Genomic DNA, 230,686 nt, shown 5'->3' on the forward strand with positions numbered 1-230,686 from the left:
TACGTAGCGACTAGACTTGCGCCTGAATATGCAGCGTAGCCTTGAAGCATCACGTAATACTTGCCGGCCGCTGGAGTATTAAACTCACAGCTTTCATTATTGCCGTTTTTATAAGGACGACAATCATAGTTACCTGTTGTGGCAGCTGAGCCTTGTTTCACATAGAGATCTGCATCACCCTGACCACCAGAAAGTGAAATAGATAAACTCGATTGTCCCGCTGGCACGTCAACAAAATAGCTGGTTTCACTGCCCGCAGCACCTGCAGCCGATACGGCTTGATCTTTAATCAATTCTGTCACAACAGGCGGCTCTGGGTCGACTGTGCCTTCAAGCGCATATAACAACTCGTTAGGTGAGCCCGATTTAGCATCCGATACTTTGTTTTTGCTAGCACCAGCTGAGAGTTTACTGTCGATTTGCGCTGGCGTTAAGCTATTGTCTTCATCAAGATAAAGTGCCACTACACCCGCAACATGCGGTGATGCCATTGATGTACCACTGATTGTATTTTCAGATGAGTCTGAGTTATACCAAGCTGATTTGATACTCGAACCCGGCGCATAAATATCTAAGCATGTGCCATAATTTGAGAAACTTGAACGACTATCACTCGACGTAGTCGAGCCAACAGTAATCGCCGTTGTTGCACGTGCAGGCGAGTAGTTACAGGCATTGCTGTTATCATTACCCGCTGCAACCACAAAGCTTACGCCCGAAGCCACCGCCGCCTCAACCGCTTGGTCAATTGCCGATGATGCCCCGCCACCTAGGCTCATATTCGCAACCGACGGGCCGCTAGCGTTGTTTTTCACCCAGTTAATACCATCAATAACACCCGACGTACTACCTGAACCGTTACAGCCTAATACGCGAACACCTACAATGTTAACGTTCTTAGCAACACCATAGTTTTGCCCACCAATAGTGCCAGCTACGTGCGTGCCATGACCATTACAGTCAGATGCATCCGAGTCATTATCTACAAAATCCCAACCACTGCTTGCACGGTTACCAAATTCGTTATGAGTATTACGAACACCAGTGTCAATTACGTAAGCAGTCACACCTGAGCCATCAAAGTTGTATGAATAATTGCTATCCAATGGTAAATCACGCTGATCAATGCGATCTAAACCCCAAATCGCATTTGATTGGTTTGCATTGCTAGATACGATTGGGTCAACCGAGATGATTTGCTCAGGTTCGATAAATTGAACGAGATCTTCTTTTAATAACTGTTTTAGCTGACCTTTCGACAGCGTATACTGTGCGCCGTTTAGGGTATTACCAAACAATTTATTGGCATTAACGCCATATTTGCCACGAATTTTGTCGACATTTTCTTTAGCTTGTTCAGCGATACCGCCACTCGCGAGACTTTTTGGTACTGAGTTAAATACTACAACATACTTGTTTGGTACTTGTTTACTGGCATTTACTTGAATCAACTTATCGCTATTTGCATGGGCAAAATTAGCAGAACACACCGTTGCTATGAGTAACATTGTTTTTGAATATTTAAACATGACGTTTCCTTGTTGCTTTGGGGTTAAGTACTGCTAAAAAACCTAGCTCAAAAAATAAACACATCAAAGTTTCATTTTCATTTTATTAACATTTGTACCGATAAAGGGGTGTTGAATGATGAATTATTTATACTTAAATAAGATTACTAATCACAAATATTAGATACAAAAATCTAAATGGTAATTATTTCTAAATAGTTTATGCTTTGTAAAAGTTTGTAACCGAGAAAACAAAATAATAAAAAAGAATGAGTAAAAAAACTTAAAAAAACAATACCTTTTGCTTTATAAATTTACGATGCATTAAGGTTAACTAAAAACCCCGATTTTGCCTTACATTGCTGATCAAGTTGAAAACCACATTTATATTGCGATATGCAGCTCCCATTTTTTGCAAATCAATTAAAACCCAGATGTAAACAAAATGTAAATTATCATTTCATATGCGTATTTATATACTCAAGCAAGTAAACATGAGCTTTAGTTTATAACCCCTTATATTCACTCACGCATTATTCAAATCACAAAAAGTAGGTAACTGTAGGTCTTGTTAATTTTGGCTGATCCATGCCTGTTGTTTTTGCTTGTAATAAAAGCGAAAGCGGCTGCTCTAAACAGCGTAGCTAAATGATGTGGTTAACTGAATTTATTGATGTATCAACACAAAAAAGGCGCCTAAGCGCCTTTTATCTTTACTTTTTACGTAACCTCAGGTTTGGGTTAGAAATACTTTTCACAATGCGCTGTTACCAAGTTTACGTTACAGCGTAAGCACAACCAATATTTCTAACCAAAAGGTTAATCACGTAATAATTAGAATGTCATTGAGTAACGTACACCAAATTCGCTTGCGTCATTACTCTTAATTACTAATACGTAATCGCCAGTATTTAAACGTGCATCATCGTAACGTTCGTCAAAGATGTTACGACCATATAGGTCAACGCGCCAGTTTGCATTTGCCGGAGAGTAACCCACGGTAAAGTTAACTAGGCTGCGCGCTTCAACTTCAGTTAAACGATTTGGATCTGAGCTCGGCTCACCATACATGTCGCTGCGGTAAGAGTAATCAATACGTGTATTGATAATTGACCCATCTGACAGCGCAAACTCATAGCTTGGGCTAATTGACGCCGTTAAATCAGGTGTAAGTGGTGCAACAGGTTTCACACCGTCTTGTTCATCTACATCAACATCCATATAACCTAAGCTAGTGTGTACGCTAAAGTTATCAGTGATATAAGCGGTACCTTCCCACTCGATACCGCGTGACGTTTGTGAAACCACTAAGTTTCGCGTATCAAAACCACCTTCTGATGTCGTGCTAACTTGGTAAGGTAAGTCATCGTAGTTAGTGTTAAATAACGCAACACTCATGCTAAAGTTGCTTGTAACTTGACCTTTTAAACCCACTTCGTAGTTAACCGCAGTAATATTGTCAGTCGCAACAAAGCAGCTTGCATCACCGAATAAACAGTAAGGACGCGCTGGGAACTGACCACCTTGGTAACCACTTTGAATGCTACCGTACACATTTAAGCCATTTTCAAGGGTGTAATTAGCCGATAAATCGTAGCTTACTTGGCTCCAATCATCTTCCGCATACGTTGGACCAATACCTACGTTTGCCGTTGCTTCTTTTTCATCTTGGGTGTAGCGCAAACCGCCCGATACACGTAAATCGTCTGTCATGTCGTAGCCAACATTCACAAATACCGCTTTACTTGTTGTTGTTTGGTCTAGCTCAAGTAAGTTTGCACCGCCATTGAAGCGCGAATCAGCACCTTGACGGTTGCTACCTTCTTCTTCAAACCAATATAAGCCTGATACAAAATCAAAGTCACCTAAATAGCCATTTAGCTGCAGTTCAACAGATGTTTGGTCAGCTTCACCGCGCTCTGGGTAATGATCAAGTGCATAAATTGTACTGTCATCATCAAGGCCCGCTTTATATTCAGACGAGCGTTTGCTTAAAATAAATTTCGCACCAAGGTCGTTTGAAATGTCGTAATTAGTGGTAAGCGACACGCCGTTTGCTTTATTGGTTACTTCCGTTACTTCAATCGAGCCTGTTGCGTTGTCGTATGGGTCTGCTGCTACATCAGAGTTACGTAATGGACCCGTTGGTGTTGGGCTGCCAAAACGCATGCCTGTGTAATATGCGCCATTTGGCATTTCATCAATTAATGTCGTGTATGGACGAAGGCCGCCCTCTGCATCATTTGCGTCAGCCGTTACCACAAAGCTTAAATCATCGGTTGCATCGTACTTAACCGATACACGTCCGTGGAACTCGCGGTTTTCACCGACATCGTATTTTGCTTCTGGTAAATTAATAAACTCACCTAAGCCACCACGTTGGTTGTAGCCTGCGTTAAAATTAAAGGCTAAGTTGTCAGTAAGACCACGGTTAATAAATACATCACCTTTAACACGTTCGCGCGTGCCCACTTCGGCCGATAGTTTAGTAACCGACTCGCTGTTTGCTTGTTTGGTAATGATGTTAATCGCACCGCCAATTGAGTTACGACCATAAAGCGTACCCTGCGGGCCGCGTAATACTTCAATACGTTCAATGTTTGCTAGGTTCCAGTTTTGACCTACTTGGCGACCTAAATAAACACCATCTACATAAACACTTACGCCAGGATCCGTTGTGATCAGGTGATCTTGCAAACCAATACCACGAATAAACGGGTTAGCCGATGAGTTATGACCTGCTGAAAAACCAGTGATGTTTAGGTTAGGAACAAATTTACCTACATCAGTAATTTCAGAGATACCTTGTTCAGCCAGTTTATCGCCACTAAACGCACTCATCGCGATAGGCACTTCATAAATAACCTGCGAGCGCTTGGTAGCTGTTACTGTAATCGCTTCGATATCTTTTTTAGCTGCTTGCGTTTCATCTGCTTCATTCGCCACAGTGGCAAAGCTTGAAGCTGCAATCAAAGAAAGGGTGATTGAATTTAACTTGCTAAAACGCAAGAAAGAATTGGATGTTGTCATTAAGTAGCGCCTTTTTGCTCATACCGGGTAATTGCTAATAATGGATTAGCACGACAGTTAATCGGTAATTTATAATCGTTTCGCTTCAATTTTGCGCAACAACAAGGGGTTGTATTTTAACCACATCATTATTTTGCAATATCGAATTAATATGTAATCTTGGTAAATCAACTAGTTAACAGCTGCGTTACCAAACGATTAATACACAAAAAGCAATATTAGCATTTATTTCATAAAAATATCGCAAAAGTTAAATAAATTTCGTGATTATTTCTCGCCATTAGGATGGGTTATCTATAAAACGGATGCTTTTTTGTGTAACAAATGGCGCAAAAACGATTATGAAAAATAAGTTAATTGGCGCCACAGCAATTAATTTAAAGCAGATCAAGACGCGTCATTTTTAGGCCATCGCCATGCAAACCACGAACTTTATGATGACACCCACTTCAAAATTTCACCAGTTTTATGATGACACCCACTTTAATATCTTAAACTCCGGAGCACTGTCCCCCATAATCTTATTTTTGCAACGCATTTTATTTATACCCACTTTTCATACATCCGGAATGGTAAGAATTGAAATTCATTTAGCCCATTACAAAAGCATGTATCAACTAAAAATCACCCATTTTTACAAACACATAGAGAAACTATTTCTCCTTCAACCCTGTTTTTTTACATAATTAAATAGTATGCTACTGCGCGAAATTTTTGGAAAACGCTCCATCATTTCTCAAAGACAGACGGACCGTTAACAATACAAAGGAATTAACGTGAAAAAAACATTGTCATTGTGGCTTTTTACAGCAGTTTTAACTGGTTGTGGAGGCTCAAGTTCTGATAAATCCAACACAAATATTGTTGCAGAAAACAACCTTCCCAAAGCTACTATTACCGGAATTTATAACGCCAAAGCTGGTGTTTCATCATCTGCCACAATTGATATGCATGACGAAGACGGTGATAGCCTGACCGCAACAATACTCAATACACCTGAATGGATTACATATACGGTAACCAACAATCAACTAACCGTAACATCTGAACCAGATCTTTTAGCTATTGGTTCTCATGAATTTGATCTAAAAATCTCTGATGGAAAGTCAACATCTGATTACAAAATCAACTTTGAGGTTGCGGATAATAAAACAATATGGGGCAGCTATCACCTAAGCAAAGAAGAAATTTTTGGTATTTGGGAATCAAAAAGTAGTGACCTTTCAATTACTTTTTCAAGCGGTGATACCGGAGTTTGGATTAAAGATAAAAAAGCACACGGTTTTAACTTCAAGCTGTATCAAGAAATACTAGATCTAAAGCTTGGTAAAGAGCATTGTTATAACGGAGAAGTGTGTGGTTATGATGACCAGTTAACCATAAGAACAGTTGCTAAAGATGATACAAGAATGCGTTTAGTCATTACCGACTTTTCTGGTGATGAAACTGCATATACATTCGTTAAAAATAATGAGAACGCGTTTTCTACCCATAGCTACGTAGGCGCAACTGACAATTTTGAAGGTATGTTTTTCACACTAAATGAATTAAAAATTAGTGATAACACCCCATCGCACTTAGCATTATTTGCAACCTCTAAACTTGGTGACAATGCCACAGAAAATACCCGTTTTATTGCCAATCCAATAATTACGTCGGATGGTAACGGTAAGTTAAATAACCCAGTTCTTATTGAAGAGTTTGAATCAGTAAGATTTGGCAAATATTCTGGAGGTCACGATTATCTAAAGATAAATTTAACCTTAGATAAAATTAGCCTAATTGGACAAACCGATGATTTTCTTTTTGTTGAATTTGATGTTTCAGCGGCCGTCGTCGATGGTTTAGACTCAAGTATCGAAGACTATCGTTTGCTTGCAGATGCATTAAAGCCAAAAACCAATATAAACGCACTTAGACGAATTGAAAAAACTGATGTGCCAGAACTTGAAATGGGTAAACCGTATTTAACACGGTTAATGTCAAAGATTGGACAAGAGCATCTTGGATCATCAAAATTTGAGTTATCCAGTGCGACAAAAGGGAAACTGTTTGTAACGTCTCCAGACGATTATTCTGAATCGTTTATGCCTTTCTCATATACAATTGAGAACGATCAATTAACGGTCGAAATCGATGGTAAAAAAGAAGTAAAAGACTTTTACACGCTTCCTAACGGAGATCTTGGTATTACAGTTAGCTTCGATGATTCAGATGTAAAAAGCATATACGTAATTGTTCCTGCAAGCTACCAACCTACAAGGAAAGACTATATTGGAAAGTTCTATCATGGTGGTAGTTCGGAATATTATGTTATGAGTATAAATGAGAATGAACGGGGTGGATACTACGCTCAGGAAGACTATACCGAGATTGACCCAATAAAGTTTAATGAAAACGGTAGCGTGTCGTTTTTCCATCACTATTATTGCGAATACGAGGAACAGAGTTTTGATGATTGCCTCGCTTATGCAAAAGCTCAAACACGTGTAAATTTACACAACGTAAATTTTGTGTGGGTTGATGATAACTATTACTATGCGACCTATTACCGACACTCTGGTACTACATTTTTTGAGTCAATTAGACGCTATAAAAAAATAGTTGAATAGTAAAAAAACGCAATTTTTTACAAGCATAGTCGATACTAATCTGCTTTAGAGCTGGCCTTATAACGCCAGCTTTTTTTATAACTAGATACTACAAAATTTTATCGATACAAAGATATTTAACATGCGAAATGATGTAAAAACTTATAAAAGCGAAAATACATTTCACAATTAAGTAGGTTTATTCGTTATTTTTCCCTAAATCAAAATGAATAGACCTTACTTAGTTGTTTTACCGACAATTACTTAGGTAAACTTGCCAAAATACTCTTTAAGTGTTTTTGTGAGAACGCATTGTTGTTTTTATCGTGTTTTAAAAACTCATTGGCCAATAACCTAATTACAGTTTCATATCTTTTTTCATTGAGCAGTATTTGTGTATAACTATCGAAGATGGTCCAGTACTCATCAAAGGGAAGATAACTTGAAGCAATCAAAGAATTAAATAGCTCATCAACGCGAACCGACTGTTTATTCTCAACATAAAGTAACTGTACAAGAATAAAATTGTAGTAAGCGCGGTCCTGCTCGGCTAATTTGGGTTGCTCAACCAATTTGTCGAGTTCAGCTAAAGTACTCTCAACATCATTATTTTGATAAAATTTCAGCACATATGCTATATTGTCAGCTGCTTCTTGAGTTAACGATTTTTTAGGCTTATCTTTTTTGGGACGCATAAGCTGATATCGTGCCACGTATTCATTAAACAGTGCATAAGCAATTGAAGCCAGATTGTTTTTATTCATCTTTCCTGTAGCGAGGGACATATAGCCACTTTTTAAACAAGGTGTTTTTACACTCTCAAACTCACAATGGATGCCATATATTTCCGACAAACCGATAAGTCTTAAGCTTGGATTATAAAAAGTATAACGATGCAAACACCGTTCAAGATATCCCATGTAAAGTGTTGCTTTTTCCTCACCAATTAGTGTATCGGGCATGTCTTCAAATGGTTGCTCACACACAGGTAAGTACGTTTGATAGATGTTATCGAGCATTTCTAATTTTGACTTTACTACAGGGCTCCACACTTGATTCGGCTGCAAAATTGTCTTTGCCGTTTCGGGGAAATATCTTTGCAACAGCGCTTTATGGTTATCGAAAGTGGCATATGATACATAGCCTAAATCACCGTTACTTTCCAATAGCGCTAACAAACGAATCGCGGATATATTATTGTTTGCTGCTAGCTCTTTTAGAATTGGCAATGCTTTATGCCTAAGTTCGTCACTATAGCTTTTTATATATGCATCAATAAGCTTATTTTGCTGTTTAGAATGTGTGAAAGGAGCGAGTACATTTCGTTCTTGTTCAATGGCTTCTTTTTGAAATGCAGATCCGGGTACAGACTCGCGTACTTCAAAAGCAACTAGCTGACAAGCTGTCAGACATAATACGATTATGATTAACTTTAGTGATGACATTTATTCCCTTAAATGCATATTTTTAATTGATGTATTCTATATCAGAGTAACAAACAAAAGGATCGGACTTTATGATGACACCCATTTTAATATCACTACCTTATGTTGAACCGAAAATATTTATCTAACCTATTCTTGGGCTATCCATTTTGATTTCTTTCGTTTTGCAGACTTTATTGCGTTAAATTCGATTTTGGCGCACGCCGAATAGCAAAAATGTACCACTTTTGCTTATTTACAACTCATTCTTAAAATTACGCGAGTAAGGCTGTTGCATTAGCAATATTTGGTCGTCGTTTCTTTTTGAGATGTTCACAATATTCAGTCATATTGTCTGGTTTTCCAACAGCACCATGAAATGATTTGGTAAATTGCGTGGTGAGCTTAAGCCAATTTTCAGATGATATGCCTAAGCGAGTTAAAATTGGAAGTTCGTTCGCTGAAATAGCACCGCGCTTATCCTCGCGGATAATACGTCCTGTTAACTCAACGAGTTCAATATAGCTTTTGAGTTCGAACGGTAAGCCTTTTGGCATATGCTTGTGTGGATTACCTGAAAATTTAAGCAGTGCTTTGGGCTGAGTGCCTTTAACTGCTGCGTTGATGCGTTGTTGAATGCTGGTGTAATCTGATTTTTCTGGTGTGTTTGCTATTTTTGCTCTTATTGGGTTTAAGTCAACATACGCCATACAGGCTGCAAGTGCCGCTTCATCAAGGAGTGCTTGAGATTTAAACCGCCCTTCCCAGAAGCGGCCTGTGCAGTTATCTTCAAAGTTCGCCTTGCGAGCGATGTCTTCATTCAGTACACGCATAAACCAACTGATGTCTTTTAAACGATTTCGAAACACTTTGGTCATTTCCGCTAACGTGTTTTCTTCAGCTGGATTTAGGGGCTTACCGGATAGGTATTTTTGTGTGAGTAAATTGCCTTTAAACAACTTGTGCCAACGAATAATAACGGCCTTTTGTTTTAATCGTTTTGCTTTCTTCTCATCCACACATAAGACAAGATGAGTATGATTGCTCATTACTGCATAAGCGCACACATCTATACAAAATACCTTGCTCAGTGCGAGTAATTTGTCTTCGACCCAAGCTCTTCTATGCTCAAACGATTGCCCTGTGCTTTTATCTTCACCGCACAAAAAAGCACGGCGTACACAACGAGAAATACAATGGTAATAAGGTGTATCAACCAAACTCACCTGCTGTTTGCGTGGAACCGCCATAAATCACCTCAAACGAAGTAAAAGCACTCCCCTAAACATAGAAAAACACCCAAACTAAATCAAATTAGAGTGGGTGTCTTTGTTATATCCATCATAGAAAAACACTCAAACTAAATCAAATTAGAGTGGGTGTCTTTGTTATTACCGTCTTTGTTATTACCGTAAAAAGCTGTATGGCTCACTAGAAGAATTGCAAAAGGATCTGGACGAATGGATGGTTTATTACAATAATGACCGAACACATCAAGGAAAAATGTGCTGTGACAGAACACCACTTGAGACCTTGGAAGATGGAAAACGTATTTGGGCAGAAAAGAATTTAGCTCAAATCTAAGCTGACAGTCACCGATAAAAAAACGGGTAACTGTCAGATCAAGTCTGAGCTAGTACAGCTAGGACTAGTACATTTTAATCGTTCATATTTAACATTTCGTTTATCGTTTTAGTGTCTAAATCCGGAAAGATATTCTCTTTTACTTTATCACCTGCCTTTTCTTTCATCCATGTTCTGAAATTCCAAAGTTCAAACCTATCGCCCATTTTAAAGCTGTTGTTTCCCTTGGCAAAACTATATCCCAAAGAGCTATAATGGCTACCATCATTACTTAAAGGCAATTTAGTTAGTTCTTTACGCGCATAGTCCATTTGTTCTTTTGTGTAACTGCGAATCGTAGGACGCTTAAATTGCTGAAGACGCCATTTCATAACATTCCCCTCAGTACCATTCTTTTTAAATTTATTGGTACCTACACGGTCAAAGAAAAACTGTTTATGATAACTCGTAGGGCTTTTATCTTCGTCATCTGCATCACGATCAGACGTACCTTTCGACAAATTATGCGTCTTCCAAGCTAACTTAGAATAATCGCTATTTTTCCAATTCTGTTTTTGGCTTGCACGTGTTTGACCCGTTAATGATTTTAGTTCAAACCAAATATCTTCAGGCTCGCTGCCCTGAGGGCCTGACGGGCTTAACACAAGGTCTACTTCTCTTATTTTCTGAGCCAATTCTTTTACTTCCGCTCCTTTATTGCCATAAATTGTAATGATTTTTCGGCTTTCAATATCTCGAACATACGCATCACTAATTGCAGTTTCATATTCCAAGTGACGTGCAACAAGAGTCGCTAATTGAAACAACGCTCCTGAATGTCTTGGTTGCGCATACTGGTCTTTTAATGCACCAGTAATAAATATTCTGTTGTATACCTGTGAAACTATTTTGTCTCTCACAGCGTTACTAAACGGGACACACCCTTGTTCTTTTAACTTTTCACACCAAGTAACATCTCTTCGTGTTTCTGCATAAGCGACTAATGCCAGTACTAATGGCGTAGGTAAGCGTAAGTTTTTTGCATTTTTTACTAATTGATCAAAACCTTTTTGACCAATACGCATAGCTGATGCGAAACCTATCTGACTTTTAGATAACTTTTTAATGGCTGGAGTGTTTGAATTAACCATGGCCTTTGCCATTGTTGAGGCTGATTCTGATAGCTTGTTTTGGTACTTAACTGGGAACTTCTCTACAAAGCCCAAAACCTTTCTCATATCGTTAACTGCTTTCGTCGGATTCTTTATCTTCTTGCCGTTGTTAGCATACACATAACCTAAGAAAAGATTGCCAACATTATTCGGAGTAGACATAGAAACGGTAGGTTCTTCATCTTTTGTTTCTATTATTGCAGATACATAATCAATCCACGCGAGTATATCTTCACTACTCGTGATTGACTTAACCATAACCAATAGTCCTGCTCGCGCATCATCGTCAAATGCAAGTTGCCCTACAATTATAATAAAAGGACCTAGCGACAAAGCAGTATCCAATCGTCCACTTAAGAGTTCATCAACTATTTTACCTATAACCCCGCCAATGGATTTAATAAATCTAGGATTAGTCTTATTTATTGGCCGTAAAAAACGGCCTAATGTATTCTTAAGTGGTAATAAAACTGGCTTTAATACCGGTATCGCACTAATAACGCCTATTCCACTTAGTGTTAGTTCAAGCGGGTCGAACTCTTCTTTACCAGCCGATAAATAGTAAATCTGTTTGACCAACATAATTCCATCGTCGATTGGTAACATCACACCGACGGCCTCTCTTAAGATGTCAAACGCATTCTCAAATACCCAGTCAAGTAACCCTGCGTTAGCAACCCCAATAAGAGGCACTGACGGATAATCTTTATAAAAAGTTAGGTCAATTGGGGGGTAACCTGGAATTTCTCCGGTTTCACTGTACATCGCTGCAAGCTGTCCAAAATATTCCGCACTGATGGCACTTATAAAATACGTTGTTTCACCAGCTTGAATCCCTACTCTAAGCGCATTTGCTTGCCGGTTAGCAGTATTAAACTGACCTGTACTAATTAAACTTATTTCCTTGGTTTTCTCGGTATCGTTAAATTGAATAGTTTTTTCTGTTGTACCGTCCGAAAATGTAACTAAAGGCTCTGCATCATAATCGTATAATTTGAATCTACTTAAATTACCAGTGAATTTTTCTCCGATAGTCAAACCTCTTTTTGTTACGGAATACTTTAGGGTACCTTCAGTGCTAACAGTATGCTCTTGTCCATTAACAACTAATAGTAATAGACCATCTTTATATTTTCCCGATATGGTGCTCCATTGATTGAGCACCACACTATGAGATTTAACTGACACTTTGCCCGAATCGTTATGAACACTAAAAACCAGTTCACCTTTTGTATTTAATTCTAGTGATTGCGCTCCTCCCTCCAAGTCAAAAATCATGCCTCCATAAGCTTTAGGTTTGATATCTAGTCTAAACCCCGTGCTATTTGGCATTTTAAAAGAGCTTGCTTGAGGTATAGTTATTTTACTTGATAGCCAATCTCCATTGGGGTTTAGTTGTGCCTTTGCGTTAAAAGCAAAGCTTTTCCCACCCAAAATAGGATTATCGTCGACAACTTGAATAAACGAGGCAATACCATTGTGCAGTTGATTGTCATCCGCAATTGTATCGCCAGCAAGATAGTTCATTGTAAAGGATGCCACAGATTGAATATTCGGTTCAGGGGTTGTACCTATTCTTATGATTTGTTGACTATTCTCTTTTCCATGGACAATAACTTTTGAAGAAGTATCATATTTGATGCCAATATTTGCACCATCATAACGTTCGTATTCATAAGTACCGCTAGCGGATTTATCAATTACGAGCAGAGATTTTGATGTATCTAGGTAGTTTGTAGCCTTAGGCTTTATTTTTGTTGTAGCAAGGTCCCCCAAAACAAGTCCAACTCTAGCTGTAATTTGAATATCATCTATTGGATGAAAGCCACTAAACAAATTAACGCTTACCTTGCCCGCGCTATTAGTCATTACTCTATTACGAGCAAACCGACCGACATTAGAATTTAACACCACTGGTACATTTGAAACTTTGGTGCCGCTCGGCTCTGTAACAGTCACTTCAATAGGGTAGGTTTTTCGTTCTTCCATTTGAGTCGGATAATCGGTAATTTTTACAACCAAAGGGTGCACCACAAAATCAACCGCTGTTGACACATCATGTACTGAAAAGGTTATCTTTGCCTCATTTGAGGGCTTAGACTGCCCTTTAATAAAAACAGAAGCCCTACCATTTACTGTTTTACCGTGGTTATCATCAATTGCGATGAGTTTAGCTGGTCCATCTAACTTAAAGCTAATTGGCGTATCATCAGCTACCACATTTCCGTTTTTATCTCGTACGATAAGCGAAATTTCTTTGCCTTTATGCCCTTCAATAAAAACTTCGCCCTCGTTACTTACAACCTCTATACTAGCAGGCTCTCCTGGTATCACTTTTATCGTATTCATTGTCACATAATTTTCTTCATCACCTTCAATGTATACATACGGCATCGCGTACTTCCCCGTTACAGGTGGTAGCTCTATGTCTGTTTCAAATACTCCCCTATCAACATAATCTAAATTTTCATTTTTAAACGCACCGTGGCCTTTTTTACCCCATTTCAGGTTTATCGGTAACTTATTCTCACGATTTGCGTAGCCAATTATTAAACTTTGAAGAGGAACTACGGGATCATCGGCACTAACCAAAATTGACCCATCTTCAGAAAAATTATCTTTCCCAACCCAACGAGTATCAAGTAAAACTGCTTCAAACGCATAATCCCACAGTACATTAGTGGGGTCGGTGTTGTTGTAGAGACTTAGCGTCACAAAATCTTCAACATCGAGCGCTGCAATATGGTCAAGGCGTTCAAAACGTACTTGACCTGATTCGCCAATAGTGGCTTTGATTTCATCAGCCCCAAGTGAAAACACCAGTTCTTGGCCTTCACCTAAAAATTCTAGCGCGTCGCTGTTTGATGCCAATAAGTCGTACATCATGGTAACCATGTCGTCGCTTGAGCCAATTAATGGACGCTCTTTGGGGTAAAGCGATATCACATTATCACCGGCTGTTTGGCGCAGGATATCGTTTACTTTTAGCTCGTATGTACTGAACTGATACTCTGGGCGATAAACATAACGGTAAACAGGCTCTGGCTTTGCCAAGTCTCCTGCTTCTCCCGCCTCAACCGCTTTTTTATACTTAAAATTTAAATCTGTCGTTAACTCTTCATTAAACACAGGCACTTTAAACGGTACATAGTATTTTGGACGGTGCGCCAGCGGCCCATCACCCGCGCCTATTTCTTCAAAGCTTGGTGATTCTGAAATGGGTTCACCACTTACATTTACGTAAAAGTGTTCATTAGTTGACGCGCCACCTGGCAAATTAATTTGAACAATATTACGCCCAGGTTTTATCGCAAAGTTTGCAAGCTCTCCGCCAACGGTTACCAAACTATTGTTACCGGCAACTTTTGCTAAACGCCCTGTATAACCAAAGTCAGCTAACCCTGCAGGTAAAGGGGTACCATCGTTATCAAACCACTCCGTTGTCAGCACTAGCATTGAATCACTTGATAATGCTGAGCCTTCATAACTAATCACGTTTTTTTGCTGACCTGTTTTTATTGAATTTTTATTTGGCTCAAAAATGCGCTCTGCTGTTATTTTTAAGTTAGGTGGATGCATTTCAGTAATATCAGCAAAGTCATATAGTTCTTGCACAGAGGCATTTTGACGAGCGATATCGGAAAAAGACCGTAGCTTAGACCCTATATAACCCGTTTTTCGGTTAATTAGTATAATTCTAAGCATTTCATTTGGCTTTAAGTGGTCTGCCTCACGGCGATGCAACTCAGGGTTCATATGAGATTGACTTTGATACAGATTAAACCCTTCCTCTCCCCTATATTCTCGGAAGACATAATTAGACAATACTTGCGGACCACGCATGTGGAACTGATAAGAGAATTTGTTATTTATAACGTCATAAGTATCAAAAAAGCCTAAATAGTCTCGCATGTCTCTGCCTTTTCGCTGGGTCAGCAGCATGCCTGTTGACTCCCGAAATATAAACATGTCAGTGTCGCGCAAATCATCTTCGCTTAAACTTTCTAGCAACCCTTGCGGTTGTAAATCAGTAACAATATCAACAACGCGCATTAAGTCTGGTTGTTGTATTTCAGCTTTGTCATCATCACAGTTAGCTGATGGCTTCACTTCATTTGATGATAAGTAAACACCATAATATTTAGAATCATCAACACTCTCTTTGCAAACAAACTCCCCTTCATTATTTATATTTCCATAAAGAATATATTCTGCAAGGTCATCTCCATCAAAATAAAACATTGGTTTTTCATTAGCTTTTATTTCAGGCTCTCGGTAGGTGTATTTTGTTTCAGACCCAATTGGCACGGTTTTGTTTTGAAACGGGTCATAGATCTCTGCTTGACCACCAAGAATATTGGTATCAACAAAAAAGTTGTACTGATGGATAGATGGCTTCGAGATAGATGCTTGAAGACCCACAAGATACGCTTTAAACATAGCGTCTACTATATTTGACACTGATATTGCATCATAACCTATACAAGCGTCATATCCTGGAAGCACTTGATAATCAAAACCTGCCATTTTCGCTTTCGGGTTGAAGTTAGCGTAAAAATAATTCATGTATGCTGGCGTATTGTATTCAAAAAAGAACAGGGGGCATGGCACTAATCCATATGTACTTAACCACCTCCCGTCTTCGCCAGCGACCGCCATCCCACCATATGGCGCCATCACCTCAACAAACGCCTCTTTAAACGGCGCGTAGGCTTTCTTATTTTTTAGGTCTAGTAATGTTGAAGGGTTCTCACCATCGCCTTCATAAAAAGCCGATTTAAACGCAAAGTTATATTCTGATTGGGCAATGAGTTGGCCAGAGCGATTTAATAAAAGCGATCTTGTATTACCATTGGTGGGGCCAACAGAATTTAAGTCGAAACGTGCTCTCAATAAAATAATATGTTGCTTTGCCGAAACCAAAGTCTTAGGTTCTAAAAAAACAACACTTTTAATGGATTCAGTTAAACTAAACTTATCAACTTTATTTTTTAAGCCAGTTTTTAAAGTCGCGCTCTCGTATTGCTCCCTAGACATAATCACTAAGCGGTCACCGTACTCACTTTTTAGTTGTGATAGTACTTCAAGGGATGTGTTAACTGTATGAGCTGAAAGCGCGTAACTTCCTAAATTGCTAGCATATGGGTATTCTGCCCCAACAATTTTACCATTTTCGTTGTATTGTGCCCAAACTGGTAAATCGTTTTCTAAGACAAGGCCACGCGCTAAAACATAACCACTTCTTGCTCGATATATATCAAATGCAGTGTAAGCATACGCGGGAACCACCTCAAATATGAAAATGCAAGGTAACAGCAGCCAAAATAGTATTTGCTTAAATCGAGAGAATTTATTCAACAACATTTTTAATCCTTTAAACCTTTTAAGCCGCTAACCGTGAAAAGTTAACTTTATTATTTTTATTCACTATCAAAAGCCATACACTCATATCGAAAGGCTGAGTATCACTGTTTAAATCGTTTAAATATTCAATTTAGTACTCAACTAGAACCAGAATTAAAACGTTTTTTTAACCGTTCTAACAATGGGAGCTACTACTCGTGCTAAACGAAAAATTTACACTAGGTGTTAAGTCCACTTACGCTCGTTCAAATTCCTGAACACATTATTTCCATGTTTTCTTTGGCACTTTTTAGCCAATGTTTTTCTTCTGATTTCGTCATCATGCGTTTTTGCCCTGTCGCAACGTTGTAACCTAAAATCCCTTCACGTTTATAACGTTCATATTTTTCTTTGTAACGGTTACAGCGTGCTATGTCTTTTGCTTTTTCTTCAGAACTAACTTTTGGCTTATTTACGCGATTTACATTACTTTTGCTACCGCCAGAAAAATGTTTGTGTACATTAGGGTGAGACTTAGAGCCAGCCGCCAATTTGGCTGCTATTTTTATTTCTTTATGTGCATACTGCGCAGGAGGAATATCACTGAAATGGGTTTTTCCCTCTGCATCCGTCCATTGATAAATTTTCGCTACACTAGAGATCGGCACCATTAGTGCCAACGCAAAAACCAGCAATAACGTAAATGTGTTCATATTTGCTTCCTTTCTAAATATGAGGGTATATCAAATTTGTTTCTATTTATGCGTAGTTAGATTAACTGTCGAACTAGTCTAAGAGCGCATCGGTTCAATCACCTTAACTCTGCGAGCTAGGTAAACTTCTACAACCTAGTTTTCAAAGATTCTGACTAATTAGTAAACCCTATTGATGCCAAGCTAAATCAAATTAGCGTGGGTGTCTTTGTTATTTCTTTGATAATTATTGTAAATCCCCATTTTTTGGTTTACCAAATTTATCAAAATCTCTTTTATTAACCCATTTTTGACTACTCCAATCTGCCCAAACTAGCTGTTTCAATTTTTGCCATTCTTCCTTCCCTTGACCGCTATCCCAGTCTTTATGGGCTTTAGCAAAGATGGTAGTCACTCGTTCAGGCAAGTATTTCTCTATAGCTTTAACAAATTCAGTGAAGTCTTCTGCCACTTTTATTTTAATAGGTAAATATTGCTCTTTATTTTCCAATACATCTCTAAAACAATATATAGATGCGGTTAATGCCAAATCAGGATTATGTATTTCAATGACTTCAGCCGTCTCAATATACGAAGCAATGGAGCGCAAGTAACTGCTATACCCGTTATAATAATGTTTTGGACTCGGGTAGGGGCTAATTACTAGATAAAATGAGTTTACAAGAAAGTCATTTACAATATTTTGTACATACTTTTTTTTATCTTTACTTAGCTCAAATTGAATATCATTTTCTAATGCATTTCCATGTAAAAAGTTAAAAAGAAGCTGCTCTCTTCCAGCCAAAGGAAGCTCATCTTTGAACCTCGGTGTGAATGAGGAGTGATATCTTCCTGCGCATTTTAAGTAATACTCTCTAGCTTGTTTCAACTCCTTCTGCCATATTTCTTCTTTACGCTTTTTAACCTGCTCAATTATATACTTATACATCTCTTCAGTTTGAATAGGGCTAAATAGCATTAATAGAAATACTCTTCCGTGAATACCGCCCAAAGCACAATCAAACTCCGAACTAAGATTCCGAGATTCTTTGTAAGTTTTCGCTAAATATCCATTTGTATTATTAAAATCTAAGTTACCCGTCAAAAAGAAATCTTTTAATTTTGCACGCTCTTCTTTATCTCTTGGGCTATAACAATCAATAACTGGTTCGACGAGCTTCCACTCTTTTTTTCTCGCTTTAAACCATTGTTCATTTTCGTTTTGCCAACCAGCTAAATATTTATCCATTAAAATGCCACACTTTGTTCTATTAGTTCTGTGATTAATTCGTCATCGATTCCATCGAGCATTACATCTCGCCCAGTGGTTAAAATCAGGGTTTTTATATCACCATGAAGTATATCTTTAAAAGCGTCTTTTTCTGTATACTGAGATGTATTATCTTTCTTATCGCTATAACCTAAACTGGTGTAATAGGAATTAGTGCCATCTTTGAGTGGCAGTTTACGTGCAAATTTAGCTACTGTTTTTAAATCAGCTTCATCATAACCTTTAAGTTGTTTACTGCGGTTAAATTTCTGATAATACCATAGCATTTCGCCAGCGAGTTTACTTTGGTTAGCGCGCTCAGCGGTTAAAACTCGGTCTAAATAAAATTGCCTGTGCAACCCTTGTTTTGGTTTGCTTAAGTCAAATTTTTTCCAACGACTTCTAATAGAGCTGCTTTCACTCTTTTTGTAGGATTTAATTTCTACAATTGTACTGTTTGCAGGGTCATCGCCGTTTAAAGTAATGTCTGTAAACCTCTCAAAGCTTTGACCTCTTATTAATGTTCCCAATTGATCGCTTGAATAGAGCTGCACTTCAAAATTCTGCTCAATCGCAGTTACTCTGTCCTCTTCTCGTTTTGTGGTTTCATACACAAGGTGTTTAAATGCCAACATACCGACATGGAATAAGTGACCATTTTCAAATTTTCCAAATACTTTATTTGTGTTGTCATTAAGAGATGTAGTGAAAGCTTTTACGTATAATTTTTCAAGCTCTACATCAATACCACTCGCTAATGGCACACAATCGCCTATCGCCTCCGCATCACAAGCAGAAACATTACGCGATTCTAGATAGGTTAAAATGGCTAATATCGTAAGTGGCGACATTCTTAAATTATTGTTTTTGGTGATGTAGCGCCTCAAAGCGTTACCCCCTGCCAACATGCCCGTAAGCGACACTGGCGAAAAAGCGATTTTACGCTGCTTGCCTATCGCACCATCTTTAACATATTTTGAGACATTTTTAACGGCATCCACCATTTTTCCGTCATCCAGTTTGCCGCCTTTTCCATTAAGCTGCCTAGCCGCTCTTAACAAGTTTCTACCTAGAATGGCGGCTTTTACCTTACCTTTTTTGAGTGGTTTTTTCTTCGCATAAGCAACCCCCATCACCGAATTTAACGGCGAGAAATAAGGCTCGGCATCTTGCAACGAGTGATATGCCGTTAGGTCTACGTCTGGTGGCTCGCCAGCTCCCTCCCAACCATCAGCCGGTAAGCTCAGGTATTCCATCCACGCAAAAATGTCATCGCTGCTTGAAACAGATTTTATTAAGACCATTAAACCTTCCCTTGCTTCCGCATCAGCTGCCATCTCACCTGCAATTATTAAGAAAGGTAAAATGGTTAATGCCTTATCAAAGTCCCGTTTAAGAATATGGTCCATTGTTTTACCAATTACACCACCTAATGACTTTAGAAATTTAGGATTAAGTGCTTTGACAGATTTAAATACTGCTTTTACAGGCCTTATAATTGGGATCAACGGCTTTGCGAGCGGAACAATTGTTAGTACTTCTATGGCATTTAACGCCAACTCAAGTGGGTCAAATCGACTGTCACCTTTGGCTAAGAAAACCACTTGCTCAGCGACTACGCCAATTGCCTCATATGGAATAATGGCACCAGCAACGGCTTTAAAGCCTTCCCAAGCACCTTCCCAACTGAAATCAAACCATGCATGCGCCACTGGGATAAACGGGATTGGTGTATATTTTGTGCTATTAAAGGCAACGGGCGGATAACCGTCTGGCGGATTAAACGCCGCCATCATTCGCATCATTTGCAAATAGCCTTGTTCGCCTATCACACTGGCAAAATACTGTTTACCATCAACGTTAATACCAATGCGGTATACACCCGCCGATTCACCGTTTTTATTAAGCTGCCCCGTGCTTTTTATTGGTAATAACGTTTGTGATTGACCCGTATTAAAGTCAATTTGCTTTGCTTGTGTACCATCTGCAAAGCTTAATAATGGTTGACTCTCGTAGTCATAAAACTTAACGCTGCTTAAGTTACCATCAAGCCCTTTACCGATAGTAAGTCCGCGAGACGTAACCGAATAAACTAATGGTGTGTCGGGCACGTTAATCGTTGTTAGCTGGCCATTAACTTCTAATTGAAGCTCGCCGCCTTGGTATTTACCCGCAATTGTAACCCATTCAGACAAATTAACGGCATTGCTTGAAGTAACGGATATTTTGCCAGATTTGTTATGAAGGTAATAAGTCAGTGTGCCATCTTGGTTTAAGTTTAAGCCTTGTGCGCCGCCTTCAAAATCAAATACTGTCGAGTCAAATGCACTCGCTTTGAGGTCTAACCTAAAACCGACACTATTAACAGGCTTAAAGCGCTCATCTGCTGGCACCACGATTTGACTCGGTAGCCATTCTCCAACCGGGTTTTTCTCAGCGTGTTTTTTGAATTGGTAACTAAAACCTGTTTGCGTTGGGTGGTCATTAACTAACTTAACAAAACTTGCTTTACCATTATGAAGTTGGTTTGCATCAGTGACTAATTCCTCGACGAGTTCACTCATGAAATAGGCTGAAATAGGCTGTAAATTAGGTTCAGATAATGTGCCTAACGTGACAAACTGAGAGGTATTTTCTTGCCCATTTAGCTCTAAGTTTCCAGTTACGCTGTAAGGGAGCTTTATGACTGAATCGTCTTCACGGGTTAATCCAAGTGCACCATCGACATCTGCTTCACCAAACACTAACACGTCAATACTGTTTGCTGCGTTTTGCTGTGTAACAGGCGACGCCATAGAGGCTATTCGCGCATTTAATTGCGCCCCTTTACTAAACTGGCTTTTTTGGCCAAATTGTTTTGCCGTTTGCATGCGAAGTGCTGCTGATTGTATGGGTTTAGCGGTAATATCCCCCTCAACAACATCACCTTCTACTAAGCCAACTCTTGCAGATATTTGCACTTGCTCTAGGGCATGGAAACCTGTGTGGATTTTCGCAGTAACTAACCCATCAGCATTGGTTGTTAACGTGCCACGCTCCAACCGCCCACCATTAGTTTCAAACCATACACTCACGCCTTGTGCAGCACCACCACCTGGTTTAGTGACTTTTGCGCGGACTTCATATACTTGACCCGCTTCCATATTAAGTGGGTAATCTTCAATTACAACCGTAAGTGGTTGTATTACTAAGTCTAATTCTTGAGAAACATTTCCGGTCGTTACTTTTAACTTTAATTCATCGTCGGGTAAATAACCGCCCTTCACAATAAGTGACGCTTTACCGTTGGTGAAGCTATCTGAAGCCTCTGAAACGATGCCATGTCCGTCTAGTGAATAGATGAAAGAGGTACCATCAGCCACTAGGTTGCCGTTTTTATCTTTGGCTTCTAGTTCAATATTGATTTGACCTAACCCTTCCATGTAAGCATCCCCCTCCCCTGTGACACTTAAAGTAGCAGGCTCACCCGGCACAACTTCTATGGCATCCATAATAACGTAATTGTCTTTATCGCCAGCAAAGTACACAAAGGGGGTTGCACTTGTACCAGTGTACGGCGGTAGCTGAATATCTGCGGCAAAAACGCCGTTTTCGGCATTGTTATTATCTAAATTAATAAAGCTGCCTGAACCTTTGGCATCCCATTTAATTTCAACCGGAGTTTTATTCTGACGGTTTGCGTAACCGACGATAAGGCTTTGCAGTGGCACAACTGGGTCGTCTGCACTCACATAAATAGTGCCATCTTCGCCAATGTTGTCATAGCCTGCCCAACGCGTATCAAGTGCTACAGCTTCAAACGCATAATCCCACAGTACATTCGTGGGGTCGGTGTTGTTATAGAGACTTAACGTTACAAAATCTTCAACATCTAGCGCTGCAATGTGGTCAAGGCGTTCAAAGCGTACTTGACCTGATTCGCCAATGGTGGCTTTGATTTCATCAGCGCCAAGTGAAAACACCAGTTCTTGGCCTTCACCTAAAAATTCTAACGCGTCGCTGTTTGATGCCAATAAATCGTACATCATGGTAACCATGTCGTCGCTTGAGCCAATTAATGGGCGCTCTTTGGGGTAAAGCGATATCACATTATCATCGGCTGTTTGGCGCAGGATATCGTTTACTTTTAGCTCGTATGTACTGAACTGATACTCTGGGCGATAAACATAATGGTAAACAGGCTCTGGCTTTGCCAAGTCACCTGCTTCTCCCGCCTCAACCGCTTTTTTATATTTAAAATTTAAATCTGTCGTTAACTCTTCATTAAACACGGGCACTTTAAATGGTACATAATATTTTGGACGGTGTGCCAGTGGTCCATCACCTGCGCCTATTTCTTCAAAGCTTGGCGATTCTGAAATGGGTTCACCACTTACATTTACGTAAAAGTGTTCATTAGTTGACGCGCCACCTGGCAAATTAATTTGGACAATATTGCGCCCAGGTTTTATCGCAAAGTTTGCAAGCTCTCCGCCAACGGTTACTAAACTATTGTTACCGGCTACTTTTGCTAAACGCCCTGTATAACCAAAGTCAGCTAACCCTGCTGGTAAAGGGGTACCATCATTATCAAACCACTCAGTTGTCAGCACTAGCATTGAATCACTTGATAATGCTGAGCCTTCATAACTAATCAAGTTTTTTTGCTGACCTGTTTTTATTGAATTTTTATTTGGCTCAAAAATGCGCTCCGCTGTTACTTTTAAGTTAGGTGGATACATTCGAGTTTCATGTAAAATACTCATGTAATGACGATCGTCAGATATCCCCCAAAATGAACGTAATGCCGTTCCTATATAACCGGTTTTTCGATTAATAAGGACAATACGCAACATTTCGTTGGGTTTTAAATGATCCGCTTCACGGCGATGCAACTCAGGGTTCATATGAGATTTACTTTGATACTCAATAAAGCCGGCTTCTCCGCCTGTTCTCCTCATCGCATAGTTATAAAATGCGTCAGAAGCAGGGCCTCGCATAAAAATTTGGTAGGTAAATTTGTTATTATCAATGGCGTAGTGACTAGCCCCTTCCCTTAGATCTTTACCTTTGCGTTGCGTAATTAGCATTCCGGTTGATTCTCGGAAAACAAAAATATCTGTGTCTTGGAAATCATCTTCACTAATTTCAGCAAGCAGACCCTGAGGTGTTTGGTCCGTGGCGATGTCGACTACTCGTACTAAATCTGGTTGAGGTAGCTCTGGTTCTTCGTCTTTACAATCATACGCGGGTTTAACCCCGTTTGATGATAAGTAGACACCATAATAAGTTGCATCATCTGGCGATTCATTACATACAAATTGGCCTTCAGCGTTTAAGTTGCCATGTAAAGTAAATTCTTTCAGATCATCGCCATCAAAATAAAAACTAGGTGACGGGATCACTCGATTTTGGGGCTCGTTATAAACGTATTTTGTTTGACCAGTAATTGGTACTGGTGCACCTGAATTCAAATCGATGAGTGCGCCACGACCGTGTAATAGTGTTGTATCAACGAAATAGTTATTGATTCCGACAGGATCTTGAACAGATGCAAGTATTCCCATGATGGCAACTTTTGCCATCAAACCTGCAAGATCTGTTGGTTGGATCGCGTCATAACCAATACAAGTGCTATGCCCAGGTAACATTTGATATGAAAACCCTGCCCTGTACCCTCTATGGTTAAAGTTGCCAAAGTAATATTGTAAGATTGAAGGCGTTGTATAATGAAACTCAAACATTGGGCACGGTATTAACATGAAGGGCGCCCGCCACTTACCCTCTTCATCGGGTATCGCCCCGCCAGGATACGGTGCTACAACTTCAATATATGATTGGGTATACGGAGCATAAGGCGTTTTATCAAACAGCGATCGAATAGATGACGGGATTGCACTGTCACCTCGTTCACCATCATAAAAAGCCGCTTTGAATGCGATATTAAATTCAGATGATGCGATTAATGCACCTTTATAATCAAGTAATAATGATTTCACGCCCCCGTCAACCGCGCCAATACTGTTAAGGTCGAAACGAGCTAACAGCAAGACCATATCTTGATCACCTGACACTAACGTTTTAGGGTCCAGTATCGCTATGCTTTTATAATAATCGGGGATCGTAATTTTCTTAATTTCGGTTTTTATGCCTGTTTTAAATTCTGCACTGTTATATGCATCAACAGACATTATTTGGAGGCGGTCACCATGCTTTAGTTTTAATGAATCGAGTGTTTGATGAACTGAGTTCACATGCTCTGCTGAGAGCACATAACTTTTGGGATAACTAACAAGAGGAAACTCGGCTCCCACCGTCTTTCCTGAGTCATTATATTGAGCCCAAATCGGCAAATCACCTTCCAGTACAAGTCCGCGCGCCATTACCATACCGATGCGAACTCGTTGAATGTCTAAGTATCCGTACGCGTTTGCAGGTTTAATTTGTGTAACTGTGCTAAATAAAATTAAGTAAATAAATACAATGTACTTAAACAAAATCGAAAGTCTTAAGAACCGCATTTTAATTCCGTTTATTTATTAATGCAGAAAGCTGAACTAACCCAATTTCACCGTCAGCATAATTTTTCAAATGCTCCTGTAAATTAGGGTGTAAGCGACCAAAGCCAATGTAATCTAATGTTGAAAGTAGCACTGGTCCACGAGATATGACTTGCCTGTTTTGTAATTGGCCAACTCCAACTAATTCCATTTTATTGGAGTTGAGCTTTCGGCCATATAAAGGGACAAACTCACCATCGTCAGGCAAATAACTTGTATTTCCATACAAACTCGCTGCAGTCATAGTTAGACTCATTGCGCCTGTAACTTCTACACCTTGTGGTTGACCTGCCATTAAATAGAATATTGGTACGTCATTATTTAATTGCATTCCTGATGCAGTAAAGTTCTGAATACTAAACTGCATAGGTACACTGGATTTTCCTTTAAAATGTATATTCGCTTGTGACAAATCAAAGGTTAAATCGCCATTAGCAAGGTTTGTATTGGGAAGACCTGATGCCACTTTACCAAATGCAATGTTTTTACCTAAAAATGGCACCTGAACTACACCAAGGGAATGTCGCGTATTTGGTACATAATCCAGTGTCTTTATATAGTTACCAAAATCAGATGCAGGCGAAAACTCGTTAAATACGAGCGTTAAATAATTAGCTGATGTTTCTGGGAGTTTTTGATCTCCATAACCAAATGTAAAATTACCATTGTCGTCACTTTGAGTACTGATACCAAGCTCTTTGATAGTTACCCACATCTTTGGAATACTGACAAATAAATGGTCCTTTAAATTACCATCTATTAAGGTTGGCATTTTTTCAGTTTTAAAAGTAAATCGCGCTTTTTCTTCACTATTTACCAATATTTCGGCACGGATTGTTGCGCCATAGCCAAATTCACGGCTAGGATAAAAGGCATACGTATGATCACCAGGTAAACTTGCAATAGCACCGGGTACAGGTTCGCTATCGCGATCTACACGCTTTACTTCATAACCTCCCATAGTAAACGGTGAATCTTGGGGAGGTTTAGGCAGATAAGTGTCGCCGTGTAATGTTTCATACACATTTACTTGAATATCCGATTGTTCAACCGCTTTGTTAAAGTAAAATGCTATAAAACCGTTTGCGGCATGTCCTTCATCCTCATTTTTAGGAGTTGTCTTAATGATGCTTAAAGGTATCGCTTGTTTACTACTAACAGTGAAAAGTTGCGTAGACGTACCAACTAAGCTATTGCTCCCATCATAGACATTAACTGTTAACATTTGTTCTGTGGAACTGGAGTCTACTTCAGTTGTTACGTTTATGTATCCTGCAATCACATCAACCGCGATTGGCGAGGCATTATTAACTTGAATTTCAGCATGCATTTGTTCGGTACTATTTTCCACTGCTGCAACAACTTGCAGTGATAAATTAGCATCGTCAATTAAGAAGGTTTGCTGTTTTCGTGGTGCAATAATATTTACCGCAGTTTGTGACTGATTGGTTAAATTAAACGCATATTCACTTGTGTTACCGGCAAAATCGACCGCTTTGATTGTAACTGGTGTATCAACGCCTTTCGCCAAATCTAACTGCGAGGTAAAACGATATTCGTTTTCACTATTACCAGGTCGTAACTGTATAGGTAACTCATTAACGCTTAATGTTATTGATTGCGCATCGCTCACCGTACCGCTAATCGTAACTGGGTTTTGTACCAACACAGTAGACGAGTTTTTTGGCCAAGGCTGCTCCAGTATTATTATTGGTGCGCTATTATCAAATTGATAATTAAGGGTTTGAATTACATTACCAAACTTATTGGTAGCTTCCAGCGTCCATGTATTTTCAGATTTTTGAGCCAGGTATTCAAATTGATAACGCTCTATACCTGAAGATGTTACGCCAACGCCAATATTATTAATTGTTAGTTCTGGCAATACATTAGATACAACCACACCGCTGATTAAAAATTTATCACGATTAATCCAACTGCCATTAGTTGGGCTAGAAATTTCAATTATTGGCGCAATGCCTTGGTCCTCATCTATTCGTTTGATTATAAAACGTAACTCACCATATCCTTGTGCTGATTCGACCTTTACATTGAATAAGTTATCACCCATATCAAGCATTATTGGTTCAAAGGTCAAACGCCATCGATTATTTTCAAATGGACTAATGGTTCCGACAAATTGACCATTCATTGTTGCCACTAGTTCGGTTAGCGTAACTTCACTTGTCACAGCAAACTCAAGCTGAACATTTGCATGGGTCACCGTATCCCCATCTTTATGAGATACTAGTTCTATTGTCGGCTGTATTTGGGACACTCGTTTAATATTAACTATTTTGCTAACTTTTTGACCCAATGCATCTTCAGCCACAATAGTCAGTTCGTTATCACCCTGTTTTAGAGGGATCTGTCCCGTAAATTGACGCTGTTCATTAAACATCAAATGGAATGTACTGTCCTCGAATGCACCTGACTTCACCAATAACTCTTTTAAATTTGTTTGCGACTCAACTTGACCAGACAATGTTATGCTATCTTGCTCTGTCTCTGATTCTATTGGGTCGAGCACAATTTTTGGCGAGTCCGCTTGAGTAATTACTTTGATGACAAAATTTTCTTGCCAACCAGTTGCATCAACTGCGCTGAGCGTCCATTCATAGCCAAGTGTTAAATCAAGCGGTAAGTTAAATCGTTTATCATTTTTAACTGTATATTCTTGTTCTGAACTCAGTGTTTTGATGGTCAGCTTTGATGGATAGGAAACGTTTAGTAACCGCCCATTAATGACTAATTTTTCGGCTGATTTTGTAGCAAAATAATCAAAGTGATTACCTTCATGCTTTGCGTATTCGTACAACACCAACTCCGGAACACTGCGTGCCAATGCACTCGCACTTTCAGACCACGGACCTAAAACGATTACATTTTTTTGGATGATAGGATTATTAAAATAATTAAATGCCCGAACTCGGTAATCGTAAGTTAGCCCCGGAGTCACCGCAGAATCGATGTATGATGTGTCCTTAGTTTCAGCCAACTTTACCCAAGCACCATCAACTAAACGCTTTTCTATTTTATAGTTTTGACTAATGTTAGGTTGCCAAGTTAGTGATAGGCTTTTTCTTACTACCTCTGCTTTCAAGCCCTTAACTTGATCATACTTGCCAATATTGAAAATTGATGTCACTGCACTTTGACCTAATAACGAATCTATAGCACGCACTGTTAAAATATAGCGGTACGCTTGATTTGTTAAAACGGTAGAATCAATGTAGCTACGCACATTTGCATCGAAACTAGCTACCTGTTCAAACTCGCCTTGATAATCTGCGCGACTTAAAACAACCTGCGATACATTTTTAATATTAGAAATCTGCCAATCAAGCTTTACTTTAGAATCAGTGCTTTGTGCAAATAAAGAAACTGCGACCGAGTCAAACCAACGTGTAGGGTCGTCTGGAAAACTATCTATGTCGTTATTATAGCCATCACCATCTCGGTCCGGGTCACTATTATCACCAATGCCATCTCCGTCTAAATCAGACCACTCATTAGGATTATTTGGGAAAGTATCATTCTCATTCGCATAGCCATCTCCATCACGGTCAGGGTCACTATTATCACCAATACCATCACCATCCATGTCAGCCCATTCATCGGGATCATCTGGAAACGCATCTTGTTCATTGTTGTAAGAGTCGCCATCACGGTCAGGGTCACTATTGTCACCTAAACCATCCCCGTCTAAATCTGCCCATTCATTCGGATTATTAGGAAATGCATCTTGCTCATTAGAGTAACCGTCACCGTCGCGATCTGGGTCACTATTGTCACCGATGCCGTCACCATCCAAATCAGACCACTCATTAGGGTCATCAGGGAATGCATCTTGCTCATTGGGATACCCGTCACCATCACGGTCATCTAATTCAGGATTGTCACTCCAGCGCGTAGGATCATCTGGGTACGCGTCATATTGATTTAAAACACCGTCGCCATCTCTGTCTGGGTCACTATTATCACCAATGCCATCACCATCCAGATCAGACCATTCAGTTGGATCACTTGGAAATAGATCTTGCTCATTAACAACACCGTCACCATCTTTGTCTGGGTCTGAGTTATCGCCAATGCCATCATTATCTAAATCCGACCATTCAGTTGCATCATACGGAAATGCATCTAGCCCGTTAACAATTCCATCATTATCAATGTCTGGGTCAGTATTATCGCCAATACCATCATTATCAGTATCTGTTGTTTCGCTAGGATCGTTTGGAAATGCATCATCTTGGTTATTAACACCATCACCATCGCGATCTTCATCACTGTTATCACCAATGCCATCATTATCTAAATCTGACCATTCATTTGGGTCATCAGGAAACACATCTTTTTCATTTTCTATGCCATCACCGTCACGGTCTGTATCGCTGTTATCACCAATACCATCGCCGTCACTGTCTTTGCTTTCATTTGGGTCTTCTGGAAAAGCATCCTCATCATCAGGCACGCCATCACCGTCTAAATCTGCTTTACGAGACAGTTTTTCGGCTAAAAACTTAAGGAATTCAATTAAGCGTGCAATTTTATTTGGTAACGCTATTTTAATTACAGGTCGTACACTATTGCCCGTCACCACATAGTAATAAACTAAACGATGGCGCCCTTTTTTGAGGTAGAATGTACGATAGTGATATTTTCCTACTCTCCCCACGTGTTTATCTACAACAGTGGACCTATTAGTTGCTAATTCTTGTACATTTTGAGCACTTAAAACTTGCCCAGCAAACTCAATTTCAAGTTGGCTTTCAGCTGTATAGTAAAGTGTTACGTAACCGTCTTGCTCTACCTCTAACTCGGTATCAAATAAAACTGCATAAGGCTTAGGCCATTCGTTGTTAGGCAAGTTGTCTATCGATACGCCAACTAGATTAGGTAACAAGCTTTGGGCGTGCGCCATATTATTTGGCTGCTGGGTAGTAAAGACCCTAAAGTTAGTGCCTTCAACATATTCACCTGCGGGAGTGATTGGTGGAATTTCATTTTGTTCTATTTTTTCAGCGACAAATGACCAATTATCTAATGATAAATAACGCGCTGTGCTTCCTGGCGTATAAAGTGCAATATCAAGCATCGGATTTGCTTGTTTGGTGTGTTGTAGTTGCGTAAATTCGAACTCATGAACGCCAGGTTCTAAGGTTACAAACTGCTCAATTAAACCAAACTCACTTGCCACTTGAAAATTTTGATTGAGGCTTACTTTAATAGGACCACTCGATAACACTCTTACACTGTAGCTTGCTGCTTCTTCCAGTGTTAAAAAGCCTCGATAAGTCACAGCATAGCTTTGATCACTATGACGAACAAGTAAGCTTATGTCATCTCGATTCCCATGAACTATCGGAGTTATCTGTTTTAATGAATTAAAATCTAACGTTTCACCTTCAAAATATTTATATTCAAAGCCAGAGGTACTTCGCGCAGGAATTGTCGTGTTTACAGCGTCAACCTTTGTTAATGAACTCGTTGCTAGGTATAACTGCTGCTGTGCTAAATCTATTTCTTGGGTCTTTTCAGACGACATTAAAATTCGCGGCTGTGTTTGCAGTTCATCACTTTCGAATGACAATTGTATATGGTGGTACCCTTTGCCGAGCGCAAGCAATTCACCTTCAATATAGGCAGTACCGTTTATCTGTAACTCTGCGTCACCATTTGTAAACACTTCAAATTGATAAAGTTCATCATTTTCAGCGAAAAAGAAGCCACTAAATTGCGCGGCGCCAACAAACTCAGGATCCAATAACATTGCTGATATTGCGGGCATATTACCTGTTTGTATAGCTTGCGCTTTAGTAATATGTTGAATTTCACTGCCGGGTGCAAACAAGGCATATTCAACAGCCGCAATTGGGCCATCTAGCGGCGTGCTCGAATGATAATCTATTTCTGGCTTAGGCGGTTTTTTTACATCATCTGGATTTGAACATGCAGATAATAGACCTGCCAGCAATAATATCGATAAGTAATTTTTTAAACTGCTTAAGTTTTCGCTAATCCATAGCATAACGGGTTATTTTGGCCTGTTGTTTTAAACGAGCCGCTTCCTCTTTTATTGCACGTTTGATTTGAATTGGTGATAGTGTCTTTCTTATTTGTTCTTTAACTTCACTCAACGGTTTTGCATCACTTTTATGTTCAGCTATCACCTTAAAGCGAATTAACTTATTATCTAAACGGTACGTTTTTGAAACTTCCCCAAGCGCTACGTTTGCAATAATGTTGCGATAAAAAGGGCTTAATCCTTTATCACCTTGCGTACCCAGAGACAAAATCAGTGCGGTGCCCTTATCTTTTTGATCCTGCGCGTGCGCTCGCCAATCTATGTCTTTTATAAAACTGTCTAGTGCATTTTGGGTAGCCTTTGAATTTGGTAAAGTTATCATTTCAAATCTACGCTGCACTTTTTGCCCAAATTCACTTAAATTAGCGTTGTAGTACGCTTGAACTTGCTCTTCTGAAACGGGGGTTGCAGTTATGTTCTGTTGGATATAACGTTTGCTTAAATATTCATCGCGATATGCTTGTTGTGCGAGTTTAAATTCTATTAGTTCATACTCACTGAATTGTGCAAGTTGTTGCTCAGCCATTAGTTTTTTGATAATCATGCTTTCGAGCAACTTTTTTCGGCCTTCATCGCCAAGTTGCATGGCTGCATATTCACCAAACGTTTTGAGCATCACATGTTCTAGTTCTTGCGCTGTGATAGGCGTACCGTTAACATTCGCGATTACGTCACGTACACCCGAACCTGACTCTTGTTTAACGTCTTGTTCACCACAGCCAACTAGCAACAATGCTAGTAATACTAAACACTTTCGCATTGAAGTCCCTTATTAAAACGTAACTGATACTGTTGACTTTAAACGCGCTAACTCGGTATCTTTCGCTGCCTTCCTTAGCGTACGCTTGATGTTTCCTTTTACATGCTCGTATGGCTGACTCACCGTTTTTGGTGTGTGCTCAAGCTTTATGATGTGATAACCAAATGAAGTTAAGATCGGTTGAGAAATCTGCTTTTCTTTAAGTTGATTGAACACTGCATCCGAAAACGTTGGCGCTACAGCTCCTTCTTTGATCCAACCTAACTGTCCACCGTTTTTTGCAGATACTTTGTCTTCCGACATGGCTAGAGCAACATCGGCAAATGCTTGACCTGTAATTACTTTAGAATAGGCCTCTTGCGCCTTAGAATATTTGGCTTGACGTGTTGCTTGGTCATCTGTTTGTGCCACACGTATTAAAATATGCGATACTTTAGCCTGTTTTGACTGATACTTATCACTGTTTTGCGCGTAATAATTGCGCATTTCAACATCGGTTACAGCCGTTTCTAGAAACTGATTTAGATAACGACTAAGCAATAGGTCTTTTTTTATCTCATTTAGCTCTACCGCTAATTTTGACGTGTCGAACTCTGGTAGGGACTCAATAGCCTGCGATACCGCTAGAGATTCTAGGTAATGTTTTTTAGCTTTAGTAACGAGTTCTGCATTATCTTTGTCAATACGTTTGAACTCATAATACGCATTAAGCTCTTGTTGCGTTACCCCCTGGTCACCAACGGTTGCAACTGACTTAGGTTTGTCGGAGCAACCTCCAATCAAGGCTGCATTCACCAAAAATAATGTTAAAAATTTATTATGTTTTCTAATTTTCATCCCTAAAACCTAAACTACATTCGTGTAACTATATAATAAGTCGGGCATTATCCACTAAATGAAAGTTAATGCCAAATGATATTTGCGCCCGAACTGTTTAATTTTTCAACTAACTCTTGATTTGCACTACCAAGACTTATGCTTACGTCAGGTGTGAACACTGCTTCATTAATATCACTCACTTCAACTCGGTTGTTACCAAAATCGACGTTTGCACTATTAATAATTTTTAGTCCCCTCAATAAATGAATACCTTGTAATGTTGCACCAGCGTAATTACTTAAATCTTGTGTGGTTTTAACAACCAAACTATTTTTATCATTACTGATGATTTCAACAGCGTGATCAAGTGGGTTATATATATCTGGGTCAATCATGCGACCAATCAAACTACGCTTTTTATCTATGTTTGAATCGTTCCAATGTTCAGTATTGTTATCCGCTGAACAATCGGTATCTAAACGCCATAAATTGTCCCCCAAGTTTGTAACACAATCAATTTGGTGTTTACCCGCACCACGGATTGGGGTTTTAATTCTATTACGGTAAGAAGTGCTCCAATTGGAACGCGTATTATCTATGGTTAAAATACCATTTTTACCATTTTCATCAGCAACAAATACCGTACCAGCTTCACCTTGATCTGATTGATATCGTGAAATTGGTACAGACTTAATATCAAAGTTAGCGTTAGACACATCATCACTTAGCAACGCAATACGGCCACTGTTACCTTGCTTATAATAATATTCATTCACTGCTGGGTTTGCAGAAATAACGCCTGAACCTGAAATTGATGTAGTTGATTTTAGGTGAATAGAACCACCTGATGCACTTTGGTAAAAATTACCGCCATAATAAGAACTATTTGCTAATAGCTCCCCATCATGCACTATTTTTCCAGCAGCTACCTGTATAACTCCACCACCATAACCCGAAGCATTGCCAGAGTTATATCCCGACACACCATTTGTTAATGCATTAAAATAGGCACCAATTACACAGTCGCCTGTCGTATATTGGCTGATAGAGGTGAAACAACCAAAGGTCGTGTTTTTCTGATGTTTTATCGCTTTGCCAGAGACACTAATTCTTCCATTATCATAAATTGTGGCTGTATTTTTAACAGTAAATGCCAAGCCAAATTCGTCTTTAGCTTCCTTTATAATGCTGCCGAATACATTCATATTATTGCCAACTTGTGTATTACCACCTGTATTTAAATAAAGAGTATCCTTTGCATTAAAGTCCCCGCCTATAATGAAATCTTGATCAGTTATGATCTTATGATTTGAGTATGATGTGTTAATAGTAAAGTCTTTAACTATATTTATACTTTTCTTCGATAGCAAGAGAAGCTCTGCATCCTGAGTAAGTAAAACATCACCAAAATTGATACTATTAGCCTCTATATCTAGAATTCCGTAGTTAGAAATAATCACATCATTATCGACAGTCAAATTACCAATAGCAGATGTCACTTCCCTAAACGCATCATCAGATCTAATAACTAAATTGCCTTCAACTGTAATATCACTGTTGTGTAGATTTCCCGAAATTCCACTACCTATTTCAAAGGCCAAGTCTCCTTTAAATGCTATGTCTTTTGAAACATGAAGAGTTACATTGACATTTCTTGGTAATGACACGTTTCCACTAAACGTCAAACTTTCAGCTACATACACTTCATTGGAACCAAGTTGCTTATCTCCTTCGATTACAAGATTACTCGCATACTCTTGGGCTGGTGTAAATAAATTAGAAACGGCACCATTTGCAGGTGTAAACCGATAATATGACGTATCAGATACTTGACTAGATGAAATATCGTCAATAACAAGTATGTCGTCTCCGAGGTCAAAAATAATATCATCAGTTACCCAAATCGAATCAAAGGCATGTACACCTACTAACTCCCTTCCCAAATAACTGGTTAAATCATCTTCTGTAGTAACAAACACACTATTATAGGTATGACTATCTATCTGATAAAACTTAGTGATCCCATCATTTGCATCTAAGTCAATAAATTCACCACTAATATCAAAGCCAAACCTTTCTTGAGCTAAAGCCCACTGAGCGCTATTGGCTGTTACTTCCCATTTATTTTGAGAAACTTGTTTGATTGATGAAATTGTATGCTTTCCTATTTCAGGCAGTTTTACAATGTCATTTAAACAACTACTGCAAGAAGGCAGATTAAAGTTAATCTTTAAGTGCCCATATAAGTCATTATCATCTTTGGTAAATATCGTTCCTCTACCTGTTAACACTGTACTAGATGTATTGTCTTTAGCGTCGATAATTAAACGACCACCACCATTAATATTACCTGCGCCTTCAAACAATTGAGTTGTTATAACAAAGCTATCACGTATATTTTCATTAGTATTTTTCGCTACGAGTGTGAAGTCGCCTTGGTTTATAAATTGCTGAGCATTTACACTAAAAACTTTCTCGCTTAACTCTGGACAATCAAACCCTACACATTCAGGTAAGTTGGCAATAGTCGGTAATTTCTTATAGCCCAACAACTCTGATAGTCCACTTTGCTGTAAGCCATGTTGATTAGCGAACTCAATGGTCACATTTCCTTTGTTATCGATAGTATCATTAACATTAAGTGAAAGACTTGAACCTGAGTTGTCACCATTTTCAAATAAACTAAGACGTGTAACATCTCGAGTTCCTTGTTCTATTACTAAGCTACCACCTATATCAAGCACTCCTGCGTAATTAACCGAGGAATTACCATTTGAGAGAACAACTAAGTCTTTACCGATGGTAAACGAGTTCTTTATAGGGGCTTCAATTTCAGCTTCATTAATATACTGGCTTCCATTAACGCTAATATGATTATCAGCAAGCTTTAATCGCCCTCTATTAATTCGTAAATCTCCATTGATATAAAGATTACCTTGTCCTTCAAATCGCAATTGACCACTCGAATCTGCATTTAGATCTCGATCGCCAATTTCAACATTTCCAGCAAAGAATACGTCACTATTCGTTTCAAAAATAAGGCCTTGGTTAAAATAATAATCACTCTCGATATAGATACCATTGGAAGCTTCAACGTCAATACGATTGTAAGTTCCACTAGTTAAACCTAAGTGATGAAAACGTAATTCATTTTGCACGTTGCCTGAAATTGACATACTCCGATCAGCATTCGTTACACGAGACTCAAATAACAAACTGTTTGAATCGATTGATAATGAATCTATATCCGTCTCTTTTTCAAAGATAATATCCCCTTTTGCCAATAAGTTAATATTTTCCTCAATTCTCGCCGTCTCATGAAAAACAATATCCTGATTACTAAAGATATATAATAGGTTTTCATAATTACCCCTGATATCCATAGGCGTATTAAATTCAATATTCTCAGCCGTCAGCAAGAGTGAATTAACCCTTCCAGTTAACACTGGAATATCAAATGAAAGCGACTGATTAATATGTAAACCAAAATCCACCTTTGTGGACTGCAATAATGATTCTATTGCATTTTGATTTACCTTATTAGCCTTTACATCAGCTTTAACTAAGGATATTGCTTCTACTTCAACAATATCTTCACCGAAGTCAGCATCCGTCCATGCTAAGTCGATAGACGAAAATTTGTGTAGTCCTTGTAAACGCGTAACCATAAAGTTGTCGATAGGCTCATTTAAAACCAAAGTAAGTTCATTACTGGTATTTGCAGTTATAGTTGCATCAATAAACTCATTTTCAGAATTAAATAACCTTACACTTAATCCAGTTAAATGGCGGTCATATTCAGGTTTATTACTTTCCCATGGGTGCCCACTAACGGTCACTTTTACTATTAAGTTATCAACTGCCGTTAGCAATTCTACAATATGATTCCCTACACTTAAGTAAGGTACAATGTAGTTTGGTTTTATTAAACTCCCTTCTTCTAAATAATCAGGGCGTTCTCTCTCACAATCGCAGTTGTACGGCTCACCAGTTTGTAAAACTGCAAGGGATTTTTGCTGTTGCAGCTTATCAATTAAAATTACTGAGCCTGAGTTATAGCTATTTTTGTCAAAGTTTGCTGCTAATGGTGTTGAAAAGAGCGTCTTGAGGTTAGTCAAATCATCCGACTGTGTAGCTGAGGATTGCATGCCTAACGCCCAAGGTTCAATTTCATCAAAGTAGTTTTGAGCTTGAATATCGATAGTTGCATAACTCACAACATAACGTGACGGCGAATTATATTCCGGCCAGTCAAAAGTAGAGCCTCTGTTAATTTGCTCTGAGCTAATACCCTCACCCGCCATGGCATATTCACCCCAGCCTCCTGAATCTCTATGCGTACCAGCATCAATTAAGAATTTAACGTTTCTGACAACAAGCTCTTCAGTATCAATAAACACACTTTGACCATTAGTTGTTAAATCATCAATAAAGTAATTTTGTTTATCATTATTATAGGAAGCACCTTCTGGGATATAAGGTGGAGGCCCGTCATTGTCAAAACCGTCACCAACAAATAACCAACTATTACTCGTATCAATTTCAACGCGGTTCGCTTGAATATTGATATCATTTATATTTCCCGATAAATGATTGGTTACATTACATGTCGCTTTGCCATATTTACTAAAACAGTCAGGGGACAATCCATCTAAGTCACTTGGTAATATATTAAGTTGTCCATAGCCTGTTAGCTTCTGACCTACATTCAACGAACGGAGTGTCGTTTCTATTGGTCTATCTTGCCCGAAGTGTGTCATATCACCTCGCACATCAATAGTGTGAACATTGAGTTTTGTATCATTGCCCACAATTAAATCAGTTTGCACAGTTAAACTCTCCGCAAAGAGTGAGACTTCGTCACCAATACTCTCAATACTCACCGACCCATTCACCGTCACATTTCCAACTTTAAGGTATGATTGCAGTGTTAAGTCACCCGCAACCGCTATGTCACTATTAATACCTTTTTTGTAGTTTTTAGTTCTAACATGTTGGATTGAAGATCCGTATTCATCACTCATTGCCGATGCATAAACTCGAATTTGCGATTTTGACGGTACAGTACACTCAATCTCTGAACCTGAAAAATATCGATTTGGTTCTCGACAACTGTGCAACTCTCTCCCTGTACTTAGGTCTATCATTTTTACACTGTTCGGGACAATAGAATGCAGAATAAAGCTTTGAGGAACTGTTTCATTTTTCGCATCGATCACAAATTCGATTTCTTCATTTGTGTTTTCTAACGCTATATCTAATGAATTAGCAACACTGAAAAACAGTTTTTGACTATTGATATCACTAATCATCATAGAGCCGTTGAAATCAACGGGTCTATTTAGATCAAAGATATAGTCACCAATGCTAGTTAACGGGCAAGTTATTATAACAATTAGAAACTCACCTTCAGTATGATTATCAAATGCATCTTGATATGATTCAGAACATTGAATTTCCGCGTCATGGATTAAGCTATACTCTATGTCATGCTTTTTCGAGCTGTCATATGAAGGCACGTCAAACCGTACTTGTAAGAATTTATCACTCGCTAAGTCACTGATAGTAAATTTCGCCCCAAAACTATCTAGATCCAAGTCGTACACTTTGTGTGCTTCAACAATTTGAAGGCTAGGATCTTCGTCCGTTTTAACTGCTTTAAGCGCGCCTAAAATATTGGCATCGCCTTTGATTTCTAGTGCATTACTTACAATAAAGCTATAGGCGTCTTGCTCAACCGTGAAGTCGTTCTCGACAACTAGGTCTCCATTAATGAATGCATTAACTTGACCTCTAATCGTGATTGAGTTCGCAAATACCGGTCCATTGTATTCAATACTTTCATCCTGCCAAATAACATCGCCTAAACTAATGACTTCTACCACCTTCACTTTAGCGGTATCAGAATACGCACCGAAATGCACTCGAACCTCAGCTTCACCCAGAGCGATTGGTGTGAATCCGCGGTATGAAGGAATAACAATACTTTCATCCAACGACTCGAATACTAAGTCATAGAAATTAGCATCACTTACATCGATAGTGTAAGTACGATCATTAATTGAAACAGTGGCAATTATTGTGAATATTACATCGTCACCATTGCCAGCGAGGTTATGAGTTACAACATCTTGGGCTATATCAATACCGATAACTAGCTCTGGCTTAATAGCGCGGTCGTTAGCATCAGTTGGATCTGAGCCCGATGCAATTTCAATTGCATCATCAATACCATCTCCATCAGTGTCAGCGTTATTAATATCTGAGCCCCATTGATACTCAGTACCATCATTAACGCCGTCATCATCGCTATCGGCATTATCAATTTTGCCACCTAACTGAATTTCAAGCGCATTTGATAGTCCATCATTATCGTAGTCTTCATTTGCATCTGAAACACCATCACCATCACTATCTTGCTTCAGTGGGTGGTAGCCTAATTGATGTTCAAGATCATTATTGATGCCGTCCCCATCAAAGTCACCCGCTTGAGTTAATAGGGTGAATGTTCTTGCATTTGCAACAAATAATGATGTCTCTTGTATCATCGCACTCACACTTGCAACAATTTGCTTTCCTTCGTCTTGCTCAGCAATAACTGGTGCAGTTAATTCATGAGTTTGTGCATCTACCGCTAGACTGAGATCGTCTGATATGAAACTGAGTTCATTAATCTGATCCCATGTATAGTTATCAGCAAGTGCAAGCGTTAATGTGCTCGTTTGTTCTGATAATAAATATCCCAACGTTTGCTCTGGCAAGCTAAGGTCTGGTCCAGTAAATTCATAATGTGACGCAAATATTGTCTCTTGCGTTTCATTACTCACAATTGCTGTGCCATGAGTACTTAGTTCATAAACAGCACCAAGCGTAAGCGGCTGATTTGGGATAAAGCGCAGTGTGACGTCATCATCAAACGAGAATTCACCTTCAATAGTTACACCTTGTGTGCTCACAGTCGGCCACGCAAAACCGCTTGTTAATGAAACAGGTTCGTTAAATTTGACTTCAAGTGGAGTGATGTCTGAATCAACAACTTGAACAAGTTTCGTATCGACAACACGCGCGAGTAATCGGGCAAAGTTAAGAGTTAACTCGCTTTCAGCATCAATATTTAAATTATTTGCAATATTTGTTACTGATATAATTACTTCTTCAACGGTATTGTTAGTCACCGTAAATGTCGCTGCACCACTGTTTAGCGCTACAACGATTTGGTTAGTATCATTTGCAAACGTCGCATCACCACTTACAAATACGCTTACTTCTCCATTTGCTGGCTGACCGTCAATTTCGGTTATCTGATTACCAAATTCGTCGGTCAATTGTAATTGTAAGGTTGCAGTTTCAGTTTGCTCAAGCACGTCTTCACGACCTGAAATATCATTGCTCATAGCTGATAATGACATCACCAATCTCGCCGGTACGTTGGCAGTCACGTTAAGAGGGATATCTGCACTGATTTGATACGAGCCATCTTGTTCTGATTGATAGCTTAAACCAACATCTGCAAGATTGTCGGATAAACGTGCAAGCTTATATTCGCCCATCACTTCGGTGGCTTGGAACTCAATATTCGCTTTTCCGCCTACCAGCGTAATTAACGCTTTTTCACCAACATAATTTTCCCCCTGATAATAAGGCTCAACATGAACATTCGGATCAAACGCAAAATGGAAACCAGGGTGGTTAAATACAAGCGCTACGTTGGCATTAGGCACATTTGTTGCTTTATTACCTGCCGCATCAACAAGTTCAAGCATCAAGTTTGCGGTTTCGTTAGCACGAATTGGCGCGATGTGCTCAACGCGAATTGCACTTGGTTCACCTGGTAATACTTCGAAGCGAACAATCGCAGGTAAGATGTTTGGATAATCTCGAAGTGTCGCTTCAGCAACATATTCGCTAACCACCAGATCCGAAGTATCAACTGAGAAATACGCCACACCATTACTATCGGTTATAACCGAATTAGATATTTTTTGTGCGGAATCACGCTGCGAAATGACTAAATCTACATCTTGTAACGCTACGCTACGATTTGCTAAATCTTTGACCCTAAATGCAAATTCTGCTGGAACGCCGACTTTTGCAAGCGATAAGTTAGCACTGTCAAACTCATCAGTTAAAACAATCGCATTAGGTACTTGTGATAATTGAATGGCATGTTGATCACTTACCGTAACTTGACCTAGCTTATCGATAGCACGTAATGCAATGTGAATTTGATCATTAGCTACAGTGGTTGAAGGTATGTGAATACTCGCGTTCATTGTTTCACGACATACAATATTGCGGTTAATATCACAAATTGGCTTTGCAACCTTAAGTTCGCCACCTTGATAAATAAGTAGGTCAAGTGCTAATTCTCGTAATAAACCATCATCAACTAAATTTAAGTCGATAAGTTTACCATTGAGTTTAGAACCGTAAATTGCCGCATCAGCAAAGCTTATGTTACTTAGTTTTGGCTGTGGAGCCTTATCTTTCGTAACCGTAATCGATTTTTCGATGCGAGTTTGCTGCCCTTTCGAGTCGACGATGAGTAACGTTAGTGTCTCGATTTTGTCACTGTTAACACGTAGTGAGCGCGTATCTTGAATTGATAACGTTTTATTGGTTTGTCGATCGTTTACAGGGTAACGCTTAACAAAATTTGGCCACTGTACTTCAATATAAGCAACTTCAATATCATCCTGCACATTAATTGTAACCTCAAATGCACTCTGTTCCAGAACTGCATTTGGTACACTGATTTCATTAACGACTGGACGCTCATCTTCTACCACCTCAACATTAAGACTTGTGCTGTTGGTGTTATTTGCATTATCCGAAACTTCTAAACTATAGACATAAGTATCACCCGTGTTTTTCGCATGTTGTTCAATGCGAGACTGCGTATCTGTAAAGCCAGCCCAAATCACAGTGTTGTCACGTTTAAGCAGTGCCAAATTAATTGCACTTCCAGTATCACTAACATTAAATGCAATACCATAAGGGTATGTGGTAGTAACACGCTTAGCATCATTCAGTGGCGATTCTAAACTAAGCGAGACTTGAGGTACTTCATCATCCAAATGGCGCTCAATCACTGTTGGTTGTGATTCGGTCACGTTGCCATACACATCAATTGCACGTGCCTTTATAAACTGACCACTTTGCGCTAACGTGAAATTATTGCGAACAATAAACTCAGGGCCATAATGTTTGCGAATAAGCTTATACGGACCTGATTCATTATCTGACAGATAAAACTCAACTTGACGGATATCTTGTGTCGCATTCTTAACTAGGGCTTCAATTTTTAGCGGTGCCGGTACATAACTTGGGTTACGGTAAAGTAGCTCAACGTTAAAGTTATTCTGCGGCAAGTCTTGGCTATGAAGCAGCATTGTGCGCTTATGACCAATAACTGAGTTACCTATACGGTCTTTGGTTACAGCATGGACTGTAAACTCATTACCATTGCGTAACTCTCCTGGGATCGGGATCTGTACACTAAATGGGAAGTGTTCGCTACGCGCGACTAACGTATCATTAACATAATAATCGACGCTCACAAGATCAGCTGAATGTGCAACAGCGAGGTCAATTGCTTGACCATGCACAAAATGCGTTTTATTAGCTGGTTTATTCAGGTCTGCAACTAATTGACTTGGCTGTTCGCCACGCCATGCTAACTCGACACCATTAACACCTAATGCCACCGCTAACTGATCTTTTGAGATAGCAAAGCCTGCAATATCAGTTTTCGCCTGATACATTAATTTATCTGGAGTATTTGACGAAAGTTTATGTTCAAAGATCTCGTTATCTAGTGCATAAAGTACACTTTGTCCCTTTATTACAACATCTTGCACTTTATTTGAAAGAATCGTTTGGTAGATATTTTCGCTAAGGTTATAGCTGCTAAGCTCTGTTCGTGAGGTTAATACGAGTGTATCACCAAGTGTATTAATTTCCTCAATAACCGAGTTAGTCGCAAGCACACTATCAACACGCAGTGCAAATTCTTCCATAGGTAAACCTGGGTGACTTACGCGATAAATCGTACCATCTAACGTTGCAACATAGACCTCGGTCGGAGTCGCTTTTAACGCTGTAATCACTTCACCTGCGGCTACAGTAAAGGTATAGCGTTGTTCAGAATCTTTTTTACTTATGATGGTTAACTGATCACTCGATGCAGCATAAAGGTAATCTTCATCAGTACTAAACATGCTATTGCTAGCAAACTTACCAAGATGTTGACTGCCACTTAATTGGACTGAGTTAACTTGATACAGGTAACCTGACACTTTATCAAACGCATAGATTGCTGTGTTGTCGACTATCAACGCACTAAACTCGCTCGCATATTCACTAGGGAAAAAGCTACGTCTCGCATGATTTGGTAAGCCCGTATATTGCGTTAGTGCATATGTTTTTTCAGTTACTATTGCACTTCCATTATGCAACACAATGTGCTCACTGCTACCTTTGTGTTTACTGCTAGTAAACAGTTGACGATATGGCGCATTTTGATTTTGATTTAACGTCCAAACATCACCATTATTTGATGTAATGTCGCCATTTGATACAAACAAATCGCTAATGTCACTTTGAACATTTTCACGGTAAATAACGTAAGGTGTTGCTTCGTTTAAGCTAATAATCAGTAATTCATTGGCTAAACCATCATAAGCAAGTAGTTCATTACCAAGGCTCGACACGGCATTAATTGCCATGACAGTGAGCTGGTGTTGAGATAAGCGACCGTTGTCAATACGATATAGGCCACCTAGTTCATCAAATGCGATGAGGTGACCATTATGAACCACCAAGTGAGCTACTTCAGCAGACAGTTCAAAAGATAAATCAACCTCAAGTTCATGATTAAAACGAGTTAGCAAGCCTTGATAAGCCACCCAAATGCCATCGTTTGCTACCACAACCTGCTGTGCAAGTGTACCTGACGGAAGTTGCTGAGCAGACGGCTCTAAGCTATTTCCTTTAATATCAAATACAATAATATTACCAGCATCACTGATTGCAAAAACTTGTTGCTCATATATTGCCAGTGCTTTGAAATCTATCTGACTAGGGTAAATACCCAATATTGCGTAATCATCCTGCCAAGACATAAACGCAATACCTAAGCCTTCTAACGCAATAAGTAATCGGTCTTGCAACAATTTAGCATCGCGTACATTACCATCGAATTGACTAACTGGGAGGCCATCTTTATACAATTTACTATGGTTTATTGTGTACTGATTATTAGCAATACTAAATTGATACTCAAACGGCGAAACAGAACTACTTTTACTTAATTGATATGGTTGAGCAACAGCCACTTGTTTATCAACTTTAGTTTCGTTACCTAAGCCATCTTTCAACAGTGCTTCAATGGTGAAACTATCGATACCATTAGGTACAGCAAATGACACTGGCTCAACACCACTGGCGATAATCGTTCCATCTGAGGTCGATACCTTAAAGTCAGCATGTTGAGGAATATCTGTACTCAATGTAACGAGGCTATTCGAGTAAACTTTATTGCCAACACCTTGAATATTTGCATCTAAAGATTGACGTAATGGTACGACCTTAATACCAACCGATTTTTCGATATAGTTGTAACTTTGTTCGAAATACGCGCGAACTCGAATGGTATATGTGTCATACCGGTCGACTGCGGGTACTTTAAATGCTGTGTTGGTATTCACAGAGTTTGTAGTAAAAGATAACAAGTCAACTTTATTGAAATCTTGTAAGGTCACTTCAACATGCTTGAATTGAGACAAGTCAACTCCACTAGCTAACATCTCGAGACTAACCCAATCACCTTCTGTAAATTGGCTGTTGTTTTGTGGGTTTGCGATTAATAGCTGCCCTTGCGGAACTGTATTTTCAAGCACATCTAAAGTAAATGGTGCAAACGTTGTTGAACCATTAGATAGGTTAAGTACTTTATTTATGGTTACTTTAGTCCAGCCAGCTACACTATCTTCGGTTGCCATTGAACTCGTATTACCTTCAATAGTAAATGGTGCTAATGCCATGGTATTTTTAAATGTAGCGACAGTTGGCACAATCGCCGTATTGACTAACGATTGCTTCAGATTCCAATTCACTTGGTCACTTGTTAACCCTGCATCAGCTGGCACATCAATTTGATACCCATTCGTGGTCTCACCATCGATATAAATAGTTAATTGCGTACCATCTGTAAGTTCATTATTAGCAATAAACAAGGTGTTATCATCCGCCCAACTGCTAATCAAATGACCGCCTTGCGCATTGACAATCGTGAGCTCTGTAAACGACTCAAGAGATGTAAACCCACTAATGGCAACGCCACCAAGCTTGCGCTCTGCAACCAATGAGAATGCTGGAGTAAGCGCTTTATCAACACTGTATTCAGCAAGTTCACTCTGTGAATGTAACCATAACTTTTTGTTTGTGAAAGTTAGATCATATTGCCAGTCAAGTGCCCCTAACGATTTATCTTGCTTCAATACATACCATATTGGTGATTGAATTGGGTACTGAACTTTTAGCCAAACGCGACCTGCGTTATCCATGTCTATCGCATGAATAACACCGAGTTCTTCAAAGTCACTGAACTTAACGAGTTCTTGGTTCTGATTTAACTCAAACGTATGAACGGCGTTACGTTCTGTAATGTAAATTGTTTCTTGATTAGCAACTAAGCTTACAGGTGCAGTTACTGCATGTTGATAAGTCGCGACAGGTTGCCATGACAAACTTTCGTAATCGGCTGTTAGCTTGGTTAATTGACCATCAGTGAGTAGCCAAAGTTTTCCACGCACAAACATTGCATCTTGCAACGGTTGTGTAGTTTGATAACCGATAAAGTCTACGACTCCGTTTCTCGAGAAATGTTTTACAAGCAGCACATTGCCTTGTTGAATTGCAACCAAGTTCTGTTCAACTGACAAAACATCGCCATGAATTGCACTTCGCGTGATTTCCTTTTTAGCACTCGGGTCGAACATAGCTATATACAGCTGATTATTTTCACGATATTCAACAAAATAATGGCCACCAGAGTGATGTAATTTCGAAGCGACGGTATTTGGTCTTTGATATACCGTAGTGTCGTTTAGCTTAATCTCAAAACCGTGATTTGTACCTTGTTGCAATGTAATTGGCTGATTATTGAAACTCGCAACATCGACCAGATTTGATTCCGTGTCGTTGAAAGACGCCAATACATTGCGTGAACTGCTAACATAATCATGCTTTTGTATAGTGAGCTCTTCTTTTTTCTCATTACCAGAAACATCTTTTAGGGTACTGCTCACCTTAACTTGGCCGGGCTCAATACCGGTTTGCCAAAGTATAGATGTCGTGTCCATAGCAAGTGTTTCAGTCGTACTGTTACTGTCCGTTATTACAACGGTAGACTCGTCTGAATAATCAACCATACTTTGTGGACGTTGCCCTCGAACATGCATCGCCAAGCCAGAAAGTACGTCACCATTTGGCCACACTTTAACTGCAATATCTTCACCGAGAGAGTCATCTTTAATCACATTGACAAAGCTACGAGCAACATAGTCCTCGCCTTCTAACGCAAGTAATACAACAAGGTCTTCGTTTGTGTAAGGCATCTTGATTGTGACATTAAAACGCTCTACGTCGTCATTTGGTTTGATAATTTCAATTGGCTCAGGGTTACGCGGGTCATTTTGCTCAGCACCAACTAGTATTGCCAATGTCGCTTTTTCGATATGACGCATTAACACGGTAAGTTGAACTTGCTGTCCTTCTCTCACATACTCACCATTACTTGGCGAAATAATACGTAGCTCAGGCTCTCCTTTAGTTGGATCAAATGCTCGCACAGAGACAACGTCAGAGTATCCAATATTACCGTTTGGATCATTTGCTCTCGCTTGAATTGTCACTTGTGACTCTGTCTCAGGCGTAAATTGATACAAGTTTGCTGTTTCAACCGTTTCGAAAGCACCTTCATTAATTGACACTTCAACTTTTTCAACACCGTATTTATCGAATGATTGAATAACTACATCAGCAACTTCTCCAATTGGGAATTTATCATTCATTTTAGGTGTTACAATTGAAACTGTCGGCGGTGTCGCGTCTTTGTAAAGCCTATAGCTACTATTAAACGTGCGTGAACCTGCAAAATTAAGTTCCGCCTTAAGAACCACATCAACATTTTGTTCAGGTGCAATCTGAGCCAAGCTTGGGTTTACAAAATTTAAAGTGACTAAACCATGGTCAAGCATCTGATGGTATGTTGTTCTATACCACTTGTTATGCAGCATCATTGTTGTGCTATTAACCAGATCAAAATCACCAAACACTTTGAATTGAATACTCGACGCTGACAGTTCTTCTGCTTTCGTTGGTGTTAAAATTGGCTCTGACACGCTCACTTGAGGTTCGATTATCGCGGCACTAAATGGCGCAGTCGCGATATTGTCATTGCGATCGGAAACTTTGAGTCTAACGCCAAGTTGCTCAAAAGACTCATCAATAAATAAGCTAAATTTATTTTCACCACTAGGTTGTGCGTGATGTACAAAATTAACGCCATCTTTTGCATAAAGCAGCGTGTACGTTACGTCACTTGTTAAATTATCAATAGCGCTTGCTTCAAATTCATAAGTACGACCCCTTGTTAAGGTCATTGCAGGTGTCATTGGCAACTGGTCTGCAACTCGCTGCAAACTAATTGACCTTGGAGGCAAACTATCAAACGTAGTGTGACTCAATACTAATTGGCCGTCGATAATCGTAACATTTGTTTTCTTGTAATCTTCAACAGTATTTGCGTCGGTGTCACTAATGCCATTTATGACCACCGTATATACTGCGTTATCTTGTAAACGATAACCATTGACTGGAGAGAGTATTAAACGCTTATTTTCAACTGCAACAGTAAAATTATCTGATACATCGACATGCATTTGAGTATTGTAATCAAAGTTTTCTTTGCTTACCGAAAAGCTTCCCACAACCATGTCATCATTGAACGAAATAGCGATTCTATCTTGTGTGTTAAAAGCAATACTGGTCGACGTCACAATCGGCGATGTATCATCAATAGCGGTCAAACGTTGTGCAACTTTATAATGCTCTTGTGTGCTCGGTTTAACTATTTCAACATGATACACAGTGCCAGGTAAGGTATTAGGCGTATTGAATACTATGCCTCCCGTAATATTTCTGTACTCAACCATATGGGAATCTGAAATAGTATCGCCAAGCTCATCCGCTAAAAAGTAAACTTGTATATCACCAGTTAACCCTTTGCCTTTTAGCGTGATTTCATTTCTCTGCGTATCAGAAACTAAATCCGTGCCACGCGCATTATTACTTGTTAAATTATCGACAGAAATTGCATCTGTAACATTCAGCCCTGCTATTAATGATGCTGTTTCTGCCCCTTGATAAGCGGTAATACTATTTACCCCGGCATTGTCAAAATGACGAGTAAAGGTTAATTGAGTACCGCTATTATTCACTTCAAAGTCAGCAGGCAATAGAGTTTGACCGCCCACAACCAGACGTTCTAGTGCAAAAAGTTGATCACCAAATAAAGTAAAATGCGTTTCACGTCCAGTGATAGTCGTGTTCGGGGATAGGTAATCAAGCGATACCGGCTCATCAGTAAATAGCGGATGCATGGTAAAGGCATTTGGTAAATCAAATACAACCTGACCCCCGTCTATACTCTGTTGAGGATACACATGTAGTTCAATCTTCACAGCCGCATTTGCTATAAAACCAGGCAAGTGTGGCGTATAACCAATGAATCCATCAAACACCTCTGTTTGTCCGGCGACATCATTACCATCTTGTGTCACGCTCAAGCTGCTGTTTCGCCACTGAGACTCATCGCCCTTGATAGCGAAGTAAAGTGATTGATTCGCACGTGTAATCAAGTTAGTTTGCGCAGCAATTAAGTTACTAACAATGGTACTACCACATATTACCTCACGACGAATGAGTCCACATATTTGATCATCAAATAACATGACATGTGTTGCATTTAGGTCTAGGTCGACATTAGCAATTACGTTAGCGTTTAATGCTTGTTCATCTATATTAAGGTCCGCAAGCACAAACTGATCACCATTAAAGTAACTAACCAGTTCACCATTGATACTTAACTTATTATTTGATCCTAACGATGTAGTTGAAGCTAATTTACTAATCTGCCCGCGGATCACATGGCTTAAGTCATAAAGTGATAATTCTGACGGTGCCATCACATAGAGGCGATTACCCTCAATATGTAATTGCTCAGCATACTGAGGTATATCAGAAGTTGAGATAACCTCAGTTGTTAAATCACTTGCCCTCAAAGCAACCAGAGCGCCATCTTTAATGCTAATAACAAAATCGTCGTAGAAGGTTAATGCTTTATACGTCCCCTCCAGTTGTTGATAGCTCTGGCCAGAGATATCGGTTATTAATACTTCGCCATCGGCAAACATAGCGAGTGTATTTTGCTGCAGCACTAGCGCACTGATGGTTTTATCAGTTGGAAGTTGAATTCTGTTATAAAGTACATAAGCCGCATTGCCATTCGCTCGATATACCACAACGGAGTTATCATCCAACAGAACTGCTACTGTATCTTTTTGTATCGCCAGCAGTTTACCTTTACTTGGTAATGTATGCGTGAACAAGTTGACGTAGCTATTCCCAATGTGCTTATCAATTACCAATTCATCAACCTTCAGCTTAATAATTTGATCATCAAAGCTTTCCATTAATGTAACGCCATTATCGTGTTCACTTGTTGGTACAAAAACGCTTAGGCTATTATCAATTGCGACGACGTCTGGATTGTCTTGGTTATGTAATTTCACAGACAAACGTCCAAGTGTATTAGTTGGTAAATCAAATACGACTAGATTCGAACGAATAAACTCAACACCTGTGGCAGGTTGGTTATTGATCTCAATCAAGGTATGGCGGTTTATGCCTTCTGCTTGAATTGCTATTTGTTCAGCACTGTTCAATGCAAAAGTGGTTTCGAGCGTATTTACCAATACTTTTTCATGATTGAACTTACCAATAGCAAGTATTTCAGGGTCTGTGATGTAAGTGTAAGCACCATTTAATACATCGTGTTGGTGCATGTTACTTAGTTCAAGGCTGACAAGTTTGTTGCTTGCTGGTTTTTTATTAAGTGACGGTACAATCAGCGTAAGCTTTTCAGGACTATAATATTGAATATCTTCTTGTGGTACCTCTTTTCCTGCAAAGCGGATCTCGCTATCACGGCTGAAATTTTCACCAAATACTGTTACTTGATTACCACCATTCCAAACCCCAGAATTAGGCACTACGGCAGTTATAATTGGTGAATTAAATTCGCTTGCGATAAAGCTAAATTGATAAGGTGCTTCGAGCGTGTCGTTAGTGATTGCACGTAATCCCTTGGCAATATTCACGTTATAACGTTTACCATTTTTCCATGGTGCATCTGACACAAACCTTGCAACTACGCCATCCGTTAATACATCTAACTGCCATTGCCCTGAAACAGGCACTTTATTCAAAGTAACTGTGATTAAGCTGTCTATAAACTGCTCAAAATAGTGAGGTTCAATGTATTGATTAAAACGGATCTCGAGTGCTTGTTCTAAAGAAGTATACCCCTCAGTGTTTGGTGTATGGCCAATTACAGCAAAACCATCCGGTGCAAAGCTTTCAATGCCCCCGCCTGTTCTATGATACTTGCTACCAACAGGTAAAGGGCTTTCAATTCCTTGACCTTTACTATCTTGAAGATAAGCCGTTGTCGCAAATAGAGTAAGATTGTTCACCGCAATATCAGTAACAGATCCCATCACACTGTAGTAGTTGTAGAGTGCAGGGCTTCTATCAAATCTTCCGGCTAACCAATTACTTATATTAAACTGCTGAAGGTCACCATGACCTGCCGCCACATTCAAGATGCTGCCTTGAAGCAATAATTTATCTGCAGAGATATCGCCATTGCGTAACAGGTAAGCCAAGTTTAGATTATCTAATCCGTTACCAGTTGCTTTATCAATAGCTACTACGGTCGCATTATTGCCTGTAGCAACAAGGATAATTTCATCCAAAACGATAGCATCAGCAATTGGTAAACGTTTACCTAACTGGTCAGTAACTTTGATACGCTGTTCAATTGTGAAATCACCTGAAGCAATATCTACCGAGACAAGCTCTCGACTGGTTGATAACACTAACCACAGGTCAGCACCATCAACAATCGTTTTGCTTACGATACCTTTTAGCACTGCGCTGCTAATAAACCCAATTTCTTCCAGCTGTGCGTTATCGCCAATAGTATAAATAGCAAGACCAGCGTTAGTTGCAACAAACAATAAATTATTTTCGATAATTAAATCATTAATCGAACCTCTTTGTTGCATAACAGACATCAATTGTGGTTCTGCTGGTTGAGCAGTATCAAACCAAAATAATTGATTACCACCAGCAATAAATAATTGATTATTCTGAGATGTAATTAAACTAAAACCTGATGGCGGTAATTGACGTGAGAAGTGATATTTCTGAACATCATTGCCAAGCTTATTTTTCAGTATATTGATTACTACAGGGTCATTTACATCGGCAACTAACAATTGCGCTTGTTGCGTCTTTACGCTCGCCAGTTTGTTGCCGTCACTATCATAAGGTGCATACCCGCCACCTGAAATCGCATACAACAAGCTATCTCTTGCGAACAAACCTATTAACGGATTATTGTCATCTCCTTCGGTCGCATAAGTTGCTGTTGCTTGGTCTGCATAGAAATACTCTACTGGCGACACTGTTATGTAGTCTGTGAGTTGAGGATTAAATGCACTTACTGTTGCAGGGCCAAAGTTACCTGCTGGTACTAATCCTTCAGCAAAGTTTGCTGAATGAACTCGTACATTATTGAGCGGTGATCCATTTACTTCAAATTGTGTGCTTGGTGTAAAACCAAAACCACGAAGTTGCAATGTGTTACCGCCCTGTGGGGGACCGGTAGCCGGATTAATATCTTGCAGTACGAGTTTCGGTAATACAATTAATCCTGCAATAACTGTGTCTTGTCGGCCTAGCTTCGAAACGTTTATCGAATAAGCTGTTGCAACATCAATATTTGGGATTTTATCAAGCTTAAAAGTGACTTGATTATTATCAACACTTTCGATGTTATCCGCATCAATAAGCATATCACCAACATAAATTGCCAACTGTGCAGAGTCTCTTCCGAACCCCGAACCCGTTAACTTAACTAGCTCCGTACCGTCTGCATAGAAGTAATGATTAGATGTGTTTTCACTGATACTGACACGTTCAATTTTATCAATATCAATAGCAACTACATTACTATACTGATACGTGATCTCAGATGTCGTGCCTAGTTTTTCACCGTTTATGTTTAATAGCTCAGCATTAATAATCACCGTCACGGGCCCTGAACTATTAAACTCTGGCATTGCAAAGCGAACTTTAGCGCCGGTCATGGTATTAATACCTACCGGAGAAACCTCATAAGTAGTGTCTTCAAACTTTACATTTATTTGCGACTTTAAATGGGCTTCATCGGTGTTTATCAAATTATTAAAATAAAGTTCGATGTATTCTCCCGGCCCAATATCAGCATTTACCGTCGGTACGAAATCGCTTAGTGCGAGCCCTTTGGGTAAAATTTGTTCTAACCCTTGCTCTGTTGCTAAGTATTGTGAACCATGTGATTCTAGTAGCACGCTCTCAACACTATGTTGCTCAGCATAACTCACCACAAATACATTAGATTCTCGAGACAATTGGATGTATTGGTCACCTAATGTAATCGCCCCACCTTGCTCCGCCAACAACATACTGACTGGCCCCTGTTGGTATTCAAGGCCTTCTAATCCGTGTAACACGTACTCTGGTACAGCTCCTAGTGAAGTGAACTGAACCAATACAATATCCGCTTGGCGCTGCAATAATACATGCAAATTACCATTCACCCATTGAACTTGAAGAGGTTTACCAAGCAACTCTCCAGAATCAAAGCGCAATACAGGAAAACCTAAAGGCGCAGCATAAACAGGAGAAGTTAAGTCAACAAAGCGTATATATCCTTCAGCTAAGTCTGAATAGCTAGCAATTGCGAGTACGTTATTCGCTTTCGACAACGCTATATCACTCACATGATAATCTGAAACTGCTAACGTATTTAAAATAAATGGATTAGCTTTGTCTGAAATATCAATAACAACCACACCGGTGTTCTGTACCGATACAAATGCAACCTTATCAACAAGCTCGATTCCAGTGACAGGTCCTGATAATGGTAACTGGCTTAGCCTTATTGGTGACATTGGCAAGCTCATGTCATAGATTTCAAGTCCGTAATCTAACAAATAAGGATTGTTAATGGCTGCTTGCGCACCGCTGTGAACACCCACAAATAGGAAGTTTTCACTTTCAACCATTGCGCCAATAGACATAGGTGGATAGTTAGGCAAATCAATGCGCGTTCCGCGCTCTAACATATAGTTAAATTGGCCTAAAAGAAGTTCTTCATTACCGCTAATTAAAATCACATCATATTGCCCAGGCTGTACCACTTTTGGCAATCTGAAACGAATTAAGCTCTGTGAAACAACGTCATCTTCTAAGTTGAGATTGTATTCACCATCATCCATTTCTTCAGTGTATAACTCATTACCTAATTTATTACGTAATAAGATTTTATCTCCAGGTAAGAAAGTCGATCGATTGGACTCAATATTTAATATGTAGCCACCTTCAACCGGCCCTGACGTTTTAGAAAACTCGAATTCAGTCGCGTTATCTATATGGTCTGACACCACTACCGCACCAACTAGTTCGCTACTGAGGCCGTTGTTTTCTACTCTAACTGTGTATTGACCTGCTAGGTTTTCCCTAAATTGTAATCCCGTAATGTCGGTTATCAACATGTCAGAATCTAAATAGCTATCTAAAGGGACGTCATTTAGGAACACCTGTGACTCATTGGTAAATCCACTTCCGTAGATGCGTAATTCTCCAAGATCATTTGTACGGAATAAGTTTCGTGATAAGTGGGATATATCAGGTCGAGCGTCATCAATATAGCTAAATGATGCCTCAAAAGCTGCCAATAAGCCTGTTCCTCTGGCATTATTAGCCGATTTAATATTCAATGTATATCGTTGTTTATCAGATAGTGCAGCATTAATCAGAAGAGTGCGTGACGCTCCTGCTTCAGGGCTAACTCCAACCACTGTTACATCAAGAGATTCACCAGTGCTTTCATCAACTAGTGTCGCTACAACCGAATCAACTGCAATTGCTTCGTTAAACGTAATTGTAATTGCTTCGTCTTTCGCTAACTGCTGAGACTCAATATTACTCGACTTAACAAACGAACCAGGCAGTTCATATGCAGCAACGCCATTATCACCTTGTGCTGTTAGCACGCTGACATTATTGACAAGCCCATCATAGATTTGCGCATTAGTACCCGCAGACACAACAACCGGGTTATTTATATCTGTTACATCATAAATAACAATGCCACCTTGTTGCATTGAGACAAACAATAAGTTGCCATATACATTTACTTTGTGTGCACTGCTCTTTCCAGATTGTAATTCTTCAGGGATTACAATAAATTTCTCAACTTCAACTAATTGTTTATCAACAATAGCAAGACCGATTTCACCAAGAGCAAGTACTAACTTATTTTGGTACTCGGCAATATCAAATACATTTCCCGGTAGCAATAACTCTGTAACTTCTGATGGGCGGTATAAGTTAATAGCCTGAATCTTATTAGGGTATATACCATTTGAGGGTACATCCAAGCTGAATAAGTCTATTAATGGACATTTAACCGAGAGCGACCAAGCCCTGCTACCGCTATGACCGGCAACAAAAAGTCTGCCATTATCAGTTAACAACAATTTATTATCGCTTTCTATCGCAATACTATTTTGTATAACAATAGGGTCATTTTTTGCGAGCATATTAACCGAAAACATTTGGCGCGATGTGGTTCCACCTGGAACCCACGAGCACTCATCAGGAGTGTCTGTTGCTGACGAACTGATACCAGTTGCATAAATACTGAAATCGCTTGACGAAGTCGCAACCGTTAAATCACCCGCTCCAGTGTAAGCTGCATGTTCCCTAACAACAATTGGTATAATCGATGCATCATCTGTATTAACGACCCTAAGACCTATAGGGCCAAAGCCACCTGTAACAACGGTGTCACGTTTACTACTACCAATATTAGCTAGTTCAAACGATTCAATATTTGCACTATCAGCGCTCATACCAAGGGCTATCGCTTCATGGTAGCGCATGAAATTCTGTTCAGAAGGCGTTAAAGGAATTTCTTCACCTGTAAGAATGGACGCATTTTGTTTTCCAGAAATTAGCTTATGTGTAACAAACTCCTCAAACTCATATTGCTGGTACTCACCATTAGGTGTTGTAGCGGTAGTGCCCGCTACGACCAATTGATTCGGATTATTCGCATCGACTGAATAACCAATGTTAGGTAAAAACACTGGGACTTGTGCAATCGAAGCACTCGGAACTCCCAAATTAAAATAACCACTGCTTGTGTAAACCATATTCGCAGTGGATAGCGCTGCTAAGTCATAACTACTTGCGGCGAATAAATCAATAGCACTTTGTTTTTTAAGACCATAGCCAAGCTGTACGTCTGTCTCAACGCGGTGGGCATTATTTCTGCTTGAAACGGTTATTGGGTGCTTACCGGACATATTTGGTGGTGCTGTGAAGGTCAGTTTACCGCTACTAAGTACTCGTACATCTTGCGCGGTGACATTACCAACTTTGATACTCGTTCCATCAGACACGCTAGTACCTGGCTCAAAGCCGCTACCAGTTAATGTGATAGTCTCTCCGCCTTTGTAATCTGTCCACAGAGGTGACACAGAACTTGCACTCAACACGCCGTCAACAACAATAGCTCCTTTTAGGCTCAAGGTATACTGCGTGCCTTCGCCAGTTATTATCATAACCAAATCATAAATACCCGGTTTAGGCAATTTTGGCGTAACAAAGCTCAATGTATTTGCTGGGTTTTCTATCGAGGCATGATTAATTTTCAGGTCTGAAACTGGTTTCTCGCCAATAAAGATAGAGATATCTTTGCCTGTTAATAACCCTAACACTGATAGCGAATGCTGCCTTTGCTCACCTGTCAAGACTCGACGTGGCAACAAATCAAACAACGAGTAATTTTCAATTTCTTCGTTGATATACTTAAATCTCGTTACAACATCATTTTCGAGAGACGCTATTTTAAGGTAATTGTTATTAGGCAACGGTTTAACACTAGCTAAACCACTTTTAACGACAATATCAAACGTATCATTTACCGAAAGCTGTGATAAGTTTGGTGATATTGAGATGTCATTATTGGTAATTTCAATATCACTTGGGATAACCTCACCATTAATGTTTCTTGCAAACACAAAATCATTATTTTTGTCGTAAAGGTCTATCGCTTTATTGAAAGAGACAACTACGTTATCAAGCTTTTCGTTGATATAATGTGGTTCAGGCTGAACTCGAATGACTCGTAGTTCGCTATCGATATAGCGACCAATCATATAGCTCGACTTACTTTTGAAAGACTTACTTCCTGCCGTATACAAGGCATAATTAGAAGTTGTGAGCACGTAAACTGGATATTTAATCGCTAACTTACCAGCCGTTGGTTTGATGTTTTTATAGTCAGCAACATTTAAACTTACCACGCCAGACTCGCCAGTAGCTAAATGCAGAATATTGCCCTGTATAGCGACATCGTGTACCGGTCCATAATTCACAAGCCGAGCTATTATTTTGGGCTGATAAGGATTTTCAACATCAATTATTGCAGCACCTAAAGCCCCCATTGCCATATAAACTCGCGTTCCATTAACGGCTAAATGAGAACCAGGTAAATCAATCGAAGCAACGTGTTTCAGCCCCAATTCGGCATTGTGTTGAATAATGTCTAGCTGACCACTTTTAACACTTGATGTGTCAAGAGTTTGCGAAGCAAAATTGTATTTACCGGACGCAACAGCAAAAAACTTACCTTGCTGTAATTCTAATTCGGCTACATCTAACGCATCGAACTTGGTTTGATAAGATGCGGCAGAATACAGTTTAGTGTGTAAATGACTATCTAATATCTGTAACCCTGAGTCTCCAGCTGCAACATAAACTTGGTTATTTTCAGCTCGAATACCTTTCGCAAAATTAGCATTTAACGTAAGCGATTTAACCAATTGAGCTTTTGAAATATCAAAACTATTTACTGCAAATACAAAAATACGCGCTGAGCTCTCAATCGGCGTACCATCTTCATCTAATAATGCCGCAGTAACGAATAATCGATCGTTATTTCGTTCGAAAAAGCCATTAATACCAAGGGCCAAGTAATTTGATGGTAGCGCATAATTTGCGACTAAAGCATTTTCACCCTGTTCTGCTAATGATAAATCCTGAACAAGTACTCCTTTCGGCCCAGCAGCTAAGAACAAATAATTATTAGACGGATCAACCTCACTGTCATAAATTATTCCCTCACCCTCAATCTGCAACTCGCTAGGAGTTTGGTATTCAAACGCAGATTCAAGGGTAATATTGCGTCCATCTGAATACGAAACAGTTACATCATTAAGGCCCAGTTTACCTGCTGGTACTGTAACTACTAGTTTACTATTATCTACAACTATTATGTCTTTTTTCGGAACAGCAACATCACCAAACTTAATCTCTAGCCTTTGAGAGCTAGGTTCAAAGCCCTGACCTGCAATTGTTACTTCAGTACCACCATTTACCGAACCGTAATTCGGTACAACTTTGCTCAAAGACAAAGGAGCAACATAGTGAAGTGCGCCAATATAACGTTTGCGATATTCACCATTGATAACACTCAATGAACTGATGCCTGCGTCATTACTAGGCGCTTGTATCGTATACTGACCGTTTGTCTCATCAAACGCAGTAACTTTCGCCACTTTACCGCTCACTGAAAACTCAAGACCCGGAACTATTTGGTCTAATGTGATTGTAACTTCACTGCCGCGTGTTGAAACACTTGAAGGGAAAACTGAAACTAACTCGGGCTCTGCCGTGTCCTTTGAGTAAGTAGTGAAATTGACAACATAGTCAACTAAACCTTGGGCTCTATAACTATTCGCTTCACTTGAAAGTGTTAATCGATAGTCTTGGCCACTAACTAGGTTTTGTGTGGGCGTAACTGTCAGTGTTTTGCCTGAGATAGTATAATCAAAGGACACATCAATGCCATCAGCACTTCCTTGAACCTTCTCAAGATCAACGAATCTATTAACGAATACTTGTTCTGATAAACCATTTAAATTAATTGTTTTACTAAAGTTTAATATCAGCGAATCATCAACATTAAACATGCCCTTTGGACGCGGATAAGAGTCAATAATCTCGTTAATTTTAAGGTCGATTAAACTAAGCTTGCTACCGTCATCACTTTCACTATAAACGACCGCAATGCCATCTTTTGATACATCTAAACCTTCAGATTTGCACTCATTTTCACATATTGTAACGCCGTCTAAAAACTTAATGCCTTGATTACGAGACGCATCAAAAATTATCACTGAAGAAAGGTTCGTTTTTTCAGTTTCTTCTTTTTGCTCACGCAATAGCTCATCGAGCACCTCTTCAGCTTGGCTTTTCTTTGGAGGTACAAACAACTGATATGCTAAAGTTTCAGAAACAATATGTGTTTTTAATTTTTGGTTTTGATTAATCTGGAAACCTAAATCAATAAACTTAGCTACCAGTCTTGGTTGTAGATTAATTAACTCCCAGCGTGAAACGCGCGATTGAGTATCAATAACATCGCTCGATAGTGGGGTTTTTTCAAATAAACCACGGAAATTAACAGAATCAGCTAAAGCACTACTCGGTCCTATAATATCAAGGTAGTAGGTTGTGATTGGATTTTCTTCTATTGAAATTGCTAATTGAGTACCAATTGGTTCAACATGTTTTATAGGTTTTGGCCCATCAAAAACTCGACTGACAAATGGTTCATCTCCCTTCGATATATTGACAAAAACAATAGCACTGTCTGTGGCTACAAGAAGCAGTTGGTCAATCACTAAGAACTGTTTAATTTCTTGTTTAATATCTATTGGTAACTTAATGTTGGCAACGATGCCACGATCAACGCTATCATCTGATGCAAAATTCGCCTTATCGAAAGCAAGCAAATAAGTACCGTTTTCATACTCTAGATCAATAAATGGATAATCTTCCGCTCTTGCGACAGCATAAACATATGAGTTCGTAACTTGGAGCATTTCAGCATTAAGCGTTTGCGGCAAATCATAATAGCCCAAACCATGCATCGGCGCCGCATCATCTATTTTTGCTTCGTCATACTTAACTAAAGATAACCAACTCGGTGCATAGTAGTTCCTAACATAAGATTCATCGATTACTTCTGACGGCTTTAAGCTGAATTGTGGATTTATTCCATCACCCAAAACATAAATAAGATTCTGAGCCTCATCAAATCCTACGCCCTTAATCTTGCCTGGTGGTAGCTTGAGCGCATCAATTGGTTTATTACTTTCTCCGTTGTACTTTTTAATGTCGTCTAATGAAAACACCGGTGACGTAATTAAAGAACGAGTCTCAGATAAATCGCCATAGAATAATGCTTTTGCTAAATACGCAGTTTTTCCTTGAGAGTTTGTAACTTTTAGGTCAACAAAACCACGGAAAGATTCACCAAAGTTTGGAACAATTACACTTAGTTTCGTTGCGCTTTCGATGGTTGCATAATTACCGTCAATCTTAATCGATTTCTGTATATCGGGATCGTCGTGACGGATAAATGTCAGCGTCATATCTGGGCTAAAACCATAACCGATAACTTTTACATGGTCACCCTCACCTCGTTGACTTGCTTTAATAGTAGCTGGGCTGACGAAGGATATTGCAATTTTATCAGTATACGTAAAAGCACCTGGATACACTGTTTTTATACCTTGATCTTCGAGCTCGATCGCTGCAGGTCCAGATACATTTGGTAACGTAGTTATTTGTAATTTAACTTGTTCATCACCTAAGCGATCAAATGAAACCACTTTATGTTCTATTCCACCTAATTTCACCTTTACCGAATCAGTTACATTTTTGATGATCATGGTGAGCGAATCACCGCCAGAAGTGTGACCCCAAGATGGTGTTAACGACAATAATTCAGGCTTATCTCCATTGGTACTATTTCCAGTAAAAAAGTCAAATACATAATCACTACTCAACTCGAAGCCTGTTACTGCTTGCAAGCCCGCTTTGAGCGTTACATAGAAGCGAGTGTTTGGGTTTAATAACACACCTTCCTTACTGCTAAATGTAACTGTTGTGTAATCCGTTGCTTCGTCCAATTGTTTAAATGAGAGTTCAAACTGACTTGTTAAATCAACGCCAAGTGTCGGGTGGCCCTCTCGTACTTCTAAGAAACTACCAAGGTCAGTTTGCGGCATTAATGCCGTAGATAATCGGATATGGCCTGTAAGACCTTCTCGAGGATTATAAATAGAGCCGGATTTCGGTTCATGTTCAATCACAGTGAGAGATGGGAAACTAATTCGATTGAAGCCTTTTTTACCGGCGGCAACAAGCATTTTGTTGTCAACAAGCTTTATATCAGTTGCAGCAAAACCTGTACTTTGTGCCTCTTTATTAATCAACACAGGCTGCATTGAATCACTTCTCATCGCTAAAAGACGATTCAAGTCAACAATTTCAATAATAGTTTTAACCGGTACATGTTCTTGGTCTAGGTAGAAAGTAGATACGTAAGCTTTATTTCCTGAAACAGCAACATTAAACGCCCCTGCAGAAGTTAAGTTCTCTTGTGCTGCTTCGATTGCGTGCGACGCGATAAACTGAGGGTTTTTTGGATCTTCAAGCGATACCATATGAAGTGCCCCAGCCCCCTGCCAGGAACCCGAATCTGCAACATATAAAACGCTCCCCTCAATACTGAGGCCTGAAGCGGAACCTGCAGTGTCTAAGGTAGATACAATAGGTAAATCTGGGCGTGTAATGTCAACGATCACAACACCTTGGTACCCTGCGGCGATGACAGCATAATTCTGATAGATAGTTACATCTGAAACATATCCGTCTGGCTTTATAAAATCGACTCTGTACGGGTTTTCTATATCCGTAATATTGAATACTTGGACACCACCTAAGCCATTTGCAATAAAAGCCAAGTTGCCTGAAACTGCAACAGCATTTGCATCTTTGTAAGGTAAATCCGCATTGCCCGATAATAGATAAGGTACACCAAATTGATTATCACCGTTTTTCTTAGTAAACAGTAATAATTCACCAAACGCCGAGTAGTGATCCTGAATATGGGAATCTGGCGAGCGTTCAGAAGTTAATGCGCTAGTAAACCTATTACCTTCACAATCCGATACACATCCAACTCCGACTTTACTAGCCGCAATCAGACCATCTGCTGCGGCTAGACTTGAAATTGTGCCTGTTAATATTTCAACATTAGCATTGATCAGCGGCGAATAAACAAATCGTTCGCCATTTTCGGGGGCTTCATTCCAATTAATATAATCAGCGAGAAAAAGTCCCGTTTCATTTTTTATTTCTGGAGATTCGGCGTGCATGTATGGAGCAAATATTGGTAAATTCACCACAGGTGATACCGTCGACCAAGCACCGACTAGGCTTTGCTTTGCACCATCTTGTCTATATTGTGCAAGTGCGTTGTAATGTACAGTTTTAGCTAGAGCATTAGCTGTATTTTTTGGGCTAAAGTAGACTTTTTCACTAATTGGATGAGCAACTAAATGCGTTGTCTCCTGTGTTACTGTGTGCTGGCCTGTAATAATACTGGTTACAATCCTAACACGTTCATTCTTTAAGCTTTGAGATGTTAAAATATTGCCGTCACTGAATTCAGTCCAATAAACAAACTGATTATGTTTAGGTTCACTTACTTGGTAACCAAGATCGGCAAGCATTTGGTCATCTCGAATCAGTTCACGCTCAACCTGGTATAGTGTTATCCATTGGTTGTCATCGTTTTGATACTCTCTTAACCATGTTTGTTTTACTAATCGCTCACGACTGCTGCCATAGTCTTTAAACGTAACAAAACTAAGAGTCGCGTTTTCGGTATCAAGAATCTCGCCATCAAGTGGCGCCAGATTAACAACCTCCGGCTCAACAGTATCATCTAAAATCCCTACTTTAATGACTTCTGAAAGGCCTTGCTGATCCAATTTATCATATGCAACCGCCTGTATATTTATTCCTTTTGCATCAACAGGTGGGTATAAACGTACTTTAAATATGTTTGAATTTGGTTCAGGTTGGTAAATCACTGCGGCTGGTTTATCGTTCATTAAGAACCTTACGCGATCTATACCAAAAACACCTAGGTCATCTTTTACGCGCACAAATACATCAATTGGCTCGCCTGAAATTGCAAAACTTTGTTGCTGACTAGGCTGAACGATATATACTTCTGGCGGTTGATCTGCCATAACAGTAAATGCAAACGCCGAGCTAAAGTCACTTTCTTTGCCATACGTATCAATCGCTTTTGCACGAAAGTAAATAGTATCTCCAACGCTCAAATCGCGACTTGACTGCTCAAATGTAAAGGGGGCAGTACCCGATAACCCAACTTCCTCGTATGATTCGATAGTGTCATTATTCACCGAACGATACAAAGTAACTGATTCAACACCCGACTCTAAATCTGAAGCGTGAACATTTGCGATAAAGTCTCGACCAACCGTGACTGATTGTTGATTATCTAGCGCGATGCCGCGAGTATCGAGTAAAATAATGTCATTGATATCAGGTGACGAATTTGCGCGTAAAAGAATACCCGTGCTATCTGTTGCGGTATTTCCAGCACCATCAGAAGCAATGACGCGCACCTGAAGCTGGGCAGTTTCACTTTCATGTTGATTTAATTGTTGTAACTTCGGAAGCACAAATTCGCCATTATAAGGCGGTATCAGTGAGAAGTTTTGGCTTATTATATCGCCGTTTGCAATGACTCCATCGTTATTGAAATCATATACTAACTGTGTATTAACACTCGACACTTCAACATTATCAATTGCATCTACGGCATATTTTAATCTGCCTTGCTCTGTAACAGTAACACCCTGCTGCGGATTAATAATCGAAATAATAGGAGCTGTAGTATCTTTGCTGACATGTAATTTAGTTTCGTTGCTATAGCTAGTACGTGCATTTTCCTTTCTATGCTCCGTAACTGTCGCTAGCAACTCAATGTCTTTACCAGTTTGACCAAACGGGATTTTAAAAACAAATTCATATGGGTATTTACCATCTGATAATGTTAAATCACCACCAACTAAACCTTTTACCTGTAGTGATACATTGTCAATACCAACATCATCTGACGCAACAACTTGAGTCAGGACAGTTTGTCCTTCAATGTAATTTGCATTATTTTGTGGAAATGCGATTTCTACTACAGGCGCTTGGTCTGCCACGATTGGTAATGTGATTGACTCTTTAGCAAGATGATTATCAACATCATTATATTTTTGACCGTATGAATCTAATGCCTCAACATCAATTCGAATCGTGTCATTGTTCAGATCGGCTTGCGTAGGTGCATAAAATGAAAATGTATACGGGCCTTTTTCAAAACGTCGTGATTCAATTAATTTGTCTTTGTTAAATACGGATGCCCTTACATATTCAATTTTTACATCATCTTGCGCATGAATGTTAACCGAAACTGGTGCTCCTTCAACGATTTTTGACTGCAAATTAGGTGATACAATATCAACAACGGGTCGCTGATCGATATTCACTTTAAATGCATTTTCAACTTCATAATCATTGCCATTTGCATCCACAGCTCTAAGTTTTAGCCACACAAAGAAGGTAACATCTGTAAAGTCAGATATAGTTGGAAATTGAGATTGTATGTTCGCAAGTGTATCAATTTGAAAAATATGATCATAAACAGGTGTGTCTATATCATTGGTAGTAATTACATTGTGATCTTTAGCTGGAATATTGGAAATTGTTCGGATAGGCGCATCATATGATAACGCGGCTATCTCTTGCCCATTCTTAACTGCGGTTAACCTTTTAAATAGCTCAAATTCGCTAACTTTGACGTTATCATAACCGGTAAATTGTGTTTTTACGCTACTTGCTTCAACAACACCAAATTCTACTTTAGGATACAAAATTGCTGCAGATGGTTCGATGTTATCTGGTACAACATTCAATACAACTTCATCTTTGTTGAAGTCATTATCTAAATCGGTAACAACAGATGACAGCGCAATAGTTTGCTGGTCTTTAGTTACTTGCTCAGGCAGCTTGTAATAGAAATCGAATACTTCAAGGTATTCACTATCTTCGCTTGCATATATTTTTGCAATTTCTTCGCCGTATAATTTTTCATATTCATCATAAATTTCAGCAAGCTTCAGTTTATCTACTGAGCTAAGTGTTTTATCAGTATCGCCATTAAGGTAATTAATTTTTACGCCATTAAATTTGGTAACAATACTTGAATCTTCAATCTTTCGGTCATCTGTTACAATCACACGCGCTCGAAGATTGAATGCACCAGTTACAATAGATTGTGAAGGTGCAGGTGAAACAATACGAATTCCCGGCTTTACGTTACCCAAAGGATGAACAAAAAACTCAATGACAGCTTTTTGATTTAATACATCAAAAACCGTTGTTCGATATTGTTGGGTTTGTTCATGATTAAATACTAAATCAACACTAACATTTTCTTTGACTGTATGACTTTGATCACAGGCTGTTGCATAATCTTTTTCAAAAACTAACTCTGTGCTTCCATTAGGTAGTAATCGTTCAACTTGTAATCTTGACAAGCCTGTATCATCAAGAAGCGACAAATCATAGTTAAAGTTAGCCCCATTTCTTACCCAAAACTCACCGTAATTTAATCGACTTTTATCAGTAATAATGTTGTGCGCGCCAAACTTAATCAAATCGATTTCAGGTAAATCATTTTTTATAACTGGGTAATACTGCGAAATACTTGAAACAACTCCTTCAGAGTCTGTGAGGTTTACGGAGAGTAAAATATCATCGTTAACTTTTGAGCTTGTTGGCACATTACCCAATAAAGTAAAGTCTTCACTAAATAGTTCAGGGTATTTTGACGCTACGACCTGATCATTGATAAAGAATTCAATTTTTTGCAGCCTTTTCGCATCATCTGCAAAGCTAATATTCCAATCAAACTTTTCGCCTGCCTTAAGTCCGTTTAGCTGTGTTGGTGACATCTGTTCAGAAGTCAATGAAGTTGTGCTTTCAGTTATCAACATTGTGCCAATCTGAGGCATTGAGTGGAAAGCGTTGTCTTGCCTCAAATAATCTAAACCGACACCAAAGACCGCAATATCTTGACTATGTGCATAAGGTGGTAATACCAATAAATTAATTGCACTATTCAGTGCTTTTTTATCATCGCCAAATACATAGCTAGGGCTAAATGCAACCCAAGCGCGACCTTGTTCGGTATTAAAGATAAGGCTACTTTGGTAGTTAGAGTCTGTTAATCGAACTGGATTGTTTGGTAACGGATAGCGAGTGTAAGCTGGTTTTGTAATTGACAACTTATTGAAATAAGCAAATTCATTTACTTCACTTATAATTTCAAAATCTAGACTGTCAGCTTCAAAATCCAATAAGTTTATTTCTTCATTAAAGGCATACACTTGAGCTTGGTCAATCGCCATACACGAATCTGCACGTTTTGGTGATACTTTTACTTTAAACTCACCTGAAAGATTCGTTTTAAATACCAATTTTGCATTACTCTCTAATTCATTAGAAAGTGCTTTTAACTTGTTCCCTTCAAATTCCAACCACGGCTTATCACCAACAAATACGCTAAATTCACCGCTATCAGTTAGCATATCCATTTCATAAGTTAAACCACTGGCTATCTCGTTTTGTTTTTCAACTTGGTAAGAGAGTTTTGCTGAATCAACTAGGCCATCCGACATTAGTACCAAACCAGCAACCACAGGCTTAGATTTAGGTGCGTAATCATCACTTATTAATGCGTTAACAAATACATGTTCACCTATAAGCATTGGCTGTGGTGATGCAGCATCAAGCACTAGTTTTGCAGGCTTATCTTGTTCAATCTTAATTGTTTGTTTGACTTGTGATTGATTATTCAACCTATCATTTGCAACTATTGAAAGTTCAACTTCCTTACCTTCGCTAGGGATTGGGTTGAATTGACTAAAATCAACGTAGATTCCAAGGTCTTTTGATGTAAATGTGTCATCTATCTGTTGCGATTGATGTAAAATTTCATCTTGGAGTTTTACCTCAATAGTTGACAAACCTGAAGCATCCTCAACGTCGATGTGTAACGTTACTAACTCATTCTGAATTACGGTTGGTAAAGGTGAAATTACATTTATGTTAGGCCCTTGTGTATCAGGCAATAACGTCACTTTTACATTGTCGCTACTTCCTTGATTTGCACCACCATCAACTGCATGCAGAGTAAAATCATAGTCAACTGCCTCAAGTCCCCAAAAGCTGCCCGGAACAAACACGATACCATTCACTTCAGCTTTTACTTGCTCATGAACAATACTAGTGCCTATGGTGATCGGGTTTTCAATTTCGATACGTTCTATTGAATCTTTACGAACAAATGAAAACCATTCCAATGTATGCTTTTTACCTTGACTATCGATAAAAACAGGCGTGACGTCATCAATGTGAATATCATCAGTAACAACACCTGAAACCTCAAAAGATTGACCTGTTTCCAAGCTAAACGCGACATTTGGTTTTACTACACTCACAATTGGAGCATTACTGTCTTGTATTACTCGCAGTTTTATTTCTTCGGTAACAATCTGAACACCATCATTAACGGAAACAACTAGATTAAGCTCCTCTTCAAACACATTAGGCATGTTGAAAGAAGCTAAATATTGCGCAGAGCCAAGATCCGACGACATAGTACCATTGTCGACTTCTTTCCCATTCTCAAAAAGTTGCCACTTTGCGCTGAACGTGCTGTTATCTGTTATGTACGACAGTACCTCAACTAATTCACCTTCAATATAACTGCTACCCGTGACAGGATGCTCAATCACTAAATTTGGAATCGGGTCTTCATAAACGTTAAAATCCCAAACAACATTATTTACATTCCCAAATTTATCAACCGCTGAAATTTCTAGCTTGACCGGCGAGGTCTGTTTAGGTGTATGGTACAAACTCATCACTTGCTGCGCCGCCTTGGCGTCGTACTCAGCCGCTTTATCACCATCAATGTAAGCTGTCACTGATTCCACGGGCGCTTTATCAAATGCAGTAAACCTAAACGCTACACGCTTATCTACAAGTAATGCCTCTGAAGCAAGCGGATTAACTAGGTTTATGACTGGTCCTTCGCTATCACGTGTAATACTAATCAAGTTACTGTACACATCCGACTCTTGTCCCATCGTATCGGTTGCAATCACTTTTAAGTTTATCGATTGCATCTCATTTGCTAAAGACAAAGTTGCTAGGTCAATCGAAAACGTACCTTGAACACTGGTATTAGGTGTCACGGCTCTTTGATCCGATAATTTTTGACTAATCAGAACGTTATGCTTTTCATCAATTAAACTAACTTGAACGTTTTTCACGCCTACGTCATCTTTAGCGATAACATTCAATGTAAGCTCACTATTACTTGTATAATCTAACTGATCTAATTCAACTTCATATATACTAGGTCTTTGGTCGTTAATCACGGCAACCGTAAGGGAAATACTTGTTTGGTTTCCCGCTTCATCAGTAACGTAACCATTTAATGTATATGGCTGTTGCTCGACTTGTTTTGATTCATCAAAAATTGGGAATGATGCTAAGCCTGCAATTGAGAAGGAATTTGCTTCACCAGGTAAACGCTGAATTGGAATATCACTGTCAGTAATTGAATCGGTTGTAACCCCCGTTACTTTAAGCTTACTTCCTTGCTTTTTTACACCATTAATTTTAAACCCTGATACCCCTACGTTGTCGTAACCAGTTACTTTTATCAAATGCTCAGTACCAGTGACGATTTTTGCGACACTTGAATCTGCTAAAATACCATTGATGCTAGGCGAGACGAACTGAACAACGGGCTTTTCATTATCCACACCTACTGCAACGTTGATTACTTGGCTATTACTGCTTTGATATTTGCTATCAATTGCTTTCGCATAAACTGAGAAGTTTTGAACTTCTTTGTTTTGCACTGGTACATCAAAAACTGCGCTATAGGGGGTATTAGTATCGCTGCCAATTAACTGGTCATTAACGTAAAATTCAACCATTTTTACAGCTTCATCATCGCTGGCTGCAGCTCTTAACTCTACTGGTAAACCAGCAATCCAGTAATCTCCTTCGACTGGGTTTGAAAGCGAAACACTAGGCCCTTGGTCAGATTTTACATTAGTGCGAATTACCTCACTTTGGGTAATTTCACCATGAAAATCAGTAACTTTTACTTGAATATTAGCAATATCACCTAACAGCTCTGGGTCGATATCAATTTCACGTTTTATAATTGCTGTTGGCTTACTCAGTTCATTTTTCTCTTCGTAATCATTATCAAATATTGTATGACTATCTACGACACGACCATTTAACAGTATCTCAACGTCAGTACCTAAGAATAAAGTATCGTCCATAATTTGAAGTACAACCGTTGTCGTGCCACCAGCAATAACATCTGTTTCATGCTGAGGGTGCTGCAAATTTAATGATGCCGCTGTATTTCGTATTAAATTTAAAAACCGTGTAGGTGTTGCTTGCGTTTTAATCCCTCTCACAAACTCAGCATACACAGGGACTGATTTCTGTTTAATTGTCGTATTTTGTGTATTATATTTTAGTGACCAAGTTTCAAACAGGTATTCTTTTTCTTCTCCTAACGGAGTCTTAATTTTTCGTACTTCAAAGCCTGGGAAACTTGCTGTACCTACATTCTTTCCATCTACATAAAAATTTACGCGTTCAATACCAGTTGTTTTTTCAAAACTTTTTTCCGCTTCACCTAGGTTATGACTAAGCTTAAAATCAACTCTAGTTCCTGCAACAACCCGTTGATTTTGAATTGGCTTTTCAAATGTCATATCTGGAATAACTATCGAGTCTTCATCAATTACCATAATTGATTTTTGAGCCGAGTAACCAGTTTGACCCGCGCTATCGGTTACTCTCGCTTGTACTTTTACGTTCGGCGCTGTTTGAAATTCAGATATATTAATTAAAAATTCATATGGCGGCGAAGTAACGGTTGCAGCCAGTTTACCTTCAACTAGAAAATCTACTTTGAATACTGATACATCATCTACTGGTTTGGCGACTAATGTTGCTTGTTTCCCTTTAACAATTTCAATCGGTGCAGTTAGGTCAACATTCGGCAAAGCATCTATTGCTGAAACAGCGACTTCCCCCTTTATTGTAGGGTCATTTGCTAAATAAAATGTTAATAATACGGGCGTTGTCGATGAGATTGGTAAAAGCGACGTAATTTCATTATTTTCTATTTTTAAGTAATTGCTCGCAAATTCAGGGATTTCTATATCGACTGCATACTGTTGAGACACTCGGAATTTATCGCCATTCTCATATATAGCTTCAATTGGAGGAAGTGTAATTGCTTTATTTAAAGCCGGAATTGTAAGTGTCTCGCTACCAAAAGAAAGACCTTTCAATTTCTTTGAAAAATTTACTTCTATCGGAACATCGATACTATTTAAACTTGGGTAATTAACAGTTATTGTGGCATTTTTACTATCAGCATCTGGTGAAACATATACCGTTCCATCGCTACTCACCTTAACATGCTCTGGATCAGAGGATGTGTAAGTGACACCCAGCCCTTCTCCTGCGCTAACCGTTTCACCACGGAATTCAAAATTAATGTAAGGCAATAAAGTCACAGATTGAAACGGGTCATTTATCGAAACTCGTTCAGGAAATACTCGCCAGCCGAGCACTTTTTCTTCTAATGTTCCTCCCGTTTTTTCGATACTAGACGTAACAGCTTTGTTACCGTATGCGTCGATTACATATGCATTCAGAAGCAATAAACCATCAGCGTAAATTTGTTGTGCTGACAGTCTTCTGTCGAAAGGAACTTTTAACGAAAAGCTGGTTTGAGTATTTGTCTTTGGAATTATGACTTGGTAACCAGCAGAGTTTGCAAAAGCGCTAGCTAAAGCATTGTCAACGACACCACCTGCACCTCTTAACGCCGATGCAGTTATGCCCTTAAGATCAATGCCAACTTTTGCGATATCCGAGTTATCTGTAGCTCGATAAGTTATAACTAAAGATTGCTGCTCATTTTCTTCAATGACGTTGACACTTTCAAAATAGATCTCAGGGGAAATAGAATCTTGCGAGAATGACTCACTATAAGTGTCGGTTGTGCCATCCATATAGGTTATAGTTATCGCTGGCTGGTTGCCCTCAGCGAGACTAAACGAATATTCACATTGGTCAGTCAACTGTGAATCAGTTAATTCCCCTTCAGGGTTAGTATATTGCACCCTAACAATGCGGCTACAATCAGATGCGGAAAACACAAAGCTGTTCGATGTAGATACATCGAAGCGTCCTGTTGTGCTGATATTATATGCATTTGACCCAACAGCTACAAACGGCAAAATAACTGCAAAAAAGGCAACTAATCCTTTTACAAACGACATCTAAGTTCTTCCCTGAATAAAGTAAATATCTTTACGCGTAAAAATCGCAACCGGCATTATAAAAGATTAATTAGGATTCAGGCAAATTTTTTTCTTTTATTTACAGGAAGATAAGATTTTGAGATCAGAGGCCTACTAAGTTTCGGCATATGCACGCTTTTTTGGCTTGTAGAAAGGTAGTACTTGCTATTTTTACCCACTTGTCAGTTAGAGTTTGTGAAACACAAAACACATTTGTTAGTACTACTCGACGTAAATTTACCCATTTGTTGCTGACAGCTAATTTTTCACCACTTCCTTGTCAAAACGCGCTTTTAAGTACGTTTCAGTTAAGGTGTTGTGCCAAAGCTGTTTTGTTTGCCCTTTGTCTTTTGCAATTTCGCCAATGCGACCGGGGTTGTATTTCATAGTGCGCTCGGTTTGGTAGCTGGCAATTGGGTCTTGGTAGGCTTTTTCTGGCGAAATGACTTGCCACCCTTTTTCGCGAAAAGCATCGGCTAAATCGCCAACAAACAGGGCGGTAATATCCATTTCGTGTAGCAAAATAACGTGTTTTGGCGAGTGGTCAAGGTATTTTATTGCCAATTCATCGTAGTATTGTGCGCCTTGTATAATTACATCGATGTAAAACTCTTTTAGTTTATCAAAGTCGACTTCTTTGCCACTTTTAAGCGCATCTTGTAATAAGTTTTCAATGTACCAGTCGTAGTTATTAAGTGTAATGTATGCATTGCGGTAGTCATTTTTAGCTAAATAGGCACGCACGCCGTCGCGCTTTTGTTGGGTGTCGCCTTCTCGCAAATAGGGGAAGCGAAACCAAGGTTTAAAGTTTGGATACTCTTTAATCTGGTTATGGGCGGTTGTAATTTCCTGCAAATAATCTTCTAAGCTGGTTTTATTGATATCAGGATGAGTGTGAGTGTGGTTAGCAATAATATGCCCAGCATTAGCGTATGCTTTTAAGCGCGCTTTACCCTCTTCATTTAAATGGCTGGTGGTTGCAAAAAATGCCGCTTGTTTTATGCCATGATCATTTAATTCTTTAATCAGTGTCTTCGCGCGCGTTGGTCCATCAAAGTAACCCGTTGCTTTCCTAGGCGCGTCATCAAAGGTGAAAGCTATTTGCTTTGCGCTTATGGAGTTGGAAAATAACAAAGATAAAACAGTAGATGTGATTAATAAAAAAGGTTTCATAAATAAAAAGGGTGACTAACGTTAATTAGTCACCCTAACATTGGCATTAAAATTAAACAATGCAACTAACTGTTATTTATAACATTAGTTGTTATACAGTTTAGTTAAATACTGCTCGATGCTGCTTTGCCAACTAAAGCGGCTGGCTTTAGCGGTGTGTACCAGAGTTTGCCACTTTGCAGTGTCGTTCATATAACAATTTAGCGCCTCATTAAATACGCTTTGCAGCGAGTGTACTTGCTCACTAATGGTATTGCCCTCAAACACAAAACCATTTTCGTGATGTTTTACCGTGTCTTTTAAACCGCCTACCCCATGCACAATACACGGCTGGCCCGCTTTTAACGCAAGCATTTGGCTGATGCCACATGGCTCAAACGAGCTTGGCATTAAGAAAAGATCGCCTAGCAGATATAAATCGTCCGATAAACTTTGCCCATAACCATTTAAAAACAAAAAGTTACTATGCTTTGCCATGAGCTGCATTAACAAAAATTCGTAATGACTGTCGCCACTGCCAAGCATAATAAAGCGGCCGCCTTTTTCGCTTAAGTGATTTAGCATTGTACTTAGTGCCACTTCACCATCAGCGCGCTCAAGTAATAAACGCACTTTTTGCTCAGTTAACCTACCGATGCTTGAGACAATGGGGCCTTTAAACTGTGGGCTATCTTGCCATAGCGATATTTGCTCATTAGCAAGGTAATGCACGGTTTTTAATTGCTCAAAACGGCTCATCCAGTTTCGAAGGCACGTTTTACTGCTGCGTAAAAAGCAATCGAGCGTGACTTTAGGCTCTGGCTCACTGCTGTATTCACAGCCATTTAAAATGCCAACCAGTTTATCGCTATTTTCTGCAAGCACCTGTTCCAGCCCTTCGCCACCATAAATGCCATTTTGATGGTCGCTGGCACTCAGCACTTCTTCGGCATAGCTGTCTGATACAAAATGTACTTTATCAACCAAACTAATTGCTGCGCGCATTGGGTTATAACAAAACGGGTAACGCGGGTCGCATAATTGTTGGCCGTCGTAGCTTAAGCTTGGAAACCAAGCCTCTAAACTTGAATCATCGCCGTTAAATGGTCGCGTACCTTGTAGCGCTAAATTATGTACTGTGTAAACCAGCTTGGTATTGGCAAAATCGCGATAGCGTGTATCAAATTTTAATAGCACTGCTAGGGTGGCAGCATGCCAGTCATGCAAATGAAGAATGTCTGCCGCTAAATGCCCTTGTAAAATACACTCGGCAATGACATTACAAAAAAGCGCAAACTTTGTGGCATCTTTGGCAAACGGGCGGTTATCTTCATCATGACAATAAACGCGACTTTCTCCTGCTTGTTGAAACAGCGGATGCACCACTACATACTGCGTTACGTTATCATTTGAAATTGCGTGCAATTTATAAAGGTAGGCAGTGTGCTGCTGGTGAGCAAATGAAAAGCTCACTTGTGCGACACACTCACCGTTGTAATGGCTGTGGTAATAACCATAATCGGGGATCACCACATCCACATTAATGTTATGCTCTGCAAGTGCCTTTGGCACGTCACGAATTACATCGGCGACACCGCCAACTTTCGCGCCCGAAATACAATCGTTTTCGGCCGCTAACATCAAAATTCGCATACAGTCCTCTTATGCAATCGCTGCTTGGCTTGAAGATTTATTAGTTTCGGCATCCGCTTCTTGCGACTTTTTTGCCAGCGCAGCAATCATATCGCGCGTAACAAGTACCACGCCACCACTTGAAATTCTAAAGCCATTGGCTTCATCTTGTTTGTGATCAACGCCGATGCTTAAGCCTTCAGGAATAACACAGCTACGATCAATAATAGCTTTTTTAATTACACAGTTTCGATTGATCACAACACCTGGTAACACAACCGTTTCTTCTACCGTACAATACGAATGCACATGCACATTTGAAAAAAGCAGTGATTTGCGAATGGTTGAGCCTGAAATAATACAACCACCTGACACTGTTGAATCCACCGCCATACCGCGACGTGTTTCATCATCAAAAATAAATTTAGCGGGCGGTAATTGTTCTTGATAGGTCCAAATAGGCCAATTTCTATCGTACAGGTCAAGCGATGGCGTTGGCGATACTAGCTCCATATTGGCTTCCCAGAATGAATCTAGCGTACCTACATCACGCCAATAAGGCGTGCCACCTTGGCGCGTATCTCTAAATGGATACGCATATACATTATGCTCTTCAATGATCGATGGAATAATATCGTGGCCAAAATCGCGGCCAGAGCAGCTGTTTTGCGCGTCTTTTTTCAATTGTTCAAACAAAAACTCTGTATTAAACACATAGTTACCCATCGACGCTAAACACTTAGTTGGGTCGTTCGGTAATGGCGCAGGATTCGCTGGTTTTTCTTCAAAGCGCTGTACGCGTTTTTCATTGTTTACGGCCATCACACCAAAAGCGCCTGCGGCTTCTTCCACTGGCACTTCTAAACAACATACCGTCATGTCCGCGCCCGTTTCTACGTGCTTAGCAATCAACTCACCATAGTCCATACGGTAAACATGGTCGCCCGATAAAATCATTACGTACTTTGGTAAATCGTGACGAATAATGTCCATATTTTGATATACCGCATCGGCCGTGCCGCAGTACCAGTCATCACTATAGCGTTGTGATGCAGGTAAAATCTCAACTGAATCACCGAGTTCCTTTTTAAAGTGACCCCACGCGCGATTAACATGGCGAATTAAGCTATGGGATTTATACTGCGTAGCAATACCTACTTTGCGCACACCTGAGTTAATGCAATTCGACAGCGGAAAATCAATGATGCGAAACTTACCACCAAAATACACCGCAGGCTTTGCGCGCCAATCGGTTAATTCTTTTAAACGCGAGCCCCGGCCACCAGCCAAAATCAGTGCATAGGTGTCGCGGGTAAGGTTACTTATATAACGATTTGCGGAATTAGGCATTACGTTCTCCTTGTGCCTTGTTGAATTCGATTGCCTTAACTTGCCAAATATCTGAGTTGTATTGGCTTATGGTGCGGTCGCTCGAAAACATACCTGATGCGGCCGTATTTAAAATACTTTTTTGGGTCCAAGCACTTTGGTCTTGGTACAGTGCAGCTGCGGCTTCTTGCGCCTTAACGTAACTGTCAAAATCGTAAGCAGTGAGCCATTGGTCATGGTTATCACGGATTGAGTTGATCAGCGGCTGAAATAAGTCTGGGTCAAATAAGTTAAAATGACCACTTTCAATCAATGTAATCACACGTGATAAGTTTGGTGAATTTGCAATGATGTCATTAGGGTTATAATGCTCACGAATTTGCGTTAATTGTTCTGCTTTAGCACCGAATAAGAAGAAGTTATCAAGGCCAACCGCTTCTGAAATTTCAATGTTTGCGCCATCTAACGTGCCAATGGTGAGTGCACCATTCATCATAAACTTCATATTCCCAGTGCCCGACGCTTCTTTACCTGTGGTCGAAATTTGCTCTGAGAGGTCGGTTGCAGGGCAGATGGTTTCCATCGCTGTAACGTTATAATTAGGCAAAAATGCGACGCGCAAATAAGGCTTGGCTGCTGGGTCATTGTTTATGGCATCCGCCACATGATTGATTAAGCGAATAATCAGCTTCGCCATAAAATAACCGGGTGCCGCTTTACCACCAAATAACACACAGCGCGGTGTAAAGCCTTCAAGTTCCCCTTCGCGAATGCGTTCATAAAGATGAATAACATGTAAAATATTGAGTAACTGACGTTTGTACTCATGAATACGCTTTACTTGCACATCGAACAGCATGGTCGCATCAAACTCAACGCCAGTTTCACGTTTGACTAAATCTACCAGTGCTTGTTTGTTTTCAAGCTTCACTTTTTGCCATTTTTTATGCAGCGCTTTGTTATCAAATTTTGCACGTAGCGCATTAATTTTACTGAAATCGCTGACCCATTCATCGCCAATTTGTTGGTTTATTAATTGCGCCAATTTAGGATTACAGTGCGACAACCAACGCCTTGGTGTTACCCCATTGGTTTTGTTATTAAAGCGCTCTGGCCACAGCGCATAAAAGTCGCTAAATAAACCGTTAGTGAGTAGTTCAGTATGAAGTGCAGCAACACCGTTTACTGAATACGAGCCGACAATGGCTAAATATGCCATGCGAACTTTAGGCTCTGGCCCTTCTTCAATTAGCGACATATCGCGCTGCTTTTGCGTATCACCCGGCCAGCAGGTTGCTACTTGTTGTAAAAATCGGGCATTAATTTCATAAATAATCTCCAGCAAACGCGGTAGTAAACGCTCAAATAGCCTGACAGGCCATTTTTCTAGCGCTTCTGGCAATAAGGTGTGATTAGTATACGCCATGGTACTTGATGTAATTTGCCATGCTTTGTCCCAATCGAGCTGATGATCATCCAGTAAAATGCGCATCAGCTCTGCCACTGCAATACTTGGGTGCGTATCGTTTAGTTGAAAAACGTGGTATTTCGGGAAGTTATGGAAATCTTCACCGTATTGTTTTACCCATTTTGCGATAATGTCTTGCAGTGTTGCGCTTGATAAAAAGTATTGCTGGCGTAAACGCAGCTCTTTACCGTTCTCACTGGCATCGTTCGGGTAAAGCACCATGGTGATTTGTTCAGCTTGGTTCTTTTTGGCTACCGCTTCTGGGTAACTGCCCGCGTTAAATTCTCTTAGGTCAAACTCTTCCGTTGCTTCACTTTTCCAAAGGCGTAGGCGATTCACCACATCATTGCGATAACCTGGAATAGGCACATCATAGGGCACAGCTAACACATCTTGCGTATTCACCCAGTTGCGATGCTCGCGGCCATGTTTATCTTTATACACTTCCACATGACCAAAGAATTTTACACGTTGACTTTGCTCTGGCGCGGCTATTTCCCACGGGTGACCTTCATGCAACCAGTGATCCGGCTGTTCAATCTGACGCCCTTGCTCAAGTGCTTGATTAAACATGCCATATTCATAACGTAAACCGTAGCCAACCACAGGTAGTTTTAATGTGGCACAGCTATCTAAAAAACAGGCCGCTAAGCGCCCTAATCCGCCATTACCCAGTCCTGCATCGTGTTCAGCCGCGGCAACTTGCTCTAATTCGCTGCCATATTGGGTGAGCGCCTCTGTTACTTCTGGTGCTAAATCTAAATTTAAAATCGCGTTATTAAGTGCACGCCCCATTAAAAACTCGAGCGATAAATACGCCACTTGTTTATGTGGTGCGCTATCGCGCTGTTGGTTGGTTTGGCGGCACTTTGCCACCAACCTATCACGAATGGTAAGTGCTAACGCTTGATACAAATAACGCTGCGATTTATTAACCTGATCACGTCCTAAGGTGTAATAAAAATGGCGATATAAGTCTTCGCTCAGATCTGAATTTTCAATAATGCTTGAAGGTAAAGGCGTTTTTTTATCGGCTAAATTTGATTGCTTGTTCACACTAAACTCCTTGCTTAGTTAAATTGAACGTTTGGGATGTATCTGTTGCATGTTGTTTACTGGCGGGCATTTTAATGTGGTTTGAAAGCACCCATGCGCTGTAGCTACTCAGGGTGAGCATTTGCCCTGGGCTTACACATTCATCATCCCGTTCGTTAGAATGCGATGACAGTCGAATACGCCAACAATGATGTGCTTCTTGCTCTGGCAACTTAAACATTACGTTATTGCTGGATGCATTAAACAGCAGTAAAAGTGCTTTATCGTCTTGAATATCTTCCATTAAATACCCAAGGCAATGGCCGTCCGGGTTATGCCAATCGCTATCTTGCATGAGCGCACCATGTTCGTTTAACCAAGTAACACTAAAGCGCGGGTCATCATCGTGAATAAAATGACTTTGGCGATATAAAGAAAATTCACTGCGTAGTTTTAGAGCGCGACTAATAAACTGGTACAGCGGATGCTGTTGCGGCTCATCTAACCCATTAGCGTGCCAATCAATCCAGCTTATTTCGTTATCTTGGCAGTAGGCGTTATTGTTGCCACCTTGCGAATGTGCCACTTCACTACCAGCGCATAGCATTGGCACACCGTTAGATAAACATAGGGTTAACAGCAGGTTTTTTTGCGCACGCAAACGCAATGCATTGATTTCACTGTTTTCGGTTTGCCCTTCAACGCCCCAATTGGACGATAAATTATGATCGTGACCATCGCGGTTTTCTTCTTGATTGGCTAGATTATGTTTATTGGTATAGCTGACTAAGTCGGACAAAGTGAAGCCATCGTGGGCGGTGATAAAGTTAATACTAGAGGTAACCGAACGCCCTTTTTTCTCAAACAAATGACTTGAACCGTGAAAGAAACGAGCAAACTCTGGCAGCATGCTAGTATCACCTCGCCAAAAGCTGCGTACTGTGTCACGGTATTGGTCGTTCCACTCACGCCACGGAGCAACATAATTACCGAGTTGATAACCATCTATTGCTAAATCCCAAGGCTCTGCAATTAGTTTCACGCCTTTTAATACGGGATCTTGCGCGAGGGTTTGAAAGAAAGTGTGGTGTTTTTTAAAGCCGTCTTGGTCACGGCCTAAAATACTGGCTAAATCGAAACGAAAACCATCAACCCCATACACTTGCACCCAATAGCGCAAGCTATCCATTACCAACTGTAAACTTTTAGGGTGTGAAATATTTAGCGTGTTACCGCAGCCAGTATCATTTACATAATAGGCAAAATTATTTTGCTGCAATCGATAGTAAGTTTGGTTATCAATACCGCGAAGCGACAAGGTTGGCCCTTGCTCGTTACCCTCAGCGGTATGGTTGAAAACCACATCAATAATCACTTCAATACCCGCTTCGTGTAGCACCGATACCATTTGCTGGAACTCTTGTTCTTGCTTGGTATGGGCATAAGCTAAGTGCGGCGTAAAAAAGTTAAGTGTGTTGTAACCCCAATAGTTGCTAAGGCCTCTTTCAGGTAAAAATGCTTCACTAATAAAGCTGTGTACCGGTAACAACTCAATGGCTGTTACGCCTAAACTTTTTAAATGCCAAATAAAGTTGGGGTGAGCTAAACCCAAGTAAGTACCGCGTAATTCCTCTGGAATAGAAGTATATTGCTTAGTTGCGCCTTTGGCATGGCATTCATAAATAACCGTTTTATGCCACGGAATATTCGGTTTAGTACCTGTGTAATAAGGCAGTGTTGATACTTTACATTTTGGCATATCCATTGCCGAATCAAGCTGCCAAAACACGTCATCTGCACTGTGTGCATTACCCCAGTTAAACTCACCAAACAATGATTTTGCATAAGGGTCTAACAGTAGTTTGTTGGGATTAAAGTAACACCCTTTTTTTGGGTTGTATTTGCCGTAAACACGGTAACCGTATAGCTGATCTTGTCCTACCCCGCGAATAAAAATATGCCAAATATCTTGCTCATCGCGATAAAGTGGAATACGCGCTATCTCGCTGTGACCACTTTGATCGAACAAGCAAAGCTCAACCTTAGTTGCGCGTTCAGAAAAAATAGCAAAGTTAGTGCCGTTTTCACTTGGGGTTGCACCAAGTGGCGAGGTATTTCCCGGGCGAATTGCAAAACGGGCTGAAACCATTATTTTTCCACCAAATAATAGGTCGCAAGTGGTGCAAGCGTTAATGAAATACTGTGCTCAAAGCCGTGGTTATCTTCTTTAAGTACGGGGACTTCGTTTTCAACTAATACGCCACTGCCACCAAATTGCGTGTCGTCGGTATTTAATACCAACTGATACCGTTTTGCTTTTGGTACACCTAATTTAAAGTGTTCATGCACCTCGGGCGTAAAATTGCTTATCGCGATTACATTTGGTTCGCTGCTACTTTTACGAATAAAACTAAACACGCTTTGATCGGCGTTGCCGCCATCAATCCAGCGAAAACCCTCGCCGTTATTATCTTTTTCGTATAGTGACGGGTAGGTTTTGTACGTTGTGTTTAACGCTTTTATAAGGTTAAATATACCATGGTGTTTAGCCTCATTAAGTAAATGCCAGTCTAGGCTCTTATCGTGATCCCACTCATCATATTGAGCAAATTCACCACCCATAAACAGTAGTTTTTTACCGGGATGCGCCCACATAAAGCCATAAAATGCACGTAGGTTCGCAAATTTTTGCCAGTCATCGCCCGGCATTTTGTTAATTAGTGAGCCCTTACCGTGTACTACTTCATCGTGCGATAGCGGCAGAATGTAATTTTCACTAAACGCATAGACTAATGAAAAGGTCATCTCGTTATGGTGATGGCGGCGGTATATGGGATCTTTTTTCATGTACTCTAGGCTGTCATTCATCCAGCCCATATTCCACTTAAAACCAAAGCCTAAGCCCGATTGGTCGGTTGGTTTGGTCACCCCCGGCCACGCAGTAGACTCTTCAGCAACCGTGACAATATTTGGGTTTTCGCCGTAAACACTGGCATTAATGTGCTGCAATAAGCTAATGGCTCCGAGATTTTCGCGGCCGCCATAACAATTTGCTACCCACTGCCCTTCTTCGCGGCTGTAATCAAGGTACAGCATCGATGCCACTGCATCGACACGAATACCATCAATGCCAAATTCCGTCAGCCAATATGTGGCGTTTGACAGCAAAAAGCTACGCACTTCAGCGCGGTCGTAATTATAAATATGGGTATTCCAATCAGGGTGGTAGCCTTGGCGTTTATCGGCATGTTCGTATAAATGAGTGCCATCAAACATGGCCAAGCCGTGAGGATCATTTGGAAAATGCCCCGGTACCCAATCAATCAATACGCCTAGCCCAGCGGCTTTTATTTGGCGAATAAACTCTGCAAATTCGTTAATATCGCCAAAGCGACTGGTTGGCGCATAAAGGCCAACGGGTTGATAGCCCCACGAACCATCAAATGGAAATTCACTGATTGGCATTAATTGGATATGAGTAAAACCAAGATCTAACACATACGGGATCAATTGTTCGGCAAGTTGTTGGTAGCTCAAATAACCGTTACCTTGCTCAACATTGCGACGCCACGAACCTAAGTGCACTTCATAAATACTAATTGCTTGATTGAATTTATTAATTGGCGAAATTGGCGCTGGGTTTGTGGGTAAACTAGCTACCCGCGAAGCCGTATGGGGAGGTAGCTGCATTTGCAGCGCAAATGGGTCGGCTTTTTCAATACGCTGGTTGTGCTCGGTTAGCAGGCTGTATTTATAATTTTTATCGCTTAAATCTTCCCCGATAAAAATTTCCCACACCCCAGATGCTGGGTGAAAACGCATAGGGTAGCAACTGGCATCCCAAAAATTAAAATCACCAATTACTGACACCGCTTTTGCATTAGGTGCCCACACGGTAAAACGTGTGCCTTTAACCCCTTGCTGCGTTATAGAATGTGCGCCAAAGTGACGATACGCATGTGCCAATGTACCTTGATTAAACAAATACATTGCATCACAATCAAGGCTCGATTCAAAACTATATGCATGGTAACGCTGCACCTGACAATCACCATAATCGATATCAAGTTTAATTGGCTCGGCGACTTTGTTGTGACTGACTACCAACTGAAAAAGTGCCGTATCTTGAAACTTTTCCAAAGCTAATTGTTGATTTTCACTACAAATCGCAACTTTTTTAGCGCCTGGTATGTAACAGCGAACTACCGCTAATTCATTATTAATAGTGTGTTTACCCAAAAAGCTAAACGCATCAATAAAATCGCCACGTTGCAGCGAATGTGCTTTTTCTAACGTGTTGTGTGCTTCGTTAAGTTCATTGAGCGAAGCAAAGTTAGCTACTGACATTATTTCTCCTAGCATTTAGCAACTGCCAAAATCGCTGTTGTTGCACGCTGGTGTGTTGCTCTTCATGGAGCATTGGGCCAAAAATAGTAAGCAAATTGCGTGATAGGCGACGTCGCCAGTTAGGGTATTCTTGATCGGTTCCTGGAATATTGACTGCGAGGGTTTCGCCACTAAGATCATCCAGTTGTAAACATAAAAATTGTGAGTTTGATGCGCTCAGTGTCTCAACAACTGCGGCATAAATTTCACTCGCATCATCTGAATTTGGCAATGTGTTTGCCGCTTTTAGCCATTCGCACAAGGCTAATTTATCTTGCTCGCGCTGCGTTATATCGTAGCCAAATTGCTCTGGGTTTGAGTACAGTGAAAACGATTTTCGTGTTTCGATATCACCCTGTTGCCACCACGCATAAAATGGCGCGACATCGTGATTTGCTATCATCAACATTGCATGTTTGCGGTGCGCTTGTGGCGCGATAAACTGCCCGTTCTGATCTTTTTCAAAATAAAAAATATCATTACCATAAACATGCGCCTTGTCTAAGCTTTGCTTAATCTGCTGTGGCACAACACCTAAATCTTCACCAATTACAACACATTGATTTAGATGACTTTCTAAGCATAAAATCGCCAGTAACTCATTAAATGGGTAATACACATAGCACCCAGCAGGTTGCTCATCGACTGTGACACACCACCAAAGCCGTAATAGCCCCATAACATGATCAATACGTAGGCCGCCGGCAATCATATTGGCGCGAATTAAACTAATAAAGTGGGCAAAATTAGTTTGTTTTAGTTTCAACGGGTCGGGCACCGCCAATCCCCAATCTTGCCCATCAAGCGCCCATGGATCAGGCGGTGCACCAATATTTGCATGTTCTACAAACAGCGCTTGATTGCGCTGATATTCTTCGCCGTCACGGGTACAGCCTACGGCTAGGTCTAAAATAAGCCCTATCGTCATGCCTTTGGTTTTGGCATAGCGCTGACAGTAATCCAGTTGCTCTTTGGCAACCCACTGCAAATAATATTCAAATTCAGCAAGCTGCCAGGTTTGATAGCGCTCAACAAACTCGCGGAACTCGTTCGCGCGTTGCGTTGTGTTTGCTAATTCCAATTCACAGAAATTTAAATACATCACTTTAAAGCATTTAAATTTATGGGTGGTTGCTAGGCGATAATCGATGTGTGTTGCGTTACTTTGATACTCACCATTTGGCAATGAATAATCAACGCACAGCCGCGGGCTGATATAAAGTGGGTTAATTTGGTTGCGGTCGCTTGGGCTGTAAGGGCTAGCCCGTTCTGGCTCAGTTGCAAACAGTTTGTGCAGTGGATTAAGCAAAATATAATCCGCGCCTTTTTCACTACTGCGCTGAATAAGCTCTTTCAACGACGAAAAATCGCCAAAGCCACTTTCTCGTTTATCACGAAGGGTATAAAGCTGACACGAAATGCCCCACACCTTTTGCTCTTCCGTCAATGAGTAACAATTCACAGGGGCAACTGCCAGCGTGCCATTAAAGGCCTGCGATGTGGTTATGTTAGAGCGATAAATTAGCTCAACCTGATAATAATTAGGCGCAAGTTTTGGCAACGCAATGCGATATTGAGAATAGCGAACACCATCTAATACGTAATTGCCCTCTTCCATACTATCGCTAAGTGATACCGACAAACGGCAGCACTCTTGTTGGCTGTCTGAAATTACTAATTCGAGTTGCTTTTGCGGCTCAAACGTCTGTGCACGTACTGTCAAAAACGCGTTTTCTGATGATGTGACTTGAAACTCGCTCAGTACCTGCTGCCAAGGTAAACCATCCAATTGACGATTTTTATCGCGAACATACTCGTTATCGTGCACATGGTGACCACATGCCGTAAGAATGGCGCGCCTTACGTCATCGTCAATACGCTTTTGTTGGCCGTAATAGTCGACATAATCGAGTGCTACCCCTTGTAGATAGCACAGTTGTTCTACTTCATTCACGCACGTTAAGCTCGTGTTGTAGAAACAACTGAATTATCAGTGCCGAACTCGTTTAGTAAATAGTGGTCTGCAGCATGGTCATTTTGCCATTCCTGCTCATTAATGAGGTATTTAAATTGGAAATCTTGCTCTATAGGTAAGCGAAGTTTGGTACGAAAAACCTGATCCTTTTTAACGTACTTCATACTAACAGGTTGCCAGTCGTTAAATTCGCCCGCCAACGACACATGGGTGTCAGCTTCTGCTGCAAATTCAAATGTTACTTCTGCTTCTTGCTTGGTCTTAAAAAATCGTTTAGTTAACATTGTTTTTTCCTTTCCATTTAACTAACACGCTTCAAACTGCCCAGCGTATAAACTGTGATTATCTAAACATAGGAATATTTACGCTTCGTGACAGTGCACAAAAAACTTTTTATGCACAAAATTGATGCAAACAATCTCAAATAAGACGAAATATTCGCTATATATCCTTTTAACGCAAAATATAAGCCAAATGAGTATAGAAGTTATTAATAAAGGTACAAGCGAATAAAACTAATGCGAATGTGAATTAATTTCATATATTAATAAACAAGTTAACTGTGAGCGATCATCGCCTCACAGTTAACAAATGGGTTAAAACAAATTCAACCCAAACACCTCTTTAACGTTAAATAGTACCTGTTGCGTTTTAAGGTCGGCGTGTTCGCTGCCTTTACGCAAAATATCAATTAGTTGGGCTTTATCGTTTAAATACATCGCGCGCTTTTCGCGAAATGGGGCGATAAGTGTTTGCAAGCAATCTTCTAAAACCTTTTTGGTTGTACCATCGCCTAAACCGCCTTGTTGATATTGCTGCTTTAGCTCAGCAACATAGGCGGTATCAGGGTGAAACGCATCAAGGTAGGTAAAAACAACATTGCCTTCAACTTGCCCTGGGTCTTCTACACGTAAGTGATTTGGATCGGTGTACATCGACTTTACCGCGGTACGAATATCTTTTTCGCTTGCGCCTAAATTAATGGTGTTGCCTATGGTTTTAGACATTTTGTTTTTACCGTCGGTACTTGGTAAGCGCGGCGCATTACTTAATAACGCACGGCATTCATTTAAAATCGGTTTGCCCGCAAGTGAATTAATTTTTCTTACTATTTCATTGGTTTGCTCAAGCATTGGCAGTTGATCATCACCCACCGGAATGAGCGTAGCATTAAACGCAGTGATGTCTGCTGCTTGCGAAATTGGGTAGGTTAAAAAACCCGCGGGAACGCTGCGATTAAAGGCTTTACTTTGAATTTCACTTTTCACCGTAGGGTTACGCTCTAAGCGTGAAATGGTAACTAAATTACTGTAAAACATAGTGAGTTCGGCAAGTGCAGGCAGTTTTGATTGCAAACAAATTGTGGTTTCAAGAGGGTCGATACCCACGGCTAAATAATCAGCCACCACATTTAAAATGTTTTCGCTGACTTTTTTCGGGGTGTGGGCGTTATCGGTTAAGCCCTGCATATCGGCGACTAAAATGGTTTGCTCGTGCACATATTGCAGCTGGGCACGTTGTTTCAGTGAACCAACATAATGCCCTAAATGCAAAGGGCCTGTGGCTCTATCACCGGTTAAAATTATTTCTTTTTGCTGTGATGTTGTTTGTTTCATTGTGTATCTCCAAGATAAAAAATCGCTACTGGAGATACAAAAAAGACGCGTTGCTTAAGCTACCTACCAGCAGCTTAAGAATGTAAAAATCCTGCGCCGCTCTATTTCGAGCGCCACCAAGATGTGAATGATGTGATAGTAGAAATATGTAATGTATTTTTCATAACGCCAACACGTTAGCAAACCTCTACAAATTTCACAATCAAAGATTTTGTTTATACCAATTCTGTTAAGTATGTGATCACAGATAGCGCTGGATAAATGAAATGCTAACAAGGCGGAATTTTTCTTATATTGCTCTACATTGATAAATTCTAACGCAGTTAGCATGATATTTAGCCCGCTAGGATGATCAGCTATTTAAGTGAATTGGTATTAGGGTCTGTTGATCTTTGCTGTTCTATTTTTGTTCTGTTTGAGCGTGCTTTTATCGCGGCGCTCGATGTGTGGCCTAGTAATCTAAGCGAATATCGAGCAAAGCTTCCGCGTCCTGCTCTCGCCCCTTACCTACATCCATGTAAGCAACAATGAGAAAAGTGCGCTCAAAAGAACCGTTCGGCAGCGCTTGATTGGCTTTTCTACTGTGTTATCGGCTGACTCACATAGAATAACTATGCCACGCAGCCTCTGCCTTGTATAAAACCCAATCAAACTGCTACAAAATCGAACTTGAAAGATCAACAGACCCTAGTTATTTTGTGAGCGACAAGCCATATTTAGTGAGTTTGCGATACAAAGTCCGACTGCTGACACCAAGTTTAAGAGCCAGCTCTTCAGTGCTACCTTGGAAATGTTCAACGGCCTTTGCTAAGTAGGTATGCTCAGCCTGCTCTAGCGATAGCACTTCAAATGCTTCTTCATAAACTGGCTGAGCAAAATCTATGTTAGTCTCTGCTGTATGTTGCAAATTAGCTGTGTTTTCGAAAGGAACATCGGTGTCGTAAATGACATCGTCATCGGCCAAAATAGCTGCTTGAAATACGATGCTCTTTAGCTCTCGAATATTACCTGGGTAGGCATATTGCGCGAGCTTTTTAAGTGCCGCTTCACTGAATTGTTTGTCTTTAAATTCAGAGTGTTTTAAAAAGAACTTAGCCAACAAGGCAATGTCAGCTTGGCGGCTTTTCAGTGACGGTAAATTTATCGGGAAAGTAGCAATACGATAGTACAAATCTTTTCTAAACTCGCCTTTTTCAACCATGTCTAACAGGTTTTTATGGCTTGCGCAAACTAAGCGAAAATCTGCGCGTTTTTGTCTTAAGCTGCCCACCGCACGAAAGCTTTGCGTTTCGATTAACCGAAGCAACTTTACTTGCATATTATGCGGTACGTCACCTATTTCATCAAAAAAGAGGGTGCCGCCTTCGACTATTTCGACTAAGCCTTTCTTTTGACTAGTAGCGCCAGTGAATGCGCCTTTTTCGTGACCAAATAATTCAGACTCAAATAACTGCTCGGGTAAGCCTGAGCATTCAATCACTATAAATGGCTTTGTTTTACGAGGGCTGGCATCGTGCAAGGCACGGGCTACGAGTTCTTTACCTGTGCCTGTTTCGCCTTGTAATAGCACTGAGACTTCGGTTTTGGCAGCGCGGTTTACTTTATTGATCAATGTTTTAAAGGCGTCTGACTGACCGAGCATTTTATTCTTTTGCGCTTTTACTGAGGCAAAGTCGATTTTATCGAGGATCTCAACAAAGCCCATTAATACATCGTTTTCGTCAAAAATAGGTTTCATCACAATATCGCAATATTGCTTACCTAAATGGGTGTCGTGAATGTGCACGACACTGGTTGGCTTATTGGTTTTTTTGCACTCTAGCATAGGGCAGGCTTCACCCATTTGATCGCAAGGTTTGCTGGCTTTATGCGATATGGCAAAGCAGGTACTTTTACCTAGCTCAATTGGCGTTTGATAGGTATCACGATAGGCGTTGTTCACCGCCACAATCACATAATTAAGATCAATAAAAATTGCTGGTTTATCAATAATATTGATTAAACCTTGGATCACCGAATTTGCCATATCTCACAATTACTCAAGTTAGTTCGCACCGTTTAACTAAAAATGAGTTTACTGCAAAACAACAACTGTGACAAAAATGTCTCTTAACTTTATTTGTCTGTCAAATTTAACAATCAATCAGAGTGTTTTATATAAATGAATTTTGGGTATTTAAATTAGTCAATAAAAACAATGAATTATTTTATTTCTCGACTATACCTAAGGTTGGTATGTTTTCTGCCATATCAGGAAGTAACCTAATCTAAAGGAGTTCGAAATGAATGAAGCATTGGTCGAATTGTCACGTTGGCAATTTGCACTTACCGCCATGTTCCACTTCATATTTGTACCGCTGACCTTAGGCCTAAGTTTTATGCTGGCCATTATGGAATCGGTTTATGTGATGACGGGCAAAGAAATCTATAAAACCATGACTAAGTTTTGGGGAAAGTTATTTGGCATTAACTTCGCCCTTGGTGTGGCAACAGGTTTAACCATGGAGTTCCAGTTTGGTATGAACTGGGCATATTACTCGCATTATGTGGGTGATATTTTTGGTGCGCCATTGGCTATCGAAGGCCTGATGGCTTTCTTTTTAGAATCGACCTTCGTTGGTTTGTTCTTTTTTGGCTGGGACAAGATGTCAAAAGTGAAGCACCTTATGGCAACGTGGCTTGTGGCCTTAGGCTCTAACTTTTCGGCGCTATGGATCTTAATTGCCAATGGTTGGATGCAGCACCCAGTAGGCGCTGAGTTCAATTTCGAATCAATGCGTATGGAAATGACCAGCTTTGCTGAGGTGATGTTTAACCCCGTTGCACAGGTTAAGTTTGTGCATACTGTGTCAGCAGGTTATGTGACTGGCGCAATGTTTGTGTTAGCGATTTCGAGTTATTACCTTTTAAAACATAAGCATATTGCTTTTGCCCGTCGCTCATTTGCAATCGCTGCAAGCTTTGGTTTGGCATCGGTGTTATCTGTGATTGTGCTTGGTGATGAAAGTGGCTATGAGCTTGGCGATGTACAAAAAGTAAAACTTGCCGCAGTTGAAGCCGAATACGATACCCATCCAGCACCTGCACCATTTACCTTGTTTGCCATTCCTAACGACGAAGAAGAAACGGCCGAACATGCTGTGCGCATTCCTTGGTTGATGGGCATTATTGCTACGCGCTCGCTTGATGAAGAAGTAATGGGCATTAAAGAGCACAAAGTACTAAACCGCGAACGTATTTTGTCGGGCTTAGTTGCGAAGAATTTACTCGATACAGTGCGCAGTGGTAACGCAACTGAAGCGCAAATGGCGCTGTTTGAAGCACATAAAAAAGACTTGGGTTATGCGATGTTATTAGAGCCATTTACCAATGACTTTGTAAACCCGAGTGAAGAAGCTATTCAAAAAGCGGTTAATTACAGCATTCCGCCCGTTGCGCCACTATTTTGGAGCTTCAGAATTATGGTGTTCTCTGGCTTTATTATGTTGTTTGTTTTTGCCGCTGCTTTTTACTACAGCACCAAGCATCAAATTACCAAACCTAAATGGTTGTTAAAACTGTCTCTGTTCTCTTTACCACTGCCTTGGATCGCTTCTGAAGCGGGTTGGTTTGTGGCTGAATTTGGTCGCCAGCCTTGGTCAATTGCCGAAGTACTGCCAGTGCATGCATCGGTGTCTAATTTAACTGTGGGTGAAGTGTGGTTTACCTTAATTGCGTACACCAGTTTTTATGCGGTGATGTTTGTTATTGGCTTCTACTTGATGAAGAAATACGCCAAAAAAGGACCTGTGCCAGAGCAAGACACAACGCCTTTTGACGGCCATGTGCAACTATCAACTGAAGGAGCACAATCATGATTGATTACGAATTTTTACGCTTAGTTTGGTGGGGCTTAGTCGGCGTGTTGCTGATTGGCTTTGCCATTACCGACGGATTTGACTTAGGCGTGGGAGCACTGCTGACGCTGGTAGGTAAAAGTGATGAAGATCGCCGCGTGATGATCAATACAATCGGTCCGCACTGGGACGGTAACCAAGTGTGGTTTATTACCGCAGGCGGTGCAATTTTTGCGGCTTGGCCGATGATTTATGCGGCCGCTTTTTCAGGTTTTTATATCGCATTGGCGCTCACCTTAATTGCTTTATGGATGCGTCCAATCGGTTTTGATTATCGCAGTAAGTTGCCCAATAAAACCTGGCGAACAGCATGGGATTGGGCACTGTTTTGTGGTGGTTTAGTGCCGGCGCTCATTTTTGGTGTGGCCTTTGGTAATCTGCTTTTAGGTGTGCCATTTGAGTTTGATAACACCTTGCGACCAACTTATACCGGCAGCTTTTTTGGCTTATTGAATCCATTTACCATTTTGGCAGGGCTGGTATCGGTTGCGATGTTACTAACTCATGGCGCTAACTGGTTACAACTTAAAACCGACGGCAATGTACTCGCGCGTGCACGCATTGTGTCTTTCTATCTATCTCTACTCACTGTGTTGTTGTTTATGTTAGCTGGGGTTGTAGTTGCCAATATTGACGGTTATGTGATCACCTCAAGCGTTGACCCTTTAGCAACATCAAATCCGCTGACCAAGACAGTTGAAGTGGTATCGGGTGCGTGGCTTAACAATTACAGCACTTACTCGTGGATGCTAGTTGCCCCTGTACTTGGCATTTTCGCGGGGCTGGGCTCTGCATGGTTTAGCAAGCAACAGCGCGGTGGCTGGGCGTTTCTAATGTCGTCATTGATGATGGCAGGCATTATTTTAACAGCAGGCGCTGCCATGTTCCCGTTCCTTATGCCAAGTAGCAGCATGCCAAACGCGAGTTTAACGGTGTGGGATGCCACATCGAGTTATTTAACGCTTAAAACCATGTTTATCGTTGCTTGTATTTTTGTGCCAATTGTATTGAGTTACACCGCTTACAGTTTTTATGTGATGCGCGGGCGTATTAAAGCGCAAGATTTAGATAAACCACACACAATTTATTAAGGAGTGGCTTATGTGGTATTTCACTTGGATTTTAGGTGTTTTATTAGCGTGTTCTTTCGGCATTATTAATGCGATGTGGCTAGAAGTCACCGAAGACATGGATAGAGACGACACCAGCGATGATTAAACACAATCACGCAGCAACTGGCGACATGGAGGTCGCCGCCACCGAGCTGTTACATAGCCAGCAGCAAAAAGTAAAAAATGCGCTTCTGGGTGTGTTAGCACTCAAAAGCTGTGCCTTTGTATGCCAACTGGCGGCTTTCGCAGCATTTAGCTTTTTAGTAGCCAGATTACTCGCAAGTGATGTTAATAGTCTGGTTATGAGTCATTTTTTTAGCGCAAACACACACTATGAATGGGCGCTTAATGTACTAATTGGGGCATTAGTTTCCAACTTAATACTGAACCTTTTTGCTCAAAACCGCCTAATGGCATTACAAGCAAGCAGCTTGGCCGATTTAGAAGCGCAATTACATGGCGCTTTTAAGCAAGGGCAGCACGCGTTAATTCGTCAGCATAGTCATTTTTACTGGCAACAACTAAGCACCGAGCACCTTCATGCGATAGTGAAATTTATCAGTGAGTTTCAATTGCAAAAATGGCTTGCGGTGGTTACGCCTTTGTTATTGCTTGGCGTGATTGCTTATGTGAACTGGTTTGTATTTGTTATTTTATTAGTGTGTTTGCCTGTGGTGCCGCTTTTTATGATCATCATCGGCAAAGGCACAAAGCACTTACATAACACCTATTTTGTGGCATTTGAGCGTTTAGGTAGTATGTTTGCCAATCGCCTTAGCAACATTGAATTGATCAATGTATTTTCTGCTAACAAGCAACAAACACAGCGTCTTGAGCAAAGTTCAGACACGCTTAATTCCAGCACCATGAAAGTGCTTCAAGTCGCCTTTTTAAACCAAACTGTGTTAGATTTTTTTTCGACACTGTCAATGGCATTAATTGCCGTTTATGTCGGATTTAACCTGTTAGAAGAAATAAACTTAGGGCCCAAACTGGTGTTTGCCGATGGGTTATTTTTACTTATTGCTGTGCCTATGGTGTTTAGCGAACTTAAACAATTAGGCAATTTATACCACCAAAAAGCCGCAGCCCAAGTTGCGGCATCAGAGCTTGCTAGTGTGCTTTGTAACAGTCAAAAAAGTACTGATGTACAGCATGCTCCTAACATTGATTGGCATGACTTTCAGGTTGTCAATACAGCGGTTTTTGCAAAGTATTTATTCGTTGAAGGTGGCCAGCATATTTGGCTAAGCGCCCCTTCAGGTGCTGGTAAAACGCTGTTATTTGAAGCGCTTAGCAAACAGCGACAAGCCAACCACCAAACCACACAAAAAGTGGCGCTGTTGACACAATCTCCCTGTATTTTGCGCGGCACTGTGCGCGATAACTTAACACTCAACAAGCCAATCTCTGATAAAACACTTTTCGCAATGTTAGATAAAGTTGAGCTGATGGTTTGGTATAAAAATTTAAAACAGGGACTTAACACGCCGATGGACGAGTGTCCGCCACTTTCCGGTGGTGAAAAACAGCGCTTAAGTTTAGCTAGGTTGCTTTTAACCGATGCCGACATTTATTTACTCGATGAGCCCACTGCATTTTTAAGTCATGCACAGCATCGGCGATTATGTAAGCTAATAGAAACCGTATTGCAACATAAAACCGTTATTTGGGCTTGTCATAAGCCGCAGTCAGAGCGCTGGTTTAGTCATATTTGGCACATCAACGAGTTTGGCGAGGTGCTTTGTCATGCAAACTAGCACATTAAGAACCAACTTATTGGCACTGCTACTAAGTGTGTCTTATAGCCTAGCGGCAATGGGACTATTGTTGGTTTCGAGTTGGTTTATCGCCGCGGCAAGTGTGGTAGGCAGCAGCTTAAATTACATGTTACCCGCCGTTATTATTCGAGCCTTAGCGCTTATTCGAATCGCATCTGGTTATGCGGCCTTGTTGGTTGGCCACAGTGGCTTTTTTAAATCGTTACAAACCAAACGCATGACGCTATTTGCAACAAGTTTGAATAACTTAAACTTGCTTGAACAAGTTAAAAGCAGCGCGCAGGTTGAGGCAATGAGCACCACCACAGAGCAACAAGCTGCGCTTTGGATTGCTTGGGTAAATCAAAATGCTGCGATGTTTATCACCTTACTGCTGATAAATATAAGTATTTACTTGCTTATTCCAATTCATCTTATTTATGTGCTGTGTGTAACATTTGCTTTTGTTTTAGTTTATGCGCTGCTCATTGTGTTTGGCTTAAAACAAGCGGGCAAAATTGCCAAACAAAAAGAGCGCTTTGTCACTGAATTTGATGATATATTGCACAGCTCACCGCTTTGGCATCTTCAAACTGAGTTGTTAAACAGCCAGCCAGGACAAAAAGACGGTCAATTTGCATCAACCTCTAAGCTGTTAAACGCGCAACAAACACAGCAAAAGGCAACTTTTTACGGCCAACTTTGTTTGCAGCTTTTCGCCATTTTAGCTTTGTATCTGCTTTTTAAGCAGTATGCTAGCGCGGCTTCGCAAAGCGCATTGTTTATTTTAGTGCCCATGTTATTGCTAAGCATTAACGATTGGCTGGGTAAGCTACTGCATTCGCAATCTGGGCTGGTTGATTTTATTCAAGCTAAACAAAGTGGTGCTGAAAAATCTCTTATAAATGCAGTCAATAAAAATGCGCAGCAGCAAGGGCTGTCATCGTTACCAATAATTACCCGACATAGCCAAGCAATTGAAGTGCTGAGCCTTAAGAAGGTAACCGCTTGCAGCGTTCAACGATTGCTCATTTCAATCGAAATAAATAATGCCGGTTGCTATTTATTTGAGGGTAGCTCGGGTGCTGGCAAGTCTTCATTATTAAAGGCGATTGCTGGGTTACAGCCATTTCAGGGCGATATCTCGTTTAACCAACGATCCATCGTTCTACACTTTGGCAAACTACATGAGCGCATTGTGTACTGCGGGCAATCTGCCCCCGTATTAGATGGCACCTTGGCTGAGAATCTTTCTTTAGGACATGAAATAGAGCAAGACTCACTTAAGCAGGTACTTAATGACGTTAATTTGTCTTACCTAGGCGCATTAACGCAATGGCTAGGCTCAGGTGGCAGACAGCTCTCTGGTGGCGAAAGACAGCGCCTAAACCTTGCACGAGCATTATTGTTTAAGCCCGATGTGGTGCTACTAGATGAGCCGTTTGAAGCGCTCGATACTCACAATATTGCACTTATGGTTCGGCTTATTAATCAATTGAGTAAAACCCGTATCGTGCTGATTGCTAGCCATATTGTGCCGAAAGCACTAACGCTTAATCAGCGTATTGATATTGAAAATGGTCGTGTATTTCCTGAAGAAAATAACTCAGAGGAAAAGTGCTATGGCTGAGTCATTAGGTGTCATTGAGATTGTTTATGATAACCAGCTAATTGCTTATCTAATTAGAGATACGTTAACGCCTTATTGTGCGGTAATTGCATTGTGTATTTCTGATCAGAAAAAACACGACTACATGGTTGAGCGACTTGAAAACTGCCCGTGTGAAACTCAGTGGTGGTTAATCGCTTGCGATGCCAATGCACAACTAAGTTGGGTGAATCAGTTAGCACAACGATTTACAGGGCAGTTGATGCTAGCAAAAGCGTGTTTAACAAATACATCAAATCATGTCGCGTTAGATTTAAGTAATGGTGACATGCTTGAACATAATGAAATGCTGCACTTAGGCCATTTAATACTCACCATTCAATATGTCAAAGCAAATAGCTTGAAAGTATCACTGCTTGTTTGTGACAACATGGTGTTTTGCTTGCAATCTAGTGCTCTTGAATTTTCAGCCACTTGCATGGGCAATGTACTCAAACAAAGCAGCATAAAGTGGGATAAATTCAGTGAAATTTATTGCCCCGTGTTCACAGCAGATCTGCCTTTTTCGACCTCAAAGCGTACTTTTTGGCAACTCGAAACCCAGCAACGCCGAAATAACTTAACCGACACTTTAAAAAATTAGATAGGTAGCAAGATGACCGAAACCAACTTTTCAACGATACAAACAGCGATTAATGCATGTGCAGTATCTTTAATAGTATTTGCAGGCGCCGTTCACGCTAATGATGCAATCGCGCAAAAAGCACAACTCGATATGCAAGCCAAGAAGATCACCAATGCATTTGCAACCGAGCTAAAAGCCACTTTAATGACAGCCGTGGCAAAAGGCGGGCTATCTGCTGGTGTTGAGGTATGCCAAGAGCAAGCCCCTGAAATTGCCAAAAAATACTCGAGTCATGGTTGGCAAATCAGCCGTACAAGTTTGAAAACTCGTAACAGTCAGAATACCCCCAATATTGACGAGATAGCGATATTAAAAGACTTTGCCAAGCGACTTGCTGGCGGTGAGCCTGCAAAAACAGTGTCTTATTCGAACTTAAACCCCAAAAGCGGCGAATACCAATTTATGAAAGCGATTCCAACCGGGCAACTTTGCCTTGCTTGCCATGGCGAAAATATTAGCAACGACTTAAAGGCAAAAATCAAAGCGCATTACCCAAAAGATACAGCCACAGGCTTTAAACTTGACGAACTAAGAGGCGCGTTTAAAGTCTATTTTCAGTCGTCAAACGCACAGTAATTTGTCGTGCTCTTTTACTTTGGCGGCCAAATTATTGTTCCGCCAAAGCAAGGGCTAGGTTAAAACAGTTCAGTATGATCTTTTATTAAAGTAACTTCGCCTGCCACCTGATGAGACAGTTGCGTTAATTGTTCAACCACTTCAAAGCTTGCTGATTCCATTAGAGCAAGATGGTGAGCGGCGGTACTTTTATCGCCTTTAAGATTTGCATTTAGTGCAGCTAAGCCATTTTGATGCACTTCAGCATGAGGCTTTTCAAGTTTTTTAAATGCCGAAAAACTAGTGTATTTACTGTGACCTTCACCTTCATAATACCACTTGCCTAAACGGCACATTGTATGATCCGCAAAATCCTCTGGTGATTTATTGGATAGCCCCAACATTACTTGGTACACATCCATTTTCCATACAACATGATCCATTTTTACTGTTTGTAAAAATGCGTCAGCGGTTGAATTTGTGATTACCGTGTACATATTTTGTGAAAAATCGACAATTCGATTTGCGGTTTTATCAATACAACTTGTGCTGTCTTTAATTTTGACACTTTTTTCACCAACACCATTAATACTGCTAACCACATCTTTCATTTGACTGTTTACTTGTTCAATCAATACTGAAATCTCATTTGATGCTTCGGCCGAGCGCTGAGCAAGGGTTCTCACTTCATCTGCCACAACAGCAAAACCTCGGCCCTGCTCGCCTGCTCGCGCGGCTTCAATTGCAGCATTAAGTGCTAGCAAGTTCGTTTGATCAGAGATCCCTTTAATAATATTAACGAAATCATTAATGCCTTTGGTCACTTCATTTAATTCGTCTACCGAATTTGACGCATGATGTGAGTCATTAGAAATCACCGAAGTAGCACTAATTGTAGCGGCGAGCAAGTCTTTAATTTGGTCAAATAATTGTTGCGACGCGTTAAAGTCATCGCGGTGTGCAATTAATTCTGCAGATGAAGCAGCGAGACTCTCACGAATTTGACCAAGTAACTCACCTGATTGCAGCGACAATTTACACAAAGATTCTTGATGTTGTGCGCGCTCCGACAACATATCTAAATCACTATTGAATCCCAAGCTATCTTGTTCAGAACGCGCTAACGCTTGGTTTAATTCGGCGTTTTCTTGTTTTAGGCGCTGGTTTTCTTGTTGTAGTTTTTCTAACTCGCTTTTGTTCACCCAATTTAAAAACATTAAGCACCTCTTAAAAAAGAACAGATTAACACTACGAAACCTCAAAAAGTAATACAGACATTGTGTGTTACTTTGTTTCAAGATTGATTCGTGCGGCGTATAGAGAACCTAGTTATCGGCATATAAAAATAAAACGCCACTATATTAGGAATAGTTTATTGTTTTTAGCAAGCACATTTAAGATACGTCGCCGTTTTCAAGCAACAAAATGCGCAATTAACGTCTAGGCCATAACAAAATTCTAGTCGACAATCATAAAAAAACACGTTTAAACAATAACAAAGCTAGTGCCTTGTATTTCTTTTGCACGATAAACCGCTTGGTCTGCTTTCTTGATAAGCTTTTGCGGAATTAAGGTGACATGCTCTTCTTTTGAAGTCGAAACAGCACCTATTGAACATTTAATTTCAATTAATTGTTCATTTAGTTGCTGCGGCTGCGCTAAACACTGTACCACTTTTTGACAAAACTGCGTCAGCTCAGATTCGGCAGTATCCGGCAGCAACAAAGCAAATTCATCGCCGCCAAGGCGCGCTAACGTATCAGTTTCACGGCTAACCGAAGAAACAATTTCAACAAATCGCTTTAATAGTTCATCGCCTATATCGTGGCCATAAGTATCATTAATCGGTTTAAAATCATCGAGATCAAAATACAATAAACTAACCGCTCGCTTATTGCGCTTTGCCATTTTCAGCGCTTGTTTGCATCGGTCTTGAAACAATAACCGGTTTGCAGCGCCCGTTAGTGCGTCATAATGGGCAAGCTTTGTTAGTTCCTGATTGAGCTTAAAGTCTTGAAATACGGCTTTAATACTATGTTCAAGCAAACCAATAGTAGCTGCAGGTAATGGCAACAAATCAATAGTTAAACGATTGGTGTTTGGCACGCTAAAACCATTAAAGTCGCGCGTTACTACCAGCACAGGCAGTAACGTGTTTGCTTTATTCAAATAAGTGTACAGCGCTCTAAATTTACGCTCGGTAACAATGATCAGCGACGGGTTATTTTTCGCAATATCACTCGATTTATTGAGAATGCATACACTACCAAACGACAGCGTTGTAAGCTTGAGTGTGCACGCTAACCAATGAGTTATGTCTTCTGACTCGGTAAAAATACCCACTTGACGGATTTTAGGATTATTCATAAAGACGCTAAAAACGATTTTTGCTCTTGCTCATTATTAAATAAAAACAAAACATTGCCTACGAAAAAAATAAGATGAAAAAAGTCTTCAAAATTTTGACTTTAAAACGGTCAACTTATAACCAATAATAAAAATAATTTTTTAAAATCAATTTTTTAATAAAATAAATTTATCACACAACACAGCTTATGCGTTAATTGCGCACGTATGGAAACAACATAAGCGCATCTTGCACCAACTGCTTCTTATGACTTTTCGCAAGATAAATAGCATAGATATCACGACTATATTCAGGTGCACCCTCAACCGCATATAATTTACCTTTGCGAATATGCTCAAAGCACATTTGTTTTGGCAGGTAGGCACAACCCGATGCTTCTAGAATAAAGTTTAGTGCAATTCGCGGTTGACTCATATGATGACGAATGGCATTTAACTCACTGTAATCACGTAAAATTTGACTGTTGACAGACTCACCATAATCAACCATAACCATGTTCTCAATATTGTGTAATGTCATATCACGATCAGTCGATACTAACTGCAAAGGCACCGTTGCGACTTTTTCATTTACAATATCTTGAATAAAAGGCGGTTCAAACAAAAAGGCAATATCAACTAGCCGACTAACAACTTGTTTTCTAAGCTCTAACGGCGAATATGTGTGTGTAAACAAGTGCACATCATCTAAATTGCGATGAATTTTTTGCAGCCAATCTTGTAGTACAATATCCCAAATCGACATCATTGAACCTACAAACAACTGATAGGCGTTAGGCTGAGCAACACCGACATCTTGTTTCAGTTTTTGCCACATAATTAGCATTTCATTGGCATGCTTAACAAGGCGATGACCTTCAGCGGTAAGCTTTAAACGTTTCTGTGTACGGTCAAATAACTGCACACTGAGTTCTTCTTCTAATTGTTTAATACGGCTGCTAACAGCCGCTTGCGTTAGGTACAAGTTATCGGCTGTAATCCGCACATGTAAGGTTTGGCTTACTTCTAAAAACGTCGTTAAAAGCTCAATTTTCATTCGAAATCACACTTTTTAATAAAATTATTTTATCAAATTGATATTTTTATTTTGTTTTTCTTTTTAGATATTTTCAACTAATTTTCCTAACATAAATTTGATTGGACAAATAAACGCCATAAGGATGCCAAATTATGAAAATTGCTATTTTATCTAGAAACGAAAATTTATATTCAACTCGCCGCTTAAAAGAAGCGTGTATCGAGCGTGGTCATGAAGTGGATATTATTGATACGTTACATTGCTACATGGACATTACCAGCAGCCGCCCTGCGGTACGCTATCACGGCCAAGAGTTACCAAAATATGATGCGATAATTCCACGTATCGGTGCATCAGTGACCTTTTATGGCACAGCGGTAGCGCGTCAGTTTGAAATGATGGGTACATTTAACGTCAATGAATCGGTAGCGATTAGCCGCTCTCGCGACAAATTACGTTCATTACAGTTGCTATCGCGTAAAGGCATTGGTCTGCCACGCACAGGATTTGCACGTAAGCCTGACAATATTAAAGACTTAATTAAAAATGTCGGTGGCGCACCGCTGGTAATTAAATTACTTGAGGGTACACAAGGTATTGGCGTAGTACTGGCTGATACAGCAAAAGCGGCAGAAAGTATTATTGAAGCCTTTATGGGCTTAAAAGCGAATATTTTGGTGCAAGAGTACATTAAAGAAGCAGGTGGAGCTGATATTCGTTGCTTAGTAGTTGGTGGCAAAGTGGTTGCCGCAATGAAGCGTCAAGGGGCTGAGGGCGAATTCCGCTCAAATCTGCACCGTGGTGGCAGCGCTGAACTTGTGAAATTAACAAAAGAAGAGCGTGCAACTGCGGTTAACGCAGCCAAAGTTATGGGGCTTAACTTCTGCGGTGTCGATTTACTGCGTTCACACAATGGACCTATGGTAATGGAAGTGAACTCTTCGCCAGGCCTTGAAGGTATTGAAAATGCAACTGGACTAAACGTTGCAGGAAAAGTAATTGAGTTTATTGAGAAAACAGCAAAGTTAGGCTCAACTAAAACCAAGGGACAAGGTTAATTTATACATTTGGAACAGTTATGAACGAATTGATTATTGGTGAACACACAATTATGCCTGGCGAAACAAAGAAAATTGATTTGCCAGTAGCCAAGTTGTACACCGATGCTGATGTGCACTTACCAGTACATATTATTCGCGGTAAGAAAGCAGGCCCAACAATTTTTATCAGCGCCGCGGTGCATGGTGATGAACTGAACGGCATTGAAATCATCCGACGCCTTATCAATTTAAAAGGCTTTAAAATTTCAGCAGGCACCTTAATTGCCGTGCCTATGGTGAATGTATACGGGGTGATCAACCAAAGCCGCTACATGCCTGATAGACGCGACCTGAACCGCAGCTTTCCTGGGTCAGCGAAAGGCTCATTAGCAGCACGTGTCGCTAATATTTTCTTAAAAGAAATTGTTAGCCACTGTGATTATGGTATTGATTTGCATACAGGTGCGATTCATCGTTCAAACTTACCGCAGATAAGAGCGCAATTAGCGGATGACGAAACGCTTGCTCTGGCGCAAGCATTTGGTGCGCCAGTAATTTTGAACTCGGAAATCATCGACGGTTCACTGCGCGATGCGGCGGTCGATAATGGCACTAAGGTGCTACTTTATGAAGCAGGTGAGGCACTGCGTTTTGATGAGTTTTCAATTCGCGCCGGTATTAAAGGCATTGTAAATGTGCTGCGCCATTTGAAAATGACGCCAAAAGGTAGAGCGCGCAAAAAAGCGATTAACCAATTTGTCGCCAATAACAGTGGCTGGGTACGCGCAACCAGTAGCGGCATTGTCACCCATTTATTTAACTTGGGAGATCAAGTTAAAAAAGGCCAAGTGCTTGCTGAAATCGGTAGCCCCTATGGCGAGATTTTAACGGAAGTGTTGGCAAACAAAAGTGGTGTCATCATAGGTAAGCAAAATATCCCCTTGGTGCAAGAAGGCGAAGCCATGTACCACATTGCTTACTTTAAAGAAGATGATGAAGAGATTGCTGAACATATTGGCAGTGTTGAAGAAGAACTTGTGAACCATATTGTAAACAGTGAAGGATTGCTATGAATAACAGAATCATTATCGGCCATGTAGAAAATATTGATCTACCTGATTTAGGCATTACGCAAATGACAGTGCGCGTAGACACAGGCGCACAAACGTCATCGTTGCATGTTGATAATATTCAGCGAACTAAATTGGATAAAAAGCCTGCGGTATCGTTTGATATTCACCCTGAAATTCATAACGTAGACAAAACCGTACGCTGTACCGCTATTTTGCATGATATTCGCAAAGTAAAGTCATCGAATGGTATGACTGAGCAGCGCTATGTGATTAAAACGCCTGCGATACTTGGTGAGCATAAATGGAATATTGAAATAACATTGACCGATCGCTCAGATATGACCTATTTAATGTTATTAGGTCGACAAGCGATGGGCGACCACTTTTTCATTGATCCTGCAAACGGCTTTGTCGCCTCGCAAAGTTAACAGTAACGCGGTTAGACGTGTGCGCCAGTGGCGCTGCGTGCTAGCTGCAGGCAACGCGAGTTGTAAGTTTTCCCGTGTATACTGGTTGTTGTAAAATAGCAAAAAACTCCCCCTAACAAGGACTTATTAATGTTAGAACAAGTTAAATATTGGCTCAATTTCCCACTATTTAAATTTAATGAACGTGTTGTCACACTGATTGAAGTGCTCGCCGTTCCGCTTTGGTTAATCGCCAGTGTTTGGCTTTCCCACTTCATTATAAAAATGATTGGTAAACGCCTGACTAAGAAAAATAAAGATCCTAACATCGTACACTTAGTACAGCGCATTTTGTATGTAGTGGCGCTCGCTATTATTTTTATGACAACCCTTTCAATGATCAATGTACCGATCACTGCATTTGCATTTCTTTCTGGTGCAATCGCGATTGGTTTTGGTTTTGGTGCACAAAACATTATCAATAACTTTATTAGTGGTTGGATTTTAATGGGCGAAAAGCCAATCCGCATTGGTGATTTTTTAGAAGTTGAAGGCGTAAAGGGCGTGGTTGAAGAAATTAATACCCGCTCAACACGTATTCGCCGTGTTGATGGCGTTCACATGCTGATCCCTAATAGCAAGCTATTAGAAAACACGGTAACCAACTGGACCTTACGCGACAAATTAGTGCGCGGCACCGTAGCTGTAGGCGTTGCCTACGGCACTGATTGTCAAAGTGTTAAGCGCATTATGTTAGAAGTTGCCAACGCGCAACCAGAAACACTAAACGAAGATGGCCGTGCACCGTTAGTTTTTTTCCAAGACTTTGGCGATAACTCGCTGCTTTTTGAAGTGTATTTTTGGATTAACTCGCAAGTTGAAGGTGGCTTACGATTAGTTGCCAGCAATATTCGATTTGAATTAGACGAAGCGTTTAAAGCAGCAGATATTACGATTGCATTTCCGCAGCGAGATATTCACCTTGATGGCACGCTTAATATTGTTAATACGACTAACAAAACTAACAGCTAACTTAGGAAATAACCATGAAACATGATTTTATAATTGAAGGTTGGCAACTCAATCATAACGACAGACCTAATGCTGTTACGTCAGAACAGCAACTAGCAGAGCAAAATTATTGGGTGCACTGTGATCGCTCATCGGCTGAATTTGAGCATTGGTTAGAGTCCCTAGGTTTTGATGAATCAATTATTGAATCACTGCTTGCCACCGATACAAGACCGCGTTTTCAGCAAATTGATAAGAACAGCTTTTTCCTTATTTTAAGAGGTGTAAACCTAAATGCCGGAAAAGAGCCAGACGATATGTTAACTGTACGTTTGCTTTACACGCCAGAGCGTGTTGTTACGTGCAGCATTCAGCGCTTACGTGCAATTGAAGCGGTAGCATCTCAATTAAAGAAGAATAAAGGACCCGATACCCTTGAATCTTTGGTAATTGAGCTATTAAGTCAACTAAATGCCAAAATTGAATCTGTAATTGAGCCCATTGAGCAATTTATTAACGCACAAGATAACGATGCGTTTAGCTCAGATGCCATTGCTGAAATAAGTGTTAAGCACCGCAAATTACTGCGTTTAAATCGCTTTTTAAAGCCGCAATTGTATGCGCTATCGGCATTGAGTAAAAACAATGTGGCAGCATTTAATGACTATCATGTAGAGCTTGCGACCGAGCTTGATACCTTGTCTCGTATTGTCGACACCATTGATTTCTACATTGCGCAAATCGATGTAATTAACAATCGTATTGCGCAAATTAACAGCGAAGTGATGAACCGCAATACCTACATGCTGTCGATTATCGCCGGTATTTTCTTACCACTTGGTTTTTTAACCGGGCTGTTCGGTATTAATGTGGGCGGCATGCCTGGCGTTGATAACCCCCATGCCTTTTATTGGTTTTGCGGTGTGTTAACAGGTATTGGTGTTGTTGCATTAGTGATGTTTCGCCGTTGGAAATTTCTTTAGTAAGTACGCTTAGCTATTTGCGAGTAAATTGCAAAGTTCATCTGTCAGCGCCGAATGTGGCGCTGATTTTTTATAGGTCAAATAAACTGGTCGCTTTAACTGCATGGCGCTGTTTATATTGAATAAACGCCCTTCTGCTATATAGGGTTTGACTAGATCACTCGGTAAATACGCAAAACCACCATTGGCCAACATCAAATCTAACGCTATGGTTGCTGCTGAGGTGCGATGACTCGGTTGCACTTTATGGTGAGCCGCATGCTCTTTGGCAAACGTAATGCCCCAATCAACATAAATATAATTGTCGCATGTTTCAATGAACTCAGCACAACTGCCAACCAGCGAAATATCAAAATCACCAACATGGGTATTAATAAAATCACTGTCTTTAATTGGGTCTGTTAAAAAAGCGAGCTGCAAACTTTTATCATCAAGTTTGCGTTGGATTGCCTCTCGCACTGAAATTTCCGTACCGACCACAACCGAGTCAAATACCGTATTCATTTCATTCATGCGAGAGCACAAATATGCATCCCATACATTGGGTGTCGCTGCAATATTAAATACCGTTTTTTGCTTACTGGCTAAGCCCACCATGGCTTTTGATTGCGCAATTTGTTCAATCACCAGATGAGCATAAGGCAGTAACGCATTACCCGCAGGCGTTAGGCTCAGATTATTTTTATCGCGAATAAATAACGGCGTGGCATAAAATTCTTCAAGTTGTTTTATGCGTGCACTCACCGCAGCTTGGGTAATGTATAACTGCTCAGATGCCTTGCCAAAATGTCTATTTTCCGCAACTGCGATAAACGTCTTAAAAACCTTAATATCCATACTTTCACCTAGTAAACCAATTCGCAATAACACTTAATCTCTTAGAGGGGTAAAATCCGCTGCCACTTTATTTTAAATTTACATTAAAAACAAATAGATAATGAATTAAAAGTCGTTACATCAACGATATTTAATTGCCGTAAAACAGTGTTATAAATTAAGCGAATTAGCATGAAAACCGCAGCCAATAATTTAAAGATTTTTTGTTATATCGACAATAATTATTTGCTTTTCATTTCACTTAACAAGCCCTAAATTTAGCGCAGAAGTTAACCCAGAGGACTGGCAATGAAACTCACTAAAATGGTCGCGCTCAGTTTGGTTGTATCACTTAGCTCGGCGTTTGTTATCGCTGAAAATAGCACAAAGGCACCGCCTTCAATTGCGTTAAATTACTTGGAATATTGCCAAGATATTATAGCGGAAAATGACGGCGAGCATGAGACTAACTTATTAAACTGTGTGAATACCGAACTTGAAGGTTCAGGATTTGACACATTCGCCACATACAGTGAATTACTCGCGTATGTGGGTTTAGGTGAAGACTAATGGAAACGGCAATCCGACAAGGCAAAATACCGTTTTATGCCAGCGACACATTTCCGTATGGTTTGTCACGCAGCGGCTATTTCAGTATTGGCGAATCAGAAGAGCTGATTAAATACGGTGATACTTTATACGGCCTGCATAACGGCTTGTTATCGCCAGAAAATGCCGAAGAGGCGATGTTTGTCGCAGAATTAAACAGCGATGAAACCGCCACCCTTGACGCTGTAAAGTTATGGAAAAAATTTCTATTGGCGATTACAAAAAGCAATAGCTTTTACAGTTTGTCGCCAAGTGAAAAAGCGGCTTTTTAGCCGGTATTATCAACCTTAATCGTTGTTAACAAACACGAAGCAATGAGATAGAAGGTAGTAAAAAATGGATATTGACGTATCTGATTTTGACTATGATGATGAGTTGGAAGTTAAATATCAAATCTCCTACACATCGGGTAAACCAGCGCCAATGAAAGTGCACCGTAAAAAACGGTTATCACCTTGGCAGCGTATAGAATTATTAAAAGACGAAGCTAGGCTCAACAAGCAAATTGCCGATAGCCACTTTGATTATTACGATTAAATTGAATTAGCAATACGTTCTAGGTAATTAACAACTAACCTCCAAGACTGACGTTTTATGAGTAGAGCGTCACCTTGGCGGTTATTTTTCGTTTATTTCTGATCCATCAGCAAGCACTTTAATTAGTCGTGCTTACGTTTATTTTTATACATCGCAGTGTCGGCAGCTTTAATAAGTTCAGCAACGGTACAACCATCTTGCTCGTATAAGGCAAAGCCAATGCTCGCAGAAAGTGCCACTTTTTGTGCCTGACCATCTACGTCAGTAATATAAAATTCATCACAAATAGCATTGAGTTGCTGTTGGCTTGCTTGCTGAGCATCAGCGGTACTTTTAACGTGCGGCAGTAAAGTAACAAATTCATCGCCACCGAAACGCGCTACAAAATCTGTGGAGCGGCTAAATAAAGTTAAGCGATTAGCAACATGTTGCAGTAGCTGATCGCCCGCATCATGGCCAAACTCATCATTAATGGGTTTAAAGTTATCCAAATCTATAAATAAAATGGCGAACATTTCACCGTAGCGCTGTGCGTGTTCAACTAGCTCTTCAAGTTTTAAATCCAGTGCTTTACGGCTATACACCTTGGTTAATGCATCACGATTTGCTGAGTTTTCAAGTATTTGTAAAAGGTGATGACGTTCTTTAGAAAAGCGAATTACGCGTTGCAATAGCGACGATGTAAGCTCTGATTTAGGTACGTAATCTTGTGCCCCAAGTTGAATCAGACGGTCGCCCATTGTTTCATCGGCAACGCCCGTCACCACTACAATAGGCACCGCTTGTGCACTGTGCTTTACCGTTAACATGGTATTAAAACCATCACTATCCGTGACGTTCAAATCCATAATAATTAAGTCAGGCTTAAAATTTTCGAGGGCTTGAACCAGTTTCGTCAATGAATCAAAAGTCATAATTGAGTGACTAATAATTTTATCACTCTTAAGTGCATTCCTAATCAGGTAAGCATCATCGCTGTCATCTTCGAGCAAGTAAATCAGATGATTAGATTTGTACTTTTGTTGATCATTCATGTTTTATTGATCCTTTGCCAGTAATTCAACAGCGAGCTTAAGAATTCAACGGTTTCATTTAAACCTTGTGGCTTTCGCACGTAAGAATTAGCACCATACTGATACGACAACTCAATATCATGAGGGCTATTTGAATTAGAATATATCACGACCGGTAAATTAGTGGCGTGTTTATTTTTTTTAATTAATTTTAGCACGTCAAAGCCGCCACATTGCGGCATGTTTAAGTCGAGTAACACTAAGCTATTAGAATTTGAAAATCCGTCAATGGATGCAACAAACTCTCTGCCATCATCAAAATGCGTAAGCGTTTTTTCATCATCAACCTTTTTTAGGGCCTGACGCATGATGTAAGCCTCATCGGGATCATCATCAATTAAAATTAGGTTCAACATTGCTACACTTCTCTCGGCAAATTAATAATAAACTGAGTGCCTATCCCCTCTATGCTCTCACAGCGAATGTGTGCATTATGCACTTTGATTATTTGCGCAACAATAGCAAGACCAATACCACTGCCTTCATATTTTTCTCGCGTATGCAGTCGTTTAAAAGGTTCAAAAATGCGTTTCGTATGGCTTTGGTCGAGGCCAATACCTTGATCTTCAATAACAATTTCAACTGACGATTCATTCTCAGTTAGCCGAATATTGATTTCAGGTATGTTATCTGGCTTAGTAAACTTAATTGCATTAGCAATTAAGTTTTGCAGTACCTGTTCAAATAACCCCACATCAGCGGTAATTAATAGCTCTGGGTTGTCGCACTCAATTTCAGCCTTAGTGCGAAAAACACTCAATTCAAGGTTTTCAAGTACCGGTGTTAACACATCATTAAATGACACGGTTTCAAGTGACAAAGCATTGGTGTTAATGCGCGATAGCTTAAGTAAATCTTCAATCATTTTACTTAAACGTTTGGCGGCCAACTGCAATCGCTCAAGTTCAAATTCGCTATCTGGGTCTGATTTAAATTGACCTTGCAATCGCTGATAAATTGACTCGCTAAATGCCGATATTTTTCTCAGCGGCTCTTGTAAATCGTGTGATGCAATAAAGGCAAACTGCTCTAAGTATTCATTTGATGCCTTTAATTTACCTAAGAATTCATTTTTGTCGCTTACATCGACAAATGTGCCTAGCATACGTTTGGGCTTACCGTTTTCATCTCGCTCCAATACAGAATCAACCGAATAGCACCACACCCAATGGCCATTTTTATGACGAAAGCGATATTCTAGAAAGTACTTTTCATTGCCGGTTGATTGGGTAATCAGTTCCATATGTTCAATCATGCCCGCACGATCGTCCGGGTGAAACTTTTCCATCAAATCAATATCATTTGAAAAATCATCTAACTCATAGCCGAGTAACTCTGTGTAGGTTTTATTAATTCGCTCATTTTGCAGCGTTTCAAGATTAAAAATATAAAAACCACAAACAGAACCATCTAATAAGCTCTCTAAAAAGTTATGACTGTCAGCGAGCTGACGCTGCGCTTCTTTTTCAGAAGTAATATCTACCGCACTACCGATGAGATATGTACTGCGTTTTTCTCCAGGTTTCTTCACCGGATAAAGCGAGGTTTTAAACCAGCGCGCATTACCCTCAAATGGAATATGCTCGACATATTCGAGCGGCGAATTTTGCTCGACGCAGGTTAAATATTTTGCGTGCAAATGTTGCTTAACTTCAGCAGGAAAAAACGTGATTTCAGATAATCGTTTATTCAGAATCTGCTGTTGCGAAATACCCGCCCATTTAAGCGCGGTATTATTATAAGTAGTAAATTTAAAGTCGTTATCTATGTATTCAACCACCCAAATACCGTGATTTGTGCCCATGTATAAGGCATCTAAAAATTGTGTTCGTTCATCAAGTAAGCGCTGCGCTTTCTTTTGTTCATCGATATTTCTGAGTGCACCCGACATGGTGACGGGGTTGCCATCACTATCACAAATTGAATCCCCGCGTGTTAGAAACCAGCTATATTCTCCTTGAGCGTTACGACCAAGGTATTCAACTTCATAACGTTCTTTATGTTTTAGATGCGCATCTACCGCGTGTTGTACTATGTCTTGAAAATCGGGGTGAACGTGATTAAACCAAGTTTCATAATTCGCCTCTTGGTTTTCAGGCACACCGATTAACTCAAATAGTTTTGGCGACCACACTTGCTTACCGGTTTGAATATTCCAATCCCAAATACCATCATTTGTTGCTGAAGTAGCTCGCGCAAAAAGCGCATTTGACTCAACCAATTGTTGTTTTAATGCCGCCACTTCTTTTAAATCTTTTAAGGTAATAAGTAGCTGCACCTCACCTGCATACTCCTTTTTGGTCAGAATAATTTCAACAATTTGATTTTTTTTATCTGTTTTGATTTGGCCAACAAAGCTAGCATTTTCGTTTAGCGCAAGGGTTTTTCCACTCGATTGGATTATGGTTTCAAATTCTTGGCTATTTGCCTTTAAATAATTGCTTAACTTGCCATTTATATCGCCAAACTCTGATATAAAATACTCATTTGCAAACACCACATCCCCCTGCTCATTTACCAATAAAAAGTTTAGCGGTAGCGAATCAAGCATCCATTTAGTTTGAATATGACCTTCGAGTAAACTGGTTAGTTTTTTGTTTTCTTGGCGGGAAACTCCATACTCTGACTTAATGCCTTCGTATTGCGAAATAGTGGGTACTTTAAGTAATTCAGGTAGCAGTTTGTACAAATAAAACGCGGTCGCCATCGACACCACCGCAGTTACGGCTTTAGCCATACCATGGTAGCCATACACCCCTTGCCAGATAGTCCAAATACCAAATAAATGAGTGATACCGCAAAATAAAATAAACATTGAGAACAGTAAAAACACATTGTTATAACCAATATCATTGCGCTTTTTCATAAAGATAACGAGTGCAACAGGAATTGAAAAATAGGCGGTTGCTATTAGTAAATCAGAAACGACATGGGTCCATAAAATATGAGGTTGCCATAAGTAACAGTGACCATGAGGCATGTAATCACCGCGAAAAAACTGCTCTGTCATAGTGCTCAAAGGAAATCCCTTACATTAGCAGTAGGTTTACATTTGAGTATGGCAGATAGCCTTACAAATACAATTTGAAGGCGGGTTTTTATACGTTAAATCAAGGGCTAAATTAACTGTAAAGCGGAGCGAAAACGTCGTTAAAAACGCTTATTCCTTATCAAAACTATCAACGATAATCGCGCCCATTGACGCCGGCATTGAAATAACCACAATGCGTTTGAGGGCAACAAGAGGTTCTGTAAGAAGTGGCAATTTATTAATGCTTAAAAGGACTAGCGCCACAATAAAAAACGTAATGACATAGGCAAAGATAATACGCGACACAAACAGTAAACGTCGCGTTCGGATATTACGTTGAAATACGCTCTCAAAGGTATATAAACTTAAAAATAGAAATGACAAGCTCAAAAGCAACAATAAATTGGTAAACGGTAATGTTTGTGCAAGCTGCCATGCTTCTTCTGAAAATGAAATCGGCACTGCAAGTGCAAATGCACCAACACAGATCTGAATAATATCTTCAAAATTAAAACTGCTTTTCATCATTATTTTATCGCTGCTGTTTAATAGTAATTCTAAACGCTTAAGTTCAAAGTAAATAGCTCATCTACAGATAGTAAGGTAAACCTGTCTGCTGTAAACCCAATTTATGTTTTTTAATTGAGCAATTGTAATGTTATTTTCACCCATCTGTTTAAAGCTATGTTTTGCACGTGGCATTTTTGATACCATCACCCAATAATTTAAATTTCCCGTTCAAAACGCGAGTTACTACTTTAGCCATGGAAAAATACGAAGAACTGTTAGTGTCAATCCGTAAAGTGATTCGAGCTATTGATTTACACTCTAAACAACTTAATAAATCGTCTGGATTAACCGGCCCGCAGCTGCTTATTATGCAAGAAATTGCCCGCGTGAAAGGTATTACCGCAAGTGCAGTTGCAAAAGAGATTAACCTAAGTGCCGCAACTGTAACGAATATCTTAGACCGTTTAGAATCCCGTGATTTAATTGAGCGTGTGCGCAGCAATGAGGATAAACGTCGCGTTAGCTTGTTTTTAACCAATAAGGGCAAAACATCATTAATTGATGCGCCGCAACCACTGCAAGAACACTTTATTCAAAATTTTTGTGCGCTTGAGCAGTGGGAACAAAGCCTGCTGCTTTCTTCAATGCAGCGTATCGCTAATATGATGGATGCAACTGACCTTGATGCAGCACCGGTACTTGAAATTGCGCCAATGACTGTAAGCTCAGAGGACAACAATAAAAGTTAATGTAATCGATGTGCGTCGTCAGTCAAACCAACGCGCACATTAAGATAACTTGTAGCCAAATGCGTCGATCACTTGGCTACGTAAATCCTCTTTTAAACACTCATTGTTGCTATCTGAAAGCAAAAACACACTTTCTAAACTCTCACCTAGTGTGGTTACTTTTGCCGAATGAATAGACAAAGTTAAGTTGCGAAACACCGAACAAATTTTATCAACATAAGTAGGGTTATTAAGCGTCGTGACTTTGAGCAGCGTTCTATCGCGTTTTGGCGTTGGAATAAACTCCACCATAGGCTCTGAATCAAAGCTTTTAATCTTTTTAGCAACCGGTAATTTACAGCTTTTATGACCAGATTCGATAACACGTTCGATTTGGCTAATAACCCGTTTAATGCGGTAACTTTCACTTAACTGCTCATCATTAACGTCAAGCACTCGGAAAACTTCAAGCACGTTGCCGTCTTTGGTTTCTAGTAGCTCAGCATCTTTAACGCTCACTTTCGCTTGGGTAAGCGTGTTAAAAATATCGACAAAGAGTTTTTGCCTATTAGGCGTATAAACCACCAAGGTCGAACAACCGATTTGATCGCTCTGCGTTAAAAATACTAAAGGAAACTGGGTGGCGTTAACAACTTTAGCTGTAATTTCAGAAAGCTCTTTTGCACTGGTAAATGTGAAAAAACTATTAGGCAAGGTTGACCAAAACTGAGTGACATCGTTAAGAGCAATATCGCTGTTTGATAGAATAGTTTGTGCCTGCGCTTTATTTTCGCGGATCACTGTTCGTTGCTCAAAAATACTTTGCCCATCAGTCTTGAATGCTTCACGACTGGCTAAATAAAGTTGCTCTAATATGGCGGCTTGCCAGTCGTTCCAAGCATCCTCATTAGTCGCCATAATATCTGCTACCGTAAGAGTATACAGGGCATTTAAGCGCTCTAACGATTTAACCTGTTTGTTTAAGCTGCGAATTGTGCGCGGATCGTAAATATCTAAGGTGCGACTGGTGTTGATTAACAACTCTTGGTTTTCAATCAACCACTCAATTAACTCCACCGACGCATTTTTTAAATTGTGGAATGCGGCAAACTCTTTTGCCAAAATCGCGCTGGTGCTATGACTTTCACTATCCTGTGAACCGGCTAAATGATGACAAAACGCTGCAAGCGACAACGCCAGTTTGTTTTGCACTCGGCCATATGCGATATGATAGGTTTCGTGATCACCTTGATGATTTGCAAAGTCCGAAATATAGGACACTGTTTTATATACATGCTCGTCAACCGTGTAGGCATTATGAATATCAAATTGCATACGCCCTTCGGTTTGCGCCCATTGCGTCGCGTACATCTCTAGCACCCCATAACGGTGCATTAAACCAAGTACTTTTTTCAGGGTTTTAGGCTGCTCAAACAGGCGAATAAACTCTTCGCGGCAACTTTGGTAATCTTGTAATTCGCCCAGTAAGCGGTGCCTTACTTTTCGCAGTAACTTCAATGTATTGGACGATATCCCTTTTGCCTTAGGGTGATTTGCTAATAAGCCAAACAACTTGATCACTTGTGACTTATCAATAAACACACTTGATGAATTTACATCAACCAAGCCATCAACAATGGCAAAATTTTCGTTAACTTGCAGTACTTCTTTTTCGCTATCGCGCGAAATACACAGGCTCACATTTTCACAGAGAATTTGGTTAAGTTCTTGCAAACGGGTCATGGCACGAAACAATTGTCGCATCATACGCTCGATTGCCTGTTGTGCACTGTCTCCACGACCAAACTTTAGAAATTCCGCAACATCAGCTTGGTATTCAAATAATAATAATTCTTGCGGGCGATTAGCCACGCAGTGCAGCGCCCAGCGAATGCGGCAAATAAAGTCGTGGGCTTCAATTAGCTCAAATTGTTCGTCTTCTTGCAGTAGTTCGCCATGCTCAAATAAACCAGCATTTGATAACTTTAAATGTTTGCGCGCAACCCAAATAATGGTTTGAAAGTCACGTAAACCACCGGGATTAGTTTTTATGTTTGGTTCAAGGTAGAGTGCGGTATTGAGCGCCTTTTCATGGCGAGCTTGTTGCTCTTCTAGCTTTGCCTTAAAAAAGTCAAAATCGCTTAGTGTGGTTTCATCGTACAAAAAGCTTAGTAACGACTCTGCATGTTGCTTGTTGCCGTATAAACAGCGAATATCAAGTAAATTAGTCGCAATGGTAATATCTTCGGTGGCGAAACGTTTCGCTTCTGCTAAATTACGAACGGAATGGCCAATATCCAATCCTAGATCCCAAAGTCCAGTAACAAACTGCCTCACTTTATCTTCGGGAAATTCACTTGCGTCGTCGGGCGTAATAATCGCAATATCAATATCTGAATAAGGGTGTAATGTTGCACGGCCATAACCGCCAACGGCATTGAGTGAGCAAGGCGAATTAACTAAGCCACATTCACGCCACATATCAATTAGCATTTTATCCAATTCATCTGCACGTTCATGTAACAACGAACTGATAGAGCTAGAAAAAAAACGCTCATTTTGCGAACTGGTTAGTTTATCTAATTGATCTTTGTATCTCGTTCTCATTCCTTGCTTCCTCTCAGATTAATTACGTTTAATTAAACTGATATCAAAGCTTTTGAGACCACACATTCATTGACACCAACTTGTTATTGACTAAGTTATTATTAATTAGTCTGCCGCCATATTCAAAGCCTAATCGCGCAAATACCTTATTTATAGCAAAAGACGACGCGCGACAAACCGAATAAATAAACTGTACATCGGTATTTTTTAGATATTTGCTCGCTTCAAAAATAAGCGCTGATGCAATTCCTTCGTTACGAAATTGACTTAACACAACGGTATCGTAAAGCCTTGCGTTTGGTGCATCTTTCTCATATTCAATACGCACACAGGCAACAATCGCATTCATGTATTCAACACAAAAATAATCTACGCCGTTTTCAATACTGCTTTTGATGTAGTTTTCATCACCAATTGGTGAGCCATAACTTGAGAATGCTAGTTGATAAAGTTTAGATAACGCACGCACATCGCTTTGGTTACACTTGCGAAATAATACGGGTTGAGCAAACGAACCAGGCTCCCATGAATCAACATTTTGTACTTCGTTGATAATACCGTCACTTAAATCCATGTGATCGCACGAAGCGCGCTCTTCATCAAGAAATCGAGAAATAAAAATAGCGTCTTGCAAACCAAAATAACCAGGCACTGTCGCCTCAATTTGGTATCCGCGCTTTAGAAATGGCAATACTTGCGCGTCTTTTACTTTGGCGATTATTTTGCTGTAACCGCCTTCTTTAGCAAAACTTTCTACTTCATTATGAAAGGTGTTTGGCACTTCAATTGTTGCATCGGTAATGTACACACGGTCATTTAGTTTTCCGAAACGGATAGTGTTACCCGTTAGGGTGGTTTCACTATCATATTGCGTCGCTTGCATGATTTATATCCTTGCTGTTAATTCGTATAAAAATATTATTCGATCTGCGTCTTATTAAAATTTAATCTAAAAGGCACTGTATATTTAGAGTTGATAGCAATATGAATATCGTTTCATAGGCGGGGCTGACTCAATAAAATCAAGTTATTAGAACGATCAATTGTTCTATACAAAACAAACCACTTCAAAATTGATTAGAATTCTAATTAATATAACATTAGTTAGAGCACTAATCAATTAACTGGATGTTTGTCAAACAGCGGACGCAACCACGCACGATAAGGCTCATGCCAAATCGTGGTCTAGTAAGTATAAAATGGGTAGAAATGTGAAAGCAGTTTATGAAGTTGGCAGCTAACTAAACAAGTGGACTTGTAAGACATAAATCCATAGCGGAATAGTTACAACACTCATTAATGTGCTGAGCACTACGGTTCCTGCAACTAGGCCTTGCCCACTATTTTGCTGACAGGCAACAATGTATGCATTTACGCCAGTTGGACACGCTGTCAGCACAACCAAAATTAAGGTTATTTCATCACTTAAATGAAAACCTAAACGCGCCACTAGCAATACCGCCAAAGGTAATACGATCAGTTTAATAATTGTGGCACAAATAATTTGCTGATAGTTGCCAGCCAAGCGGTATTGATACAGGTTGGCACCCAATATAAATAGCGCAAGCACCAACGCGCCTTGGGTAATTAAATGTAAGGTACTTGCGATAAAAACTGGCACATCAATACCCAACATATTCACTATTAATCCACTGTAAATCCCGATTAATAATGGGTTTTTTAGTAAACCTTTACAAAAGCGCCTAAATTGAAACGAATTACCCGTCGCAAAACTCGAAAAAATACTGGTCGCGCCAAATAAAACAGCACTATGAAAGCTGATGATTAAAAACACCAGCGCCGCAACAGACGACGACAACACGCTAATTAACACAGGCAAACCAACAATAATGGTATTTGAATACGTACTGCCTAGCGCAAATACAGCGCTACCAGCAGACTGTACCTTGAAAAGTCGAGGTGCGAGCAACGTCGTTATTATAAAGGTCGATATAACAACGGCATAAAACGTTAAAAACACTGAATACGAGATAATACCCGATAAATCGGCTTGCGCGATATTAATAAATAGAAACAAAGGGAACAACAAACTAAAGGTAATTTTACTAAGATCACCAATGGTTTGGGCAGACACATAATGGCTGCGAAGCGCAACATAACCAAGCAAGGCCACTATGACTAACGGAAAAAGAGACGAAAACATGGATTTAGTCATGCGATAAAAAGTGTCGAGACTGTAATCAATTACGTGCAAAACAGCAACCGTTTGGCACACCAAACTGTACAAATTTTACACAACCAACAGAGCGCACTATAGTTAAAGCATGCAGGATTTTTGCAGGACCTCGTTATGTTTGAGCGCAGACATCATACACCTAGCTTTAATGAGCACTTGGGTTTATTGAGTGATGAACAACGGATCGCGATGTATGATCTATACAACTTTGGCTATGATTTGGCGTTTGTACGTACTACAGCGCAAGGCAAACTTGCGGTACTAACCCAAGGCGAGAGCGTTGCAACGATTGACCAGTTTGGCGATGTTGCAGTTAATCCAGAGATAAATATCAGATAAAAAAGGCGCGACCAAGTAACTTGGTCGCGCGCTTTTTCTTAACTATTTCATCTAACGTACTGCAAATAACTGCTCAGATGATTTAACACGTACTTTTGCACCTTCTTTTAGCATTTCACTGCCGCGTATTGCCACTTTTTCGCCTAATACAAGCTCACCTTTTACTTCAATAAAGTCATTAAAACCGCTGCCAGGCACTACCGTCACTTGTTTTACGGTTAAGTCATTGGTTACCACATTCACGTACACTTTATCTTGGCGTAAAATTAACGCATCACGATGAACCGTTAACGCATTATGCTTAGCACTACTTGCAAGGCTCACTCTTACCGCACTGCCAATAGGTAAAGATTGCTCAGTTAACGATGCGCGTACTTCCATAGTGCGGCTTAACTCATCTCCTACCGGTACCAAAGCACGCAGTGTTGAACTAAAACGCATATCTTTATTGGCAATTAATACACTATCACCCACTTTATTAAATTGCGTATGGGATAGCGGTGCATTTGCACGTACTTCCAAATCATCTAAACTCACTAACCGTACTGCAGGTGAGTTTGTTTGGCTAAATTCACCCACTTGCTTGTAGCGCTCAACAATGGTGCCATCAAAGGGTGCGATTAACTTTGTTTTATCAAGTTGCAATACAATGCGCTGTAAACTGATCTTTGCCTGTTCAAGCTCTTGCATTGCCATCATTAACTCCGCTTCTTTTGCTTCAAGGGCATCTAACGAGGCGTTTTTGCCCAATTTTTCTATGCGAATAAGTTGGCGTTCAAGCAAGCTAACACGCGTGCTAAAACTTTTTATGCTGGCACTGGATTGTTGTTTTTCGAGCTGTAAAAACGCATCGTCCAACAGTAAAATCGTATCGCCTTTTTTAAAGCGCTCACCAACTTCTGCAATGCGCTTTACAACGCCCGAAACTTCAGTGGTTAAACGCGAATCAAAACGACTCACCACAGTACCTGGCACCCACATTTGCTCAGCAATTTCTGCTTGCTCGACATCACTTAGAGCAACCAAAGGATCTGGGCGTTCATTGGCTGTTGCAAAACAACTAAGTAATGTCAGCACAGCACATATAATTGTCGAAATAACGTATCTCATAACTAATTCCCTTCCAGTTGCGTTTGAGTAGAAGTAACAGGGGTTGGTTGAACACTTTTACGCGTTGAAAATTGTTTTAGTAATGCCGGGAGCAGTACCAAAGTAAATAAGGTTGAAAACACCATGCCGCCAACTATTACCGCAGCAAGACCACGATAAATAATACTGCCTTCGCCTGGCATAATAAGTAGCGGCAACATGCCAAAAATACTGGTTAATGTACTCATAAAAATAGGGCGTAAGCGCAGTTTAAGTGCCTGCTCGACAGCCATTTCGCGGCTTAACCCTTCGCGTTCACCTTGGCGAGTTTGGTCGACTAATAAAATCGCATTATTTACAACCAATCCAAGTAAAATAATAAAACCAATCATGGTTAACAAATCGAGCGGCTGAAATTGAATAAGGTTCATTAACTGTAATGCCACAACACCTCCAACGGTTGCCAGTGGTATGGATAGCGTTACCATTAAGCTGTCTTTTAACGATTTAAAAAGACCGGCCATCAGAATAAAAAGTAGCCCGAGCGCCAAAATAAAATTCTGCCCCATGGTTTTAATCGATTGTTTTAAACTGTCGGCGCTACCGCCATAGTTAATCGAACCATCTGCAGGCATAAGCGCTTGAATTTGCGGTTCAATCTCAGTTTCAATAATAGCCATCGCCTGCTGTAACGACATACCTTCAGGTGGGTTTACATTAACTGTAATGGTTCTACGACGGTCAATTCGCTGAATACGTGACGGCCCAACCGTTCGTGTAACATCAACTAACTCGCCTAACTGCACTACAGTGCCACTTGGCGTAGTAATCGGCATTGCCGACAATTCTTCAGGGTTTTGCCAACCTTCAGCTTTGAAAATCATATCAAGGCGTTTATTACCATCGAAATATTCGCCAACATATAGGCCTGTGCCCATTGCTCGGGTAAGTTGTGCTAAATCACGGCGATTAAATCCAACTTCCATCATGCGACGGTCATTTGGCAATAAGCGAAGTTCAGGCTCTGCATCTTGGGTGCCGGGATTGATATTAATGTTACTGTCTTCAAAACGCGCCTGTAAGATTTCGCGGGTTTTATCCGCCACATCAGCCATGGCGCGCGTGTCGCGACTTTGTAGGTGAATTTGAATGCTGCGACCTGATCCCAAACCGCCAAATAAATTACCTTGCTGTGAGAACACGCGGGTGTCGGGTAAATCAACCAAAATCTCTTCACGCATTACGCGTTCAAGTTCTTTCACTTGTGATTGATCTTTAGCGCGCACGCCTAAGTTTGCGTTGCCAGGAAACGATAAAATATAGTAATTTTTAAGCGCTGGCTGTTTCGTGCCATCCATATAGGGCTGTAAACGCTCAACCAAAGGCTTAATGTACTCGCGCTCAACAAATTCTTGGTTTGAACCAGTTGGTAAACGCACAAATGCATCTACTGCGTCACGTTTTACGGGTGGTAAGTAGTCAAGTGGCGGTAACAACCACACAGTCAACGCAACGGGTGCCGCCATCAAGGTGAAAATTACCGCAAGGCGCTTTTTACCTGAGTTAGTCAACACCATAATTTTACGTGTAATAGTTTGCCAAAGGCCTTCTAATCTATCTTCTTCAACTGTTTGGTTTAGCCACATTTTCGCAGCCACAGGTAAAATAGTCAGTGCCACCAGCAAGGAAATAAATACTGCAATGGCGATGGTCAGCGCTAAGTCTGCAAAAAATTGCCCTGCCACATCGCGTAAAAATATCACCGGAATAAAAATCGCAATAGTCGTAGCAGTAGAGGCCATGAGCGCCCCCGACACCAACTGTGTGCCTTTCGCAGCAGCTTTATCAGCGCGTAAACCTTGGGTTTTCAACCTAACAATATTTTCAAGTACCACAATTGCCGCATCAAGCACCATGCCTGTAGCAAATGCCAACCCAGCAAGTGAAATCACGTTAAGCGAACGACCTGTGATATTCAACACAATAAAGGTGGCCATAATTGAAATAGGTATTGCCATTGCCACAATTAAGGTCGCGCGGCGCTGGCGCAAAAACCACCAAAGTACGCCTACAGCAAGCAGGATCCCAAGTACTAAGTTGCTCGAAACAAGGTTAATTGCACGATAAATAAATACTGAAGCATCAAACGATTGATGCATTGTAAGTTGCTGTGGTTCAAGCACTTGGCTGCGAATTTTGTCGACCTCTGCTTTAACACGCTCAAGCGTAGCTAACACATTAGCGCCACTTTCACGGTCTATGCGCACCGACATTGCCGGATTACCATTTTGCACCGCACTACCATTATCTGAATCGCGAGTAACTTTAATTTCAGCAATATCACTGAGTTTAATTGGTTTGCCGTCACGCCATTCCAGTACCAAATTACCGAGCTGAGTTGGGTCGAAACGACCAGCAAAGCGCAGCGTATAGCGGCGACGACCAATATCCGCGTACCCACCCGATGCATCATTTGCCGAACCAATTAAATTGCTTACTCGTGTTAAATTAATGCCAAGCTCTGCTGCGCGGTAGGCATCAAATTCAATCTGTAATTGTTCACGCGAGTTACCCGTTTGCAATTGCACGCGAGCAACACCCGGAATACTCTCTAAACGAGGGCGAATAGAGTCATCAAAAAATGTTGCATATTCGCTGATCGGTTTTTCATTGCCGGGCAACGCTTGTAAGAAAAAATAGGTTAGTGCCGGTGCACCACCATTAAAGCCGCCGAGACTTATCACCGGTGGATTTACATCGCGCGGTAATGGCGGTACCCGGTTCATACGGCTTATCACTTCGATCAGGGTTTTATCCATGTCGGTATCAAGCGTGAATGTAAGATTGATAAACGATGAACCTGAATTTGCAAAGGTGCGTAAACTGGTGAGCCCTGGTAGCCCCTGCAGTACGTCTTCTTGTGGTTCTAATATTTCTGATTCCATTTCGGCTGGTGATGCCTGTCGCCAGCTAGTGAAAATAGTAATCTGAGGTCGTTCAATATCTGGAAAGAGTTGAATAGGTAGTTTAGTAAAGCTCACTACCCCTAATACCAAACACAGGGTTACAAAAATTGCCACCCCCGCCGGATTTTTTAAAGCCCGAGTTGTAATGTTCATTGCGTTCCCTATTTTATTTTTTCGCAAACAACGTGCTTGACTATAGTTAGAAATTAGTCGCAAGAAAGTGGGAAATAGTTTAACCCTCAAAGAAACAAGACGGGCTGCAAAATAGGCTTTTTAGGTAAGTAAGTGTGTTTTTGGTCACATTTTGACACACCAGGTTGCTCAATTGTTAACCATAAGAAATTTAAATGTATCACATTAGGGTCTGTTGACCTTTCAAGTTCGTTTTTGCAGCAGTTTGATTGGGTTTTATACAAGGCAGAGGCTGCGTGGCATAGTTATTCTATGTGAGTCAGCCGATAACACAGTAGAAAAGCCAATCAAGCGCTGCCGAACGGTTCTTTTGAGCGCACTTTTCTCATTGTTGCTCGATATTCGCTTAGATTGCTAGGCCACACATCGAGCGCCGCGATAAAAGCACGCTCAAAAAGAACAAAAATAGAACAGCAAAGGTCAACAGACCCTAGGTAAACTAACAAATAATTGCGATAAAGCGCCCAGTAAGGCGCTTTATCATCAACATATTTCGCAACAAGATCAGTGAACAAATACGTTAAAGATATAACGCCATTCTTTTTCGTAGGATTTTAACTTCTCGATAAGTGTTGGGGTAATTTCAGTGCCTTGTGTTAATACCACTGCACCTTGTTTATTAAGTAAGTCTTGGCTCAAATGCATGCCTGGCTCTAGCACATTGACACCTACACATAAATCAATATTGTGTTGTTCGAGTAATGTATCACTGCTCAATAGTTTGATATACGCATCAACAATTTCGGGGTCAAAGTAGGTCTTACTTTCTTGTTTCAAGTAATCAATAGCTTGCTGTTGTGAAAGCTTTTGTTCACTAATTCGCCCAAGCACCAACTTATCAAATTCATTTACTACGGTTAGAATGCGCGACGCAATCGGAATATTGGTACCAATTAAATGGTCTGGTACACCGCTGCCATCAAAGCGCTCGTACTGGTGCTTTACTGCCGCGCCAATCGCTTTTAAATGCGGTACAGTTTGCAATATTTCGGAGCCTTTCACTGCATGGGTTTGTTTTTCTACCAGTTCTGCCCGAGATAATTCATTTTCAATACTTTTTGCTAGTGTATCTGACAGTGAGACCTTACCAATCTCATGCATCAAACCTGCAAGGTACACTTGCGTAACTTGGTTTTTCTCAAGCCCCATGGCTGCAGCAAGCGTACGACAATGACTGGCAACTCGTTTTACGTGCCCTTCACCGCCCCCGGTTGTGTCTTCAATGATCAAGTTGATCATTTCAATGACATCATAAAACAAGCTACGTTGGCGATTGTTGGCTGATTTTAATTTATCGTTGAGTTTTGATAGTGATTGCGTGCGCGCTTGCACTTTGCTTTCAAGATCTTGGTTTTGCTTTCGCAGTAATTCGTTTTTTAATTGCAACTCATTTTCCAAACGCATTACTGATTGCTTTAATTGAAACTGCTCAGACGCTTGTAATACCACATTTTTGAGCTCGTCGTTGCTCCATGGCTTACTCACGTAATTATTAATTTTACCTTGGTTTATTGCCATCGCAGTAGAATCGATATCTGAATAACCGGTCAATAAGATGCGAGGGGTGTCGGGGCAAACGTCAAACGCCTTAGAAAGCAGCTCAGCGCCACTCATTTTAGGCATTTTCATATCAGAAATAATCACGCTATAAGTAGATTCAGATAACTGTTGTGCTGCATCTTCCGGATCACTAAATGACTCAACCTCAAAGTCTTTTCTGAATAGCCTTTTCAATGCATTAAGCACTTCCATCTCATCATCGACGATCATTAATTTCAACTTATCTGTCATAGTAATCCTCGAACGAAGCCAATACGCTATTTACTCTAAAAACATTGCCTTAACTAAAAAATGACACTATTTTTTGAATAGATCAACCTGATTATGTGTAAAAAGGAAGCAATTATGAAAGGCGCGATATTTAATGCATTACAAGAATTTGTTGAGCAAGGGCACGGATACCAAGTTTGGGACGACGCACTCAGTAATAACGCTCTGCCCTCGCACGGTATTTACACGTCTACAAAACAATATGATGACAGCGAATTATTTACGATAGTAGGCTACTTATCTGAGCGCTTAGAAGTGCCGATTCCTGACTTAGTACGTGCTTTTGGCGTTTTTTTATTTCCATTATTAATGCCACAAGCGCCACAAGAAGCGCAAAATGCGCCGTCGTTACGCGCATTTTTAATGATGGTAGACGAACTCATTCACGTTGAAGTTAAAAAGCTTTATAAAGACGCACAACTACCCGATTTTAGCTACGACGATCATATTGATGACAAACTAACCATGATTTACCAATCACCACGCAAATTATGCTTTTTATCGGAAGGCTTAATTTTAGGCGCGGCACAACATTTTGGTGAAACCGTAAGCCTTTCTCAGCCCATATGTATGCATCAAGGTGGCGAACACTGCGAGATAGAAGTCGTTTTCAATGGAAAATAATGAAACACTTGCCAAATTGGCAGCGCTAGAACGTATTTTAGCCCGTGAGCGCTTAGCGCGAAAAGAAGCGGAAAAACAGCTAGAAGACTACACCCGTGAGCTCTACCAGCAGGAAGAGGCGGTTAACCAAACGCTACAAGAAGTGGCAACCCAACAGGGGCAGCTTGAATTTTTAACGGGCTTATTAGCAGAAACATGGCGCCAACCTAGCTTAAATAAAATTGTCGCAAATTATCTCGAGCGCACCAATAATTTTATGACTAACGCCCATAATCTGTTTGTCGAAATACACGCAGATTTTTCGTATCATCAATTTCAGTACTACTGCCAGAGCACAAAACAACATGCCTCCTCGTTGCCCGATTCTTATAAGCTAGTATTGCGTCAATTAAAGCGCGATGAACTATATCAGCAAGTAAGCACTGAATCCGAATCACAAATTTTTGAAATCGAAAGCATTAGTAACAGCGCCAATGAACAGTTTAGTGATTGCGTTTTAGTGCCCTTGTACAGTTTAGATTTGCCCTCGGGTAAAGGCGTAGGTATTGCCATATTATTGTATGAATCACAAGACGATATCAATATCGTTAAGCTGCAAACATTAGAATCATCGCGCAGTATGTTATCAGTTGCAATTGAGCGTAAACGCGCAGAAGAAGCGCTACAAGAACGTCTTGCTGACCTTGAAACCAGTAATAAAATGTTGGAACAAACACAGCAACAACTTGTGCAACAAGAAAAATTGGCATCACTTGGTCAGCTTGCGGCGGGCGTAGCACACGAGATAAATAACCCTGTTGGCTTTGTATTAAGTAACCTAGATACAATGCGAGAGTACTTTTCTGATTTTGCTGAAATTATGGCGCCACTTAACGCAGACAACATCTCTGAACAGGAAAAAGTTACAGAGATGCAAACCAAGTGGCAGTCATTAGATGGGGATTTTTTGTTTGATGACAGCCAAGAAATATTAACGTCCTCAGTGCAAGGACTTGAACGCGTTAAAGACATAGTGTCGGATCTTAGCACCTTCTCACGCATGGATAACGACGAACTTGATAATATCGACCTAAATGTAGTGATTGAAAAATCATTGAACGTGGTCAGTAACGAGTTCAAATATCACCATGAAGTAATAAAAAACTTACTGCCCGAAGCAAATATTCTTGGCAATGCAGGCAAATTACAACAAGTATTTATTAACTTGTTTGTTAATGCAAAACACGCCATGCCAAATGGGGGGGCACTGACCATTAGCTGTGAGAAAGACCGTAATAAAATTATTGTACGGGTGAAAGACCAGGGGCATGGTATTGAAAAAGAGCATATCGCCGATATTTTTACGCCGTTTTTTACTACCAAAGCGCCCGGTGAAGGAACTGGTTTAGGGCTTGCTATTTCCTATGGTATTTTGCAGCAGCACAATGCCAAAGTGAGAGTGCATAGTGAAGTTGGTGTGGGTACTGAATTTGAAATTGCGTTTTATGAATCGATTTGATCATCTTTGGAACTAAAAGCCTACACGTATAGATAAATCAATCTAGATTAAAGGTCATTCCGGATAATTCAATTTTTAGTCACATACACCTAATACTTTCGGGACACATTAGGCAAAAACTCAATCAACTTAGCCTAACATCACAGTGAGCGAACGTGCGCTCACTGTAAACGTTCACGTTATTCTGGGCGCTCAATGCCAAATGCTGATGTAATACCCGAGTATTCGCCGCCCCCTAAACGCGCCAACGGATTTACCTTATCGGCGTCAACTTTAATGCGCTTTTTATGATCAAGCGATACTACTTCATCGCCTAAAAATAGGGTTTTAATTTCAACAAACACTAACGTTTGTGGCACTTCGCCCATTTCTTTAATTTCATAAAGTTCGCAACCATAGGCAATATTGCAACCTGCCACGCGCGGCATAGAAAAGCCTTCAAATTCACATAGCGCAATATCATTAAGCGCAACTTCTGACTGTCCATGCTCTAAAGTTGCTGCAGTTTGCGTTACCAAATTGGCATCATCCACTGACGCAATATGAATCACACACCGCCGCGTTTCGATAACGTTTTTAACAGTATCTTTTAATTCACCTGTCGGCTTTTTGCCAACTGAAAACATCATTAAAGGTGGGTTACTCGATACGGCCGTAAAATAAGAAAATGGCGCTAAATTAAAATTACTTTCGCCCGAATCAGTCATAACCCATGCAATTGGACGCGGAATAATGGTTTGCGTCATTAAATGGTAAATTTGCACTGGTGAAAAGTCAGAAAAATTAAGATTCATAACAAGGCTTTAAATTAGGTTAAGTATTCTTGGATGGTGCCACAAATAGTAAAGCGACAAAAGAGTAAGGAGCAATTACTCGTGACCATTAACGCTTTGGCGCTAATTTAGACCCTATTCGTTCAATTATTCGTGAAGGGCTAAATATAAAGCGCGATCACCTACTTTATTTGCACTTCTACCATAATGTATATAAAGAGTCTCGCCACAGCTAGCAGACACCACCGTTCAATTTGTCTACATTTCAATACACTATAGTTACAGTAAGCAATAGGCTAACTGGTTGTACCAATTTACTTAACAAGAAAATTAGGCAATAATTACGCTGATTAAACTATAACTTTTCGTTTAAACGCATAAAGTTAGATTATTTACTCATCTCATAAAAGGAATAACAATGAGAGTTAAAAGTTTAGTACTTGGCGCATTATCGCTGCTATCAGTGTCAGCTAATGCAGCAAATGACGTATACGGTACGGTAAGTGAGTTAATCACTCGTTCCGGTGATAATGGTGATACATCACTTTACTTTCGCTTAAACGTAATCAGCGAAAATTCATCATTTGAAAGCTGTGTTGTTGACGGCAACACCCTCACTTGGGCGTTAGATTTGTCATCGCCTGTTGCCTCGTTCCAATATGACATCATTAAAAAGTCATTTGTCGATCAGTTACCTGTAAGGATAATTGGCTATGACAATGTATGTGATAATGGCAATACCGATTCAGATAAGGTTTTTGAGCTTAGCCCTTGGTCTTGGCATACTCAAACAGAAGAAAAAGAATAAAATTAAATTTGAGTCGTTAAAAGCCAAACGCATGTTTGGCTTTTTTATACTAGTCAAGCGTATCAATGCGTTTTCTTCACTCCGTAACGCACCATATCTTTGCCATTCTCATACACATCTTGCGATACCCAACGACCTAGCAATAATTGATGCTTATCATCTAATACTGCAATAAATGGGCGACCATCACTGTTATTTGTAGCAAGTGCCACACCTTCAACATTTTTAAGGCCTAAACCACCATTTTCGACTAACAGTAAAAACGCTTCTAGCTCGTCTAATGTATTAATCAGTTCGTTATCTTTAATCATGTTTGCTGCTCAAGAGTATCAATGTGCGTAGGGTAACAGGTTTGTGCATCGGGTGAAATTACATAACGGCTCACACGCAACACTTGAACAATTAACATACAAACCAGTACAAATACGTTACATCAGTTATTCGGGTTAGTCGTTGTAAGCGCTTTAGGTAATGTGATGGTAATTTCAGTAAACGCATTTACCTCACTAGTGCATTCAATTGAGCCATGCAATTTTGCTGTTACTAAGTTATAGACAATACTCATACCAAGGCCACTGCCACCATTACTGCGATTGGTGGTGTAAAAAGGCTCAAAAACCTTGCTCAAAACAGACTCGCTCATTCCAACCCCATTATCGCGAAAAGAGATCACAACCTGTTGCTCATTATCAGTGGCGGAAATGGCGATTTCACCCTCACGGTTACCTTGCTCAAAGCCATGAATAATTGAATTATTAACAAGATTTGTAAAAATCTGCCCGATTGACCCAACTTCAACCTGCAATAACAGATCATCGCGGATCAAATTACGAATAGTAATGCCTTTATTTTTAAATAGCGGTGTAAGCGAAGCAAATACATCATCAAGGTACGATTTAAGATTAATGGATCGTATATCCTGATGAGATTGATCAACCGCCACTTGTTTAAACGACTGAATAAGCCCTGCGGCACGCTGCAAACTCGTTGTTAAAAGGCGCACCGATTCACTCATATTTGAAAAGTAACGTGTAATATCATCTCGCGACAGAGTCTCGTTGCCAAACTGTGTTTCTAAAGTACGGGTTTCATTTGCGATGTAATCCCCAGCCGTTACCGCAATACCAAGCGGTGTATTTACCTCATGAGCAACCCCCGAAACCAAACTGCCAAGCGATGCCATTTTTTCGGCTTCGACTAATTGCTCAAATGTGTCTTTCATTACTTTGGCATTTTCAGCCAAAATCTCATTTTTTTGCGTCAATAAATCAAATTGACCATCCACCGATTCTTTCAACAAGTTAATAAGTCGTCTGCTATACAGCTGCCTAAAATAGGCATATGCAATAACAGCGACAAAAAGCATTACAAAGCTTAGCAGCACAAATAACGTCGCAACCTTGTTCACTTTACCTGCATCGCGCATAGCCGCTTCAGTTCGCTGACCTTGCAGCTGCAAAAATGTATTTACCTTCGCCATTATATTCGCCTTAGCTTGCAAGTAGGTTTCGCTATAAAGTAAATCGAGCGCCGCTAAACGTTGTTCACTTTGATTGTAGTTAGGCGTTTGTGTTAACCCTATCTCAACTAAAGAGAATGCCTTTTGCTCAATTTCAACCAGCTTATCAGATGCCGCTTGCGCTTCATTCAGCATTTGCCGTTCACTTTCTGTAATGCCTGCATTTTTCAGCATTGTTTTTAACGAGATCGCCTTGCCGTTTTCACTTGGCGCAAGCCCATGTTCAGGCATCAAAAAGTCCCAGTAAACACGTCCATAATGTTTCGGCCTTGGGTGTTCACCATTACGGATTGCTAATATTTGGTTAAAGAAGGTAAGGTATTTAGTTTTTCCAGTTGCGGCATAAGCGCGCGCCATTAGCGTAAGATTATCGGAGCTTAAGCGTACCTGATTGCTCAGCTGCAACATTTCAAAGCGCTGCTGTTCGGTTTTCTCAAGTGTCGATAGAGATAAAAAGGTGTAATAGGCTGACAATCCGGTAATTAGGATTAAAACAATAACGAGTATAAATAACCATTTTGATTTGCTGAGTAAATTAGCACTGTTGGATTCAACTATTTTAAAAATTTCTTCTGCTTTACTAAACGCCACTCAGTTACCTCGAACAGCAAAAACACACTGCAATTGAGTATAGTCAAGAAGTGGCCATTTTGAGTGGTTACTCTATTTATTAACGTGATAACGACTCTGGGTTTGTAACAACTCACAAGCCGCTGTCACTTCAATCTATTTATCACAATAAAAACGTAAGCAATTAAGCTTACGTACCTTTCTATCGCGTTTACCGATTGAGATAGGTAAACGGTTCATTTTCATATGCATTATGCAGCAACTTTTGAAATGCTTGCGACTGTGAAAATTGCATATTGGCAATTTTGTTAACACTCACTGCGGGTGTCCAAGAGTTCATAACGACAGCCCCCGTAAAATTACGCAAGGTGTGCAATGAAATAGTCATGGTTTTTTGCGGTATATTGAGTGCCGTTAATTGCCTTTGGATAATGCCCATCATAGTGCCTTTTAGCATATCGGCTTTTGGCCAAATAACACTTTCGCCATCCCAAAAAGCTAAATTCCAAATAGTTGCTTCACTCAACACGCCTGATTGGTTGATAAAAACAGCATCATCAAATCCTTGCTTTTTTGCTAAGTGTAAACAGTGTGTTTTCGCTATTTCGCCTACATGTTTTATGTTTGCTAATGCGCGCTGATGTTCAATCGCAGCTAAGGTGAGAGGCCCAATTGGCCCATTTGACGGCGCACTTGTTCTTATCAGCATGTTTGGCGTAACGTTCATACTTGCTGTATTAAATTCACCTTTCGGTGAATACATCGTAATGGTTAATGATAAATCGCTATCTGAATGGGCAAGCACACTGGTTAACCCATTGATAATATCCTCATCCGCAAGATGATTGTTAAATAACAATTTCGATGCGTCGCGTAATCGCGCCAAATGTAAATCGAGCCCTTTTACAGCCTTATTTCGCACTTACATTGCGGTAAAATGGGCAAATCCTGCAAACGCCAAATCGCTAATTTCTGATTGTTCAATTAAATGACCGTTAAAAAATGCCTTGCTCATGTATCGTCTCCATCAGCTAATTAATATTGAAAAGGTAACAATGAGCCGCTAGCACAAACCCTCACAGTACTGTTAAGGTCAAGATATAAGTTGAAAATAAGTGAATTGGCAAAGAAAACAAATATCAGCGTGCGCATGCTGCGCTACTACGAAGAACAGGGCATTTTAACGCCTAAGCGCACAGATACCGGGTACCGAGTCTATTCGCAGCAAGATTACCAAACCATTGAACGTGTAAAACTACTTAGCGCAGCAGGTATGACATTAAAAACGATGTTACTATTTTTACCTTGTATTCGCGCTGAACGCCCAATCTTTGAGCCATGTGATGAACTGCGTACAGTGTTACAACAGCAAATTTCGGCAACCAATAACAAAATGAAAGAGCTTGCAAAAAGCAAAGCCATTCTTAGCGAGTTCTTAACCGAAATTGAAAATGCTTAATCTTTGGTTTTAACACTTTTTAACTTGTTTGAAGTGAGTTCAGCGCTTAAGGTAGCAAACTAAATTTAAGTTAAATTTAGCTTAAAGTGTATTTGGGTTACATGGAGTAAATAAGATGCAACAAGGTACCTTAAAATCATCAACGGCAACCATTCAAAATGGTGTGACAAGAGCTGATGGCCAGTTTTCAGTGTCGCAATACGGTATTTGTTTTGAACCATTTAACGAGAAATTAGGTTTAGGCCCGTATAACGTTGAGCGAGCTTCAATCGCTAAAGTAGAAAAGTGCGTTGGCAAAGGGGCTGGCATTTTACCTATTACCTCAGATGCAATTCGCATTACGTGCACAAACAATGAAACCTATGAATTTATCATCAGTAATCCTGATGAATGGGTAGATTTACTGTCTAGCTAACCTGCTTCCAATTAAACGTGAACTAGTATTAACATATTTCAGCAGCGCCTTTGCTTTTAGCTGCTGAAATACTTTTCCTTTAATCTCACCACAAAACGACTTTCCAGCGAATTGCCTTAACAACTGATCAAAAACACGTTTTTTAGCGTACTCAGAATATTCATTTTATTAATTTACATACCAATGACTGAATCTGAACAATCACGCATTATCGAAATGGCATGGGAAGATAGAACCCCATTTGAAGCCATCGAAACACTCTATGGATTATCTGAGAAAAACGTAATCCGATTAATGAGGCGAGCGTTAAAACCAGCCAGCTTTCGTTTATGGCGAGCGCGCGTAACTGGCCGCTACACTAAGCATTTAAAGCTGCGAAACCCGAGTATTTCACGTGGATATTGCAAAACCCAGTACAAACATCGCTAAGTTAGCACGCTTTAACCATGTATTCGCAGTTTTCTAACGGTATGCGCGTTGGGTACTGCGCTTTAATAAAACCCGATTTTTGATAGGCCGCAACTGCAGGTAAATTATCCGACAAAACAAACAATGAAGCGCTATTTAACTGAAGTTGAGCTTTCCCTTTTTGAATCAAACTATTAATTAAACGCTCTGCGATGCCTTTACCACGAAACGCTGGGTTTACCACCAAGCGCGCAAGGTGAATTCGATCTAGGCGATTATAAAATTGTCCAAACGCAACAAACTCACCTTGTTCGCAAAGCAAGCAAAATGAAGCTAGCTTCTCTGTGTTTAAATCTTGAAAGAAAGTGTCTTCTGTAAAAGGGTAACGGAATCCTGGGCCAGACCACTTCGAAAGGCTAACTTCATCTTCAAACCAGCTCGCTAGCTGTTCTATGTGGGCTTTTGTAAACGGTACTAACATTGTTGATTTTTCACATCATTATTTGCTTTACAATGTTTATCAATAAATGCTTGATGACTCAAACAATTATTCGCAGCCATAGTAATTTGCGCCTTCATTTGCGCCAAGTTTTCAGCTATTGCGCTTGAGTTAAAGTGATCTAAACGTACATCGTAGCGAGAAGGAGTAACGTTAAAGCCATAAAACATTGAAAGCCAACTTGCTTGTTGGAATGACTCATTATCATACATCACCACATGGCCACGATTTTTATACATGGCAATTTTGTGCTCAAGGGTTTTTGGAATGGGCATCTCTTGGCAGTAACGCCAAAAAGCGGTGTCGTTGCGCTGAGTTAATTTGTAGTGCACTAATAAAAAATCAACAATGCGGTCTAACTCATCATTGTGTAAGCGGTTCACTTCATCAATATCAGCTTGATTAAACGACATATCTGGGAAGAAAGTCATAAGCTTAGCAAGTGCGGTTTGAATTAACGAAATGCCAAGCGACTCTAACGGCTCTAAAAAGCCAGCAGCTAAACCAAGGGCAAAACAGTTTTTATGCCAACTGACTTTGCGCCTGCCAAGTGGGAATTTAAAGGTTTTTACATCGGTAATTGTGCGTCCTTTTACACTATCGAGTAGGCTTTGTTTCGCTTCTTCATCTGTCGTGAATTTGCTTGAATAAATATAGCCATTGCCCATTCTGTGCTGCAGCGGAATACACCATTGCCATCCTGCTTCTTTTGCAATTGCGCGGGTATACGGCGTAGGTTCACCCACTAGTTCTGTTTGCACTGCGACAGCGCTGTCACAAGGTAGCAAATGACTCAAATCATCAAGACCAATACCCATTGCCCCTTCAATTAATACACCTTTAAAACCAGAGCAATCAATAAATAAATCGCCCTCGATATGTTTACCATTATCAAGGGTTAAGGCTTGGATAAAGCCATTTTCAGCGTTTAGTTTAACTTCGCTCACATTCGCTAAAATATGGTTTACGCCGCGTTTAACAGAAAAATCCGTTAAAAACTTAGCATATAAAACAGCATCAATATGATAGGCGTAAGAGTATTGCGCTAGTGGGTTGTTTTGATTGGGATTTGGCTGCGCAAATCCGCCTTTTTTAGCAAGCTGAATTGGAAAGCTATAATCTTCAATATCAAGCAGTTTGCCTTCTGCATTTAGCTTGTTGATATATTGGTGAAAATCTAAGTTTTCGATGGGTGCACCATAGGCTGCAAAGGGGTGGAAAAAACGCTCGCCTTTTTGCGACCACTCTTCAAATTCAATACCAAGTTTAAACGTCGCTTGTGTGGCTTTAATTAATTCAGCATCGTTAATGCCTAAATTGCGGTTAAAATCGACAAAATTAGGAATGGTTGCTTCGCCTACCCCAACGGTATTAATGTTAGGTGATTCGATTAGCGTGAGCGACATGTCTTTGTCTTGAATGTAGCGCGATAAACTCGCTGCTGCCATCCACCCTGTTGTGCCCCCACCAACAATAACGATTTTTTTAACTGCTTGTGCCACGTTTCGTCTTCTTATGCTTATTTTTATTGTTTTCAATATAAACTAAACGGGCTTGAAAAACTAAGCCAATAATGGCCAATTTTTAAGCCCTAAATGCGTGATTTGTATTAGGTCCCAATCCGTTTTAAAGGTTTAGGCCTTATTCAATTAACGCTTTTTGAAAAGTAATGTCATGCGGTTAGATTCACCTACCGCTTGGTACTGCTCTTTGTTTTCTTTTGCATTAAGTGAAGGCGGCAGTGCCCATACACCTGCTTCAACATTATCAATAATAATGCGGTCTTTCGCGTTATTGTGGAAATACGCCTCAGCTTCTAAGTCAAAACCAGCGGCTTTTGCCACTGCAATTACATGTGATTTTGGTAAGTAGCCTTTTTTCGCTGTTGCTACCGGATCAAACCCTTCAGGTGCTTGATGCTGTACAACGCCTAATTTGCCACCTTGTTTAAGCATCTGATTAAACTGACTAAATGCAGCCGCTAACTGATTACCGTTTTGTAAACCGTGCAAGCCTCTAAAGGTTAAAACTACATCTGCGTTTTTTGTTTTCTCATCGATTGACACATTTGGATCAAAATCAGCGATAACAACATTGCCGTATACCTTTTCGTTATCGCTTAATTTTTTCTCAAAGTTTTCGCGTGAGCGTTTACGGTATTTTGAGCTTGTTGTAGTTGGGTAGTGAGCTGCAACAAGCTGCCCCTCTGCTGCAAGCATTGGCGCTAATACTTCAGTGTACCAGCCGCCACCAGGCATAATCTCAACCACTTTTGAATTAGCTTTTACACCAAAAAACTCAAGCGTTTGGTATGGCTTACGAAATGTATCGCGTGCTTGGTTTGTTTCACTGCGGTGGCTGTTATCAATACCTGCAGGTGCATTGGCAAGGGTAGAGAAAGAGAAAACCGCGGCAGCGATAAGTGAAACAGGTAGTAATGTGTTTTTATAATTCATTTTAAATTACTCAATTAATAAACAATGTTTCTGTTATACAGATTTTTTACATAAACCGCTCACTTTTGCGAAATATATTTTCATTTATTAATGAGTTAGCACATCTTTAATTTTAATTTACCTAATTAAATATTCCTTATTAAACACAGAAAATCGCATCATTGTTGCTAAAAAAACCACCTCTGATATATTGCATACAATATTCAAAAATAAAAAGAAAAATTGTTATGACAACAGACAAGCCTTTTCGCAGTCCATTTGGCAGCAGCTTTTACATTGCCAATATCATGGAGATATTTGAACGATTAGCATGGTACGGCTTTTTTACCGTATCGTCCCTTTATATGACCAGCCCAGTGCTGCAAGGCGGTATGGGGTTTAGTGATGAGCAACGCGGTTTTTTACAAGGGCTTGTGCCATTTTGCATCTACTTGTTGCCAGCATTAACTGGGGCATTAGGCGACCGCTACGGCTACAAAAAAATGCTACTTGTTGCCTTTGCTATGATGACCCCGTGTTATTACTTGCTAGGTCAAGTATCAAGCTATAGCGCGTTTTTCCTAGCCTTTATGGGTGTTGCAATTGGTGCTGGCATTTTCAAACCACTGATCACCGGCACGGTGACTCATGCCACCAACGATAGCAATCGCAGTTTAGGCTTTGGCGTATTTTACATGATGGTCAATGTAGGCGGCTTTTTAGGGCCAGTGATTGCAGGCATTATGCGAGACACAAGCTGGGATATGGTGTTTATTATGGCTGCGGTGTGGATTGCCATTAACTTTATTCCTGTCACTTTATTTTATCGCGATCCAACTGCTGAAATTCGTAAAAACACCCCGGCTAAGTCATTAAAAGATATTATGATCGAGATGCGTGAAGTTCTGGGCAATGGTCGCTTTGCGCTACTTGTTTTTCCAATCCTTATTGCGTTTATGCTACCCGGTACAAAATTAATTTCTGAGTCATTCGCTTACGGGTTTATTGCAGGTTGGCTAGGTTTAAACTTAGTGTGGCACATATTAGCGCCAAAAGCTGGAACACATTGGTATAGCAGCAAAATAAAAATGGGCAATAAACCTTTTTTGTTACTTATTTTGATTTTGAGCGGGTTTTGGCTGGTGTATATGCAAATTTTTATTACTCTTCCGCTTTTTATTCGCGACTACGTTGATAGCAGTGATCTTGTCATGCTAGCGAATTCAATTCATGCGGGTTTTGGCGAAGCCGCTTCGTTTGTTAATGTGCCCCAGCTAACAACTGCAATCACTGCGCTTGCAAGCCAATTTGATTACAGCCAAGTAAACAATTTTCATAAAGCCTACCTTGAATTAACTAACTACAATGTGCGCATTCCAAAAGACGTATTACAGGCTCATTTACCAACATTGAGTACATTGTCTCAAGCTGAAATAAGCTCACTCGCGACCCAGTGGGCAAGTGATTATCGTCAATTTAAACCTGAATACATTGCTGCGGTAAATTTTGGTTCTATCGTCTTATTACAAGTATTGGTATCAGCACTGAGCGCTCGCTTTAAAACCTTTTATGTAATTATTGCGGGCGCTCTAATGATTGCCAGCAGTTATTTATTACTGGCAAATTCAGAGGCAGGCGCGATAGTAAGCGGTGCGCTTGCAGTCGCCGCTTTACTAATCTTTTCGCTCGGTGAAATGATGGCATCGCCAAAACAACAGGAGTATGTAGCCTCAGTAATGCCGAAAGACAAAGCAGCGATGTATCAAGGCTATCTTTACACAGCATCTGCCATTGGCTTTCTGTTTGCAGGCAAGCTCTCTGGTTGGGGTTACAACAAATGGGCTGTTGAAGCTAATGAGCCCGCGAACTTTTGGTTATTATGTGCCGCTATTGCGTTTGTTACGGCGCTTGCACTTTGGTTATTTAATAGTTTTGCCGCTGAAAAATTGGAACAGTCACAACATAGTTCAAAGCTTGTAAATAATTTAGCTCAGTGATGTGTGAATAATTCGGCAGGGTTTAAGTAAAACATTTTCTTATAACCCTGCGTTTCTGTGGTGAAGCGCCACGGGTAAGGTATTAATGTAACGACCGAGTAGTGGATATGTGCAGGCTTACCTTTGGCATTTCCCGAATCGCCCAAAGTACCGATAACCTCTCCCTTCGCGACTAACTGACCTGTTTTACTTTGGTTTTGCTCTAAATGCGCATAATAATGAACTCGCCATTTGGGTCCTAAAATCACGGCAACCTTACCGCCTTTAGGTAAAGTGCCAGAATAAACCACCATTCCTGCCGTAGACGCAATTACGGACGTTCCTTTTTTGCCGAAAATATCGATACCTTTATGTACCCCTGAGCTGCCCCAAGGCTCGTACCAAAAGGTTTTTGCATGCCAATCATTGTGTGTTGCACCTTGAACCGGAATTATTTGAGATACGGGCATAAATAAAATTCCAAAAAACAATCCGGCTAGTATCAATACGCTTACTTTGGTTTTCGTCATAACTCATCGAGAGCGTGTTTACCTTTGCGCTCTCGTTTTTCTCCTGGCTTTAATAAAATGCTTACTGGGTTGATATAGCAGTTTTAATGTTTATACCAATCAGAACACAAAACGTAACCATAAGTTCATTAAAATAAATAACTTAGATAAGAACAATTGCATAAAATAACATTATTAAGGTGAATTAATTTTAAGCGCTTTAAAAACTGTTCGCTTTTCAACCAAAAAAACGGTAACGTAATGCGCTAAATTTTTCGTCACCGATTTAAATTCAATAAAAACAATATCAAGGGAATGATTATGAAGTTTATTGTACTTCTAGGCCTATTTTTAGGCGGAATGTATTTTTATAGCAATGCAAGCTCACAACATATCGCCAACTACCAAGACCTTTTGGCAAAAGCTGAAACCAACGATGTTAGCTTAGGTGAAATCAAGCTTGGTTCTAACCTACTCGCATTGCAATTTTGCAACGATGAGTCATATCAAACATCTGGCGGAAAAAGCGTAAAAGAGTGCTTAAAAACATACGCGAACATGCGTGGTATGTGTGAACAGCGTATTTTCAAAAACGATAATGAAATTATCGAATCCAAAGATAAGGTCGTTAAAATCGCAAAACGCTACACAGCCTGTGTCGGTATTGACTAGAGCCTGATGATCTTTTCTGCCTATTTCTGCTGCAGTTTGTTTGGTATTTAAACAAGGCAGAATGATGTCGTGTAATTTACTCTACATAAATGAACGATATCGCAGTATATACGCCAAACAAGATGAAAATAACGAAATATTGTCAATTTAGGGCTGATAGGTAACTTAATTTGCTGTCATCAAATCAACAGATTATACACGCTCCTGTGAACTCAAAATTACTGTTCAGTGCAGGTATAATTGCCTTAGCAGCTGCCGCTTGGCATTTGCTATGTATTATACCAATTCACTTAAATAGCTGATCATTCTAGCGGGTTAAATATCATGCTAACTGCGTTTGAATTTATCAATGTAGAACAACTACATAAGAAAAATTCCGCCTTGTTATCATTTCATTTATCCCGCGCTAGCTCTGATCACATACTTAACAGAATTGGTATGGGCGGTCCGAGCTGGTATATATTTGCGCGTGCGCCTGAATTTATAATCGCATCATCAAAACAACACTCCCTGCTTGCACCTATTGCAACTACAATAGTTGCATTGTTAATGAGTGCATGCGCGATATTTGCATTCTCAGCAATGGGCATTATTCGTAGAGTTCCTTTTTTAAAATGTGCGTTAGTTGTTATTGCTATGATATGCATACTGCGTGGTTTACTCGGTTTTACAATAGTTATTAACGCAACACAAATCGACCTATGGCAACTCGTTGCCAGTAGCGTTTGGCTCTATGTAGGTTGCTGTTTTACAATAGGCTTTGTTTCGCTGCATCGTTTTCAATCTTCAACTCACCAAAGCGTATAAAATTTAATAAATTCGCTTCAATTAGAAGCCTGAAGGCATTTTAGTTAGGCTTATTGCAGCCCGCTTTTTAGCGGTAAAATTAAAACCTATTGCAAATCGGTTTTACTAAATCTATTATACCGACTGTTAATCGGTTTTTAGTTTAAGGTGATCACAATGAAACTCGGCGATTTAGAAAAGTTGCTTTTACACTACCTTTGGCAACATGGTTGCTCTGACGTGAAAACCGTGTTTGCTCACTTTGAAAATTCCCGCGGTGGCAGTTTAAACACCTACCAAAGCACCCTTGAACGTCTCTACAAAAAAGGTTTGTTATCGCGTCATAAAGAGGGGCATGCATTTCATTATAAAGCACGCGTTGAGCGCCACGAGTTAATAGGGCAACTAATAAAATCCGTCACCACAGACTTTGTTGGTGAAGACGATGGTAGCAGCCTAATTGCCGCATTTAGTTCAATGTCGTCAGAGTTCAACGTTGATCAATTGAACAAATTAGAATCGCTGATCGAGCAGCAAAAATTAAAACTTAAGCAACAAGGCTAAGTTATGAGCGCAGATACCCTAACCTTATTATTAAATGTATTAGCCATTGCCATTGTGTGCTTTGTGCTGCACAATATTGCGGTGTCTGCGTTAGTTACTTTATTAAGTACGCGATTTTTAAAGTTACAGGTTAAATCACGCAAAATCACCTTGTGGTTTTTAGCCACCTTACCTTGGTTTAGCGCCTTTTCGACCGCCACCTATTTTGTTTACGCAGCCAATGGCCTTTCACCGTTTGAAAGCGCCTCAAGTATGGATCATTGGCATCATATCAACAGTTTTTCATGGCTCAGTTGGCATGGCGCAGTGACTGCGTGTGCACTTGGTTTTTTGGCATACGTAATTAGCTCAAGATTGCTAAAACTGCGTTCCCATCAACATGAAATTAAAAGCTTAATGGCACTTTCTCGTAAGCTTGATAACAACACGTTCGAAATCGATTCAAGTGATGCCGCAGCATTCACTGCAGGTTTTATCAACCCTAAGTGTTTTGTTACTAAAGGTATGCGCGAACAAATTAGCGAGACTGAATACCACATAGTAATGAAGCACGAACTTGCCCACGCAAACAAGCGTGACCCATTTAAAAAGTGGTTATTTGCCCTGTTTGCCGCGTTTTTTATACCAAACATTCAACAACGCTTGGTCCTTCATATGACCTTAGCAATGGAGCAAGATGCAGACAACGCTGTGGTTTCAAACACTACTTCATCGCTCGATATTGCGGGCACCCTTGTAAAAGTAGCAAGGCTAAATGCCACGGGCAGTACTCTTAAGAACACTGACATGGTGGCTAATTTTGGCGCGGATGTGCTAGAGCAACGTGTGTATTTTTTACTTGGGCAATTATCGCTAAAACCGGTTAATCACATGCTTATGATGTTGCTCGCAATTGCCGCATTTTTTCTATGCTTGACCTCAGTCGATAGCATTCACCACTTTATCGAAACCTTCACGAGTCACTAATTTTATGGACTTTAAACGTATTTCTGCAAATTCAAAAAACCGATTAACAATCGGTATAAAGCCTAGATTTTAGGAGTGAGCGTATGCTTATAAAATTTGTCACAACAAGAAAACCGATTAACAGTCGGTTATTGATAGGGTTAAACCTTGTCGTTGCGAGTCTATTACTCGCACCAAAGGGTACTAGCGCAAACGAAGTCGTGAGCTTAAAAACCGCCATCAGTAAGACCATACAAAACCACCCTGATTTAACGCCGCTAATGTATTTGCAGCAAGCAAATCAAGGGCTTATTCAACAAGCTGGGGTTGCAAGCCCAGTTACCCTTGATGTAAGCGTTGAAGATGCGCTTGGCACTGGCGATTATCAGGGGTTATCCAATAGCCAAACAAGTTTAAGTATTGCGTGGTTGCTCGATGGTGAGCAAGTGGATGCAAGAGTGAACCTGGCCAAACAACAAGGACTAATTTATGCCGTTGAAAAAGAGGCCAAAGCGCTCGATTTAGCAGCCGAAACCGCCAATTTATTTATTACCTTATTAGCGCAGCAAGCCCAGTTAAAACTGGCTACCCTCGCGGAAAAACAAGCTAACAAAGCCCTTCTAGAGATTACCAAACGAGTCGAGGCTGGCCGCGTAAACAGTATTGATAAATATCGTGCAAAAGCTGATTTAGCAAAGCAAACATTAGTAGTTGAAGATCTTTACTTTGAAATTGAAGCAACAAAATCACAGTTGGCAGCCCAATGGCAAGGCACGACTGAATTTGATGTAACAGGCGATTTAACCCAATTACCTAATGCCCTTTCGCTGGAAGATGCCAAAGCACAATTAAAAAACACGCCACGTTTTTCACTCTTTGCATCAAAACAGCGTGTAATCTCATCAGAAATTGCACTATCACAAGCTGAGAGCAAACCCGCTTGGCAAATCAATACGGGCATTACACGCGACCAAGCGCTCAAAGATTTTTCACTAAGTGCTGGTATTTCAATTCCGTTAGGTGGTGCGTCTCGTAGCGAAGGGAAAATTGCATCGCTTAACGCCAGTAAAGAGCAGCAAGCAGCCGAGGCAAAAGCCTGGCTTGCGCGTGCCCAAACACAAGCGCTGCTACTTAACCACAAGCTCACCCACAATACCCATATTGCCAACGCGCTTTTGAAAGAATCACTTCCCGCCCTCGAAACAGCAAGTAAACAAGCCGAGCTTGCCTACCAGCAAGGGCGTTACCGTTACACCGATTGGTATGCAGTAAAACAAGAGTTATTACAAGCCCGATTGGAGCTGATACAAGCCTACACCAATATTCAACAATTCAATGTTGAACTTGAGCGCTTAACTGGCGCTAGCCTAACAATTAAGTGAGATTGCGATGAAATTATCAAATCTATTCAATGTATTTTTAGTGAGCCTGTTACTCATGTTACCAAATTTTGATGTGGTTGCCGGAAGCGACCACGACCACCAGCAAAATGATAGCGAGCACAACGATGCAGTTACAGGGCCAAACGGTGGACGACTTTTCAAAATAGCTGACTTCTCTTTGGAACTGCAACTAGTTGAACAAGGTACAGCACCCGAATACCGCGTATTTGTAAAAGATCACGAAAAAACAGTATCACCGGTTGATGTGGACGTTACCGTCACCCTAAGCCGGTTAGGTGGCAAAAAAGACACCATTTTATTCAAACCAAATGGCGCTTTTTTAAAGGGCACGTCACCGATTAACGAACCTCACTCATTTAGCGTTGAAATAAGCGCCACTTATCAAGATAAAGTCTATGAGTGGCATTTTGATAATTTTGAAGGACGCACTCAAATTGCCGCCCTCATTGCTAAGCAAATGGGCATTAACACCAATATCGTTGGGGCAAAAACCCTGACAAAAACTTTGCCCGTTTATGGCAAACTCGCGCTGCCAGCAGGGGCAAAACGCCAAATAAGCGCGCGTTTTGATGGTGAAATTACCAAACTCATTGCGCAGTTGGGTATGCAGGTGAAAAAAGGTCAGCACATAATGACCATTCAAAGTAACGACAGCTTACAAAGTTACCGCGTTATTTCACCGATAAATGGCATTGTAACTAAGCAAAACGTGGGGCTTGGTGAGCAAACAGCTGGGCGCAGCTTAATAGAAATCACCGATATGACTGAGCTAGTTGCAGAGTTACAGATTTTTCCGAGTGATGCAGTAAACATCAGTCAAGGCGCAGCAGTAAGCGTTAATGTAAATGGCTTAAACACGCCAATAAATACCACCATTAAAGACAGCCTTTTTTCAGTTGCTGGCAATCAAGCAAAAACTTATCGTGCCTTTATCCCTAATCCCAACAATCAGCTGCAAGTAGGCCTATTTGTTAGTGCCGACATCACTCTTGAAAGCTTTACGGTGCCGATGGCAGTTGAGAAAAAAGCACTGCATGCGTTTCGTGATTTTGATGTGGTATTTGCCAAATTCGACGACCAATTTGAGGTTCGTATGTTAACCCTTGGCCGCAGCAGCGGTGAGTGGGTTGAAGTGTTAAGTGGTATTGATGTTGGCAGCGAATACGCCACCGACAACAGTTATATCTTAAAAGCCGACATTGAAAAGTCCGGCGCGTCACACGACCACTAAAAGTGAGTATTTACTTATGCTAGAGTCCATTTTAAAGTTCGCGATTGAGCGAAGTAAGTTAGTACTTGCAGTGGTAATGTTAGTTGCAGCACTGGGGGCTTGGCAGTTTACTAAACTGCCCATCGATGCCGTGCCCGACATTACCAATGTTCAGGTCGTTATCAATACCGAAGTGCCTGGTTACACCCCGCTGGAAGTAGAGCAGCGCGTTACTTACGTGCTTGAAACTGCGCTGGCTGGCGTGCCCAACTTAAGTTACACACGCTCTATTTCACGTTATGGTTTATCACAAGTGGTTGCTATATTCAGTGATGACACCGATATCTATTTTGCCCGCCAGTTAGTGAATGAGCGTTTGGTTTCGGCAAAATCTGAGCTGCCCTTTGGCGTAGAGCCAGAGCTTGGCCCGATTTCAACAGGGCTGGGTGAAATTTTTATGTTTACGGTTGATGCGATACCCGGTGCAACTAACCCCGATGGCAGCCCAATTTCGTCAACCGATTTACGCACCGTGCACGACTGGATCATTCGCCCGCAACTTGTGCAAGTGGAAGGCGTTGTTGAAGTAAACCCCATTGGCGGCTTTGAACGCGAAATTCAAATTGCCATAAAACCTGAAAAGCTGTTGGCATTTGGCCTGTCGCAACAAGATGTGATTAATGCCATTGGCAGTCATAACCAAAACCGTGGGGCGGGTTTTATTGAACGCGATGGTTCGCAGTGGCTAGTGCGTATTCCCGGTCAATTAAGCGATTTAGCCCAGCTTGAAAATGTGCCTGTATCAAATTTGCAAGGTGTGATTATTCGCATTAAAGATGTTGCCGATGTGATTGAAGGTAAAGAACTTCGCTCAGGTGCAGCCACACAAAATGGCCATGAAGTGGTGCTTAGTACCGTCTTTATGTTAATTGGTGAAAACAGTCAAAAAGTGGCAAAAGATGTCGGCGAACGCTTAACAGAAATAAGTAAAAGTTTACCGCAAGGGGTGGTGATTAACCCTGCGTACGATCGCACAAAACTGGTAAATAAAACCCTCGATACCGTTAAAACCAATTTGCTTGAAGGCGCACTGCTGGTCATTGTGATTTTGTTTTTATTACTCGGTAATTTTAGAGCAGCACTTATCACCGCGATGGTGATCCCAGTTGCCATGTTAATGACCATTACAGGAATGGTACAAAGCAAAGTAAGCGCTAACTTAATGAGTTTAGGTGCACTCGACTTTGGCCTATTGGTTGATGGTGCAATTATTATCGTAGAAAACTGTATTCGCCGCTTAAGCCAAGCTCAAAAAAGTCAAAACACAACGCAAACCTTGCCATTAAACGAGCGTTTGGCCTTAGTATTTGATGCCACCCGTGAAGTGATCCGCCCTGCCCTGTTTGGTGTGTTTATTATTACCGCCGTGTATTTACCGATTTTTGCCCTAACCGGCGTGGAAGGCAAAATGTTCCACCCGATGGCAATGACAGTCGTAATTGCCCTAGTGAGTGCCATGGTTTTATCAATTACGTTTGTGCCTGCATGTATTGCTCTGTTATTTAAAAAGCCAGTACAAGAAAAAGAAAATATCGTAATGAAGGCAAGCACTGCGCTTTATCAGCCAATCTTAACCTTTGTGTTAAAAATGCGTTGGATAGTTGTTGGCAGTGCTCTTGCTCTTATGACATTTGCTGGCGTTATGAGTACCAAACTCGGCAGTGAATTTGTGCCTAATTTAGATGAAGGTGACATTGCTATGCATGCCATGCGCATACCGGGAACCTCGCTTACTCAGTCGATTAAAATGCAAGAACTGTTAGAGCAAAAAATTGCTGAAAAAGCCGAAGTGTTAAGTGTATTTTCAAAGATTGGTACACCCGATGTCGCCACCGACCCTATGCCGCCTAGCGTTGCGGATGTCTTTATTATGCTAAAACCGCGTGCTGAATGGCCAAACCCAACTAAGCCAAAAACCCAACTGGTAGCAGAGCTTGAGCAACTAGTTGAAACCATTCCTGGCAATCGTTATGAGTTTTTGCAACCGATCCAAATGCGCTTTAACGAACTGCTCTCGGGTGTACGCTCTGAGCTGGCGATAAAGGTATTTGGTGATGATTTTGATACCCTTGCAATTGTTGGAAAGCGCATTGAAAGTGCGATTGAAAACGTTGCTGGCATTCGCGATGTGCAAGTGGAAAAAATTAAAGGCTTGCCCATTTTAACCATCAATCCAATTGATCACATGTTAACGCGATATGCCCTGACAAAATCTGAATTACAACAACAAATAGCTATTAGCATGGGCGGCGTGGACGTTGGTAAGTTTTATCAAGGCGATCGCCGTTTTGATATTGTCGTGCGTTTACCCGATGATAAGCGCCGTGATATCGATAACCTAAAACACCTACCGATTACCTTAGCCAATGGCGATTATGTGCCATTATCAGAAGTCGCGAGCATTGAAAAAGTAAACTCGGCAAATCAGGTTAACCGTGAAAATGGTAAACGCCGCATTGTGGTAACAGCCAATGTGCGTGGCCGCGATTTAGGTGGATTTGTTAAAGATGTGCAAATGGCTATTGAACAAAATGCAGATATTCCCGCAGGTTACTGGGTAGAATACGGCGGTACTTATCAAAAACTGCAATCAGCAACTAAGCGTTTAACCCTAGTTGTACCATTAACTTTAGCGATAATTGTGGCGCTGTTGTTAATCGCTCTTGGCTCATTTAAAGACTCAATGATTATCTTCAGCGGTGTGCCACTGGCACTCACCGGCGGTATTTTTGCACTATTCCTGCGTGATATTCCATTTTCAATTTCAGCCGCTGTGGGGTTTATTGCCCTGTCTGGTATTGCGATTTTAAATGGCTTAGTAATGGTATCGTTTATTCGTGAATTAAGAGCCAACCAAATTGGCTTAAATGACGCCATTATAACCGGGGCGCTAACACGATTACGCCCAGTACTTACCACCGCCCTTGTTGCCTCGCTTGGCTTTATTCCAATGGCTCTTAACACTGGCATTGGCTCAGAAGTGCAAAGACCGCTTGCGACTGTGGTTATTGGCGGGGTTATTTCATCCACCTTACTGACACTTTTTGTGTTGCCAGCACTTTATCGCATATTGCATAACAAGGACTGACTATAAGTATGCTATGCCCTCTATTGAGGGCATCTTTGCGCCTAGCCTGTAAACGTAAGAATCTGTAATAAATTTAAATACTTTCTTACATAAGACTAACGTGTTTATTGCCATCTTCACGCTTTTTAAACTAGCACTATGTTATTATCGCACTAGATTTTTTGGGGTAGACTGAAAGTAGGCATATTATGATTAGAAATTCAGGGAAGGTAGCATTTATTGTAAGTGCGCTGTGTTTTGGGACAATTGGCTGTAGTGATTCAATCACAGATGATTTAGACGATGCATTAACCCATGAAGCAGAGTTTTCGTTTATCAATGCAATGGATTACAGTGTCGACTTTTATTTGCAAAAACGCACCATCACCGCAGGTTCAAGCGGGCTATTTGATAGTAAAAACCGCGTGGCTGGTAATATACAAGTGAATGGTTATTCAAGCGAATATAACTATGACTTCCCAGCGGTAATGAACATTGTCAACATTGGTATGCGCTCAGCTATGAGCAGTCAAAATGAAGTAAAAATGCATACAACGTTAAGCGACGATGACGAACATTGGGTTATTGCTTGGCAAAATGGTGTTGAAAAACACATCACCTTACTTAAGAAAAAAGAGCGTGATAACGCCAACACTTTCAACGTACGCATTTTCGCTAATGGTGTTTACCCCGTTACGTTAAAAGGTAGCCAAGTAATGACCACTGAACGCGGCAAAGTATCTGACTTTTTAACTCTCGATAATTGCGCCCTTGATTTAACCATTAATGGCCGCGCCATCGATTTATGCACCGGCGACTTTGGTGAGTCTTACCTGCTGGTTGTAAATAGCGAAGGCAAGCAAGTTTTAGTCGAAGAATAACGACGCATATAGATAAGCGCTAAAAAAACCGATGCACCTGCATCGGTTTTTTCATTTGTACAACATTAAAGCGTGTTGCCTTTTACGGATTAGAATCAGCCACTCGCCAAATACATAATTCATTTATCCCGAAATAAAACCAAATATCACCGCGATTGACCAAACATCACAAAGCAAAAGAATCCTATGCTCAATTGCCTATTATTTATCTCAAGCAACACGCTTTACTCAAACTTAAATAGGAAATTGAACAATGAATACATCAAACGCAATCGACATTTTAATGGCAGCTGGTTTAACAACATTTGTAGTAGCTGGCCTTGTAACAGCAGGCATGACAACCGCAATTATGGCAGGTGCAGCAATTGGCGGCACATACATGTTAACTAAATAACTTTAAAACGACTCGGAGATAAAACATGAACAACGTATTTGATATTGTAATGACAGCAGCTTTAACCGCGTTTGTGGTAGTTGGTTTAGTAACCGCAGGTATGACAGCGGCGATTGTAACGGGTGTTGCTGTGGGTGGTAGTTACTTATTATTTAAGTAATTTAATCTAAGCCATAATAATTAAAAGATATTTGCCTATGACAAAAACCCAAATAATGTTCTATACCTTCAAAATGCAAACAAAATAGCCTTTCTATACAATTACATAGAAAGGCTATTTTGTTTGCTTCTTCCGAACGTTAAAGCGCAAGCTGATAAGTGAAACCATGTGAGATGATTCACTGCGCAATTGTTTTATCATTGTTAATTTAAATACACGGATGCGATTTCGTAAGGTGTCACGTTAACTAAACTGCGGACGGCCTGTTTTTAACCATAAAAGTTGTCTCACTTCCATAAAGCAAAACTTAACCTTCATTCGCTTTAAAACCCGATACAAAAAGTTGAAAAATCAGCATATGCTAGGTTACAAAATACACAAAATCGTGTACAAAATATTGATGATTTTTAGAACGTGTTGATCTTTACACTCTAATAAATACTAAAACACCTAACACTACATTTTTAATTTAAATAACCTGAGCTGCACATAAGAAGTGGAACTAAATGCCCTTGCGGTGATCAGATCTTTCGACCAAGAAACATAAGATTACCGAGGCAAGGGCATGAATAACTTAGATGCAATTTACGTAGATGTCGATGATTTTTGTTTATTGTTTGAACCTCAATGGCTTAAACACCTAATAGAATCAGGGGAAAAGCAACGCATTAAGCCATCTCGACTATCCTCCAGCGAAGTGATGACTATATTAATTGCCTTTCATCAATCAGGTTATCGCGACTTTAAAACTTACTACACCAAATTTGTTTGTCAGTATTGGCGACATTATTTTCCTGATTTAGTTAGTTATACACGCATGTTGAAGCTACTTCAGACTACGTTACCTGCTTTGTGTAGCTATCTGAAACAGCGATTCGATAAACCAACAGGCATTGCATTTATCGACTCCACTTCTCTCAAGGTGTGTCACAACATGCGCATTCCTCGCCACCAAGTTTTCGCGGGAGAAGCCAAACGAGGCAAAGGAACAATGGGCTGGTTTTATGGCTTTAAACTTCACCTCATCATGAATGATGAAGGTGGTTTATTAGCAGTAAAAGTGACAGCTGGGAATGTTGATGATAGGAAACCTGTACCAGATATGGTCGCTAATGTTACAGGGAGTTTATACGCTGATAAAGGTTATGTATCTGCAAACTTAAAAGCGGAACTTGCTGAGCAAGGCATTGATTTTATTACAGGTCAACGAAGTAATATGAAACGTCAGCCAATATCAACTTGGGATAGAGCGATGTTATCAAAGCGTTTCATCATTGAAACAGTTTTCGACCAGCTGAAAAATATGGCTCAAATAGACCACACAAGGCACCGCAGCTGCATCTCATTTATGGTTAATTTAATGGCTGGATTAATTGCCTATACCTTTCAGACTAAAAAGCCGAGTATAAAAGTGGCTCGGCTTTAATACTTATGCAGATCTGAGGTTAAATAGGGAATGTAACTATGAGCGATAAACTAGAAAAAACAGAAGAAAACAAAAAATCGACCTTAGTAAAAGCTACGTTAATAGGCTTTATTGTCGGTGTGGGGTTTATGCTAACAGCCGTGTTTGTAAACTTTGCAATGCGTTAATAAACAAAAAATATAAAAGCAGCCTAACGCCCCATAAATAACACATCACTGGCACTCACAACCTTCGTGGCTGACGAGTATGCTTGGATAAACCTAAAACTAACTACGTTTAGCGCAATTATAAAACGCAACAAGGTGCGTTAACGCACCTTTTTATTGTGACTTACCTTTTGCGCAGCATAGCAACTCTCCTTCAATTCAAAGTCATTCATCACTTAATAAAACCAAATATCACCGCGATTAGCCAAACATCACAAAGCAGCAGAATACCCATCTCAATCGCCTATTATTTAACTCAAGCAACACGCTTTACTCAAACTTAAATAGGAAATTGAAAAATGAATACATCAAACGCAATCGACATTTTAATGGCAGCTGGTTTAACAACATTTGTACTAGCAGGCCTTGTAACAGCAGGCATGACAACAGCAATTATGGCAGGTGCAGCAATCGGCGGCACATACATGTTAACTAAATAATTTAAAAGCTACTCGGAGATAAAAAATGAACAATGTATTTGATATTGTAATGACTGCTGCATTAACCGCATTTGTGGTAGTTGGTTTAGTAACCGCAGGTATGACAGCGGCGATTGTAACGGGTGTTGCTGTAGGTGGAAGCTACTTGTTATTTAAATAAAATGAAGTGAAAACAAAATTTAAGGAAACATGCCTATGGTAAAAACAAAAAAGTTAATTTATATCTTCAAAAAGCAATTAAAATAGCCTTTCTATTCAATTAAATAGAAAGGCTATTTTATTTGGTGAAATGCTAGCTTGCTAAATCAAAGCGATCCGCATTCATTACCTTAGTCCATGCCGCAACAAAGTCATCTACAAACTTTTGACCATTATCATCCTGTGCGTAAACTTCTGCATACGCACGCAAAATTGAGTTTGAACCAAACACTAAATCGACGCGCGTAGCTTGCCAAGCATCCTCTTTAGTCGCTCTATCACGCAACACGTATTGATTATCGCCTGTTGGCTGCCACTCATAACGCATGTCTGTGAGATTGACAAAAAAGTCGGTAGTAAGTTGCCCTACGCGATCGCTAAACACACCAGCTTGAGAACCACCATAATTACAGCCTAATACCCGTAAACCGCCCACCAATACCGTCATTTCTGGTGCTGTTAATCCGAGTAATTGAGCACGTTCCAGTAATAACTCTTCTGGGCTTGCTGCAAATTTTTGCTGTTGCCAATTTCTAAAACCGTCATGTAGGGGCTCTAAATAAGCAAACGAGTCTTCTTCGGTCAATTCTTGAGACGCATCACCACGGCCTTTGTTAAAGATTAGATTCGCTGTAAAACCGGCTGCACTTGCCGCCTGCTCAATTGCAACATTACCCGCAAGCACAATCACATCAGCAACGCTTACATTATGCTCATCTGAGATTGCTTGATACACGCTTAGTACCTTAGCAAGTTTTTCAGGCTCATTACCTTGCCAATCTTTAGCTGGCTGCAAGCAGATATGCGCGCCATTCGCACCGCCGCGTTTATCTGAGTGACGGAAAGTGCGCGCACTATCCCATGCAGTTGTCGCCATTTCAGCAATAGATAAACCGCTGGCTTTAATTGCCGTCTTAACCGCTTGCTCATCATAAGCCGTATTGCCAGCTGGAATTGGATCTTGCCATGTTAAGTCTTCTTTTGGCACATCAGGGCCGATATAACAAGCTTTTGGCCCCATATCACGGTGTGTTAATTTAAACCATGCACGTGCAAACACCTCAGAAAAATAAGCTGGGTCGTTATAGAATCGCTCTGAAATTTTGCGATATTCTGGGTCAACCTTCATAGCCATATCAGCATCGGTCATAATGGGATTATTGCGTTTGCCGTTGCCATCAACCGCGAGCGGCTTATCCTCTTCTTTAATCGCGACAGGTTCCCATTGCCATGCACCTGCAGGGCTCTTTTTAAGTTCCCACTCATGGTTAAGTAGTAATTCGAAATAGCCGTTATCCCACTGAGTAGGATTAGTTGTCCATGCGCCTTCAAGGCCACTGGTTATTGCATCTGCACCTAAGCCATTACCTTCTTGATGATTCCAACCAAGGCCTTGTTCGTTAATATCAGCTGCTTCTGGTTCAGGGCCAAGTTTCGCGGCATCACCATTACCATGACATTTACCTACGGTATGACCACCTGCGGTAAGCGCCACAGTTTCTTCGTCGTTCATTGCCATACGGGCGAAGGTTTCACGCACATCGTGGGCTGTTTTTTGTGGATCTGGCTTACCATCAACCCCTTCAGGGTTAACATAAATTAAGCCCATCATTACTGCGGCTAATGGGTTTTCTAAGTCGCGCTCACCTGAATAACGACTGTTGTCATTTTCTGATGGGGCAAGCCATTCTTTCTCAGCGCCCCAGAAGGTATCTTTTTCTGGGTGCCAAATGTCTTCGCGGCCAAAGGCAAAGCCATAGGTTTTAAGTCCCATCGACTCATATGCAATAGTGCCAGCATACGCAATTAAATCTGCCCAGCTTAACTTGTTACCGTACTTTTTCTTAATAGGCCAAAGTAAACGGCGCGCTTTGTCGAGGTTAGTATTATCTGGCCATGAATTAAGCGGTGAAAAGCGTAAATTACCCGTGCCTGCACCACCGCGGCCATCTGCAACGCGGTAACTGCCCGCGGCATGCCATGTCATACGGATCATTAAACCGCCATAGTGGCCCCAATCGGCCGGCCACCAATCTTGGCTGTCAGTCATAAGTGCGGTTAAATCGGCTTTCAGCGCAGCGAAATCAAGCTGCTTTAGTTGCTCGCGGTAATCGTAGTCGCTACCGAGCGGGTTAGTTTTTGAATCGTGTTGATGCAAAATATCGAGATTGAGGGTATTAGGCCACCAATCTGTGTTCGATTTTCCAGTTTGCGTAATACTTCCTGATGTAAATGGGCATTTACTTGATGACATCGCGCATCTCCTTTGTTTGTCTGACGGGTTCATTGAGACGACATTTTTCATTAAAATGGTTAACAAGCAGCGTTTTTTTCACGCTTAAAAGAAACCGTGTGCCAATTGCCTATGTGGAAATAATGCTAGGCAAGAATGCAGGGGAAGCATTCTTAATTGAGATAACCGAACCACTCATACCTCAATTAAACGCATCAAAATTGCTTTATTTTGCTCGTTAAAATCAGTTAACAATTCATGTCGGTGAACGTAAAAATATTTATACGCTCAATTAGTTATACAGGATCACATGCTGTTTTGCAGTGCCAAGGTCAAAAAAACATCAAAATTCATGATCTGGCAAATACTTAAATTAAGGCGTTAACCCGCATAACATTTGTCTTTTAATTCATTTTCAAAAAGCTGCTGTAGCAACACAATATCATTGGTTCTTACATAATTAGGCCTAACCACAAGCGCTATGGTGCGATGCGGACCAGGCTCATTTAAATGTACCGCAGCAAGCTCACCTTCATTTTTGACGAGTTGGTCAAGTGCCATCTGTGGTACTAAGGTTGTGCCTAATTTACCGGCAACCATTTGAATTAATGTGTGTAAACTGGTTGAGTCTAGTTGATTGTCGTTGTTGGTGTTTTCTAATTTACATGCCGCTAGTGCATGCTCTTTTAAGCAATGGCCATCTTTTAGCAACATTAATTTGTCGAGATCAAACTCATTGGTGGTAATTTCACGCAAATTTAGTGAACACTCGTCTTTATGACTCACCCAGTAAAAGTCTTCTTGCCAAAAATTAAATGCCATTAAACCGTCAATATCGTATGGCAAGGCTAAAATTGCAGCATCAAGCTCACCTTCGCGCAGTTTTTCAACCAATACATGTGATTGGTCTTCAACGATTTTCAACTTAAAGTCGCTGTATTCAGTGCGCACTTTCGGCAATACCTTTGGCAGTAAAAAAGGGCCTATTGTCGGTATTACACCAATCGTCATCGGGCTTGCTAGCGGCGCTTTATTGGACTTTGCCAGCAACGTCAGTTCATCTACTTCAAGTTTAATGCGCTTGGCTTTTTCAAGAATTAACTTGCCTTCGTCAGTAATAAACACATGTTTATTGTTACGTTCAAAAATAGTCACACCTAATTGTTTTTCTAGCTCATGTACCGCGGTACTAAGCGTTGATTGCGATACGTGGCAATTATCTGCGGCCTTTTTAAAATGAAGCGTCTTTTCAACGGCTAAGGCGTAATGAAGCTGTTTTAGTGAAATCATTATAGTTCTTATAAATCGAATGCTTTTTTAATAATAATCAATTTATACGAAATAACCATATCACTCACTCAGGCGTTTCTTTCACTCAATACCAAATGAAAACAAAAGGCACTACGAATCAATAACTTAAACTATTGTTCAAAAATACCGATGGTGACTATGTGTTTTTTTGATTAGCGTTTTCAAAGCCAATATGGCAGGAAAAATGTCTACATAACAACAATCTAAAAAAGCGAATATCAACTTAGTTATTATCAAATTTAGTTATTTAAATTCCCTTCTATACTTTGCTGCGTTAATACACCCATAAATCATAAGGGGAATTCAAAAATGAAATCCGTTCAGATATTAAAATATACTTCTATTGCCGCTGTAGTAGCACTATCTTTAAGCGCAACATCTGCATTTGCTAAAGACACGATGAGCAAGCCCAAAGGCGCGATTGGTATGGGCAAAGTAATGCCTAATCAAGCGAAATCGAACCTATTTTGGTGGCCAAATCAACTCGATTTAACACCACTTCGCGATCACGATGTGCGCTCAAACCCATTAGGTGAAGACTTTAATTATAAAAAAGCGTTTACACAGCTTGATATGGATGCGCTAAAAAAAGACATCGATTTTGTGCTTACTGACTCACAAGAATGGTGGCCTGCCGATTGGGGTAACTATGGCCCATTTTTTATTCGTATGACGTGGCATGCCGCAGGCACTTACCGCACGCTTGATGGTCGTGGTGGCGCGGGCGGTGGTCAACAACGCTTTAACCCATTAAATAGCTGGCCAGATAACGGTAACCTAGATAAAGCACGTCGCTTACTGTGGCCAGTTAAACAAAAATATGGTGAGCTTATCTCTTGGGGCGACTTAATTGTACTTGCGGGTAATGTAGCTTTAGAAAATATGGGCTTTAAAACGTACGGCTTTGCAGCCGGACGTGATGATGACTGGGAACCGGATATGGTGTACTGGGGACCAGAAGTTGAAATGTTAGCAAGCGATCGTCGCGATAGCGATGGCAAATTAAAGCGCCCACTTGCAGCAGTTCATATGGGCTTAATTTACGTAAACCCTGAAGGCCCAGGTGGCGTTCCCGATCCACTTGGCTCAGCCAAAAATATTCGCGAATCATTTGCTCGTATGGCAATGAACGACGAAGAAACGCTTGCACTTATCGCAGGTGGCCACACCTTTGGTAAAATGCACGGCGCTCACAAAGCGAATAAGTGTTTAGAGAAAGAACCGGGTGCAGCGCCAATTGAGCAACAAGGTTTTGGCTGGAAAAACAAATGCGGTAAAGGCCATTCAGAAGACACAGTTACCAGTGGATTAGAAGGTGCGTGGACACAAGCACCAACCAAATGGACATCACTATACCTATCAAACTTACTTAATTTTGAGTGGAAACAATCACGTAGTCCTGCTGGTGCGATTATTTGGGTACCTACCGATGAGTCGTTACATCAATCAGTTCCGGATGCGCACGTTAAGGGCAAGTACAATCCACCTGTGATGAATACGGCAGATTTGGCGTTAAAATTTGACCCAGAATACCGCAAAATTGCAGAGCGCTTCTTGGCAGATCCTGAAGAATACCGCCTTGCATTTGCCAAAGCATGGTTTAAATTAACGCACCGCGATATGGGTCCACTTGATAATTACTTAGGTGACGAATATCCAAAACAAGCACATATTTGGCAAGATCCTATCGACAAGCCAGATTACAAGCTAGTAAGTGATAAAGACGTTAAAAAGCTAAAAGCGCAAATTTTAGATTCAGGTCTTTCAGTATCTGAACTCGTCGCAACAGCATGGGCGTCAGCATCAAGCTACCGTGATTCTGATATGCGCGGTGGTGCAAACGGTGCACGTATCGCGCTGGCGCCGCAAAAAGATTGGCAAGTAAATAATCCAGCACAAACTGCAAAGGTCATTGCCAAACTTACTGAAATTAAAGATGAATTTAATGACCGAACTTTTGGTCGCAGCAAAATTTCACTTGCTGATATGATAGTACTCGGCGGTGCAGCTGCAGTTGAAAAAGCAGCTAAAAATGCAGGAGTTAAAGTAAGCGTACCATTTGTTGCAGGACGCGGTGATGCAACCCAAGCACAAACAGATGTAAACTCATTTTCGCTACTAAAACCAAGTGCTGACGGTTTTAGAAACTACTATGAAAAAGGTTATTACAAATCACCAACCGACGCCTTGGTAGATAAAGCAGATCAGCTCGCTCTAACTGTGCCTGAAATGACGGTATTAGTTGGCGGTTTGCGTGTGCTAAATACCAATACAGACGGCTCAACCAACGGCGTATTTACAGACAAAAAAGATACACTAAACAATGACTTTTTTGTCAACTTGCTTGATATGTCTACTCAGTGGCAAAAAGCAGGCGATGTGTACCAAGGTAAAGACCGTAAAACTGGCGCTGTTAAATACACAGCAACACCAGTTGATTTAATCTTTGGTTCTTCATCTGAGCTACGTGCTGTTGCTGAAGTATATGCTTTTGATAATTCAAAAGAGCGTTTTGTAAACGACTTTGTTAAAGCATGGACTAAAGTGATGCAACTTGACCGTTTTGATATTAAGTAACGAGTGAAGCTACAATCAAACAAAGGCGCATTTAGCGCCTTTTTTATAGCCAAAAAAAAGCCCACAAAAGGTTGTGGGCAAATGGTGTACTTGTGTAAAACAACTACTTGGGAAAACTAACTTTGAACAAATTCTAAAAAACAATTCGTTGAAGTTGTGTTTAGTATGCCAATAGTAAACTTAACCTAAAATTAACGGCTCTGCGAGAACTACACTTTTTGTAATAGCGCGATGTGCTTTACCTGCAAATTAAAATTGCCTGCTTGTTTATTACTAATCATAAAACCAAGCGAGCGTACATCACCAAAACGAAGTTGATAATCCGACTCAAATTGCCTGCCGCGAAACATTAAAACAAAGTCTTGTTCAGATAAATTAAAAGTATGTTCTTTACCTGCTTCAGTTTTAAAATGATACACAAACGCAGGGCCGTCGTAATAACCATCCACCCGAAGACGCAGCTGGTATTGTTTGCCATCACCTACAACCTTAAAGCTAAGTGTATCAATATTGGTATTCTCAAATGAAATAGGCGCTCTAAATGATGCAAAACCACCATTATTGGCAAGTGACACATCACCCGTAAAGGTTAAGTTATTATCACCAACAATAACTCGGCTATTTGAAACGCCTCCCATCACCGAGTCGTTTATCACCATCCATTCAAGTTGGTTGAGATTGATATTAGCGTGAGCGTTTGCTGCTATAAGCAACAACCCCGTTGCAAGAGACGATTTCATTGAACACCTAAGCTGTTTTAAGGGTAAGTAGTAATACGCTTAAAACAGCTTTTAGGTTTAGTACAACAAACATTAGCTAGCGAATTGTTACCAAGCTAATATTCGCCTAATGAATATTAGCCAGGGTAAATTGGTCCGCATCAAGATGGACTGGAAACTTTTCTTTAAATTCAATTAATTCTGATTTCGTCAGTTCAACTGTAATTATTTGCGCTTGGTTATCCTCGGCGGCAACTAATGTGTCACCCGAAAAATCATAGGCAGCCGTACCGCCATTATGTGCAACACCATTGCCATCATCACCGACGCGATTAACAGCGAGTACGTAACATTGATTTTCAATTGCCCTCGCCTGCAATAAGGTATCCCAAATACGGCGACGTGCCGCAGGCCAGTTTGCCACATTAACCATAACATCGTAATCGTTGCGACTACGCTGAAATACCGGAAAACGTAAGTCGTAGCACACCTGAGGTAACAACCTAAAACCATTTATTGTAATGATTTTGCGCTCAACACCTGCATTTACAAAATCGCCTTCGTTACCTAAACAAAATAGATGGCGTTTATCGTAAAATTCCACCATGCCATTTGGCCAGCACCAGTAAAAGCGATTCGCTTTTTTGCCTTGCTTATTTACTAGCACCGAGCCCGCCACTACCGCATTTAAGCCTTTTGCTTGTGCCAACATCCAATTTAAAATTGGTCCTTGCTTTGGCTCAGCCACATCTAAATTAATGGCAAAACCTGTAGCAAAAGTTTCAGGTAACAAAATTAAATCAACCGAATCTAGATTACTCAGCTGTTCGCTTAAGCTATTTAAATTTTTATTAACGTCTAGCCATGCAATATCACTTTGCACTAAGGCGACTTTTAAGCTGTTATTTATAGCTGACATAACTTCTCCGCAGCAGCGATTAGAGTGGCATCTTCCTTAGCAAAACATAAACGAATAACGCGATCGCCAGGGGCATTTTCATAAAACACGCTAAGCGGAATAGCAGCAACACCAACTTCTTTTACTAAATACTCGCAAAATGCCACATCATCTAATTCTGAGATGGCGGAATAATCAAGCAATAAAAAATAGGTACCTTCACTTGGTAACAGTGTAAAACGGCTACTTGCTAGTGCATGAGTTAACACATCGCGCTTATGCTGATAAAACGCGCTTAATTCGTCAACATGGTTTGGCTCTTCTTTAAGCATATCGGCTAATGCCAGCTGCGCGGGGGTAAAGCTAGAAAACGTCACATACTGGTGAATTTTACGAAACTCTACCATCAGCTTTTCAGGCGCTACACAGTAACCCATTTTCCACCCCGTGCAGTGGAAGGTTTTACCAAAACTAGACACCACAAAACTGCGGGCAAACAATGCGTCATCGCCAAGCGCGCTTAAATGTTTAGCACCATCAAAGCAAATATGCTCATACACTTCATCGCTGATGAGGTACAAATCATGCTGTTCAAGCAGTAGCTTTATCGCATTTATGTCTTTCCGTTTTAGCGTTTTAGTACTTGGGTTATGTGGCGAATTAATAATAATCGCTTTGGTTTTATCGGTAATTGCGCCCGCGACCTGCTGCCAATCTATTTGATAATTGGGGGCTGTTAATGCGATATGAACCGCTTTACCACCAGCAAGTTCAATCGCTGGCTGGTAAGAATCATAGGCAGGATCAAATACAATCACTTCATCATCTGGGCTTACAAGTGCTTGAATTGCGACGTAAAGCGCCTCTGTTGCACCTGATGTAACGGTTACCGATGCCTCTGGTGAAATAGTTAATGCGTATTTTCGCAGCACCAAATCCGCTATTTGTCGTTGTAATGCGGGTACACCACTTGATGGCGAATATTGGTTAAATCCTTGTGCGCTGTAAAAATTAAGTTTGTTTTTAAGCGCTTCTGGCGTGTCAAACTCTGGAAAACCTTGCGATAAATTAAGCGCTTGGTGCTCATTTGCCAATGCGGTCATTTGCGAAAATATACTGACGCCTAAATTTGGTAATTTACTTTGCACACGATACCTCTAATCTTGATGGTGCTTTAACAAAAGCGATGCTATCATTGCCCAAAACGGATGTATAGCCGTCTAAATGTTTTTAGTTTTTATTTTCGAGTAACCTATTATGCATAATGATGCCGCAAAAAGTGCATTGATTGAAGCGGGTCGTTGGGTCAGCAATAAAGGCTGGGTACCAGCAACTGGTGGTAATTTTTCAATTAAAACAGACACAGGTTTTGTTGTCACCGCAAGTGGCCATGATAAAGGATACCTTGCCCCTGAACACTTTTTAGAGCTAGATCATCAAGGCGCAATTTGTAAAGGCCAAGGAAAGCCATCTGCCGAAACAGCACTTCATTTAAAATTGTACCAACTTCAGCCAAGCACAGAATGTGTATTACATACCCACTCAGTTGCCGCCACTGTGTTATCGCGTTTTATAAAAGGTGATACCTTGGCAATTCACGGCTATGAAATGCAAAAATCATTACGCGGCATCACCAGTCACGAAAGTACACTTACGATTGCCATTTTTGATAATGACCAAGATATTGACCGCTTGGCAGAACTTGTTGCAAAACGCCACGCGCAAGAGCCAATTGTTCACGGTGTGCTTATTCGCGGTCATGGTTTATATGCTATGGGCAACTCTGTGGCTGAAACACGTCGCCACATTGAAGGGTTGGAGTTTTTATTCGCATGCGAGCTTGAGCGCATTAAGTTGGAGTCATCACTATGATTAAAGCCATCATTACCGACATTGAAGGCACAATTACCCGCATTTCATTTGTAAAAGATATTTTGTTTCCGTATGCGGCAAAACATATTGCTGCATTTGTTGAAGAAAACCAAAACGATGCCACTGTAAGCGCGCAAATTGACGCAGTAAAAGCTGAACTTGCCAAGCCAGACGCCTGTCTTACTGAGGTCATAGATGCGCTGAAACATTGGATTGCAACGGATCAAAAAATTACACCACTTAAACAATTGCAAGGCCTGATTTGGCAAACGGGTTATCAACAAGGTGATTTCACAGGCCATATTTATCCAGATGCCTATGACTTTTTAAACCAGCAAAAAGACGCGGGCACTGTCCTTTTTGTTTATTCGTCTGGCTCGGTAAAAGCACAGTATTTGTTGTTTGAACATTCTGACTATGGTGATATTCGCCCACTGTTCAGCGATTATTTTGATACCCATGTTGGCGCTAAAAAAGACGCAAGTTCATACACCAATATTCTTGAAAAGATTGGTTTTTCTGGCTCTGAGGTGTTGTTTTTAAGCGACATCGTGGCAGAACTTGATGCTGCTAAAAGTGCGGGCATGCACACCCTGCAGTTATGGCGTGATAACCAAGAAAAAAGCGACCAACACCCCGCAATTGACGATTTTAACCAATTTGATGAAGCATTATTTGTATGAGCAAACTCACTATTTACCGTCACGACGATGCAGCCAAGGCGCTGCTACAGAGCAAAAACGTTACTGAAATTCAGCAACAACTTAATCAAGTAGGTGTGGTATTTGAGAACTGGCAAGCAGCATTTGAAATTAACGCAAGCCACAGTTCTGATGATATTTTAAACGCCTATGACGCCGATATTAAACGTGTGCAACACGACGGCGGCTACCAAACGGTGGATGTTATTTCGCTTGCTAAAGGTAATCCAGCGGCAGCTGAATTAAGACAGAAGTTTTTATTTGAGCATACCCATAGCGAAGACGAAGTACGCTTTTTTGTTAAAGGCCAAGGCTTATTCTGCCTGCATCTAGACGACAAAGTGTATCAAGTGCTTTGCCAACAAGGTGATTTAATTTCAGTGCCAGCCAACACCAAGCATTGGTTTGATATGGGCAGCGATCCTGAATTTACCGCAATTCGTTTTTTCAATAACGAAGCGGGTTGGGTGGCACAAAGCACCGAAAGCCCAATTGCGGGTCAGTTTCCAATATTAGATTAAACAACAAGAGCACCGAATGGTGCTCTTTTTATATTTAATAAGGCTTATTAAAGCTCTTTTAACGCACCGCCTTTCACTTGCTGTAAATTGTAAACGCCGGTATCAAGCACCCAACCAGTTACGAGCTTTGCTGGCGTTACATCAAAGGCAGGGTTAAACACCTTGGCATTGTTTGGTGCCCATTGGCACTCACCAAAGCTACCACTGACACCTTTTACTTCAGCATCAGCACGCTCTTCAATAGGGATATGTTGACCACTTTCACAGTCAATATCTAAGGTAGTGATTGGCGCAACCACATAAAACTCAACATTATGAAAATGTGCCAGCACGGCTAAATTATAGGTACCGACTTTATTGGCGAAATCACCGTTAGCTGCAATGCGATCTGCACCCACAAAAATCTTATCGACTTTACCCGAGGCCATTAAACTTGCGGCCATATTGTCACAAATTAGGGTGTACGGAATTTGCCAACTTTCAAGCTCAAATGCCGTTAAACGGCCACCTTGCAGTAATGGGCGTGTTTCATCCACCCAAACATGAATATCACCGTATTTTTGATGGGCGTGGTGGATAACCCCCAGCGCCGTACCCACTCCTGCTGTTGCCAACGCACCCGTATTGCAGTGAGTTAAAATATTATCGCCCGGTTTTACCAGTGCTGCACCTCGGCTTGCCATGGATTCACACAGCGTAACATCTTCATTAAATAGCTGCTCGGCAGTAGCTACCAATGCATCAACAAAATTATCTTGAGCTAATGCTTGGCGCATACGCTTCATGCAATGCATTAAATTAACCGCAGTTGGACGGGTTGCTTCTAAGTCATTAATGGCTTCAGCAAGTTTATTTTGCGATACACCTTGCTCCGCTAAATGAGCAACTAATAGGGTTGCGGCTAAACCAATTAACGGCGCCCCACGCACTTTTAACGTCAAAATCAATTCTTGCATCTCAGCCACACTGTTACACACATGCCAATGCTGCTGATGTGGTAAAAGGTATTGATCTAAAACGAATAACTGTCCGCCTTGATATTTAAGACTGCGCGCGAGCAAATTTTGCATGCTGTGAAACTCCAAACTATTAACGCGTTCATTTTACACCAAGACTCAAAGAAGTATAGACATCTAAACATTCATCAGTATAGAATTCCGTAATTATCTGTATTTTTGAATAGTGAACACCATGACTGACTATATTGCTTTTGATAATGAGCGTGCACTTAACTATGTGGCACAGTTAAACGAATTTTTTGCCCCAAATGCACAATTAACCTGTAATGAGTTTGGTGATGGCAATCTCAATTTAGTCTTTCGTATTGCTGATGAAAACGGTAACAGCGTTATTTTGAAGCAGGCATTACCCTATGCCCGTTGTGTTGGTGAGTCGTGGCCTTTAACCCTTGATAGAGCGCGTATTGAAGCGGCGGTGCTTGAAAAACATGGTGCGGTGTGCGAACCATACACAGCAAAAGTGCTGCACAAAAATACCGAACTTGCCCTAACCATTTTGGAAGATTTAGGCCATATGGCGATTTTGCGTGGCGAACTAAACCATGCAACAACCTTTCCAAATTTAGGCAGCCGACTTGCAAACTACCTAGCAACCACCAGCTTTTATTACTCAGACTTTTACTTAACACCTGCAGAAAAGAAAGCCTTGGTCATTGAGTTCACAAACCCCGAGCTGTGCGCCATTACTGAAGACTTATTCTTTGATGATCCGTACCGCACATCTCTGCGCAATAACTACCCAGCGACACTTGAAGGTGAGGTGAAGAAGCTTCAGCAAAACACCGAACTGCACATTAAAGTGGCTAAATTAAAGCAGCTATTTTTATCGTCGCCACAAAGCTTAATACACGGCGATGTGCATTCGGGCAGTATTTTTGTTGATGCGCAGTCGACTAAGGTGATCGACCCAGAGTTTGGCTTTTTTGGCCCAATTGGTTTTGACTTAGGCTCGTTTATCGGTAATTTTTTACTTAATTATTGTGCGCAAAATGCCCGTATTAGTGAAATTCCAAAACGCCGCCAAATGCAAACCTATTTGCTGACGACAATTCAACAAGTGATCAACGAATTCTCAGCAACCTGGCTGTCGCTTGCAAAACAGCATACCCGTGATTTATCACTTCAGGCACCTGGCTATGCAGAATATTTTGTCAACCAAATCATTAAAGATGCACTTGGTTTTGCCGGAACTGAGCTTGTGCGCCGCACCATTGGCCTTGCCCATGTATCAGACGTTGATGGTATTGAAAATGATGATGCACGACTGCAAGTACAGCAGCAAACATTAATACTAGGTGAGCAACTTATTTTACATGCCGAGACCGCTCACGATAAAGAATCAGCATTTAATCTGATTATTAGTCTTGTTCAGTAAAAAGAAGCTCAATAAAACTAAGTGCAGGAAAATAAGTTCAGTAAGCTCTGTGTAATAAAATCAGCGCCAAAAATTTCAGCCTAAAAAGCCAGTAACCCTGTTATTGGCTTTTTGCTAAAGCGCTTTAGTTCATTGAAGAATATTTACACCTTCTCGCCTTGGTACTCTTCGCTAAACATCTTCATTTCGCTTAAATGGAATACCTTAAGGTTTAGCAATTAAGTGTCAGCTATGGTTCTTTTTAAATAACCAATGTGCAACTAACAGATTCAAAACCAAGCCGATTAAACGTCCATAATCATGCATAAATTCAGCTCCCACATTGCCCATTAGTATCGCAATAATTTCCAAAAATAACGGGCTAACAACCGCTAAACTTGCAGCTGCTGCAAAATGTACCCAGCGCTGGTGCTGTTTAACATCCTTTTTAATTGCATACTTAACAGCAATAACAAAGGTTAAGAAAATCGCTATCGCAACTATCACCAAACTCGCATAGCGCGCGCCAAATTCATTAGGCGAAAATACATGATGCATCCACACACCAGACGCCGCCATCACACATGCTGAAATAAACGCAAAGTAGCCATTAATTTTATGATAGCGCGGTTTTGTTTGTCTTAACTTTAGTGAAAACTGAAATGGCATTGTTAAGAAAAACACAATACCTGATATACCATGGCAAATAATCACAAGTGGCATATCAAAATAGCGCGCGTTGATCATTTCACTGAGCGGCGACTCAACACCACTCCCCATTACAACTAAAGCAACAATAAATACTGCTGGTATTGCAGGAATACCTATCATAAAGAGTAAAAAGCTAACGCCAGCCCAATTAAACGGTGTTTTAAATTCATTCGGTTCTGTAATCATTGCATTTTGGTATGTCATTTATTAATCCTTACGCCATACGCTAGTTAAGTTAGAAACGATTATGTAAAATACCTAAAGCAATATCGTTCTAATCTGTTGAGAAGAACCAAAAAGAAACAGCAAAAATAATAAGATATTGTTTATAAAGAAATAAAAGGATTTAGTTTGCAACCATCTGAAATCTACTTATTTGCGATTAACATTGCAACAATGACCTTATTGGGCTTTAACGCAAGTTTACTTATTACTAAAAAAGGTCAAAATTTCGGCTATACTTCCCTATCTTGCTGCTTTATTGCCATTGCAATTGTGATATGCCAACCCAGCTTAAAATTGCTTGCGCCAGAGTGGCGGCAAACTCAACTGATTGTATCGTTACCTGCATTATTAATGATTGCCCCAAGCTTTTGGTTTTACATTAAAAGTCTTACAGCAGCATCGAAATGGACGCTTTCCAAACACGATAAATGGCATTTTGCGTTGCCTGTAATCGGACTATTTATTTCACTTTTTACATTAGTTTTACCCAGTGAGATTCAACACGGGCTTTTGGTTGACGGTGATGATGTGGTACTTGAAAGCGCATCCCCCTTGTTACGATATAGTGTGTATGCTGGGTTAATTATCACCTTTTTATTGGTGATTGGCTGGGTATTACAATCGGCATTTTATGTGGTTAAAACCATTGTTCGTTTAAACCGCTACCGCACACATTTAAAAGACATTTTTGCGACAACAGAACAAAAAGAGATGGGTTGGCTTACAGCACTAGCACTTTTAGTAGGCATTCCTTGGGGCTTATTTGCCATCAATTTAACACTCAATAATTTGCTGTTTCCAAGTGAAATGTATACGCCCTTTTCAAGCTTACTATTACTGATAGCCGTAACCTTTTTAGCGACTTGGGCGCTTCGCCAAAAGCCTGGGTTTGAAGAATTATTTGATGATATTAGTAAAGGTGATGAACCTACTGTGTTGTCAGTGAAGCAGAATAAATATAAAACTTCGGCATTAAGTGAAGATAATTTACAACACATTGCAAACAAATTGGAAAGCGCAATGCAGCAAGAGCAGATCTATTTAAACGCAGCCTTGTCATTGCCAGTACTTGCAAAAAGTATCAATACTTCTTCCAATTATATTTCTCAAACATTGAGCGAGCGTTTAAACGTTAATTTTTTTGATTATGTAAATGGCTACCGTGTAAAACACGCTAAGAATGAACTCACAAATAGTAATAAAACAGTACTCGATATTGCAATGAATGCGGGTTTTAACTCTAAGTCGGCGTTTTACACCGCCTTTAAAAAATACACCGGTATCACCCCAATGCAATATCGCAAGCAGCACACTAGCCTATGACGCATTGAGGCTGCATTGCTTAGAGTAGCTTACGGGATATCACCACCTGTTACTGTCCTTTGTCACCATAACTAACAAGCGCGCGTTAAGTTTTAAACTTTTTAACCAACGCAGTTAAAGCAGCTGAAAGCGATGCCAGGCTATTGGCATTTTCATCGGCGTCATTAGCTAGCCCTGAAATTTCATCAGCACCGGTTTTAATATCCACAACGTTGCGGTTAATCTCTTCCGCTACATGTTGCTGCTCTTCTGCTGCAGTGGCTATTTGCGAGTTCATATCACTAATAAGATCAACCGAATGCGTAATGGAATCAAAACTAGCTTGTGCTTGTTTTGTGAACTCAACGGTTTGCGAGGATATATCGAGGCTTTGTGACATCTCTTTTGAAATCGCTTGGGTCATATTTCTAAGCTTACCAAGTTGCTGTGCAATTTCTTCTGTTGATTCGGAAGTACGTTGAGAAAGCGCACGTACCTCATCTGCTACCACCGAAAAGCCTCTGCCTTGCTCGCCTGCGCGTGCTGCCTCAATTGCGGCATTAAGTGCTAACAAGTTTGTTTGCTCAGCAATACCGCGGATCACATCTAAAATGGTGGTAATGCTTTCACTTTCACTGTCTAAATCACGCACATTTTGCTCTGTACTTGCGATAGTATCTGAAAGCCCCGACACACTTGATACTGTTTTATTAATTAACGATTGCCCTTCAATCGCTGATTGTTTAGTAGAATTGGCTGAATCTGCTGCCGATGCGCAGCTTGATGCGACTTCGTTGGCGGTCGCCGCCATTTCATTAATAGCGGTAGACGCTTGTTCAAGAGCTAATTGTTGCGTCATTAGCGATGAATTCATGGACGTAACTAAACGTGAACTTACTTCCGATGCGTTGCTAACATTAGCAGAAGAACCGTTAATCTCTCGCACCAAATCAGCAATCGAAGTTAAAAATTGATTAAAGCTATTAGCCAGTTTTCCGGTTTCATCTTGCGTGCGAATTTTTAAACGCTGGGTTAAATCGCCTTCACCTTGCGAAATATCTTCAAGGCCACGGGTTACCTCAATAATCGGACGCGATATTAATTTAGAAATATACACAGACAGTGCGGAGAAAATACCAATAAGAATTAAACTCACCACAATAATTATCACCATCAGGGAGTTTGCCTTCGCCATCACTTCTGACTTTTTAAGCAGACCGATAAACTTCCAATTGAGTTTGGGCGAGGTATACACATTGGCAAGATAAATATCGCCATCAATTTCTATGGTGGTGTCGCCAGATTCCATGCGGCTTAATTCAGCGTATAGGTTGCTTTTAACACTCGCAAATTCTTTAAAATTATTTTCAGGGTGTTTGGCATCAACCAAAATTTTGCCGGAATCTTCTATTAACATTAAAAAGCCCGACTCACCCATTTTGATATTTTGGATCATGCTCGTTAACCCTTTTAGCGACACATCCATGCCGGTTACACCAAAATTGCTACCCGCACTATCTTTAATAGACATCACGGTAGAGACAATAACCGCGTCATCTGGCTCCCAATAATACGCTTGAGTACGAATCGGTTTAGTTGTCGCGCCTGTGCCTGTTTTAAACCAAGGACGCGGTCGTGGGTCGTAGTTAGCGCTTACACTGCCTTTTGGCCATTGCGTATAACCACCTTGTTGATTACCCATGTAAATATAAGAAATGCCCTCGTGTGATTCCCCAAACTGCGAAAATAAATCGAATACCCGTTGTTCAATTACGTCGTTTTGTTCCGGCGTAATTTGACTGGCGGATGCGCTATTCATATAAGTTTTAATACCATTTTTGGCCGCCACTAAATCGGGGTGTTTCGCGATATACACAACGTCTTTACTGATCTCCTCAAAGAAAAGTGAAATTGCTTTATCTATCTGCGTAACTTCTCGCGTATTGGCAATGGTAAAATTATCGTGCGCCAGGTTGCGGGTCTGGTTAATCATGATCACAGCAATCACAATAATTGGCAGTGTCATGGTGACTAAAAAGGCAATGATGAGTTTTTTTGAAATTGACATTGAGCTAACTACAAATGGCTAGTAATGAATTAAATATGGTTTGCAATCTGGCGCTAGTCAACTTCATCAGTTATGGTCTAAGCTATTTTAAAGTCATCTATTTACACGGTATTTATGTTGAACTCAAAACCCCTTTTAATTAGTTCGCTAATTGCACTTTCACTTTCTGCGCAGCTCGCTGCATCGCCCTCACTGGCAGGCGGATTTTGGATTAATTACAGCTTTAACGAAGACACTCACGAAACCGACTTTGGCGATCAAGCGATTATTGGTTACTTAGATGGTGCAAAATCAGATCAGTCACCTTGGTTTTACTCTGCAGAATTTCGCTTAGGGCCCGGCAGTTTCACTGACGTTGATAACAATTCAAGCGGGCAAAAATATGTTTTACACAAAGCATGGTTTGGCTACGCGATTGACGACAATAACTCGCTGACCTTTGGCAAAAGCCAAGTGCCATTTGGCTGGAAAACCGCTAATTTTTGGCCAGGGGACATGTTTTTAGCCGCTTACGGTGACCAAATGGATGTCGGCGTAAAATACCAAGGTGGGGTTAACCAATTCAATTACCAACTTGCCTATTATTTGGCTGATGACTGGGCAAGTAAATCAACCGACAGCACCGATGACAACCGCCACTGGGGCAGCAGTTCAACCTACCGAAAAGTAGACACCGCAGTTGTTGATTTTTCTTACACATTTAACAAACAACATACCTTTGCCGCCTCCTACCAAAACGGTAAATTAGAGGAGTTGATCACAGGAGACAGACGTACCGATGGCGATCACAGCGCTTATGTAATTTATTACCAAGGGCAGTTTGACCAGCTCACAACTAAGTTCAGTTACATTGACGGTAAACGCGATTTACCACAAGCCTATCTTGCGGCCAATCCAAATGTCACAAGCACAATCGACAACACCCGCTATGCCGGCGAACTTGGTTATACGTTGGGTGATTGGTATTTTGTATTAGATGTAACCTTAGCTAAATCAAACACCAATGGTGTAGATGGTGACACAGTTTATGCGTTTGCGCCGGGCGTACGCTACGACTATGGCCCGGGTTGGCTGTACCTTGAATACCTCAATCAAGATGCGTATTTCGACCGCAATATGCAAATCAATCAAGGGGACTTTGCGGCGTGGTATCTCACCTTCGATTACTACTGGTAAATGCCAGCGCAACTTGACATCTAATTACACTCATATTAAGGCAGATAACCAATATCTGCCTTAATTTTGGCTTTAATAATTCAATTAAATACAACTAAAGCGCGTTCTTTATTGCTGCAACCACTGAAACACAATCTTTGCGTGTCACATCTTTATGAAGTACCAAACGAATTTGCTCCCCAGCACAAATATTAATACCTTGTTTATAAAGTAATTCGGCAAATTCAGTAACCGGTTTCTTTTCATGGTATTGCAAAAACACCATATTGGTAGCCTGTGCAATAACAGTGGTACCGTCGATATCTGATAGCTCAGAAGCTAAAAACTCGGCGTTTTTATGATCTTCAATCAGGCGGTCAATATTGTTTTCTAGGGCATACAAACCCGCAGCTGCAACAATACCTGCTTGGCGCATGCCGCCACCAAGCATTTTGCGCCACTTATGAGCTTCATGAATAAAGGCTTTTGAACCACATAGCACACTACCAAGCGGCGCTCCGAGGCCTTTCGATAGGCAAATCGATACCGAGTCCATTTGTGAGGTAATGTCTTTAATCGCAACTTGATGATGCACCGCAGCGTTAAATACCCGCGCGCCATCTAAGTGCAAGCCTAAACCATGTTCGTCACAAAAGTTACGGGCGTCAGATAAATAAGCCATTGGCAGCGGTTTACCCGAAACCGTATTTTCAATCGATAAAAGGCGCGTGCGCGCGTAATGGTGATCGTTCGGCTTAATTTTTCGTTTAACTAATTCGAGTGACAAGCTGCCATCTTTTTCAAACTCTATTGGTTGTGGCTGAATGCTGCCGAGCACTGCCGCACCACCACCTTCATATTTATAAGTATGGGCGTCTTGACCAACAATGTATTCGTCACCACGCTGACAATGGGCCATAAGCGCCAATAAATTACTTTGTGTGCCACTTGGCGCAAATAATGCGGCCTCATGACCGGTTAATTCTGCGGCCTTCTGCTGCAACGCATTTACCGTTGGATCGTCACCAAATACATCGTCACCCACAGTAGCACTGGCCATCAGTTCGCGCATTGTTGCGCACGGTGTGGTTACGGTATCACTGCGTAAATCTATCATATTTTCATTGCTTTAAACTGGTTCTGATAAGAACTCACTGTAGCGTGGCAACACAACAAAGACAATCACATTGCGCTAATCACACAAAGCGTAATGCGAGCGGTTCTCATCGCACAAAGGTTTACTTTACTTTAATGTTATAATATAACATACCTCGTTTTTCTCAGTAACACTAAAACACTTGTTATCTTCAGTCCCGTTTTAGTGCTGTTTCATTCATTAATAACTTTTGGTTGTACAAGCATTATGCAAAACAACACTCTTAGTGTTTCGGCCTTAACCAAGCAGTTTGGCAACAAAACCGCAGTGAGCGAATTAAGCTTTAACTTACATTCAGGCGAGGTTTACTGCCTACTTGGTTCTAACGGCGCCGGTAAAACAACAACATTTAATATGCTTTTGGGCAATACGCGACCCGATGCGGGTGAAGTGCTGCTTAACGGTGACTCAATTTTTGCCAGCAATTTCAAATTAGATCAGCATATCTTTTATCTACCTGAAAACGTTAGTTTATACCCAGAGTTTTCAGCAGTAGAAAACCTTGCATACCTTGCGTCATTAGCATCGCTTGATGTTGAAGACCGCGCCCTGCGCGATGCGCTCATTCAATGTGGCTTAAATCAAGAAGCGCTCGATAGACCAACGCGTTTTTACTCAAAAGGCATGCGACAAAAAACCGCTATCGCATTGGCGCTATTAAAAAATGCCAACTTAATGCTACTTGATGAACCAACTAGCGGGCTTGATCCGGTTGCTACGCGCGAATTTGTCGCCTTAATTAAACAACTTGGCGAAAAAGGGGTAATGACCGTGATGATCACACACGATCTCAGTTGTGCTCATTTACTTGCTGACCGCATCAGTATTTTGCACCAAGGTAAACAAGTTGCCGAACTGCCGCAAAGCGAATCGTTCGAGTCACTTGAAAGCACTTATTTATCCCTTGTTTAACTGTATATTTTTCGGAGTAGTTTGTGAAAATCCGCCGCCTTCCTTTATCTCTAAGTGCCATATCTATTGCACTTTGCGCTCAATTCGCTTTAGCAAATCAAGACAAGTCACTTGAATCAATTGTGGTAATTGGTAAATCGTCATCGGTTAGCTCATCTAACCTTGCAGGTTCATTTGATTATATGGGCCGTGAAGAAATCAGTTATCAACATATTGATGATTTAAAAGAATTATTTACTAAAGTACCGGGAGTTTATCTATCGCGTTTTAACCAAGGCATCGTAAATACCATTTTATCAATTCGTGGTTTTGCCGGAGACGGGGCCAGCCCTCACGCTAAATTATTGATCGACGGCATTCCAGCTAATATGCACGCAGGTTACGGTGAACTCGACCAGTTATTCCCGATTGCCATTGATCATATCGAAATGTTTCGTGCCACCAGCGATCCCCGTTATGGATTATTTAATATTGCCGGTAACTATCAAGTAAAATCGCGTAGCGACAGCAGTGCTGACCTAGAGCTGACCCTAGGCAGCTTTAATACCCGTGAAATTCAAGGTTATTTTGGCCAAGAAGGTGATACGTTATCACATAGCTATTCTTTAGGTTATCGTAAGAATGAAGGCTATCGTGACCACACCGATATTACCAAAAAAGCCATTTCGGGCCGGTGGGACTGGCAATTAAATAGCGACTCAACACTTGGTGCAATTGCCCGCTATAGCCGATATGAAGGTTCAGCCCCAGGTTATTTGAGCGAACAAGAAGCAAGGGATAACCCAACCATGTCGGCTGATTATGCAAATCAAGATGGTGGCGTGAAAGAAAATCATCATATTAGCCTGCATTACGATACCGCCATTAACAACCAGGTTGATTGGGCAGTAAAAGTTTATAGCCAAAACTTTCAGCGTAATCGTTGGGTACGTTTTTCAGCGCACAGTGATATTCAAAACCGCTTTGATGATCAAGATATGCTCGGCGCAATTTCAACGTTAACATGGCAAATTGACCCAAACTGGGCGCTGCTGTGGGGCGTTGACCTACAAAACGAAGAGATTATCGAGCAACGTTTTGGCACAGTTGGTCAAACGCGAGAGCGTGATGATCAAGTTGTTAAGCGTAACCGTCAGTTTATTTACGACACAAAAGGCAGTTACCTGCAACTTCAGCATCAGCCAAACGACAAACTGAACTGGAATGTAGCATTACGTGTTGATGACCTTTCGGGTGATTACAGTGAGTTTGCCGCCGATGGTACGCGCAGCGACCGTGAAATGTATGATTTTGGCCTAGTTGTTCAACCTAAGCTAAATGTGATTTACGCACTCACCGACAACACAGCGGTATTTTTCAATACTGGCAGAAGCTTTCAACACCCAACTGGCAAAGCTGCGTTTACCAGTGGCGATATTAACGCCCGCGAAATGACACACAACGACGGTGCAGAAATCGGCTCACAGTGGAGTGCAGATGCTGTTGAACTACGCGCTTCGTACTGGGTGCAAAAAGCCAAAAATGAGTTTGTATTAATTGATGGTGAACAAAAGAACGTTGGCAAAACAACGCGAAATGGTATTGATTTAGCAGGTAACTGGCAGGTATCTAACGCATTTACCGTATGGGCAAACTACTCGTATATCGATACTGAAATTGTCACGCCAAGTGATACCGCAAACGTAACTAAAGGCAATCAATTAAGAAGTATTCCTGATTTTACCGCATCGCTTGGCGCAAGTTTCGACGCCACAGAAAAACTCGTTTTACGCGTTCACTTAGATACCCAGGGCGATTATTACGTTAATGAAGAAAATGCCGGCAAAAAATACGGTGATTACACTTTGCTCAATGCCAGCGCCGATTACCACCTAGATTGGGCCACCATAAAGTTGCAGCTTAATAACCTCACCGATGAATACTACGAATATGTATACGATTTTGGTGGTGTAGATAGCAACGGCGTGTACCAAACTGACACCGTTCATTCTCCTGGCGATGGCCGTAATGCCAGCCTTTCCCTCTCTATGAGTTTCTAAATTATGTTAACAACAATAGTCAAACAAGAATGGCGGCGATTACGTCGCCACCGTTTAGCACAAGCCGTGTTAACGCTGGTTGTTGTATTGGTAAGTGTCATTGTATTGAGTCATTGGCAACTTCAACAAAATGCCATTGATGCACAGCAAACATGGCAGAAAACCGCCGATGAATTTTGGCAAGCACAACCTGAGCGCCATCCGCACCGCGTTGCACACTATGGCCACGTGGTATTTCGCGAACACTCACCACTTAGCTTTCTCGATGTTGGTGTCGCGCCATTTAATGGCAACTTCTTATTTTTAGAAGCACACAAACAAAATGCCAGCGCAATCAAAAGTTACCCAGTGAACGCCTCTAGCCTCGCAATTGGTTTTCCGTCTGTTGCCACCTTCTTTTGGTTTATATGGCCATTGGTATTAATTATTTTGGCGTACGGCGCAATTAGCGACGAAAAACAAATGAATCGCTACACTTGGCTGTTAAGCCTTGGCCTCACAAAACGTACATTAATGTCTGCCAAAGCGGTGTTTTACATCGTGTTAAGTACGATTATTGTGGCGTTTATTGCCTGCGTAGCCGCACTGTTTATTGCTTTAACTGCACATGTATCTGCCCAGCATTGGTTGTCTTTTGCAGCTATGATGGCAAGTTTTTGGCTATACAGCATTATGTGGGTGCTGATCATCGTTACAGTGTCGGCAGTTGCCAAAAACAACCTGCAAAGCTTGTTAAGCAGCTTAGCGGTTTGGCTGTTTATTTGTGTTCTCGTGCCAAAAATGGCTGCACCAATTGGGCAAAGCTTAGCACCTGTTCCCGAGCACGCTAACTTTGTCAGTCAGCTGAAAAAAGATGTAAAGGCAGTCGGCGACTCACACAATCCAAACGATCCCTATTTCAATAGTTTTAAACAATCCGTACTTGACCAATATGGCGTAGATACGATTGAAGAACTGCCCGTTAATTACAACGGTTTGATCATGGCCGAGGGCGAGCGAATCACAAGCGATATATACCAGCGTCATTTACACACGTTAGAGCAAACCTTCGCAGAACATGAACGCACCCATCAATGGTTATCATGGCTTTCACCTACCCTAGTGCTAAGCAAAGTATCGGTGCTACTAAGCGGTAACGACCGCGCCAGTATTGATGAGTTTGCAAAACAAGCCGAGGCCTATCGTTTATCACTGATCCAAGCGCTTAATAAAGTACATACTGAGCAAATTGATCACCATAACGATCGCGCACAAAAAATAAGTGGCGATGTATGGCGAGATATGGCGCTGTTTGAATTTGAAATGAAACCTGCTCAGCTTCCACTTAAAAACTTACTGCCGTTTTTAGTCTGGCTAGTGCTTATCGCTGGCCTGTTTTACCGTGTAGGAGCAAAGCAATCATGAGTTTAGTTAACTTAGAACTAAAACTGCTATTTAGAAATCGCGGATTTCTTTTGCAACTGGCGGTATACCTTGTTTTATCGCTTGGTGCGGTTGTCATTGGCTTTAATCATTACAACAAGCAACTTGCCGAAATCGAAAAACAACATCAGTTTGCTGCGGCTGATATAGCTCAGTGGCAAGCCGCTGGCGATAAAGCAACACCAGGTGGACTTGGTTACTATTTACATAGCCCTGCGGTTAAAACACCGAGCCCATGGTCAATTTTATTTAAAGGTGAAAGCCAAGAGTTACTCACCATCAATCGCATTCGTTTATTAGCGCTGCAAGGGCAACTCTACAACGAACCAATAAATAACAGCGAACATTTGCGCCTTACATGGTTAGATTTAGGCTTTGTATGGGTTTATTTATTGCCATTGTTGATTGGCTTTATCACCGTAACGCGACTTGCCGAAGATAAACAAACTGGGCGCTGGCAGTTATTTTCTGCCAACCTATCAACTGGCAGTAAATTATTAATAACACGCATCGCTATCAGCGTAAGTGTGCTGTTTATCTTAAATGTATTGGTACTATTAGCGGCTACTGCTTTTACGGATATTACGCTATCGCTCGATACCGTGTGGTTACTGACTATTTTGTTTAGCTATATGCTGTTTTGGGCAAGTGTCAGTTATCTCATTAGCAAGTTGGTAAAACAGGCTAATTTATCGGTACTGGCTTTTGTTGTGAGCTGGCTGGTACTCGCAATTGCCATACCTTCTGCGCGCTTTTCAAGCCAATTAGACGTAAGCCAAAGTAATACTGGCGTATCACTATTAATGACGCAGCGCCAAAGTATTAACGATAGCTGGGATAGAGATAAGCAGGCAGATCTCGACACCTTTTTAGCGGCTTATCCGAAATGGCAAGAAACCAGCAAGCTAGGCGAAGCATTCGACTGGAAATGGTATTACGCCATGCAAACGTTAAGTGACGATGCCGCCAAACCAATGGCAAATGATTATCTAACCCATATTGAAAACGCCAACAAAGCGCCTGTTTTTAGGGCTCTATCGCCTGTGCTGAATGTGGATTTATTGCTAACCCGCCTTGCCAATACCGATAGGCAGAGTGATTTAGATATGAAAGCGCAAGTAACCGATTGGTATAACACTCTAAAAGACCACTGGTACCCTTACCTATTTTTTAATAAAACGTATTCGCCACAAGCCATTGCCGATGCACCAAAGTTTAGCTATTTAGCAAATACAGCTAAAGATGCGCTGCAATTGCTGTGGTTGTTATTGCTTACTGCGTGTTTAATTGCGCTAAGTTACAACCGCAAATCCTAGTTCCAATTCTAGCCAAAAATTGGATTCTGTTGTCACAACCAAAGGAAGCATTTGCTTCCTTTTTTTATTGCATCAAAACCTTGACTTAAAGCTGACTTGAAGTTGCAAAATCCCCTTTTAGTTGAAAATTAAGGATAAAATGATGACTTCAATATTATTAAATAGCCTGATAATTGGTGTAGGCGCTACGCTTGTAATGGATTTGACCGCTTGGTTACGTTTGCGATTATTCGCTATTCAGCCATTAAATTATGCTTTTGTCGGGCGTTGGTTAATCGGTATCACTCATGGAAAGCTGCGTCATAATCCGATTATGGCGTCACCCAGTGAAAAGCATGAGCTTGCCATTGGTTGGATCAGCCATTATGCAATTGGGGTTGTGTACGCATATATGTATTTGATACTGGCGAACATACTCACACTTAACACTGGCAATATAGCGCTATTATTACTGTTTACGCTCTCAACGCTGGTAATGCCCTTTTTTGTTATGCAACCGTGTTTTGGTTTTGGCATCGCTGCCAGTAAAACCCCACACCCGCTGCAAATCAGACTAAAAAGCCTGCTTGCACACCTGTCATTTGGTGTTGGGCTTTACATTATGATCTTGTTGCTACTCGGCTAAATGGTAGCAAGCACCTAGCGCTAGAAACCCCATTGACAGATACATTGGCAGGCCAGCTTGCGAGGCCTGCAAACTAATAAAATCGCAACTATTTTGCTCTGAAAACCAAAGTAAATGCTGCATTATTGCCTTGCCAATGCCTTTGCCTTGGTAACGTTCTGGCACGCCAACTTGATGAACACCTAGCGTCTGATTAGTAATATAGGCGATTGCTGTTCCGCAAATTTCACCATTTTCAATGTATGCGAAAATTGTCGCATTGCTATCACAAAGTAATGGCCGCAAGGTTTTATAATCAATCAAATAACCAAAAGCCTCACCGCATACGTTGGCCCACGGTTTTAAGCGCTCTTCTGACGTGATGCGTTCAATATACTTATTCGAGATAGCGAGTTTTTGTGTACCTTCAAGGCCCATTGCAATCAGTTTATTACGGTAGTTCTCGCGTTGAAAATCATTAGGTTCAGTGGTTACACATACATGTTGGTGCCAAGCATTTTGGTCAATTGCCTTAAAATCGCTGCGCCACACTTTGTTTGGCCAGCTAGTGTGACGATGCACATTCGAGGTTTTAGTATGCGCTAATGTTGACCAAAATTGGTGTAAATTTGCCAGGTTCCTATCTAATAACGTCATGAGTTTAATCCTTATTTATCAATACAATGCCAGCAATTAACAATACTGTGCCCAACGCTTTGGTAATACTAATAAGCTTTTGTGGGCTATCAAATAAACCAAAGTGGCTAATTAACATAGCGAAGATAATTTGACCGGTTAATGCGTAACTCATTAAATTACCTACGCCCATTTTGGGAATAAGCCAATACATGCTACCAACGCCTAAAACACTTAATACACATGACCCCCACAAGTACCAAGGTACATTGCTCAGCTGTACATTTTGCAACGTGACCGAGAGCGTTTTTGCATTGATTACCAAAAGCACCAGCGAAACCAAAATAAAACTAGTTAAAAATGCATAACTCGTTGCCAGCCATGAGCTTTTTAATAGTTGCCCTAAACGCGCATTCATCGCAGCTTGCATTGCAATACACGCGCCTGCGATAAAAGCGACAGGCCAAAGGGCGTTCATAATAGGCTCACTAATTGATTTATTGGCTTGCGATATTTTGCTCTAAGCGCAGTGTGGTCGTCTCTGCTACGAATGCCTACAGGGCATAATATTTCAGCGTTTAACCCGCGCTCTGTCAGCCCAAGGGCATCACTTACTGCTTTTTGATCAAAGCCTGTCATTGGGCACGCATCAATGTGATTTATTGCGGCACAACTGAGCAATTTGCCAAGCGCGATATAACATTGGTTGGCACTCCATTTTTGTTGTTCAAATGGTGATAGCGATAACAAATCACCACTAATGGTTTGCTTGTAGCCTGTTAGTTTTTCAACATCAATTTGCTGATTTTCTGCAAGCGCTGAAATATAACTATCAATATCATGCTGTGAGGTGGTTACACGGTTTGCTAACACCAATAAGTGTGAGCACTGTGCAATTTTATCTTGCCCGTAACTAAACGGCACTAGCTGTTGTTTAATATGATCTTTGCTTATCACAAGTAACTCATAGGGCTGCATACCATAAGAGCTTGCGCTCAAATGTACGCTATCGATAAGTGGTTGCAACTGCGCTTGTGAGAGTTGTTGTGAAGAAAATTTATTGACCGCGTAACGCCAATTAAGTGAATTAATAAAGTCCATTGCCTTGCCCTTGTTCAAGTTGATACGGCAAGGTTACGCACTCTTTATTCTTATCTCCTTTACATATGTTGATAAACCAAAATTATTTTAAATCTTTTTTAATGCGGCTTAGCTGAGTCGGCGTAATACCTAAGTAACTGGCGATATGATACTGCGTTAAGCGGTTGATTATTGGGTTAAACTCTTCTAAGAAATTTAAGTAACGTTGTTTTGCTTCAAATTGTAAATAGCCGATTTCTTTTGGCTCTTTTTCAAGTAACCAATGGGTTTCAAGGTAATTAATATGAAATGCCATCAACTCATTATTTTCAAATAGCGCCTGACGAAATTGCTTAAAATCTATTTCTAAAATCTCGCTTTTTTCGAGGGCATCAATTGCCATAAAGCTAGACTTATTAGTAAGTAACGCCGTCATACTGCCGGGAAAGCGCCCTTCAGCAAAAAAGGTTTTATTAAATGCATTGCCTTGCTCGTCAATAACATATGCGCGCATCAAGCCACGGTGCAAAAACGCAAAGTGGCTAGGAGTTTGGCCAATTTCATACAATACTTCTCCCTTTTCTACCGTGCGTAATCGCGTGCAATTTTTATAAGCCAAAAACGCTTCATCGCTAAGGGAATAATAGTTGTTTAACGTGGTTTTAAGGTGAGATATTGCATCCAAAACAAATACAGCCAAATCGAAATAGTAACGCCAGTTTACCTAACGAATACTAAAGCGTTAAGCCATTGTTTATAAATATATGACGCTTATTTGTGGTTTCTTTACTTGCTAGTAATACATTAAACCAACTCAATTCGTAGCAATCCCCAACGCGAATTTTAACATTATTGTAACAAATTTCATTTAGCTTATACTGCTGGTTGATTTATCGTCAAAAACACGTTTAAAGGACACACTATGATTTACGGAAAATGGCAAAAGCTACTGCTTGCAAGTAGCCTAATGAGTGTTGCAGGGGCGAGTTTCGCTACTGTAAACAATGGTGATTTTGAAACTTGGACAAGTAACACACCAAGTGCTTGGTCTACTATTGATAGCGGTATTACACTTGCACCAGAAAGCAATATTGTAAAATCGGGCAGTTATGCCGCAAAAGTAACGGTAAATACCGCATCGCAAAGTAGCACAGATATACGTCAAAGCGTTGCTGTTGAAGCGGGTCAAACCTATCAATTTTCTACTTGGGTTTATCACACTGAAGGCGGCATAAAAGCACGCTTAGTTGTTGATGGCTATCAAAATTATTCTAATGCAGCCGTTACACAACAATGGCAGCAAATAAGCTACCAATACACTGCATCAACAACCACAAACATCGATGTGGGTTTGCGTTTTTATGATGTAAACGGGTTCGATGGCAGCGAAGTGGTTTATGTTGATGCCTTTTTACCTTCTTCAGGCAGCACACCGCCACCAAGTACAGGGTGTAATGATCATAGCGTGTCACTGTCGCTACAAACCGACAGTTACGGCGAAGAAACAAGCTGGCAAATTACCAATAGCCAAAACAATGTAGTTGAATCTGGCAACAGGTATCAATCAAGCACCCAATACAACCAAGAAATGTGTTTAGCATCAGGCGACTACAGCTTCACCATTTTTGACAGCTATGGCGATGGCATTTGCTGCAACCACGGTAACGGCAGTTACAGTTTAACCAGTGCAAATACTGTGTTAGCAAGTGGTGCAAGCTTTCAAAGTTCACAAACAACAGCGTTTACACTTGGCGGCTCAACCGACCCTGAACCTCCAACAACGCCAACAGGTTATTATGCATCAACCCAAGGGCTAACAGGTTTTGCACTAAAAACCGAGCTACACAATATTATCAAAAATCATAATTCACGCGGCTACTCAGCTATTTGGGGATTTTACGATAGCGCATCGCGCGATAAATATTTCGAGAAAGACAACACTATTCTCGATAGATACTCTGAAAACCCAACCGGGCAAGATAGCTACAATTACATTGCCGTTACCAACCAATGCGGCAGCTACAATAGCGAAGCTGATTGCTATAACCGCGAGCACTCTTTCCCGAAAAGCTGGTTTGGTGGCAAAGTAGAGCCTATGAATTCGGATATTCACCATATTTTCGCAACCGATGGTTATGTCAACGCAAAACGTGGCAGCTATCCATTTGGTGAAGTCAGTAGCGCTAGTTTTGTTTCAAATAATGGCAGTAAACTCGGTAGCGCTGCCTCATCAACAGGTTATAACGGGACTGTGTTTGAACCGATCGACGAGTTTAAGGGTGACTTTGCACGCGCCTATTTTTACATGGCTACGCGTTATCAAAACGTTATTGGCTCATGGCAAGGAAATAGCAGCAGCGCCAATGATGTGCTAAACGGCACAACTAACCAGGTATTTGAAAGCTGGGTAGTGGCACTTTTATTAAAATGGCACAACAATGACCCCGTAAGCCAACTTGAGCGCGACCGCAACCAAGCGGCTTATGATTACCAAGGTAACCGCAATCCATTTGTCGACCATCCTGAATTTGTAGATATGATTTGGTAAACGCCATTCATCACACAACAAATGACATCAAAAAAGCTAACGTATTCCGTTAGCTTTTTTTAACCGTCACTTGTGGCTTAAAAATGCTGTTTTTATTGTGCTGTTGAGTCTGCGATCATCACTCGATTGGTTGCTTCTTTTTCGCCTGCGCCACCTAACAAGTATAGTCTCCCCCTCAGTGTTACACTACCATGCCCATATAGTGGCTGAGGTAGATTGTTCATCGCGGCCCAAGTATCAAGGGCTGGATCATATTGCCATACCGAATTGACCGCTTTTACGGTGCGTGTTTCGCTATTTTGGTTAAAGATTTCACCGCCCGTAACAATAATTTTATCATTCATTACGCTTGCCGAGAGCCCCGCCGCCGCAACCGGTAAAGGTGCGATCGCAGACCACGAATCAGTACTCGCATCGTAAAATTCTGCGCTATCTAGTACTTTTGCATCTTGCCCTGAGGTACGCCCACCAATTACATAAATTCTATCGCCAATTACTGCGCTTGCCGCGGAATACCTTGAAATAGTAGGTGGTTTAGCTTTGCGCCAGTACGCATTACTCACCAAAACATAGTGGGCGGCACTGTCAATGTGCTCACCGGTCTGTGATGACGTTGTTTTACCACCAATTACATGAATGTTTTGACCTACATTTGCATAAACCGATTCTGCTAGTGGGATAGGCAATGACGCGCTTTTACGCCAGCGCTGAAAGTTACCATCGAGGCGAAATACCGAGCGTTGAATTGGCCACACTTTTTCTTTACTACCCGTATAACCGCCAATAGCATACAAATAGTGATGATTACTCACCATGCCTAAATGATGCCTAGGTTCAGGTAAGTCCGGTACACTTTGCCAACGTGCTCGCGCGGGGTTTAAACTAAACATCTTTTCACTTGGACCTAATCCAAAAAATGACGGCATGCTTGATGGCGTAAACCCGCCACCGACCAAAATGCGTTCTTCAAATACTGCAGGGTATATATTTTGTAACGGAATCGATAATTCAGGGCCATCGAGCCACTGTATTTGATGTGTTGTTGCAGTAGCAGAATCGGCTTGGTTTGCAGCAAGTAAACTGCTAAATAAAGCCATAGAAGAAAGTAGTAATAACATGTGACCGGCAGAAAAAAGACGCATCTAAATTCCTTAAAAAGTGTGCTGTAGTTTGTACGTAAGCAACCAACTACAAGTTCATCTGTAATCAAATGATTAATAACTAGAATTAGTTACAAAAATACAGATATTTGTCACTTTATATTAAGCCGGAATTGAGATCTAGCTAAATCTAAACCCACTAAAGAAAGGTCATCAGTTAGGTACTAAATAAATACAAAAACGGCAATGTTAGCGAGTGCGAAGCTCGCTAATATTGCCGTTCCATTACACATTAACCGACAACGCTTGTTTAGTAAGGTAGGCTTTAAAGTCATCACAACCGCCAATATGCTCACCATCAATAAAAATTTGGGGAACTGTTTTACGACCACTTAACAACACCATTTGCTTAAACTCATGCGAGTTATGGGTGACATCTATCTCTTCATATTGCCAATTTAAACCATCCATCAATGATTTCGCCGTTTTACAGTAGGGACGGTAGGGGCTGTATATTTTTGTTTAATAATTCAGCTGAGAGAAAAAATAGTCCTAATCAAGGCAAAAATGATGAGGTTTGGCCCTCTAAATAAATTATTTTTAACGCAGAGTAAGACGATTTTAGCCTCAGCCCGAAGGGCAATAGCTATTTATTCCGCTAACTGCATTGGCATTTCATTCATTTAGAACAACTAAACCACATTCATGCCGCTTTGTTAGCGAAATAAATCACCTATCGCTGAAAATATCAACAAAGATAAACAGCCCCTCATTTTCGCATAAATCTTAATCTTGCTCATTGGGGGGATTCCTGTTTGATTAAATTTCAATACCAAGTTTAAATAGAGGCTTACGCTAAGAACATGTCGCATCTGATTTAATTTATGTCTGAAAGTCCGAATATTTACCTAAATGATCCTGATCCGCTCAGCGTATTGCTAAAGCGTTTGTCGTTAAATGCCGAAGTGTATGTAAACGGTGATTTTTGTGGCACGTGGGCGGTCGATACATCAGGCAGTCGACGAATACCATTTCATCTGATTGGTAAAGGTGAAGCGTGGCTACATATGGGTGATGAAAAGCACAAATTAGACGCCCGCGATCTGGTTATTTTTCCGCACGACCATCAGCATATTATTGCCAGCAGCGCAGACACACCTAAACCGCATTTAATCAATGCGCCAATGAGCAATGATGGCGAAACCACCAATATGGTGTGCGGTTTTTTCGAGTTTAAAAACACCCTAATCAATCCATTATTAGATGCAATGCCAAGCGTTATTCATTTGCCTGCAACACCCAGTAACAGTAAAGCCCTTGCCCTCATTGATTTAATGATTATGGAGTTAAGTGAATCACGCGCTGGCTGCTACACGGTTGTTGATCAGCTTGCCTATTTATTATTTGTTGAAGTGTTACGCGTACAAGTAGAAAGCGGCAAACTACAAAGCGGCTTATTGGTTGCGCTTTTTGACTCACGTATTGGTAGCGCATTAAACGCTATTCACCAACAGCCAGAACATAACTGGAATTTGGTACAACTGGCAGAAAAAGCCGCGATGAGTCGCTCTAATTTTGCCGATAAATTTAGCAAGTTAGTAGGCAGTAGCCCGATGAATTATTTAATAAAATGGCGGATGATCAACGCGCGAAAATTACTGATCACGAGCGATTTGAGCATTGCCCAAATTGCAGAGCAAAGCGGCTATGAATCGGAAGCCGCGTTTCGCAAAGCATACAAACAACATCAAGGGCACGCACCTGGCAGTGTGCGAAGTGGTGCCCATTAACGATTACAGCTCACTAGGGTTAGCTAATTCAACCGTTGGCCATAAGTTATTTGCTTCTGAAATATGTTTAGGCACAGCTTTCGCCCATGCTTTGTAAACATCTTGGTTTTTATTTACAAACAATTTGCCATCAACAATTTCAAATGCCTTACCGTCTATTTCAAACTTTTTACCAAAGGTCATGCCGTAGGCACAAAACCCACCATATTGTGGTGCGTATTTTTCTGGGTTTTGTGTAAATAAATCACGATTTTCGGCAGATTTAAAACGATAAATTGCATCGTTATAAACGGCTGTAAAATCGGCGCTACCTAGCACTGGTTTACCTTCAGTAAAATAACCAATCACATCGTGACCCGCTAAAATTACGCCGTTTTTGTCAGTTTCGGTGTCGTAGCCTGCTTCAGCAAAGCTCGAAAGGCCAATAAAAGCCACCGCCAAAATTGTTTTTAATGAATGAGAAAATGTCATAACACGTGCTCCTAATGCGTTTTTGTTAATGCATAGAAATGATACGTGCACTCATTTAGTCAAACTATATCCAAAAAAACTGAAATTATGTCCGAAAATCCGTAACTTCACTTTCAGCTTTTTTGGCGGGTGATTTACTGTTTTTTACTGATTAAGGCATCAATTTTTGCCTCAAGGCGCAATATATCTTCTTTGGTAGCAAAGGTTTGCTCTGGCTTGCCCTCTTCTTCGTGCATTACTTGCATTGCATCAACAATAATACCAATAAATAAGTTAAGCACCGCAAAGCTAGTGATAATGATAAACGGCACAAAGAACAGCCAAGATTGCGGGAACAGCTCCATTGTTGGGCGCACAATCCCCATAGACCAGCTTTCTAACGTCATTACCTGAAACAAGGTATAGGCCGAGGCACCAATACTGCCAAACCATTCTTGCATATTCGCATCTGGGTGTTGGCCAAACAGTTTAGTAGCAAGCACCGCGTAAACATAAAAGATAATACCAAGTACACCAATTACCGAGGCCATACCTGGCAATGAGTGACCCAACGCACCAATTACACGGCGCATTTGTGGCACCACCGAAAACAGCCTTAATACCCGTAAAATCCTAAACGCACGCAGTACCGATAACGCCCCACTGGTTGGCGCCCACGAAATGGCCACAATTAAAAAGTCGAACCAATTCCAGCCAGATTTAAAAAAGCGCAGCCGATACACAATCAGTTTAAGTGCTAGCTCTATTGTGAATATGATTAAAATAATAAAATCTAACGCGTGCAGTATGTTTGCGTTTTGCTTACCAAACTGTGTGGTTTCCAAACCTAACGTAACGGCATTAAATAAAATAACCGCCACTAAAAAGTTATTGAACAGCTTATTTTCAACTAAGGTTGTTAACTTAGAAAGAAAGGGATTTGTTGATTCCATTTACGTGTAAATTTATAAACTAATTTATGATTTGCATAATCTGGTTTTAAAAGACGTTTTTCAAGCCTCAATCTAGCAATAACAAGCAAATACCCCCATTGCCGCCAGCTTAAGTATGCCGAACATTTTAGGTATAGTAATTCCATCTTTCAGCATTTTGCAGTAAGCTGCTTCAACGCCAGAAATAAGTAACAACATTAGGAGTACGTGTTGAATAAACGAATTGAACCTGAACTATTTGGTAGTACGCCCGACCTAGATCAGGTTGCGCAATCAAAAGAGCCGATTGCACAATCGAGTAAGCAAGCGCCAAGCGCGCCGCAAAACGTACCTGACACACCTGCCGATAAAAAAAGTAGCAATGTATTTACCTGGCTGGGTGCTATTTCCATTATTGCGTTAGCAGCAGGTGGATACACACTTTACCAACAAAATCTTGCAACCCAAGCTCAGCTTGCTGCATCAAATCAACGCATTGCTGAATTAGAAAGCGCACTTTCAGCAACAGGCGAAGAAATGGGTGAATCGGCAGGCGCCATTAAAGCCAAGGTAAGCGCACTTAGCAAACGTACCGACGAACTGTGGACACAAATGGACAAGCTTTGGGCATCTGCGTGGCGACGCAACCAATCTGAAATTAAACAGTTAAAAGATCAAGCTAGCGACATCACTAAAAACCAAAAAACAGCGCAAGCAAATGTTAGCTCTGAACTTAAAACACTGTCGCAAAACCATACTGAACTCACATTAAAGCTTTCGGTACTTGAAGAGCAGCAGCAAGCAACTAAAGTACTTAAAAATCAACTAGCTGCAGTGAATACCGAACTTGACCAAATAAAGTCTAAATCACAAGGTCGCGACGCCAAACAAGTTGAAATTGGTGGCAGCATAGCCGAATTAGAAATGACGCAAAATGCACTCGCAGAGCAATTACAACGCTTAGAGAGCAAGCTTGCAGCAGCAAAGCCAGCTCAACTTTAACGGATCAGGCAGCGAAAGGGCCAACGCATAGTTTGGCCCAGCTATACCAGCTATATAAACAAAATTAAGTCGCTTTAAAGGAATTACTGCGGCTCGTACAAGGTTGATGCCCCTAACCTATACAAAACCAACTAAGGATAGTAACGGTGACAAATACGCTTACGGAAAAGCCAAAACACAGTGTAAAAGTTAGCTTAGTAAAACAGATTCCCACCATGCTGCTAGGCTCTTTACTGATAGGCTGGGGTATTTATTATCTTAAAATGGAGGTTGCTGTATGGGGCTTAATATTCATCGCCATGTGCATGATTAGCTACTGTTTTAATGCATGGCATTTTTACGCTGACGCTTTTGAACTGAAAAAGAGTGTAATATCAAAGCGTATTAGAATAAATCATGCAGATTTACGCAGTGTAGAAGTAGTTGAAACCGATACTGGCCTTAAAGAGTTACATTTCACTCATATTAAACACGAAGAATCTCTAAACGAGAAAATACCGCTTATATCTTTTAGCAAAAAGAACATAGCCATTATCGAACAGCACATTGCTGAAATAAGCCAAAAGCTAAATTTACCAAGCGCCATAAATTCATAACAAGAATCCTCGGATGATAAAGCAAAATTTTATCAGTATTTATCCCAGCAAATTATGTCCGCTAGTCTAATGACGTTTTGCATTTAAAGGCAATAAAAATCGCTTATCTAAATAAGCTTTCACTAGACCTATTTGACTAGAACCAATAAAATCAATTCTGACAGTCGGATATGTGCCAAGAACTGCCAGTCACTACACAAAACTAATTACACGCCAATGACGCTTAGTGACACTAGGTTTTAACCAGCGCAACCATAGCAACTCACTATCCAATAAACTGGTGATAATTACTTTTTCTTTCATTCCTTTTACTTGAATTATTCCAAATGAGTAATTCTCTGAAGGAACTATTCTTGAGCCTGAAAAATACTGACTAGTAGGTAAGTAAAGGTCCACCGAATCAATATCATCCCAACTGAATTCATGTTTTAAGTCTTTAGAAGATATAGAAATTAGTCTTTTGTCTTGAACTATTTGATGGTTTTTGTTCACTGAGGAATATCTCAAATGAAGAATCAACTGAGGTATTAAAGCGATTAAAAGCCAAAATAACGCAAACATACTGTGTAGACCTAACCAACCCAAACCTTTATTGATAGAAAAGTGAAGCCAAATGGCAAAGCAGCAAACCAGAATTGTAGAAGTAGGCAGAAACTCTTTTAAATGAGAGCTAGCGTTGATTCTGTGAGATTCTCTATTTTGATTGTTGTAGTGTTTTTCACTATTTTTAACAGCATCGAATTTGCTCTGTTGTTTTAATGCCAACTGAGTTTTTGCTGATTCATATCTTTCTGGATATTTGTCTCTGTCAATACTAGAGCATACCTCAATCAGTTCCTCAATATTGTATTTAGAATAGTCTGGATTCATAAGTTTCTTGACTAAATAACGGCTTAATATAGCAAGACTCCACCATAACACACCTTCAATTTAGCCGTCTCCGTTATTCGCTCATTGCTGTCGAATACATGATTAAGTTCAGAGGGCTGTTTCTGCCAAGTGCTAACTTGAGTGATTCTGCTACGGTTTAAAATTGCCAATAAAACCTAATTAATAGACTATCATCGACCTCATATTTACGACAAATGTCAGCTAAAAGCTCTCAACGCGACGACGTTATTTTTTGCTTCAACCAAATAGTATACCCTACAACTAGAGGCGTCTCACCACTTCAACTATTCCAGACATTCCCTGATTTATTTCTTTAAATATGCCATCTACATTGCTAATAAGCTGAACACCTTTTTTGGATTTTTCTTGTGCTGCTTCTATGTTATCACTCAAACGGAGAGTTAACTCAGTATTACTTTTTACACTTTTTCTGTCGTTTATATATTAAGCAAAACTTTTTAACGTTTTCTAAGGTAGAAATAAGCCTGATTTGAAAAAGTATAATTAAAACTTAGTAGCCTAATTGCCGCCTCTTAAACTCATAATGGTTTGTCAGGGAGCTCTAAACCTATTAGCCTAAGCTGTCTGAGAAGGTATTCCATCTTATCTATCTTTATGTTGGCAATTGAGAACAGTGCCAATTTATCAATTATTAAGCGCAGCTCAACTTCAATTAGTTTCGATTGGGTTTCTGACCTAGAAGTTTTATTGCATATTCCAAAGCAGAGTCTTTATTTTCGTCAATATCTTTGATATTTAGAAATTCAAATACATGCTCTACAGGAACTCCGACAAATTCATAGCTTTGTCCTTCACTGTCGGTATAAACCTCATTAGATAACGTAATTCCCCAACCATTAGGTAGTGCTTTTATCAACGCATCACTTAAAGCTCCATAACTATTTTCACCGATGAATGTCACATCATTCCTCGCCTTTAGTGCTATTAAAAATAGCTCAGCTGCACTTGGCGTGAGGTGACTGGTAATCACAACAATTTTACCAATAAAAGGGTTAATGCTTGCGGGAGAAACAAGTATGTCTCTTTTTTCACTCATACCAGTTGGCATTTTGAAGCTTTTAGTGCCAATTCTAAGCGGTTTTTCAATAAGGTAAGACATTATTTGGAGCGCGACCACATCACTGCCGCCAGAACTATCCCTTAGGTCTATAATCAACCCTTTGGAGCTATTAAAGTATGGCGTTACCTTTTGCATTACTTCCTGTGTTTCATGGTCATCGAAACTTTCGATTCTAAAATACGAACCACCCCCTTTGAGTTTTGCAATGAGGAAATTATCCGCTAGATATTGTGCAGGTTTATTGGCAGAAAAATAGGATTCTACATTGTTTATCCATTGCGAATAGGTATATCGATAAACTTGTGAAATATCAGAAAATTCAGAGTGTTCAGACAGGTATTCTTTCAGCCTTTTTTCTGATTCGGACTTTCTAGGTGGGTAATGGCTTAGCCTCTTTAAAGAACCATCAATCAAAATCGCATGACCATCTCTAATATATTCAAAAAACTCGTCAATAACCTGTTGTAGTTCATTCAGCGTTGTATTGTTATCTACACGCTTGAGCCACCGAGACTTCAATGCCTCCCAGTTTAGCTTTCTTTCTTCAGTGAATGCGTAATGATCAGTAAAGCTATCTAATACAACTGTTAATATCTTACGACTATCGAATACATGACTATTGCTTTGAAAATTATCTAACTCATTAGACGTACAAGCTTTTGGTAAAACATCAAGTTTTCTGACAGACAGAGGGAACAACTTATCAAAATTTAACTGTTTCGCACTTTCATCTATGGCTACACCATCTCGCTCAGCTTCATCAGTTAAAAAATGATTTAAAAAACAATAATTATCGCTGATATCGTAGACACGTGGTTTTTCACGATTCGTTAAATCAAAGACATATCCATACCCTTCAGTTTGCCAAATGGCAGTTGCTGAAGAATGAAAACTACTGAGAACTGTCGTTATTAAAAATAACAAACCAATTAGCAGCTGCTTAATCAAATACATATCAATCCCTCAAAACAGTTAAGGTATTATTGCGAATTGGTATTAATTTTTTTCTAAAAAATCCGGTTGGCCGTTATTATTTTTATCTTGTTTACCTTCTTGCTTGTCGGTTGTGCCGTCGCCGTCTGAGTCGTCATCTTGCCAGTTAAATTGGCCATCATTATCAGCATCAAGCAGCTTTACTGAGCGCGCTAACAAATACTCTAAGCCATCAATAATGCCATCGTTATCTTGGTCGTTTTTATTTACATCGCTCAATAACCTGCGCTCTTTTCGGTCGTCAAAGGCATCTACATCCGTGTCGTGGAATACGGTAATTTTATAGCTTAAATCATCGCCACCCGCATAGTTGTTATCCATTACGCTTAGTTGATAACGGCCCGCTTTAAACAATTGAAAATGAACAACATAAGTGCCATCTTTTGAAAATGGCTTCATAACATAGCTATCGATAACCAAACCATCGGCATTTGAAATATACACTTGTGGAGAAAAGCGCTCTGCTTGTGTCGTAAAAAACGCAGTGATCATCGTTCCTTTTGACGCATCAAAGCCAAATAAATCACCTTTATCAACACGCGATGAAATTGTGCCAGCAGCAATAAAGCCATCATCTAGTTTGGCAGGTGTCGCAATGGCTGGGTTATCATTCGGCTCTTGCTCAATAAATACCGGATAATGATGTTTCGTTGCATCAAATGGGTAATCATCAATCACGTCCAGTATATCGTCACCGTCACTGTCTTTTTCATACCAAGGTGTCTCACCACAGCCACTCAGAGCCATAATTGCAATAAAGAAAAGACCGAACGGTCGCAAATTCAAAGGCATAATGCGCATCCTGCGTTAAAAAAAATGTGAATGACTAGAGTAACCGAAAAAATACACAGTAAAAATATATTTATGAAAACAATACCCTAGATATTTTTTTGCATATTTAAACGTTAATTGATCGTTTTTATAAATCGTAACGTTTAACTAAATGAAGGGTCGATAAGGTGTTGCTCACCTTTACTAGCCGAATTAATTACCCCTTCCCCATGTGAACAAAAAAAGCGCACTCATCTATGTGCGCTTTTTCATTTGAGGTTAATTTAAATCGGCTAATTGCTTAAAAGCCGCTTAATTATTGCCAAGCATTGCTGGTATCTGGTTGTTCGCCCTGATTCCACCATTTTGCCGTGTAGGTTTTGCCTTCAAATACCGCTTTATCGCCGCCCACATAAACTGCTGTCGATTGCCACTGTGCAACCGTTGTTGGTGGCTCAACGGGCGGCTCAGCAGGCGGTTCGCTAGGTGGCTCTGTTGGCGGAGTTACCTCACCAATTAATTGCCATGGACCACCCGCGCTTGGTACATCACCTTGTGTCCACCATTTTGCTTGATATTCAGCGTTTTGATACACCACTTTATCGCCTTGCAGATAAACCTTATCCGCAGACCAAGTATTGCCCGTTGATGGCGGCTCGACTGGATCGGGCAAGGTATCAACTAACCTTACTTCAGGCCAATTTGCGTGTGAGGCATAGAAATTAGTAACGCATTTTTCATAATCGCCCGGTACTAACGCCGAATACGCCGTTTGATACGCCACTAGTTTACACTCAAATGCATAACCGCCGGGTCTATCTGCGTAATACGTCCAGTCGCCTTCCCAGTTGGTGTAAAGCACATCGGTTGTGCCTTCTAAATTTAAGCTGCCATACGGGGTTTGTTGCCAACACGTATTTTCTTCATCCAGTTCAATCGGTATTTGATAATACGCTGAAAGCCCTTCCCAGTAGCGAATACGATTTACCGGCTGACCTTTATCTTTATTTTGTGCACCACATTCAATGCCACCATTAATAATATTGATGGTAGTGCCAAAACCGTACCCGATCCCAGCAGATGTTTCGCGCTCTGACGGCGTCCATGTACGATCTATCACATGTAACATTGCCGGTTTGGGCGCTTGTGGCGTTAAGAAAAACCAAATCGCCGAGGCTAAATTTAACCATGAGTCTGCAACCAATGCTGGGTTATTTAACAGTACCGTGGCATCGCCATCAAACATCGCTTCTGAGAAAGCGCCATAGTTAAAATGATACGACAGTTGTTTTGCACCGCGACCAAAATACCCTTGATTTGGTGCACATGGCCAGCGGCGATTTTGCCAGTCATTTTGACCACATCCCGTGGTGTAACCGGGTTGCCCTTCAGACCAGCCCATTTCTCTTACGTGTACAAGCGCTTGTTGCCATTCTTCCAAACCTTGCGGGTTATCTGAGGTATTGTCTTTTGCAATATGGCCGCCCGTTTCTTGGGCAAAATGGGCAAATGCGGTCACAATTGATCGTTGACAAATCGCATCGGCATCTCGTCCATCGCTATAATCACCACAAAACGCTGGGAACTTACCAATTGCGCGTAAAAAACGCGTGTAGGTATACTCAGGTGCAGCCATTTGAGTTAAAAAGTCCCATTGCGCTTGACCAAATACCCGCTCTGCACGCTTTACATTGGCTGGGTTACTAGCGGCATTTGGCAAAATCGCCTCAACTAACGTGTTATCAGCGGTGCGTAGTGCATCTGACCAAATTGCGTACATTGGGTTTGCGGTTTTAGTTTGTGCCGCAGTTGCTACTTCGCTTTTTAACAGCACATAACCATTCGGGTTTTGTGGGTCGGGTTGCACATTAAGTGCGTGCGTCGCAAGTGGCGTTAACAGCGCTAAATTTAGCGCCAACGCTAACTGTGTTCTTTTCATTTTCTGCCCTTATTGGTTAACCTCAAGTGAAGATAACGAATGTGCTTCTAACGGCTACTTTTACTGGCTTAACCGTAATATTTGTTGGCAATAAATTCGCTCTTAATGCACGCTATTGTTCCAAGGGCTATGCCTTGAATTTTACAAACACTTGTCGCAAGCGCTTTAAAACAGCTTTATCTATTTAAACTTATGTACTTTCACTATTTGTTATCTGAGCCTGAGGTTAGTTATTCTTGGGAACGTTAACAATAAATTAACGTACCGAATACTGGTACTTTTTGACAGCGTTGTCAAACGCTATTTTTAATAAAGGCCTTATCCATAGTATTGGTTTAGCAAAACCATAAAAAAGGCTTACAGACTCGGGGAAGCTGTATCATGATCACAAACGGTAAAATGAGTATGGGCAGTTACACGTAACATTATTAGTGTTGGATTTTCGCGCTGTAGCAAAAGCCCATAAGGTAAAAACGTTAAAAAGTAATTAATAAACAATAAGGTATGCGTTTTGAAAAGGTACCTTTTTGATTACAGGGAATTCATAATCAACAGCTAAAAATACCATAAAAAACACTCATGCTAATTACACATGAGTGTTTTATGCCTCTCACTTAATTTCAGTGCTGGCACGCTAACAAATTAAGTTTGGTTGAGTGTTTACTTTAACTTCGAGCGCTTAGCAACAAATACCTGCGCTACCAGTTTATCCCATGTGTCACTTGGGTACGCTTTTACCAAGTCATAATTAAATTCACTCAGTTCTGGCATATTGCTAATACCAATTTCAGCGAAATAATGACCTTTTACCACCATAAATTGATGTTTAAACGGCACTAAATAACTGTGTTTCGTTAATGCCTGCTGCGCGTCTTGATAACTTGCAAACCATTTATTTAAAAAACGGTCGCATGCACTTGAATGCAACACACTACCAAAGTTAGTTTGCCCAGTATTATCAGCGACTTCTGCCGATAACAGCTGATGCAACTGTTGCCAATCAAATAACCCCGCTTCTTTCGCGACAAGGTGCTGACACATTTTTAGCTTTAACTCTGTCGGGTGATTTTCATCTAGCCTGTAATACTTTTTTAGCCGTTTTAATACATTTGCGTTACCACTTTTTGCCTCTTTTAGCAGCGTTTTCGCTAATGATTTGGCGTGTTTTAATGCATACTCCATTAAAGCTCCTCCTTGCTAGATTGCGCCATTTGGCAAATCGTCAGCGCGCCTAAACCAGCCGTTAAAAGCACTAAAAATGTGAGGCTATAATCACTTAACATTGAAAATAAAGTGACAAATGGCAATTCTAAAAACGCTACAAAACCAAAGTAATTAAAGGAATAAATATAAAATAGTAATACCGCTAACGGCAGTGCTGCTCGAAAAGATTCATGTAACTTGGCAGATAACAACCCAAAATTACGGGTGTAAGATTGCAGATTCATAACAAATCAAAACTCCTAAGTTCTTTTGGTGTTCCGCGATTACCAAACTTATTTGTTTCGAATGATTGAATGTATTGTGATGAGAGTGACATCGTCTTTAGCGGAAAAGGCGCCTCTAAAGCCTTAACCAAATGCTACGGCGCGTTGTACGCAATGTCAACTTGCTGATGAAATTATTCTTCCCTTACATTTTAAGTTTTTGAACATAAATAATAAATTAAACGTCTGAAAATGGCTAAAGCAACGCCCAACCTCACCCGTTATGATTGATAGCCGAACCTTGCCAAATAGTGCCATATTTTTTTGATATCTTGTTCATCATAACCAAGTTTTGTCACTGCTTCGCCCACTATTTTTGCATTAACCTTGCCATTTTCGGCAAATTTTTTTGCCAGTTCAATAAACTGTTGGCCGCGATAATTTGGGTATTGCTGCATAGCCTCAATACTAAGCGAAAAACCTTGATGCCACTTTACAGGCACATCTAATGCGTTTGCTTGAAACTCAATTTCAGTACCGCGATAGATAGGGTCGAGTACCACACATTCAATATCGTTTTTTAACGAAATTTCACCATGAATATGCGCTTCGATGTAATCATCAAGTAAGTCTTCACTTGCAACATTGGCTTTATTTATTAGTGATTGAACATGACTAAATACGGCGAAGTCTTCGGGTTCAAAATAGCTGTCTGGGTAGCAAAAAGTAGTATGGCTAAGTACATGTGGTTTTAACTGAAAATACGCAGAACCAAAACGCGAGGATGCCCCAAATTCATACTTGCGAAAGTTAAGCGCGCCATACTTTGGTCTTAATGCGTTTGCAGCGTTATCGTATGCGCCATCAAATACGCGCTGCTCCCAAAGCCAGCGCTCTCCACCAGCGTATGCTGTTAAACCGCCATTACTGGTGCCTGTTTCAAATTGCGATTGTAAATAACCCGTTTTTGCTATTGCGAGCAACAGCGGCTCGTTTTGGTTAGTAAAACGATCAGGGTGAAAGTTAATCGTCACAGGGCAGTCAACAACGCTCAACGGCCCTTTTGACTTTAAGCGAATATTTTCAATTGCTTGTTCAACAGCATTTTCCATCATTTCATTACTTCGACGAACAGATCAGCTTTATCACTTTAACCGAATAATACTAGAAACAATAGATTAAGATTGAAGCGCAAACGCTTAATGTAGCTATATGTTAACAATCGAGCGCAACGAAATTGAAAGTATATGAATCAATAGCAGCAGAGTGCCAACAACTGTCATTCGTAACGCTTGCCGTAAACGGCACAAAATAGCAAGCTAAAATTGGCGACGAAGGAGCACAAGCCTGCTGTTTTGTGTCCACGGTTTTACGGCCTTTTTAGGCATTTGTTATGACAAATTCGTGAAAGCCCTCTGTTTCAGCTGGCTCAACTTTATCAACATGCGCAGCATTTAATTTAGAAAACAAATTATCCCAAAACTGCAACGCCAAGCTATCGTTGAAATACACAGCTACATGCCATTGATTAATTCCAGCTTGCATCAATTGTTGAACTACAAATTTGGCAATACCCTGCTTTCTATATTTAGGAAGAATAAATATATCAGCCAACTCCGGCATTTCTTTGCCCACTATCTCAGTTGGTTCTACGGTAGCAAAGCCAGCGATTTGATTTGAAACAAAAACAAGATAAGTAATACAGTCTTCTTCACCGCGAACTATAGAAGCAAGATATTCTTCATCAATGTCAAAGCGACCGTCTGAACCCACATCTTCTAGGTCAAACGCACTCTGGTGATATTGGTAAAACTGCCACAACATACTTAACACAGCACTATCGGCAATTTCAGCTTTCCGTATTGTAATTTTCATTTGATGCCTAACGCCTCAGTTAAAAGGCAAAATTTAGTTGGCTATAATGTGAAGCGGAGCGAAACCAGCCAACTGAATTTTGTCCGCTTTTAAACTGTTTGTTATGTATTTGGTTCGCCTATAAACTTGATAAAACTTGATCCTAGCTTGGTAGTTCTACTTTCAAGAACTGGCTTACTTCTGTCTACGCCGTAACCTTCTTGAGTGATAAAACCCTTAGTAAATAGTTCTTTCCATACAGTATTATAAATTTCGTAATTACCAACCATTTCAGGAAAAGCATTTTCCAATAAATCTCTGATAGCACCAGTATTTAAACCGGCACTCCATTTCGGGAATTCATGATTATTATGTTCTGCCCATTTCATTGGATTATCAATTAAATCTAAAATTTTGATATGCCAAGATGTAAAGGAATCAATTGCTTGTAGGTAAACATTTTGCACAACATCATCTGGTGATTCACCCATAGCAGAGTTACAAATGACATTTCTTAAAGCTTTTAGCTTTTCTTGTTCATGATTTTTTATTGCTATAGCGCTAGCATTAATTAGGGTCGTCATAAACCGTTCATTATTCTGAAGAGTATTTTCTGTTATCACTCCGTCATCTAACAATTTATTTATAACTTCAGTGACTTGTACCATCCATTCTGTTTTTCTCTTTAGCATAGGAGGTTCAATTATGGCATTAAATGCTTCAACTGAAGCTCCTCCTATTAAAGGCACCATTGATAGGGTTGACCTAGCTATTCTATGAGCTTTCTCTGATGATGGCTCTATCATTGGGTCAATCAGTTCTTTATCTATTCTGTTATCCATAACCTAAACTCTAAAACCTGAAAAATACATAACAATTTAATAGTGCGCAAATCGCGCATTTTTCTGATTTGCAATCGCGTACTTTTCTGAATGGGTTAGTTGTAACAAAGTTGATAACTAGTTGCCAGTATTATTAAAAATACATGTGGTTAATTTTTTGAGAAAGATTAAAGTGCGCAATTTGCGCATTTTCTTGAATATGGGGGAAGGTTTAAATTCAGAGGCTGAAAAGTAAGGGTTTAAAAAATCTAAACGTCCGCTATTCGCTCTTCAGCGTCATTAGAGGGTTTCCTATCAGCACTAAATATTCAAACCCTGCCGCTATATTCTAAGTCAAAGCTAAAAAATACTTCGCGTTTACAAAAAAGTATTTAAACCTAAGCACTAAAACAACTTATTACCCAATAAAATTAACGCATTGCCGATTGCGCCGAGTGCGAATAATCGCAGTAAAATAATCGACATAGTGCCTATGCCACCGGCTGAGGTGTTTCTGAATTTAAGTGGGTATTGATGAAATACTAATAAGTACAAAACATTAAATAACCCAACGCGCATGGCGTCGAGAGAGATGGTTTTACCGTCGTTTAAATGAATATCGCAAGTATGCAAAACAGCGCGTGTTTTATTAGCAACGCCACCGACTCGGTGCTTGTTTTTGCGAATATAGGTGTAGTTAAAAACCACTTCGCTTATATCGTTTTTATTGACTAACTCACTGCCACCTTTTTTGACTTTTTTAGCAAGTTCTTCAATTTCGATGTGGTTTTGGCTAATGGTCATCACTTTTTTACTACCAAAACCATACTTTTTAATTGTTACTAAGCGCTTAATAATAAATACCGCTAAAAAGCTGCCTAAACAAATTAAAAAAGCGATGCCACGCGGGTAATGTTCTACTAAATACAAACTTGATAGCGCAATCGCCATCACCAAAAGAGCAAAAAACACTTCAGCCCAACCTGATAACACGGCTAACGCAGGCAAAGATTGAAGTCGTGTTACTGAATCGGCTTGTAACGATGATTTGCCTTGAAAAGAAGCGTATCTAAACCAGTCTTTGTCGGTTAAATCAAGGTCGAGCGAGTGCTTTGCAATTGAGCGCATATAAAATCCATTTGTGTTAGCGATGGTTGTTTTGATTAACGGCGATTCCGTTGTTGCCTTGCCTATTTTATTGGCTTTACTAAATATGTAAATAGAACAAACTATTAGCTTATCTAACACATAAAAGTTAAGGCTACTAGTTAATCTAATTTGAAGTAGTGTACGTAATAAACAACGTTATGATTTAGATAAGAATACGCCAATGAAACTGAGCAAATTAGAAAAGTACTTTGAAGTAGAAAAACTTGTTTTTAATAGCCTTGATTTAGCGCTTTACAACGTAAGTGCAGTGGTTGAAGGGCAAGAGTACATCATTACTGATGAGCGAGGGGAACGCATCAAACACCATAATTTGTTAGCACTACAACAACGTTTTCAGAATGTAAAAGCTAAAAAACTGGTGGTGCGCCAAAGCAGCGCCTACGATGAAATGATTGGCGGCCCAGTTAAAGGCAATAACGAGATGGAAGTCTCGCTTGGAGATAATAAGCTGTACTAAACAAGCTTAGAAAGTTATACGTTAATCTTACTTTAAAGCTAACAGCTTATTATTTACGTGTTAGCGCGGCACTTACTTTTGAAAACACAAATCCACCAGCGGCACCAGCGAGTAATTGGGTATAAAACCCCCAACCTCTTGCGCCCGCAATCACGTTAATTTTCATAATGAGTTCAAACGCAATTAACACAGTAGCAAACGCTGCAATACCTGCAAAGGTAAACCATACATCGCGCGAAATAGCGTATTTTTTGCTAAGCCAATTGGCAACCGTAAACGCAATTGCCAAGGCAACTGCGATGATCACGCCATAGGTTGTGATCATGCCAAGCCAATCTTGCGCCATTATATAAAGGCGGTCGCCTAATGGTACCGCCACCCCAACATTTACTAACTGATTGACAACATATTGGCTATGGAACAAGCTAGCTATGGTAAAGCTCAGCAGCCATGCAACTAAAAACGAAGGTAATAAACGTGTTAAAAATAACAAGGTTAGCGCAACTCAACAAAGGACTATTCCCTCACACTAGCAAACACTTAAGTTGTAAACAATGGTTGCTTTATATCGCCTTTAGTTTTGTCACATCTGTAGGTGTTTCAAAAAACGCCATTGCAAGCGACACCACCTTACCGTTAGAAACTTACAACATACATACCCTTGCAATCGGATTAAACGCGCCTTGGAGCATGGTGGAATTACCTGATGGAACATGGCTAATTACTGAACGAGACGGCCATGTAGTAATGGTAAAAGGCAACAGCCAAAAACGGCTAAACCTTAATTTTGAAGGCTTGTACCTTGCAGGGCAAGGCGGCTTACTTGATATACTGCTTGCACCTGATTATGCGCAATCAAACACCGTTTATTTTACCTACGCTCAAGGCAACTTAAGCGCTAATCGTTTAGTGATCGCAAAAGCACAGTTTAGTGGCACTGAATTTTCAAAACCTCAAATTGTGTACACGGTGGCAACCGATAAAGGCACACCTCAACATTATGCTGGGCGCGCACTAATACTGCCTGACAATACCTTGCTGTTTTCAAGTGGCGACGGCTTTGATTATCGTGAACAAGCACAAGTTGTAACGAGTCAATTAGGAAAAATGCTACGCATAAACCTAGATGGTAGCATACCTAACGACAACCCATTTAAAAATCGCTCAAACCCAAATGCTCATGCGGTTTTTTCTCTTGGTCATCGCAATGCACAAGGGCTTGTGTACGATTACGATGCAAAACGCATTGTAAGTCATGAACATGGCCCTGCGGGCGGTGACGAACTTAACTTTTTAAGCGCAGGTGATAATTACGGTTGGCCGGTGATCACCTACGGTAAAGACTATTCACAAGCACGAATTTCGCCGTTTACTGAATACAAGGGTATGAAACAGCCTAGTATTAATTGGACACCCTCTATCGCCCCTTCTGGCATGACTTACTACGGCACACGTCATAACGCGTTCGCGTCACTGCAAAAGCACGTATTAATTACCACGCTCGTTGATAGAAAACTGTACGCTGTTGATATTAATAATAATCGCTTTAAACAAACCGCCGTATTCCCCGAAATAAGCGGTCGCTTGCGTGATGTATTTGTTAGCAATAGCGGTAATATCGCCATTTTAACCGATGGCAAAGATGCCAAATTGCTGCTTGTTTCTGCGATTAAGTAACTAAACTATAACGATAAGCATTGTTACACTGATTGATGTTATTTACGTAAAAACATCTTGCTTAGCTATGTTTTACACAATTAACCAAATGTTGACCAAAATGCGTTTTGTAAGCTGCTTTTTTGCATAGCTATTTCAGGCAAGTCACATATAATTACCACGACTCAACGACAACGAAATACTATGCTATTAAACGCCTTGCTCACATTGCTACTTGTAGTTAGCTTTAGTATTAATGCTAAGCCTTGGCAACTTTGTCATGAAGATAAAGAGTATCCTCCCTATATTTCAAGCGACAATCAAGCTTCAGCATCGTCTGGTTTGTTAGTGGATATTTTAGAACACGCGGCAAGTAGCTCGAATATTGAACTTTATTTTACAGCATTGCCATGGAAACGTTGCCAACAAGCGGTTAAAGATGGCATTTATGACGGCCTTTTTGCCATGATCAAAACCCCTAAACGCACTAAACAGTTTGCGTTTCCAATGACACAACAACATTACATAAACACTGCAGATTATGTGATTTTATACAAACGAAATTCATTCTTACATCGAGCGGAGTTAGCAGGAAAACTATTTTCTAAACAAGGTGAATTTAACGTCAATTATTATAAAAAAATTAAAGAGTTTGGCCTTCAAGCACCGGCAGGTTACGTAGTTGAGCAATATATTAAACAGCATAACATCGCTGCAAACAGTGACTACGACCTCAGTTTAGGTATTCATCAAGTTGCTATCGGTCGCCTTGATGGGTACATAGTTGAAAAACGTATTGGTCTTGCGCAGGTTGAGGCATTAAATCAGCAAGACCATGTAATAAGCAGTCAGGGAGTGTTAAAACGCACCTATTTGTATGTGCCGTTTAATCGCGATTTTTATAATAACAATAAAGACGATGTGGTGCGTTTTTGGCACCACATGCAGTTAAGCCGTGAGCAAATCTTAGCTCACAACTAGAGCGTGTTGATCTTTGTGGTCTAAATTCTGTTCAAATCCAAAGCTTTTTGATCGCGACGTTGCTTTGTAGGCCTAGCGGGCTAAGTCAAGAAGCGACAACAAAGAACAAAACGCTTTGGGTTGAATCTGTTAGGCAGCGCTTGTTTGGCGTTTATACAGTGTTATCGCTCATTTATGTAAACTAACTACACCGCAATCGCTCTGCCTCGTCTAAATGCCAAACAAACTGCTGCAGAAATAGACAGCAAAGGTCAACACGCTCTAATTTAGCCCAAGTTAGATTAAATTAAATATCGCGACCAAACCACACAACGCGACCAACACTATTTTAGGTTAAAACGCACCACCCCCCTTCAAACACGTTAAATCACCTTACGCCAACACCTAAAATTTCAGACAAGCTACATCATTTATGAGATAAAATTCATTTTATTTGTTTTGTTATAATGTATCATTTTTATAAATAACCTAATAACAAGCCTTTTAAGGAGAAAGTTGTGCAACATAAAACCTGCCTAGCTTTGGCAATATCTGCAGCAATTATGCTGACAGGTTGCTCCAAAGAACCAGAGAGTCCTAACGCAGCACATACAGAAGTAAGTGAAACCACTTCGAAAGAGAGCAAAAACACGCTCACGCAAAATCCATTTTTTAAAGAGTGGAACACGCCATTTGGTTCGCCACCTTTCGATGAAATAAAAACAACCGACTTTTTACCCGCTTTTGAAAAAAGCATGGCTGAGCATAAAAAAGAAATCAATGCGATCACACAAAGTGAATACGCACCAACATTCGATAACACTATCGCCGCTATGGAGCTCGCAGGTGCGTCACTCACACGCGTTTCTCGTGTGTTTTTTAATTTAACTGGCACAGAATCAAACGATGAAATGCAAGCATTGCAGCGTAAAGTGTCGCCAATGCTAACGCGTCACAACAATGAAATTCGCATGGATGAAGCCTTGTTTAAACGTGTAGCGCACGTTTACAACAACCGTTCTGCTGCAAATTTGAACCCTGAACAAACTCGTTTGTTAAACCGTGTATACGACAGCTTTGTGAGAACAGGTGCAAACCTAACCGAAGAACAACGCGCTGAACTCGCATCCATCAATGAACGTATTTCCGAACTTTCAACCCAGTTTGGGCAGAACTCTTTAAATGACTCGCGTGCGTTTACATTGGTATTAGAAGAATCAGATTTAGACGGTTTATCTCAAGCACAACGTGATGCAGCCGCCGCAGCGGCGAAAGCGAGAAACTTAGCAGGCAAATACGTGATTACACTAAACCGTGCCAGCGTTGAACCTTTTTTACAATTTTCGAGCCGTCGCGATCTACGCGAAAAAGCGTTCAAAGGTTGGGCGAAGCGTGGCGACAACGATAATGAGTTCGATAATAAGGCCATTATTGCTGAGATGGTATCGTTACGCGCCAAACGTGCTCAACTGCTTGGTTATAAAAATCACTCTGAGTATGTACTGTCTAACGCGATGGCGAGTTCTCCAGAAACAGCAATGGACCTACTGTTAAAAGTGTGGGAGCCAGCAATTGAAAAAGCTGAACAAGAGCGTAGTTGGATAAAAGAGCAAATGGCAGCTGAGGGTGTTAAGCACGAGCTAGCTGCTTGGGATTGGCGCTATTACGCAGAAAAAGTGCGTAAAGCCAAATTTGACTTAGACCAAGGTGAAATTGCCGAGTATTTCGAGCTTGAAAATATGCTTGCAGCAAAATTTTATGTTGCTGAGCAATTATTTGGCCTTAAATTTGTTGAACGTAACGACATTCCTGTTTACAACGAAGTAGTTCGTGTATGGGAAGTGCAAGACAAAACCGGCAACGCCATCGGTTTATTCTTTGGTGACTATTACGCACGCTCGAGCAAGCGCTCAGGCGCTTGGATGAGCTCGTTCCGCACCCAGCAAAAGCTTGCTGGCGATGTAAAGCCAATTATCGTCAACAATATGAACTTAAATAAACCCGCTGAGGGCGAAAAAACGTTAATGAGTTACTCCGATGCTGTAACCTTATTCCATGAGTTTGGCCACGCACTTCATGGTTTATTATCTAACGTGACTTACCCAACGCTTGCTGGCACAAGTGTACCTCGTGACTGGGTTGAATTTCCGGCGCAACTTTATGAGCACTTTATTGCGCAACCAGAAATGCTCGAAAAGTTTGCTCGTCATTACAAAACCAATGAGCCTATGCCTAAAGCACTTATTGAGCGTATTAAACAAGCAAGTACCTTTAACCAAGGCTTTGCAACGATTGAGTTTACGGCATCTGCACTTGTCGATATGGCATATCACCAACTAACAGACGTAAAAGACTTGGATGTACGTGCTTTTGAAAACGACGTGCTGACTAAGTACGGTAAACCTAGTGAAATTATTATGCGCCATCGCAGCACGCACTTTGGCCACATTTTTGCTGGCGGTTATTCTTCAGCCTATTACGCGTATATGTGGTCTGAAATCTTAGATGCCGACGGGTTTGATGCTTTCTTGGAAAAGAAAAACATTTTTGACCCAGAAACGGCAGAGAAATTATACCACTTCATTTATAGTCGTGGTGACATGCTCGACTACTTTGAAGCATATGAAGGGTTTAGAGGCAGAAAGCCGACAACCGATGCACTACTTCGCAATCGCGGGCTAGATTAAACAAAAAAACCGAAGTCAGTGACTTCGGTTTTTTGCTCACTTTTAATGTTAAATATCGCGACCAAACCACACAACTCGGCCAACAATACGTGCTTGTTCACCTGTAGCATGGGTGATTTCAAAGCTTGGGTATTCTGGGTTATCACTCATTACTTTTACGCCGCCACTAAATGGTTTTAAGCGTTTAGTTAGTAAACCATCTTCGGTGTGTACTAAATAAATATCTTCTTTATGCGCTTGCTTTTGCGACATATCCACTAAAATCATATCGCCGTGTTCTAGGGTTGGCTGCATGCTGTCTCCGCGTACAGAAACAAACGCTAATTGCTCTGAATGCACACCTAATTGCGATGATAACCACTGTTTCGAAAAACCAAAATGGTCTGAAATTTCTTCCCCTGCACCAACTTGACCAAAACCCGCACTGGCTTCTACATCAAACTTAGGTGCAAGTACCATATCGGGTTTAGTGCTATTGGTAACCTCGTCGGTAGCGCGCTGGCCTGTAATAAGCCAGTTTAAATCAATGCTAAATTGCTCACTTAATTGTTCTAAATAAGCAAGCGACGGGCGGCTGCCACCACGACACAAACGATAAATAGTTGAAGCCGAACGCCCTGTTACTTCAGCAAAACGCTTTTTGTTGCCTTCTGTGATTTGGTCAATTAACGAAAGAAAGCGGCGAGAAAAGGCAGTGCTCATGGTAAGTTCAGCTCCAAAATTTTAGTGGACGCTGACTTTACCGATATTCACAATAAATTCAACGTAACCAAGGTAAACTCGCAGCTGCATGCCTTATTTTTAAACACATCGTTGGATTTGCAGTCAATAAACGTGAGCTTAGACGCGAATCCTCACAACCTAACTACGCGCTAGCCGATAACCGCTTTTTTCCCATAAAAGCGCCATAAACCGATAATATTACTGATTAAAAAAACACTCTCCAATAACACAGCAACAGGCGAAAACACCAACACATTGTGCAAAATCCAACATAAGGTGCCAACAATCATTAAACAGCGTAAAGTGAAATCATTTGTTTGAAACGATGCATAGGTTTGCAATAAGGCTGCGACTAATGCGATTACACTTATCCAACTTTGCCAAGTGACATAAACCGCAGAAATACTCATCGCCATAAAGCCGAGCATTACACGAAGGTCTCTCGCAAAAATACAATAACCATAGCGCAATGCAGCCAGAAACATTAAACACGCAGCACTTATTTTATCGAGCAAGAAAAAGTGCACTGCGGTAAACAATACCGAAGTAAATAAGCAGGTTAAAATCGCACTGCGCGACTTAAATTGAAACGAGGCTAAATCAAGTAAAGTAGCAATTGCTACCAAACACTGCGACACAATAAACATAACGGCTCCTGTAAAAAGGGGCAGTCTAATCAGGTGCGAATATAAAAACCTTAACTTAAGTTAATTGTGGTTAAATTTAAGCGACGGCGCATGCGCGACAACGATATTGCCGACACTCCCAAGTACATTGCCACTTCGTTCAAACTGAGCGTTTCTAACCAATGAGGTTTATTGTCGAGTAAATATTGATAGCGTTGCTCGGGCGTATTGAGCAATAAAAAAGCCTCTTTGGCTTCTTTAAATAATAACTGTTGGGTTATAAGCTGTTGTTTTATAGGTTGCCAATCGGTGCTTTCTAATAATGCTAACGGCACTTTAATTAAATTTGCCTTACGAATTACTTTAAGTTGATATAGCGCTGGGCTGTGCGTTAGCCAATTGCCGTACAACAGTGCAAATTCATCTTTAAAATAAAACTCTTTGCATTTTTGCCCGCCATCAGCGCTCGCATGCAAAGCCCCAAGTACCCCCGACAAAATTAAAAACCCCGCCTGTTGGGTTTCGCCTTGTTGTAATAGTACCTCGCCTTTGGCATAGGTTTTAATATCAAATTGCCCTGCTAACTTTTTCTCAAATAAGCTTGCAAGTTGATGATAACTATCGCCTAGCTCAAGGGTTTTTGGCGTATTCAATTGTGCCAACCTCACATTAATAATTGAGTAATCTCACTCGCATTTACGCCATCACGCACGACAAAATGCTGACCACACCAAAGTGGTGCAAAATCGCTTTTGTCATTGTTACCGTCCTTGTTGTAATGAAGAAAAGCCAAAGTGTTAGCGCATTATGCTATTCAAATACATTAAAGTAACTGAGTTTACGTTAAGGCGTTTAAATTAAACTGTTTTTGTTAAGTGAAAAATAAAAATGCCGTAGCAACACATTTTGAACACTCACATTTAATAGTTAATAACATATTGAAATTTAATAATTAATCACATTGATTAAAACTATTTTTTGATAAGACAAAAATTTTAAATTGACGCAAAACGTAATCCTGTTTATTTTCGCCGTGATGTTTCAAGAAGGGCCATACTAAGCGCTGGTCAACCCAATATTAAGCAGATATCCGCATGCCTATTGCTGCGATTTATACCTTTAAAGGTAATCATAATATTGGAATCATTTGAATGACCGAGCCGAGCGTTATTAGCTTAATTCCACCCATTGTTGTACTGACTCTTGCTGTAGTACTTCGCCGCCCTATTTTAGCCCTTGTGTTAGGTGCGTTAGTAGGCTTAGCCCTGCTTGATTTTACGACCATTTTAAGTAATTTTTCCGAGGCATCATTAAAAGTGATGGCCGACGAAACCATAGGTTGGCTAATTTTAGTATGCGGTAGCTTTGGTGCACTTATTGCGCTATTGGTGCGAACTGGTGGTGCACTGGCGTTTGGTCGCAGCGCACTCAAACTTGCCAAAGGCGCCAAGTCGTCACTGCTTATGACCTACTTGCTGGGCGTGGTGATTTTTATTGATGACTACCTAAACGCTTTAACTGTGGGCGAAACCATGCGCCGCGTTACGGATAAATTTAAAATATCCCGTGAAATGCTGGCCTATGTTGTTGATTCAACCGCCGCGCCTATTTGTGTGCTGGTGCCACTCTCTACTTGGGCGGTGTTTTTTGGTGGCTTACTGGTTGATAACGGTGTTGCCGCAGAAGGGCAAGGCATTAGCGTTTACATCGACGCGATCCCCTACATGCTGTATGCCTGGGTTGCCGTATTTATGGTGCCATTGGTTATTTTAGGGGTGATCCCACTTTTTGGCCCTATGAAAAAAGCCGAACTTGCAGCAAAAGCGGGTAAACCAGCACTTGAGCAAGTCGATTTAAGCGAAGTGCAAACACCCGATGAATACGCAGCAAAAGCAATCGAGCAAGAATTCGAAAATGCCGATAATAGCGGAAAGCTCTACAACTTTTTAGTGCCGATAGTGCTCCTTGTAGGCTTTACTGTTTACTTTGATATTGATGTTTGGAAAGGCTTACTGGCAACATTGGCTGTGACCATTCCATTTTATATGGCGCAGCGTTTAATGCCGTTGGCCGATATGTTGGAGCAAATGATTGATGGCTTTAAATGCATGTTACCTGCCATTGGTACGGTTATCGCTGCATTTATTTTTAAAGATGTGTGCGACAAATTGCTATTGCCACAATATGTAATGGACACGCTAAGCCCGTATATGACAGCACAGTTGCTGCCTGCGATGGTGTTTTTATCAATGGCAATTTTAGCGTTCGCTACAGGGTCTAGTTGGGGTATTTTTGCAGTAACAATCCCAATTGTAATGCCACTTGCAGTTGCGGTTGATGCGAACATTCCGCTTGTGATTGGCGCGCTATTATCAGCGTCTTCTTTTGGTAGCCAAGCGTGTTTTTATTCTGATTCAACGGTACTGGCAGCACAAGGCTCAGATTGTAACTTAGTCAGCCATGCTGTAACCCAATTACCTTACGCACTACTTGCAGCTACAATCGCATTTATTGGCTTTTTGCTACTGGCATAAACTCAATAACCTTATAAAACAAAAGCGCCAGCATATGCTGGCGCTTTTTTTATTGATAATTAGCCTCTTTTTGATAGGGCCATTAATACATTCAAAAAGGCTTCTACCGATGCGATTGAGCCCGATTCATCCATTGTGTGGTAGCTGGTTGTTGGCACTTGAATTGTAGTACCATCTACTAAACCATTCGAACTGGCGATTATACGGCCAAGCTCAGTACTACCAATAGAGCGTGGCGCTTCCCCTCGCGCGGCAAGCTCTTTATTGATTTTTTCCATATATTCATCTTTATAGATGTAGCTTAACTGCTGCTCTTTACAGATTTTTTCCACTAACTTAGTTGCCGCTGAATTAAACGAAGCGTTGGCATCTTTTTTTCGCAGCACTAAATGTTGTTTATTGGCCGATTCAACATCGGGAAACGGGCTAGTATCTACCACAAACAAGCGGTTAGTTGAGCCACCAAAACGACGAAACCATTCCAATAGATAGCGCCAGCTTTTACCTGCTTCTTCTTGCGCGGTAAAAAACACAGTGCCTTCAAAGCCTAAACTAAATAAATGCACGAGCGCTGCCGCTGACAGTACATTATCGAGCTGTCCGGTTAATCGCTCTTCGGAAATACGCAGTTTGTCTTTAAACGCAACTGGTGTTCCGGCAACCGCACTTTCAAGACCGTCAATTTCGAAAATAAGGTTATTTCGATACTCACACACATACGAATGTTTGATCATGCCTTGCCCGCGATAAGCACCAGACCAAGGCTCGTAAGCATATACTGGGGTAGACTTATAGCGCTCGGTGATTTTAGTCATGAGTTCTTCAGACACTGAGTTATTGAGCAAATCTGTGCGGTTTGCAGCAATAAATGCTGCATATTGAAATTCGTTCGGCCCAGTGCAAATTAAACCGTGGCGGTCGATATGTGCGGAAAACATTGCACTGAACGGCTTTTTACCCTGCGCAACTAATAGTCCTTCGTACCAAGTTACGGTGGCCCCGCGCTCTTCAAGCTCGCGTTGTAATACACGAAAAAACGAATGCTCCGCTCCTACCACACTCGGATGGCGAATAATTTCTTTTAATAAATCGATATACTCTTGGCTTAATGTGCTCATTAATTTCACTCTAAAACACGCTAAATAGCCCCTACTAAGTTTAAAAGCCTAGCGAGAAGCCGTGATTTTTTGCCTAGTTCGATATCTTTGCACAAGCGTTTTATGGCTAAATTTAAAGCACCGAATTAACTGCAAGTATCTGCCTGAATCTACAAACTGGCAAGTAAAATCAAAGCGAAAATAAACACTAAATTATTGCGGTAATCTGCCGATAACATATTGATTCACAAACAAGGACGTGATTATGAAATTACCTAGCATAAATAGTTATGAAAACCTCTCAAATGCGGTGCAAAATAAAAACGCCAGTATTGAACAAGCCGTAAACACAGCAAAAGTAAATGCTAATGACCAAATAGCGCCAGATTCTGTATTTATTAGCCAGGTTTACCTAGTTGATTTTGATTTTAACAGTTGGTTAGCTGAACCCGACCAAGCCAATTTATCCGATGAGCAAAAACAGAAGCTTACGTCGTTGTATGAGCGACTTTCTGAAGAAGACTTCATTAATTTAGCAAAAACAGATGTCCTTAAAAACGAACAATTTTTATCATTGTCAGGGCAGCTCGATGACGAGCATTTAAATGGATTAGTAAGTGCTATTTCGGGCTTGTCTGTGCCTGCAAGCATGTTATTTGTGCATGTGAATGAATACCAACCTCCGCGCTCGGAAGAAGAAAAAATAGCGCAATTTATTGACGTGATTGCCAACCAAAATGAAGTAAACCGAGACAAAATTATTTCGCAAGCGGCACTTTATAGCGAGTCCGTAAATACATACAAAAAAAATAGTCGCGATGACGGTACCTACTCGGAAATCAATTTGTACTTTAGTACCGATTCAAGCGCAAATAACCTACAAAACTTTGTATCGAGTGTTATTTCGTCAGATAACCCTGGTGATTTAGTCGACAAACTAACTAATTTTAGTGAGCAGCAGCAAAGTGCAATGTTAAATGTACTGGGGTTTGATAATCACCTTGGAACACGTTTACTTGATCAGTTACACGACGAAGATGAAGCCGCACGCCAAAACATCGTTTCATTTTTAGGTGATATTACGCAAAAATCAGGCGCCTTTTTAGAGTTTTCCGCCTTTTCGTCTCGTGACCCCGATAACCCACTTTATCTTCGTAAAGGCTATGGCGACAACATGTATACAACAGTGCAAGATATGGTGAGTAAAACCGTTAATTTATTAGAAGATTACGAGTTTTCTGACGAGCAGCTGAGCAAATTTGGCGAAGACTTAACAAATCATCCACGCCAGCAGCAAATCGCTTATTTAGACACCTTTACTCTTGGTTTAGAAAATCTTGTTAAGCGCGATGAAAACAATCAGAAAGCCGAAAACCCACTAGAAGATCCAGAATCGGCAACACAACTGTTTGCACTTTTAAATGATGAAACAGTGCTAGAGAAAATGTATCAAACCAGACAGGGAGAGGATTATCGCGCAGGCACTTTCTTTAAGGTTAAGTCGTACCAAGAGTATCAAGCGGATGCCAAGCAGCTTATGGCGCACTATTTACCCTCAATTTCTTAACCCTTTGTGCGCCAACTGTGGAAGTGACGCTGTTGGCGCTTCTTAATTCACAATCCAAATATACAAAAGCCGATAATCTAACATTGGTAGCCTGTTAAATCCTTGGTATAATTGACGTTTCGCAGGCTGAACGCTCTGCTTCCCCATTTGATATTTTCGTAGTGAGCATCAAAAAACAATGAAAAAACTCTCAAAAGTTCAACTAAAACAACAAGCTTTGGTGCTTAGTATTGCCGATGCGCTAGAGGCAAAAGCCTTAGCTGAAATTCCGGGCATGGTGCAATGCTGGTTTGATGTTGAATATCACTTGTTTCCAGGTTCGCTATTACTTTGCTTTCAATTCGAAAATGAGCAAGCCTTAGCCGCTGCTGAGCCTAATCTGCTCACTTGGCAAAAACGCTTAAGTGCAGCGCTGGTAAAAAAAGGTGTTGTGCTAAAAGATATGCGCAAACACTTAGTATTTACCTTAAAAGGCCCTGACGATTAAGCAACTTGCGTTTATTTTTGTTGAGCTACAATTAGGGCTGGGCTAATATCAGGCTAGATGGCTGGAAAAAGCGCACACATTTAGGCAATGTGTACAATGGGTTGTATTTGTCGTGTGTTCTTTATGAAAAACTCAGTTCTTGTATGTGTCATACTTATCGCTACTCTTTTTTCCAGTGTCACTTGCTCTGCCACACAGCTGCGCTTTGTCGCTGAAGACTTATACCCGCTTCATTTTAAAGATAAAAATAACCAGCCAGACGGTTTTTTAGTTGATGTCGTTAACGCAGTACTTGATGACTGCGCGTGCGCTGGAAAAATTGAAATAATGCCGCAAGCTAGGGCATTTCGTGAACTACAGTCGAAGCAGAATGTGGTTATGATGTCCTTACTTAAAACGCCCGGTCGTGAGACAAAGCACTTATTTTTAGGTTCGGTGTTTCACGCCCACGCTTACTTAGTTGGTTTGAAAAGCAATCAATTTGAGTTGTTTAACTTACACAGTGCACGAGGATTACGCGTTAGCACAGTGCGAGGGTATTTTAGTCAACGCTATTTAGAAAACGCCGGATTTTCACTTGAACGCGATTTAGTGCTTGCACCAGAGCCTGAAAGCTTAATGAAAATGCTTTATAAAAGTCGTACTGATTTAGTGCTAACTAACACCTTACATCTCGATAAAGAGCTTAACAATATCGGGCTAGATCCAACAAAAATTGAGAAAAAACTGCATTTACCTGACTTTCCAAGTGAGTTGCATATCACGGCAAACAAAAAATTAGAGAATACGCTCGCGTTAAAACTAACAAACTCGCTCAACGCCATTAAACACAACGGCCAATACCAAATGTTGATAGCTAAATGGAACCTAAACGAAAAGGCGCATTAAATTCACTTTATACTTACGTGAATACGCGCCTTTTAACGATTGAGCCTGAGCCAAGGTTATTTACAAAACATCGTACACTTTCACTCTATCAGAATCGCTACCGATAGATTGCAGAGCTAATTTAACCGTTTCAATTAGTTGCGCCTTATGAGGTGATTTTTGACAAATATGGATCAGCGTTTTGCTTAATTCATAATCGGAGTCAATAAACTTGCTAGCTAATTCAATCGACTGAGCAGTAGTTGCGCGGTCCATTGTTTGATACGGAAGCGAAAGAAAGGCTCTTTTCATTTCATAATCTGAATCAATGTGCTGCATAAAAGTTAGCATCGCTGCAAAATCATCTGGTGTTTTAACTTCGCTCGCTAATGCATTTACGACGCGGTAAGCCTCATAATCTGAACCAATATCAGCGCTTGCAGTAAACATGTCAGCAATTGATAAGTGTGTTGATTGTGACGATATTTCACTTATCAATCTGAACTTTTCATAATCACTATCAATGGTTTTTGACACATCAAAATAAGCTTGATGAACCGTTTTAGCATTAGGTAATTGTGGCGCTAATTTACTAAGCAAAACACGTGTTTCATAATCTGAACTCATGCCATTTAATCCACGTAAAAGCGTAAGCCATGCTTGCTCTGGAAGCTGCTTTTGCTTCTCTAAAAAACGCTCTGCCGTCACTCTTTGGCTGTAGTCACTCTTTATTTGAGCAAGTACTGCCAACACTCGCTTTTGAGCCGGTAAGTCTAAGTTATTGGTGCTAATTGCTGTAATATACGCCGATTTGGTCTCATCATTATTTGCCCGTTCCATTTGGTTAAGGGCAGCAGATATTCCCTGCTGTTCAATTAACGCCTGCGTGCGCTCAACGGCAAATAATGGGGTATTATCAAACACGCTTATCATAAACTGTTCAATTTCGTTTTTGCTTGGCGTATTTCCTCTTTGATCACCATAAGTCACTTCGCCATTTTTCTCGCTGATCATCAAAAAATCATCTGATTTGAAATGCTTAATCTTAACAAAACTGCTTTCACTCATACTTGCTATGGTTAACGCGTCTGAGCTTAAGGTGATTGGTCCGTTAATTTCTGCAATAACCTGATATTCATCACCAAATTGCTGATAATTCTTTTTAATTTCGGTAATTGCACCATTTGAGTTGGTTTTGATGTATTGATGACTGACAACGCCACTACACCCTGACGCAATAAAAACGACGGCGGCTAAGCTTGTGAGGTGAAGCGATTTAAAAAGAGATATGTGCATAAAATTGTAATCCATTATTGTTTTTAGAATATATTCGCTTTTAAGGCAAGGCGCATACCAAAGTGTAACCCTATGATATTTAGTTATTTAATAATATACACGGTGAAATATACCAAACAAAAAAGCCAAACGTTAGCATTTTAAACCATATCAGCTTAAATCTAACCTACTGAATGATCATGAAGTTTTAACATAAGCTTCCCTTCTTTCTCAAAGCCAATTTTACGTGGCAATAAACAAATAAAACTCAATGTGCGACTTGTGTCACACTAAAAACACTGTTAAATTGCGACATCTGTCACACAAATTGTGACTTCTCACATTCGAATAAATATAAAAAGGAAACTGTTTTGCAACTTACCGGCCCAGAACTCGAAATTCTCAAGTCTTTATGGCAGCAACAGCCATTAACGGGGAAAGAAATTCACCAACGGATGGAGTCACTCTACGGTTGGAGTTATTCATCTACCCGCAAAACATTAGAGCGCATGGCGCAAAAAAACTATGTCAGTGTAGAAACGCAAGGGAATAAAAAAATCTATTCAGCATTACTTGATAAAGTGCCTACGCTAGCTGCATTTGTAAAAGATTTCTCTGAACGCGTACTTGAAATAGACGGCAATTTACCCGTTGCCATGTTCTCTGGCAGCCAATTATTTGAACAAGATGAACTCTCCGAATTGGAGGCTCATTTAAATACATTACAACAACAGAAAAACAACTAAGTTATGTGGTTAATCTCATTTTTATGTTGGCTAGTAATTAGCTTTTCACTAGCTGCTTTATTAAAAAAAATAGCGCAAAAAGAACGCCTTTCACCGCTCTTCTGTTGGGGCGCACTCATCCTTCCATGTGCCGTATTTTTACCAAATTTCGACGTATTCAAGGTGACAGAAGTCAACTTTATTTGGCTTAACTCTAGTGCGCAACAGCAAATGCAATTTGTTGGTGAAGTGGCGAAGCAAACCACCAGTCAAAACGGTTTTAACATTAATTGGTTGCTTTTTGGGGGGCTTTTTATCCCATCAGCATATCGCTTACTGAGACTAGCTAAACGTTATCGTAACGCTAAGGCATTAATTGCAACGGGTACTCCGTATCACTTAAGCACTGTGCCTTGTATGGTGATGCCTATGAATCAATCACCGTTTGTGATTGGTTTTCATAAACCTACGCTGGTGTTACCGCAGTATTTTATGCATTTAAGCAAACAGCAACAAGGCATTATTCTCGCCCACGAACAGATGCACATTGCTAACCGAGATCATTTTCATACTTGGCTCTGGTTAGTTTTGGTAGAAGTTTGTTGGTTTAATCCCGCTATAAAACAGCTCAGCGAATTGTATGTAAATGCAATGGAACAGCGTTGTGATTTGCAAACAATCTCGCGCCATCGCTATACGCCGCAAGATTACGCTAATACCTTGTTGCTCAGTATAAAATTATCGCAGCAAGGCGCTTTAAACCCATTTGCAGCTCATTTTACAGGGCAAACCATCAAGGTGGCTGACTACAAGCAACGTTTCACGTTTATTTTTAGTCACGCGCCAATCCAAATTAAAAAATCACTTTATGTTTTCAGCTGCGCGCTATTAATTGTTGTACTGGCAAAAGGTGCAATTTCGCAAGTTTATGCAGGACAAGATGAGTGGCAATATCCGGTCGCAAATATTGATATCAGCTCACATTATGGCCACGTGACTTCGTTTCGCAAAAACCGCCCACATCGTGGCATTGATTTAGTTGATGCAAAAGGCACATCCATTGTAGCCGCAAAAACCGGCAAAGTGATTATAGCCGATAACAAAACTATGGCAGCTGCATTTGGTAACACCATTGTGATCCAGCACAGCAATGGCTGGCAATCGCTCTACGCGCATTTAGACGAAATTTCAGTCACCCAAGGTCAGTGGGTTAAAAGTGGCGAACTCATTGGAAAAATGGGCGATAGCGGTAAAGTAACAGGCACACATTTGCACTTTGAACTAGCAAAAGATGGTCAAACAGTTGACCCACTCATTTATTTAAACGAGAAATAACATGCATTTTTCACGTATTATTTTAGTAGCATTATTACTCGTAGGCTGTGATGAACAAAGCCAATGTAACGATGAAACGCAAAACAAAAACATCGTCATAGAAAACACACATACGCAAGCAAGTTCACACAAAAAAGACAGTACAACTCCGCATAACGCCAATATAACACGTCAAACCTATACCCTAAATAAAGGTGATACACTGACCCATTTATTACGTTCGGCGGGATTTTCATTTTCAGAGGTTTACGCTTTAGCCGATGCGATTAAACCGCTCTATGATTTTAAGAAAATTCAGTCGCACACTCAGTTTGATGTAATTGAAACGCCAAACAGTAAAACCATTCGCTTTGCAACGAGTTTCGCCCAAGTTATTAACGCAAAATTAGTGGAAGAAAGTTGGGAAATTACGCAAAATGTAATCACAACCCAAACGGAGAAAATAAGCCGTTCTTTTGCAATAAATCACAGCCTTTATCAAGCTGCGAGCGATGCTGAAGTACCAAATAATGTGATTAACAGCGCGATTCTAGCGATGTCTCACTTTGTTGATTTTCAACGAGAGATCCGACAAGGCGATCAAATTACCTTAAATTTTAATAGCGAAACAGTTACGCAAGATGCACATTTATTTAGCACCTTTAGTAACCCACAACAGCTGGTTGCGATTTCCTTTATCAATCAAGGTAAACATTACGAACTCTACCATTACCAAGACACTTTTTACTTTAAAGATGGCAAGCTAGCACAGAGCTTTTTAATGAAAACGCCACTTAATGGCGCGCGATTGTCATCAAACTTTGGTAAACGAAAGCACCCCGTTTTAGGCTACACAAGGCAACATAAAGGCATTGATTTTAGCGCACCAATTGGTACACCAATTATGGCAGCAGGTAAAGGCAAAATACTAAAAGCCAGCTACAGCAGAAGCTTTGGTAATCGTGTGCTAATTGATCACGGCAACGGCTATCGCACCTTGTATGCACATTTAAAAGGCTTTGCTAAAGGTATCAAGCATGGTGCTCGTGTAAGCCAAGGGCAAACAATTGGCTTTTTAGGCAATACAGGGCTTTCTAGCGCACGCCATCTGCATTATGAAGTGCATAAAAACGGTAAGGTAATTAACCCATTAAAAATGAAGCAACCAAGCAATATTCAATTAACGGGCGACGAGTTACACGCATTCAAAGTACATATTAATGATATTGAAAAACGTTACGCGGCGTTGGTTTACGATAGCAATAATAAAAGCGCTTTAGACTAATCAAAAGATTAAACTCCTGAGTTTCATTACCCATTTACTAAGTAAACAACGAGTTGATCTGCGTTTAGTTTCAAGGCTAGCTTTAAAGTTAGCCTCACTTTCGCGGTAAGCTTTAATCGCCTACATAGATTTTGTAGGCTCACTTACTAGTTTTTACTCTTTTGTCGCATCATCAAACAACGATTTCATAAATTCATAAAACACTTCGGTTTTACGTGTAACTAAACTGTTTTGTGGTTTTAAAAACCAGACTGGTGCGCCATCATCCAGTAGCGTATTTGGTAAAATCTCAACTAGTCTTCCATCGGCTAGCTCATCCTGAATAGCCAAGCGCGATTTAATCGCTATACCAAGCCCTGCAACCGCCGCCTGCGTCATATTATCTGAGTTAGAAATAGTCAGTTGAGTAGTTACACTGTGGTTAATAACACGGTCATTGTCTTTAAATTTAATCTGCCGTTGCCATGGTAAACACACCCATTGGTGATTAGTAACATCGGTTATTGATTTTGGTATGCCATGCTTTGCCAAATAAGCGGGTGATGCACACAAAATGACGGAATACACATGACATCAAAAAGCCAAATCGACGCGTTTGAAGTCGAAAAGAAAGCTAACCTTAGTAGCGATATTTTAGATTTAATGGATATCACCACAGATCAACTCATTGCGATGCAGCTAAGCCAACATGCACTAAAAGTAGGTGATACGCTGCCAGCGTTTAACTTACCAAATAGCGTTGGTACTTTAGTTAGCTCAAACGCGTTATTAGAAAAAGGCCCACTGGTGCTTAGCTTTTATCGCGGTGGTTGATGCCCATATTGTAATTTAGAACTTCGTGCACTAAATGCACTTTCAGCTAAATTTGCCGCACATAATGCGCAATTAGTAGCTGTTTCTCCACAGTTACCGGATAATTCACTTTCGACACAAAACGAAAATGAGCTTGCCTACACTGTACTTTCGGATGTGGAAAATACCTTAGCAAAAGCCTGTGGTTTAGTATTTACCCTTGATGAGCGTTTAGTAACGGTGTATCACCAACTTGGCCTTGATATTCCATAAGCGAATGGCGATAACAGCTATGAATTACCTCTACCTGCAACCTATGTCATCGATCAAAATGGCGGCGTTCAATTTGCCTTTGCAAAAGAAGATTACACTCTTCGTGCCGAGCCGGAAGACGTACTTTCAGCAGTAAAAAAGTTTAAATAAGGTCTACTTATCAAAGAGAAATCACCAAGTGATTTCTCTTCTTAAACCCGCTTTTATAAATAAAATTAATTAAACAGTATACAAACTCACACTACTACCGTACACTGCGCAAGCTTTAGAAATTTAAAGCTTTATCTATTACTGCAAATCTTGTTTCTCTTTCTTCTTTATTAGTGTTAAGTCGAACTGATACCTTACAAATGCTTTATTGGTTACTGTTTTACATATTTATCTATAGCTCTATCGGTGTTTTAGCACCAAATATTTATTAATTAAAAAGGTTTCAATATGTCTAATTCAGTAACTGGCGTAGTTAAATGGTTTAATCAAGAAAAAGGTTTTGGATTTATCACTCCAACTGACGGCGGTAAAGATGTGTTTGTTCACTTCCGTTCTATCGCTTCTGACGGCTACAAATCGTTAGACGAAGGTCAGCAAGTTAAGTTTGATGTTGAAGAAGGTCAAAAAGGCCCTCAAGCAGCAAATGTAGTAGCGTTATAATTAAACGCACTGCCAAGGCTAGTAACAACTAGCCTTATTATCACCGCAATACCAATTCTGTTAAGTATATGAGCAGGGATAGCGCTTGATAAATGAAATGGTAACCAGGCGGAGTTTTTCCTATGTAGTTGTTCTACATTGACAAATTCTAACGCAGTTAGCATGATATTTAGTCCGCTAGGATGACCAGCTACTTAAGAGAGTTGGTATAATACACATCCTCGAATGACCCCTTCAGTTTTTGTCTTAAAGTAAACCCTCAGTAAAAAATATAAAAGATTCAATATGATATATAAATTTAGTGCCGCGAGCATTAGTGCTCAGCCGCCAATCTCATCCATTTCCGTAAATAAAAATAGCGTTGTTTTTACCGATAATGCCAAGCGGAAGAATGTTCGTTTTGAAACTGCTTTTGAGAAAAAACAGTTTTTAACTTGGCTTACGACTATTTAACGTGAAAACCCTTAAAGTAGCTTCTCTATGATTATTCGCATTCACAAAAAAGCCGGAGATTACTCCGGCTTTTTGCAATTTAAAAAACGAACTTGAAAGAGCAACAGGCCCTAGTTATTTAAATAAGTATTTAAAAACTTAAGGTACGCATTTGATGCTTCAATGCGGTTTTCTTTTTTAGTAAAACCATGGCCTTCATCATCAAATAAAACATATTCTACCGGAACGCCATTGGCTTTTACCGCTGCCACCAGCTCATCACTTTCCACTTGCAGTACACGTGGATCATTTGCGCCTTGAATTACCATTAATGGTTTAGTGATATTTTTAGCGTGGAATAATGGCGAAATAGCGCGGTGACGCTCACCATCTGTTGCTGGGTCGCCCATTTCATCGTAAAGCGCTTTTTTAAAGCTCTCCCACCATGGTGGAATAGAATTAAGCGTTCTGACCCAGTTGGTTACACCAAAAATATTAATACCCACTTTAAATTCTTCCGGCTCAAATGCAAGTGCCGCTGCGGTCATAAAGCCGCCGTAACTGCCGCCCATAATGCCAATTTTATCGCCATCTACCCAATCTAAGCTTTGTAGATGTTTTTTGCCGTACACAATATCTTGTAAGTCATCGGTGCCGTGTTTTTTATCATCTAAATGGAAAAAGGTTTTGCCGTAGCCCGAGCTACCGCGGTTATTCACCGCAAAAATAGCATAGCCATGGTTTACCAAGTGCTGCTGCATAGCACTATAGCCGGTGCGGCTTTGTCCACCTGGTCCGCCATGCACCCACACAAGCGCAGGTACTTTATTGTTGCTATTTGCTTGTTTTGGTTTGTATAACACGCCAGGAATTTCAAGCCCATCAAAGCTTTTAAAGCGCACGATGGTACTTTCAACCAGATCATTTTGATCAATTGCAGCGCTTAAGCTGTTTGTCAGTTGTGAAGCGTTTGATGACCCTACCTGCCAAACAAATAAATTATTCGGTGACGTATCAGAATTTAAGTAAAACGCCATGGTTTTTTCATCCGCCGAGAAATTTACGCCACGTAAATTACCCGCAGGTAAACTTGGCATCGCAATCGATTGCCCAGTTTTTGTATCCATCACAGTGACTTTAGTGCTGGCATCGGCATTTACACCACTCACTTGGTAACGCCCTGATTTAGAGAAATAAATAAAGTTAACATCCCACTCATCTTTGAGTGCAAGGCGATGTTCACCCGAGGTTAAATCGTAGCGCCAAATCTGCGCAAACTCACCTTTTGCGTTAGTTGAGTAATAAAGTGCTTTGCTGTCTCGCGAGAAGGTTTCTGGGCCAAATGTGGCTTCAACATCTTTTCCTGCAATTAACTCTGGTTTAAGTGTTTTTTTCATCGTATCGAGAATAAACACATCGCTATCTTTGTTTGAGTTATTTTTAGACAGCGCAATAAAACGGCCGTCAGGGCTAATTGCCCCCACATCTAACCCCATTTTATTTTGGTAAACAGGGTTTACTTCATAGCTTTTAGCATCAACACGGTACAAGTCCATAAACTTTGCATCGCGCTGGTTACTGGTGATATAAAAATGAGTACCATCTTCAGTAAAACCGGCAAAGCGCGCACGGGTTTCATCGCCCGGTGTTAAGTCTTTAACGCTGCCGTCCAATTCGCGTACATAAACATGAAAACGCTCATTACCGCCTGAATCTTTGGTAAAAATCACACGTTCGTCATTTGGAAAATACCGCACCGCGTAGGTACTGTCTTGGAAATCTGTTAAGCGTGTTTTTTTAGCGGTTTTAATATCAACCGCATAAAGGCTATAAATGCCACTTTCATCGCTGCTCACCAGAATTTTGTCACCATTTGGTGAAAAGCTACTACCCCTTATTGAGGTAGTATCAAAGAAAGTTTCAGCATCATATTGTTTAACGGTCTGGGCTTGTTGCACCACTTCGATTGGCTTATCGGAATGTGTTGTTTGTGAACAGCCAGCTAATGCAAGGCCAAGCGCGCAAGCGACTGCGGCTAATTGAAAATGCTTTTTCATTATAATTATTCCTTTTAAATTATCCGTTTGTGATTGTTACCTGAACAATTTATAGACACAAGTGTCACGTGAGAATAATTGTTTCAAAATGTTGAAACGGGTAATGTCACAGGGCTGTTACTACGCACTTTCAGTACTAGCCATTAATCACTTAACCAAACCGTTAAACACATAACTTTCGTTATTAGCAAAGATTTGATTAGACTCGTAAACATAATAAAAACAGGGAGTATTGAAATGAAACCTACATGCCCAGAATGCAATAATGAAATCACTTTTTTGCAAAGTTTTAGAAATATTAATCCGTGGAATTACCACTGTCCAAACTGTAGAAAGCGTATCGATATCAGTAAGAAATGGAAGAATATCAGCCTAATTTCGGCTGGATTAGGGTTTATTTATGGTCTTTTCACTGCCGCCAACGATATACCTATGTTGCAAGCATTTGTACCTGTATTAATTATCGCGTTATTCGCACAGTGGTTTGTTTGGCAACGTATAACATTCTACAAGTTTAATAATGCAAACCAGCAACAAGATAATTAACAATCACCAAACAAAGTAGCTATGAGGTTGATGCCTAGGGTCTGTTGACCTTTCAAGTTCGTTTTTGCAGCAGTTTGATTGGGTTTTATACAAGGCAGAGGCTGCGTGGCATAGTTATTCTATGTGAGTCAGCCGATAACACAGTAGAAAACCCAATCAAGCGTTGCCGAACGGTTCTTTTGAGCGCACTTTTCTCATTGTTACTCGATTGCTAGGCCACACATCCAGCGCCGCGATAAAAGCACGCTTAAAGAGAACAAAAATAGAACAGCAAAGATCAACAGACCCTAATTTATTGCAAACTGTATCAACCGAGCTAAATACTTGGCACCAAACATCTTAAATATTCAGTAAGAACCTTTCTGCATACCCACATCATGACAAACAATTTATAAGGTCAACAATTTACTGTTTGTATTTATGTAAAAGCGATTGCGGAATATGACAGTAGTCATCAGGGCAGCGAGTAAGCCTATCTTGATGTTCTTCATCACTTTTTACGTAATTGGTAAGGGGCAGCACTTCCACTTTAATCTGTTCTTTATCATTTCGAGCATTAATAAACGCAGCAGCAGCGTCCAAATGTGTTGGGTTTTGGCTATAAACACCCGTGCGATACTTCTCCCCAATATCTTGCCCCTGCCTGTTAATACTGTAAGGGTCGATAATTTCAAAGAAATACGCCATCAATTGCGTAATCGTGACACGTTCTGGATCAAACTGTACCTTCACACATTCTGCATACCCATCGTATGGCGCATGTGTGCTATTGGCTGAGCCGTTTGCTCTGCCTGCTTCACTGGTTATTACGCCGGGAAGATGCCTTAAATATTCTTGCACGCCCCATAAACAGCCTCCCGCAAAATAAATGGTGTTTTCTAACTTGTTTTCGTCAGCGTAGCTGCGTTGTGTGGCTTGTTTATTCATAAATATATAAAGTTGAGAATGATTCGTATATGCCTTGGAAGAGAGATCATATACAATGCGCGCCAAATTAGCGATGTTGTTATATGGGAAGCCCCCTCCTCTTTTATATCAATTCGGTTAAATAATAGGATTAGTTTTCGCGCTGGTTAAAAAAGGCGCTAACAAACAGAATTTATATTAGATGAGTTTTAGCCCTGAAAAGTTTAGCCCCAGTTGGCAAAAGCTATCCTGTTAAAATGACTAGTTATTTAATGAATTGGTAATGCATCACCGAATTTAGTTACTTACGTCTAAAAGGAAATCACATGTTTCGCGTTGCAAACGCTTTGTTTTTAAGCACGCTGTCAGCTTACTCTTTCGCATCAAGCGATCTTGCTTCTTCTACCGAAATCGAAAAAATCACAGTTGAAAGCGCGGCCACAGCAAATAACCGTCCTGTAGGCACCTTCGACTCACCTGTTTCAAATTTAGAATACGATCCGCGCGTTGATTTGCAATCGCGTAATATGGCTGAAGCGCAGGCTGATGTTACCATCCGCGGCGGTATTTTTGAAAACACCGGATTTCGCATTGGCAGTGCAACCTTGTACGACCCGCAAACAGGCCATTACTTTGCTGAAATTCCTATTGCGCCTGAAATGCTATCCAAACCACAGGTATTTACTGGCGTAGATAACACACTTTACGGTGTAAATAGTTCAGTAGGTTCAATTGCTTATCAATGGAATACCATTAATAGCGGTGGCAACGTATCAGCAGGTGCTGGTAATAATGGGTTTAAACTATTTAGATTGCACAGTGCATACAGCACACAACTTGCTTCTAACCGTTCGTGGACATTAGGCGTGGAAGGTGAATACTCTCACTCACAAAGTGATGGTACCATCAAGTTTGGCGATCATGACTTTGACCGCGCCTCTGGACGCGTGCAACTCGCCAGCGATAACTCTCAAACCGATGTATTTTTTGGTCAACAAGAGAAATTCTTCGGTTGGCCAAATATGTATACGCCATTTAACGTTAACGAAACAGAAACGTTAAAAACCAAGCTGTTTATGATAAATCACACGCATCAATACGCAAGTAGCAGCCACTTTGAGGTAACCGCGTACCACAGAAAACATCAAGATCATTATGTGTTCTCACGAGAAAACCCATCAATGTTTGAGGCTTTTCATGAAACGGAAGTAGACGCTTTTGCTTTATCAGGCACGCACAGCGTAAATAGCGCATTTAACGTATTGTATTCGGCGCAAATCATGGGCGATTCAATTGAATCAACCACACTTGAAAACAATTTTACTTCGCGTGATTATTACAAACTGAGCGTTGTACCTGAATACACCACCTCACTTGATAATAGCCAGAGCCTAACCGCTCGACTTGGCGTTGCATTTGACGACACGAATCGTGATGACTCTCATGTGTCTGTGATTGGTGATATTTCATGGCTAACACGTAATCAAGATAACTCAACACGTAAATTCTACTTATCGTACGCCGAAGCTACACAAGTTGCAGGATACACCGCAATTGGTGGTAGCGAAACGGGTGGCCTATTTAGAAGCAATCACGATTTAAAACGTGAAGTAAGTAAGAATATTGAAGTTGGGATGTCGCTTGATGCCCTTGATTGGCGTGTCAATTCTGCACTTTTTTATCGCTTTGATAACGATTTAACTGACTGGACATATAGTTTTGATGCAAGTTCAGCGCGTGCAGCCAACGCCGTTGATATTGACACGCTAGGTTTTGAACTTTTTGCGATTAAAAGTTTTGGTAACGCCGATATTGTAGCTAGTTACACCTATTTAGATAAATCTGAAAACTACTTTGATGACACCGTAGACGCCAGTTTTTATGCATTAAATTATCCACCGCATCGTGTAACGCTTGGCGCCGTATGGCACCTTCATGAAAGTGTGGTACTGCGCATTGATAATGAATGGCGCAAACAGCAAAAAAATGCCCTGCGTAACGGCGATGACAGCGCACTTTTCACCCACTTAACAGCTACCTACACACCAAGCCAATTACCAGGTGTAAATTTGGTTTTTGCCGTTGATAATTTATGGAATGAAAAATTCGAAGAAATACCAGGTACACCAGGTCGCGGTGAACAATACTCGGTCACTGCTAATTATACTTGGTAAGTATTTAAACCTAACTTGCGCTATTTGAATAAGCCAAAAAAAGCCCCTTTTGGGGCTTTAAATTGGTTGGTTAAATTTATAGACATTGGAAATTATCGATGCTTTCTCTACGCAACGTTTTGCCAGTAGATGATTAAACTTCGCATTGCCAATTAGGTGCTTTGTTACCAATTGAGATTTGAATATTGCTTTCATCATATTTGCTAATTGATGGCTGAATTGCTGCCTCAAAATCACGAGCAGTGCGCTCAAACTGGCGAGCGTGCAGTTCAAGGGCTTCAATATCTTTGCTATGAGAGCGAACTATCGCTTCCATTTTTTCAGCGATTTGTTCGTGTTGCTTAATTAATTGTTTATTCACAATCACAGTATCGCCATCTTCAATAGCCATATCACCCGATAAGCTATCTAATGCATGCTCATGTTTTGCAAGTTCACGTTCCATACTTTTCATCGGCTTTTCAAGCACTTTTAGCTTCACTTCATCCACTTTCATTGCATGGTAAGCGGTCAGTTGTGATTCTGTCATTGCGATAGTATCTAGACGCTTACAACCCTTAAACACATAGATGTTTGGTGCATCATTCTCCAATGTGTTACCTGATGTTGCATTTGCAACCGCGCAAGCGGTAACAATAGCCGAACTTAACATAACAAGGGCGAACTGTTTCATAGTGTTTAATCCTGTTGAGTAAATGCATTGGTTTAAAAGCTTAGTCGCGAGCAAAAGAGAAAAGGTTTAACAATTAGCCTTGTAAATAATTTGTAACAAACAGAAGCACTTTTATAAAAGCATATGACATATATTAAGAGTTAAACATATCAAAAGGTTACGTAATCTCTGTATTCTAAAAGCCGGTTCGTAAATAAGTATTAGGGTATGACAAAAATTAACTAAAACAGTTTTTTGGGGAAAGTTTAAGCGGGGAAACCCGCTTTTTTTATTTTACTATATGCTTAATGGGACAATGCTCGGTTAAAGTAGTCCTGATAAAACCCCTCAGCGTCAATTTCAGACAGCGTTTGCCAAAGTTTATTCGCCAATAGAGGCTGGCGTTCAAAAAATTGATGACTAAACATCAAGTAGCCAATGCTTTGGTTAATTGGAATCGTATTTTGTTCAAAGCCAGTTGGCACATCTTCCATATGACAATTACTCAGTGAAACAGCCACTCGACCTTTGAACAGCAGCTCATGAGCTTTATTTATTGACGGTGATTCGTATATATCAAAGCCTTTTTTGCGCATTTCGCCAATAACGCCGTAACCATTTGGAACAGACATACTCATTGGTTTGTCAAAAATAAGTGTTTCGCCATCCCAATTTATGCTGCCCGCTTTGTGCAACAAACACGAGTCAGAATTTGAGAAACTTAAGCTGTTATCTAGTTCACCATCGCTAGTTTTCGGGTAACGGGCAATTTGCTCTCTAATTGGGTCGTAACGCCCCACCACAGCATCTACTTTGCCACTAGCAAGGTCGTTTAAACAACGTTTCCAAGGATACCGAACAAATTTAATGGTTAAATCAGGATGATAAGTCGCAACTTGATTCAAAATATCAATTGCCGGACCGGGCTTAGACTCAGGTACTAATGGGCCTTCACCATAAAAGTGAGGTAAAACCGGTTTATTTTCATAACAATAAGTTAATGTGACTTGTTTATTGCTGGTTCCATGCGCGTGCAATGATAAAAAAATGAGTACTGTTAAAAACATATAATTAAATACATTTTCAAGCATAGCGCACCTTAAAAATTAAATTACATCATGTTGAGTTTAGACCGAGATAAGCGAAGTTTGTATTCAAACAATTTAAAAAAACATGCACCTCATCAAGTTATTAAATATATTGATAGCGCTTTTTCTTTAAACTTCCCCCCCTAATACGTTGAGCTAGTTTAATAATTTTGACATATTATGCTAAAAACATAACAAGCAACCTATCTACAAAATGGAACTTGAAACCGAAAGACTTTTTCTTAGATCTCTTTCTTCTGACGATTGGCAATTTTTCAAACATTTACACCAACTGCCTGATGTGATGCGCTTTATAAGTGATATGCCTACGCCTGATGTAATAAAGCAACGATTTGATGAACGCTGTATTTCTTGGCAAAAGCAATCTAATGATTGGCTTACACTCGCTATGTTCGATAAAAAAACCATGACGCCAATTGGCGTAACGGGCTTTCTATCACAGTGGCAGCCTTATCAGCAAGCCGAGCTTGGCTTTATGCTTGCCCCTGAATTTCAAGGTTTGGGGTATGCGAAAGAGTCAACGCGAAGAGTAATGGCATTTGCATTCGAAGAATGTGGTTATCACAAAATAACTGCTACGGTTACACAAGGCAACGACGCATCGGGTCGATTGTTAACTGCGCTAGGGTTTAAACCTGAAGGTATACTCAGAGACAACTACAAAATAAATGATAAGTGGTGTAACGATCTGAAATTTGGCATGTTGAAAAGCGAGTTTTCTTAAACAAAAACACCTACAACATAAAGTAGTAGGTGTTTTATGTTTTTAAGCGCTTAGTTAAAGGTTAAAACGAGATGTTGCATCCAGTAGCTTGTCTGATAAATCATGCAAGTTTGTTGCAACGCTGCGCACTTGTTCAAGTGAGTTTAATGTAGATTCAAACGACGAGTGCATATTTGACACATTATCTACCACAATTGATGCAACCGACGTTTGCTCTTCTGTTGCAGTGGCAATTTGTGCGTTCATGCCATTAATCGCCAATATTTGTTCAGCGATTTTACGAATTGAGTCACCTGTTTTTGCTGCATTATCTGAATTCAATTTGGCTTTTTCCATTGCTGAATTCATCGCTGTTACAGAGTCATTTGCAGCCACAGTTAACACATTTAATAAATCGCGAATTTCATTCGTCGATTTTGCGGTACGCGATGCAAGTTCACGTACTTCATCAGCAACCACGGCAAAACCACGCCCTTGTTCACCTGCACGCGCCGCCTCAATAGCCGCATTAAGCGCGAGTAAATTCGTTTGCTCAGCGATAGAGGTTATCACATTTAAGATTTGCCCTACGTTTTGAGTGTCATTGGCTAATTGATCAATGGTGCCCGATGCCGCTTCGATTTCATCTCGAAGTGCATTTGATTCTGTTACCGAAGATTCAATTTGCTGCGCGCTGACTTCTACTTCTTTTTCGGCACTTCTTGCTGCTTCTGCGGCACTCGCTGCCGAGTTAGAAATATCACCTACGCTTAATTTCATCTCTTCCATTGACTGGCGTACAATCTCTGCGTCGTGTGATTGTTGGTTAGTTGCGTTTTCAGCATTTTCCATGCCTTGTACTAAACGCGTTGAGTTTTCCATTAACGGGCTAACTACTGACACTACATTTTCTACCGAGTCTTTCAATAACGAGATAAAGCCATTAAAGTTTTGCGATACTTGACCAATTTCATCTTCACCTCGCACTTCTAACTTACTGCTTAAACTGCCCCCACCATTGGCAAGTTGTTCAAGTGAAGACGCAACTTCTTTAGCTGATTGACTAATGGCTTGCGCAATATAAATGGCCAGTAACGCAGACATAATGATGGCGATAAAAATAATCCCAATGGTTACACTAATAGCATCGCTTGAACGCTCTAAAGTATCACTAATAAGCGCTTGAAAGCGTTCATCTGACTTAGCTTGAAATGTTTCAAAATGGCTCACTAATGCTTCATATTTTGCGGTTTTTTCTTGTGCTTGTTGCTGGATTTTTGAAAAATCGGCTGTGCCATTAATCATACCCGACGCTATGTCTTTTGCTATTTTGCTGTACTCTTGCAGCAGTTTAGTATCTCTGCCACTAGCATCTTCAGGCGATAAACGCGAAAGCTGTTCTAGGTTCTGTTTTATCTGCTCACCGGTTTCTGTTGCTTTACCAATCAATTCTTCATCGCCGAATGTAACCGACTGAGTATAAAGTTCATCCAATTTTTGCACTAAATATTTGTTAGCAGTTGCAAATTTCACTACTTCGTAACTGACATTCGAAATTTCGTTAATTGATTTTTCATTGTCCACCATGGTACTGCGACTAACCGCCAAAATAGCGATTAGCAGTATCACAGTTAACCCTGTAATTAAGTGTATCTTCTTGTTTATACTTAAATTGCTAATGATATTCATTCTGCTTGTTACCCTACATTAAGCTATTGTTTTAAATAAGCCCTTTTAAGCACTACCATTAAATTGTCGTCTATTTTTTATTTTTTGCTAGTAATCTCGTTTATTTAACTATACTTATCTCGCTAATAACGCAAATTAAGCAATTTAGGAAACGATTATGAATAATAGAGTTTTATTAGGTTGTGCATTGTGTTTTGCGGCTTTTCCAAGCTTTTCAGATGTTAATATCTCTGGTTTTACTAGCATAAATGCAGGCAAAGTACTTAGTGGCACAGGTGTTCCTCACTACGGCATTAATGAACCCACCTTTCTCGCTGACTATCCTATAGTGAGCGTATATAACGAAGATATCACCTTTAAACCCGAATCCCTTTTTGGCTTGCAAGTAAGTGCCGATGTCGGTGAAGGGTTAAGCGCAACCGCACAAATTGTTGCGCGCGGTGCAGATGATTTTAACGCAGAGTTTGAGTGGGCATATTTGTCGTATGAGATCAACGACAACTGGACAATACAGGCAGGGAAGAAACGCCTTCCATTGTTTTACTATTCTGATTTTTACGACGTTGGCTATGCTTACGTTTGGATGCGCGCGCCCGCAGATAACTACACTTGGCAAATTTTTAACTATAACGGTGTAAACGCCCTTTACACAGGATCAATCGGTGATTGGTCATTATCTGGTAATATCTATTTTGGTCGCGAAGACGACAAAGAAAATAAGCTACTCTCAGAGTTTTTTTTCAAAGAACAAACACGTGAGATTTGGAAAGACATCATTGGCGGCGTAATTCAAACCAGTAATGATTGGTTAGAAATTCGCGCAACAGCCATGAGCTATACCAACCAACGCTATATCGGTGGCGAGCCATCAACATGGAATGGTAAAGATGAGCGCGATGGCAACTTTTATGGCTTGGCGGTCAATGCTGATTTTGGTAACTTTTTTGTATTAAGTGAACTCAACCGCCTCGATCTTGATGGTAATTTAGATACCGCGATGCTGACATTAGGCTACCGTATCGATTCTTTTACACCTTTTGTCTCATATTCAACCTTCGATCAAAAAGATGGTGATGATGGTGAAAATCATAACACCACATCATTTGGTATCCGTTGGGACTTCCACTCAAACGCTGCATTTAAAATCCAATACGATGAGGTCGAAGACAACTCGTATGAATTGGCTGTAGCAGGTGATAGCAAAGCCATTACTATCGGCGTTGATATGGTATTTTAATTGAGGGTAATACAATGAAAAATTTTATTATTTTAACACTTATTCTATTCACATCTTGCTCATTAAGCGCTGCGGTAGATGTTATTGTTCACCCATCAAATGCAAATGCAATTGAGGCTGGTGATATTAAGAAAATTTTTACAGGCAAAGCAAAATCGTTTGCCGATGGTTCAAAAGCGCTACCCATTACTCAGGCCGATGGCAACCCTGCTACCGATGAGTTTAACCAAAACGTACTAAACAAATCTTCAAGCCAATTAAAAGCATATTGGTCAAAGTTAGTATTTACTGGCAAAGGCACACCACCGGAAGAAGCGGCAAATGATGCCGAAGTAGTGAGCTTAGTATCAAAAAATCCAAATTTAATTGGTTTTGTTACAAAAGGCAGCGCCGATGGCAGTGTAAAGGTTGTTCAATCCTTCTAATTGAGGTGAAGCTAATATGAAGAAACGTTATTTAATTGCTTCATTACTATTAACAGGATTTGCAACATCAAGCTATGCAGATATCCGAGTTAATGGTTTTGCCTCTATCTACGGTGGGCAAACCCTTGGTAGTGATGATGCCTTATACAATTACTCAGATGAACTAGACTGGCAAAACGACAGTTTGTTTGCGGTACAAGTTAGCGCCGATGTGATGGATGGGCTATCTGCAACCGCACAGCTGTTAGCCCGAGGCAGTGATGATTTTAATGCCGAGTTTGAGTGGGCATATTTAACCTATGAAGTATCTGAAAATTCACAACTAAGTGCCGGTAAAATGCGAATTCCATTTTATCGGTACTCCGATTTTCTTGACGTAGGTTACGCCTATCGCTGGGTAAGACCGCCGCAATCGGTTTATAACTTGTCGTTTTCGACCTACGAAGGGTTAAGCTACCTGCATAACTCGACCATAGGTGAACTTGATAGCAGCTTACAGCTAATGGTGGGTGCGGTTGATACAGATATTACCGCAATTACCGATTCCGACGCTGCTGAACTTAAAGACACAATTGGTATTAACTGGAGTTTATCAAATGGTTGGCTAACTGGACGGGTTGCTTACTTTGTTTCTGAAGCCAGTATTGATGTTAGCGGTAGTAGCGAACTCTCAGGGTTATTAAATGGCTTGCAAGCCTATGGCTTGAATCAGCAGTACAATAACTTAGCCATCGAAGAAGACGACGCTTATTTTGCAGCAATTGGAATTGGCATTGATTACAACGATATTCTATTCGACGCCGAATACACGCAATTTGAGATTGATAACAGCATTTTAGCCAAACAAACACAATATTATGTGTCGCTTGGTTATCGTATGGATTCAGTCACATTAAGTGCAACGTATGAAGGCAACGATGATGAAAATTCAAACGATCAATTTAACCAAGTACCACGCAGCATAACAGGCCCTGGCGGTGTACAAATACCTGTTGTTGCCCCTGGTACAAATCCACCACTGTATTTACAAGATGCCACTAACTTAGCGCTCGCATCACAAGCTGCTAAATCGAATGCATATTCGTTTACCGTACGATATGACTTCCACCCATCAGCAGCATTTAAAGTGGAATTTACCCACTTTGAAGATGATTTAAGCAACAACGACGCCGACTTAGTGACCTTTGGTGTGGACCTAGTGTTCTAATTATTATTTCCTTAAAAGCAAAAGCCCTACTCTTTTTGAAGTGACCCCCAATAGTTGGACATTCCAATTACTGGGGGTCTTTTTATGTCTACATACAGTAGAGAGTTCAAACTAGAAGTAGCAGCTCAAGCCAATACCAAAGGTTCACGTCTGCTTTCAAAACAATTCAATGTTAGTTCACGGCAAATTCGGTATTGGTGTTTAGTGTTTCGTCTTCATGGCAAAGATGCTTTTTTGCATAAGCAAAAACCTTACATAAAAGAAGCTCGCCTAGCGATGATTCAACGAATGAAACGGGAAGGATGGTCTTTAACTTACACTAGTGCCTTTTTTGACTTGTCTTCTCCCGGCATGTTATCCGAATGGTTTTGCGCTTATAATTCGGGAAAATTAACTCACTTGAAACCACTCAGAGCAAACATGCGCAAGCCTGCCAAAGCTAAAAACTCGAAAGAAATGACTGAAAAAGAACTAAGAGAAGAGCTTGAGTACCTCAGAGCGGAGAATGCTGTCTTAAAAAAGTGGAATGCCTTGGCTCAGGAAAAACCAACAACGAAAAAGCAAAAGTAGTGAGTGAGCTAAAGGCTAAATTTAAACTATCGCATTTACTCAAGGCCAGTGAGCTACCGAAAAGCGTTTACTATTACCATCGTAACAAAGGCGATAGTCACGACAAATATGATGCGATAAAGCAGCAAATAAAGTCTATATTCCATGCTCACAAAGGACGGTATGGTTACAGGCGAATAACGTCAACATTACGCAACTCGGGTACGCTCATTAACCATAAAACCGTTCAACGCTTGATGCAGCAATTGTCACTGCAATCGACTGTGAGGCCGAAGCGTTATAAGTCTTATAGGGGCGCACTAGGTAAGCATATCGACAATACGCTTAACAGAGATTTTAATGCGGTGAAACCAAATCAAAAATGGGTAACCGATATTACAGAATTTAAGGTAGCTAACCAGCGTGTCTATCTGTCACCAATCATTGACCTGTTTAATCAAGAAGTTGTTAGTTATGAGGTTGGAACCTCACCGAGGTTAAGTCTAGTTACTGATACATTAAATAAGGCTATTAAGTTGTTAGCATGGCATGAGCGACCGCTCATTCATTCTGATCAAGGTTGGCAATATCAACATCAGTTGACCAGAAAAATCATTGCAGATAACAGCTTAACACAAAGTATGTCCCGTAAAGGAAACTGCTTAGACAATGCCGTTGCAGAAAACTTCTTCGGTATATTGAAAACGGAAATGTATCACGGTTATGAGTACAAAAGCGCAACCGAGCTGGAAAATGCCATTAAAGAATATATAGAATATTACAATCACAAACGAATTAAGCTGAAACTAAAAGGCCTGAGTCCGATAGAGTATCGAAATCAGGCCTTGGTAGCCGCTTAGAAATGAGTCCAACTTAATGGGGTCACTTCATTTTTAAGTAGGGCTTTTTTATGGAATAGGTTAAACCAATGTGATTAGCAAACGTCACCTTCAATATTCAATAACTGTGGCTTTGTATTAGGCTTAGCATAACTTAATCGCCCTAGCCGCTCGGTTGTGTGATAGCTATCAAGACCTGAAATCGCGACGGTATCAAGCGCTTCAATATCAATATAACCGTCTTTGCAAAGTGCAATATCCGGCACAATAATATGGGTTATTTCACCAATGACTAATACCGTGCCGTTAATTTCGAGCGATTTAATTTCGCGTAATTCAAGAGCAAATTTGGCTTGCGATTCACCAACAAATGGTGCATCTATGCCTTTCTCAAACTGCTCTGTAAGCGCTACTTTCTCAAACTCAGATTCACTTTCATCGTAACGGGCTGATGTTTGATGAGCTTGTTGCCAAATTAATGAATTTACGTGGTTAATGGTGTAGACACCCGTAGCTTTAATATTACTTAACGTGTCTCTGGGAACAGTATCTGGGCGGATAATCATGCCTATTAGCGCAGGATCTGCGCCTAAATGAAATACTGAGCTTACAATCGCCAAATTGGTAATGCCAGATGCGTTTTGTGTGCCAATTAAATTTGCACTTTTAAAGCCAGATAAACTATTAATTAACCGCGCACGCTCTCGCTGTTCCATCGCTTTAATATCATCTTGAGTTATGTGTTTTATCATTGCATTTGCCTTAAAATCATTTGCTTTGCTATACGCTTAACCACACGTTATCGATTACAAATTTTCAAGATTTTGCAGTAAAAAGTTCGCGCGACTCAGCACTTTCTCGCGATCTGCCTCCGGTTTTTTAAGCCAGTTACTTAACACCATTTTAGTGCGTGGGTTATTGGCAAAACTGTCTTTATGTTTATCCATAAATTGCCAGTAAAGTGAATTAAGCGGGCAAGCATCATCACCCACAGTATTGGCTACTTTATAGTGACAATCACTGCAATAATCACTCATTTTTTTAATATAATTACCACTTGCGGCATAGGCTTTAGAACCAACAATACCGCCATCGGCAAACTGGCTCATCCCACGCGTATTTGGCATTTCAACCCACTCAAGGGCGTCGATGTAAATACCTAAATACCAGTCATCAACTTCATCTGGGTGAATACCTGCAATTAAACAAAAATTACCTGTTAACATTAAGCGTTGAATGTGGTGAGCGTAAGCAAAATCAAGTGATTGCGTAATCGCATGAGACAGGCAGCGCATTTTGGTGTTTCCACTCCAAAACCAACTTGGCAGTGGCAAGTTAGCACCTAAGGCATTAAGCGATGCGTAATTGGGCATATTAGCCCAATAAATACCGCGCACGAATTCACGCCAGCCTAAAATTTGCCTAACAAAGCCTTCTACTTGAGCAATATCTATGTCGTCGTTTTGTTCAAATGCGTCAATTGCAGCATTCACGACGCTATGGGGGCTTATCATTTTTGCATTAATGGCAAACGATAATCGCGAGTGATATAAACTCCAACCTTTATCCTCGCCAAACTCAATAAGCTTGCCTGTCATCGCATCTTGAAATTGACCAAATTTTGGTAATAGCACCTTACAGAAAAAAACGAGCAGCTGCTTTGCTTGACTGCGATTAATTGGCCACAGCAATTGTTTCTCCGCTTTACCCATAGTTTTAATTCCATGTCTTTCAATGCGCGCCAAAATGTCACTGACATCATTAGCAAACACCAGCGGCTCTGGAATATTTGCAAGATCACTTGCTTTTAACTTATTGCGGTTTTG

At 40.5% G+C, this 230,686-nt stretch carries 160 protein-coding genes and 3 pseudogenes (2 of these 163 only partly in view); 77 read left to right on the forward strand and 86 right to left on the reverse strand.

The window, feature by feature from the left end; genetic code table 11:
* Positions 1-1,529: the 5' portion of a S8 family peptidase gene (locus ACXAFE_RS17450; protein WP_475155576.1), read on the reverse strand. It extends 328 nt beyond the left edge of the window; the window shows 1,529 of its 1,857 coding nt (coding positions 1-1,529); the start codon lies at positions 1,527-1,529; its stop codon lies beyond the left edge, outside the window.
* Between the two features lie 813 nt (positions 1,530-2,342).
* Positions 2,343-4,538: a TonB-dependent receptor gene (locus tag ACXAFE_RS17455; protein ID WP_475155579.1), complete on the reverse strand. Its 2,196-nt coding sequence runs from the start codon at positions 4,536-4,538 to the stop codon at positions 2,343-2,345.
* A gap of 776 nt (positions 4,539-5,314) precedes the next feature.
* On the opposite strand from ACXAFE_RS17455, the gene ACXAFE_RS17460 reads away from it, so the two are divergent.
* Entirely contained in the window at positions 5,315-7,150 is a 1,836-nt protein-coding gene (locus tag ACXAFE_RS17460; protein WP_475155586.1) for a hypothetical protein, read from the forward strand.
* 239 nt (positions 7,151-7,389) lie between these two features.
* Here the strand turns inward: ACXAFE_RS17460 and ACXAFE_RS17465 are convergent, their stop codons facing one another.
* Together ACXAFE_RS17465 and ACXAFE_RS17470 are read right to left on the reverse strand one after the other, a co-directional pair.
* Positions 7,390-8,574: a hypothetical protein gene (locus tag ACXAFE_RS17465; RefSeq protein ID WP_475155592.1), complete on the reverse strand. Its 1,185-nt coding sequence runs from the start codon at positions 8,572-8,574 to the stop codon at positions 7,390-7,392.
* A 254-nt stretch (positions 8,575-8,828) separates the two neighbouring features.
* Positions 8,829-9,803, reverse strand: coding sequence for a transposase (locus tag ACXAFE_RS17470; protein ID WP_475155597.1), 975 nt, complete (start codon positions 9,801-9,803; stop codon positions 8,829-8,831).
* A 157-nt stretch (positions 9,804-9,960) separates the two neighbouring features.
* Between ACXAFE_RS17470 and ACXAFE_RS17475 the strand changes: the two are divergent.
* Positions 9,961-10,137 (forward strand): annotated as a pseudogene (locus ACXAFE_RS17475) (IS3 family transposase); the annotation flags it as partial.
* Positions 10,138-10,211: 74 nt separating this feature from the next.
* Here ACXAFE_RS17475 and ACXAFE_RS17480 read toward each other — a convergent pair.
* From ACXAFE_RS17480 to ACXAFE_RS17565, 18 genes are all read right to left on the reverse strand, one after another.
* Complete coding sequence (locus ACXAFE_RS17480) at positions 10,212-16,652, reverse strand: hypothetical protein (protein WP_475155599.1); 6,441 nt, start codon at positions 16,650-16,652, stop codon at positions 10,212-10,214.
* 245 nt (positions 16,653-16,897) lie between these two features.
* Positions 16,898-17,344 (reverse strand): DUF4124 domain-containing protein, encoded by a 447-nt coding sequence (locus tag ACXAFE_RS17485; RefSeq protein WP_475155602.1) that lies wholly within the window; start codon positions 17,342-17,344, stop codon positions 16,898-16,900.
* A gap of 226 nt (positions 17,345-17,570) precedes the next feature.
* Positions 17,571-18,572, reverse strand: a complete 1,002-nt coding sequence (locus ACXAFE_RS17490) for a hypothetical protein (protein WP_475155604.1) — start codon at positions 18,570-18,572, stop codon at positions 17,571-17,573.
* Positions 18,572-25,093 carry a LamG-like jellyroll fold domain-containing protein gene (locus tag ACXAFE_RS17495; protein WP_475155607.1) on the reverse strand — a complete coding sequence of 2,174 codons (6,522 nt, stop codon included), beginning with the start codon at positions 25,091-25,093 and terminating at the stop codon, positions 18,572-18,574. Before ACXAFE_RS17495 ends, ACXAFE_RS17490 begins: the two co-directional genes overlap by 1 nt.
* Position 25,094: 1 nt before the next feature.
* Positions 25,095-31,163, reverse strand: a complete 6,069-nt coding sequence (locus ACXAFE_RS17500) for a thrombospondin type 3 repeat-containing protein (RefSeq protein WP_475155609.1) — start codon at positions 31,161-31,163, stop codon at positions 25,095-25,097.
* Positions 31,150-31,980, reverse strand: coding sequence for a peptidylprolyl isomerase (locus tag ACXAFE_RS17505; RefSeq protein WP_475155612.1), 831 nt, complete (start codon positions 31,978-31,980; stop codon positions 31,150-31,152). Before ACXAFE_RS17505 ends, ACXAFE_RS17500 begins: the two co-directional genes overlap by 14 nt.
* A 12-nt stretch (positions 31,981-31,992) precedes the next feature.
* Entirely contained in the window at positions 31,993-32,817 is an 825-nt protein-coding gene (locus ACXAFE_RS17510) for a peptidylprolyl isomerase (RefSeq protein ID WP_475155615.1), read from the reverse strand.
* A gap of 65 nt (positions 32,818-32,882) precedes the next feature.
* Positions 32,883-70,604 (reverse strand): Ig-like domain-containing protein, encoded by a 37,722-nt coding sequence (locus ACXAFE_RS17515; RefSeq protein WP_475155618.1) that lies wholly within the window; start codon positions 70,602-70,604, stop codon positions 32,883-32,885.
* 279 nt (positions 70,605-70,883) lie between these two features.
* Positions 70,884-71,798, reverse strand: a complete 915-nt coding sequence (locus tag ACXAFE_RS17520; protein WP_475155623.1) for a polysaccharide deacetylase family protein — start codon at positions 71,796-71,798, stop codon at positions 70,884-70,886.
* 84 nt (positions 71,799-71,882) lie between these two features.
* Positions 71,883-73,430: a glycogen synthase gene (locus ACXAFE_RS17525; RefSeq protein WP_475155627.1), complete on the reverse strand. Its 1,548-nt coding sequence runs from the start codon at positions 73,428-73,430 to the stop codon at positions 71,883-71,885.
* A gap of 9 nt (positions 73,431-73,439) precedes the next feature.
* Positions 73,440-74,759: a glucose-1-phosphate adenylyltransferase gene (glgC, locus tag ACXAFE_RS17530; RefSeq protein WP_395388787.1), complete on the reverse strand. Its 1,320-nt coding sequence runs from the start codon at positions 74,757-74,759 to the stop codon at positions 73,440-73,442.
* Positions 74,752-77,262: a glycogen/starch/alpha-glucan phosphorylase gene (locus ACXAFE_RS17535; RefSeq protein ID WP_475155629.1), complete on the reverse strand. Its 2,511-nt coding sequence runs from the start codon at positions 77,260-77,262 to the stop codon at positions 74,752-74,754. Before ACXAFE_RS17535 ends, glgC begins: the two co-directional genes overlap by 8 nt.
* 1 nt (position 77,263) lies before the next feature.
* Complete coding sequence (gene glgX / locus ACXAFE_RS17540) at positions 77,264-79,390, reverse strand: glycogen debranching protein GlgX (protein ID WP_475155632.1); 2,127 nt, start codon at positions 79,388-79,390, stop codon at positions 77,264-77,266.
* Positions 79,390-81,588: a 1,4-alpha-glucan branching protein GlgB gene (gene glgB / locus ACXAFE_RS17545; protein ID WP_475155636.1), complete on the reverse strand. Its 2,199-nt coding sequence runs from the start codon at positions 81,586-81,588 to the stop codon at positions 79,390-79,392. Before glgB ends, glgX begins: the two co-directional genes overlap by 1 nt.
* Entirely contained in the window at positions 81,575-83,581 is a 2,007-nt protein-coding gene (gene malQ, locus ACXAFE_RS17550) for a 4-alpha-glucanotransferase (RefSeq protein ID WP_475155640.1), read from the reverse strand. Before malQ ends, glgB begins: the two co-directional genes overlap by 14 nt.
* Positions 83,582-83,586: 5 nt before the next feature.
* Positions 83,587-83,886 carry an isoamylase early set domain-containing protein gene (locus tag ACXAFE_RS17555; protein ID WP_010558178.1) on the reverse strand — a complete coding sequence of 100 codons (300 nt, stop codon included), beginning with the start codon at positions 83,884-83,886 and terminating at the stop codon, positions 83,587-83,589.
* A 312-nt stretch (positions 83,887-84,198) separates the two neighbouring features.
* Positions 84,199-85,218, reverse strand: a complete 1,020-nt coding sequence (gene trpS, locus ACXAFE_RS17560) for a tryptophan--tRNA ligase (protein WP_475155647.1) — start codon at positions 85,216-85,218, stop codon at positions 84,199-84,201.
* 691 nt (positions 85,219-85,909) lie between these two features.
* Positions 85,910-87,244 (reverse strand): sigma-54 interaction domain-containing protein, encoded by a 1,335-nt coding sequence (locus tag ACXAFE_RS17565; protein WP_475155649.1) that lies wholly within the window; start codon positions 87,242-87,244, stop codon positions 85,910-85,912.
* A 256-nt stretch (positions 87,245-87,500) separates the two neighbouring features.
* On the opposite strand from ACXAFE_RS17565, the gene ACXAFE_RS17570 reads away from it, so the two are divergent.
* The 7 genes from ACXAFE_RS17570 to ACXAFE_RS17600 are packed head-to-tail and all read left to right on the forward strand — an operon-like array spanning position 87,501 to position 94,856.
* On the forward strand, positions 87,501-89,075 hold the full coding sequence (locus ACXAFE_RS17570; RefSeq protein ID WP_475155652.1) for a cytochrome ubiquinol oxidase subunit I: 1,575 nt from the start codon (positions 87,501-87,503) through the stop codon (positions 89,073-89,075).
* A complete protein-coding gene (gene cydB / locus ACXAFE_RS17575) occupies positions 89,072-90,205 on the forward strand; it encodes a cytochrome d ubiquinol oxidase subunit II (protein ID WP_475155654.1) in 1,134 nt (377 codons plus the stop codon). Before ACXAFE_RS17570 ends, cydB begins: the two co-directional genes overlap by 4 nt.
* A gap of 10 nt (positions 90,206-90,215) precedes the next feature.
* Positions 90,216-90,332 (forward strand): cytochrome bd-I oxidase subunit CydX, encoded by a 117-nt coding sequence (gene cydX / locus ACXAFE_RS17580; protein WP_100914813.1) that lies wholly within the window; start codon positions 90,216-90,218, stop codon positions 90,330-90,332.
* On the forward strand, positions 90,325-91,986 hold the full coding sequence (locus ACXAFE_RS17585) for an ABC transporter transmembrane domain-containing protein (protein ID WP_475155662.1): 1,662 nt from the start codon (positions 90,325-90,327) through the stop codon (positions 91,984-91,986). Before cydX ends, ACXAFE_RS17585 begins: the two co-directional genes overlap by 8 nt.
* A complete protein-coding gene (locus ACXAFE_RS17590; RefSeq protein ID WP_475155664.1) occupies positions 91,976-93,616 on the forward strand; it encodes an ATP-binding cassette domain-containing protein in 1,641 nt (546 codons plus the stop codon). Before ACXAFE_RS17585 ends, ACXAFE_RS17590 begins: the two co-directional genes overlap by 11 nt.
* Positions 93,609-94,238 (forward strand): hypothetical protein, encoded by a 630-nt coding sequence (locus ACXAFE_RS17595; RefSeq protein ID WP_475155667.1) that lies wholly within the window; start codon positions 93,609-93,611, stop codon positions 94,236-94,238. The genes ACXAFE_RS17590 and ACXAFE_RS17595 overlap by 8 nt, the downstream gene beginning before the upstream one ends.
* A 12-nt stretch (positions 94,239-94,250) precedes the next feature.
* Entirely contained in the window at positions 94,251-94,856 is a 606-nt protein-coding gene (locus ACXAFE_RS17600) for a Tll0287-like domain-containing protein (RefSeq protein WP_475155669.1), read from the forward strand.
* Between the two features lie 59 nt (positions 94,857-94,915).
* Here the strand turns inward: ACXAFE_RS17600 and ACXAFE_RS17605 are convergent, their stop codons facing one another.
* The 4 genes and pseudogenes from ACXAFE_RS17605 to ACXAFE_RS17620 all read right to left on the reverse strand — a co-directional run bounded on the left by ACXAFE_RS17605 (position 94,916) and on the right by ACXAFE_RS17620 (position 98,238).
* Complete coding sequence (locus ACXAFE_RS17605) at positions 94,916-95,332, reverse strand: CZB domain-containing protein (RefSeq protein WP_475157766.1); 417 nt, start codon at positions 95,330-95,332, stop codon at positions 94,916-94,918.
* A 39-nt stretch (positions 95,333-95,371) separates the two neighbouring features.
* Positions 95,372-96,052, reverse strand: a pseudogene (locus tag ACXAFE_RS17610) (methyl-accepting chemotaxis protein); the annotation flags it as partial.
* 268 nt (positions 96,053-96,320) lie between these two features.
* On the reverse strand, positions 96,321-97,202 hold the full coding sequence (locus ACXAFE_RS17615; RefSeq protein WP_475155673.1) for a diguanylate cyclase domain-containing protein: 882 nt from the start codon (positions 97,200-97,202) through the stop codon (positions 96,321-96,323).
* A gap of 193 nt (positions 97,203-97,395) precedes the next feature.
* Positions 97,396-98,238, reverse strand: a complete 843-nt coding sequence (locus tag ACXAFE_RS17620) for a LysR family transcriptional regulator (protein WP_475155675.1) — start codon at positions 98,236-98,238, stop codon at positions 97,396-97,398.
* 134 nt (positions 98,239-98,372) lie between these two features.
* On the opposite strand from ACXAFE_RS17620, the gene rimK reads away from it, so the two are divergent.
* The 5 genes from rimK to ACXAFE_RS17645 all read left to right on the forward strand — a co-directional run bounded on the left by rimK (position 98,373) and on the right by ACXAFE_RS17645 (position 102,734).
* Entirely contained in the window at positions 98,373-99,278 is a 906-nt protein-coding gene (gene rimK, locus ACXAFE_RS17625; protein ID WP_100914805.1) for a 30S ribosomal protein S6--L-glutamate ligase, read from the forward strand.
* A 20-nt stretch (positions 99,279-99,298) separates the two neighbouring features.
* Positions 99,299-100,333, forward strand: a complete 1,035-nt coding sequence (locus ACXAFE_RS17630; RefSeq protein WP_475155685.1) for a succinylglutamate desuccinylase/aspartoacylase family protein — start codon at positions 99,299-99,301, stop codon at positions 100,331-100,333.
* The gene (locus tag ACXAFE_RS17635; RefSeq protein ID WP_010558184.1) at positions 100,330-100,761 is read left to right on the forward strand and encodes an ATP-dependent zinc protease family protein; all 432 of its coding nucleotides are present in this window, start codon (positions 100,330-100,332) and stop codon (positions 100,759-100,761) included. The genes ACXAFE_RS17630 and ACXAFE_RS17635 overlap by 4 nt, the downstream gene beginning before the upstream one ends.
* 129 nt (positions 100,762-100,890) lie before the next feature.
* Positions 100,891-101,772, forward strand: coding sequence for a mechanosensitive ion channel family protein (locus tag ACXAFE_RS17640; protein ID WP_475155688.1), 882 nt, complete (start codon positions 100,891-100,893; stop codon positions 101,770-101,772).
* A gap of 14 nt (positions 101,773-101,786) precedes the next feature.
* Positions 101,787-102,734: a zinc transporter ZntB gene (locus ACXAFE_RS17645; protein WP_100914802.1), complete on the forward strand. Its 948-nt coding sequence runs from the start codon at positions 101,787-101,789 to the stop codon at positions 102,732-102,734.
* A gap of 9 nt (positions 102,735-102,743) precedes the next feature.
* Here ACXAFE_RS17645 and ACXAFE_RS17650 read toward each other — a convergent pair whose 3' ends face one another.
* Positions 102,744-103,571: a LysR family transcriptional regulator gene (locus tag ACXAFE_RS17650; protein ID WP_475155691.1), complete on the reverse strand. Its 828-nt coding sequence runs from the start codon at positions 103,569-103,571 to the stop codon at positions 102,744-102,746.
* 288 nt (positions 103,572-103,859) lie between these two features.
* Between ACXAFE_RS17650 and ACXAFE_RS17655 the strand changes: the two genes are divergently transcribed.
* The 3 genes from ACXAFE_RS17655 to ACXAFE_RS17665 all read left to right on the forward strand — a co-directional run bounded on the left by ACXAFE_RS17655 (position 103,860) and on the right by ACXAFE_RS17665 (position 104,696).
* Positions 103,860-104,120 carry a hypothetical protein gene (locus ACXAFE_RS17655; RefSeq protein ID WP_475155693.1) on the forward strand — a complete coding sequence of 87 codons (261 nt, stop codon included), beginning with the start codon at positions 103,860-103,862 and terminating at the stop codon, positions 104,118-104,120.
* Positions 104,120-104,431, forward strand: a complete 312-nt coding sequence (gene maoP / locus ACXAFE_RS17660) for a DUF413 domain-containing protein (protein ID WP_475155697.1) — start codon at positions 104,120-104,122, stop codon at positions 104,429-104,431. Before ACXAFE_RS17655 ends, maoP begins: the two co-directional genes overlap by 1 nt.
* Before the next feature lie 64 nt (positions 104,432-104,495).
* Positions 104,496-104,696, forward strand: coding sequence for a hypothetical protein (locus ACXAFE_RS17665; RefSeq protein WP_010558190.1), 201 nt, complete (start codon positions 104,496-104,498; stop codon positions 104,694-104,696).
* A 122-nt stretch (positions 104,697-104,818) separates the two neighbouring features.
* Here the strand turns inward: ACXAFE_RS17665 and ACXAFE_RS17670 are convergent, their stop codons facing one another.
* The 4 genes from ACXAFE_RS17670 to ACXAFE_RS17685 all read right to left on the reverse strand — a co-directional run bounded on the left by ACXAFE_RS17670 (position 104,819) and on the right by ACXAFE_RS17685 (position 109,325).
* Entirely contained in the window at positions 104,819-105,730 is a 912-nt protein-coding gene (locus tag ACXAFE_RS17670) for a GGDEF domain-containing response regulator (protein WP_475155699.1), read from the reverse strand.
* Positions 105,727-106,125, reverse strand: a complete 399-nt coding sequence (locus ACXAFE_RS17675; protein WP_475155701.1) for a response regulator — start codon at positions 106,123-106,125, stop codon at positions 105,727-105,729. Before ACXAFE_RS17675 ends, ACXAFE_RS17670 begins: the two co-directional genes overlap by 4 nt.
* Before the next feature lie 2 nt (positions 106,126-106,127).
* On the reverse strand, positions 106,128-108,779 hold the full coding sequence (locus ACXAFE_RS17680) for a PAS domain-containing sensor histidine kinase (RefSeq protein WP_475157768.1): 2,652 nt from the start codon (positions 108,777-108,779) through the stop codon (positions 106,128-106,130).
* Positions 108,780-108,929: 150 nt separating this feature from the next.
* A complete protein-coding gene (locus ACXAFE_RS17685; protein ID WP_054980875.1) occupies positions 108,930-109,325 on the reverse strand; it encodes a DUF2391 family protein in 396 nt (131 codons plus the stop codon).
* A 239-nt stretch (positions 109,326-109,564) separates the two neighbouring features.
* Here ACXAFE_RS17685 and ACXAFE_RS17690 point away from each other — a divergent pair, with 239 nt between their 5' ends.
* Positions 109,565-110,059 carry a MarR family winged helix-turn-helix transcriptional regulator gene (locus tag ACXAFE_RS17690; RefSeq protein ID WP_054980840.1) on the forward strand — a complete coding sequence of 165 codons (495 nt, stop codon included), beginning with the start codon at positions 109,565-109,567 and terminating at the stop codon, positions 110,057-110,059.
* A gap of 39 nt (positions 110,060-110,098) precedes the next feature.
* Here ACXAFE_RS17690 and glnD read toward each other — a convergent pair whose 3' ends face one another.
* From glnD to ACXAFE_RS17705, 3 genes are all read right to left on the reverse strand, one after another.
* On the reverse strand, positions 110,099-112,645 hold the full coding sequence (glnD, locus tag ACXAFE_RS17695; protein WP_475155706.1) for a [protein-PII] uridylyltransferase: 2,547 nt from the start codon (positions 112,643-112,645) through the stop codon (positions 110,099-110,101).
* Between the two features lie 43 nt (positions 112,646-112,688).
* Positions 112,689-113,528, reverse strand: a complete 840-nt coding sequence (gene ablB / locus ACXAFE_RS17700) for a putative beta-lysine N-acetyltransferase (RefSeq protein ID WP_475155708.1) — start codon at positions 113,526-113,528, stop codon at positions 112,689-112,691.
* Positions 113,529-113,882: 354 nt separating this feature from the next.
* Entirely contained in the window at positions 113,883-114,860 is a 978-nt protein-coding gene (locus ACXAFE_RS17705; protein WP_475155710.1) for an AEC family transporter, read from the reverse strand.
* Between the two features lie 96 nt (positions 114,861-114,956).
* Here ACXAFE_RS17705 and ACXAFE_RS17710 point away from each other — a divergent pair, with 96 nt between their 5' ends.
* Positions 114,957-115,181 (forward strand): hypothetical protein, encoded by a 225-nt coding sequence (locus tag ACXAFE_RS17710; protein WP_475155712.1) that lies wholly within the window; start codon positions 114,957-114,959, stop codon positions 115,179-115,181.
* A 51-nt stretch (positions 115,182-115,232) separates the two neighbouring features.
* On the opposite strand, the gene ACXAFE_RS17715 is transcribed toward ACXAFE_RS17710, so the two are convergent.
* From ACXAFE_RS17715 to nosR, 3 genes are all read right to left on the reverse strand, one after another.
* On the reverse strand, positions 115,233-116,291 hold the full coding sequence (locus tag ACXAFE_RS17715) for an efflux RND transporter periplasmic adaptor subunit (RefSeq protein ID WP_475155714.1): 1,059 nt from the start codon (positions 116,289-116,291) through the stop codon (positions 115,233-115,235).
* A gap of 2 nt (positions 116,292-116,293) precedes the next feature.
* The gene (locus ACXAFE_RS17720; protein WP_475155717.1) at positions 116,294-119,389 is read right to left on the reverse strand and encodes an efflux RND transporter permease subunit; all 3,096 of its coding nucleotides are present in this window, start codon (positions 119,387-119,389) and stop codon (positions 116,294-116,296) included.
* 543 nt (positions 119,390-119,932) lie between these two features.
* On the reverse strand, positions 119,933-121,219 hold the full coding sequence (nosR, locus tag ACXAFE_RS17725; RefSeq protein ID WP_475155720.1) for a response regulator c-di-GMP phosphodiesterase, NosR family: 1,287 nt from the start codon (positions 121,217-121,219) through the stop codon (positions 119,933-119,935).
* Positions 121,220-121,333: 114 nt separating this feature from the next.
* Here nosR and ACXAFE_RS17730 point away from each other — a divergent pair, with 114 nt between their 5' ends.
* Together ACXAFE_RS17730 and ACXAFE_RS17735 are read left to right on the forward strand one after the other, a co-directional pair.
* The gene (locus ACXAFE_RS17730; protein WP_475155723.1) at positions 121,334-121,882 is read left to right on the forward strand and encodes a heme NO-binding domain-containing protein; all 549 of its coding nucleotides are present in this window, start codon (positions 121,334-121,336) and stop codon (positions 121,880-121,882) included.
* Positions 121,872-123,380, forward strand: coding sequence for a sensor histidine kinase (locus tag ACXAFE_RS17735; protein ID WP_475155725.1), 1,509 nt, complete (start codon positions 121,872-121,874; stop codon positions 123,378-123,380). The genes ACXAFE_RS17730 and ACXAFE_RS17735 overlap by 11 nt, the downstream gene beginning before the upstream one ends.
* A gap of 179 nt (positions 123,381-123,559) precedes the next feature.
* Here the strand turns inward: ACXAFE_RS17735 and ACXAFE_RS17740 are convergent, their stop codons facing one another.
* Positions 123,560-124,174: a flavin reductase family protein gene (locus ACXAFE_RS17740; RefSeq protein WP_475155727.1), complete on the reverse strand. Its 615-nt coding sequence runs from the start codon at positions 124,172-124,174 to the stop codon at positions 123,560-123,562.
* Positions 124,175-124,571: 397 nt separating this feature from the next.
* On the opposite strand from ACXAFE_RS17740, the gene ACXAFE_RS17745 reads away from it, so the two are divergent.
* Positions 124,572-124,961, forward strand: a complete 390-nt coding sequence (locus ACXAFE_RS17745; RefSeq protein WP_475155729.1) for a hypothetical protein — start codon at positions 124,572-124,574, stop codon at positions 124,959-124,961.
* A gap of 62 nt (positions 124,962-125,023) precedes the next feature.
* On the opposite strand, the gene ACXAFE_RS17750 is transcribed toward ACXAFE_RS17745, so the two are convergent.
* The 3 genes from ACXAFE_RS17750 to ACXAFE_RS17760 all read right to left on the reverse strand — a co-directional run bounded on the left by ACXAFE_RS17750 (position 125,024) and on the right by ACXAFE_RS17760 (position 127,972).
* On the reverse strand, positions 125,024-125,272 hold the full coding sequence (locus ACXAFE_RS17750; protein WP_010558230.1) for a hypothetical protein: 249 nt from the start codon (positions 125,270-125,272) through the stop codon (positions 125,024-125,026).
* Between the two features lie 122 nt (positions 125,273-125,394).
* Positions 125,395-127,071, reverse strand: a complete 1,677-nt coding sequence (locus ACXAFE_RS17755) for a sensor histidine kinase (protein WP_475155732.1) — start codon at positions 127,069-127,071, stop codon at positions 125,395-125,397.
* Positions 127,072-127,261: 190 nt separating this feature from the next.
* On the reverse strand, positions 127,262-127,972 hold the full coding sequence (locus ACXAFE_RS17760) for an aminotransferase class IV (protein WP_475155734.1): 711 nt from the start codon (positions 127,970-127,972) through the stop codon (positions 127,262-127,264).
* A 183-nt stretch (positions 127,973-128,155) separates the two neighbouring features.
* Between ACXAFE_RS17760 and ACXAFE_RS17765 the strand changes: the two genes are divergently transcribed.
* The 3 genes from ACXAFE_RS17765 (at position 128,156) to ACXAFE_RS17775 (ending at position 129,353) form a co-directional block, all read left to right on the forward strand.
* The gene (locus tag ACXAFE_RS17765; RefSeq protein ID WP_475155738.1) at positions 128,156-128,509 is read left to right on the forward strand and encodes a MerR family transcriptional regulator; all 354 of its coding nucleotides are present in this window, start codon (positions 128,156-128,158) and stop codon (positions 128,507-128,509) included.
* A gap of 115 nt (positions 128,510-128,624) precedes the next feature.
* Positions 128,625-128,924 (forward strand): hypothetical protein, encoded by a 300-nt coding sequence (locus ACXAFE_RS17770; RefSeq protein WP_475155741.1) that lies wholly within the window; start codon positions 128,625-128,627, stop codon positions 128,922-128,924.
* A 183-nt stretch (positions 128,925-129,107) separates the two neighbouring features.
* Entirely contained in the window at positions 129,108-129,353 is a 246-nt protein-coding gene (locus tag ACXAFE_RS17775) for a TIGR03643 family protein (protein WP_475155747.1), read from the forward strand.
* A gap of 1 nt (position 129,354) precedes the next feature.
* Here the strand turns inward: ACXAFE_RS17775 and ACXAFE_RS17780 are convergent, their stop codons facing one another.
* The 3 genes from ACXAFE_RS17780 to ACXAFE_RS17790 all read right to left on the reverse strand — a co-directional run bounded on the left by ACXAFE_RS17780 (position 129,355) and on the right by ACXAFE_RS17790 (position 132,287).
* Positions 129,355-129,813: a GNAT family N-acetyltransferase gene (locus ACXAFE_RS17780; RefSeq protein ID WP_475155754.1), complete on the reverse strand. Its 459-nt coding sequence runs from the start codon at positions 129,811-129,813 to the stop codon at positions 129,355-129,357.
* The gene (locus tag ACXAFE_RS17785; RefSeq protein WP_475155757.1) at positions 129,807-131,333 is read right to left on the reverse strand and encodes a tryptophan halogenase family protein; all 1,527 of its coding nucleotides are present in this window, start codon (positions 131,331-131,333) and stop codon (positions 129,807-129,809) included. Before ACXAFE_RS17785 ends, ACXAFE_RS17780 begins: the two co-directional genes overlap by 7 nt.
* Positions 131,334-131,480: 147 nt before the next feature.
* Positions 131,481-132,287, reverse strand: a complete 807-nt coding sequence (locus ACXAFE_RS17790) for a class I SAM-dependent methyltransferase (protein ID WP_475155760.1) — start codon at positions 132,285-132,287, stop codon at positions 131,481-131,483.
* A 227-nt stretch (positions 132,288-132,514) separates the two neighbouring features.
* Here ACXAFE_RS17790 and ACXAFE_RS17795 point away from each other — a divergent pair, with 227 nt between their 5' ends.
* Entirely contained in the window at positions 132,515-134,263 is a 1,749-nt protein-coding gene (locus ACXAFE_RS17795; RefSeq protein ID WP_475155763.1) for an MFS transporter, read from the forward strand.
* Here ACXAFE_RS17795 and ACXAFE_RS17800 read toward each other — a convergent pair.
* Complete coding sequence (locus ACXAFE_RS17800) at positions 134,257-134,712, reverse strand: M23 family metallopeptidase (protein WP_475155764.1); 456 nt, start codon at positions 134,710-134,712, stop codon at positions 134,257-134,259. The genes ACXAFE_RS17795 and ACXAFE_RS17800 overlap by 7 nt on opposite strands.
* A 360-nt stretch (positions 134,713-135,072) precedes the next feature.
* On the opposite strand from ACXAFE_RS17800, the gene ACXAFE_RS17805 reads away from it, so the two are divergent.
* The 14 genes from ACXAFE_RS17805 to ACXAFE_RS17870 all read left to right on the forward strand — a co-directional run bounded on the left by ACXAFE_RS17805 (position 135,073) and on the right by ACXAFE_RS17870 (position 147,125).
* On the forward strand, positions 135,073-135,423 hold the full coding sequence (locus ACXAFE_RS17805; RefSeq protein ID WP_475155769.1) for a hypothetical protein: 351 nt from the start codon (positions 135,073-135,075) through the stop codon (positions 135,421-135,423).
* A 324-nt stretch (positions 135,424-135,747) separates the two neighbouring features.
* Entirely contained in the window at positions 135,748-136,230 is a 483-nt protein-coding gene (locus tag ACXAFE_RS17810) for a hypothetical protein (protein WP_475155772.1), read from the forward strand.
* 156 nt (positions 136,231-136,386) lie between these two features.
* Entirely contained in the window at positions 136,387-136,773 is a 387-nt protein-coding gene (locus tag ACXAFE_RS17815) for a BlaI/MecI/CopY family transcriptional regulator (protein ID WP_475155775.1), read from the forward strand.
* 3 nt (positions 136,774-136,776) lie between these two features.
* Positions 136,777-137,739, forward strand: coding sequence for a M56 family metallopeptidase (locus tag ACXAFE_RS17820; RefSeq protein ID WP_475155778.1), 963 nt, complete (start codon positions 136,777-136,779; stop codon positions 137,737-137,739).
* 83 nt (positions 137,740-137,822) lie between these two features.
* Complete coding sequence (locus tag ACXAFE_RS17825) at positions 137,823-139,100, forward strand: TolC family protein (RefSeq protein ID WP_475155780.1); 1,278 nt, start codon at positions 137,823-137,825, stop codon at positions 139,098-139,100.
* A 7-nt stretch (positions 139,101-139,107) separates the two neighbouring features.
* Entirely contained in the window at positions 139,108-140,352 is a 1,245-nt protein-coding gene (locus tag ACXAFE_RS17830; RefSeq protein ID WP_475155782.1) for an efflux RND transporter periplasmic adaptor subunit, read from the forward strand.
* 16 nt (positions 140,353-140,368) lie between these two features.
* On the forward strand, positions 140,369-143,479 hold the full coding sequence (locus ACXAFE_RS17835) for an efflux RND transporter permease subunit (protein WP_475155785.1): 3,111 nt from the start codon (positions 140,369-140,371) through the stop codon (positions 143,477-143,479).
* 188 nt (positions 143,480-143,667) lie between these two features.
* The gene (locus ACXAFE_RS17840) at positions 143,668-144,339 is read left to right on the forward strand and encodes a hypothetical protein (RefSeq protein ID WP_475155787.1); all 672 of its coding nucleotides are present in this window, start codon (positions 143,668-143,670) and stop codon (positions 144,337-144,339) included.
* Between the two features lie 253 nt (positions 144,340-144,592).
* Positions 144,593-144,733: a hypothetical protein gene (locus ACXAFE_RS17845; RefSeq protein WP_157813532.1), complete on the forward strand. Its 141-nt coding sequence runs from the start codon at positions 144,593-144,595 to the stop codon at positions 144,731-144,733.
* Positions 144,734-144,758: 25 nt separating this feature from the next.
* Complete coding sequence (locus ACXAFE_RS17850) at positions 144,759-144,893, forward strand: hypothetical protein (RefSeq protein ID WP_267884436.1); 135 nt, start codon at positions 144,759-144,761, stop codon at positions 144,891-144,893.
* Positions 144,894-145,458: 565 nt separating this feature from the next.
* A complete protein-coding gene (locus ACXAFE_RS17855; RefSeq protein ID WP_475151756.1) occupies positions 145,459-146,319 on the forward strand; it encodes an IS982 family transposase in 861 nt (286 codons plus the stop codon).
* Between the two features lie 38 nt (positions 146,320-146,357).
* The gene (locus ACXAFE_RS17860) at positions 146,358-146,486 is read left to right on the forward strand and encodes a hypothetical protein (protein ID WP_267890941.1); all 129 of its coding nucleotides are present in this window, start codon (positions 146,358-146,360) and stop codon (positions 146,484-146,486) included.
* 338 nt (positions 146,487-146,824) lie between these two features.
* Complete coding sequence (locus tag ACXAFE_RS17865; RefSeq protein ID WP_475155791.1) at positions 146,825-146,965, forward strand: hypothetical protein; 141 nt, start codon at positions 146,825-146,827, stop codon at positions 146,963-146,965.
* A gap of 25 nt (positions 146,966-146,990) precedes the next feature.
* Positions 146,991-147,125, forward strand: coding sequence for a hypothetical protein (locus ACXAFE_RS17870; RefSeq protein ID WP_267884436.1), 135 nt, complete (start codon positions 146,991-146,993; stop codon positions 147,123-147,125).
* A gap of 132 nt (positions 147,126-147,257) precedes the next feature.
* Here ACXAFE_RS17870 and katG (ACXAFE_RS17875) read toward each other — a convergent pair whose 3' ends face one another.
* Both katG (ACXAFE_RS17875) and ACXAFE_RS17880 read right to left on the reverse strand, forming a co-directional pair.
* Positions 147,258-149,417 carry a catalase/peroxidase HPI gene (gene katG / locus ACXAFE_RS17875; RefSeq protein WP_475155794.1) on the reverse strand — a complete coding sequence of 720 codons (2,160 nt, stop codon included), beginning with the start codon at positions 149,415-149,417 and terminating at the stop codon, positions 147,258-147,260.
* Between the two features lie 360 nt (positions 149,418-149,777).
* A complete protein-coding gene (locus ACXAFE_RS17880; RefSeq protein ID WP_475155797.1) occupies positions 149,778-150,686 on the reverse strand; it encodes a hydrogen peroxide-inducible genes activator in 909 nt (302 codons plus the stop codon).
* Positions 150,687-151,016: 330 nt separating this feature from the next.
* On the opposite strand from ACXAFE_RS17880, the gene katG (ACXAFE_RS17885) reads away from it, so the two are divergent.
* On the forward strand, positions 151,017-153,284 hold the full coding sequence (katG, locus tag ACXAFE_RS17885; protein ID WP_475155801.1) for a catalase/peroxidase HPI: 2,268 nt from the start codon (positions 151,017-151,019) through the stop codon (positions 153,282-153,284).
* 209 nt (positions 153,285-153,493) lie between these two features.
* On the opposite strand, the gene ACXAFE_RS17890 is transcribed toward katG (ACXAFE_RS17885), so the two are convergent.
* From ACXAFE_RS17890 to ACXAFE_RS17900, 3 genes are all read right to left on the reverse strand, one after another.
* Positions 153,494-154,024, reverse strand: coding sequence for a CIA30 family protein (locus ACXAFE_RS17890; RefSeq protein WP_475155804.1), 531 nt, complete (start codon positions 154,022-154,024; stop codon positions 153,494-153,496).
* Between the two features lie 106 nt (positions 154,025-154,130).
* A complete protein-coding gene (locus ACXAFE_RS17895) occupies positions 154,131-154,922 on the reverse strand; it encodes an amidohydrolase (protein ID WP_475155809.1) in 792 nt (263 codons plus the stop codon).
* The gene (locus tag ACXAFE_RS17900; protein ID WP_475157773.1) at positions 154,910-156,004 is read right to left on the reverse strand and encodes a methionine aminotransferase; all 1,095 of its coding nucleotides are present in this window, start codon (positions 156,002-156,004) and stop codon (positions 154,910-154,912) included. Before ACXAFE_RS17900 ends, ACXAFE_RS17895 begins: the two co-directional genes overlap by 13 nt.
* A 154-nt stretch (positions 156,005-156,158) precedes the next feature.
* Here ACXAFE_RS17900 and ACXAFE_RS17905 point away from each other — a divergent pair, with 154 nt between their 5' ends.
* From ACXAFE_RS17905 to ACXAFE_RS17915, 3 genes are read left to right on the forward strand one after another with little or no spacing between them, the layout of a single operon-like run.
* Positions 156,159-156,773 carry a methylthioribulose 1-phosphate dehydratase gene (locus ACXAFE_RS17905; RefSeq protein WP_475155813.1) on the forward strand — a complete coding sequence of 205 codons (615 nt, stop codon included), beginning with the start codon at positions 156,159-156,161 and terminating at the stop codon, positions 156,771-156,773.
* Positions 156,770-157,456 carry an acireductone synthase gene (gene mtnC / locus ACXAFE_RS17910; protein ID WP_475155816.1) on the forward strand — a complete coding sequence of 229 codons (687 nt, stop codon included), beginning with the start codon at positions 156,770-156,772 and terminating at the stop codon, positions 157,454-157,456. The genes ACXAFE_RS17905 and mtnC overlap by 4 nt, the downstream gene beginning before the upstream one ends.
* Positions 157,453-157,995: a 1,2-dihydroxy-3-keto-5-methylthiopentene dioxygenase gene (locus tag ACXAFE_RS17915; protein ID WP_475155819.1), complete on the forward strand. Its 543-nt coding sequence runs from the start codon at positions 157,453-157,455 to the stop codon at positions 157,993-157,995. Before mtnC ends, ACXAFE_RS17915 begins: the two co-directional genes overlap by 4 nt.
* 47 nt (positions 157,996-158,042) lie before the next feature.
* On the opposite strand, the gene mtnA is transcribed toward ACXAFE_RS17915, so the two are convergent.
* A complete protein-coding gene (gene mtnA / locus ACXAFE_RS17920; RefSeq protein WP_475155822.1) occupies positions 158,043-159,065 on the reverse strand; it encodes an S-methyl-5-thioribose-1-phosphate isomerase in 1,023 nt (340 codons plus the stop codon).
* A gap of 121 nt (positions 159,066-159,186) precedes the next feature.
* On the opposite strand from mtnA, the gene mtnK reads away from it, so the two are divergent.
* The gene (mtnK, locus tag ACXAFE_RS17925; RefSeq protein ID WP_475155825.1) at positions 159,187-160,389 is read left to right on the forward strand and encodes an S-methyl-5-thioribose kinase; all 1,203 of its coding nucleotides are present in this window, start codon (positions 159,187-159,189) and stop codon (positions 160,387-160,389) included.
* A 225-nt stretch (positions 160,390-160,614) separates the two neighbouring features.
* Here mtnK and ACXAFE_RS17930 read toward each other — a convergent pair whose 3' ends face one another.
* Positions 160,615-161,283 (reverse strand): DUF2306 domain-containing protein, encoded by a 669-nt coding sequence (locus tag ACXAFE_RS17930; RefSeq protein WP_475155828.1) that lies wholly within the window; start codon positions 161,281-161,283, stop codon positions 160,615-160,617.
* Between the two features lie 147 nt (positions 161,284-161,430).
* Here ACXAFE_RS17930 and ACXAFE_RS17935 point away from each other — a divergent pair, with 147 nt between their 5' ends.
* Complete coding sequence (locus tag ACXAFE_RS17935; RefSeq protein ID WP_475155832.1) at positions 161,431-162,627, forward strand: helix-turn-helix domain-containing protein; 1,197 nt, start codon at positions 161,431-161,433, stop codon at positions 162,625-162,627.
* Positions 162,628-162,712: 85 nt separating this feature from the next.
* On the opposite strand, the gene ACXAFE_RS17940 is transcribed toward ACXAFE_RS17935, so the two are convergent.
* On the reverse strand, positions 162,713-164,674 hold the full coding sequence (locus ACXAFE_RS17940; protein ID WP_475155838.1) for a methyl-accepting chemotaxis protein: 1,962 nt from the start codon (positions 164,672-164,674) through the stop codon (positions 162,713-162,715).
* A 114-nt stretch (positions 164,675-164,788) separates the two neighbouring features.
* On the opposite strand from ACXAFE_RS17940, the gene ACXAFE_RS17945 reads away from it, so the two are divergent.
* Positions 164,789-165,850: a hypothetical protein gene (locus ACXAFE_RS17945; RefSeq protein WP_475155843.1), complete on the forward strand. Its 1,062-nt coding sequence runs from the start codon at positions 164,789-164,791 to the stop codon at positions 165,848-165,850.
* A 94-nt stretch (positions 165,851-165,944) separates the two neighbouring features.
* Here the strand turns inward: ACXAFE_RS17945 and ltaE are convergent, their stop codons facing one another.
* Complete coding sequence (gene ltaE / locus ACXAFE_RS17950; protein WP_475155847.1) at positions 165,945-166,946, reverse strand: low-specificity L-threonine aldolase; 1,002 nt, start codon at positions 166,944-166,946, stop codon at positions 165,945-165,947.
* Between the two features lie 246 nt (positions 166,947-167,192).
* Here ltaE and ACXAFE_RS17955 point away from each other — a divergent pair, with 246 nt between their 5' ends.
* The 5 genes from ACXAFE_RS17955 to ACXAFE_RS17975 all read left to right on the forward strand — a co-directional run bounded on the left by ACXAFE_RS17955 (position 167,193) and on the right by ACXAFE_RS17975 (position 173,299).
* Complete coding sequence (locus ACXAFE_RS17955) at positions 167,193-167,897, forward strand: ABC transporter ATP-binding protein (RefSeq protein ID WP_475155849.1); 705 nt, start codon at positions 167,193-167,195, stop codon at positions 167,895-167,897.
* Positions 167,898-167,920: 23 nt separating this feature from the next.
* On the forward strand, positions 167,921-169,936 hold the full coding sequence (locus ACXAFE_RS17960) for a TonB-dependent receptor (RefSeq protein ID WP_475155852.1): 2,016 nt from the start codon (positions 167,921-167,923) through the stop codon (positions 169,934-169,936).
* A gap of 3 nt (positions 169,937-169,939) precedes the next feature.
* Positions 169,940-171,340 (forward strand): DUF3526 domain-containing protein, encoded by a 1,401-nt coding sequence (locus ACXAFE_RS17965; RefSeq protein ID WP_475155854.1) that lies wholly within the window; start codon positions 169,940-169,942, stop codon positions 171,338-171,340.
* Positions 171,337-172,674 (forward strand): DUF3526 domain-containing protein, encoded by a 1,338-nt coding sequence (locus tag ACXAFE_RS17970; protein ID WP_475155857.1) that lies wholly within the window; start codon positions 171,337-171,339, stop codon positions 172,672-172,674. Before ACXAFE_RS17965 ends, ACXAFE_RS17970 begins: the two co-directional genes overlap by 4 nt.
* A 142-nt stretch (positions 172,675-172,816) precedes the next feature.
* Entirely contained in the window at positions 172,817-173,299 is a 483-nt protein-coding gene (locus tag ACXAFE_RS17975; protein WP_475155860.1) for a DUF2938 family protein, read from the forward strand.
* On the opposite strand, the gene ACXAFE_RS17980 is transcribed toward ACXAFE_RS17975, so the two are convergent.
* The 4 genes from ACXAFE_RS17980 to ACXAFE_RS17995 all read right to left on the reverse strand — a co-directional run bounded on the left by ACXAFE_RS17980 (position 173,288) and on the right by ACXAFE_RS17995 (position 175,694).
* Positions 173,288-173,935 (reverse strand): GNAT family N-acetyltransferase, encoded by a 648-nt coding sequence (locus ACXAFE_RS17980; protein WP_475155862.1) that lies wholly within the window; start codon positions 173,933-173,935, stop codon positions 173,288-173,290. The genes ACXAFE_RS17975 and ACXAFE_RS17980 overlap by 12 nt on opposite strands.
* Before the next feature lie 4 nt (positions 173,936-173,939).
* On the reverse strand, positions 173,940-174,392 hold the full coding sequence (locus ACXAFE_RS17985; RefSeq protein ID WP_010558267.1) for a DMT family transporter: 453 nt from the start codon (positions 174,390-174,392) through the stop codon (positions 173,940-173,942).
* Positions 174,389-175,015 (reverse strand): nitroreductase family protein, encoded by a 627-nt coding sequence (locus tag ACXAFE_RS17990; RefSeq protein ID WP_475155867.1) that lies wholly within the window; start codon positions 175,013-175,015, stop codon positions 174,389-174,391. Before ACXAFE_RS17990 ends, ACXAFE_RS17985 begins: the two co-directional genes overlap by 4 nt.
* Before the next feature lie 82 nt (positions 175,016-175,097).
* Positions 175,098-175,694: a Crp/Fnr family transcriptional regulator gene (locus tag ACXAFE_RS17995; RefSeq protein ID WP_475155870.1), complete on the reverse strand. Its 597-nt coding sequence runs from the start codon at positions 175,692-175,694 to the stop codon at positions 175,098-175,100.
* Positions 175,695-175,916: 222 nt separating this feature from the next.
* Between ACXAFE_RS17995 and ACXAFE_RS18000 the strand changes: the two genes are divergently transcribed.
* Complete coding sequence (locus ACXAFE_RS18000) at positions 175,917-177,542, forward strand: endonuclease (RefSeq protein WP_475155872.1); 1,626 nt, start codon at positions 175,917-175,919, stop codon at positions 177,540-177,542.
* A gap of 92 nt (positions 177,543-177,634) precedes the next feature.
* On the opposite strand, the gene ACXAFE_RS18005 is transcribed toward ACXAFE_RS18000, so the two are convergent.
* Both ACXAFE_RS18005 and ACXAFE_RS18010 read right to left on the reverse strand, forming a co-directional pair.
* Positions 177,635-178,684, reverse strand: coding sequence for a Kelch repeat-containing protein (locus tag ACXAFE_RS18005; protein ID WP_475155874.1), 1,050 nt, complete (start codon positions 178,682-178,684; stop codon positions 177,635-177,637).
* Positions 178,685-178,927: 243 nt separating this feature from the next.
* Positions 178,928-179,158 carry a glutaredoxin domain-containing protein gene (locus tag ACXAFE_RS18010; RefSeq protein WP_475157774.1) on the reverse strand — a complete coding sequence of 77 codons (231 nt, stop codon included), beginning with the start codon at positions 179,156-179,158 and terminating at the stop codon, positions 178,928-178,930.
* A 368-nt stretch (positions 179,159-179,526) separates the two neighbouring features.
* Here ACXAFE_RS18010 and ACXAFE_RS18015 point away from each other — a divergent pair, with 368 nt between their 5' ends.
* A complete protein-coding gene (locus ACXAFE_RS18015; protein WP_475155877.1) occupies positions 179,527-180,432 on the forward strand; it encodes a cupin domain-containing protein in 906 nt (301 codons plus the stop codon).
* A 3-nt stretch (positions 180,433-180,435) separates the two neighbouring features.
* On the opposite strand, the gene ACXAFE_RS18020 is transcribed toward ACXAFE_RS18015, so the two are convergent.
* A complete protein-coding gene (locus ACXAFE_RS18020; RefSeq protein WP_475155880.1) occupies positions 180,436-180,903 on the reverse strand; it encodes a YHS domain-containing (seleno)protein in 468 nt (155 codons plus the stop codon).
* Between the two features lie 134 nt (positions 180,904-181,037).
* Positions 181,038-181,835: an ion transporter gene (locus tag ACXAFE_RS18025; RefSeq protein ID WP_054980252.1), complete on the reverse strand. Its 798-nt coding sequence runs from the start codon at positions 181,833-181,835 to the stop codon at positions 181,038-181,040.
* Positions 181,836-182,042: 207 nt separating this feature from the next.
* Here ACXAFE_RS18025 and ACXAFE_RS18030 point away from each other — a divergent pair, with 207 nt between their 5' ends.
* Together ACXAFE_RS18030 and ACXAFE_RS18035 are read left to right on the forward strand one after the other, a co-directional pair.
* Positions 182,043-182,816 (forward strand): hypothetical protein, encoded by a 774-nt coding sequence (locus ACXAFE_RS18030; RefSeq protein ID WP_475155883.1) that lies wholly within the window; start codon positions 182,043-182,045, stop codon positions 182,814-182,816.
* A gap of 146 nt (positions 182,817-182,962) precedes the next feature.
* Entirely contained in the window at positions 182,963-183,412 is a 450-nt protein-coding gene (locus tag ACXAFE_RS18035) for a hypothetical protein (protein WP_475155885.1), read from the forward strand.
* Between the two features lie 192 nt (positions 183,413-183,604).
* Here ACXAFE_RS18035 and ACXAFE_RS18040 read toward each other — a convergent pair whose 3' ends face one another.
* The 10 genes from ACXAFE_RS18040 to ACXAFE_RS18085 all read right to left on the reverse strand — a co-directional run bounded on the left by ACXAFE_RS18040 (position 183,605) and on the right by ACXAFE_RS18085 (position 194,317).
* Entirely contained in the window at positions 183,605-184,282 is a 678-nt protein-coding gene (locus tag ACXAFE_RS18040) for a PH domain-containing protein (RefSeq protein WP_475155888.1), read from the reverse strand.
* Between the two features lie 694 nt (positions 184,283-184,976).
* On the reverse strand, positions 184,977-186,338 hold the full coding sequence (locus ACXAFE_RS18045) for a S41 family peptidase (RefSeq protein WP_475155890.1): 1,362 nt from the start codon (positions 186,336-186,338) through the stop codon (positions 184,977-184,979).
* A gap of 42 nt (positions 186,339-186,380) precedes the next feature.
* Complete coding sequence (locus ACXAFE_RS18050) at positions 186,381-187,169, reverse strand: hypothetical protein (protein ID WP_475155893.1); 789 nt, start codon at positions 187,167-187,169, stop codon at positions 186,381-186,383.
* A gap of 295 nt (positions 187,170-187,464) precedes the next feature.
* Positions 187,465-189,087 (reverse strand): chitinase, encoded by a 1,623-nt coding sequence (locus ACXAFE_RS18055; protein WP_475155895.1) that lies wholly within the window; start codon positions 189,085-189,087, stop codon positions 187,465-187,467.
* Between the two features lie 660 nt (positions 189,088-189,747).
* Positions 189,748-190,269, reverse strand: a complete 522-nt coding sequence (locus ACXAFE_RS18060) for a hypothetical protein (protein ID WP_475155898.1) — start codon at positions 190,267-190,269, stop codon at positions 189,748-189,750.
* Positions 190,269-190,535 carry a hypothetical protein gene (locus ACXAFE_RS18065; RefSeq protein WP_475155903.1) on the reverse strand — a complete coding sequence of 89 codons (267 nt, stop codon included), beginning with the start codon at positions 190,533-190,535 and terminating at the stop codon, positions 190,269-190,271. The genes ACXAFE_RS18060 and ACXAFE_RS18065 overlap by 1 nt, the downstream gene beginning before the upstream one ends.
* A 260-nt stretch (positions 190,536-190,795) precedes the next feature.
* Entirely contained in the window at positions 190,796-191,629 is an 834-nt protein-coding gene (locus ACXAFE_RS18070; protein ID WP_475155904.1) for a DUF3626 domain-containing protein, read from the reverse strand.
* Between the two features lie 265 nt (positions 191,630-191,894).
* Positions 191,895-192,389, reverse strand: coding sequence for a GNAT family N-acetyltransferase (locus ACXAFE_RS18075; RefSeq protein WP_475155907.1), 495 nt, complete (start codon positions 192,387-192,389; stop codon positions 191,895-191,897).
* Between the two features lie 101 nt (positions 192,390-192,490).
* Complete coding sequence (locus tag ACXAFE_RS18080; protein ID WP_475155909.1) at positions 192,491-193,210, reverse strand: hypothetical protein; 720 nt, start codon at positions 193,208-193,210, stop codon at positions 192,491-192,493.
* Between the two features lie 384 nt (positions 193,211-193,594).
* A complete protein-coding gene (locus tag ACXAFE_RS18085) occupies positions 193,595-194,317 on the reverse strand; it encodes a hypothetical protein (protein ID WP_475155911.1) in 723 nt (240 codons plus the stop codon).
* Between the two features lie 202 nt (positions 194,318-194,519).
* On the opposite strand from ACXAFE_RS18085, the gene ACXAFE_RS18090 reads away from it, so the two are divergent.
* Positions 194,520-194,816, forward strand: coding sequence for a DUF6482 family protein (locus ACXAFE_RS18090; protein WP_475155914.1), 297 nt, complete (start codon positions 194,520-194,522; stop codon positions 194,814-194,816).
* A 49-nt stretch (positions 194,817-194,865) separates the two neighbouring features.
* On the opposite strand, the gene ACXAFE_RS18095 is transcribed toward ACXAFE_RS18090, so the two are convergent.
* Entirely contained in the window at positions 194,866-195,309 is a 444-nt protein-coding gene (locus ACXAFE_RS18095; protein ID WP_475155918.1) for a hypothetical protein, read from the reverse strand.
* Between ACXAFE_RS18095 and ACXAFE_RS18100 the strand changes: the two genes are divergently transcribed.
* The 3 genes from ACXAFE_RS18100 (at position 195,294) to ACXAFE_RS18110 (ending at position 200,119) form a co-directional block, all read left to right on the forward strand.
* Positions 195,294-196,493, forward strand: coding sequence for a PQQ-dependent sugar dehydrogenase (locus ACXAFE_RS18100; protein ID WP_475155921.1), 1,200 nt, complete (start codon positions 195,294-195,296; stop codon positions 196,491-196,493). The two genes, ACXAFE_RS18095 and ACXAFE_RS18100, sit on opposite strands and share 16 nt — an antisense overlap.
* A gap of 183 nt (positions 196,494-196,676) precedes the next feature.
* Positions 196,677-197,453, forward strand: a complete 777-nt coding sequence (locus ACXAFE_RS18105) for a substrate-binding periplasmic protein (protein WP_475155924.1) — start codon at positions 196,677-196,679, stop codon at positions 197,451-197,453.
* 497 nt (positions 197,454-197,950) lie between these two features.
* Positions 197,951-200,119 carry a M3 family metallopeptidase gene (locus ACXAFE_RS18110; protein WP_475155927.1) on the forward strand — a complete coding sequence of 723 codons (2,169 nt, stop codon included), beginning with the start codon at positions 197,951-197,953 and terminating at the stop codon, positions 200,117-200,119.
* Positions 200,120-200,167: 48 nt separating this feature from the next.
* Here the strand turns inward: ACXAFE_RS18110 and ACXAFE_RS18115 are convergent, their stop codons facing one another.
* The 3 genes from ACXAFE_RS18115 to ACXAFE_RS18125 all read right to left on the reverse strand — a co-directional run bounded on the left by ACXAFE_RS18115 (position 200,168) and on the right by ACXAFE_RS18125 (position 202,121).
* Complete coding sequence (locus tag ACXAFE_RS18115; RefSeq protein WP_336436501.1) at positions 200,168-200,821, reverse strand: XRE family transcriptional regulator; 654 nt, start codon at positions 200,819-200,821, stop codon at positions 200,168-200,170.
* Positions 200,822-200,991: 170 nt separating this feature from the next.
* Positions 200,992-201,489, reverse strand: coding sequence for a YgjV family protein (locus tag ACXAFE_RS18120; protein ID WP_475155932.1), 498 nt, complete (start codon positions 201,487-201,489; stop codon positions 200,992-200,994).
* Between the two features lie 50 nt (positions 201,490-201,539).
* Positions 201,540-202,121: a Crp/Fnr family transcriptional regulator gene (locus ACXAFE_RS18125; protein ID WP_475155935.1), complete on the reverse strand. Its 582-nt coding sequence runs from the start codon at positions 202,119-202,121 to the stop codon at positions 201,540-201,542.
* Positions 202,122-202,619: 498 nt separating this feature from the next.
* On the opposite strand from ACXAFE_RS18125, the gene ACXAFE_RS18130 reads away from it, so the two are divergent.
* Positions 202,620-204,002 (forward strand): Na+/H+ antiporter NhaC family protein, encoded by a 1,383-nt coding sequence (locus ACXAFE_RS18130; RefSeq protein ID WP_475155937.1) that lies wholly within the window; start codon positions 202,620-202,622, stop codon positions 204,000-204,002.
* Between the two features lie 59 nt (positions 204,003-204,061).
* On the opposite strand, the gene ACXAFE_RS18135 is transcribed toward ACXAFE_RS18130, so the two are convergent.
* The gene (locus ACXAFE_RS18135) at positions 204,062-205,120 is read right to left on the reverse strand and encodes a zinc-binding metallopeptidase family protein (protein WP_100914701.1); all 1,059 of its coding nucleotides are present in this window, start codon (positions 205,118-205,120) and stop codon (positions 204,062-204,064) included.
* 244 nt (positions 205,121-205,364) lie between these two features.
* On the opposite strand from ACXAFE_RS18135, the gene ACXAFE_RS18140 reads away from it, so the two are divergent.
* From ACXAFE_RS18140 to ACXAFE_RS18150, 3 genes are all read left to right on the forward strand, one after another.
* Positions 205,365-206,666 (forward strand): hypothetical protein, encoded by a 1,302-nt coding sequence (locus ACXAFE_RS18140; RefSeq protein WP_475155940.1) that lies wholly within the window; start codon positions 205,365-205,367, stop codon positions 206,664-206,666.
* Between the two features lie 178 nt (positions 206,667-206,844).
* Positions 206,845-207,153, forward strand: a complete 309-nt coding sequence (locus tag ACXAFE_RS18145) for a hypothetical protein (RefSeq protein ID WP_100914700.1) — start codon at positions 206,845-206,847, stop codon at positions 207,151-207,153.
* 123 nt (positions 207,154-207,276) lie between these two features.
* Entirely contained in the window at positions 207,277-208,041 is a 765-nt protein-coding gene (locus ACXAFE_RS18150; RefSeq protein ID WP_475155943.1) for a substrate-binding periplasmic protein, read from the forward strand.
* Between the two features lie 60 nt (positions 208,042-208,101).
* On the opposite strand, the gene ACXAFE_RS18155 is transcribed toward ACXAFE_RS18150, so the two are convergent.
* Positions 208,102-209,316, reverse strand: coding sequence for a hypothetical protein (locus ACXAFE_RS18155; RefSeq protein ID WP_475155948.1), 1,215 nt, complete (start codon positions 209,314-209,316; stop codon positions 208,102-208,104).
* A gap of 350 nt (positions 209,317-209,666) precedes the next feature.
* Here ACXAFE_RS18155 and ACXAFE_RS18160 point away from each other — a divergent pair, with 350 nt between their 5' ends.
* Genes ACXAFE_RS18160 through ACXAFE_RS18170 form a run of 3 tightly spaced genes read left to right on the forward strand, consistent with a single transcriptional unit; the run spans position 209,667 to position 212,619 of the window.
* A complete protein-coding gene (locus ACXAFE_RS18160; protein ID WP_010558299.1) occupies positions 209,667-210,041 on the forward strand; it encodes a BlaI/MecI/CopY family transcriptional regulator in 375 nt (124 codons plus the stop codon).
* A gap of 3 nt (positions 210,042-210,044) precedes the next feature.
* The gene (locus ACXAFE_RS18165; protein ID WP_475155952.1) at positions 210,045-211,355 is read left to right on the forward strand and encodes a peptidoglycan DD-metalloendopeptidase family protein; all 1,311 of its coding nucleotides are present in this window, start codon (positions 210,045-210,047) and stop codon (positions 211,353-211,355) included.
* A gap of 1 nt (position 211,356) precedes the next feature.
* On the forward strand, positions 211,357-212,619 hold the full coding sequence (locus ACXAFE_RS18170; protein ID WP_475155955.1) for a peptidoglycan DD-metalloendopeptidase family protein: 1,263 nt from the start codon (positions 211,357-211,359) through the stop codon (positions 212,617-212,619).
* A gap of 153 nt (positions 212,620-212,772) precedes the next feature.
* On the opposite strand, the gene ACXAFE_RS18175 is transcribed toward ACXAFE_RS18170, so the two are convergent.
* A complete protein-coding gene (locus ACXAFE_RS18175; protein WP_475155958.1) occupies positions 212,773-213,186 on the reverse strand; it encodes a LysR substrate-binding domain-containing protein in 414 nt (137 codons plus the stop codon).
* Between ACXAFE_RS18175 and ACXAFE_RS18180 the strand changes: the two are divergent.
* Together ACXAFE_RS18180 and cspE are read left to right on the forward strand one after the other, a co-directional pair.
* Positions 213,187-213,834: pseudogene (locus tag ACXAFE_RS18180) on the forward strand (peroxiredoxin-like family protein).
* Between the two features lie 288 nt (positions 213,835-214,122).
* A complete protein-coding gene (gene cspE, locus ACXAFE_RS18185) occupies positions 214,123-214,335 on the forward strand; it encodes a transcription antiterminator/RNA stability regulator CspE (RefSeq protein WP_475155963.1) in 213 nt (70 codons plus the stop codon).
* A 563-nt stretch (positions 214,336-214,898) separates the two neighbouring features.
* On the opposite strand, the gene ACXAFE_RS18190 is transcribed toward cspE, so the two are convergent.
* Positions 214,899-216,824, reverse strand: coding sequence for a S9 family peptidase (locus ACXAFE_RS18190; protein ID WP_475155966.1), 1,926 nt, complete (start codon positions 216,822-216,824; stop codon positions 214,899-214,901).
* A gap of 237 nt (positions 216,825-217,061) precedes the next feature.
* Between ACXAFE_RS18190 and ACXAFE_RS18195 the strand changes: the two genes are divergently transcribed.
* Positions 217,062-217,370, forward strand: a complete 309-nt coding sequence (locus ACXAFE_RS18195; protein WP_336436488.1) for a hypothetical protein — start codon at positions 217,062-217,064, stop codon at positions 217,368-217,370.
* A 405-nt stretch (positions 217,371-217,775) separates the two neighbouring features.
* Here ACXAFE_RS18195 and ACXAFE_RS18200 read toward each other — a convergent pair whose 3' ends face one another.
* Positions 217,776-218,297, reverse strand: a complete 522-nt coding sequence (locus tag ACXAFE_RS18200) for a peptide-methionine (S)-S-oxide reductase (protein ID WP_475155970.1) — start codon at positions 218,295-218,297, stop codon at positions 217,776-217,778.
* 305 nt (positions 218,298-218,602) lie between these two features.
* Here ACXAFE_RS18200 and ACXAFE_RS18205 point away from each other — a divergent pair, with 305 nt between their 5' ends.
* Positions 218,603-220,450, forward strand: a complete 1,848-nt coding sequence (locus ACXAFE_RS18205; RefSeq protein ID WP_475155972.1) for a TonB-dependent receptor plug domain-containing protein — start codon at positions 218,603-218,605, stop codon at positions 220,448-220,450.
* Positions 220,451-220,583: 133 nt separating this feature from the next.
* Here ACXAFE_RS18205 and ACXAFE_RS18210 read toward each other — a convergent pair whose 3' ends face one another.
* Positions 220,584-221,123 (reverse strand): hypothetical protein, encoded by a 540-nt coding sequence (locus tag ACXAFE_RS18210; protein WP_475155975.1) that lies wholly within the window; start codon positions 221,121-221,123, stop codon positions 220,584-220,586.
* 284 nt (positions 221,124-221,407) lie between these two features.
* Complete coding sequence (locus ACXAFE_RS18215; protein ID WP_475155980.1) at positions 221,408-222,193, reverse strand: hypothetical protein; 786 nt, start codon at positions 222,191-222,193, stop codon at positions 221,408-221,410.
* Between the two features lie 211 nt (positions 222,194-222,404).
* On the opposite strand from ACXAFE_RS18215, the gene ACXAFE_RS18220 reads away from it, so the two are divergent.
* Positions 222,405-222,935: a GNAT family N-acetyltransferase gene (locus ACXAFE_RS18220; protein ID WP_475155983.1), complete on the forward strand. Its 531-nt coding sequence runs from the start codon at positions 222,405-222,407 to the stop codon at positions 222,933-222,935.
* Positions 222,936-222,989: 54 nt separating this feature from the next.
* Here the strand turns inward: ACXAFE_RS18220 and ACXAFE_RS18225 are convergent, their stop codons facing one another.
* The gene (locus ACXAFE_RS18225; protein WP_475155985.1) at positions 222,990-224,603 is read right to left on the reverse strand and encodes a methyl-accepting chemotaxis protein; all 1,614 of its coding nucleotides are present in this window, start codon (positions 224,601-224,603) and stop codon (positions 222,990-222,992) included.
* A 157-nt stretch (positions 224,604-224,760) separates the two neighbouring features.
* On the opposite strand from ACXAFE_RS18225, the gene ACXAFE_RS18230 reads away from it, so the two are divergent.
* The 5 genes from ACXAFE_RS18230 (at position 224,761) to ACXAFE_RS18250 (ending at position 228,881) form a co-directional block, all read left to right on the forward strand.
* Positions 224,761-225,840, forward strand: coding sequence for a porin (locus ACXAFE_RS18230; protein WP_475155987.1), 1,080 nt, complete (start codon positions 224,761-224,763; stop codon positions 225,838-225,840).
* Between the two features lie 14 nt (positions 225,841-225,854).
* Complete coding sequence (locus tag ACXAFE_RS18235) at positions 225,855-226,265, forward strand: type 2 periplasmic-binding domain-containing protein (RefSeq protein WP_475155989.1); 411 nt, start codon at positions 225,855-225,857, stop codon at positions 226,263-226,265.
* A 16-nt stretch (positions 226,266-226,281) separates the two neighbouring features.
* Entirely contained in the window at positions 226,282-227,472 is a 1,191-nt protein-coding gene (locus tag ACXAFE_RS18240; RefSeq protein ID WP_395389801.1) for a hypothetical protein, read from the forward strand.
* Between the two features lie 84 nt (positions 227,473-227,556).
* On the forward strand, positions 227,557-228,042 hold the full coding sequence (locus ACXAFE_RS18245) for a transposase (protein ID WP_475150640.1): 486 nt from the start codon (positions 227,557-227,559) through the stop codon (positions 228,040-228,042).
* Positions 228,042-228,881 (forward strand): IS3 family transposase, encoded by an 840-nt coding sequence (locus ACXAFE_RS18250; RefSeq protein WP_475150642.1) that lies wholly within the window; start codon positions 228,042-228,044, stop codon positions 228,879-228,881. The genes ACXAFE_RS18245 and ACXAFE_RS18250 overlap by 1 nt, the downstream gene beginning before the upstream one ends.
* 74 nt (positions 228,882-228,955) lie before the next feature.
* On the opposite strand, the gene ACXAFE_RS18255 is transcribed toward ACXAFE_RS18250, so the two are convergent.
* Together ACXAFE_RS18255 and ACXAFE_RS18260 are read right to left on the reverse strand one after the other, a co-directional pair.
* Positions 228,956-229,612 (reverse strand): flavin reductase family protein, encoded by a 657-nt coding sequence (locus ACXAFE_RS18255; protein WP_475155991.1) that lies wholly within the window; start codon positions 229,610-229,612, stop codon positions 228,956-228,958.
* Between the two features lie 54 nt (positions 229,613-229,666).
* A protein-coding gene (locus tag ACXAFE_RS18260; protein ID WP_475155993.1) for a cryptochrome/photolyase family protein crosses the window boundary here: on the reverse strand, positions 229,667-230,686 show its 3' portion. It continues 540 nt past the right edge of the window; the window shows 1,020 of its 1,560 coding nt (coding positions 541-1,560); the start codon falls outside the window, past its right edge; the stop codon is at positions 229,667-229,669.

The organism is Pseudoalteromonas sp. ABV4_021 (assembly GCF_056159365.1).

Coding starts and splice junctions, on each gene's coding strand:
- ACXAFE_RS17455 (WP_475155579.1), bottom strand. CDS start 4,538: ATGACAACATCCAATTCTTTCTTGCGTTTTAGCAAGTTAAATTCAATC.
- ACXAFE_RS17465 (WP_475155592.1), bottom strand. CDS start 8,574: ATGTCATCACTAAAGTTAATCATAATCGTATTATGTCTGACAGCTTGT.
- ACXAFE_RS17470 (WP_475155597.1), bottom strand. CDS start 9,803: ATGGCGGTTCCACGCAAACAGCAGGTGAGTTTGGTTGATACACCTTAT.
- ACXAFE_RS17480 (WP_475155599.1), bottom strand. CDS start 16,652: ATGTTGTTGAATAAATTCTCTCGATTTAAGCAAATACTATTTTGGCTG.
- ACXAFE_RS17485 (WP_475155602.1), bottom strand. CDS start 17,344: ATGAACACATTTACGTTATTGCTGGTTTTTGCGTTGGCACTAATGGTG.
- ACXAFE_RS17490 (WP_475155604.1), bottom strand. CDS start 18,572: ATGGATAAATATTTAGCTGGTTGGCAAAACGAAAATGAACAATGGTTT.
- ACXAFE_RS17495 (WP_475155607.1), bottom strand. CDS start 25,093: ATGCGGTTCTTAAGACTTTCGATTTTGTTTAAGTACATTGTATTTATT.
- ACXAFE_RS17500 (WP_475155609.1), bottom strand. CDS start 31,163: ATGCTATGGATTAGCGAAAACTTAAGCAGTTTAAAAAATTACTTATCG.
- ACXAFE_RS17505 (WP_475155612.1), bottom strand. CDS start 31,980: ATGCGAAAGTGTTTAGTATTACTAGCATTGTTGCTAGTTGGCTGTGGT.
- ACXAFE_RS17510 (WP_475155615.1), bottom strand. CDS start 32,817: ATGAAAATTAGAAAACATAATAAATTTTTAACATTATTTTTGGTGAAT.
- ACXAFE_RS17515 (WP_475155618.1), bottom strand. CDS start 70,604: ATGTCGTTTGTAAAAGGATTAGTTGCCTTTTTTGCAGTTATTTTGCCG.
- ACXAFE_RS17520 (WP_475155623.1), bottom strand. CDS start 71,798: ATGAAACCTTTTTTATTAATCACATCTACTGTTTTATCTTTGTTATTT.
- ACXAFE_RS17525 (WP_475155627.1), bottom strand. CDS start 73,430: ATGCGAATTTTGATGTTAGCGGCCGAAAACGATTGTATTTCGGGCGCG.
- glgC (WP_395388787.1), bottom strand. CDS start 74,759: ATGCCTAATTCCGCAAATCGTTATATAAGTAACCTTACCCGCGACACC.
- glgX (WP_475155632.1), bottom strand. CDS start 79,390: ATGGTTTCAGCCCGTTTTGCAATTCGCCCGGGAAATACCTCGCCACTT.
- glgB (WP_475155636.1), bottom strand. CDS start 81,588: ATGTCAGTAGCTAACTTTGCTTCGCTCAATGAACTTAACGAAGCACAC.
- ACXAFE_RS17555 (WP_010558178.1), bottom strand. CDS start 83,886: ATGTTAACTAAACGATTTTTTAAGACCAAGCAAGAAGCAGAAGTAACA.
- trpS (WP_475155647.1), bottom strand. CDS start 85,218: ATGAAACAAACAACATCACAGCAAAAAGAAATAATTTTAACCGGTGAT.
- ACXAFE_RS17565 (WP_475155649.1), bottom strand. CDS start 87,244: ATGGCAAATTCGGTGATCCAAGGTTTAATCAATATTATTGATAAACCA.
- ACXAFE_RS17570 (WP_475155652.1), top strand. CDS start 87,501: ATGAATGAAGCATTGGTCGAATTGTCACGTTGGCAATTTGCACTTACC.
- cydB (WP_475155654.1), top strand. CDS start 89,072: ATGATTGATTACGAATTTTTACGCTTAGTTTGGTGGGGCTTAGTCGGC.
- cydX (WP_100914813.1), top strand. CDS start 90,216: ATGTGGTATTTCACTTGGATTTTAGGTGTTTTATTAGCGTGTTCTTTC.
- ACXAFE_RS17585 (WP_475155662.1), top strand. CDS start 90,325: ATGATTAAACACAATCACGCAGCAACTGGCGACATGGAGGTCGCCGCC.
- ACXAFE_RS17590 (WP_475155664.1), top strand. CDS start 91,976: ATGCAAACTAGCACATTAAGAACCAACTTATTGGCACTGCTACTAAGT.
- ACXAFE_RS17595 (WP_475155667.1), top strand. CDS start 93,609: ATGGCTGAGTCATTAGGTGTCATTGAGATTGTTTATGATAACCAGCTA.
- ACXAFE_RS17600 (WP_475155669.1), top strand. CDS start 94,251: ATGACCGAAACCAACTTTTCAACGATACAAACAGCGATTAATGCATGT.
- ACXAFE_RS17605 (WP_475157766.1), bottom strand. CDS start 95,332: ATGTACACGGTAATCACAAATTCAACCGCTGACGCATTTTTACAAACA.
- ACXAFE_RS17615 (WP_475155673.1), bottom strand. CDS start 97,202: ATGAATAATCCTAAAATCCGTCAAGTGGGTATTTTTACCGAGTCAGAA.
- ACXAFE_RS17620 (WP_475155675.1), bottom strand. CDS start 98,238: ATGAAAATTGAGCTTTTAACGACGTTTTTAGAAGTAAGCCAAACCTTA.
- rimK (WP_100914805.1), top strand. CDS start 98,373: ATGAAAATTGCTATTTTATCTAGAAACGAAAATTTATATTCAACTCGC.
- ACXAFE_RS17630 (WP_475155685.1), top strand. CDS start 99,299: ATGAACGAATTGATTATTGGTGAACACACAATTATGCCTGGCGAAACA.
- ACXAFE_RS17635 (WP_010558184.1), top strand. CDS start 100,330: ATGAATAACAGAATCATTATCGGCCATGTAGAAAATATTGATCTACCT.
- ACXAFE_RS17640 (WP_475155688.1), top strand. CDS start 100,891: ATGTTAGAACAAGTTAAATATTGGCTCAATTTCCCACTATTTAAATTT.
- ACXAFE_RS17645 (WP_100914802.1), top strand. CDS start 101,787: ATGAAACATGATTTTATAATTGAAGGTTGGCAACTCAATCATAACGAC.
- ACXAFE_RS17650 (WP_475155691.1), bottom strand. CDS start 103,571: ATGGATATTAAGGTTTTTAAGACGTTTATCGCAGTTGCGGAAAATAGA.
- ACXAFE_RS17655 (WP_475155693.1), top strand. CDS start 103,860: ATGAAACTCACTAAAATGGTCGCGCTCAGTTTGGTTGTATCACTTAGC.
- maoP (WP_475155697.1), top strand. CDS start 104,120: ATGGAAACGGCAATCCGACAAGGCAAAATACCGTTTTATGCCAGCGAC.
- ACXAFE_RS17665 (WP_010558190.1), top strand. CDS start 104,496: ATGGATATTGACGTATCTGATTTTGACTATGATGATGAGTTGGAAGTT.
- ACXAFE_RS17670 (WP_475155699.1), bottom strand. CDS start 105,730: ATGAATGATCAACAAAAGTACAAATCTAATCATCTGATTTACTTGCTC.
- ACXAFE_RS17675 (WP_475155701.1), bottom strand. CDS start 106,125: ATGTTGAACCTAATTTTAATTGATGATGATCCCGATGAGGCTTACATC.
- ACXAFE_RS17680 (WP_475157768.1), bottom strand. CDS start 108,779: ATGACAGAGCAGTTTTTTCGCGGTGATTACATGCCTCATGGTCACTGT.
- ACXAFE_RS17685 (WP_054980875.1), bottom strand. CDS start 109,325: ATGAAAAGCAGTTTTAATTTTGAAGATATTATTCAGATCTGTGTTGGT.
- ACXAFE_RS17690 (WP_054980840.1), top strand. CDS start 109,565: ATGGAAAAATACGAAGAACTGTTAGTGTCAATCCGTAAAGTGATTCGA.
- glnD (WP_475155706.1), bottom strand. CDS start 112,645: ATGAGAACGAGATACAAAGATCAATTAGATAAACTAACCAGTTCGCAA.
- ablB (WP_475155708.1), bottom strand. CDS start 113,528: ATGCAAGCGACGCAATATGATAGTGAAACCACCCTAACGGGTAACACT.
- ACXAFE_RS17710 (WP_475155712.1), top strand. CDS start 114,957: ATGTTTGAGCGCAGACATCATACACCTAGCTTTAATGAGCACTTGGGT.
- ACXAFE_RS17715 (WP_475155714.1), bottom strand. CDS start 116,291: ATGAGATACGTTATTTCGACAATTATATGTGCTGTGCTGACATTACTT.
- ACXAFE_RS17720 (WP_475155717.1), bottom strand. CDS start 119,389: ATGAACATTACAACTCGGGCTTTAAAAAATCCGGCGGGGGTGGCAATT.
- nosR (WP_475155720.1), bottom strand. CDS start 121,219: ATGACAGATAAGTTGAAATTAATGATCGTCGATGATGAGATGGAAGTG.
- ACXAFE_RS17730 (WP_475155723.1), top strand. CDS start 121,334: ATGAAAGGCGCGATATTTAATGCATTACAAGAATTTGTTGAGCAAGGG.
- ACXAFE_RS17735 (WP_475155725.1), top strand. CDS start 121,872: ATGGAAAATAATGAAACACTTGCCAAATTGGCAGCGCTAGAACGTATT.
- ACXAFE_RS17740 (WP_475155727.1), bottom strand. CDS start 124,174: ATGAATCTTAATTTTTCTGACTTTTCACCAGTGCAAATTTACCATTTA.
- ACXAFE_RS17745 (WP_475155729.1), top strand. CDS start 124,572: ATGAGAGTTAAAAGTTTAGTACTTGGCGCATTATCGCTGCTATCAGTG.
- ACXAFE_RS17750 (WP_010558230.1), bottom strand. CDS start 125,272: ATGATTAAAGATAACGAACTGATTAATACATTAGACGAGCTAGAAGCG.
- ACXAFE_RS17770 (WP_475155741.1), top strand. CDS start 128,625: ATGCAACAAGGTACCTTAAAATCATCAACGGCAACCATTCAAAATGGT.
- ACXAFE_RS17775 (WP_475155747.1), top strand. CDS start 129,108: ATGACTGAATCTGAACAATCACGCATTATCGAAATGGCATGGGAAGAT.
- ACXAFE_RS17780 (WP_475155754.1), bottom strand. CDS start 129,813: ATGTTAGTACCGTTTACAAAAGCCCACATAGAACAGCTAGCGAGCTGG.
- ACXAFE_RS17790 (WP_475155760.1), bottom strand. CDS start 132,287: ATGAATTATAAAAACACATTACTACCTGTTTCACTTATCGCTGCCGCG.
- ACXAFE_RS17795 (WP_475155763.1), top strand. CDS start 132,515: ATGACAACAGACAAGCCTTTTCGCAGTCCATTTGGCAGCAGCTTTTAC.
- ACXAFE_RS17800 (WP_475155764.1), bottom strand. CDS start 134,712: ATGCCCGTATCTCAAATAATTCCGGTTCAAGGTGCAACACACAATGAT.
- ACXAFE_RS17805 (WP_475155769.1), top strand. CDS start 135,073: ATGAAGTTTATTGTACTTCTAGGCCTATTTTTAGGCGGAATGTATTTT.
- ACXAFE_RS17810 (WP_475155772.1), top strand. CDS start 135,748: ATGCTAACTGCGTTTGAATTTATCAATGTAGAACAACTACATAAGAAA.
- ACXAFE_RS17815 (WP_475155775.1), top strand. CDS start 136,387: ATGAAACTCGGCGATTTAGAAAAGTTGCTTTTACACTACCTTTGGCAA.
- ACXAFE_RS17820 (WP_475155778.1), top strand. CDS start 136,777: ATGAGCGCAGATACCCTAACCTTATTATTAAATGTATTAGCCATTGCC.
- ACXAFE_RS17825 (WP_475155780.1), top strand. CDS start 137,823: ATGCTTATAAAATTTGTCACAACAAGAAAACCGATTAACAGTCGGTTA.
- ACXAFE_RS17830 (WP_475155782.1), top strand. CDS start 139,108: ATGAAATTATCAAATCTATTCAATGTATTTTTAGTGAGCCTGTTACTC.
- ACXAFE_RS17835 (WP_475155785.1), top strand. CDS start 140,369: ATGCTAGAGTCCATTTTAAAGTTCGCGATTGAGCGAAGTAAGTTAGTA.
- ACXAFE_RS17840 (WP_475155787.1), top strand. CDS start 143,668: ATGATTAGAAATTCAGGGAAGGTAGCATTTATTGTAAGTGCGCTGTGT.
- ACXAFE_RS17845 (WP_157813532.1), top strand. CDS start 144,593: ATGAATACATCAAACGCAATCGACATTTTAATGGCAGCTGGTTTAACA.
- ACXAFE_RS17850 (WP_267884436.1), top strand. CDS start 144,759: ATGAACAACGTATTTGATATTGTAATGACAGCAGCTTTAACCGCGTTT.
- ACXAFE_RS17855 (WP_475151756.1), top strand. CDS start 145,459: ATGAATAACTTAGATGCAATTTACGTAGATGTCGATGATTTTTGTTTA.
- ACXAFE_RS17860 (WP_267890941.1), top strand. CDS start 146,358: ATGAGCGATAAACTAGAAAAAACAGAAGAAAACAAAAAATCGACCTTA.
- ACXAFE_RS17865 (WP_475155791.1), top strand. CDS start 146,825: ATGAATACATCAAACGCAATCGACATTTTAATGGCAGCTGGTTTAACA.
- ACXAFE_RS17870 (WP_267884436.1), top strand. CDS start 146,991: ATGAACAATGTATTTGATATTGTAATGACTGCTGCATTAACCGCATTT.
- katG (WP_475155794.1), bottom strand. CDS start 149,417: ATGTCATCAAGTAAATGCCCATTTACATCAGGAAGTATTACGCAAACT.
- ACXAFE_RS17880 (WP_475155797.1), bottom strand. CDS start 150,686: ATGATTTCACTAAAACAGCTTCATTACGCCTTAGCCGTTGAAAAGACG.
- katG (WP_475155801.1), top strand. CDS start 151,017: ATGAAATCCGTTCAGATATTAAAATATACTTCTATTGCCGCTGTAGTA.
- ACXAFE_RS17890 (WP_475155804.1), bottom strand. CDS start 154,024: ATGAAATCGTCTCTTGCAACGGGGTTGTTGCTTATAGCAGCAAACGCT.
- ACXAFE_RS17895 (WP_475155809.1), bottom strand. CDS start 154,922: ATGTCAGCTATAAATAACAGCTTAAAAGTCGCCTTAGTGCAAAGTGAT.
- ACXAFE_RS17900 (WP_475157773.1), bottom strand. CDS start 156,004: ATGACCGCATTGGCAAATGAGCACCAAGCGCTTAATTTATCGCAAGGT.
- ACXAFE_RS17905 (WP_475155813.1), top strand. CDS start 156,159: ATGCATAATGATGCCGCAAAAAGTGCATTGATTGAAGCGGGTCGTTGG.
- mtnC (WP_475155816.1), top strand. CDS start 156,770: ATGATTAAAGCCATCATTACCGACATTGAAGGCACAATTACCCGCATT.
- ACXAFE_RS17915 (WP_475155819.1), top strand. CDS start 157,453: ATGAGCAAACTCACTATTTACCGTCACGACGATGCAGCCAAGGCGCTG.
- mtnA (WP_475155822.1), bottom strand. CDS start 159,065: ATGCAAAATTTGCTCGCGCGCAGTCTTAAATATCAAGGCGGACAGTTA.
- mtnK (WP_475155825.1), top strand. CDS start 159,187: ATGACTGACTATATTGCTTTTGATAATGAGCGTGCACTTAACTATGTG.
- ACXAFE_RS17930 (WP_475155828.1), bottom strand. CDS start 161,283: ATGACATACCAAAATGCAATGATTACAGAACCGAATGAATTTAAAACA.
- ACXAFE_RS17940 (WP_475155838.1), bottom strand. CDS start 164,674: ATGTCAATTTCAAAAAAACTCATCATTGCCTTTTTAGTCACCATGACA.
- ACXAFE_RS17945 (WP_475155843.1), top strand. CDS start 164,789: ATGTTGAACTCAAAACCCCTTTTAATTAGTTCGCTAATTGCACTTTCA.
- ltaE (WP_475155847.1), bottom strand. CDS start 166,946: ATGATAGATTTACGCAGTGATACCGTAACCACACCGTGCGCAACAATG.
- ACXAFE_RS17955 (WP_475155849.1), top strand. CDS start 167,193: ATGCAAAACAACACTCTTAGTGTTTCGGCCTTAACCAAGCAGTTTGGC.
- ACXAFE_RS17965 (WP_475155854.1), top strand. CDS start 169,940: ATGTTAACAACAATAGTCAAACAAGAATGGCGGCGATTACGTCGCCAC.
- ACXAFE_RS17970 (WP_475155857.1), top strand. CDS start 171,337: ATGAGTTTAGTTAACTTAGAACTAAAACTGCTATTTAGAAATCGCGGA.
- ACXAFE_RS17975 (WP_475155860.1), top strand. CDS start 172,817: ATGACTTCAATATTATTAAATAGCCTGATAATTGGTGTAGGCGCTACG.
- ACXAFE_RS17980 (WP_475155862.1), bottom strand. CDS start 173,935: ATGACGTTATTAGATAGGAACCTGGCAAATTTACACCAATTTTGGTCA.
- ACXAFE_RS17985 (WP_010558267.1), bottom strand. CDS start 174,392: ATGAACGCCCTTTGGCCTGTCGCTTTTATCGCAGGCGCGTGTATTGCA.
- ACXAFE_RS17990 (WP_475155867.1), bottom strand. CDS start 175,015: ATGGACTTTATTAATTCACTTAATTGGCGTTACGCGGTCAATAAATTT.
- ACXAFE_RS18000 (WP_475155872.1), top strand. CDS start 175,917: ATGATTTACGGAAAATGGCAAAAGCTACTGCTTGCAAGTAGCCTAATG.
- ACXAFE_RS18005 (WP_475155874.1), bottom strand. CDS start 178,684: ATGCGTCTTTTTTCTGCCGGTCACATGTTATTACTACTTTCTTCTATG.
- ACXAFE_RS18015 (WP_475155877.1), top strand. CDS start 179,527: ATGTCTGAAAGTCCGAATATTTACCTAAATGATCCTGATCCGCTCAGC.
- ACXAFE_RS18020 (WP_475155880.1), bottom strand. CDS start 180,903: ATGACATTTTCTCATTCATTAAAAACAATTTTGGCGGTGGCTTTTATT.
- ACXAFE_RS18025 (WP_054980252.1), bottom strand. CDS start 181,835: ATGGAATCAACAAATCCCTTTCTTTCTAAGTTAACAACCTTAGTTGAA.
- ACXAFE_RS18040 (WP_475155888.1), bottom strand. CDS start 184,282: ATGAATCCAGACTATTCTAAATACAATATTGAGGAACTGATTGAGGTA.
- ACXAFE_RS18045 (WP_475155890.1), bottom strand. CDS start 186,338: ATGTATTTGATTAAGCAGCTGCTAATTGGTTTGTTATTTTTAATAACG.
- ACXAFE_RS18050 (WP_475155893.1), bottom strand. CDS start 187,169: ATGCCTTTGAATTTGCGACCGTTCGGTCTTTTCTTTATTGCAATTATG.
- ACXAFE_RS18055 (WP_475155895.1), bottom strand. CDS start 189,087: ATGAAAAGAACACAGTTAGCGTTGGCGCTAAATTTAGCGCTGTTAACG.
- ACXAFE_RS18060 (WP_475155898.1), bottom strand. CDS start 190,269: ATGGAGTATGCATTAAAACACGCCAAATCATTAGCGAAAACGCTGCTA.
- ACXAFE_RS18065 (WP_475155903.1), bottom strand. CDS start 190,535: ATGAATCTGCAATCTTACACCCGTAATTTTGGGTTGTTATCTGCCAAG.
- ACXAFE_RS18070 (WP_475155904.1), bottom strand. CDS start 191,629: ATGATGGAAAATGCTGTTGAACAAGCAATTGAAAATATTCGCTTAAAG.
- ACXAFE_RS18075 (WP_475155907.1), bottom strand. CDS start 192,389: ATGAAAATTACAATACGGAAAGCTGAAATTGCCGATAGTGCTGTGTTA.
- ACXAFE_RS18080 (WP_475155909.1), bottom strand. CDS start 193,210: ATGGATAACAGAATAGATAAAGAACTGATTGACCCAATGATAGAGCCA.
- ACXAFE_RS18085 (WP_475155911.1), bottom strand. CDS start 194,317: ATGCGCTCAATTGCAAAGCACTCGCTCGACCTTGATTTAACCGACAAA.
- ACXAFE_RS18090 (WP_475155914.1), top strand. CDS start 194,520: ATGAAACTGAGCAAATTAGAAAAGTACTTTGAAGTAGAAAAACTTGTT.
- ACXAFE_RS18105 (WP_475155924.1), top strand. CDS start 196,677: ATGCTATTAAACGCCTTGCTCACATTGCTACTTGTAGTTAGCTTTAGT.
- ACXAFE_RS18115 (WP_336436501.1), bottom strand. CDS start 200,821: ATGAGCACTGCCTTTTCTCGCCGCTTTCTTTCGTTAATTGACCAAATC.
- ACXAFE_RS18120 (WP_475155932.1), bottom strand. CDS start 201,489: ATGTTTATTGTGTCGCAGTGTTTGGTAGCAATTGCTACTTTACTTGAT.
- ACXAFE_RS18130 (WP_475155937.1), top strand. CDS start 202,620: ATGACCGAGCCGAGCGTTATTAGCTTAATTCCACCCATTGTTGTACTG.
- ACXAFE_RS18135 (WP_100914701.1), bottom strand. CDS start 205,120: ATGAGCACATTAAGCCAAGAGTATATCGATTTATTAAAAGAAATTATT.
- ACXAFE_RS18140 (WP_475155940.1), top strand. CDS start 205,365: ATGAAATTACCTAGCATAAATAGTTATGAAAACCTCTCAAATGCGGTG.
- ACXAFE_RS18145 (WP_100914700.1), top strand. CDS start 206,845: ATGAAAAAACTCTCAAAAGTTCAACTAAAACAACAAGCTTTGGTGCTT.
- ACXAFE_RS18150 (WP_475155943.1), top strand. CDS start 207,277: ATGAAAAACTCAGTTCTTGTATGTGTCATACTTATCGCTACTCTTTTT.
- ACXAFE_RS18155 (WP_475155948.1), bottom strand. CDS start 209,316: ATGCACATATCTCTTTTTAAATCGCTTCACCTCACAAGCTTAGCCGCC.
- ACXAFE_RS18165 (WP_475155952.1), top strand. CDS start 210,045: ATGTGGTTAATCTCATTTTTATGTTGGCTAGTAATTAGCTTTTCACTA.
- ACXAFE_RS18170 (WP_475155955.1), top strand. CDS start 211,357: ATGCATTTTTCACGTATTATTTTAGTAGCATTATTACTCGTAGGCTGT.
- cspE (WP_475155963.1), top strand. CDS start 214,123: ATGTCTAATTCAGTAACTGGCGTAGTTAAATGGTTTAATCAAGAAAAA.
- ACXAFE_RS18190 (WP_475155966.1), bottom strand. CDS start 216,824: ATGAAAAAGCATTTTCAATTAGCCGCAGTCGCTTGCGCGCTTGGCCTT.
- ACXAFE_RS18195 (WP_336436488.1), top strand. CDS start 217,062: ATGAAACCTACATGCCCAGAATGCAATAATGAAATCACTTTTTTGCAA.
- ACXAFE_RS18200 (WP_475155970.1), bottom strand. CDS start 218,297: ATGAATAAACAAGCCACACAACGCAGCTACGCTGACGAAAACAAGTTA.
- ACXAFE_RS18205 (WP_475155972.1), top strand. CDS start 218,603: ATGTTTCGCGTTGCAAACGCTTTGTTTTTAAGCACGCTGTCAGCTTAC.
- ACXAFE_RS18210 (WP_475155975.1), bottom strand. CDS start 221,123: ATGAAACAGTTCGCCCTTGTTATGTTAAGTTCGGCTATTGTTACCGCT.
- ACXAFE_RS18215 (WP_475155980.1), bottom strand. CDS start 222,193: ATGCTTGAAAATGTATTTAATTATATGTTTTTAACAGTACTCATTTTT.
- ACXAFE_RS18220 (WP_475155983.1), top strand. CDS start 222,405: ATGGAACTTGAAACCGAAAGACTTTTTCTTAGATCTCTTTCTTCTGAC.
- ACXAFE_RS18225 (WP_475155985.1), bottom strand. CDS start 224,603: ATGAATATCATTAGCAATTTAAGTATAAACAAGAAGATACACTTAATT.
- ACXAFE_RS18230 (WP_475155987.1), top strand. CDS start 224,761: ATGAATAATAGAGTTTTATTAGGTTGTGCATTGTGTTTTGCGGCTTTT.
- ACXAFE_RS18235 (WP_475155989.1), top strand. CDS start 225,855: ATGAAAAATTTTATTATTTTAACACTTATTCTATTCACATCTTGCTCA.
- ACXAFE_RS18240 (WP_395389801.1), top strand. CDS start 226,282: ATGAAGAAACGTTATTTAATTGCTTCATTACTATTAACAGGATTTGCA.
- ACXAFE_RS18245 (WP_475150640.1), top strand. CDS start 227,557: ATGTCTACATACAGTAGAGAGTTCAAACTAGAAGTAGCAGCTCAAGCC.
- ACXAFE_RS18255 (WP_475155991.1), bottom strand. CDS start 229,612: ATGATAAAACACATAACTCAAGATGATATTAAAGCGATGGAACAGCGA.